215 protein-coding genes, 6 pseudogenes and 1 riboswitch (2 of these 222 cut by a window edge) are annotated in these 228,085 nt (G+C 57.5%); of the genes and pseudogenes, 99 read left to right on the forward strand and 122 right to left on the reverse strand.

Going from position 1 to position 228,085, the window contains the following annotated elements:
• The 4 genes from ubiG to ACVBEG_RS19370 form a co-directional block, all read left to right on the forward strand.
• Positions 1–387 carry the 3' portion of a bifunctional 2-polyprenyl-6-hydroxyphenol methylase/3-demethylubiquinol 3-O-methyltransferase UbiG gene (gene ubiG, locus ACVBEG_RS19355; protein WP_322181013.1) on the forward strand. Its footprint begins 312 nt before the window's first position, so only the last 387 of its 699 coding nucleotides appear in the window; the start codon falls outside the window, past its left edge; it ends in the stop codon at positions 385–387.
• 4 nt (positions 388–391) lie between these two features.
• The gene (gene mupP / locus ACVBEG_RS19360) at positions 392–1,063 is read left to right on the forward strand and encodes an N-acetylmuramic acid 6-phosphate phosphatase MupP (protein WP_322181015.1); all 672 of its coding nucleotides are present in this window, start codon (positions 392–394) and stop codon (positions 1,061–1,063) included.
• A 70-nt stretch (positions 1,064–1,133) separates the two neighbouring features.
• Complete coding sequence (locus tag ACVBEG_RS19365) at positions 1,134–1,874, forward strand: YciK family oxidoreductase (RefSeq protein ID WP_447108218.1); 741 nt, start codon at positions 1,134–1,136, stop codon at positions 1,872–1,874.
• Positions 1,875–2,133: 259 nt separating this feature from the next.
• Positions 2,134–3,060: a GGDEF domain-containing protein gene (locus ACVBEG_RS19370; RefSeq protein WP_322181019.1), complete on the forward strand. Its 927-nt coding sequence runs from the start codon at positions 2,134–2,136 to the stop codon at positions 3,058–3,060.
• A 35-nt stretch (positions 3,061–3,095) separates the two neighbouring features.
• Here the strand turns inward: ACVBEG_RS19370 and ACVBEG_RS19375 are convergent, their stop codons facing one another.
• From ACVBEG_RS19375 to ACVBEG_RS19405, 7 genes are all read right to left on the reverse strand, one after another.
• Positions 3,096–3,911: a TenA family transcriptional regulator gene (locus ACVBEG_RS19375; protein ID WP_447108219.1), complete on the reverse strand. Its 816-nt coding sequence runs from the start codon at positions 3,909–3,911 to the stop codon at positions 3,096–3,098.
• Positions 3,912–3,932: 21 nt separating this feature from the next.
• Entirely contained in the window at positions 3,933–6,398 is a 2,466-nt protein-coding gene (locus tag ACVBEG_RS19380; protein WP_447108220.1) for an EAL domain-containing protein, read from the reverse strand.
• Positions 6,399–6,631: 233 nt separating this feature from the next.
• The gene (locus ACVBEG_RS19385) at positions 6,632–8,431 is read right to left on the reverse strand and encodes an ABC transporter ATP-binding protein (protein WP_447108480.1); all 1,800 of its coding nucleotides are present in this window, start codon (positions 8,429–8,431) and stop codon (positions 6,632–6,634) included.
• Between the two features lie 10 nt (positions 8,432–8,441).
• Positions 8,442–9,044 (reverse strand): DsbA family protein, encoded by a 603-nt coding sequence (locus ACVBEG_RS19390; RefSeq protein ID WP_323569024.1) that lies wholly within the window; start codon positions 9,042–9,044, stop codon positions 8,442–8,444.
• A gap of 36 nt (positions 9,045–9,080) precedes the next feature.
• Entirely contained in the window at positions 9,081–10,019 is a 939-nt protein-coding gene (gene trhO / locus ACVBEG_RS19395) for an oxygen-dependent tRNA uridine(34) hydroxylase TrhO (protein ID WP_322181025.1), read from the reverse strand.
• Positions 10,020–10,411: 392 nt separating this feature from the next.
• A complete protein-coding gene (locus ACVBEG_RS19400) occupies positions 10,412–10,711 on the reverse strand; it encodes a BolA family protein (protein ID WP_322181027.1) in 300 nt (99 codons plus the stop codon).
• 27 nt (positions 10,712–10,738) lie between these two features.
• Positions 10,739–11,269, reverse strand: coding sequence for a DUF2059 domain-containing protein (locus ACVBEG_RS19405; protein ID WP_219063900.1), 531 nt, complete (start codon positions 11,267–11,269; stop codon positions 10,739–10,741).
• A 173-nt stretch (positions 11,270–11,442) separates the two neighbouring features.
• Here ACVBEG_RS19405 and ACVBEG_RS19410 point away from each other — a divergent pair, with 173 nt between their 5' ends.
• A complete protein-coding gene (locus ACVBEG_RS19410) occupies positions 11,443–12,837 on the forward strand; it encodes a class II fumarate hydratase (RefSeq protein ID WP_322181030.1) in 1,395 nt (464 codons plus the stop codon).
• The gene (locus ACVBEG_RS19415; RefSeq protein WP_322181032.1) at positions 12,830–13,444 is read left to right on the forward strand and encodes an NAD(P)H-dependent oxidoreductase; all 615 of its coding nucleotides are present in this window, start codon (positions 12,830–12,832) and stop codon (positions 13,442–13,444) included. The genes ACVBEG_RS19410 and ACVBEG_RS19415 overlap by 8 nt, the downstream gene beginning before the upstream one ends.
• 58 nt (positions 13,445–13,502) lie before the next feature.
• Here ACVBEG_RS19415 and ACVBEG_RS19420 read toward each other — a convergent pair whose 3' ends face one another.
• A complete protein-coding gene (locus ACVBEG_RS19420; RefSeq protein WP_322181034.1) occupies positions 13,503–14,462 on the reverse strand; it encodes a DMT family transporter in 960 nt (319 codons plus the stop codon).
• A gap of 232 nt (positions 14,463–14,694) precedes the next feature.
• Here ACVBEG_RS19420 and ACVBEG_RS19425 point away from each other — a divergent pair, with 232 nt between their 5' ends.
• A complete protein-coding gene (locus ACVBEG_RS19425; protein ID WP_322217502.1) occupies positions 14,695–14,907 on the forward strand; it encodes a DUF6316 family protein in 213 nt (70 codons plus the stop codon).
• A gap of 3 nt (positions 14,908–14,910) precedes the next feature.
• Here ACVBEG_RS19425 and ACVBEG_RS19430 read toward each other — a convergent pair whose 3' ends face one another.
• On the reverse strand, positions 14,911–15,516 hold the full coding sequence (locus ACVBEG_RS19430) for a tRNA-uridine aminocarboxypropyltransferase (RefSeq protein WP_447108221.1): 606 nt from the start codon (positions 15,514–15,516) through the stop codon (positions 14,911–14,913).
• A gap of 10 nt (positions 15,517–15,526) precedes the next feature.
• Entirely contained in the window at positions 15,527–16,420 is an 894-nt protein-coding gene (locus tag ACVBEG_RS19435; RefSeq protein WP_447108222.1) for a LysR family transcriptional regulator, read from the reverse strand.
• A 169-nt stretch (positions 16,421–16,589) separates the two neighbouring features.
• On the opposite strand from ACVBEG_RS19435, the gene speB reads away from it, so the two are divergent.
• The 5 genes and pseudogenes from speB (at position 16,590) to ACVBEG_RS19460 (ending at position 20,483) form a co-directional block, all read left to right on the forward strand.
• Positions 16,590–17,540 (forward strand): agmatinase, encoded by a 951-nt coding sequence (speB, locus tag ACVBEG_RS19440; protein WP_322181042.1) that lies wholly within the window; start codon positions 16,590–16,592, stop codon positions 17,538–17,540.
• Positions 17,541–17,549: 9 nt separating this feature from the next.
• Positions 17,550–17,894: pseudogene (locus tag ACVBEG_RS19445) on the forward strand (DUF4440 domain-containing protein).
• 25 nt (positions 17,895–17,919) lie between these two features.
• Positions 17,920–18,421 (forward strand): annotated as a pseudogene (locus ACVBEG_RS19450) (hypothetical protein); the annotation flags it as partial.
• 147 nt (positions 18,422–18,568) lie between these two features.
• A complete protein-coding gene (locus tag ACVBEG_RS19455; protein ID WP_322181045.1) occupies positions 18,569–19,963 on the forward strand; it encodes a sodium:solute symporter in 1,395 nt (464 codons plus the stop codon).
• A 259-nt stretch (positions 19,964–20,222) separates the two neighbouring features.
• The gene (locus ACVBEG_RS19460) at positions 20,223–20,483 is read left to right on the forward strand and encodes a hypothetical protein (protein WP_323565871.1); all 261 of its coding nucleotides are present in this window, start codon (positions 20,223–20,225) and stop codon (positions 20,481–20,483) included.
• 128 nt (positions 20,484–20,611) lie between these two features.
• Here ACVBEG_RS19460 and ACVBEG_RS19465 read toward each other — a convergent pair whose 3' ends face one another.
• The 3 genes from ACVBEG_RS19465 to rmuC form a co-directional block, all read right to left on the reverse strand.
• The gene (locus ACVBEG_RS19465; protein WP_306823067.1) at positions 20,612–20,734 is read right to left on the reverse strand and encodes a PA1414 family protein; all 123 of its coding nucleotides are present in this window, start codon (positions 20,732–20,734) and stop codon (positions 20,612–20,614) included.
• A 210-nt stretch (positions 20,735–20,944) separates the two neighbouring features.
• Positions 20,945–21,868 carry a DMT family transporter gene (locus ACVBEG_RS19470; RefSeq protein WP_322181051.1) on the reverse strand — a complete coding sequence of 308 codons (924 nt, stop codon included), beginning with the start codon at positions 21,866–21,868 and terminating at the stop codon, positions 20,945–20,947.
• A 171-nt stretch (positions 21,869–22,039) separates the two neighbouring features.
• Complete coding sequence (gene rmuC, locus ACVBEG_RS19475) at positions 22,040–23,404, reverse strand: DNA recombination protein RmuC (protein WP_322182805.1); 1,365 nt, start codon at positions 23,402–23,404, stop codon at positions 22,040–22,042.
• Between the two features lie 1,130 nt (positions 23,405–24,534).
• Between rmuC and ACVBEG_RS19480 the strand changes: the two genes are divergently transcribed.
• From ACVBEG_RS19480 to ACVBEG_RS19490, 3 genes are all read left to right on the forward strand, one after another.
• Positions 24,535–24,759, forward strand: a complete 225-nt coding sequence (locus ACVBEG_RS19480; RefSeq protein WP_322181053.1) for a hypothetical protein — start codon at positions 24,535–24,537, stop codon at positions 24,757–24,759.
• A 358-nt stretch (positions 24,760–25,117) separates the two neighbouring features.
• Entirely contained in the window at positions 25,118–25,597 is a 480-nt protein-coding gene (locus tag ACVBEG_RS19485) for a hypothetical protein (RefSeq protein ID WP_322181055.1), read from the forward strand.
• A gap of 148 nt (positions 25,598–25,745) precedes the next feature.
• Positions 25,746–27,026: an OmpP1/FadL family transporter gene (locus tag ACVBEG_RS19490; protein ID WP_322181057.1), complete on the forward strand. Its 1,281-nt coding sequence runs from the start codon at positions 25,746–25,748 to the stop codon at positions 27,024–27,026.
• A gap of 110 nt (positions 27,027–27,136) precedes the next feature.
• Here ACVBEG_RS19490 and ACVBEG_RS19495 read toward each other — a convergent pair.
• The 13 genes and pseudogenes from ACVBEG_RS19495 to cobO form a co-directional block, all read right to left on the reverse strand.
• Positions 27,137–27,343, reverse strand: a pseudogene (locus tag ACVBEG_RS19495) (glutathione peroxidase); the annotation flags it as partial.
• A 5-nt stretch (positions 27,344–27,348) separates the two neighbouring features.
• Complete coding sequence (locus tag ACVBEG_RS19500; protein ID WP_322183158.1) at positions 27,349–27,471, reverse strand: hypothetical protein; 123 nt, start codon at positions 27,469–27,471, stop codon at positions 27,349–27,351.
• Positions 27,468–28,676, reverse strand: a complete 1,209-nt coding sequence (locus ACVBEG_RS19505; protein WP_447108223.1) for an MFS transporter — start codon at positions 28,674–28,676, stop codon at positions 27,468–27,470. Before ACVBEG_RS19505 ends, ACVBEG_RS19500 begins: the two co-directional genes overlap by 4 nt.
• A gap of 270 nt (positions 28,677–28,946) precedes the next feature.
• Complete coding sequence (locus ACVBEG_RS19510) at positions 28,947–29,684, reverse strand: adenosylcobinamide-GDP ribazoletransferase (RefSeq protein ID WP_447108481.1); 738 nt, start codon at positions 29,682–29,684, stop codon at positions 28,947–28,949.
• A gap of 2 nt (positions 29,685–29,686) precedes the next feature.
• The gene (gene cobC / locus ACVBEG_RS19515) at positions 29,687–30,256 is read right to left on the reverse strand and encodes an alpha-ribazole phosphatase family protein (RefSeq protein WP_322181061.1); all 570 of its coding nucleotides are present in this window, start codon (positions 30,254–30,256) and stop codon (positions 29,687–29,689) included.
• Positions 30,253–31,305 carry a nicotinate-nucleotide--dimethylbenzimidazole phosphoribosyltransferase gene (gene cobT, locus ACVBEG_RS19520; protein WP_322181063.1) on the reverse strand — a complete coding sequence of 351 codons (1,053 nt, stop codon included), beginning with the start codon at positions 31,303–31,305 and terminating at the stop codon, positions 30,253–30,255. The genes cobC and cobT overlap by 4 nt, the downstream gene beginning before the upstream one ends.
• Positions 31,302–31,823, reverse strand: coding sequence for a bifunctional adenosylcobinamide kinase/adenosylcobinamide-phosphate guanylyltransferase (gene cobU / locus ACVBEG_RS19525; protein WP_447108224.1), 522 nt, complete (start codon positions 31,821–31,823; stop codon positions 31,302–31,304). Before cobU ends, cobT begins: the two co-directional genes overlap by 4 nt.
• Before the next feature lies 1 nt (position 31,824).
• Positions 31,825–33,300 carry a cobyric acid synthase gene (locus ACVBEG_RS19530; protein ID WP_447108225.1) on the reverse strand — a complete coding sequence of 492 codons (1,476 nt, stop codon included), beginning with the start codon at positions 33,298–33,300 and terminating at the stop codon, positions 31,825–31,827.
• Entirely contained in the window at positions 33,297–34,304 is a 1,008-nt protein-coding gene (cobD, locus tag ACVBEG_RS19535) for a threonine-phosphate decarboxylase CobD (protein ID WP_447108226.1), read from the reverse strand. Before cobD ends, ACVBEG_RS19530 begins: the two co-directional genes overlap by 4 nt.
• Positions 34,297–35,205, reverse strand: a complete 909-nt coding sequence (gene cbiB / locus ACVBEG_RS19540) for an adenosylcobinamide-phosphate synthase CbiB (RefSeq protein WP_322181072.1) — start codon at positions 35,203–35,205, stop codon at positions 34,297–34,299. The genes cobD and cbiB overlap by 8 nt, the downstream gene beginning before the upstream one ends.
• Positions 35,202–35,852, reverse strand: a complete 651-nt coding sequence (gene bluB, locus ACVBEG_RS19545; RefSeq protein WP_322181074.1) for a 5,6-dimethylbenzimidazole synthase — start codon at positions 35,850–35,852, stop codon at positions 35,202–35,204. Before bluB ends, cbiB begins: the two co-directional genes overlap by 4 nt.
• The gene (locus tag ACVBEG_RS19550; protein ID WP_447108227.1) at positions 35,849–37,144 is read right to left on the reverse strand and encodes a cobyrinate a,c-diamide synthase; all 1,296 of its coding nucleotides are present in this window, start codon (positions 37,142–37,144) and stop codon (positions 35,849–35,851) included. Before ACVBEG_RS19550 ends, bluB begins: the two co-directional genes overlap by 4 nt.
• 10 nt (positions 37,145–37,154) lie before the next feature.
• Positions 37,155–37,766, reverse strand: a complete 612-nt coding sequence (gene cobO, locus ACVBEG_RS19555) for a cob(I)yrinic acid a,c-diamide adenosyltransferase (protein WP_322217519.1) — start codon at positions 37,764–37,766, stop codon at positions 37,155–37,157.
• Positions 37,767–37,871: 105 nt separating this feature from the next.
• Positions 37,872–38,094, reverse strand: a riboswitch (cobalamin riboswitch).
• Positions 38,095–38,314: 220 nt separating this feature from the next.
• Between cobO and ACVBEG_RS19560 the strand changes: the two genes are divergently transcribed.
• A complete protein-coding gene (locus ACVBEG_RS19560; protein ID WP_322181080.1) occupies positions 38,315–39,640 on the forward strand; it encodes a PQQ-dependent sugar dehydrogenase in 1,326 nt (441 codons plus the stop codon).
• Between the two features lie 45 nt (positions 39,641–39,685).
• Here the strand turns inward: ACVBEG_RS19560 and ACVBEG_RS19565 are convergent, their stop codons facing one another.
• From ACVBEG_RS19565 to ACVBEG_RS19590, 6 genes are all read right to left on the reverse strand, one after another.
• The gene (locus ACVBEG_RS19565) at positions 39,686–40,231 is read right to left on the reverse strand and encodes a C40 family peptidase (RefSeq protein WP_322181082.1); all 546 of its coding nucleotides are present in this window, start codon (positions 40,229–40,231) and stop codon (positions 39,686–39,688) included.
• A gap of 84 nt (positions 40,232–40,315) precedes the next feature.
• Positions 40,316–40,969: a C40 family peptidase gene (locus ACVBEG_RS19570; protein WP_322181084.1), complete on the reverse strand. Its 654-nt coding sequence runs from the start codon at positions 40,967–40,969 to the stop codon at positions 40,316–40,318.
• Between the two features lie 76 nt (positions 40,970–41,045).
• Positions 41,046–41,810: an NAD-dependent deacylase gene (locus tag ACVBEG_RS19575; protein ID WP_323565866.1), complete on the reverse strand. Its 765-nt coding sequence runs from the start codon at positions 41,808–41,810 to the stop codon at positions 41,046–41,048.
• Positions 41,811–41,817: 7 nt separating this feature from the next.
• Positions 41,818–42,522 carry a DnaA regulatory inactivator Hda gene (hda, locus tag ACVBEG_RS19580; protein WP_322182809.1) on the reverse strand — a complete coding sequence of 235 codons (705 nt, stop codon included), beginning with the start codon at positions 42,520–42,522 and terminating at the stop codon, positions 41,818–41,820.
• Between the two features lie 195 nt (positions 42,523–42,717).
• On the reverse strand, positions 42,718–43,791 hold the full coding sequence (locus ACVBEG_RS19585) for an AI-2E family transporter (RefSeq protein ID WP_447108228.1): 1,074 nt from the start codon (positions 43,789–43,791) through the stop codon (positions 42,718–42,720).
• Positions 43,792–43,843: 52 nt separating this feature from the next.
• The gene (locus ACVBEG_RS19590) at positions 43,844–44,896 is read right to left on the reverse strand and encodes a DUF2066 domain-containing protein (protein WP_322181091.1); all 1,053 of its coding nucleotides are present in this window, start codon (positions 44,894–44,896) and stop codon (positions 43,844–43,846) included.
• A 349-nt stretch (positions 44,897–45,245) separates the two neighbouring features.
• Here ACVBEG_RS19590 and purM point away from each other — a divergent pair, with 349 nt between their 5' ends.
• From purM to ACVBEG_RS19610, 4 genes are all read left to right on the forward strand, one after another.
• A complete protein-coding gene (gene purM / locus ACVBEG_RS19595) occupies positions 45,246–46,304 on the forward strand; it encodes a phosphoribosylformylglycinamidine cyclo-ligase (RefSeq protein WP_219063933.1) in 1,059 nt (352 codons plus the stop codon).
• An 11-nt stretch (positions 46,305–46,315) separates the two neighbouring features.
• A complete protein-coding gene (gene purN / locus ACVBEG_RS19600) occupies positions 46,316–46,966 on the forward strand; it encodes a phosphoribosylglycinamide formyltransferase (RefSeq protein ID WP_447108482.1) in 651 nt (216 codons plus the stop codon).
• 8 nt (positions 46,967–46,974) lie between these two features.
• Complete coding sequence (locus ACVBEG_RS19605; RefSeq protein WP_219063934.1) at positions 46,975–47,688, forward strand: DUF3108 domain-containing protein; 714 nt, start codon at positions 46,975–46,977, stop codon at positions 47,686–47,688.
• A 288-nt stretch (positions 47,689–47,976) separates the two neighbouring features.
• The gene (locus ACVBEG_RS19610; protein WP_322217521.1) at positions 47,977–48,156 is read left to right on the forward strand and encodes a hypothetical protein; all 180 of its coding nucleotides are present in this window, start codon (positions 47,977–47,979) and stop codon (positions 48,154–48,156) included.
• A gap of 212 nt (positions 48,157–48,368) precedes the next feature.
• Here ACVBEG_RS19610 and ACVBEG_RS19615 read toward each other — a convergent pair whose 3' ends face one another.
• The 5 genes from ACVBEG_RS19615 to cysM form a co-directional block, all read right to left on the reverse strand.
• Complete coding sequence (locus ACVBEG_RS19615; protein ID WP_219063936.1) at positions 48,369–48,908, reverse strand: DUF2058 domain-containing protein; 540 nt, start codon at positions 48,906–48,908, stop codon at positions 48,369–48,371.
• Complete coding sequence (mazG, locus tag ACVBEG_RS19620; protein WP_322181096.1) at positions 48,905–49,729, reverse strand: nucleoside triphosphate pyrophosphohydrolase; 825 nt, start codon at positions 49,727–49,729, stop codon at positions 48,905–48,907. Before mazG ends, ACVBEG_RS19615 begins: the two co-directional genes overlap by 4 nt.
• A 34-nt stretch (positions 49,730–49,763) precedes the next feature.
• A complete protein-coding gene (gene relA / locus ACVBEG_RS19625) occupies positions 49,764–52,007 on the reverse strand; it encodes a GTP diphosphokinase (protein WP_322217522.1) in 2,244 nt (747 codons plus the stop codon).
• A 161-nt stretch (positions 52,008–52,168) separates the two neighbouring features.
• Positions 52,169–53,524 (reverse strand): 23S rRNA (uracil(1939)-C(5))-methyltransferase RlmD, encoded by a 1,356-nt coding sequence (gene rlmD / locus ACVBEG_RS19630; protein ID WP_323569003.1) that lies wholly within the window; start codon positions 53,522–53,524, stop codon positions 52,169–52,171.
• Positions 53,524–54,426 (reverse strand): cysteine synthase CysM, encoded by a 903-nt coding sequence (gene cysM / locus ACVBEG_RS19635; protein WP_322181102.1) that lies wholly within the window; start codon positions 54,424–54,426, stop codon positions 53,524–53,526. The genes rlmD and cysM overlap by 1 nt, the downstream gene beginning before the upstream one ends.
• 310 nt (positions 54,427–54,736) lie before the next feature.
• On the opposite strand from cysM, the gene ACVBEG_RS19640 reads away from it, so the two are divergent.
• From ACVBEG_RS19640 to ACVBEG_RS19655, 4 genes are all read left to right on the forward strand, one after another.
• Positions 54,737–57,490, forward strand: a complete 2,754-nt coding sequence (locus ACVBEG_RS19640; RefSeq protein WP_322181104.1) for a response regulator — start codon at positions 54,737–54,739, stop codon at positions 57,488–57,490.
• Between the two features lie 86 nt (positions 57,491–57,576).
• Complete coding sequence (locus tag ACVBEG_RS19645; RefSeq protein WP_322181106.1) at positions 57,577–58,566, forward strand: 2-hydroxyacid dehydrogenase; 990 nt, start codon at positions 57,577–57,579, stop codon at positions 58,564–58,566.
• Between the two features lie 42 nt (positions 58,567–58,608).
• Positions 58,609–59,046: a hypothetical protein gene (locus ACVBEG_RS19650; RefSeq protein ID WP_322181108.1), complete on the forward strand. Its 438-nt coding sequence runs from the start codon at positions 58,609–58,611 to the stop codon at positions 59,044–59,046.
• Positions 59,043–59,447, forward strand: coding sequence for an META domain-containing protein (locus tag ACVBEG_RS19655; protein WP_322181110.1), 405 nt, complete (start codon positions 59,043–59,045; stop codon positions 59,445–59,447). Before ACVBEG_RS19650 ends, ACVBEG_RS19655 begins: the two co-directional genes overlap by 4 nt.
• 106 nt (positions 59,448–59,553) lie before the next feature.
• Here the strand turns inward: ACVBEG_RS19655 and ACVBEG_RS19660 are convergent, their stop codons facing one another.
• The gene (locus ACVBEG_RS19660; protein ID WP_322217527.1) at positions 59,554–60,021 is read right to left on the reverse strand and encodes a TlpA disulfide reductase family protein; all 468 of its coding nucleotides are present in this window, start codon (positions 60,019–60,021) and stop codon (positions 59,554–59,556) included.
• Between the two features lie 115 nt (positions 60,022–60,136).
• Between ACVBEG_RS19660 and arsC the strand changes: the two genes are divergently transcribed.
• From arsC to ACVBEG_RS19675, 3 genes are read left to right on the forward strand one after another with little or no spacing between them, the layout of a single operon-like run.
• A complete protein-coding gene (gene arsC, locus ACVBEG_RS19665; protein WP_322181114.1) occupies positions 60,137–60,490 on the forward strand; it encodes an arsenate reductase (glutaredoxin) in 354 nt (117 codons plus the stop codon).
• On the forward strand, positions 60,487–61,092 hold the full coding sequence (gene wrbA / locus ACVBEG_RS19670) for an NAD(P)H:quinone oxidoreductase (RefSeq protein ID WP_322181116.1): 606 nt from the start codon (positions 60,487–60,489) through the stop codon (positions 61,090–61,092). The genes arsC and wrbA overlap by 4 nt, the downstream gene beginning before the upstream one ends.
• Entirely contained in the window at positions 61,085–61,501 is a 417-nt protein-coding gene (locus ACVBEG_RS19675; RefSeq protein WP_322181118.1) for a DUF2069 domain-containing protein, read from the forward strand. The genes wrbA and ACVBEG_RS19675 overlap by 8 nt, the downstream gene beginning before the upstream one ends.
• A 32-nt stretch (positions 61,502–61,533) precedes the next feature.
• Here the strand turns inward: ACVBEG_RS19675 and ACVBEG_RS19680 are convergent, their stop codons facing one another.
• Together ACVBEG_RS19680 and ttcA are read right to left on the reverse strand one after the other, a co-directional pair.
• Positions 61,534–62,205: a DNA-3-methyladenine glycosylase I gene (locus tag ACVBEG_RS19680; RefSeq protein ID WP_447108229.1), complete on the reverse strand. Its 672-nt coding sequence runs from the start codon at positions 62,203–62,205 to the stop codon at positions 61,534–61,536.
• A gap of 87 nt (positions 62,206–62,292) precedes the next feature.
• The gene (ttcA, locus tag ACVBEG_RS19685) at positions 62,293–63,117 is read right to left on the reverse strand and encodes a tRNA 2-thiocytidine(32) synthetase TtcA (RefSeq protein ID WP_322217530.1); all 825 of its coding nucleotides are present in this window, start codon (positions 63,115–63,117) and stop codon (positions 62,293–62,295) included.
• Positions 63,118–63,402: 285 nt separating this feature from the next.
• On the opposite strand from ttcA, the gene ACVBEG_RS19690 reads away from it, so the two are divergent.
• Together ACVBEG_RS19690 and ACVBEG_RS19695 are read left to right on the forward strand one after the other, a co-directional pair.
• Positions 63,403–64,005, forward strand: coding sequence for a Yip1 family protein (locus ACVBEG_RS19690; RefSeq protein WP_322181124.1), 603 nt, complete (start codon positions 63,403–63,405; stop codon positions 64,003–64,005).
• Positions 64,006–64,141: 136 nt separating this feature from the next.
• Positions 64,142–64,636 (forward strand): SprT family zinc-dependent metalloprotease, encoded by a 495-nt coding sequence (locus tag ACVBEG_RS19695; RefSeq protein ID WP_219063952.1) that lies wholly within the window; start codon positions 64,142–64,144, stop codon positions 64,634–64,636.
• Positions 64,637–64,806: 170 nt separating this feature from the next.
• On the opposite strand, the gene ACVBEG_RS19700 is transcribed toward ACVBEG_RS19695, so the two are convergent.
• Together ACVBEG_RS19700 and ACVBEG_RS19705 are read right to left on the reverse strand one after the other, a co-directional pair.
• Positions 64,807–65,988, reverse strand: a complete 1,182-nt coding sequence (locus ACVBEG_RS19700; RefSeq protein WP_447108230.1) for a CaiB/BaiF CoA transferase family protein — start codon at positions 65,986–65,988, stop codon at positions 64,807–64,809.
• Between the two features lie 171 nt (positions 65,989–66,159).
• Positions 66,160–67,515, reverse strand: a complete 1,356-nt coding sequence (locus tag ACVBEG_RS19705) for a dicarboxylate/amino acid:cation symporter (protein WP_322181129.1) — start codon at positions 67,513–67,515, stop codon at positions 66,160–66,162.
• 341 nt (positions 67,516–67,856) lie between these two features.
• On the opposite strand from ACVBEG_RS19705, the gene ACVBEG_RS19710 reads away from it, so the two are divergent.
• A complete protein-coding gene (locus ACVBEG_RS19710; RefSeq protein ID WP_322217531.1) occupies positions 67,857–68,855 on the forward strand; it encodes an AraC family transcriptional regulator in 999 nt (332 codons plus the stop codon).
• Positions 68,856–68,905: 50 nt separating this feature from the next.
• Here ACVBEG_RS19710 and ACVBEG_RS19715 read toward each other — a convergent pair whose 3' ends face one another.
• The 3 genes from ACVBEG_RS19715 to ACVBEG_RS19725 all read right to left on the reverse strand — a co-directional run bounded on the left by ACVBEG_RS19715 (position 68,906) and on the right by ACVBEG_RS19725 (position 71,317).
• The gene (locus ACVBEG_RS19715; RefSeq protein ID WP_443690305.1) at positions 68,906–70,252 is read right to left on the reverse strand and encodes an ATP-binding protein; all 1,347 of its coding nucleotides are present in this window, start codon (positions 70,250–70,252) and stop codon (positions 68,906–68,908) included.
• A complete protein-coding gene (locus ACVBEG_RS19720) occupies positions 70,249–70,926 on the reverse strand; it encodes a response regulator (protein WP_447108231.1) in 678 nt (225 codons plus the stop codon). The genes ACVBEG_RS19715 and ACVBEG_RS19720 overlap by 4 nt, the downstream gene beginning before the upstream one ends.
• Positions 70,927–71,053: 127 nt before the next feature.
• Positions 71,054–71,317, reverse strand: coding sequence for a hypothetical protein (locus ACVBEG_RS19725; RefSeq protein WP_322181137.1), 264 nt, complete (start codon positions 71,315–71,317; stop codon positions 71,054–71,056).
• A 183-nt stretch (positions 71,318–71,500) separates the two neighbouring features.
• Between ACVBEG_RS19725 and ACVBEG_RS19730 the strand changes: the two genes are divergently transcribed.
• Together ACVBEG_RS19730 and ACVBEG_RS19735 are read left to right on the forward strand one after the other, a co-directional pair.
• Complete coding sequence (locus tag ACVBEG_RS19730; protein WP_322181140.1) at positions 71,501–72,289, forward strand: dienelactone hydrolase family protein; 789 nt, start codon at positions 71,501–71,503, stop codon at positions 72,287–72,289.
• A 232-nt stretch (positions 72,290–72,521) separates the two neighbouring features.
• Complete coding sequence (locus tag ACVBEG_RS19735; RefSeq protein ID WP_447108232.1) at positions 72,522–73,250, forward strand: 4'-phosphopantetheinyl transferase family protein; 729 nt, start codon at positions 72,522–72,524, stop codon at positions 73,248–73,250.
• A 1-nt stretch (position 73,251) separates the two neighbouring features.
• Here ACVBEG_RS19735 and ACVBEG_RS19740 read toward each other — a convergent pair whose 3' ends face one another.
• Entirely contained in the window at positions 73,252–74,862 is a 1,611-nt protein-coding gene (locus ACVBEG_RS19740) for an ATP-binding protein (protein WP_322217532.1), read from the reverse strand.
• A 4-nt stretch (positions 74,863–74,866) separates the two neighbouring features.
• On the reverse strand, positions 74,867–75,607 hold the full coding sequence (locus ACVBEG_RS19745) for a response regulator transcription factor (RefSeq protein WP_322181146.1): 741 nt from the start codon (positions 75,605–75,607) through the stop codon (positions 74,867–74,869).
• A 723-nt stretch (positions 75,608–76,330) separates the two neighbouring features.
• Between ACVBEG_RS19745 and ACVBEG_RS19750 the strand changes: the two genes are divergently transcribed.
• Positions 76,331–79,219, forward strand: a complete 2,889-nt coding sequence (locus ACVBEG_RS19750) for a ribonucleoside-diphosphate reductase subunit alpha (protein ID WP_322181148.1) — start codon at positions 76,331–76,333, stop codon at positions 79,217–79,219.
• 191 nt (positions 79,220–79,410) lie between these two features.
• On the forward strand, positions 79,411–80,658 hold the full coding sequence (locus ACVBEG_RS19755) for a ribonucleotide-diphosphate reductase subunit beta (protein WP_322181149.1): 1,248 nt from the start codon (positions 79,411–79,413) through the stop codon (positions 80,656–80,658).
• Positions 80,659–80,947: 289 nt separating this feature from the next.
• Here the strand turns inward: ACVBEG_RS19755 and ACVBEG_RS19760 are convergent, their stop codons facing one another.
• On the reverse strand, positions 80,948–81,238 hold the full coding sequence (locus tag ACVBEG_RS19760) for a hypothetical protein (protein ID WP_443691664.1): 291 nt from the start codon (positions 81,236–81,238) through the stop codon (positions 80,948–80,950).
• Positions 81,239–81,441: 203 nt separating this feature from the next.
• On the opposite strand from ACVBEG_RS19760, the pseudogene ACVBEG_RS19765 reads away from it, so the two are divergent.
• Together ACVBEG_RS19765 and ACVBEG_RS19770 are read left to right on the forward strand one after the other, a co-directional pair.
• A pseudogene (locus tag ACVBEG_RS19765) lies at positions 81,442–81,678 on the forward strand (HNH endonuclease); the annotation flags it as partial.
• Between the two features lie 187 nt (positions 81,679–81,865).
• Entirely contained in the window at positions 81,866–83,119 is a 1,254-nt protein-coding gene (locus ACVBEG_RS19770) for a ferredoxin reductase family protein (protein ID WP_322181153.1), read from the forward strand.
• A 108-nt stretch (positions 83,120–83,227) separates the two neighbouring features.
• Here the strand turns inward: ACVBEG_RS19770 and ACVBEG_RS19775 are convergent, their stop codons facing one another.
• Together ACVBEG_RS19775 and ACVBEG_RS19780 are read right to left on the reverse strand one after the other, a co-directional pair.
• On the reverse strand, positions 83,228–83,668 hold the full coding sequence (locus ACVBEG_RS19775) for a DNA-binding protein (RefSeq protein WP_322181155.1): 441 nt from the start codon (positions 83,666–83,668) through the stop codon (positions 83,228–83,230).
• 2 nt (positions 83,669–83,670) lie between these two features.
• Entirely contained in the window at positions 83,671–84,261 is a 591-nt protein-coding gene (locus tag ACVBEG_RS19780; protein ID WP_322181158.1) for a nucleotidyltransferase domain-containing protein, read from the reverse strand.
• A 150-nt stretch (positions 84,262–84,411) separates the two neighbouring features.
• Between ACVBEG_RS19780 and ACVBEG_RS19785 the strand changes: the two genes are divergently transcribed.
• On the forward strand, positions 84,412–85,332 hold the full coding sequence (locus ACVBEG_RS19785; RefSeq protein WP_322181160.1) for a restriction endonuclease: 921 nt from the start codon (positions 84,412–84,414) through the stop codon (positions 85,330–85,332).
• A 351-nt stretch (positions 85,333–85,683) separates the two neighbouring features.
• Here the strand turns inward: ACVBEG_RS19785 and ACVBEG_RS19790 are convergent, their stop codons facing one another.
• The 6 genes and pseudogenes from ACVBEG_RS19790 to ACVBEG_RS19815 form a co-directional block, all read right to left on the reverse strand.
• Positions 85,684–86,883 (reverse strand): hypothetical protein, encoded by a 1,200-nt coding sequence (locus tag ACVBEG_RS19790; RefSeq protein ID WP_322181162.1) that lies wholly within the window; start codon positions 86,881–86,883, stop codon positions 85,684–85,686.
• A gap of 137 nt (positions 86,884–87,020) precedes the next feature.
• Entirely contained in the window at positions 87,021–87,392 is a 372-nt protein-coding gene (locus ACVBEG_RS19795) for a cupin domain-containing protein (protein ID WP_322181164.1), read from the reverse strand.
• Positions 87,393–87,599: 207 nt separating this feature from the next.
• Entirely contained in the window at positions 87,600–88,295 is a 696-nt protein-coding gene (locus ACVBEG_RS19800) for a hypothetical protein (RefSeq protein ID WP_323566145.1), read from the reverse strand.
• A 326-nt stretch (positions 88,296–88,621) separates the two neighbouring features.
• A pseudogene (locus ACVBEG_RS19805) lies at positions 88,622–88,866 on the reverse strand (LuxR C-terminal-related transcriptional regulator).
• 496 nt (positions 88,867–89,362) lie between these two features.
• A complete protein-coding gene (locus ACVBEG_RS19810; protein WP_322181168.1) occupies positions 89,363–89,833 on the reverse strand; it encodes a VOC family protein in 471 nt (156 codons plus the stop codon).
• A 209-nt stretch (positions 89,834–90,042) separates the two neighbouring features.
• The gene (locus ACVBEG_RS19815) at positions 90,043–91,362 is read right to left on the reverse strand and encodes an MFS transporter (RefSeq protein ID WP_322181170.1); all 1,320 of its coding nucleotides are present in this window, start codon (positions 91,360–91,362) and stop codon (positions 90,043–90,045) included.
• Positions 91,363–93,300: 1,938 nt separating this feature from the next.
• Between ACVBEG_RS19815 and ACVBEG_RS19820 the strand changes: the two genes are divergently transcribed.
• Positions 93,301–93,954, forward strand: a complete 654-nt coding sequence (locus ACVBEG_RS19820) for a methyl-accepting chemotaxis protein (protein ID WP_407074617.1) — start codon at positions 93,301–93,303, stop codon at positions 93,952–93,954.
• Between the two features lie 45 nt (positions 93,955–93,999).
• On the opposite strand, the gene ACVBEG_RS19825 is transcribed toward ACVBEG_RS19820, so the two are convergent.
• On the reverse strand, positions 94,000–94,494 hold the full coding sequence (locus ACVBEG_RS19825; protein ID WP_322181174.1) for a GNAT family N-acetyltransferase: 495 nt from the start codon (positions 94,492–94,494) through the stop codon (positions 94,000–94,002).
• Between the two features lie 202 nt (positions 94,495–94,696).
• On the opposite strand from ACVBEG_RS19825, the gene ACVBEG_RS19830 reads away from it, so the two are divergent.
• A complete protein-coding gene (locus ACVBEG_RS19830) occupies positions 94,697–95,002 on the forward strand; it encodes a PepSY domain-containing protein (protein WP_322181176.1) in 306 nt (101 codons plus the stop codon).
• Here ACVBEG_RS19830 and ACVBEG_RS19835 read toward each other — a convergent pair.
• Both ACVBEG_RS19835 and ACVBEG_RS19840 read right to left on the reverse strand, forming a co-directional pair.
• Positions 94,988–95,440, reverse strand: a pseudogene (locus ACVBEG_RS19835) (PQQ-dependent sugar dehydrogenase); the annotation flags it as partial. The gene ACVBEG_RS19830 and the pseudogene ACVBEG_RS19835 sit on opposite strands and share 15 nt — an antisense overlap.
• A 63-nt stretch (positions 95,441–95,503) precedes the next feature.
• Positions 95,504–95,869 (reverse strand): hypothetical protein, encoded by a 366-nt coding sequence (locus ACVBEG_RS19840; RefSeq protein ID WP_416152004.1) that lies wholly within the window; start codon positions 95,867–95,869, stop codon positions 95,504–95,506.
• A 251-nt stretch (positions 95,870–96,120) separates the two neighbouring features.
• On the opposite strand from ACVBEG_RS19840, the gene ACVBEG_RS19845 reads away from it, so the two are divergent.
• Positions 96,121–96,951, forward strand: coding sequence for an AraC family transcriptional regulator (locus ACVBEG_RS19845; protein WP_322181179.1), 831 nt, complete (start codon positions 96,121–96,123; stop codon positions 96,949–96,951).
• Between the two features lie 6 nt (positions 96,952–96,957).
• Here ACVBEG_RS19845 and ACVBEG_RS19850 read toward each other — a convergent pair whose 3' ends face one another.
• The 4 genes from ACVBEG_RS19850 to ACVBEG_RS19865 all read right to left on the reverse strand — a co-directional run bounded on the left by ACVBEG_RS19850 (position 96,958) and on the right by ACVBEG_RS19865 (position 99,325).
• The gene (locus tag ACVBEG_RS19850) at positions 96,958–97,545 is read right to left on the reverse strand and encodes a LysE family translocator (RefSeq protein ID WP_322181181.1); all 588 of its coding nucleotides are present in this window, start codon (positions 97,543–97,545) and stop codon (positions 96,958–96,960) included.
• 197 nt (positions 97,546–97,742) lie between these two features.
• Positions 97,743–98,180, reverse strand: a complete 438-nt coding sequence (locus tag ACVBEG_RS19855) for a nucleoside deaminase (protein ID WP_219064643.1) — start codon at positions 98,178–98,180, stop codon at positions 97,743–97,745.
• Positions 98,181–98,267: 87 nt separating this feature from the next.
• The gene (locus tag ACVBEG_RS19860) at positions 98,268–98,771 is read right to left on the reverse strand and encodes a hypothetical protein (RefSeq protein ID WP_322181183.1); all 504 of its coding nucleotides are present in this window, start codon (positions 98,769–98,771) and stop codon (positions 98,268–98,270) included.
• Positions 98,768–99,325 (reverse strand): GNAT family N-acetyltransferase, encoded by a 558-nt coding sequence (locus ACVBEG_RS19865; protein WP_322181185.1) that lies wholly within the window; start codon positions 99,323–99,325, stop codon positions 98,768–98,770. Before ACVBEG_RS19865 ends, ACVBEG_RS19860 begins: the two co-directional genes overlap by 4 nt.
• 463 nt (positions 99,326–99,788) lie before the next feature.
• Between ACVBEG_RS19865 and ACVBEG_RS19870 the strand changes: the two genes are divergently transcribed.
• Positions 99,789–100,208 (forward strand): GNAT family N-acetyltransferase, encoded by a 420-nt coding sequence (locus tag ACVBEG_RS19870; RefSeq protein WP_322181187.1) that lies wholly within the window; start codon positions 99,789–99,791, stop codon positions 100,206–100,208.
• Between the two features lie 111 nt (positions 100,209–100,319).
• A complete protein-coding gene (locus ACVBEG_RS19875) occupies positions 100,320–101,189 on the forward strand; it encodes a class I SAM-dependent methyltransferase (RefSeq protein WP_322181189.1) in 870 nt (289 codons plus the stop codon).
• Between the two features lie 20 nt (positions 101,190–101,209).
• Here the strand turns inward: ACVBEG_RS19875 and def are convergent, their stop codons facing one another.
• The 3 genes from def to ACVBEG_RS19890 form a co-directional block, all read right to left on the reverse strand.
• Positions 101,210–101,749: a peptide deformylase gene (gene def / locus ACVBEG_RS19880; RefSeq protein WP_219064638.1), complete on the reverse strand. Its 540-nt coding sequence runs from the start codon at positions 101,747–101,749 to the stop codon at positions 101,210–101,212.
• A 47-nt stretch (positions 101,750–101,796) separates the two neighbouring features.
• Entirely contained in the window at positions 101,797–102,756 is a 960-nt protein-coding gene (locus ACVBEG_RS19885) for a YihY/virulence factor BrkB family protein (RefSeq protein WP_322181192.1), read from the reverse strand.
• Between the two features lie 246 nt (positions 102,757–103,002).
• The gene (locus ACVBEG_RS19890; RefSeq protein ID WP_322181194.1) at positions 103,003–103,194 is read right to left on the reverse strand and encodes a CsbD family protein; all 192 of its coding nucleotides are present in this window, start codon (positions 103,192–103,194) and stop codon (positions 103,003–103,005) included.
• A gap of 257 nt (positions 103,195–103,451) precedes the next feature.
• Between ACVBEG_RS19890 and ACVBEG_RS19895 the strand changes: the two genes are divergently transcribed.
• Positions 103,452–103,832 (forward strand): hypothetical protein, encoded by a 381-nt coding sequence (locus tag ACVBEG_RS19895; protein WP_322181196.1) that lies wholly within the window; start codon positions 103,452–103,454, stop codon positions 103,830–103,832.
• Positions 103,833–103,959: 127 nt separating this feature from the next.
• Here the strand turns inward: ACVBEG_RS19895 and ACVBEG_RS19900 are convergent, their stop codons facing one another.
• Positions 103,960–104,796: a CvfB family protein gene (locus ACVBEG_RS19900; protein WP_219064633.1), complete on the reverse strand. Its 837-nt coding sequence runs from the start codon at positions 104,794–104,796 to the stop codon at positions 103,960–103,962.
• Between the two features lie 361 nt (positions 104,797–105,157).
• Between ACVBEG_RS19900 and ACVBEG_RS19905 the strand changes: the two genes are divergently transcribed.
• From ACVBEG_RS19905 to ACVBEG_RS19915, 3 genes are all read left to right on the forward strand, one after another.
• Positions 105,158–105,346, forward strand: a complete 189-nt coding sequence (locus ACVBEG_RS19905) for a hypothetical protein (protein ID WP_219064632.1) — start codon at positions 105,158–105,160, stop codon at positions 105,344–105,346.
• A gap of 183 nt (positions 105,347–105,529) precedes the next feature.
• Complete coding sequence (locus ACVBEG_RS19910) at positions 105,530–106,027, forward strand: hypothetical protein (protein WP_322181198.1); 498 nt, start codon at positions 105,530–105,532, stop codon at positions 106,025–106,027.
• 163 nt (positions 106,028–106,190) lie between these two features.
• Entirely contained in the window at positions 106,191–106,916 is a 726-nt protein-coding gene (locus ACVBEG_RS19915; protein WP_322181200.1) for a TorF family putative porin, read from the forward strand.
• A gap of 117 nt (positions 106,917–107,033) precedes the next feature.
• Here the strand turns inward: ACVBEG_RS19915 and ACVBEG_RS19920 are convergent, their stop codons facing one another.
• Positions 107,034–108,380: a DEAD/DEAH box helicase gene (locus ACVBEG_RS19920; RefSeq protein ID WP_219064628.1), complete on the reverse strand. Its 1,347-nt coding sequence runs from the start codon at positions 108,378–108,380 to the stop codon at positions 107,034–107,036.
• A 201-nt stretch (positions 108,381–108,581) separates the two neighbouring features.
• On the opposite strand from ACVBEG_RS19920, the gene ACVBEG_RS19925 reads away from it, so the two are divergent.
• On the forward strand, positions 108,582–109,850 hold the full coding sequence (locus ACVBEG_RS19925) for a mechanosensitive ion channel family protein (RefSeq protein WP_447108233.1): 1,269 nt from the start codon (positions 108,582–108,584) through the stop codon (positions 109,848–109,850).
• Here ACVBEG_RS19925 and ACVBEG_RS19930 read toward each other — a convergent pair.
• The 3 genes from ACVBEG_RS19930 to ACVBEG_RS19940 all read right to left on the reverse strand — a co-directional run bounded on the left by ACVBEG_RS19930 (position 109,834) and on the right by ACVBEG_RS19940 (position 111,942).
• Positions 109,834–110,712 carry a carboxylate/amino acid/amine transporter gene (locus ACVBEG_RS19930; protein WP_447108234.1) on the reverse strand — a complete coding sequence of 293 codons (879 nt, stop codon included), beginning with the start codon at positions 110,710–110,712 and terminating at the stop codon, positions 109,834–109,836. The genes ACVBEG_RS19925 and ACVBEG_RS19930 overlap by 17 nt on opposite strands.
• A 139-nt stretch (positions 110,713–110,851) precedes the next feature.
• Complete coding sequence (locus tag ACVBEG_RS19935; RefSeq protein WP_443690349.1) at positions 110,852–111,451, reverse strand: FMN-dependent NADH-azoreductase; 600 nt, start codon at positions 111,449–111,451, stop codon at positions 110,852–110,854.
• A gap of 176 nt (positions 111,452–111,627) precedes the next feature.
• On the reverse strand, positions 111,628–111,942 hold the full coding sequence (locus ACVBEG_RS19940; protein WP_322181299.1) for a 3-phosphoglycerate kinase: 315 nt from the start codon (positions 111,940–111,942) through the stop codon (positions 111,628–111,630).
• Positions 111,943–111,990: 48 nt separating this feature from the next.
• On the opposite strand from ACVBEG_RS19940, the gene ACVBEG_RS19945 reads away from it, so the two are divergent.
• The 4 genes from ACVBEG_RS19945 (at position 111,991) to ACVBEG_RS19960 (ending at position 116,403) form a co-directional block, all read left to right on the forward strand.
• On the forward strand, positions 111,991–112,914 hold the full coding sequence (locus ACVBEG_RS19945) for a LysR family transcriptional regulator (RefSeq protein ID WP_322181301.1): 924 nt from the start codon (positions 111,991–111,993) through the stop codon (positions 112,912–112,914).
• 14 nt (positions 112,915–112,928) lie between these two features.
• Entirely contained in the window at positions 112,929–113,729 is an 801-nt protein-coding gene (locus ACVBEG_RS19950; RefSeq protein WP_322217558.1) for an alpha/beta fold hydrolase, read from the forward strand.
• A gap of 157 nt (positions 113,730–113,886) precedes the next feature.
• Entirely contained in the window at positions 113,887–114,456 is a 570-nt protein-coding gene (locus tag ACVBEG_RS19955; RefSeq protein ID WP_322181306.1) for a peptidylprolyl isomerase, read from the forward strand.
• A gap of 114 nt (positions 114,457–114,570) precedes the next feature.
• Complete coding sequence (locus ACVBEG_RS19960; RefSeq protein ID WP_443690348.1) at positions 114,571–116,403, forward strand: ABC transporter ATP-binding protein; 1,833 nt, start codon at positions 114,571–114,573, stop codon at positions 116,401–116,403.
• A gap of 27 nt (positions 116,404–116,430) precedes the next feature.
• On the opposite strand, the gene ACVBEG_RS19965 is transcribed toward ACVBEG_RS19960, so the two are convergent.
• The 5 genes from ACVBEG_RS19965 to fadD2 all read right to left on the reverse strand — a co-directional run bounded on the left by ACVBEG_RS19965 (position 116,431) and on the right by fadD2 (position 126,997).
• Positions 116,431–117,555, reverse strand: a complete 1,125-nt coding sequence (locus tag ACVBEG_RS19965) for a GNAT family N-acetyltransferase (protein ID WP_322181310.1) — start codon at positions 117,553–117,555, stop codon at positions 116,431–116,433.
• A 194-nt stretch (positions 117,556–117,749) separates the two neighbouring features.
• The gene (locus ACVBEG_RS19970) at positions 117,750–118,871 is read right to left on the reverse strand and encodes a beta-ketoacyl-ACP synthase III (protein WP_322181312.1); all 1,122 of its coding nucleotides are present in this window, start codon (positions 118,869–118,871) and stop codon (positions 117,750–117,752) included.
• A 265-nt stretch (positions 118,872–119,136) separates the two neighbouring features.
• Complete coding sequence (gene hrpA / locus ACVBEG_RS19975; RefSeq protein WP_322217562.1) at positions 119,137–123,048, reverse strand: ATP-dependent RNA helicase HrpA; 3,912 nt, start codon at positions 123,046–123,048, stop codon at positions 119,137–119,139.
• A gap of 186 nt (positions 123,049–123,234) precedes the next feature.
• Positions 123,235–124,926 (reverse strand): long-chain-fatty-acid--CoA ligase FadD1, encoded by a 1,692-nt coding sequence (gene fadD1, locus ACVBEG_RS19980; RefSeq protein ID WP_447108235.1) that lies wholly within the window; start codon positions 124,924–124,926, stop codon positions 123,235–123,237.
• A 382-nt stretch (positions 124,927–125,308) separates the two neighbouring features.
• Positions 125,309–126,997 carry a long-chain-fatty-acid--CoA ligase FadD2 gene (gene fadD2 / locus ACVBEG_RS19985; protein WP_322181320.1) on the reverse strand — a complete coding sequence of 563 codons (1,689 nt, stop codon included), beginning with the start codon at positions 126,995–126,997 and terminating at the stop codon, positions 125,309–125,311.
• 201 nt (positions 126,998–127,198) lie between these two features.
• Between fadD2 and ACVBEG_RS19990 the strand changes: the two genes are divergently transcribed.
• Positions 127,199–128,143: an alpha/beta hydrolase gene (locus ACVBEG_RS19990; RefSeq protein WP_322181322.1), complete on the forward strand. Its 945-nt coding sequence runs from the start codon at positions 127,199–127,201 to the stop codon at positions 128,141–128,143.
• A gap of 64 nt (positions 128,144–128,207) precedes the next feature.
• Positions 128,208–128,678, forward strand: coding sequence for a MaoC family dehydratase (locus tag ACVBEG_RS19995; protein ID WP_447108236.1), 471 nt, complete (start codon positions 128,208–128,210; stop codon positions 128,676–128,678).
• 112 nt (positions 128,679–128,790) lie between these two features.
• Here the strand turns inward: ACVBEG_RS19995 and ccoM are convergent, their stop codons facing one another.
• From ccoM to ACVBEG_RS20010, 3 genes are all read right to left on the reverse strand, one after another.
• Positions 128,791–128,901: a cytochrome c oxidase subunit CcoM gene (ccoM, locus tag ACVBEG_RS20000; protein WP_322181324.1), complete on the reverse strand. Its 111-nt coding sequence runs from the start codon at positions 128,899–128,901 to the stop codon at positions 128,791–128,793.
• A 154-nt stretch (positions 128,902–129,055) separates the two neighbouring features.
• Positions 129,056–129,274 (reverse strand): hypothetical protein, encoded by a 219-nt coding sequence (locus tag ACVBEG_RS20005; protein WP_322183160.1) that lies wholly within the window; start codon positions 129,272–129,274, stop codon positions 129,056–129,058.
• Between the two features lie 86 nt (positions 129,275–129,360).
• A complete protein-coding gene (locus ACVBEG_RS20010) occupies positions 129,361–129,699 on the reverse strand; it encodes an aspartate-semialdehyde dehydrogenase (protein WP_322181326.1) in 339 nt (112 codons plus the stop codon).
• 219 nt (positions 129,700–129,918) lie between these two features.
• On the opposite strand from ACVBEG_RS20010, the gene rapA reads away from it, so the two are divergent.
• Positions 129,919–132,765, forward strand: coding sequence for an RNA polymerase-associated protein RapA (gene rapA / locus ACVBEG_RS20015; RefSeq protein WP_322181328.1), 2,847 nt, complete (start codon positions 129,919–129,921; stop codon positions 132,763–132,765).
• A gap of 108 nt (positions 132,766–132,873) precedes the next feature.
• Here rapA and ACVBEG_RS20020 read toward each other — a convergent pair whose 3' ends face one another.
• Positions 132,874–134,250, reverse strand: a complete 1,377-nt coding sequence (locus tag ACVBEG_RS20020; protein WP_322217569.1) for a spinster family MFS transporter — start codon at positions 134,248–134,250, stop codon at positions 132,874–132,876.
• Between the two features lie 540 nt (positions 134,251–134,790).
• Between ACVBEG_RS20020 and ACVBEG_RS20025 the strand changes: the two genes are divergently transcribed.
• Positions 134,791–136,872, forward strand: a complete 2,082-nt coding sequence (locus ACVBEG_RS20025; protein WP_322181332.1) for a hypothetical protein — start codon at positions 134,791–134,793, stop codon at positions 136,870–136,872.
• A 214-nt stretch (positions 136,873–137,086) separates the two neighbouring features.
• Here the strand turns inward: ACVBEG_RS20025 and ACVBEG_RS20030 are convergent, their stop codons facing one another.
• Positions 137,087–137,392: a DUF2288 domain-containing protein gene (locus tag ACVBEG_RS20030; protein ID WP_322181334.1), complete on the reverse strand. Its 306-nt coding sequence runs from the start codon at positions 137,390–137,392 to the stop codon at positions 137,087–137,089.
• Between the two features lie 339 nt (positions 137,393–137,731).
• On the opposite strand from ACVBEG_RS20030, the gene ACVBEG_RS20035 reads away from it, so the two are divergent.
• From ACVBEG_RS20035 to ACVBEG_RS20055, 5 genes are all read left to right on the forward strand, one after another.
• Positions 137,732–138,859 carry a branched-chain amino acid ABC transporter substrate-binding protein gene (locus ACVBEG_RS20035; RefSeq protein ID WP_322181336.1) on the forward strand — a complete coding sequence of 376 codons (1,128 nt, stop codon included), beginning with the start codon at positions 137,732–137,734 and terminating at the stop codon, positions 138,857–138,859.
• Positions 138,860–139,084: 225 nt separating this feature from the next.
• Positions 139,085–140,014, forward strand: a complete 930-nt coding sequence (gene livH, locus ACVBEG_RS20040) for a high-affinity branched-chain amino acid ABC transporter permease LivH (protein ID WP_322181338.1) — start codon at positions 139,085–139,087, stop codon at positions 140,012–140,014.
• On the forward strand, positions 140,011–141,267 hold the full coding sequence (locus ACVBEG_RS20045; protein WP_322181340.1) for a high-affinity branched-chain amino acid ABC transporter permease LivM: 1,257 nt from the start codon (positions 140,011–140,013) through the stop codon (positions 141,265–141,267). Before livH ends, ACVBEG_RS20045 begins: the two co-directional genes overlap by 4 nt.
• Entirely contained in the window at positions 141,264–142,031 is a 768-nt protein-coding gene (gene livG, locus ACVBEG_RS20050) for a high-affinity branched-chain amino acid ABC transporter ATP-binding protein LivG (RefSeq protein ID WP_447108237.1), read from the forward strand. The genes ACVBEG_RS20045 and livG overlap by 4 nt, the downstream gene beginning before the upstream one ends.
• Positions 142,032–142,733 carry an ABC transporter ATP-binding protein gene (locus ACVBEG_RS20055; protein WP_322181343.1) on the forward strand — a complete coding sequence of 234 codons (702 nt, stop codon included), beginning with the start codon at positions 142,032–142,034 and terminating at the stop codon, positions 142,731–142,733. It begins immediately after the preceding gene.
• A gap of 71 nt (positions 142,734–142,804) precedes the next feature.
• On the opposite strand, the gene ACVBEG_RS20060 is transcribed toward ACVBEG_RS20055, so the two are convergent.
• Positions 142,805–143,713 carry a LysR family transcriptional regulator gene (locus ACVBEG_RS20060; RefSeq protein ID WP_330200379.1) on the reverse strand — a complete coding sequence of 303 codons (909 nt, stop codon included), beginning with the start codon at positions 143,711–143,713 and terminating at the stop codon, positions 142,805–142,807.
• A 106-nt stretch (positions 143,714–143,819) separates the two neighbouring features.
• Here ACVBEG_RS20060 and ACVBEG_RS20065 point away from each other — a divergent pair, with 106 nt between their 5' ends.
• From ACVBEG_RS20065 to ACVBEG_RS20075, 3 genes are all read left to right on the forward strand, one after another.
• Positions 143,820–144,419 (forward strand): short chain dehydrogenase, encoded by a 600-nt coding sequence (locus ACVBEG_RS20065; protein WP_322181347.1) that lies wholly within the window; start codon positions 143,820–143,822, stop codon positions 144,417–144,419.
• Positions 144,420–144,478: 59 nt separating this feature from the next.
• Positions 144,479–145,150 carry a COG3650 family protein gene (locus tag ACVBEG_RS20070; protein ID WP_322181349.1) on the forward strand — a complete coding sequence of 224 codons (672 nt, stop codon included), beginning with the start codon at positions 144,479–144,481 and terminating at the stop codon, positions 145,148–145,150.
• 96 nt (positions 145,151–145,246) lie between these two features.
• Complete coding sequence (locus tag ACVBEG_RS20075; RefSeq protein ID WP_447108238.1) at positions 145,247–146,857, forward strand: NAD(P)/FAD-dependent oxidoreductase; 1,611 nt, start codon at positions 145,247–145,249, stop codon at positions 146,855–146,857.
• Between the two features lie 26 nt (positions 146,858–146,883).
• On the opposite strand, the gene ACVBEG_RS20080 is transcribed toward ACVBEG_RS20075, so the two are convergent.
• Entirely contained in the window at positions 146,884–147,978 is a 1,095-nt protein-coding gene (locus tag ACVBEG_RS20080; protein ID WP_407074616.1) for a PLP-dependent cysteine synthase family protein, read from the reverse strand.
• A gap of 301 nt (positions 147,979–148,279) precedes the next feature.
• Between ACVBEG_RS20080 and nhaA the strand changes: the two genes are divergently transcribed.
• On the forward strand, positions 148,280–149,461 hold the full coding sequence (gene nhaA / locus ACVBEG_RS20085; protein ID WP_322181353.1) for a Na+/H+ antiporter NhaA: 1,182 nt from the start codon (positions 148,280–148,282) through the stop codon (positions 149,459–149,461).
• A gap of 81 nt (positions 149,462–149,542) precedes the next feature.
• On the opposite strand, the gene ACVBEG_RS20090 is transcribed toward nhaA, so the two are convergent.
• Positions 149,543–150,007 carry an outer membrane lipoprotein gene (locus ACVBEG_RS20090; protein WP_322181355.1) on the reverse strand — a complete coding sequence of 155 codons (465 nt, stop codon included), beginning with the start codon at positions 150,005–150,007 and terminating at the stop codon, positions 149,543–149,545.
• A 173-nt stretch (positions 150,008–150,180) separates the two neighbouring features.
• Here ACVBEG_RS20090 and ACVBEG_RS20095 point away from each other — a divergent pair, with 173 nt between their 5' ends.
• Entirely contained in the window at positions 150,181–150,447 is a 267-nt protein-coding gene (locus ACVBEG_RS20095; RefSeq protein WP_322181357.1) for a hypothetical protein, read from the forward strand.
• Here the strand turns inward: ACVBEG_RS20095 and pdxH are convergent.
• The 5 genes from pdxH to dinG form a co-directional block, all read right to left on the reverse strand.
• Positions 150,444–151,091 (reverse strand): pyridoxamine 5'-phosphate oxidase, encoded by a 648-nt coding sequence (gene pdxH, locus ACVBEG_RS20100; RefSeq protein ID WP_322181359.1) that lies wholly within the window; start codon positions 151,089–151,091, stop codon positions 150,444–150,446. The genes ACVBEG_RS20095 and pdxH overlap by 4 nt on opposite strands.
• 42 nt (positions 151,092–151,133) lie before the next feature.
• Positions 151,134–152,174, reverse strand: coding sequence for an OmpA family protein (locus ACVBEG_RS20105; protein ID WP_322181361.1), 1,041 nt, complete (start codon positions 152,172–152,174; stop codon positions 151,134–151,136).
• Positions 152,175–152,296: 122 nt separating this feature from the next.
• Positions 152,297–153,442, reverse strand: coding sequence for a serine hydrolase domain-containing protein (locus ACVBEG_RS20110; RefSeq protein WP_322181363.1), 1,146 nt, complete (start codon positions 153,440–153,442; stop codon positions 152,297–152,299).
• A 128-nt stretch (positions 153,443–153,570) separates the two neighbouring features.
• Positions 153,571–155,898 carry a beta-agarase gene (locus tag ACVBEG_RS20115; RefSeq protein ID WP_322181365.1) on the reverse strand — a complete coding sequence of 776 codons (2,328 nt, stop codon included), beginning with the start codon at positions 155,896–155,898 and terminating at the stop codon, positions 153,571–153,573.
• 119 nt (positions 155,899–156,017) lie between these two features.
• Complete coding sequence (dinG, locus tag ACVBEG_RS20120; RefSeq protein WP_322217585.1) at positions 156,018–158,162, reverse strand: ATP-dependent DNA helicase DinG; 2,145 nt, start codon at positions 158,160–158,162, stop codon at positions 156,018–156,020.
• A gap of 111 nt (positions 158,163–158,273) precedes the next feature.
• On the opposite strand from dinG, the gene ACVBEG_RS20125 reads away from it, so the two are divergent.
• Positions 158,274–158,738: a CopD family protein gene (locus ACVBEG_RS20125; RefSeq protein ID WP_322181369.1), complete on the forward strand. Its 465-nt coding sequence runs from the start codon at positions 158,274–158,276 to the stop codon at positions 158,736–158,738.
• 67 nt (positions 158,739–158,805) lie between these two features.
• Here the strand turns inward: ACVBEG_RS20125 and ACVBEG_RS20130 are convergent, their stop codons facing one another.
• Together ACVBEG_RS20130 and ACVBEG_RS20135 are read right to left on the reverse strand one after the other, a co-directional pair.
• Positions 158,806–159,564 carry a collagen-like protein gene (locus ACVBEG_RS20130; RefSeq protein ID WP_330200381.1) on the reverse strand — a complete coding sequence of 253 codons (759 nt, stop codon included), beginning with the start codon at positions 159,562–159,564 and terminating at the stop codon, positions 158,806–158,808.
• Entirely contained in the window at positions 159,557–159,832 is a 276-nt protein-coding gene (locus ACVBEG_RS20135) for a DUF1145 domain-containing protein (RefSeq protein WP_322181373.1), read from the reverse strand. The genes ACVBEG_RS20130 and ACVBEG_RS20135 overlap by 8 nt, the downstream gene beginning before the upstream one ends.
• A gap of 399 nt (positions 159,833–160,231) precedes the next feature.
• Between ACVBEG_RS20135 and ACVBEG_RS20140 the strand changes: the two genes are divergently transcribed.
• Together ACVBEG_RS20140 and ACVBEG_RS20145 are read left to right on the forward strand one after the other, a co-directional pair.
• Positions 160,232–160,729 (forward strand): DUF6231 family protein, encoded by a 498-nt coding sequence (locus ACVBEG_RS20140; protein ID WP_322181376.1) that lies wholly within the window; start codon positions 160,232–160,234, stop codon positions 160,727–160,729.
• Positions 160,730–160,732: 3 nt separating this feature from the next.
• Positions 160,733–161,206 (forward strand): YchJ family protein, encoded by a 474-nt coding sequence (locus ACVBEG_RS20145; protein WP_322181378.1) that lies wholly within the window; start codon positions 160,733–160,735, stop codon positions 161,204–161,206.
• A 7-nt stretch (positions 161,207–161,213) separates the two neighbouring features.
• Here ACVBEG_RS20145 and ACVBEG_RS20150 read toward each other — a convergent pair whose 3' ends face one another.
• Together ACVBEG_RS20150 and ACVBEG_RS20155 are read right to left on the reverse strand one after the other, a co-directional pair.
• Complete coding sequence (locus ACVBEG_RS20150) at positions 161,214–161,750, reverse strand: hypothetical protein (protein ID WP_322181380.1); 537 nt, start codon at positions 161,748–161,750, stop codon at positions 161,214–161,216.
• Between the two features lie 69 nt (positions 161,751–161,819).
• A complete protein-coding gene (locus tag ACVBEG_RS20155) occupies positions 161,820–162,947 on the reverse strand; it encodes a cation diffusion facilitator family transporter (protein WP_369124883.1) in 1,128 nt (375 codons plus the stop codon).
• 319 nt (positions 162,948–163,266) lie between these two features.
• On the opposite strand from ACVBEG_RS20155, the gene ACVBEG_RS20160 reads away from it, so the two are divergent.
• The 7 genes from ACVBEG_RS20160 to ACVBEG_RS20190 all read left to right on the forward strand — a co-directional run bounded on the left by ACVBEG_RS20160 (position 163,267) and on the right by ACVBEG_RS20190 (position 170,694).
• Positions 163,267–163,482 carry an SEC-C metal-binding domain-containing protein gene (locus ACVBEG_RS20160; protein WP_447108239.1) on the forward strand — a complete coding sequence of 72 codons (216 nt, stop codon included), beginning with the start codon at positions 163,267–163,269 and terminating at the stop codon, positions 163,480–163,482.
• A gap of 229 nt (positions 163,483–163,711) precedes the next feature.
• Entirely contained in the window at positions 163,712–166,177 is a 2,466-nt protein-coding gene (locus ACVBEG_RS20165; RefSeq protein ID WP_322217590.1) for a penicillin acylase family protein, read from the forward strand.
• Positions 166,178–166,488: 311 nt separating this feature from the next.
• Positions 166,489–167,271, forward strand: a complete 783-nt coding sequence (locus ACVBEG_RS20170; RefSeq protein ID WP_322181386.1) for a transporter substrate-binding domain-containing protein — start codon at positions 166,489–166,491, stop codon at positions 167,269–167,271.
• An 81-nt stretch (positions 167,272–167,352) separates the two neighbouring features.
• Positions 167,353–168,081 carry an ABC transporter permease gene (locus ACVBEG_RS20175; RefSeq protein WP_322181388.1) on the forward strand — a complete coding sequence of 243 codons (729 nt, stop codon included), beginning with the start codon at positions 167,353–167,355 and terminating at the stop codon, positions 168,079–168,081.
• Positions 168,078–168,788: an ABC transporter permease gene (locus tag ACVBEG_RS20180; RefSeq protein ID WP_219064159.1), complete on the forward strand. Its 711-nt coding sequence runs from the start codon at positions 168,078–168,080 to the stop codon at positions 168,786–168,788. The genes ACVBEG_RS20175 and ACVBEG_RS20180 overlap by 4 nt, the downstream gene beginning before the upstream one ends.
• A 10-nt stretch (positions 168,789–168,798) precedes the next feature.
• A complete protein-coding gene (locus ACVBEG_RS20185) occupies positions 168,799–169,917 on the forward strand; it encodes a succinylglutamate desuccinylase/aspartoacylase family protein (RefSeq protein WP_322181391.1) in 1,119 nt (372 codons plus the stop codon).
• Between the two features lie 12 nt (positions 169,918–169,929).
• Positions 169,930–170,694: an ABC transporter ATP-binding protein gene (locus ACVBEG_RS20190; RefSeq protein WP_322181393.1), complete on the forward strand. Its 765-nt coding sequence runs from the start codon at positions 169,930–169,932 to the stop codon at positions 170,692–170,694.
• A gap of 72 nt (positions 170,695–170,766) precedes the next feature.
• Here the strand turns inward: ACVBEG_RS20190 and ACVBEG_RS20195 are convergent, their stop codons facing one another.
• Positions 170,767–171,000 carry a hypothetical protein gene (locus ACVBEG_RS20195; protein WP_322181395.1) on the reverse strand — a complete coding sequence of 78 codons (234 nt, stop codon included), beginning with the start codon at positions 170,998–171,000 and terminating at the stop codon, positions 170,767–170,769.
• Between the two features lie 108 nt (positions 171,001–171,108).
• Entirely contained in the window at positions 171,109–171,675 is a 567-nt protein-coding gene (dcd, locus tag ACVBEG_RS20200) for a dCTP deaminase (protein WP_219064163.1), read from the reverse strand.
• Positions 171,676–171,995: 320 nt separating this feature from the next.
• Between dcd and ACVBEG_RS20205 the strand changes: the two genes are divergently transcribed.
• Positions 171,996–172,205, forward strand: coding sequence for a cold-shock protein (locus ACVBEG_RS20205; RefSeq protein ID WP_014336857.1), 210 nt, complete (start codon positions 171,996–171,998; stop codon positions 172,203–172,205).
• Positions 172,206–172,329: 124 nt separating this feature from the next.
• On the opposite strand, the gene apbC is transcribed toward ACVBEG_RS20205, so the two are convergent.
• Positions 172,330–173,424: an iron-sulfur cluster carrier protein ApbC gene (gene apbC, locus ACVBEG_RS20210; protein ID WP_330200385.1), complete on the reverse strand. Its 1,095-nt coding sequence runs from the start codon at positions 173,422–173,424 to the stop codon at positions 172,330–172,332.
• A 187-nt stretch (positions 173,425–173,611) separates the two neighbouring features.
• Here apbC and metG point away from each other — a divergent pair, with 187 nt between their 5' ends.
• The 8 genes from metG (at position 173,612) to ACVBEG_RS20250 (ending at position 180,446) form a co-directional block, all read left to right on the forward strand.
• Positions 173,612–175,654: a methionine--tRNA ligase gene (metG, locus tag ACVBEG_RS20215; RefSeq protein WP_447108240.1), complete on the forward strand. Its 2,043-nt coding sequence runs from the start codon at positions 173,612–173,614 to the stop codon at positions 175,652–175,654.
• Between the two features lie 128 nt (positions 175,655–175,782).
• Positions 175,783–176,370, forward strand: a complete 588-nt coding sequence (locus ACVBEG_RS20220; RefSeq protein ID WP_322181400.1) for an Rnf-Nqr domain containing protein — start codon at positions 175,783–175,785, stop codon at positions 176,368–176,370.
• A complete protein-coding gene (gene rsxB / locus ACVBEG_RS20225; RefSeq protein WP_322181403.1) occupies positions 176,367–177,233 on the forward strand; it encodes an electron transport complex subunit RsxB in 867 nt (288 codons plus the stop codon). The genes ACVBEG_RS20220 and rsxB overlap by 4 nt, the downstream gene beginning before the upstream one ends.
• On the forward strand, positions 177,220–178,245 hold the full coding sequence (locus ACVBEG_RS20230) for an RnfABCDGE type electron transport complex subunit D (protein ID WP_322181405.1): 1,026 nt from the start codon (positions 177,220–177,222) through the stop codon (positions 178,243–178,245). Before rsxB ends, ACVBEG_RS20230 begins: the two co-directional genes overlap by 14 nt.
• Entirely contained in the window at positions 178,238–178,861 is a 624-nt protein-coding gene (locus tag ACVBEG_RS20235) for an RnfABCDGE type electron transport complex subunit G (protein WP_322181407.1), read from the forward strand. Before ACVBEG_RS20230 ends, ACVBEG_RS20235 begins: the two co-directional genes overlap by 8 nt.
• Positions 178,858–179,523 (forward strand): Rnf-Nqr domain containing protein, encoded by a 666-nt coding sequence (locus ACVBEG_RS20240; protein ID WP_447108241.1) that lies wholly within the window; start codon positions 178,858–178,860, stop codon positions 179,521–179,523. Before ACVBEG_RS20235 ends, ACVBEG_RS20240 begins: the two co-directional genes overlap by 4 nt.
• The gene (nth, locus tag ACVBEG_RS20245) at positions 179,520–180,158 is read left to right on the forward strand and encodes an endonuclease III (RefSeq protein WP_322181411.1); all 639 of its coding nucleotides are present in this window, start codon (positions 179,520–179,522) and stop codon (positions 180,156–180,158) included. Before ACVBEG_RS20240 ends, nth begins: the two co-directional genes overlap by 4 nt.
• A 105-nt stretch (positions 180,159–180,263) precedes the next feature.
• Positions 180,264–180,446, forward strand: coding sequence for a PA3496 family putative envelope integrity protein (locus ACVBEG_RS20250; protein ID WP_322181413.1), 183 nt, complete (start codon positions 180,264–180,266; stop codon positions 180,444–180,446).
• Between the two features lie 179 nt (positions 180,447–180,625).
• Here ACVBEG_RS20250 and ACVBEG_RS20255 read toward each other — a convergent pair whose 3' ends face one another.
• Positions 180,626–181,252, reverse strand: a complete 627-nt coding sequence (locus ACVBEG_RS20255) for a response regulator transcription factor (protein ID WP_322181415.1) — start codon at positions 181,250–181,252, stop codon at positions 180,626–180,628.
• Positions 181,253–182,557: 1,305 nt separating this feature from the next.
• On the opposite strand from ACVBEG_RS20255, the gene ACVBEG_RS20260 reads away from it, so the two are divergent.
• The 3 genes from ACVBEG_RS20260 (at position 182,558) to ACVBEG_RS20270 (ending at position 184,761) form a co-directional block, all read left to right on the forward strand.
• Complete coding sequence (locus tag ACVBEG_RS20260; protein ID WP_322181417.1) at positions 182,558–183,103, forward strand: hypothetical protein; 546 nt, start codon at positions 182,558–182,560, stop codon at positions 183,101–183,103.
• A 374-nt stretch (positions 183,104–183,477) separates the two neighbouring features.
• Entirely contained in the window at positions 183,478–184,098 is a 621-nt protein-coding gene (locus tag ACVBEG_RS20265; protein ID WP_323565662.1) for a hypothetical protein, read from the forward strand.
• Positions 184,099–184,482: 384 nt separating this feature from the next.
• Complete coding sequence (locus ACVBEG_RS20270) at positions 184,483–184,761, forward strand: hypothetical protein (RefSeq protein WP_322181421.1); 279 nt, start codon at positions 184,483–184,485, stop codon at positions 184,759–184,761.
• A gap of 221 nt (positions 184,762–184,982) precedes the next feature.
• Here the strand turns inward: ACVBEG_RS20270 and ACVBEG_RS20275 are convergent, their stop codons facing one another.
• Positions 184,983–186,200 (reverse strand): argininosuccinate synthase, encoded by a 1,218-nt coding sequence (locus ACVBEG_RS20275; RefSeq protein WP_219064177.1) that lies wholly within the window; start codon positions 186,198–186,200, stop codon positions 184,983–184,985.
• A 129-nt stretch (positions 186,201–186,329) separates the two neighbouring features.
• Positions 186,330–187,235, reverse strand: coding sequence for a flagellar protein MotY (locus ACVBEG_RS20280; RefSeq protein ID WP_322181423.1), 906 nt, complete (start codon positions 187,233–187,235; stop codon positions 186,330–186,332).
• Positions 187,236–187,362: 127 nt separating this feature from the next.
• Between ACVBEG_RS20280 and pyrC the strand changes: the two genes are divergently transcribed.
• From pyrC to bfr, 4 genes are all read left to right on the forward strand, one after another.
• Positions 187,363–188,409 (forward strand): dihydroorotase, encoded by a 1,047-nt coding sequence (pyrC, locus tag ACVBEG_RS20285; protein WP_322181425.1) that lies wholly within the window; start codon positions 187,363–187,365, stop codon positions 188,407–188,409.
• Positions 188,406–189,089: a ribonuclease T gene (gene rnt / locus ACVBEG_RS20290; RefSeq protein ID WP_322181427.1), complete on the forward strand. Its 684-nt coding sequence runs from the start codon at positions 188,406–188,408 to the stop codon at positions 189,087–189,089. Before pyrC ends, rnt begins: the two co-directional genes overlap by 4 nt.
• Positions 189,090–189,379: 290 nt before the next feature.
• A complete protein-coding gene (locus ACVBEG_RS20295; protein ID WP_322181429.1) occupies positions 189,380–189,598 on the forward strand; it encodes a bacterioferritin-associated ferredoxin in 219 nt (72 codons plus the stop codon).
• A gap of 202 nt (positions 189,599–189,800) precedes the next feature.
• The gene (bfr, locus tag ACVBEG_RS20300; protein ID WP_322181431.1) at positions 189,801–190,271 is read left to right on the forward strand and encodes a bacterioferritin; all 471 of its coding nucleotides are present in this window, start codon (positions 189,801–189,803) and stop codon (positions 190,269–190,271) included.
• A 153-nt stretch (positions 190,272–190,424) separates the two neighbouring features.
• On the opposite strand, the gene grxD is transcribed toward bfr, so the two are convergent.
• From grxD to ACVBEG_RS20320, 4 genes are all read right to left on the reverse strand, one after another.
• Positions 190,425–190,766, reverse strand: a complete 342-nt coding sequence (grxD, locus tag ACVBEG_RS20305) for a Grx4 family monothiol glutaredoxin (RefSeq protein ID WP_219064183.1) — start codon at positions 190,764–190,766, stop codon at positions 190,425–190,427.
• Between the two features lie 105 nt (positions 190,767–190,871).
• Positions 190,872–192,983 (reverse strand): molybdopterin oxidoreductase family protein, encoded by a 2,112-nt coding sequence (locus ACVBEG_RS20310; RefSeq protein ID WP_322181434.1) that lies wholly within the window; start codon positions 192,981–192,983, stop codon positions 190,872–190,874.
• Positions 192,984–193,147: 164 nt separating this feature from the next.
• Entirely contained in the window at positions 193,148–193,438 is a 291-nt protein-coding gene (locus tag ACVBEG_RS20315) for a hypothetical protein (protein WP_322181436.1), read from the reverse strand.
• 373 nt (positions 193,439–193,811) lie between these two features.
• Positions 193,812–194,111, reverse strand: coding sequence for a hypothetical protein (locus ACVBEG_RS20320; protein WP_447108242.1), 300 nt, complete (start codon positions 194,109–194,111; stop codon positions 193,812–193,814).
• Positions 194,112–194,203: 92 nt separating this feature from the next.
• Here ACVBEG_RS20320 and ACVBEG_RS20325 point away from each other — a divergent pair, with 92 nt between their 5' ends.
• The gene (locus tag ACVBEG_RS20325) at positions 194,204–194,878 is read left to right on the forward strand and encodes an SOS response-associated peptidase family protein (RefSeq protein WP_447108243.1); all 675 of its coding nucleotides are present in this window, start codon (positions 194,204–194,206) and stop codon (positions 194,876–194,878) included.
• A 507-nt stretch (positions 194,879–195,385) separates the two neighbouring features.
• On the opposite strand, the gene ACVBEG_RS20330 is transcribed toward ACVBEG_RS20325, so the two are convergent.
• The 10 genes from ACVBEG_RS20330 to ACVBEG_RS20375 all read right to left on the reverse strand — a co-directional run bounded on the left by ACVBEG_RS20330 (position 195,386) and on the right by ACVBEG_RS20375 (position 203,602).
• On the reverse strand, positions 195,386–195,775 hold the full coding sequence (locus ACVBEG_RS20330) for a DUF1353 domain-containing protein (protein WP_447108244.1): 390 nt from the start codon (positions 195,773–195,775) through the stop codon (positions 195,386–195,388).
• On the reverse strand, positions 195,772–196,155 hold the full coding sequence (locus tag ACVBEG_RS20335) for a DUF4376 domain-containing protein (protein WP_447108245.1): 384 nt from the start codon (positions 196,153–196,155) through the stop codon (positions 195,772–195,774). The genes ACVBEG_RS20330 and ACVBEG_RS20335 overlap by 4 nt, the downstream gene beginning before the upstream one ends.
• Complete coding sequence (locus ACVBEG_RS20340; protein ID WP_447108246.1) at positions 196,152–196,481, reverse strand: hypothetical protein; 330 nt, start codon at positions 196,479–196,481, stop codon at positions 196,152–196,154. Before ACVBEG_RS20340 ends, ACVBEG_RS20335 begins: the two co-directional genes overlap by 4 nt.
• Positions 196,481–197,317, reverse strand: a complete 837-nt coding sequence (locus tag ACVBEG_RS20345) for a pyocin knob domain-containing protein (RefSeq protein ID WP_447108247.1) — start codon at positions 197,315–197,317, stop codon at positions 196,481–196,483. The genes ACVBEG_RS20340 and ACVBEG_RS20345 overlap by 1 nt, the downstream gene beginning before the upstream one ends.
• Before the next feature lie 201 nt (positions 197,318–197,518).
• The gene (locus ACVBEG_RS20350) at positions 197,519–198,034 is read right to left on the reverse strand and encodes a hypothetical protein (RefSeq protein ID WP_447108248.1); all 516 of its coding nucleotides are present in this window, start codon (positions 198,032–198,034) and stop codon (positions 197,519–197,521) included.
• 6 nt (positions 198,035–198,040) lie between these two features.
• Positions 198,041–198,628, reverse strand: coding sequence for a hypothetical protein (locus ACVBEG_RS20355; RefSeq protein ID WP_447108249.1), 588 nt, complete (start codon positions 198,626–198,628; stop codon positions 198,041–198,043).
• A complete protein-coding gene (locus tag ACVBEG_RS20360) occupies positions 198,625–199,239 on the reverse strand; it encodes a hypothetical protein (RefSeq protein ID WP_447108250.1) in 615 nt (204 codons plus the stop codon). Before ACVBEG_RS20360 ends, ACVBEG_RS20355 begins: the two co-directional genes overlap by 4 nt.
• Positions 199,240–199,328: 89 nt before the next feature.
• Positions 199,329–199,826, reverse strand: coding sequence for a DUF4124 domain-containing protein (locus ACVBEG_RS20365; RefSeq protein WP_447108251.1), 498 nt, complete (start codon positions 199,824–199,826; stop codon positions 199,329–199,331).
• A 48-nt stretch (positions 199,827–199,874) separates the two neighbouring features.
• Positions 199,875–200,102, reverse strand: a complete 228-nt coding sequence (locus ACVBEG_RS20370; RefSeq protein ID WP_447108252.1) for a hypothetical protein — start codon at positions 200,100–200,102, stop codon at positions 199,875–199,877.
• Between the two features lie 32 nt (positions 200,103–200,134).
• The gene (locus ACVBEG_RS20375) at positions 200,135–203,602 is read right to left on the reverse strand and encodes a lytic transglycosylase (RefSeq protein ID WP_447108253.1); all 3,468 of its coding nucleotides are present in this window, start codon (positions 203,600–203,602) and stop codon (positions 200,135–200,137) included.
• Positions 203,603–203,868: 266 nt separating this feature from the next.
• Here ACVBEG_RS20375 and ACVBEG_RS20380 point away from each other — a divergent pair.
• Positions 203,869–205,031 (forward strand): IS3 family transposase gene (locus tag ACVBEG_RS20380; protein ID WP_447107390.1). Its coding sequence is split into 2 segments (ribosomal slippage): positions 203,869–204,124 and positions 204,124–205,031, totalling 1,164 coding nucleotides; the frame shifts between segments, so codons are not numbered across the junction.
• Positions 205,032–205,650: 619 nt separating this feature from the next.
• Here the strand turns inward: ACVBEG_RS20380 and ACVBEG_RS20385 are convergent.
• The 3 genes from ACVBEG_RS20385 to ACVBEG_RS20395 are packed head-to-tail and all read right to left on the reverse strand — an operon-like array spanning position 205,651 to position 211,998.
• Complete coding sequence (locus tag ACVBEG_RS20385; protein ID WP_447108254.1) at positions 205,651–209,337, reverse strand: hypothetical protein; 3,687 nt, start codon at positions 209,335–209,337, stop codon at positions 205,651–205,653.
• Between the two features lies 1 nt (position 209,338).
• On the reverse strand, positions 209,339–209,878 hold the full coding sequence (locus tag ACVBEG_RS20390) for a DUF4123 domain-containing protein (protein WP_447108255.1): 540 nt from the start codon (positions 209,876–209,878) through the stop codon (positions 209,339–209,341).
• Complete coding sequence (locus ACVBEG_RS20395) at positions 209,875–211,998, reverse strand: type VI secretion system Vgr family protein (protein ID WP_447108256.1); 2,124 nt, start codon at positions 211,996–211,998, stop codon at positions 209,875–209,877. Before ACVBEG_RS20395 ends, ACVBEG_RS20390 begins: the two co-directional genes overlap by 4 nt.
• Positions 211,999–212,218: 220 nt before the next feature.
• Here ACVBEG_RS20395 and acs point away from each other — a divergent pair, with 220 nt between their 5' ends.
• From acs to ACVBEG_RS20425, 6 genes are all read left to right on the forward strand, one after another.
• Positions 212,219–214,156 (forward strand): acetate--CoA ligase, encoded by a 1,938-nt coding sequence (acs, locus tag ACVBEG_RS20400; RefSeq protein WP_322177829.1) that lies wholly within the window; start codon positions 212,219–212,221, stop codon positions 214,154–214,156.
• Positions 214,157–214,205: 49 nt separating this feature from the next.
• On the forward strand, positions 214,206–215,078 hold the full coding sequence (locus tag ACVBEG_RS20405) for an oxygenase MpaB family protein (protein ID WP_322278309.1): 873 nt from the start codon (positions 214,206–214,208) through the stop codon (positions 215,076–215,078).
• A 156-nt stretch (positions 215,079–215,234) separates the two neighbouring features.
• On the forward strand, positions 215,235–216,413 hold the full coding sequence (locus tag ACVBEG_RS20410) for an acetyl-CoA C-acetyltransferase (protein WP_323566352.1): 1,179 nt from the start codon (positions 215,235–215,237) through the stop codon (positions 216,411–216,413).
• Positions 216,414–216,523: 110 nt separating this feature from the next.
• Positions 216,524–217,540, forward strand: coding sequence for a class I SAM-dependent rRNA methyltransferase (locus tag ACVBEG_RS20415; protein ID WP_322177826.1), 1,017 nt, complete (start codon positions 216,524–216,526; stop codon positions 217,538–217,540).
• 108 nt (positions 217,541–217,648) lie between these two features.
• Complete coding sequence (locus ACVBEG_RS20420; protein WP_447108257.1) at positions 217,649–220,603, forward strand: DUF748 domain-containing protein; 2,955 nt, start codon at positions 217,649–217,651, stop codon at positions 220,601–220,603.
• A 3-nt stretch (positions 220,604–220,606) separates the two neighbouring features.
• Positions 220,607–220,900, forward strand: coding sequence for a DUF2845 domain-containing protein (locus ACVBEG_RS20425; RefSeq protein WP_322177824.1), 294 nt, complete (start codon positions 220,607–220,609; stop codon positions 220,898–220,900).
• Between the two features lie 186 nt (positions 220,901–221,086).
• Here the strand turns inward: ACVBEG_RS20425 and ACVBEG_RS20430 are convergent, their stop codons facing one another.
• From ACVBEG_RS20430 to infB, 6 genes are all read right to left on the reverse strand, one after another.
• On the reverse strand, positions 221,087–221,437 hold the full coding sequence (locus ACVBEG_RS20430; RefSeq protein WP_322183022.1) for a BON domain-containing protein: 351 nt from the start codon (positions 221,435–221,437) through the stop codon (positions 221,087–221,089).
• Between the two features lie 306 nt (positions 221,438–221,743).
• Positions 221,744–223,849, reverse strand: coding sequence for a polyribonucleotide nucleotidyltransferase (pnp, locus tag ACVBEG_RS20435; RefSeq protein WP_322177823.1), 2,106 nt, complete (start codon positions 223,847–223,849; stop codon positions 221,744–221,746).
• Between the two features lie 175 nt (positions 223,850–224,024).
• A complete protein-coding gene (rpsO, locus tag ACVBEG_RS20440) occupies positions 224,025–224,294 on the reverse strand; it encodes a 30S ribosomal protein S15 (protein WP_219063825.1) in 270 nt (89 codons plus the stop codon).
• A 118-nt stretch (positions 224,295–224,412) separates the two neighbouring features.
• The gene (gene truB / locus ACVBEG_RS20445; protein ID WP_322278303.1) at positions 224,413–225,330 is read right to left on the reverse strand and encodes a tRNA pseudouridine(55) synthase TruB; all 918 of its coding nucleotides are present in this window, start codon (positions 225,328–225,330) and stop codon (positions 224,413–224,415) included.
• A gap of 5 nt (positions 225,331–225,335) precedes the next feature.
• Entirely contained in the window at positions 225,336–225,782 is a 447-nt protein-coding gene (gene rbfA / locus ACVBEG_RS20450; protein WP_322177821.1) for a 30S ribosome-binding factor RbfA, read from the reverse strand.
• Positions 225,783–225,942: 160 nt separating this feature from the next.
• A protein-coding gene (infB, locus tag ACVBEG_RS20455) for a translation initiation factor IF-2 (protein ID WP_322177820.1) crosses the window boundary here: on the reverse strand, positions 225,943–228,085 show its 3' portion. It continues 380 nt past the right edge of the window; 2,143 of the gene's 2,523 nt are visible here — the last part of the coding sequence; its start codon lies off the right edge, out of view; it ends in the stop codon at positions 225,943–225,945.

The following is a 228,085-nucleotide window of genomic DNA, read 5'->3' on the forward strand; positions in this document are numbered from 1 at the left end:
GACCTCGCGGAAGAAATGCCCGAGCAGTTCGACGTGGTGACGTGCCTGGAGATGCTGGAGCACGTCCCGGACCCGTCGTCGGTGATTCGCGCCTGCTTCCGCATGGTCAAACCGGGTGGCCAGGTGTTTTTCTCCACCATCAACCGCAACCCCAAGGCGTACCTGTTTGCCATCGTCGGCGCGGAGTACATCATGGGCCTGTTGCCACGCGGCACCCACGACTTCAAGAAATTCATCCGCCCTTCCGAGCTGGGTGCCTGGAGTCGCGAAGCCGGTTTGCAGGTCAAGGACATCATCGGCATGACCTACAACCCGCTGACCAAGCATTACAAGCTGGCGTCCGATGTCGACGTCAATTACATGATCCAGACACTTCGAGAGGCATAAGGACATGCGTTTGAGAGCGGTTTTATTCGACATGGACGGCACGTTGCTCGATACCGCGCCGGATTTCATCGCGATCTGCCAGAGCATGCTTGCCGATCGCGGCCTGGCGTCGGTGTCGGACAAACTGATTCGCGATGAAATTTCCGGCGGCGCCCGGGCGATGGTCGCGGCGACGTTCGCCCTGTCGCCGATGGAACCTGAGTTTGAAGCGCTGCGCCTGGAGTTTCTCGAGCGCTATCAGACCAACTGTGCCGTCCACAGCACGCTGTTCGATGGCATGGCCGAGTTACTGATCGACATTGAGAAAGCCAATCTGATCTGGGGTGTGGTTACCAACAAGCCCGTGCGCTTTGCCCAACCGATCATGGAGCAACTGGGTTTGGCCGAGCGCTCGGCAATCCTGATCTGTCCGGACCACGTGACCAACAGCAAGCCACACCCGGAGCCTTTGATTCTGGCGTGCAGCATGCTCAACCTGGACCCGGCCAGCGTGCTATTCGTCGGCGATGACCTACGTGACATCGAGTCCGGACGCGACGCTGGCACCAAAACCGCAGCCGTGCGTTATGGCTACATTCACCCCGACGACAACCCCGATCATTGGGGTGCCGATGTAGTGGTCGATCATCCACTGGACCTGCGCAAGGTGCTGGATAACGCATTGTGTCGCTGCTGAAGAATAGACTGATCTGCTTCCGGCCATAGGCTGCAGGAGACGGGTGCCTTTTTAATTGTTGAGGTTTTTAATGTTTTATTATTCCGCTCGTCCCGAACTGCTCAAGGATCGGGTGATTCTGGTCACCGGCGCTGGCCGTGGCATTGGTGCGGCTGCCGCCAAGGCCTTCGCTGCACATGGCGCCACGGTATTGCTGTTGGGCAAGACCGAAGCCAATCTGACTCAGGTCTATGACGAGATCGAAGCCGCGGGCCATCCTCAGCCAGCCGTGATCCCCTTCAATCTGGAAACTGCCCTGCCGCACCAGTATGACGAACTAGCCGCGATGATCGAGACTGAATTCGGCCATCTGGACGGTTTGCTGCACAACGCATCGATCATTGGCCCGCGTACGCCGACCGAACAGTTGTCCGGCGAGAACTTCATGCGCGTGATGCACGTCAACGTCAACGCGATGTTTATGCTCACCAGCACCTTGCTGCCACTGCTCAAGCTGTCCCAGGACGCCTCGGTGGTGTTCACCTCCAGCAGTGTCGGGCGCAAGGGTCGTGCTTATTGGGGCGCTTACGGGGTGTCCAAGTTCGCCACTGAAGGCTTTATGCAGAGCCTCGCCGACGAACTGGAAACGGTCTCTTCGGTGCGCGCCAACAGCATTAACCCGGGCGCCACACGCACCAGCATGCGTGCGCAGGCTTACCCAGGTGAAAACCCGCTGAACAACCCGACCCCCGAAGAAATCATGCCCCTCTACCTGTACTTGATGGGTCCTGACAGCACCGGCATCAACGGCCAGGCTTTCGACGCTCAGTGAAAGCCGTTGCGCTGTAGCAAAGCAAATCCAATCGAAGAATCGGGCTTGATATTGAGGTGACATAATTCTGTCACCTCAATCAGTTTGGTGGCCGAAGGCCACCAAACGAGTCAAGGAACCGCCTACCCTGCAACACCTCCCCGTTTTATAGTTCCCTAACTAGCTGAATATCAATGCATTTAATTAAATGAACTGTTTGGCACGACTTTCGCTCTAAAACACCAGCTAAGACTGCGTTATGTGTTTTAGGAGTAAAAACATGAATTCTTCTACCCAGACCAACGCAATCGACTTCGACAGCGCTAAATTGCAACGACTGGGATTTGGCCAACAACACAACGCCGCCCAGCGGCCTGTCGATTTGGCACAATTGCGCCATCAGCTTGGCCTGCAATTACAAACCAGCCTTGAACCGGAAAGAATCCTGACGATTTTTTTTCGCGGAATTCAGCGCATGATCCCGCTCATGGCACTGAGTTACGAACACCGCGCCAGCGACCTGCACCTTAAAGTGGGTGAGCGTGGGCACCATCGTGTCAGTTACAGTTTGAGCAATGAAGGCGAACACCTGGGCGAACTGGTCTTTCAGCGTAACCAGCGTTTTTCCGAACGCGAATTGGCCCAGTTTGAATCTTTGCTGCCTTGCCTGTTATTCCCTCTGCGAAACGCCCTGCTCTATCGCGAGGCGACACTGAGTGCCCTGCGCGATCCGTTGACCTGTACCGGCAACCGAATCGCCATGGATCAAACCCTGTCTCGGGAAATCGAAGTCGCCCACCGTCATAAACACCCGCTGTCCTTGCTGATGCTCGATATCGACCACTTCAAGCGGGTCAATGACGATTACGGCCATAGCACGGGCGATGAAGTGCTCAAAGCCGTCGCAAACTCAATCAAGGCCCAACTGCGCAATATCGATATGGTGTTTCGTTTTGGGGGTGAGGAGTTCTTGATCGTGCTCTCGAACACCGGGCGCGAAGCCGCTGCAATGGTCGGCGAGCGCCTGCGTCTGGCGGCGACCCATCTGACCTATCCAATGCTGGATCACCCGATTGAACTGAGCGTCAGCCTGGGGTGCGCCACGCTGTTGCCGGCCGAGTCGGCCGAAAGTATTCTGCGCCGCGCAGACAGCGCGCTGTACGTAGCCAAGCGTCAGGGGCGCAACCGTCTGGCGATGGCGGGCTAAGCTCGATTAACTCGTTTGCCAAGCCTGCCCGTCACTCAGTTTTCAACCAGCATCATGTGTTCACGCGACTGCGTCGCCTGCTCCAGCTGCATGCAGCGTTCCAGAAACAGGTACATGTAGTCGTAACTCTTGGTGACTGCCTGACGCAGCTCAGTCTGCAATTGGATACTGGGGTTGTTACCGGCCAGCGTGCAGATAATTTCCAATGCTTCCCAAGGATGCGAGTCGTCATATTGAGCGTGCATTTTCAGCCATTTCATGGCGCGCTTACGCTGATCTTCCGGGAAAGCGTCGGCATACACCCCGTTTGAGCAGACAAGTGCCGACCATTCACCGGTGGCGCCTTCAATGGCATAGTTAGTCGCCGCAATAGCGACGATCAGCGAGTCAGACGAACTGGAATGCCAACACCAATGGCTCAGAGCATGCAATTCAGGTAGAACTTGCTGGGCCTGCAACTCTTCAAGGCTGACCCCGTGGGCCAGGCTCCAGTTCACCCAATAATCAGCATGATTGAGTTCGACGCGAATATTGCGCATTAACCAACGACGCGCCATGTCCTCACCCGGATGACGGGCGAAGCGGGTTTTTGTCAGGTTCTGCGCCATGTACAGGGCGAACTGTTCAACCACCGGCCAGCCACCGATCAAGTACTGCCGCATGGTTTTCGAACTCAGGCGGCCATCGCGCATCCGCTGATATAACTCATGCCCTACCACTCGGCGCTTGGCTTCACTGCACTCTTGAATCAACTGCTGTGCCCACGCCGGATAACTGGTTGCTTCCATGAGCGGACCAGTTCTGCAGAAAGTATCGATCACTGTTTTGGCCTCCTTTTTTTGTGGTGTCATTGTTCGGTCGCGCACTGCGTTTTATCGGAATGTTCCTGGCACCCTGAACAACAAAGGTGCTGGGCGAACCGGCCGGGAATACAGACTTTCACACGTAAACACTTGCGGGCGCTGGATGATATAGCCCTGCGCGAAATCGACGCCGATCTCTAGCAGTGCCTGTTCAATCTGCGGGGTTTCGACAAACTCGGCAATGGTCCGTTTGCCCATCACATGCCCGATATGGTTGATCACTTCAACCATCGCGCGATTGACAGGATCATCCAGCATGTCCTTTACAAAACTGCCATCGATCTTCAAAAAGTCTACTGGCAGATGTTTGAGGTAGGCGAACGACGACATCCCCGCACAAAAGTCATCCAGCGAGAACAGACATCCCAAGCCTTTTAGCCCATTAATAAAGCGGATGGCACTGCCCAGGTTTGAAATGGCACTGGTCTCCGTGATCTCAAAACAAATCAGGTCGGGCGGTATTTGGTACGTATCGAATTGCTCTTTCAGGTACGCCAGAAAAGCATCATCGCCAATACTGGTCCCCGACAGGTTGATCGCGCATATCGCCATCGGCCCGCTGTGCTTTGCCTCGCGCAGGCATTGCGCGATGACCTTGAATACGTTCTGCACCACCCAGCGATCCAGCGTGGTCATCAGGCCATAGCGCTCGGCGGCAGGAATAAAGCTGTCCGGCAGAATCATCTGACCTGTTTCATCGCGTAGTCGCAGGAGAATTTCGATGTGCCCTCCCGCATGTTCACCGACATTCCCCAAGTCGGCGATTTCCTGGGAATACAGGCAGAAACGATTCTCTTCGAGGGCCATGTGCAGCCGCTGCACCCAGGCCATTTCGCCGAAACGCATGGACAGCTCAGAGTCGTCTGCGTGGTAGACCTGCACTCGGTTGCGGCCCTTCTCTTTGGCCATATAGCACGCTATGTCGGCCGTACGCAGTGAGGCCTCGAGGGTAGTCGCCACATGGGTAATGTGCACCAACCCAATACTGATGGTGGTGACGAAAGGCCGACCCTTCCAGACAAAATGCAGGCTTTGCACGGTTTGGCGCAAGCTTTCAGCAATGATTTCGGCTGTTTCCTGCGGGCAGTTCTCCAGAAGGATACCGAACTCATCACCGCCCAGTCGCGCCAGGGTGTCGCCTTCGCGCAAGCCCTGTTGCAGCAAGGTACAAATGTGCCGTAGCAACTCATCCCCCGCAGCGTGACCACTGGTGTCATTGACCAGCTTGAATTGGTCAAGATCGAGAAACAACAGCGAATGGCGACCGGCATGACGCGCCAGATTACTGAGCGTCTGCTCCAGTCGATATTCAAACTCGCGCCGGTTGGCCAGCCCGGTCAATGCATCGTGGGTCGCCTGCCAGGACAGATTGGCGATGTATTGCTGCTCTTGGGTCATGTCATGCAGAACCAGCACGGCACCGCTGACTTTGCCGCCGGACTGGATCGGCGACCCCACCAGCGCTACTGACACCGTGGAGCCGTCCAGACGCTGAATAGACTGCGAATGTTCGCTGGCGCTACTCAGCTTGCCGCCCAGGATGTGTTCTATCAGGGTGAAACTGTCTTTCTGGTCGTTCTCATCCAGCAGATTGAACAGCGCAGCCAGCGGCAAACCACTGGCCTGCTCGCTCTTCCAATGGGTCAGGTGCTCGGCTGCCGGGTTCATGTAAGTGATCGAGCCCTCGACATCGGTGGTGATCACCCCGTCGCCTATGGACTCCAGCGTGATTTGCGCCCGCTCTTTTTCCAATTGCAGCGCACTGGCGAAAGCGTGCCGCTGTGTCAGCAATTTATGCGTGCGCAGCAGGGCCAGAAGAATCAGCACCACCGCCGTTGCCAGGTTGGTGATCAGCAACAGGCGCAGAATGAACCGCGAACCCTCCCCCAGCGCATCGCTGAAGGCTTTAGCCGCGGGCGTCACACCCTCATTGATCGCATTGATCTGAGACTTCCAGCCACGCACATCATCGTTGGTCGCACTGCCCTGGCTGATACGGGTGTGCATCTGCCGGGCAACGGCATCGAGTTGTACCAGGTAGCCGTCACCGACTTTCCACAACTCAATGGCTTTTTCCATGTAGCTGAAATGACGAAAGTTCAAATACAGCCAGATGATACTCGGGACGTCATCCGGGTGGTTTCCACCTTGCAGGATACCGAGACGAGCTGCTCCGATCTCAGGGATCGGTCCGTCGAGCGCGATCCGTAGATCATGACTACCCTGCGGAATGGCAATGGCTTGCTGGTACTTCTGATAGTGCTGCTCATCCCGACTGTTGGCATACAGGTTGAGGTAGTAAATGGCATCCTTTTGCCCTTTGGACCACATGCTCTCGCCGGCGACATACCCGCGAACGGCAGACAGCACATACAAGCTCACGCACCCCAGAAGCGTCTGGAACAGCACGACCGCTATAAATGGCCAAACAATGCCCAGCAAACGGGGCCTCTCCAGAATCCGCTTTTTCTTCATGGTTTCCCTTACATGAGCGTTTCTGATACTCACCCTGCAGCTTGAGTGATAGTCCTGGAAAGAGCCTAGGCTAAAACCGGACAAGACGGCAGACCATTTTCTCAAGTTTGAGACGCAATACCGCCCGGTGGGGCCCTTTCGTTGGCAGTCTATATAGAAGATAGAGGATGTATAAGAAATTCGTAGCGCTACGATTTATTTATAACCGGGTCTTCAGCAAGACCGTTTGGTTATTATATTTGCTGCAGATGACCGTACAGCTTTGCGTACAGGCCGCCCTCGGCGATCAATTGGTGGTGGTCGCCCTCTTCGGCAACGCGTCCGCCATCGAACACCAGGACCCGATCTGCCTGTTTCACCGCTGACAAGCGGTGGGCAATGATCAGGGTTGTCCGGCCGCTGAGGAAGTGCGCCAAGGCTTGGTGCAGGTTGTATTCAGTCGCTGCGTCGAGTGCCGAGGTGGCTTCGTCGAGAATCACCACTTTGGGGTCGGCCAAGACCATGCGCGCAATCGCCAGCCGCTGACGCTGACCACCGGACAAGCGCACGCCAGAACGCCCGACGATGCTGTCCAGCCCCTGCGGCAGGGCGCTGATGGTGTCGTCGAGCTGGGCGATTTCCAGCGCACGCCAGCAGGCTTCATCGGTGCGCTCACGGCCCATGGTCAGGTTGGCGCGTACCGTGTCGTTGAACAACGCCGGATGCTGGAGCACCACCGCGACGTGTTCGCGCACGGTTTCCAGACCGATCTCCTGCTGGCTTGCGCCGCCAAACCGGATGCTGCCCGCTTGAGGCGTATACAGTCCCAGCAGCAATTGGACCAAAGTGCTTTTGCCACCACCACTGGCGCCTACAATCGCAACCTTCTCTCCTGGGGCAATCGACAGGTTCAATTGATCCAGCACCAGTTCTTCGCCATACCCAAAGCTCAGGCCACGCACCTCGATATCGACCGTTTCCCGCCCCGTGAACGGGTCTGTACCGCCAGGGTATTGCGGCTCATCGGCGCGCGCCAGCAACTGGTTGATGCGGGTCAGCGCTCCGCCTGCGGCGTAGTAGGCGTATTGCAGATTGAGTAGTTGTTCCACCGGGCCGATCATGAACCACAGGTAGCTGAACACCGCGAGCATCTGGCCGATGGACAGGTCGGAAAACAATACGGTGAGCATCGCTGCCGCGCGGAAGATATCAATGCCGAACTGGAACAGCAGCCCGCTGGCCCGGCTTGAAGCATCGCTTTTCCATTGGGAGGCGATGGCGTAGTTGCGAACCTCTTGCGCCCGCACCCCCAGGCGCCCCAGAAAGAAGCCCTGGCGATTGCCGGCACGCACTTCCTGAATCGCATCCAGGGTTTCGGTCAGCGCCTGGGTGAAGCGAGAGGTGCTGTCGTTCTCGAGTTTTTTCAGGTGTTTGACCCGCTTGCCCAACTGCACCGTGGCGTAAATCACCAACGGGTTGAACAGCAGGATCAGCAGCGCCAACTGCCAATGCATCCAGACCAGAATGGCGGCGGTGCCGGTCAGGGTCAGCGTGGCGACGAGGAAACGGCTCAGGGTTTCGCCAACGAATTTGTCCAGGGTGTCGAGGTCGGTCACCAAATGCGTGGTGACCGTGCCGCTGCCCAGACTTTCGTACTCGCTGAGGGAGATGCGTTTGAGGCGCTCGATCAGACGTATCCGAATGCGGTAAACGATGTCCTTGGCCAGCCGGGCAAACAGGCGCGCCTGCAGCACATTGAACACCAACGCCCCCAGGCGCAGGGCAAACGTCACCAGCAACATCAGGCTGATGTAGCCCACCGCCTTATGCAGGCTGTCGGGCAGCAGGTGGTTCATGAATTTAAGCGCTGTATCGCCATGCCCGAGCAGCACTTCATCGACCAGCAAGGGCAGGAGCAAGGGGATTGGCACACTGCACAAGGTCGCCAGCACAGCCACGCCGTTGGCGATCCACAATGCCTTTTTATGATGAAGTGCCAGACGGCGAATTTCGGCCCAGCTTAGTCGATCAATACGAGGTGCAGCTTCAGGCAGGCTCGGTTGTTCATGCACAGGCAGCGCGCTCCAGCCAACGGCCGAGCAACGGAGCTAATTGGTCAAGAGGTTGATAACCGTTGGTCAGTAACGCCAACTGACCGTTGCGCTCGGCGAGCAACGTCGGAAAACCGGCGATGCCCAGATCCTGTACCCAGGTGAAATCCGCTGCCGTGGCCGCGCGCTGTTCAATACTGTCGAACGCTTCAGCAAATTCGATTCGGGGCAAACCGGCCTGTTCCGCCAGCTCCACCAGAACCGAGGCGCGGGTCACATCGCGGCCTTCGACGTAGAACGCCTGCTGAATCAATTTGACCAGCGTCCAGGCGCTCTCCGGATCGAGGTCTCGCGCCGCGACCAGTGCGCGGCAAGCCGGCTCGGTGTCGTAGACAAAACCGTCCGGCAGCGCGCCCTCAAAACGAAATGGCTGACCGGTGGTGTTCGCCACCGCTTGCCAGTGTTCGAGGATATAACGCTTCGTGGTGGGTTCCAGCGCGGCACCGCTGCCCGTGCGCAACCCACCCGCTACCAGATGCAATGCAACGCCCGCCGCTTTCGCCTGCTGCACCAGAGCCTCGGCCACCGGAGCAAAGCCCCAGCACCATGAGCACATGGGGTCCATCACGTAGAGCAGGCGGGCTTGCATGTCTCAGGCCTCTGTTGGCAGTCGGTAGTTGCGACCAATCGGGTGCGGTTGATTGCGTGCCTTGGCCAATTCGATCTGCTTTTGCCGATCAATGGCGCTGCGGCGGGTCTTCTCGCTTAATTTATCCCAGCAGTGCGGGCAACTGATACCCGGTGCGTAGTGTTCGCTGGCACGGTCCTCAACGCTGATCGGGGTCCGACAGGCGTGGCACTGATCGTAATCGCCTTCGCTCAAGTCGTGGCGCACGGTGACGCGGTTGTCAAAAACGAAGCAGTCACCACGCCATAAGCTGTCTTGCTGCGGTACTTGCTCAAGGTATTTGAGGATGCCGCCCTTGAGATGATAGACCTCATCGAAGCCCTGACCGAGCATGTAGCTCGAGGCTTTTTCGCAGCGAATGCCACCCGTGCAAAACATGGCGACTTTCTTGTGCTTGGCTGGGTCGAAGTGGGCTTTGATGTAGTCCGGAAACTCGCGAAAACTGGTGGTTTTCGGATCGATGGCGCCTTCGAAGGTGCCAATCGAGACTTCGTAATCATTGCGGGTGTCGATCAGCAGGACTTCCGGATCGCTGATCAGCGCGTTCCAGTTTTCCGGATCGACGTAGGTGCCGACACTCTTGTTCGGGTCGACGCCTTCGACGCCCAAGGTGACGATTTCTTTCTTGAGTTTGACCTTGGTGCGATAGAACGGCTGATCATCGCAGTACGATTCTTTGTGATCGATATCGATCATGCGTGGATCGTTTTTCAACCAGGCCATCAAGCCGTCGATGCCTTCGCGGGTACCGGAAACGGTGCCGTTGATGCCTTCTTCAGCGATAAGCAGGGTGCCTTTGATGCCGTTATCGACCATCGCCTGCAACAGCGGCTCGCGCAGGGCGACGTAATCGGTGAGGGTGACGAATTTATACAAAGCCGCCACGACAATCTTTTGATTCATGCTGCGTCTCCAGGTGGGTGCTCTCGCAAAGAGCCGACCCGATGCAAAAAAAACGCGCCGGCTAATGCGGCGCGTTGTGGATTCTAACAAAACTGCAGAGGCATGGCTTGTTTCAGGTCATCGCGTGCGACCCGATTGGACCCGAGTCTGATACTGTCCGTCGGAGCCTTCTGTCAAACAACCTATAACCATCTGAAATAGAACATCATTTGTAGGAGGTGACTTGTCTGCGAACAAGCCCGGCACGGGCTTCCGGCGGGTTTGGGTTTGACCCTGCAGCCATGATCTGGATCGAGCGGCAGCAGGTAAACCGCGCCGAATGGTCTTCGCAGCGGGACGCGTAGTGACAAGTCAGCTCCCACGCCGGGCAGAAGCGCGACAGCAACGATCTGTCAGTGTTTGCTACCACCGGCGCAGGTCGGTGAATCTGGGGCCGCGCCGGTTTTCGCCCATTCTTCAGGCGTGTAGGTGTGCAGCGCCAGAGCGTGGAACTCGCTCATCAAATCACCCAGCGTGGCGTAAACCTTCTGGTGACGCTTGACTGCATTCAACCCGGCGAACTGATCACTGACCAGTACCGCCTTGAAGTGGGTCTGCAGACCACGGCTGTGCATGTGGCTTTCATCAAGCACTTGCAGATGCTGCGGCTGCAAGGCGGCCAAAGCCGCCTCGATTCGCTGTTGCATGGTCATGTCTGCCTTCATTTACGCCAACTGCGCTTATGGCTTTTTGGCCGGAGCAGCAGGAGCAACGGCTTTTGCCGGTTCCAGTTCTGCGGTCATGTCAGCCAGCAATTTGTTGACGACAGGCACTGCGCTTTCCAGTTTGCCCTGGGTCAATTGAGCCGACTGCTGAGTCAGTTCAGGCATCTTGGTCAGCACTTTCTTGCCCAATGGGGACTGATAGAACGCGACCAGATCCTTCAACTCGCTTTCGGTGAAGTTGGCGGTGTAGAGCTTGACCATGTCTGGCTTGAGCTTGTCCCAGCCGATAGCGCGGTCCAGGGCTGCGTTGGCTTTGGCCTGATAGGTCTCAAGCAGGGCTTTTTTCGACTCAGGGGCTTTGGTTTCGGCAAAGCGCTGCTGGAACATTTGCTGCACTTGCATGTAAACCGGTGTGCCCAGTTTGTCGGCATGAGCCAGCTTCAGGAATGTTTCAGCACTGGCGTTGTGGCTGGCGGTGTCGGCAAAAACCTGGCCGCTGGCGCATACCAGAGCAACCGCGGTACAGATGGCACGAAGACGGGTCATCGAGTTTCCTTATCATCTAGCAGGCGAGGCAGAACCCCAAGACCGGTCATTCTGCGCCCATGTCTGCTTACGGCTCAACCCCCGACTGGCGAGCGGTTAAAAACGGAGCTTAGGGAACCCAACCCGGTTAACTGAGCCTAAACTTCGCAATCAGACCTTAAGGAGTGAGCCCGATGAGCCGTATCGAGACCGACAGCATTGGCCAGATAGACGTACCTGACGATGCTTACTGGGGGGCACAGACTCAACGCTCACTGATCAATTTCGCGATTGGCAACGAGCGTATGCCGCTGGCCGTGTTGCACGCGCTGGCGCTGATCAAGAAAGCCGCCGCGCGGGTCAACAACCGCAACGGCGACCTGCCTGTCGACATCGCGCGCTTGATCGAACAATCGGCTGACGAGGTACTCAGCGGTCAGTTGGACGAGCAATTCCCCCTGGTGGTCTGGCAGACCGGCAGCGGCACCCAGAGCAATATGAATGTCAACGAGGTGATCGCCGGCCGCGCTAACGAGCTGGCCGGCAAAGGGCGCGGCGGCAAGGCGCCGGTGCACCCCAACGACCATGTGAACCGCTCCCAGAGCTCCAACGATTGTTTCCCGACGGCGATGCACATTGCGGCGGCGCAGGCGGTTCAAGAGCATCTGCTACCCGCGATTGCCGAGTTGTCTGGCGGGCTCGCCGAACAATCGGCGCGACACATGAAGCTGGTCAAAACCGGGCGCACCCACCTGATGGATGCCACACCGATCACCTTCGGCCAGGAGCTCTCGGCGTATGTCGCACAGCTCGATTACGCCACACGGGCAATTCGCAATGCATTGCCTGCCGTGTGTGAACTGGCTCAAGGCGGCACCGCTGTCGGTACTGGCCTGAACTCGCCACACGGGTTCGCCGAAGCGATTGCCGCCGAACTGGCTGCCCTTTCCGGTCTGCCGTTTGTTACTGCGCCGAACAAATTTGCCGCGCTGGCCGGTCATGAGCCGCTGACCACGTTATCGGGCGCTCTGAAAACCCTGGCCGTGACCCTGATGAAAATCGCCAATGACCTGCGCCTGTTAAGTTCTGGACCCCGTGCCGGGCTGGCCGAAGTGAGGCTCCCGGCCAATGAACCCGGCAGTTCGATCATGCCCGGCAAGGTCAACCCGACTCAGTGCGAGGCATTGTCGATGCTGGCCTGTCAGGTGCTGGGCAATGACGTAGCCATCGGCTTCGCGGCCAGTCAGGGCCATCTACAATTGAACGTGTTCAAGCCGGTGATCATCCACAACCTGCTGCAATCGATTCGTCTGCTGGGTGATGGTTGCAGCAATTTCCAACAGCATTGCGTTGCCGGCATGGAACCAGATGCCACGAAAATGGCGGAACACCTGGAGCGCGGTTTGATGCTGGTAACAGCACTGAACCCCCATATCGGCTACGACAAATCGGCGCAGATCGCCAAGAAAGCCTACAGCGAGGGACTGACCTTGCGCGAAGCGGCCCTGGCATTGGGTTATCTGACCGAAGAACAGTTCGACGCCTGGGTGCGTCCGGAAAACATGCTGGAGGCAGGCAGCAATGGGTGATCCGAAAAGCGGCGCCACCCCACTGGAAGGGGACGGCAAACGCATCCTGATGATTTTTGGTACGCCGAAAACCATCAGCCTCTGCCACGCATTGGGCGAAGCATATGCCCGAGGCGCACGCAGCGAGGGGCATGTGGTGCGGATGCTCAAATTGGGTGAGTTGGAGTTCGATCCGGTGCTGCGTTATGGCTATGAACAGAGCCAAACCCTGGAGCCAGATCTGCTGGAGGCTCAACGACAGATTCATTGGGCCCAACACGTGGTGTTTGTTTACCCCATCTGGTGGGGTGGCCTGCCAGCGTTGCTCAGCGGTTTTTTCGACCGGGTATTTTTACCCGGATTTGCGTTCAAGGCCCATGGTCGCAAACACCCTTCGAACGAGCTGCTCAGGGGGCGCACCTCCGAGATATTGGTGACCATGGACACCCCGCCGCGCTACTTTCGCTGGGTCTATGGCGCCCCGGCGCACCGGCAGTTGGTGCGTACGATTCTGGATTTTTGCGGGATCAAAAACCAACGCTTGAAAGAGTTCGGCCCGGTGCACAGCTCGTCTGAAGAGCAACGACAGAAGTGGTTGCGAGAAGCTGAACAGTTGGGCCGGGTTTAGGAGGCGGCTTTTTCGGGAAGCCTTCACGAAAGGACCAACACGCCCCACCTGATACCGATCAAACCCCGGCTATCCGTGCCCGCCGTGCCCGCAAGCCCGCCATCAACGACGGACCGAGGGCCGTGAGGGCTGAGCCGAGCACCACCAACACCGCACCGCTGTAGCCCAACCCATTGATGTCTTCGGCCTGGACATAATCAGGCCATAACCAGGCGGCGGTCGCCACGGAAGCAAAGGTCACCAACGGCGTAATCGCCAACGTCGCACTCACCCGAGACGCTTCCCAATGGGCCAGCGCTTCGGCGAAAGCACCGTACGCCACCAGCGTGTTCAGGCAGCAGGCCAGCAATAACCAACCTTGCAACGGACTCAGCTGTAACGCCTCCATCGGATGCGCCCACGGCGTCACCAACAGTGCGCAGAACAGGTAAATCACCATCATCACTTGCAGTGAGTTCCACACCGTCAACAATTGCTTCTGGCTCAAGCCATAAAACGCCCAGACAGCCGACGCCAGCAGCACCGTGAGAATCCCGGCCGTGTAGTCGCCCAACGAGGTCAGCAACTCGATCAGCCGCTGGTTGAAGAACAGGCCAAAGCCGATCAGCAGGACCAGTAAGCCTACCCCCTGCCCCAGACTGAAACGCTCCTTGAACAGGAAAATACTGCTGATCAGCAGCAGGACCGGCCCCATCTGGATCACCAGCTGTGTGGTGCCGGGACTGAGCATTTTAAGGCCGATCAAATACAGCACGTAGTTGCCCACCAACCCGCACACCGCAAGCGCCACGAGCCCTTTGCCCTTTCGCCCCAGCACGTTGAAACTTGGCAGGCGCCCCACCGATGCCAGCCAGATAAACAGCAGCGAGCCGGAAACCAGTAGCCGAAACCAGGTCACCGTGACCGGATCCATCACTTGCAATACTTGCTTGAGCTTGACCGGCAGGATGCCCCACAGCACCGCGGTCACCAACGCCAGTGACAGGCCGTACAACCAGCGTCCAGAAGAGACATGCATCGCAGATAATCCTATAAACGAGCCGTGAAAAGGCAGTACAGCAGAGCCGCTATTCTAGACGCGGTTTGGCCTGCGACACAGGGACAGTTGCGCGCAGAGATTTCCGGAAAGTGTGTTAATTGATGGCCGCCGGCCACTTATCCGATGTATTCCTGCCCGCTATTGGCAAGATTTAAACTAGGCTTTGTCCGCCACCACAGCTGTCCACTACGTCCAATCCCAGGAAACGACCATGTTCGGAAAGCGCGCACAAGATCCAAACCCGACCGTCCACTACCGCTGTGATCGTGTTTCTCTGGTCAATGGGCAGTACTTTTTCAGCACCCGGGAAAACACCCTGGAAGGCCCATTCCCAAGCCGCACCGATGCGGAGCGTGAAACCGATGCCTATATCCAGCGAATGCAGCGGATCAAGGCAGAGCAACAGTCCTCACTGAACGGCTGATGCTCAAAGATGGTTGCGCTGATAGGTGTCCTCGCCCATCGCTGCAATTTGCCCGTCGATCAGGGCCTCGAAAGGCCGCAATAGCGCGTCGAACGGTTTTGGCGCCTCCAACGTCTGCAATGCCTGGACAATGGCTTCTACTGTCGACAACGCACCCGGCCCCGGAGCTTTACGCAGTCGATAGCGTGAAGGCACGGTTTGCGCCAGGGTCACCCGGGGCAAGGCCGCCAGCAGTGGATTGAGGTGCAGTAACTTGCGCGCCTTGCGCCAGGTGCCGTCCGGTACGACCAACAACATCGACATACTTCCCGTCTTACCGCCTTCGCTCCGGTAAGCCTCCAACGGCTGCGCATCGTCGGCGGGGAACAGCAGCCTTGCCTGATAACCGGGCGGGTTCAGTAGTGCAGGCAAGTCATCGAATACTTCCCCCACAATCAATTCGGCATTGTTCAGCCCAAGCGCCGCCAGCCGTGCGGTGTTCAGGGCGTGATTGACTTCGCTCGGGTGCTGCAAAATCAGCACACGGGTGCGACTGTCGAGTTGCGGGATCAGCGCGCACAGGCAATGAGTTTCAGGTCGCAGGCAGCGGGCGCATTGGGCGCGGGACATGGTGTTCTCCTCAGCTCTGATTGAGCTGTGCCTTGAGCAAGTCGCGGAAAGTCTGGATCAACGGTTCGCGACCGCGCCCACGGCGCACGATCATCGAGAACGGCGCCTGGTAGCCGAACGTCGCTGGCAACAAGACCCGCAGATGACCGGAGTCTGCCCAGGCTTGCGCGTAATGCTCCGGCAGGTAGCCAATATAGGCGCCGGACAGCACCAGAATCAGCTGTGCTTCCATACTTTCCACGGTCGCGGCGCTGTGCTTGAAACCATGCCGCGCCAGCTCGGCCTGGCTCCAATAACCACGCCCGACCATGCGCTGCTGAGTGATGACTTGCTCGGGGATGCGCCGCTCGGTAAACAATGGGTGGCGATTGCTGCAATACAGCCAGTGTTGCTCGCGGTACAACGGCTGATAGACCAGCCCACTCATGCGCGTGGAGAAGGCGCCAATGGCCAGATCGAGGCGATTGTCCTGCACGCCGAGCTGCAATTCGTAGGGACTCATCACTGACAAGTGCAGATGCACCGCCGGATACTCATGACTGTAGGCGCCAATGGCTTCGGCGAACGGCAGTGCGCGATCACTGACGGTGGAGTCGATTACCCCGAGGTTGAGCGTGCCACGCAGTTCGCCTTTGAGGCCGGCGGCGTATTGCTCGAAATCCTCCAACTCGCCGAGCAGACGCAGGGTCTCCTGATGGAACAGCTCGCCCTTGCTGGTCAAGCTGAAACCGCCCCGCCCACGATGGCACAACACCAGCCCCAAGGCCGCTTCGAGCTGACTCATGTAGGTGCTGATGGCCGAGGTCGACAGGTTGAGTTCCTGCTGAGCGCTGGCAAAACCCTGATGCCGCACCACGCTGACGAAGATGCGTAACAGTTTCAGGTCGGGTAACGCGTTGGCCATGAGGGTTCCGGGTGATTAGCAGGAAGACACATATCCCCCTGTAGGAGCTATGTCACAGTTTAAGCGATAGTTTAGAAATCTCTGAACTAAGTATTTTGCCTCAGCGATTCTTTCAATCCTTTGTACTTTGCAAAATCCGCCTAAATCACAACAACGATGAGGCAATCCCGTGGAAAAGATTTTTCACCAACCACTGGGCGGCAACGAAATGCCGCGCTTCGCCGGCATCGCCACCATGATGCGTCTACCCCACCTGCAATCGGCTGCTGGCCTGGATGCGGCCTTTGTTGGCGTCCCGCTGGACATTGGCACGTCACTACGCCCTGGCACCCGTTTCGGGCCGCGTGAGATTCGCGCCGAGTCGGTCATGATTCGTCCGTACAACATGGCCACCGGCGCTGCGCCTTTTGATTCCCTGTCCGTGGCCGATATCGGCGACGTGGCGATCAACACCTTTAACCTGCTGGACGCTGTGCGCATCATCGAAGAGTCCTACGACAAGATTCTCGAACACGATGTCATCCCTCTGACACTGGGCGGTGACCACACCATCACCCTGCCAATCCTGCGCGCCATCCATAAAAAACACGGCAAGGTTGGCCTGGTGCACATCGACGCCCACGCTGACGTCAACGATCACATGTTTGGCGAGAAAATCGCCCATGGCACAACCTTCCGCCGCGCAGTAGAAGAAGGCCTGCTCGATTGTGATCGTGTGGTGCAAATTGGTCTGCGCGCTCAGGGTTATACCGCAGAAGACTTCAACTGGAGCCGCAAACAGGGCTTCCGTGTGGTTCAGGCCGAAGAATGCTGGCACAAATCCCTCGCCCAACTGATGACTGAAGTCCGTGAAAAAGTCGGCGGCGGTCCGGTGTACCTGAGCTTCGATATCGACGGTATCGATCCCGCGTGGGCACCCGGCACCGGCACCCCTGAAATCGGCGGCCTGACGACTATCCAGGCAATTGAAATCATCCGTGGCTGCCAGGGCCTCGACCTGATCGGTTGCGATCTGGTAGAAATCTCGCCACCTTACGACACCACCGGCAATACCTCGCTACTGGGCGCTAACTTGCTGTACGAAATGCTCTGCGTACTCCCCGGCGTTGTGCACCGCTGAGGGATGACCATGAGCGACCGCGATGATGTCCTGCAAGCCGCCGCCGACCTGGTGACGGCGTTTGTAAACAATGATCGCAGCCTATCAGGCGTTGTGGGACAGCTGGCGGCTGGAGGGATTTGAAGTACTCCGCTGCGTTTCCAGTAATGCTCACGTCATTCTGCAAGGCGACGTCGCGATTTTTATCCATGACGTTGCCACCGAGCTGCGCATGCAAGGGGAGCAAAGCCTTAGCCAAGAGCGCGAAACCATTGTGTTCCGCCGACAACACGCCACTTAAAAACAACAAGAAGGCCGCTGGCTGGCTTGCCACGAACATTTGTCCGCACTCCCTTAAGGCTGCCACCCCCTTAGCCCAATGAAATGATCGGAGCAGATCATGAATAACAACAAAAACGACCAAAGCATCAACAGCATCGAGACGTTCGGGGTTGAACAGATCCCCGATCACGCACGTACCACAACCCCCCGCGACCTGTTCCAGATGATTTTTGGTGGGTCCAATACCTTCTGGTTTGTTCACGATTCTAGTGCTGACCGTGTGCATCTATGGCTTCCGCTTCCTGCTGTGGGTCAACAAGATCGCCGTGTGGAGCGCCAGCCTGTTATTCCTGCTCGGCATCTTCGCCTTCGCCGGTCCGTTCGACATCAACTTTGCCGGCAGCGTCAGCCTCGGCAAAGAAGGCTTCTGGGCAGCCTTTATCGGCTCTGCATTGGTGGCCATGAGCAACCCGATTTCCTTTGGCGCGTTCCTCGGCGACTGGTCGCGTTACATACCCCGCGACACGTCGAAAACCAGAATAATGCTGGCCGTGATCATCGCTCAGGCTGCCACGCTGATTCCATTTCTGTTTGGCCTGGCATCGGCGACCCACGCCGCCAAGACAACAAAGCCGCTGATACCGCCACACTGCGACAAACCGTCTGATCCATCAACGCTCGCGGCGAGCCTGCCTGTGTGACCCTGCCCGCCGCGACGCCGCGTCAGATTTGCGCTTCAACATAAAAAAAATAATAGGAAACCCTCCATGGCTTTAGATATTTTCGTCGTCCTCATTTATGCCGCTGGCATGCTGGTGCTCGGCTGGTACGGCATGCGCAAAGCGAAAACCCACGAAGACTACCTGGTCGCCGGGCGTAATCTGGGCCCAACCTTATACATGGGCACCATGGCGGCCACCGTCCTCGGCGGCGCGTCCACCGTCGGCACTGTACGGCTGGGATATGTGCACGGGATTTCCGGTTTCTGGCTGTGCGCGGCCTTGGGCCTGGGGATCATCGCGCTGAACCTGTTCCTCGCCAAACCGCTGCTCAAACTGCGAATTTTCACTGTTACTCAAGTGCTGGAAAAGCGCTATAACCCGATGGCCCGTCAGGCCAGCGCGGTGATCATGCTGGTGTATGCACTGATGATCGGCGTGACCTCAATCCTCGCCATCGGCACCGTGATGCAAGTGCTGTTCGGTTTACCGTTCTGGGTATCGGTATTACTCGGCGGCGGTGTCGTGGTGGTGTACTCGGCGATTGGCGGCATGTGGTCGTTGACCCTGACCGACATCGTTCAGTTCGTGATCAAGACCGTTGGCCTGATGTTCATCCTGTTGCCGATCTGCCTGTACCGCGTTGGCGGCTGGGATCAACTGGTCGCCAAGCTGCCAGCATCGAGCTTCAGCTGGACCACCATCGGCTGGGACACCATCATCACGTACTTCCTGATCTACTTCTTCGGCATCCTGATCGGCCAGGACATCTGGCAGCGTGTGTTCACCGCACGCACTGACAAGATCGCCAAGTACGCGGGCTCCATCGCCGGGGTTTACTGCATTTTTTACGGTCTGGCCTGCGCCCTGATTGGCATGGCCGCTCATGTATTGCTGCCGGACCTGGACAACGTCAACAACGCCTTCGCCGCCATCGTTAAAGTCTCGTTGCCCGACGGTCTGCGTGGCCTGGTCATCGCCGCAGCCCTGGCCGCCATGATGTCCACCGCCAGCGCCGGTTTACTCGCAGCATCGACGACCCTGACCGAAGACCTGCTGCCACGCCTGCGCGGCGGCAAACAGTCGAGCCTGGGCATCAACCGCCTGTTTACCCTGCTCACCGGCCTTGTGGTACTCGCCATCGCGCTGGTCGTGAACGATGTTATCAGCGCCCTGACCCTGGCCTATAACCTGCTGGTAGGCGGCATGCTGATTCCATTGATCGGCGCAATCTACTGGAAGCGGGCAACCACCTCGGGGGCGATCACCAGCATGGCACTGGGCTTCCTGACCGCGCTGGCGCTCATGCTCAAGGACGGTTTCGACGCCAACACGCCGATCTACTACAGCCTGTCGGTCGGTTTGATCAGCTTCGTGGTGGTCAGCCTGTTGTCACCCCGGCCCGTGACAATGGCTAATACGGTCAAGCCCCGCGCGGCGTGAATCCGGATTACCTTGAGCGGGTGGACCGATCCGCGCGGTGCACGGCGGCCACTTCCCAAGCTTTTCAGGGCGCGCCTGCGGGAGTTGATCGACCTGTGGATGCACGAGCACGCGGCCCGGTAAATCCTTGCACCTGATACAACGCGGATTGAGCTAGCCTGATGGAGTAGTGGTCTACCCAAGCTATGGACCGCGCACGATCCCCTGGTTTCGGCAGTACCGGGTTAACTCTCTGGACATCGCAGAAACAGGGGCTTTCATGGAGCGGCCAGACATTCAGCAACGCGTCTACAACACCTTGGGTGTCATGCTGATCGATAAATCCGAGATACGCGAAAACGCAACGCTCAGAGACTTGGCGCTGGACGATTTCGAGGTAGAGGATTTACTCGATCAGCTGGAATTTGATTTCGACATCATCTTCCCGGCCCGCATCAAAGACCGAATCTACAAAGTACCGGAGCATCTGACCCTGCAAATCCTGGTCGACGTGATTTTGGTGCTAAGCACAAACGATTGAAATCAAAAGGATTTTTGCGAGAGGTTTTAACGTAATGGCCTGGTTCTGCGATTGATTTAATCAACAGCGAAACCGGGCCTTTTTAATGCCTGCAGATGAAGCACTGTGACAATGAAACCGTCGATCACTTACCGACGCGGGCGCCGCCGTTCATCATCAGTGCGGATAGGAATGGGCTGGAGTTTTGGCCGTTCGATCAGGCCCAGGGCAACTCCGAGGTCATGGAGCCATTCTTGCAATTTACTGTTCATCACGCCCCCCTTCAGGGAAATACTCAACGACTGACATCCGCTAGCCGCGTCTTATTCATCATAGTTCCGGGACCTACTTTACGCCTGCTACAGAGTATCGCGGAAAAGAATTTGTGACATATAACCTCATTTTACGCAGTGCTCGCCGTTTCGCAGTTCAAGGCGTCTGTCGCAGAGAGGTAAGCCCGGTCTTTCTGATCACCTGGTCAATCAGGCCCAGGGCTTAAACCGGCGGCGTATCCACTGCTCGCCGCTGACCAGCGTAATCCCCAACAGCACCAACACTGCTCCGATCACGAAGTTGAAGCTCAGCGGTTCATTAAGCAGCAGCACGCCGAAGGTCACGCCAAACAGGGGTGTCATGAATGAGAACACCGCCAGATTTGACGCCAGGTAACGGCGCAGCAGCCAGAACCAGATCAAATAGCTGAAGAAGGAAACAACCAGCGCCTGAAACAGCACGCTGGCGACTGCGACAGGCGTCAGGGTCACATGACTGACCTGCCCATTGCTGACGGCAATCAGCAGCAAGGCGACAAAGCCGACCATCAGTTGATAGAACAAGGTCAGCGTCACCGGTGCTTCAGACAGCCGCGACGCCCGCACCACCACCGTGGTTGCGCCCCACGCCATGCCCGCAAGAACACCCAGCGCGTCGCCGATCAGCATATTGCGGTCCATGCCACTCAATGACAGGCCGCCAACAAAGGCCGTGGTGATACCTGCGAACGCGAGAAAAATGCCCATCCATTGCAAGGTGCGCAAGCGTTCGCTGGGCAGCAACCAGTGCAGGCCCAACGCAGTGAATACCGGAGCGGTATAAAGAAACACCGACATGTGCGCCGCCGAGGTCAATTGCAGGCCCTCGGAGATAAACAGAAACTCCAGTGCAAACAAGGCACCGGCGAGTAGACCGCCGCGCCAGGTACTGCTCATGTGCCGCAGACCACCGCGCCAGACCATAAGAATGCCCACCAGCAGCGCGGCAATACCCGAGCGGCCAGCAGCCTGCATGATGGGCGCGATATCCGGCGCAGCCCACTTGATAATCACTTGTTGCACGCCCCAGATCAGACAGAGGCCCAGCATGACTTGCAGGGCAAAAGCATCGGCACTTTTACGCGGCACACTCATGATTGAAGGTGATACAGGCTGAACATGGCAGATCCAGATAGGCAAAATGTTATGGATTATTGATCAATCGGTCGGAAAATGTATGGGCAAAAGCGACATCAGTTTATTTAAAAGGATCGATTACGACGGAGGAGATTGTCTTCGCGCACTGGCTGTCACTCTCTCCCAGGATCATTCAGGCAACTGCACCACCCCATCATCATCGGTCATGGCCCTTTCAAGCAGGTCCGCTGGCAGGTTTTTACTGGCGCGGGCGCCCAGTAGTTTCAGTTGCTCGCTGCGGCTGACCAGATTGCCGCGCCCTTCGGTGAGTTTGTTGCGGGCAGCACCGTACGCTTTGTCCAGCTGTTGCAGGCGATTGCCAACTTCGTCCAGGTCCTGGATGAACAGCACAAACTTGTCGTACAACCAACCTGCCCGCTCAGCGATTTCCCGCGCATTCTGGCTCTGACGTTCCTGCTTCCACAGGCTATCGATCACACGCAAGGTGGCAAGTAAGGTGGTCGGGCTGACGATCACGATGTTGCGATCGAACGCCTCTTGAAACAGGTTTGGCTCCGCCTGCAACGCGGCGGAAAAAGCCGCTTCGATGGGCACGAACAGCAACACGAAGTCCAGGCTGTGCAAGCCTTCGAGTCGTTTGTAATCTTTGCCCGACAGGCCTTTGACATGGTTGCGCAAGGACAGCACATGCTGCTTCAACGCGGCTTGACCAATCACCTCGTCATCGGCGCTGACGTACTGTTGGTAAGCGGTGAGACTGACCTTGGCATCGACTACCACTTGCTTGTCGCCGGGCAACATAATCAGCACATCCGGCTGAAAGCGCTCGCCATCCGGGCCTTTGAGACTGACTTGCGTCTGGTACTCACGCCCTTTTTCCAGTCCTGCATGCTCAAGCACCCGCTCAAGAATCAATTCCCCCCAATTACCCTGGGTCTTCTGGCCCTTGAGTGCGCGCGTCAGGTTGGTGGCTTCATCGCTCAAGCGCTGATTGAGCTGCTGCAGGCGCTCCAGCTCTTTGCCCAACGAGAAACGCTCGCGAGCTTCTTGCTGATAGCTTTCTTCGACACGTTTTTCGAAGGACTGAATCCGCTCTTTCAGCGGGTTGAGCAATTGCCCCAGTTGCTGTTGGCTGGTTTCGGCGAAGCGCTGTTCGCGCTCATCGAAGATTTTCCCGGCCAGCTCGGCGAACTGCGCACGCAATTCATCACGCGACCCTTGCAGGTCGCTCAGACGCTGTTGATGGCTTTCCTGCTGCTCGCGCAATTCGGCGCCCAGCGACGCGCAGCATGCGTCAAGACGGCGCAATTCGGCTTCTTTGCCGGCACGCTCCAGGCTCCAGCCTTGAGCGGCTTCATGGGCGTTATCGCGCTCCTGACGCAGCAACTCGACTTCCCGGCGCACCGCCGCAAGGTCAGCCTGTTTGGCCGCATTGGCGTGGCTCAGGTCACTGATTTCATCACGGCTGGCGTCGAGCTGGGCGCCAAGACCATCTTGAGCCAACAGCGCAGTACTCAGACGCTCGTCGAGCAACGCCGCGTCGGCCTGCTGCCGTGCCAGCCGTCGCTGCAGCTGCCAAGCCAAGGCCAACAACGGCAATGCCGCGCCAGCAAGGCCAAGCAGGAGGCTGGTCAGGTCCAATGCCATAAAAACTCCGGGGGTTATAACGTCTATGCACTGAGGGGTATCGTGCCGGGCATTATGCTTAGAACAGACCGCCACGGCGACAGTCGGTATCCTCATCCGAACCTGTTAATTCCAAAAAGAAATAGCAAACACCGCTGATAAACGATCCTCTTCATGGAGGATTTTGTGAATTCCCCTACGCCAACCATGGCACCCGCGGACTAGAGCAAGCGCTTGGGACAATCCACAGAAGCTGTGGATAACTCAGTGGACAACCCACCGTGAACCTTCGCAAACGCCTATAGAACGTGGCCTGCGTTCAAACTGACGCTTTTTTCACCAATGAAAAAAAACGATGTTTTTCATTGACTTAATAATTCACCACAAGAAATCAAGCGCTTGGGATCGGATGTGACAGTGGCATGACAGGTTGTTGCGCCAGTGTGTACAACTCGATCACTGGCAGTTATAACGCGACCCTCGTTTTGACCCAACATCTGCATAGAACTCGGCGGACGACATTGCCCCCTATCTCAGCCTGCCCCACACACCTGCAACTAATTTTATTAGCTGGCTTCCAATCCAGGACTCGATCCGCTATCATCGCTGCAGTTAGTACCAAGCTGAAAGTCAATTCTGGTCGAAACAGTCCCCCGGCAAACGCTTTTCCAATGTGAAAGTGTTGCCGACCACACGGGATCGACCACCTAGATGGTTTCCAGGCATGAACTCGACACACGGCCTTCCTCAATGACGGGAAGGGTGTAGCGCAGCTCTCATGCTCTGACTCAACCAACCTGCAGATTGATCAGGAACTTCACCCCGGGCCTCGAACCTTTGCCCTTGTTGTGTTGCCTGCCCTCCTAAGTACCTACCAGTCAGCCCAAGCGCCATACGATAAAGCGCGCTTCAAACTGTCTGCTTTGTTCCAGTCAGGTTCTTCGCCCCGCCGTGCCTTGCACTGGCCCGCGGTTTACTGGAACGTTTTTATTTTGCACGGTCTTATACCGTGTCGCTTGTAGGAAACACCCATAACCATGACTACTCATATCCAGACTCAGGATGCCATTCGCACCCTAACCAGCGCATTTGCTCCAATGAATTGCCTGATCATGGCCGCTCGCAAAGGCTGCTTCAGCTTCACCATCGTCAACGAACACGGCATCGCTCGTCACAGCGAACGTCTGTACCCCGATCAGTATTCCAGCGCCGAGCCGCTGCAAGCCGTGATCGAGCGTACACGCCAGGCACTGGTTGCCTGACGGAATGCCAGCCGCTGGCTGAATCGCCCCATCAAAAAACCTCGCCTTTCAAGCGAGGTTTTTTATTGCCTGTGATTTACCCAGCGCCTGGACTGGCGGTTTCCAAGCCTGCTTTCCGCCTGGATTTTTGATCCTTTATCACCCGAGCAATAAGCATGAGCTAAGCACAAAGGGATATATACGCCATAAGCCGCCGGCACAAATATTTTAAAAACAGCCCTTTACGCCCGAAATATGACACTACACTTCAACTCAAGCGGCCCTGGCTGCTTCCGGCGAGCCTGATCCGATTCACCGCTGCCACGCGCCACGGCCTCGCCGGCTCTAATTGCTTTACAAGGGATGTCACGAGGGCTTTATGGGAATCGCCGCCAGTGAACTGTGTCGATATGTGATCCGCCCCACGCTGATCTATCTTGGACGTTATTGCTCTACTGCCGAATCCTTGCTGCTCGGGGTCGCCGCCAGCCAATCGGCACTCGGCGAGGCACTGGACAGCCGGCGCGCTCATGGGCTGTACCGCATCACCGAAGTTCGTCACCAACATCTCTGGGATGACTACCTGGCACTGGACCCGGAACGAGCCAGTCTCGTTCGAGGCCTTGCAAGTCAGCATGCATTTCTCAAGGGACCGCACCTGGAACTGACCGTTAATCTGCGTTATGCCACCGCCATCGCCTGGCTGTTGATCGAAGCACAAGGTAAACCCTTGCCCGCTGAAAACGACGTGCTGGCCATGGCAAGAATTTGGCGTCAAACCTTCCAGCCACAGGGTCGTTTACGCGATTTCACTGCGGCCTGGCACTCCTGCGTAGCCCCTCTTCATCACGTTGCCTGAGTTTTTTCTCCAGCTGCAAGATCGCTGCAGATCGACGCACTTGGACAAATTGTCCTACAAGAAGGCTCTATCTCGGGCCATCTAGGCTATGGCGCTTAGACGAAAATGTTGGTAATTTCCGACCCGTGATCAACACGGAGTTCTAATAATGAAAAAAGTAATGCTCAAGACCACACTTAGCCTCGCCATCGGCATGGTATCCACTCAAGTTTTTGCCTCAGGCTTCGCGGTCAACGAGCAGAGCGTCAGCGGCATGGGCACGGGTTTCGCCGGTCGCTCTTCTTCTGCCGAAGACGCCAGCACTGTGTTCGGTAACCCGGCCGGTATGTCGCGCATCAAGCGTGAACAGGTCAGCCTGGGCGCTGTAGCTCTCGACGCAAAAACCGATATCCATGACGGTGTCGGCCGTCCATTCGGCGGCAGCAATGATGGCGATATGGTTCCACTGATCGCCGTACCCATGGGTTACTACGTAAAGCCTATTGATGATCACTGGACCTTTGGTGTCGGCATTTACGCCCCCTTCGGCCTGGTCACCCAGTATGAACATGGCTTCGCCGGTCGCTACTACGGTAAGAAAAGTGACGTAAAAGTCGTTACTTTGCAGCCTACTGTCAGCTATGCGTTCAATGACAAAATCTCCATCGGTTTTGGTCCGACCATCAACCGCATCGACGGCGAATTGACCTCGGCCACCCCGACAGTCACCCGTGCAGGCGTAGGCCCTGACGGCCAAGTCAGGATCAAGGGCAACGACACCGCCCTTGGTTACAACATCGGTATCCTCGCTCAAGTCACTGACCGCACCCGTGTAGGCCTGACCTACCACTCAGTGGTCGACTTCAAACTTGAAGGCCATACCGAGATTGATGGCGCAGGCTTTGGCCCGTACAGCGGCAGCAAGTACGACGCTTCACTCAGCCTCAAGACACCTGAGTCCACGGACTTTTCGGTCACTCACGAATTGAACGACGACTGGACCCTCTACGCAGGTACCACCTACACCCGCTGGAGCCGTTTGCAAAACATCACCGTGAAGAACAGCGGAGTCGCAGCGGCATTGGGTGGCAGCGCAGGCCCGATCGGCACGATCACCGAGGAGCAGAACTGGCACGACACCTGGGCGCACGCCATCGGTGCCGCGTACAAGCTCAACAAGCAGTGGACCCTGCGCACCGGCTTCTCGGTTGACCAGTCGCCCACCAACAACACCGACCGCTCCCCGCGCATCCCGACGGGTGACCGCAGGGCCATCAGCTTCGGTGCCGGTTATAGCCCGACAGACGATTTGACCATCGACGTGGCTTACTCCTACCTCAAGGAAGAAGACACCACCGTCAATCTGTCTAGCCCGACCAAGGGTACCTATAGCTCCACCTACAACAACAGCGCCCACGGTTTCGGTACGTCTGTGACTTACCGCTTCTAATGAGCCCGTTCGCGACGAGCTGAAAGGCTCGTCAGCCGAATACGAAAAAGCCCTGCAGTTCAATAATGGATGCAGGGCTTTTTCATGGTTGCAGCTTAAGGCTCAGACCATCAGGGTTTGGACGCAATGGCTTTCTCGACAGCCGCAACGAAAGCGGCATCATCGGGTTTGGTCAGGCTGGAAAAATGGGCGATTACGTGGCCTTGACGGTCAATCACGTACTTATAGAAATTCCAGCGCGGCTCGCTGCTCTGCTCGGCCAGCACCTTGAACAGGTGGGTGGCATTCGGGCCTTCCACCTGTTGTGGCTCGATCATGATACCTAACAGGTACTCATGCCCAATTGCAGCGCACCCAGACCAACGTGCTGCCAGCCCCACCACACCAGCGCCAGCAGCAAAAATCCGAGGGTTATGCCGCCGAGCCAAGGCCAGACGCTGTTCACAGCACCACGCCCTGAACCTGCAACCGCGCCACCGGCCGCTCGCGCACCGGCCAGTTCAGGGCAGCAGCCAGCAGGCTGAGCAGGATCGACACGTGCCAGATCAAATCGTAATTCCCCGTGCGGTCATACACCACGCCACCCAACCAGCCACCGAGGAAGGCACCCAATTGGTGGAACAAGAAGACGATACCACCGAGCATCGACAGGTTGCGCACCCCGAACAGAGTGGCGACCGTACCGTTGGTTAGAGGCACGGTGGAGAGCCACAGCAGGCCCATGGCGACGCCAAACAGGTAGGCCGTGGTCTCACTCAGCGGCACCCACAGGAACAAGGCAATCACCACAGCGCGAATCAGGTACAGGCTGGTCAGCAAGCGTGGTTTGGACATACGCCCGCCCAGCCAACCGGCCGTGTAAGTACCGAAGATATTGAACAGACCAATCAGGGCCAACACCGTGGTGCCGACTTTGACGGGCAGGTGTTGATCGACCAGATACGCAGGTAAATGCACACCGATGAAAACCACCTGAAAACCACAGACGAAAAAACCCAGGGCCAAGAGCCGGAAACCCGAGTGGGTACAGGCTTCATGCAGGGCTTCACGCAGGGTTTGTTCGCCTCCAGTGAGTGGCGTCGGCACATCTTTGATCATTGCAACCAGCGGCAGAATCATCGCTACCAGCACGCTCAGCACCAGCAATGCCCCCGACCAGCCAAGCCAGCCAATCAGGCCGAGGGAGCCGGGTAACATGGCGAATTGACCGAATGAACCGGCCGCACTGGCGATGCCCATGCCCATGCTGCGTTTCTCGGGTGGCAGCGCTCGACCGACCACGCCCAGAATCACCGAAAATGAGGTGCCGGACAAACCGATACCGATCAACACACCGGCGCTCAGGGACAGGGACAACGGCGAATCGGCCATGCCCATGCATGCCAGGCCCACGGCATAAAGAATCCCGCCGACAAACACCACTTTCGCCGCACCGAAGCGATCCGCCAGTGCGCCTGCGAACGGCTGGGCCAGGCCCCAAATCAGGTTCTGGAATGCAATCGCAAAGGCAAATACCTCACGCCCCCAACCGAACTGAGCACTCATGGGCGCCAGAAACAAACCGAAGCCATGCCGCACACCCAGGGACAACGCGAGGCTCAACGCACTCCCCAGCAAAATCCAACCACTGGTACGCCAGACCGATGTCATTCTTATTCTCCGGCTCGCTCATCAAGCCCTGCAAAGTAGGCGTATTAGGCCCGTAATCCAACCGACGAAAACTACGCTTCACGCACAACGACTGTCAATGCATCAGACAGAGAGGGAGATGTGACTGGCGAGACGCCTTCGCAGCGGGACGCGTAGTTTTGCTTGCGAATAAGCCCGGCACAGGCTTCAGGCGGGGCTGGGTCTCCCACAGAGAATGCGATCAACCACACAATTTGAGCTGAGACAGGAACACTATGGAATCAGGCTTGCCTAGGCATAAACCAGCGCCAACACCACCAGCACTGCCACTTCCAGCAATTCCAGGAGCGCGCCGGCGGTGTCGCCGGTGGTGCCGCCGAGTCGGCGTAGCATCAGGTGGCGTAGCCAGAAGAAACAGACACACGCCACCAACAGGGCAATCAGACCGCTCACTCCCGCCACGAGCACGCACCCCACGGCGCTCAACAGCAAAACCTGCTGGCCCAGTGTGCGTGGCAGGTGATCGGCCAGTGCTTGTCCCAACCCACCCGCCCGTACATACGGTGTGCCCAGAAACAAGGCGAGCATGGCGCTGCGCCCGATCAATGGGGCCAGCAATAAGGCCACGCTCTGCCGGTGTTCGATCACTGCCAGCAGGGCACAGAATTTGAGCAGAAGCACCAGCACCAGGGTAACGACCGCGATCGGTCCACTGCGCGGGTCTTTCATGATGCTCAGGGTGCGTTCGCGGTCACCAAAGCCACCGAGCCACGCATCAGCGCTGTCGGCCAATCCGTCCAGGTGCAGGCCGCCGCTGAGCACTACCCAGGCGGTCAGCAGCAACGCCGCGTGCAACATCGACGGCGTACCGTTCAACAGTGCGTTGAGGCCCATCAGCAGCAGCCCGAACAGCAGCCCCACCAACGGATAAAACAACAACGACCGCCCTAACGCTTGCGGCTCCGGCATGCCCGGCAGGCGAATGGGCAGGCTGCTGAGAAACTGCAGGGCAATCCAGAAGGGCGACAGGTTCATTCGCTCAACACGCAGCCGCTGCCGACCTGAAGCGTCAGCAGTGCACCATGCCCAACTTCAACCTGAAGCAGTTGCTCACGGGGCAACCCCCGAGCCTGAGCCAGCAACAGGCGCATCACCCCGCCGTGACTGATCAGCAACACGCGCTGACCGGCATAGGCCTGATGCAAACGCTCGACCGCCGCCAATACCCGCGAGGAAAACGCCGTCAGCGGTTCAGCCTTGGGCGGGGTGAACGCATAAGGATTGGCCCAGAACAGCCCCAAACTCTCCGCGTCGGTCTCCATCAGTTGGGCAGCGCTGCGCCCTTCCCATTCACCGAAGTGCAGCTCCTGCAGATCGGCGTCCATGTGCAGTGGAAGGGCCAACTGGTCAGCCAGCTCTTGGGCAAAGCGTGCGCAGCGTTGCAGCGGCGAGCTGACGATTCGATCCCACGGTCCACCCTCAGCCACCGCCACGCGCATCTGCGCCCAGCCAGCAGCCGTCAGAGCGTCGTCCAGGCTGCCACGCAGGCCACCGCCGAGCTCGGTTTCGCCATGACGCAGCAGATCGAGGCGCAAGGTCATGCCGGGCGGTCCGCCACTGCCGCCTCGGCGAACGTCGCCATGCCGTTGTGCAGTTCACAGGCCAGACGCAGCAAAGGCACAGCCAACGCTGCACCACTGCCCTCACCCAGGCGCAAGCCCAGGTCGAGCAAAGGTTCGGCCTGCAAGACTTCCAGCACGTGCCGGTGGCCTGGCTCGGCGCCCCGATGGCCGAACAACAACCAGTCACGACACGATGGATTCAAGCGCACCGCAACCAACGCCGCAACGCTGCAAATAAAGCCGTCGACCAGCACCGCGATACCTTCCTGAGCACAGGCCAGGTAGGCACCGACCAGCGCTGCAATCTCGAAGCCGCCCAGACAGAACAAAGTGCGCAGCGGATCGCCAGCATGCCCGGCATGCAGCGCCAACGCACGCTCGATGACCAACGCTTTGTGCGTGACGCCCGCCGCATTGAGCCCAGTGCCCGGCCCAACCAGCAACTGTGCCCGGCATTCGAGCAAGGCGCATCCCAATGCGCTGGCCGCTGCGGTGTTGCCGATGCCCATCTCGCCGCCAATAAACAGCTCCGCGCCCGACGCCAGTGCACGGCGAGCACTGTCACGCCCAGCCTCCAGCGCGAGCAAACCCTGCGCCTCGGTCATCGCCGGCCCTTCGACGAAGTTCGCGGTGCCCGCACCCAACTGCAAATGCCGGACACCCGGCAGGTTCAACGGCGATACCGTGCCCAGATCAACCACTTCCAACTGCGCCGAAAGCTGACGAGCCAGCACGCTGATTGCCGCACCGCCAGTCACGAAGTTATGCAGCATTTGCCCGGTGACTTCCTGCGGAAAAGCCGAAACCCCTTCTGCAACCACGCCATGATCGCCCGCAAAAATGGCGATCCACAGGTTGTCGACACTGGGCTTGAGCCGCCCCTGCAACCCGGCGAGCTGCACCGCTACCCGCTCTAGCTGCCCGAGAGAGCCGGCCGGTTTGGTCAACTGCTGCTGACGGGCCAGAGCCTCTTCACGCACCTGACTATTGATTGCCTGCGCCGGCTTCAGCCACCAGGAATTGCTCATATTGCGGGTCCTTTCAAGGTCAAGGGCAGGCCAGCGACGGTCAACACCACGCGTTGGCAACGTTCGGCCAGGGCTTGATGCAGCCAGCCGGCCTCGTCGACGTAACGCCGGGTCAGTTCACCGAGGGGCACGACGCCCATCCCGGTTTCGTTGCTGACAAAAATGATTTCACCGGGCAACCCGGCGAGGCAGTTCAACAGCGCCTCGCGCTCAAGGACCAGGCGCTCAGGGTCTTCGAGCATCAGCAGATTGGTCAGCCATAAGGTCAGGCAATCCACTAACAGGCACCGCTGGGCACTGGCCTGCTCGACCAGGACACGGGCCAGTTCGAGTGGTTCCTCAATCAGGCCCCAGCTGTCGGGGCGGCGCTGACGATGGATCGCCACGCGCTGGCTCATTTCGCCATCCAGCGCCTGGCTGGTAGCGATATAGATGACGTCGAGGCTACTGTGGGTGGCCAACTGCTCGGCCAGTCGACTTTTGCCCGAACGAGCGCCGCCTAGAATAAGTTGCAGCATGTCAGTTGCCCTCTAAACCAGCGTTGTCCAAACCACACAGGGTTCGCAAAAGCGCGCCGTCCAAGTGGTTCTCAACCAGGTCCGCCAGTCGCTCGATGTCGCGTTCGCGCAGCGCGTGGTAGTCGACGTGCTGCACATTTTCCAAGCCAGCCCAGCGCAGTAATGCAGCACACGCTGGCGGCGACTCGAACAGGCCGTGCAGGTAGGTGCCGAGAATTTGCCCGTCGGCACTCTGTGCACCGTCATGGCGACCATCATCAAGGCGCACGGCGGCATGCTCCAGCGCCGCGCCAGTGGTCACCCCCGCGTGAATTTCGTAACCGCTCACGGGCGCGTCTTCAAGCGCGAGATGGCCACACACATTGCGCAGTTGTTTCTGTTCTTCCAGCACGGTGTTGATGTCCAGCATGCCCAAACCGGCGCTGGAACCGGGCGCGCCTTCGAGCCCCAGCGGGTCATGCAGCTGCTGACCGAGCATCTGCAAACCACCACAAATGCCCAACACCTTGCCGCCATAGCGCAGGTGCCGGGCGATGGCGATGTCCCAGCCGTGGCTGCGCAAGAACGCCAGATCGCTGCGTACGCTTTTCGAGCCAGGCAGGATAATCAAGTCCGCAGCCGGGATCGGCTGGCCAGGACCGACGAACTGTAGATTCACCTGTGGGTGCAGGCGCAACGGGTCAAAGTCCGTGTGATTGCTGATACGCGGCAATACCGGCACCACCACATTCAGCACCTGCTCGACCTTGTCGGTCTGGCGCTGATCGAGACCATCTTCGGCCTCGAGGTGCAAATCCATCACATACGGCAGCACGCCGATCACCGGTTTGCCGGTGCGTGCTTCCAGCCAGTCAAGGCCCGGTTGCAGTAAGGCGATATCGCCGCGAAAACGATTGATGATGAAACCTTTGACCCGCGCCTGCTCACTCGGGGACAGCAGTTCCAGGGTGCCCACCAGGTGGGCGAAGACCCCGCCGCGATTGATATCGGCAATCAACAGGACAGGGCAATCCACCGCTTCGGCGAAGCCCATGTTGGCGATGTCGCCAGCACGCAGGTTGATTTCGGCAGGCGATCCGGCGCCTTCGACCATGACCACCGGATAGGCCGCACTCAAGCGTTGGTGCGAGGCCAGCACCGCCTGCATCGCGATCTCTTTATAGCCGTGATACGCCACCGCGTTCATGGTGGTCACCGCCCGGCCGTGGATGATGACCTGCGCGCCCGTGTCGCTATTGGGCTTGAGCAACACCGGATTCATGTCGGTGTGTGGCTCGAGCCCAGCGGCCTGGGCCTGCACCGCTTGCGCTCGGCCGATCTCGCCACCGTCCGCCGTCACTGCGCTGTTGAGCGCCATGTTCTGCGGCTTGAAAGGCACCACGCGAACGCCCTGACGGGTCAACCAGCGACAGAGCGCGGTAACCAGCGTGCTTTTACCGGCGTCTGACGTCGTCCCCTGCACCATCAAGGTGGTCATGGTATTTCCTTGGTGTAGTCGCTAAGAGCTCGTTCGAACCGTTGCCAGTCGACTTCTTCAGCCGGCAGACCGAAACGCAAGGCGCTGTGGTGGGGACTGCCGGTGTTCAAAAACAGCCGCAGCAGAATCCCGCGCAGGGCACAGAACTCATAAACCTGAACAGCGTGCGGAGTCGTCAACCATTGAAACAGCGCGCAACCACCCTGAGGTTTCAAGCCATACTGGCTCAGCAGTTCAGCCAGGCGCTGGCTGGCGTGTTCGGTACGCAGGCGTTGCAGGCGATGACCTTCGACATCGCTCAGGCACACCTGCCCCAGCACACGCGTTGGCCCGCTGACGGCCCAAGGGCCAATCTGCCGCGCCAGCAATTTGAGCAGCTGTGGTTCGGCAATCACAAAGCCCAAACGCACGCCCGCCAGCCCGAAGAACTTGCCGAACGAACGCAACACGATCAAGCCGACGCGCCAGGCTTCGGCGGTCAGGCTCAACTGCGGCGTGTTGTCCATAAAGGCTTCATCGACCACCAACCAGCCACCGCGCTGGGCCAGGTGCGCGTGCCATTCCAGCAGGCGCTCCGGGACGATGCTCAGCCCGGTGGGGTTGTTCGGATTGACCACCACCAGCACATCAAGGCTGTCGATGAAAAAATCCACTTCGTGCTCGAACACTTCGCGCACCCGAAAGCCGTTGGCACGCCAGGCTTCGGCATGTTCGGCATAACACGGCGATAACACACCGACCTTGCCCGCACGACGCAAACGCGGCAACGCCTGAATCGCGGCTTGCGAACCGGGCACCGGTAGCACACGAGGGGCGCCATAGTAGGCGCAGGCTGCCAGTTCCAGGCCATCGTCGGTTTCCGGCAGCCGCGCCCAGGCTCGCGCCGGGATTTCCGGAATCGGCCAGGGCCAGGGCGAGATGCCACTGGACAGGTCCAGCCACTCGGCTTCAGCGATGCCGTAGTGCAATGCCGCATCTCGCAAGCGACCGCCGTGCTCAAGCATACAGTTCAGCCCCCACGCACAGGACCAGCAACCACAACCAGACACCGCGCTGGACCAGTTGCCAGCCACGATCGATCGACTGAGCATCAGCCGGCGCGCCTTCGCCCAATTGCGGACGCTGGTGCAGTTCACCGTGATAAATCGCTGCCCCACCCAACTCCACGCCTAGCGCGCCCGCACCGGCGGCCATCACCGGACCGGCATTCGGACTGTCCCAGCCAGGTGCTTGAGAACGCCAGCAGCGCAGGGCCAATCGGGTGTTGCCCAGCAGCGCGTAGGTCAACGCCACCAGGCGTGCCGGAATGTAATTCAAGACATCATCGATCTTTGCCGCCGCCCAGCCAAACCGTTCGAAACGTTCATTACGATAGCCCCACATAGCATCCAGGGTATTGCTCAAGCGATACAACACCACCCCCGGCGCACCCGCGACAACAAACCAGAACAAGGCGGCGAACACTGCATCGCTGCCGTTTTCCAAGACTGATTCGGTGGCCGCGCGGGCGACTTCAGTCGAGTCCAGCTCCGTTGTCTGCCGACTCACCAGATAGCCCACGCGACGACGGGCTTCGTCCAGGTCACCGCTGCGCAAGGCCTGCGCCACCGGCTCGACGTGCTCGCCAAGGCTGCGCAAACCCAGCGCGCAATACAGCGCCAGAACCTCCACCCACCCGCCTATATAGGGCAACCAGCTGAAAAAAGTCACCAGCAGCGTCAACGGGATCACCGCGATGAACCAGGCGGTGACACCATGACTGCGCCAACCGCGCCCAGCCGAATTGAAACGCTGTTCGATCCGGTCGGCAAAGCGCCCGAACGCCACCAGCGGGTGCGCCCGTTTCGGCTCGCCCAGCAGCGCATCCAGCGCAACCCCGGCGACGCTCAACAACGCCATGCTCATCGACTCACTCCCCACTGGTTTTCGTAGAGCAATTCGCTCAGCGGACGAGCCTGCGCCCACCCTTCCAGCACCAGCATGGGCGCCGGGTAAAACTCGGCCACCGGTCCCAGACACAGAATCGCCAAGGGTTTTGCCCCCGCCGGCATGCCCAGCAGGTCGGCCAGCGCTTGCGGTTCGAACAGTGAAACCCAGCCCATGCCCAACCCTTCGGCACGCGCTGCCAGCCACAAATTCTGAATCGCGCAGGACAAGGACGCCATGTCCATTTCCGGCAAGGTGCGGCGCCCGAAGATATGCCGCTCGCGATCATCCATCAGCGCCGCGACCAGCACTTCCGCGCAATCGTTAATGCCTTCGACTTTGAGCTTCATGAAATCGTCGGAGCGCTCACCCAAGGCTTCTGCGGTAAGAATCCGCTCTGCCTCGACCTGTGCCTTGATGCTCTCCCGCAGCGACCGGTCACTGATGCGAATAAAGCGCCACGGTTGCATCAACCCGACGCTGGGCGCCTGATGCGCCGCTTCGAGCAATCGCGCCAGCAGCTCCGGCGCCACGCTACCACCGATGAAGTGGCGCATGTCGCGACGCTCGGCAATCGCTCGATACACCGCCGCACGTTCGTCGGGGCTGAACGCCTGATCATTCATGGTTTGAAAAGCGCCGCAACCGCTTGAGGATTAGAAGGGAAATAGAAGTGTACGTAAGACGCGGTCATGCGCCCGTCACGATAGACCGCCTCGGCGCCGCGTCCACCGTTAGGGCTCAGACCTCGAGCGATGGGCTGCAACTCAGTGCTGGTCAGCGAGTGGTGATAGGTGTGCCCACGCAGCAAGCCTTCCGGCAGTTCGACCGCTTGCAAAGCCAGCGCGGCCAAACGTTTCTGCATCACGGCTTCGCCCGTCAGCAGCCCCACCAGTTGCGCACGCTGACCGTCGACATCGGTCAAGGCATCCAGCAGGTAAAGCATGCCGCCGCACTCAGCCAGCAGGGGTTTACCTGCTGCATGATGGGCGCGAACGGCGGCCAGCATCGGTAGGTTTTGACCCAGCGCGACGTGGTGCAGTTCGGGGTAACCGCCCGGCAGATAAAGGCTGTCGGCATCGGGAATGAAGGTGTCGTGGATCGGCGAGAAAAACGACAACTCGGCGCCCATGGCCCGCAGCAGGTCAAGACTGGCGCCGTAGGTAAAGGCAAACGCTTCGTCCCGAGCCACGGCAATGCGCACCCCCTCAAGCAAGGGTTCAGCCTTGACGATGTCGGGCGCGGCGAATTCGACAGCCGGCGGCAAGGACACCTCGCACGTGCTGCCTAGGGCGGTGGCGGCGGCGTCGAGGCGTGCATCCAGATCATTCAGTTCGCTGGCCTGGACCAGGCCCAAATGACGGCTCGGCAACTCGATCCCGGTTTCTCGTGACAACGCGCCGTACCAGCGTAAGCCCTCGGTCAGGCTGCCTTTGAGCAGTTGCGCGTGGCGCACGGTGCCGACGCGATTGGCCAAGACCCCGGCAAACGGCAGGTCCGGCTGATAACGCGCCAGGCCCAGGGCCAACGCGCCAAAAGTCTGGGCCATCGCAGTGCCGTCGATCACGCCCAGAACCGGTACGCCGAAATGGCGCGCCAAGTCTGCGCTGGACGGCGTACCGTCGAACAAGCCCATGACCCCTTCAATCAGAATCAAGTCGGCTTCGCCCGCCGCCTCCCACAACAGTCGGCGGCTTTCATCGGCGCCGACCATCCACAAATCCAGCTGATAGACCGGCGCGCCACTGGCGCGCTCGAGAATCATCGGGTCGAGAAAGTCAGGGCCGCATTTGAACACCCGAACCTTGCGCCCTTGATTGCGGTGCAGTCGGGCCAACGCGGCCGTCACGGTGGTCTTGCCCTGGCCGGAAGCCGGCGCAGCGATCAACACCGCCGGGCAGTGACGCGGCGCTCTCATGAAGGACTGCTCATAGCTCGATGCCTTTCTGCGCACGGATACCGGCCTGAAAGGCATGCTTGACCACGGCGATCTCGGAAACCGTATCCGCCAGATCAATCAGCTCGGGTTTCGCGCCACGACCCGTCACCAGCACATGCTGCATCGGCGGACGACTTTGCAGGTCGCTGAGGACCTGCTCCAGATCCAGATAACCGTGTTTGAGGGCGATATTCAGTTCATCGAGCACGATCAGGCCGATGCCTGGGTCGCGCAGCATTTCCCGGGACACTTCCCAGGCAGCTTCGGCGGCGGCGATATCGCGCTGGCGGTCCTGGGTTTCCCAGGTGAAGCCCTCGCCCATGACGTGATAACGCACCTGCTCGGGGAAACGACGGAAGAACAGCTCTTCACCGGTGCTGTTGCGACCCTTGATGAACTGCACGACGCCACACTGCATACCGTGGCCCATGGCGCGGGCAAGCATGCCGAACGCTGAGCTGCTTTTGCCTTTGCCGTTCCCCGTCAGGACCAGCAACAGCCCGCATTCATTCGGCGAACTGGCAATGCGCTCGTCCATGACGGCTTTTTTACGCAGCATGCGCGCCAGATGGCGTTCGTCACGTTCGGGGGATTCGTTCATCTCAGCTCTCCGTTTGAGCAGGGCACGCGAAAGCAAACGGAAGGCACAGGAATTGACTGCCAGCACGGTCAAAAAAGACCCTGCGCAGAGCATCGCCCGCCGTGATGCTGTTGGATGGTTCAGGCCGGTCTCCGGACTCATGAGCGGGCTTTTCCCCCACTGCGCGCCTTCCCACATTTTTTACGATGCAGTGACTGAATGCGCAGCTTTGACTCATTTACCGTTGCGGGGGCAGCGCCGGAATCGGTCGCTGGACGCGTCCTCACCGGCTTCCCTGTTTCACTCAGCCCATCAGCGATGGCTGAGCACCTGAAACACGTCGCGAAGGGTAGAGGGTTGGGGATAGAGCGTCAATCGAAGCGCCCTTTCCTTTCGCGTAATAAAGCTGTTTGACCCGTGCGAGTCATATCGATTGATATTAAACGACAGCCATCCCGCGCCACCTACTAAGCTTGCTGACTATCAACTCACCTGCAAAAGGTTGAACCTCAACAGCCCACCCTCCTCTACTGCTTTACGCGCACTTTTCGCTTTTCATGGAGATCGTCATGTTCACACTCAGACCTCAGTTGGCAGTACTGCTTGTACTGATGACCGGCCTTACCGCTTGCGGCGAGACTGCCAGCCTGCAAGTAGCGGAAGGCACGGGCCCGCAGCCGAAGCTGCCTGAACCGAACAAAACACTGATCCCGACCGTGAACATCGCCCCTGCCGTGGGCTGGGCAAAGGGTGCAAAACCTGTCGCTGCACCAGGCACTCAGGTGTCGGCGTTTGCCGAAGACCTGGATCACCCGCGCTGGCTGTACGTGCTGCCTAACGGCGATGTACTGGTCGCCGAAACCAACTCGCCGGCCAAGCCCGATGACAGCAAAGGCATTCGGGGCTGGATCATGAAAAAGGTCATGGGGCGTGCGGGGGCGGGCGTAGCGTCCGCCAACCGGATCACACTGCTGCGCGACAAAGACCATGACGGTGTTGCTGAAACCCGTACCGTGTTCCTGCAAAACCTTAATTCACCCTTTGGAATGGCCCTGGTCGGCAACGACTTCTATGTCGCCGACACCGATCAACTGCTGCGTTTCCATTATGAAAACGGGCAAACCTCGATTACCGGCAAGCCAAGCAAGGTGACAGACCTGCCTGCAGGGACACTCAATCACCACTGGACCAAGAACGTCATTGCCAGCAAAGACGGTAAAAAACTGTACGTGACCGTGGGTTCCAACAGCAATGTCGGTGAGAACGGCCTGGACAAGGAAGAAGGTCGAGCCGCGATCTGGGAAGTCGATGCCGCGACGGGCGCGCATCGGATCTTTGCCTCTGGCCTGCGCAACCCCAATGGCATGGACTGGGAACCGCAGACAGGCACGCTGTGGACCGCCGTCAATGAGCGCGACGAAATCGGCAGCGATCTGGTACCCGATTACATTACGTCAGTGAAGGATGGCGCATTTTATGGTTGGCCTTTCAGCTACTACGGCCAGCATGTGGATGTGCGCGTCTCACCCCAAAACCCGGCTTTGGTGGCCAAGGCCATTGCACCGGATTACGCCGTCGGACCCCACACCGCGTCGTTGGGTCTGACCTTCAGTGACGGAAAATCGCTGCCGGCACCGTTCACCCAAGGTGTATTCATCGGCCAACACGGTTCGTGGAACCGCAACCCCCACAGCGGTTACAAGGTGATATTCGTACCGTTCACCAACGGCAAACCCAGCGGCGCCCCCGTCGACCTGTTGACCGGTTTCCTCAACGCAGACGAGAAGGCCCAGGGGCGTCCGGTGGGCGTGATCAATGATCAGCATGGCGGAGTGCTGGTGGCCGATGACGTGGGGAATAAAATCTGGCGGGTGACGGCGGCAAAGGCGCAGTAAGCCCCGCTTTCGACGGGGCAGGATTTACTGCACGATCACATCAAATCAGGGGTTATTACGCGCCAGATGCTCTGGCTGAATGACGCGCTTGGCGTTGAGGTAGGTTTTTTGCCAATAGCTGTTGTCGAGGCTGTCCAGGCGCACTGTGCCGCCCGTTGCCGGCGCATGCACAAAGCGCCCTTCCCCAACGTAGATCGCGGCGTGACTGACCTGCGAGCCGCCTGACGTGGCGAAGAACAACAGATCACCAGACTGTAAAGCGTTGCGCCCGACGTCCGGCGCGCGCATCACAATCATCTCTCGGGTCGAGCGTGGTAGCGCGATACCGGCCGCGTCACGGTAGACATAACCAATCAACCCACTGCAATCGAAGCCCGAATCAGGCGTATTGCCGCCCCAGCGATAAGGCGTGCCGACCAAACCCAGCGCGCGAATTAGCACGTCTTCAGCAGCAGGCGAGGAATAATCGGAAGTCATTGGCGCAACGGGTCGAACAACCCATTGTTTTGAAGGGGGTGGAGCGTGGCTTGCGCAAGCGCCAAGAAGCGCAGCAGCCAATGTAATCAACCCTAGGCGTACCGTAATCGACATAAACACAACAACCTGATCTGGATGCGGCTTACTCTGCCGGGAGCCCGAACTGCGTGTAACTTGAGTTACACGCTCCGGTAATGACTAGCGTTGGCTTTGGATTGTAGTCGGCGCCATCGCTAACGCACGTTTAGCTTCGATGAAGGTCTTCTTCCAATAGCTGTCATCCAGGCTATCGACCCGAACACCACCGCTGCGGCTGCTGCTGGAATGGATGAATTGATCATCGCCCAGATAGATGCCGGCATGGCTCACACGACCGCGACCCTTGGTGCTGAAGAACAGCAGATCACCCGGCTTCAGGTTGTTGCGAGCAACCAGTGGAGCCTTCAAGTTGATCATGTCGCGAGTGGAGCGTGGCAACGTCATGCCCGCTTCTTCACGGAAAAGGTAGTTGATGAATCCGCTGCAATCGAAACCTGCTTCGGACGTACCGCCTACGCGATAACGGGTACCGATCAGGGACATGCCGCGTTCCAGGATGCTGTCGGCAAGAATCGGCATGCGGTACGGCTTGCTGTCAGCAAACTCGGCCAGTTCTTTTTCGGTGATCAACTCTTCGGACAACACGGAGTCAGATCCGTCGGCCATCTGGGAGGAGCGTGCAGACTGCGCAGTAATCGAGGCATGAGCCTGATTCTGGACCTGCTGCTGGTTCGAGGCAGGCATGTTAGCCGCGCAACCAAAAAGGAGTGAAACCAGTGCGAGGGGCACGAGGGGTGCGAAGCGATTTAGCATGGGCACGACCGTGGCTAGTGATGTAAAGGAGATGAGACTATGCCTTCTATCACCCTGATTTGCAAATTCAATCGATCTAAATGTGACTTACCAGTTCCTCCATAACTTCTAAGGCTCTACAGCCCAGGAAAACATCCATGGCGGCGCTGTGGTCGGTCGGCGTCGGATTTATCTCGGCGGTAAAGCCCCCCGACACCCGCGTACGCAGGACCGGCTCGTGAATATACGGGAAGCTGGCAGTGGTGCCGATGCTCAATACAGCATCGAAACCCTTGGCCATTTCTTCGTACAACGTTTCCAGCGCCCGCTCGGGCAACATTTCCTCGAACAACACCACTGGCGGGCGCAATACCCCATGGCAGTGCTTGCACAAGGGCGGCAATGGCCGTTGCAGGTGCTCGCTCAGTTCCGGGTCGATGGCGCCACAGGATTGGCAAAACAACGGCGCCAACTGCCCGTGGATTTCAATCAAGCGCTCAGGTGGGCTGCCAGCGGCACGATGATAGCCATCGACGTTCTGCGTCAGGACCCAGCATTCAGGCTTGAGTCGCTGCAACTGAGCGATGGCGTAATGGGCGGCATTCGGTTGCGCACCGAGACAAGCCTTGCCCAGTTCGGCGATATATTTCCAGCACAGCGCAGGGTCGCGGCGCAACATCGGGCCAGACAGCGCCATTTCGATGGGCAGCCCGTCCGAGGTCTTTGCGTTATACAGCCCGCCAACGCCCCGGTAGGTCGGGAGGCCCGAGTCGGCCGACAAGCCAGCGCCGGTAATAATCAGGATGCGCCGGGCATGACGCAACGCCGCTGCTGTTTGCAGCAATAGCTTGCGATCTACCACGGCCGCGCTACCAACCCAACGTTTCCTTCAGGAAAGGAATGGTCAGCTTGCGTTGCGCTTGCAGTGACGCTTGATCGAGACGTTCGAGCAAGTCGAAGAGCGCACTCATGCTGCGGGTACCGCGAGTCAGGATGAAATGACCGACCTCATCAGTCAGGTGCAGGCCACGGCGCGAAGCGCGCAACTGCAAGGCGCGCAGTTTGTCTTCATCGGACAGACCACGCATCTGGAACACCAGGGCCATGGTCAGCCGTGATTTGAGGTCGAGAAGTTTGACCGGCAGCTCCCGTGGAGACTGGGACGCGGCGATCAACAGGCGACGGCCGCTGTCGCGCAGGCGATTGAACAGGTGGAACAGCGCCTCTTCCCACTCCGGCTTGCCAACCACCGCTTGCAGGTCATCCAGGCAAACCAGCTCGTACTGCTCCAGATTATCGAGCAGCTCAACGCCTTGATCCATCACATCCGCCAAGGGCAAGTAAACCGCCAGCTCGCCCAACTGCTCGAAGCGCAGGCAAGCGGCTTGCAGCAAGTGAGTACGCCCGACGCCATCCTTGCCCCAGAGATAAATCAGGCTTTCGGTCCAGCCAGCATCGGCTTCGCACAGACGCTCAACATAGCCGAGTGCTGCGGCATTGGCGCCGGGATAGTAATTGATGAAGGTGGCGTCATCACGCAGACGCACACCCAAGGGCAGCTGAATCGGTTTCATGCTGGCTGAACGGCTCAAGCGAGCCGCTAGGGGCCTCAGTATAAAGTGGGCAAAGTTTATACCGGTGACGCTGGGTGCACAATGCGGCAGACCACAAGCAAAATCAAAGGTTTGCGTTTACTTCCGGTCATGCGCCGCATCGGTGCACCTGATCCAGTGCGAATAGACCAGGATCCGACGTAACAGGCAGATCACCTACAGATCAGGATCTACCGTGCCACCGTAAATATCCGACTCTTTATAGAGGTCATGCACATGGCGCACCAAAACCATGATGACGGCCGCCACCGGTAGCGCCAGTAACACACCCGTGAAACCGAACAGCTCACCGCCCGCTAAAATCGCGAAGATCACCGCCACCGGGTGCAGACCAATCCGGTCACCCACCAGCAATGGGGTGAGAACCATGCCTTCCAGGGCCTGACCGACCATGAACACCGCGACGATACCCATCATGGGGTACACGTCGCCGCCAAACTGGAACAGCCCAGCGATGACGGCGGCACCGATGCCGATTACAAAACCCATGTACGGCACAATCGCCGCAAGACCCGCAATCACTCCGATCAGCAGGCCCAACTCCAGGCCCACCAGCATCAAGCCGGCGGCATAGATAAAGCCCAGCGCAACCATGACCAATAGCTGACCGCGAATAAAGGCACCGAGGACTTCATGGCACTCGCTGGCCAGCTTGACGATCTGCCCTTCACGATGGCGCGGCAACAGACTGCGAATCCTGGCCATCATCAGGTCCCAGTCGCGCAGCAGGTAGAAGCACACCACCGGGATCAGCACCAGATTGGTCAACCAGCCGATCAACGCCAGACCGGATGCCGTCGCCTGAGCCAACACCACACTGACAATATCGCCCGTCTGCCCCATGTGCTCGGAAATGGCGGCCTTGACCTTGTCGAACTTCCAGAAACCATCAGCCAGGCCCAGCTTGGCCTGGGTCCATGGCAATGCCGTGTGCTGCAACCAGTCGAGTATCTGTGGCGCCAGTTCATACAGGCGGAACAACTGTTTGGCCAGCATCGGCACCAGGACCAGCAGCAGCGCCATCAGAATCATCGCGAACAAACCGAACACCGCGACCACACCCAAGGTGCGCGACAGCCCGGCAGCTTCCAGCCGATCGACCAAAGGGTCGGCCATATAGGCCAAAAGCAGCGCAATCAGAAAGGGCGTCAGAATCGGATGCAGCAAAAACACAAACACACACAGCAGGACAACCCCGCCAATCCAGAACCAACGACGTGAGTCAGCCATTACCGCCCCTCAAACCCAAGAATAAAAACCAACCCGAAGCACCGTCCCGCCGTTACCAACGAAAGTGCAACTGCGGTGCAGAAGACGGTTGAGTCACGGGGGCAACGCCATCGACCGGAGGTTGTTGTGCCGGCGTTGCAGCACTCACCTCGCCCGCTGGAACTTCCTGCAATTTGGCCAGGGACAATTGCGAACGAAGTTGATCGGCACTGCCATTGACCTCGTAGGTAATGCGATCACCGCTCACCGTTTTCAGCTTGGCGCCAAATGGATCGAGCAAGCGACTCAACTGAGCGTAACGTTCAAGGTTCATGCCCTGCACTTCCAGCACCAGCGCGGTCGACGCACCCGGCTTGACCACATAGCGCGGCGCCAGACGTTCGCTGACCGCCAGCAGGACAGCATCGGCCAAGGCTCCGCTGTCCGCGCCGGTGGCCGTGCCCTGCTCACTCTGCTGGCCCAGCCACAAACGCCATTTACCCTGCCATTGACCGTTCTCTTCACGGGCATGCACCGCCAGCAAACCATCGGCGCCATACCGCTCGGAAGCGGCCCTCAACGGCGCAGAGTCGGTGCCTTCGATGTTCTTGGCCGTTCCTACAATTTGCTCACTCAAATCCGCCAAAGGCAGACGCAGCGGCAAACCCCGGTGCTGCGCCGCGCGACGCAAGGGTTCGGCCGCGCTCTGACCATCACCCACCAGATTGGAGCCATCAGTGGCATCACTCAACCACCAACCAAGGATCGTCGGACGATTGCTGCCCCACACAGACAAGCCTGCCTGATGCAGCGAGCGCTCGGTACTGGCTGGATCGAAATCAACCAGCAAGCTCTCTGGCGGACCCGCTTCGTAGCCGTACTTGGTGATGATCTGTTGCGGGTCCTTACGCAACCCGGCCAGACCAGCGCTTTGCGGGGCCTTGGGATCACCTGTCAGCCGCAGAATCAAGGTTTCCAACGCGTGTTGCGTGGCCTGAGTGCGCTCATCAGGGGTTTGCCCACTGACTGTTTCACGCACTTGGTACAAGTTGCTCATGGTTTCAGCAACGCTGGGCAGACTGATCAATGACAGGCAGCCCACAAACAACAATTTAGAAAGACGCATGGAAGGTTCCCGACGAGCAAAAGCGGCATGAAAAAAGCCGCGTGAAAACGACTGATATGGTTGAGACCACACATCGAGCCGAATCATTCATACAGAATCATAGCGACACCTTATACAGCCGCCGACAAACGAGCCAGCTTGAGCGCATGCATCGATTATTTTGGGTTCTAATAAGCCTGCCCGTCGGCCTAAGGATGGCCGCTGCCCTGTAAGCCTGATAAAATCGCGCGCCTTCGCAGACTGGCGATGGCGGTGGCCCCTGAAAACGCAGCATTCCTTGTATGCAGCGTTTTTCGAGAGGCCCTGCCGACTTCGGTCGACCCCCCGAATCCCCTTAAAGGCCTGGATTATGAGCAAGCAACCCTCCCTGAGCTACAAAGACGCCGGTGTAGACATCGACGCCGGTGAAGCATTGGTCGAACGCATCAAGAGCGTGGCCAAGCGCACCAAGCGTCCGGAAGTCATGGGCGGCCTGGGTGGCTTCGGCGCCCTCTGCGAAATCCCGGCCGGCTACAAGCAGCCTGTACTGGTCTCCGGCACCGACGGCGTGGGCACCAAGCTGCGCCTGGCGCTGAACCTGAACAAACACGACACCATCGGCATCGATCTGGTCGCCATGTGCGTCAACGACCTGGTGGTTTGCGGCGCAGAGCCATTGTTCTTCCTCGATTACTACGCCACTGGCAAACTCAACGTCGAGACCGCGACTCAGGTCGTGACCGGCATCGGCGCTGGCTGTGAGCTGTCCGGCTGCTCGCTGGTAGGCGGCGAAACCGCAGAAATGCCCGGCATGTACGAAGGCGAAGACTATGACCTGGCCGGCTTCTGCGTCGGTGTCGTGGAAAAAGCCGACATTATCGACGGTTCGAAAGTCGCCGCCGGTGACGCCCTGCTCGCCCTGCCGTCTTCCGGCCCGCACTCCAACGGTTACTCGCTGATCCGCAAGATCATCGAAGTGGCCGGTGCCGACATCGAAAACATCCAGCTCGACGGCAAACCGCTGACCGACCTGTTGATGGCGCCGACTCGCATTTACGTGAAGCCATTGCTCAAGCTGATCAAGGACACTGGCGCAGTGAAGGCTATGGCCCACATCACTGGCGGCGGCCTGCTGGACAACATCCCGCGCGTACTGCCAGCAGGCGCTCAGGCGGTGGTCGATGTCGCCAGCTGGCAGCGTCCTGCCGTGTTCGACTGGCTGCAACAGCAAGGCAATGTCGCTGAAACGGAAATGCACCGCGTCCTGAACTGTGGCGTGGGCATGGTCATCTGCGTCGCTCAGGAACACGTCGAAGTGGCCTTGAACGTGCTGCGTGAAGCCGGCGAGCAACCTTGGGTCATCGGTCAGATCGCCACCGCTGCCGAAGGCGCTGCACAGGTCGAGCTGAAAAACCTCAAGGTACATTGATGTCAGTGCAGATACCTGCAACGTGTGACGTGGTGGTGCTGCTGTCTGGCACCGGCAGCAACCTGCAAGCCATGATCGACAGCTTCAAGGGTGTCGACAACCCTGTCCGTATCCGCGCGGTGATATCCAATCGCGCCGATGCGTTCGGCCTGCAGCGCGCCAGGGACGCAGGCATCGAAGCCCGCGTCCTCAATCACAAGGCGTTCGAAGGTCGAGAGGCCTTCGATGCTGCGCTGATCGAGCTGATCGACACCTTCCAACCCAAGCTGGTGGTGCTCGCCGGATTCATGCGCATATTGAGTGCGACATTCGTCCGTCACTACCAGGGCCGCCTGCTGAATATTCATCCTTCTCTGCTGCCGCTTTATAAGGGCTTGCATACTCACCAGCGAGTGCTTGAAGCTGGTGACAGCGAACACGGCTGCAGCGTGCATTTCGTGACAGAGGAACTCGATGGGGGTCCACTGGTCGTACAGGCAGTAATCCCGGTAGAGTTGAACGACTCGCCAGCCACCCTGGCACACCGGGTTCATGCTCAGGAACACGAGATTTATCCGCTGGCAATACGATGGTTTGCCGAAGGAAGACTAAGCCTCGGCGAACAGGGCGCATTACTGGATGGCCAGTTACTCCCGGCCAGTGGCCACTTGATTCGAATCTAGGAGATATTATGCGTCGCGCTTTGCTCTTCGCTTTCGCTCTGCTCGCACTGCCAGCTGTTCAGGCCGCAGACCTTCAGCCGTTTTCCGCCAGCTACACCGCTGACTGGAAACAGCTGCCCATGAGCGGCACCGCCGAACGCAGCCTCACGAAAAACGCGAACGACACCTGGACCCTGAGCTTCAAGGCTTCCATGATGATCGCCAGCCTGACCGAGGTCAGCACCCTGCGTGTCGACAAGGGCACCCTGCTGCCACAGTCCTATAACTTCGAACGCGGCGGTCTGGGTAAAACCAAAAAGATCGACATGGCGTTCGACTGGAGCAGCAAGGTGGTAAGCGGCACGGATCGCGGTGACGTGATCAACCTGCCCATCAACCCCGGCGTGCTCGACAAGTCGACCTACCAGCTGGCGTTGCAAAAAGACGTGGCTGCCGGCAAGAAGAGCATGAGCTACCAGGTGGTCGATGGTGACTCTGTAGACACCTACGACTTCCGCGTACTCGGCTCGGAAAAGGTCGATACCAAGGCTGGCAAGATCGACGCCATCAAGGTCGAGCGTGTACGCGACCCGACGCAAAACAAACGCATTACCGTGATGTGGTTCGCCAAGGATTGGGATTACCTGCTGGTTCGCCTGCAACAGGTCGAAACCGACGGTAAGGAATACAACATCATGCTGTTGAACGGCACCGTCAATGGCAATGCGGTCAAAGGCAGCTAACAGGCCTGAGTTCGCCAGCAAGACCCAAGCCTCCGCTTTTCAGCGGGGGCTTTTTATTGCGCGCGCTGCGCAGGACCAAGGCAAAACTGAACGTAACCTGTCCGAGACGCCGACACCCCACACCCGCGACCTCCGCGACACCCATACCGTCCGCGCCCCGGAGTTATTCCTTCACTTTATGCAAAGGTGTGTTACAGATTTCAGTCATTTACTTAGATAGCTAGCTAACGATATAACAGAGGCCTGCGACGTGTTGCCGCAGCTACCCAGAGTCAGGAGCTTACAAAGATGACCGTAAAAGTTACTGAACGCGACGCTTCCCATATCTCCCACGAAAGCAACGCCGCGGGCGTGCAGATATGGGATGTGCACCAGCAGGATTTGCTGGTCGGGATGTTCCATAACGAGACGGACGCTCATCAATACAAAGCCGAACTGGAAACACTGGAAAGCCAACGCACCCAGTAAGACGCCCTTTAGGAATCGCTGTAAAAACAAAACCGCACAGACTGTGTGAAAACGCAGCGAGCGAAGGCAAGACAAGGCAAAAACAGGCGAGGAAGCGGAGTCTACGTGTTGTAAATGAGCATTCCGAGCCTGTTTTTAACGCAGTATTGCCGAGCGCAGTAGTTTTCACACAGCCTGAGCAGAAGCGGGTTTTGTTTGTCCAGGACCTGGGCTTACCACATCAGGTCGTCAGGCACCTGATAAGCCGCGTACGGATCATCGGCATCCGGTGCTTCGGTCGGTGTATTGAGCAGCACGACCCGGCGTGGGTCGCGTTCCTGGATCTTCAGCGCGGCTTCACGCGGGATGATCTCGTAACCGCCGCCATGATGAACGATGGCCAGTGAGCCGCTGCTGAGCTTGTTACGCATCAGCGTGTTGACCGAGATGCGCTTGACCTTCTTGTCGTCGACGAAGTTGTAGTAGTCCTCGGTAGTCAGCTTCGGCAGCCGAGAGACTTCGATCAACTGTTTGACCTGAGCGGTACGGGCTTTGAGCTCGACCTTTTCCTGCTGCTGGCGATTGAGTTCCTGATCACGCTTGGCTTTTTCGGCCATGGCGTCCTGCGCCGCACGCTTTTGCGAGTCATCGGCTTCGATCTGGCCCTTATGCACCAGACGTTGTTCTTTTTGCTTGTCTTTGCTGACCTGCTTGGCCTGCTTTTGGTTGACCAGACCTGCTTTGAGCAACTGGTCGCGAAGGGAAATGCTCATGATGCGTTCTTTTCCTGACGTTTGGCTTCGCCCCAGAGAGCGTCCAGTTCTTCGAGGGTGCAATTTTCAATGGGACGATGGGTCTGGCGCAATGCCTGTTCGATAAATCGGAAGCGTCTTTCGAATTTAGTGTTCGCCGCACGCAAGGCGCTTTCAGGATCGACCTTAAGGTGCCGGGCCAGATTCACCACCGCAAACAGCAGGTCACCGACCTCATCCGCGATGGCCGGGGCGTCATTGTCCGCCATGGCTTCCAGCACTTCATCGAGCTCTTCACGCACCTTGTCGACCACCGGCAAGGCGTCTGGCCAGTCGAAACCGACCTGCGCCGCGCGCTTCTGCAACTTCGCCGAGCGGGACAAGGCTGGCAGCACGCCGGGGACATCATCGAGCAGGGACAACTGCTCAGGCACGTCAGACTTGGCCGCTCGCTCTTCGGCTTTGATTTCCTCCCAGCGCTGCTTGACCTGGGCCTCGTCCAGCTGCGGCGTTTCCAGCGGCGCATACAGATCGCCAGTAGGGAACACATGCGGGTGACGGCGAATCAATTTTCGGGTGATGCTGTCGACCACGCCATCGAACTCGAAGCGCCCTTCTTCGCGCGCCAACTGGCTGTAATAAACCACCTGGAACAACAGATCGCCCAGCTCGCCCTGCAAGTGATCGAAGTCACCGCGCTCAATCGCATCGGCGACTTCGTAGGCTTCTTCAAGCGTGTGAGGCACGATACTCGCGTAGGTTTGTTTGACATCCCACGGGCACCCGAACTGCGGGTCACGCAGTCGGGCCATCAGGTGCAGCAAGTCTTCGAGTGTGTACATCAATTGTTCTCATTCAAACCAAAGCTGCAAGTACTCAGGGTGTGCGGTTACGCCGTGTCTCGATGATGTTCGGCAACTGGGAGATCCGCCCCAGGAGTCGTCCTAGCGCATCCAGGCCCGGAATTTCGATGGTCAGAGACATCAGCGCGGTGTTGTCTTCCTTGTTCGAGCGGGTATTGACCGCCAGCACGTTGATCCGCTCGTTGAGCAGAACCTGAGAAACGTCACGCAGCAAACCGGAGCGATCATAGGCACGGATGACGATGTCCACCGGGTAGGTGAGCACCGGCACCGGGCCCCAGTTGACCTGGATGATCCGCTCCGGCTCGCGACTGCCCAGCTGCAGCACTGCCGCGCAGTCCTGGCGGTGAATGCTCACGCCACGGCCCTGCGTGATGTAGCCCACAATGGCATCGCCGGGCAGCGGTTGGCAGCAACCGGCCATTTGCGTCATCAAGTTGCCGACGCCCTGAATCTGGATATCGCCACGCTTGCCGGGCTTGTAGCCGGTGGCTTTGCGCGGGATCAGCTCCAGTTGTTCGTTGCCGCGTTCCGGCTCGACCAGTTGCTGCGCAGCATTGACCAGCTGCGTCAGACGCAGGTCGCCAGCACCCAGAGCGGCGAACATGTCTTCGGCGGTTTTCAGATTGGCTTTTTCGGCCAATTTGTCGAAATCCACCTGTGGCAATCCCACGCGCGCCAGTTCACGCTCCAGCAGGGTTTTACCCGCCGAGACGTTCTGGTCACGCGCCTGCAATTTGTACCAGTGGACGACCTTCGCCCGCGCCCGCGAGGTGGTGATATAGCCAAGGTTCGAGTTCAGCCAATCGCGACTCGGCGTACCGTGTTTACTGGTGATGATCTCAACCTGCTCACCGGTCTGCAGGCTGTAGTTGAGCGGCACGATACGCCCGTTGATCTTGGCGCCACGGCAGTTGTGACCGATTTCGGTGTGCACCCGATAAGCGAAGTCCAGCGGCGTCGAGCCTTTGGGCAGATCGATGGCATGGCCATCCGGGGTGAACACGTACACCCGGTCGGGCTCGATATCGACCCGCAGTTGATCTGCCAATCCGCCGATATCACCCAGCTCTTCATGCCACTCGAGCACCTGCCGCAGCCAGGAAATTTTCTCTTCGTATTGATTAGAGCCGGATTTGACGTCGGTGCCTTTGTAGCGCCAGTGCGCGCATACGCCCAGCTCTGCCTCTTCGTGCATGGCGTGGGTGCGGATTTGCACTTCCAGCACCTTGCCTTCGGGGCCAATGACCGCAGTGTGCAGCGAGCGATAGCCGTTTTCCTTGGGGTTGGCGATGTAGTCGTCAAACTCCTTGGGGATGTGCCGCCAAAGCGTGTGCACGATGCCCAGCGCGGTATAGCAGTCGCGGATTTCAGGCACTAACACGCGCACGGCACGCACGTCATAGATCTGGCTGAACTCCAGACCCTTGCGCTGCATTTTGCGCCAGATCGAATAGATGTGTTTGGCCCGACCGCTGATATCGGCTTTCACCCCGGTACTCAGCAGTTCGTTTTCCAGTTGGCCCATGACCTCGCTGATAAAACGCTCGCGATCAAGGCGGCGCTCATGCAGCAATTTAGCAATCTGTTTGTACTGTTCGGGTTCCAGGTAGCGGAAGGACAAATCCTCCAGCTCCCATTTGATGTGCCCGATACCCAAGCGGTGCGCCAGTGGCGCATAGATGTCGAACACTTCCCGGGCCACGCGGTTGCGCTTTTCTTCGTCGGCATTCTTGACCGCACGAATCGCGCAGGTGCGTTCGGCCAGCTTGATCAGCGGGACGCGCACGTCATCGACCATCGCCACCAGCATCTTGCGCAGGTTTTCTACCTGGGCCTGAGACCCCATCACCAACGACTCGCGAGGGCTCAGACTGGAACTGATCGCCGCCATGCGAAGCACGCCGTCGATCAGTTTAGTCACTGTCGGACCAAAACGCTGACTGACGTCCGCCAAGGGGATCTTGCCCTCGCGCACGCCACGGTAGATCACGGCAGCGACCAGTGAGTCCTGATCGAGCTTGAGATCTGCGAGGATCTCGGCGATTTCCAGGCCAGACTGGAAACTGGAGGCCCCTTCTGCCCATAAATTCTTTGAGGCGTTGTCCTGTTGCTCGGCATGGCGGGCAAACTCGCAAGCCTCTTTCAAGGCCTGTCGGTCCAATGCAAGGTCAACGCTGACTATATGATCGAGCCATGCATCAAGATTGATACTGCCATCGGTGTTGATCGGCTGGTGCGCTCTCACCTGTACCATGTTGCTTACCTTCCCTACGGCGCGATAAAAAGCGCCTTCAGTCGCTGGGCTTCTTGAGCAAACGCTCCTTGCTGGGCAGGCAAGGGCTGTGCGTCCGCGGTCCAGTCGGATTAAACGAGATTCCCTGTGAGCGGCTGACTCATTTCCTTAAGCCGTGTCGCTCACTTACTCGCTTCAAATAAAGCCATCGCCTCGACATGAGCCGTTTGCGGGAACATATCGAGAATTCCGGCGCGTTTTAATCTATAGCCCTGCTTGATCAATTCGACCGTGTCGCGCGCTAAAGTTGCAGGGTTACATGAAACATAAAGTAACCGCTTGGCACCTAATGTCGACAGCTTGCGCACCACCTCAAAAGCACCGTCACGCGGTGGGTCCAAAAGTACCGCAGAAAAGCCGTTTTCGGCCCAGCTCGCGTGTGCCAACGGCTGCATCAAATCGGCCTGAATGAACTGCACATTGTGCAGTTCATTGCTCATTGCATTACCCGTGGCACGTTCGACCATGGTCGCAACGCCTTCTACCGCCACCACTTCACGGGCCTGTCGGGCCAATGGTAAAGCGAAGTTACCCAGCCCACAGAACAGGTCCAGAACCCGCTCGTCCGCCGTGGGCGCCAGCCATTCCAATGCCTGCGCAACCATCGCGGCATTAACCGCGGCGTTGACCTGAATGAAATCCCCCGGCCGGTAGGCCAATTGCAAATTCCACGGTTCCAGTCGATAGCCCAATTGCTGACTCGGGTCGACCGGTTGCGGCTCACCCTCGCCGTGCAGCCAAAGCTGGGCATCGTGGGTCTGACAGAAAGCGATCAAGGTCGCCAGATCGGCCTCGGCCAACGGCGCGGTATGGCGCAGAAGCACCGCCGTCGACGAACCGCTGAACAACTCGACATGCCCGACGACCTGCGGCTTGCTGAAACGACGCAGCATGGCCGGCAACTCGGTCATGATAGGTTGCAAGGCCTGTACCAGAACCGGGCATTCGTCGATGGCGACGATGTCCTGACTGGCCGCGGCCCGGAATCCCACATCAAGCCGTTTGGCCTTGGCATCCCAGCGTACGGCGATGCGCGCCCGACGTCGGTAGGCGAACTCTGGACCGGTCAAGGGGGCTGCCCACTCTTCAGGCTCGACACCTGCAACCCGGGTCAACTGCTCGGCGAGCATGCGCTGTTTCAGGGCAAGCTGTTCGCTATGGGGCAAATGCTGGACGCTGCAACCGCCACACCGACCGAAATGCACGCAGGGTGCCGGCCGGCGCAGAGGACTGGGCTGGAATACACGCTCAGTGCGGGCTTCCACGACTTTGCCGTGGGCGTTGAGTACCCGCGCCTCGACCTCTTCACCGGCCAGACTGCCGGCCACAAACCAAGTGCGGCCTTCGATGAATGCGATACCGCGTCCGTCATTGGCCAGGCGCTCGATGGTCAACCGCTGCTTCTTCCCAGTCGGCACCTGGGGCACCTTTGTGCCGCCAGTGGGCTGGAAGCGCAGGCCTCTCTCTTGCTTAGCCATCAGTTAGGCACATCGTAGACGCCGGTCGACAAGTAACGGTCGCCTCGGTCACAAATGATAGCGACCATGACTGCATTCTCGACTTCGCGGGACAAGCGCAACATCCCGGCAACGGCACCACCGGACGACACACCACAGAAAATGCCTTCTTCGCGGGCCAGTCGGCGCATGACGTCTTCGGCTTCGGCCTGGGCCATATCGACGATCCGGTCGACACGGTCGGCCTGGTAGATCTTCGGCAGATATTCTGTCGGCCAACGACGGATACCGGGGATGGAGGCCCCGTCCATCGGTTGCAGACCAATGATCTGCACCTTGGGGTTTTGCTCCTTGAGGTAACGCGAAACACCCATGATGGTGCCCGTGGTGCCCATGGAACTGATGAAATGGGTGATGGTGCCGCCAGTCTGCTGCCAGATTTCCGGGCCGGTGCTGACGTAATGCGCTTCCGGGTTATCCCCGTTGGCGAATTGATCGAGCACCTTGCCACGGCCTTCGGCCTGCATGCGTTCAGCCAGGTCGCGGGCACCTTCCATGCCCTCGTCCTTGCTGACCAGAATCAGCTCGGCGCCATAAGCGGTCATCGCCGCCTTGCGTTCGGCACTGGAATTATCCGGCATGATCAGAATCATCCGGTAGCCTTTGATCGCGGCGGCCATGGCCAGCGCGATGCCGGTGTTGCCGGAAGTCGCTTCGATCAGGGTATCGCCCTGATGGATCTGCCCGCGCAATTCGGCGCGAGTGATCATCGACAGCGCCGGGCGATCCTTGACCGATCCGGCAGGGTTGTTGCCCTCAAGCTTCAACAGCAAGGTATTAGTAGTCTCACCCGGCAGGCGCTGCAAACGGACCAGCGGGGTGTTGCCGACGCAGTCGGCGATGGTTTGATACTGCAGGGTCATGACGTCTTCGCAATCCAGACTGCGGGGGCGCCTATCATAACGGCAAACGCCTAAACCCCATATCACGCAAAGTGCGCTGTATAGGGCGAAAAGATATAAGCAGTCAATACGGGCTCAGCTGCGTTATATAAATAGCCTTCGCGAATGAAACAGCCGACCGTGGTGGCTGCCTAGAGCGTGCCTTCCCATTTGGGCCGACGTAGAAGTGGGTAATTTGCCGAGATTGCCCGCGAGCAACTCGCTACACTGCCGGAATATCGATCGCTGGATGCGGTCTTGAACAAAGTGGCGTGGCTGCTGGAGAAATAGCGTGCTGAAAAAGCTGGGTATCAAAGGCCGTGTGCTGCTGTTGACCATTGTCCCCGCTCTGCTGATGGCAGTGGTGTTGGGCGGTTACTTCACCTGGATGCAACTGTCCGACCTGCAAAGCCAGCTGCTGCAACGCGGTGAAATGATCGCCGAAGAACTCGCACCGCTGGCCGCCCCGGCGCTGGGCCATAGCGACCGCGCGCTGCTCGAACGCATCGCCGGGCAGGCGCTGGAGCAAACAGACGTGCGCGCCGTGTCCTTTCTCGGCCCCGACCGCGATCTGCTGGCCCATGCCGGGCCGAGCATGATCAACCCGTCCCCCATTGGCAACAGCACTCACTTGCTGCAGCGTTCCGGGAACGACGCCACCCGCTATCTGCTGCCGGTGTTCGGTCGCCAGCGCCACCTGAGCGGTGCTCTGATCCCTGAGGAGGCCGACCGTCTGCTCGGCTGGGTCGAGCTGGAGCTGTCCCATAACGGGACCTTGTTGCGCGGCTATCGCAGCCTGTTCGCCAGTCTGCTACTGATCGTTACGGGGTTGGTGTTGACTGCGATTGTGGCGATCCGCATGAGCCGAACCATCAACGAGCCGATCAGCCGGATCAAATTGGCGGTGGCGCAACTCAAAGACGGCAATCTTGAAACACGCCTGCCGCCACTGGGCAGCCTGGAACTGGATGAGCTGGCTTCCGGTATCAACCGCATGGCCGCGACCTTGCAGAATGCCCAGGAAGAATTGCAGCACAGCATCGATCAGGCCACTGAAGACGTGCGGCAGAATCTGGAAACCATCGAAATCCAGAACATCGAGCTGGACCTGGCGCGCAAAGAAGCGCTTGAGGCCAGCCGGATCAAATCCGAATTCCTCGCCAACATGAGCCACGAGATTCGCACCCCGCTCAATGGCATTCTCGGCTTCACTCATCTGCTGCAGAAAAGCGAGCTGACCCCGCGCCAACTGGATTATCTGGACACCATCGAAAAATCTGCCGACAACCTGCTGGGCATCATCAACGAGATTCTCGATTTTTCGAAAATCGAAGCCGGCAAGCTGGTGCTCGACAGCGTTCCGTTCAACCTGCGCGACCTGCTGCAGGATGTCCTGACCATCCTTGCCCCGGCCGCCCATGCCAAACAGTTGGAACTGGTCAGCCTGGTGTACCGCGACACACCGTTGTCGCTGCTCGGAGATCCGCTGCGGCTCAGGCAGATCCTGACCAATCTGGTCAGCAATGCGATCAAGTTCACCCGCGAAGGCACCATCGTCGCCCGCGCCATGCTCGAAGATGAGCAAGAAGACAGCGTGCAACTGCGCATCAGCGTGCAGGACACCGGCATCGGTCTGTCCAGCCAAGACGTGCGGTCGCTGTTTCAGGCGTTCAGTCAGGCAGACAATTCGTTGTCGCGGCAACCGGGCGGCACCGGGTTGGGACTGGTCATTTCCAAACGACTGATCGAGCAAATGGGCGGCGAAATAGGGGTCGACAGTACGCCGGGTGAAGGTTCCGAGTTCTGGATCAGCCTGAACCTGCCCAAAGCCCGCGATGACCTGGAAGACCTGCCATCCCCGCCCCTTCTCGGGCGTCGGGTCGCGGTGCTGGAAAATCATGAACTCGCACGTCAGGCCTTGCAGCACCAGCTGGAAGATTGCGGTCTGGAAGCGGTGGTTTTCAACAACCTGGAAAGCCTGATCAACGGGGTCACTGCTGCGTATCAAACAGCACAGGCTATCGACCTGACGGTGCTGGGCATCACCGCCCACGAACTGCCGCCCGAACGGCTGCGCCAGCATATCTGGGACCTTGAAAACCTCGGCTGCAAGGTCCTGGTGCTGTGCCCGACCACCGAGCAGGCGCAATTCCAGTTGGCCGTGCCCAACGCCCACAGCCAGTTACAGGTAAAACCGGCCTGCACGCGCAAGCTGCGGCGCAGCCTGTCCGAACTGATCAGCCCCAAACAACAGCGCATCGATACCTCTACCCCCCTGTCCAGTCGGCCACCGCACTTGCTCTGCGTCGATGACAACCCGGCCAACCTGTTGCTGGTGCAAACACTGCTTGAAGACATGGGCGCCAAAGTGCTGGCCGTCGACAGTGGTTATGCCGCGGTCAAGGCGATACAGAAAGAAACCTTCGATCTGGTGCTGATGGACGTACAGATGCCCGGTATGGACGGGCGCCAAGCCACTGAAACGATCCGGGCCTGGGAGGTCGAACAGCAGAGTACTTCGCTACCGATCGTGGCCCTCACCGCCCATGCCATGGCCAACGAAAAGCGCGCCCTGCTGCAAAGCGGCATGGACGACTACCTGACCAAGCCCATCAGTGAGCGGCAATTGGCCCAAGTGGTGCTCAAATGGACCGGGCTGGCACTGCGCAATCATGTGCCGAAACGTCACAGCGAAAGCACACATCACGGCATCGACCTGCAGGTGCTCGACCCTGAAGAAGGCTTGCGCCTGGCAGCGGGCAAGCCTGACCTGGCAGCGGACATGCTAGCGATGCTTCTGGCCTCTCTGGACACCGACCGTGACGCCATCCGCGATGCCCGCGATGCCCACGACAAACTGGCACTGATCGAAAGGGTCCATCGCCTGCATGGCGCAACCCGTTATTGCGGGGTGCCGCAACTGCGCGCAGCCTGTCAACGCAGTGAAACCTTACTCAAGCAGGATGCACCCGAGGCCAACGCCGCCCTCGACGAACTGGACATGGCTATCACACGGCTGGCCGTCGAAGCACGAGTGACCGCTTGAAGGGTGATCCGTTTGCATGAACGTCCTTCTGACGTTATAGCGGGCAAGCGGGCTCCTGCAAGGGAGCATCGCCACAAGGAGATTTTATGCGCATCCTTTTATTCAGCAGTCAGAACTATGACCGCGAAAGCTTTCTCGCGGCCCGCTTACCGGCGGGTGTGGATCTGCATTTCCAACCGGCACGCCTGAATCTGGACACGGTTGCCCTGGCCAACCACTACCCAGTGGTCTGTGCCTTCATCAATGACGACCTCAGCGCGCCCGTACTCGAACAACTGGCCGCAGGCGGTACGCGCCTGATCGCCTTGCGCTCGGCGGGTTATAACCATGTAAACCTGGCAACGGCGCACGCCCTCGGGCTCAAGGTCGTGCGCGTGCCGGCCTACTCTCCGCACGCCGTGGCCGAACATGCCGTGGCCTTGATTCTGGCCCTTAACCGTCATCTGCACCGTGCGTACAACCGCACCCGCGACGGTGACTTCACCCTGCATGGGCTGACCGGCTTCGATCTGGTGGGTAAAACCGTGGGCGTCGTCGGCACCGGGCAGATCGGCGCGACCTTCGCCCGGATCATGTCCGGGTTCGGCTGCACGCTGTTGGCTCATGACCCCTACCCTAATCCGCAGGTCGAAGCCTTGGGCGCGCGCTACCTGAGTTTGCCGGACTTGCTGGCGCAGGCGCAGATCATCAGCCTGCACTGCCCGCTGACCGCGCACAGCAAACACCTGATCAACAGCACGTCCCTGGCGCAGATGCAGCCCGGTGCGATGCTGATCAACACCGGTCGCGGCGCGCTGGTCGACACACCGGCGCTGATCGAAGCGCTAAAAAGCGGGCAATTGGGTTATCTGGGGCTGGATGTGTATGAAGAAGAAGCGCAATTGTTCTTCAAAGACCGTTCCGACCTGCCACTGCAGGACGATGTGCTGGCTCGCCTGCTGACGTTTCCCAACGTGATCGTTACCGCTCATCAGGCTTTTCTGACCCGAGAAGCGCTGGGAGCCATTGCGCAGACCACTCTGGACAATATTGCCGCCTGGGCCGAGGGTTCGCCGCAGAATCTGGTCGAGGGTTAATAACAGGCTGCATGATAGGATGCGCGCAGATTTGGAGGACCCATGGTCGAACACGATTTCCGCTACACCCTGTTTAACCCACAACACACGCTGATCGAATGCCGCGCGCTGGCCCCCGGTCGTTATCAAGTCACCGGCAACGGCGGCTCGATCCACGCGGATGACGTGCTTTTGGTCACGCTCAAAGGGAGCAAGGACTTGTCCATGCGCCTGACCGTGGAAAAAGTCCGGCACCTGATCAACCCTCGCGGCCAATGGGTCGCGGTGGCGCAGGGTCCGGTCTTCGCTGAACTGGCGATTCATCAGTGGAAGGCCAGTTGCAACGGTTGCGCGACCGAGCTGAACGTCGAGTTCGCGGTCGATGCCAAGCTCGGCATCAAAGCACAAAAGCCGGCTGCCGCCGCTCGCATTGCCGAGCTGGGCTGGAAAACCGAAGGTGACAAGCACTTTTGCCCGAAATGCCAGGAGAAAGCCGCATGATTCGCGCCGTCCTGTTTGGCCTGCTCGGCAGCACCCTGATGGGCTGCGCCGCCAAGCCGGTAGAATTGACACGCGATCGGGGCTACATGCTGGAATGGATCGGTGAAAATCCGCTGATCGACCGCAGCCACCTGACCATGACCCTTGGTGAGGACGGTCGTGCCTACGGCACTGCAGGCTGCAACCATTGGTTCGCGCCGTATACGGTGGAGGACGACACGATCAGCTTCGGCATGGTCGGCAGCACCCGCAAGATGTGCGCGCCCGCCCTGATGGAGCAAGAACAACGCTTCCTCGACGCACTGACCAAAGTGCAGCGCTGGGACATCTCGCCGATCGACCAACTGCGCCTCTGGCCTGCCGAAGGAAAACCGCTACGGTTTTGGCTGGAAGACAGCTGATTTAATAGCGGCTGTACCGCCTTCTCGAATGAATTCACTCTCGCAGAGGTCTCCAGCCTTGTGGGAGTGAACTCATTCGCGAACGGCTCGCGGTGACTGACCTGCGTTACCCCTCGCCCCGCAATACCGCCAACCGCTGACTCACACCGGCTGCGGTCTGCTCACCAAGCAATTGCTCCCGCACCTTGCCCTTGTCATCAATGATATACGTCACCGGCAGCGCTTCGCTGTGGGGCAGGTCGTAACGTTCGGCCGGGTCCAGAGCCAGGACAGTGAAGGTGATACCCAGCGCGGCAGTGGCGGACTTCAGGTCTTCGCCTTGCAGGCCGTCGAAGTTGACCCCGAACACACTCACCTGCCTGTCTTTGAGCTGATCGGCCAACGCGTTGAGTTCCGGGATCTCCGTCCGGCATGGCCCACACCACTCAGCCCAGTAATTGATCACCAGCCAATGCTTGTCGACACGCTCGCTGGCAACCTTCTGCCCGTTTTGATCAGGCCCCAGGTCTGCGCCACAACCACTGAGCAGCAAACTGCCGATGAGCGCTGCTATCGCTGCCAATCGCCTTGTCATGTGCCCTTCCTTATCCAGAGATTCACTTTAACTGCGACCAATCACCGCCCAAGGTTCAGGAGCAGTCCTCACACAGGTAGAATAGCCGCCACCTTACGCAAGATGCGACCCGCAAATGACCGATCTGACGCTTTATCACAACCCGCGCTGCTCGAAATCTCGCGGCGCGCTGGAACTGCTTGAGGCCCGCGGCCTGACGCCGACCATCATCCGCTACCTGGACACCCCGCCAGACACCGCGCAATTGCGCGACCTGCTGGGAAAACTGGGCATCGGCGCCCGGGAACTGCTGCGGACCGGTGAAGATGAATACAAAGCCCTGAGCCTGGCGGACACCCACCTGAGCGACGAGCAACTGATTGCCGCCATGGCCGCCCACCCGAAATTGATCGAGCGGCCGATTCTAGTGGCTGGCGACAAAGCCGTCATTGGCCGCCCACCAGAACGCGTGCTGGAGATCCTGGCATGAGTGCCCCGTACATCCTGGTCTTGTTCTACAGCCGCAACGGCTCGACCAGCGAGATGGCTCGGCAGATTGCCCGGGGTATCGAGTTGGGTGGCATGGAAGCGCGACTGCGCACCGTGCCCGCGATCTCGTCCGAAATCGAAGCGGTCGCGCCAAGCATCCCCGAGCAAGGCTGCTTATATGCCAGCCTCGACGACCTGAAAAACTGCTCCGGCCTGGCTCTGGGCAGCCCGACGCGCTTCGGTAACATGGCCGCGCCGCTGAAATACTTCCTCGACGGCACCAGCACCCTGTGGCTGACCGGCGCCTTGGTGGGCAAGCCCGCCAGCGTGTTCACGTCCACGGCCAGCCTGCATGGCGGCCAGGAAACCACGCTGATGTCGATGCTATTGCCGTTGCTGCACCACGGCATGCTGGTCGCAGGACTGCCCTACAGTGAAGCCGCGTTGCTGGAAACCAGCGGCGGTGGCACGCCTTATGGCGCCAGCCACCATGCCGGTGCCGATGGTAAACGCGCGCTGGATCAACACGAAATCACCCTGTGTCGCGCGCTCGGTCAGCGCCTGGCTAAAACCGCTTTATTGTTGGAGACGCCTCGTGGCTAAAAAGCCTAAAGTCCTGCCCGCGCTGGAATGGCTGGAGCCGCGAGTGCGCCTGAGCCGGATCGCCAGCCTGATCTGTTTTTTCGGCCTGATCTTGCTGCTGGCTGCGTACTACCTGATCTTCGCCGACCTGCATGGCGCGCGCCCCTGGGTGATCCTGCTCATCGAACTGGTGCCATTGATCCTGCTCGCTCCTGGCATGATCAGCGGCAGCGCCCGCGGCCATTCGTGGACCTGCTTTGTGATCAACCTGTACTTCATCAAAGGCGCACTGGCCGTTTACGACCCGAACCGCAGCCTGTTCGGTGCACTGGAGATGCTTTCGAGTCTGGCAGTGTTCGTCAGCGCGTTGCTGTATGTGCGCTGGCGTTTTCAGTACAACCGCAAGCTGGCGGGGGAAGGCGCCGTCTGACAGACCGTCATCGCGAATGGCTTGATGCGATGTCAGTGGTTGACCGTATCCGCCAGCATCAACGACAGCTGACACATCGGCCGCCCACTCTCTGCGTGCCACTGGTTGAACGCACCTTGCACGGTGGCGAGGTCCTTGAGGCTGGTGGGCACTTTGTCGATGATGCCCTGTGCGTTGAGCCCGGCGACCACGTCGTAGGTCGGGATGAACGTGTCCTTGCCGACCATGCGCAGAAAACTCGGCGCTGACATCCCGCCCAATTGATGCCCGTGTTTGGCCAGGTACTTCCACAGGCCGACGATATCGGTCACTGGCCAATCGGCGATGAAATTACCAAAGCTGCCCTTCTCCTTACTGATGTCCAGAATCATCTGCGCATTGCGTGGCACACTTTTCAGTTTGCCCAAATGGCGAATGATTCGTGCGTCCTGCATCAGGCGCTCCAGGTGCTCGGCGCCCATCAGCACGACCTTCTCGGGATCGAAGCGAAAGAACACTTCTTCGAACATCGGCCATTTGGCGTCTACCAGGCTGTGCTTGAGGCCGGCGCGAAACACCCGTCGGGCGAGGGCCGACAGGTAACGGTCATTGCTGATTGCGCGAAGTTGCGCCGGGGAATTGGGCACGGGCAGATGTGCTTCAAGCGCCGAGGCCGAGCCAAAGCGGTTCAGGCAATATTCATGAAGCCATTTGTAATCGCGCATGCCCTTTCCTACTGACAATTGATAGAGGTCTGACATCTCGCCGAGGCTAGGTGTCAGGCAGCAAATAGAACAGAGTGTCGAGATCGATCAGAGGTTCACGACATTGACGAAGCGCGAGGCTGCGGTTTCATCGATCCGCAGGTTGGCGAAGTCGAACAGAGTACGGTCCGCCAGTTGCGACGGCTGCACGTTCTGCAACGCACTGAAGATGCTTTCGGTACGGCCTGGGGTCGTGCGTTCCCACTCCGACAGCATGTCCTTGACCACCTGACGCTGCAGGTTTTGCTGAGAACCGCAGAGGTTGCACGGAATGATCGGAAACGCTTTCAGATCGGAAAAAGCCTGAATATCACGCTCGTTGCAGTACGCCAGCGGACGAATCACCACATTACGACCATCGTCAGCCCGCAGTTTGGGCGGCATGGCCTTGAGCGTGCCCGTGAAGAACAGGTTGAGAAAAAAGGTCTCGATGATGTCGTTGCGGTGATGCCCCAGCGCCATCTTGGTCGCGCCGATTTCATCGGCAAAGGTGTACAGCGTGCCACGGCGCAGGCGCGAACACAGCGAGCACGTGGTCTTGCCTTCGGGGATAAGCTTTTTGACCAGCGAATAGGTGTCTTTTTCGACGATGTGGTACTCCACACCCAACGCCTCGAGGTACGCAGGCAGCACATGCTCGGGGAAGCCTGGCTGTTTCTGGTCCATGTTGACAACGACGATATCGAATTTGATCGGCGCCACTTTCTGAAAATGCAGCAGCACATCAAGCAGGGTATAGCTGTCTTTACCGCCCGACAGACACACCATGATCTTGTCGCCTTCCTCAATCATGTTGAAGTCGGCCACTGCTTCGCCCGCGAGCCGACGCAGACGTTTCTGCAGTTTGTTCTGATTGACTGAAAGGGTGCCCATGGCGCAGATATCCGCTAACGATGACTCGGTAAAAGGCCGGCATTTTACGCGACAAGGATCATAGGCGCATGCCGATTTATTGTTGGCACTCAAATAGCGCATTGCGATTAACAGCAGTCTCTCGAGCACAATTTACTCTAAAGGGCTGCGTCTTCCCTTCCTATACTGCGTCATAGGGTCGCACCCATTCCTGTATCGAGGCTGTGGCCTTACACCTGCCGTGGCACTTAGGCCCGACAGGCGCTCCGCTGGGGGGCGACGGTAAAACAAAAAGGAGTGACCGGCATGATCCATCACGTTATCGGACTGTTCACCCATCCTGATCAAGAATGGCAGCAAATACGTGGCGAAAAAGAAGAAAGCATCGGCCACATGTACCTCACGCATACCCTGATTCTTGCGGCGATTCCCGCAGTTTCGGCTTATATCGGCACCACTCAGGTGGGCTGGGTGATTGGCAGTCGAGCGGCGGTCATGCTGACCCCCGTAAGCGCGCTGTGGATGACCATCATGTCCTACATTGCCATGCTGGCTGGCGTGGCCGTCATGGGAGCATTCATCCACTGGATGGCGCGCACGTACGACGCCAGTCCGAGCCTGGCGCGCTGTGTCGCCTTCGCCACCTACACCGCAACACCGCTGTTCATTGGCGGGCTGGCGGCCCTGTATCCGCATATGTGGCTGGGAATGATCGTCGGCCTCGCGGCCGTTTGTTACACGGTTTATCTGCTATACGTCGGCTTGCCGACGTTCATGAACATCCCTTCCGATGAGGGCTTCATGTTCTCAAGCTCCGTATTGGCCGTGGGCCTGGTGGTGCTGGTCGCCATCATGGCGTTCACCGTCGTCCTGTGGGGCGTCGGTGTAGGGCCTGAATACACTAACTGACTGACTGACGGTTAACCGTTGACCATGAGCCGCCTTTGAGGCGGCTCATGCGTTTAACCATGACCATTGGGCGCCTTCAGTTTTCGGCAGGCCAGGGCTTTACGGCATACTGGCCACCTCTGGAGAGCCTTTAAGAATGCCCGAGCAGCTCAATACCCGCGTCGAAGTCTGTTATCAGCAAGCCGAAGCCTTTTTCAAACGCCCCTTCAAACGGCCGGTGGTCAGCCTCAAGCTGCGCGGTCAAAAAGCGGGTGTTGCCCATCTGCACGAGAATCTGTTGCGCTTCAACCCGCAGCTGTACCGGGAAAACAGTGAAGATTTTCTCAAGCAGACGGTCGCCCACGAAGTCGCGCACTTGATCGCCCATCAATTGTTTGGCGAGCGTATTCAGCCCCACGGCGAAGAATGGCAATTGATCATGCGCGGGGTATACGAACTCCCGCCCAATCGCTGCCACACTTACGCGATCAAACGTCGCCGCATGACCCGCTACATCTACCGCTGCCCCTGCGCAAACAGCGATTTCCCGTTCTCCGCCCAGCGCCACCTGCTGGTCGGGAAAGGCCGACGCTATTTGTGCCGTCGCTGCCGGGAGACCTTGGTGTTCAGTGGAGAAGTGCGGGTCGAGTGATGAGAGAGCCAGGTACTCCGCGCACAGCCATTCTCGCCTATCAAAAAACCCATAACCATTTGAAATAGAACATTATTTTTAGGCGCTGACTTGTCTGCGAACAAGCCCGGCACGGGCTTTGAACTGCGCCTGTGTGCAGGCGGTGTGGGTGAGTTCACTCGCGAAAGCGGTCAGGCAATAACCCCCGCCGCCCGCAATTCAGCGATCCGCTCAGCGCTGTAACCCAACCCCGCCAGCACTTCCTCACTGTGCGCACCCAACGTCGCACCGATATGCCGGGGCTCGGGCAGGCCGTCGGAGAACTTCAGCGGGCAGGCCATCTGCGCCTGCAAGCTGCCGTCTTCACGGGGCACTTGGCAGACCAGCTCACGCGCCTGTAATTGTGGATGCTCGATTGCCTCGGCAACGCTCAGCACCGGTTCGACACACGCATCCAGACCGGCAAAGCACGCGCGCAGCTCTTCAAAAGAGCGTTTCTCGAATTCAATTTTCAGCTCGTCCTTCAATGAGGCCTGCACCTCGGGGCTCGACGACAGGCCGAGCGCGGCCAACTCCGGGCGACCCAGCGCGACGCACAAGGGTTGCATGAACGCTGGTTCCAGGCTGCCCACGGAGAACCAGCGGCCATCTCGACAGCAGTAATAATCATAAAAACTGCCGCCATTGAGCATCTGGCTTTCCCGGGCCGGCTCCACACCGCACGCCAGATAACCCGCCCCGGCCATGGCATTCAGACTGAACACACAGTCAGTCATGCTGACATCCACATATTGCCCGAGCCCGGTTTGCTGGCGTGCGACCACGGCGGCCAGCAGACCCACCACTCCATGCAGCGACCCTCCCGCCACATCCGCCGCCTGAATGCCCAACGGCACCGGACCACTGTCCAGGCGCCCGGTGTAGCTGGCGATGCCCGACAGTGCAAGGTAGTTGATGTCATGCCCGGCGCGATCCCGATAAGGGCCTGTCTGGCCATAGCCGGTGATCGACACATAAATCAGTTTCGGGTTGATCGCCTTCAACGCCTCGTAGCCCAGCCCCAGGCGTGCCATGACACCCGGTCGAAACTGTTCGAGCACGATGTCGTATTCAGCCACCAACTGGCGGATCACCTCGAGCGCCTGCGGTTGCTTCAAGTCGAGGGCGAAGCTGCGCTTGTTGCGATTGAGGTAGGCGTGGCTGGCTGACGTCCCGTGATCGTGAGGCGGCAACAGTTTCAGAAGGTCCATGCGCGTCGGCGATTCGATGCGCAATACGTCAGCCCCCATGTCGGCGAGCAGCAACGAAGCGAACGGTCCCGGCAACAAGGTGGAAAAATCGAGAATCTTGAGCGATGACAATGGCCCTTGCATGCTTACTCCCTTAGCAGTTCTGTAACCAGACCTTACACCTGAGGCCTTCAGAGTAAGCAACCACGAGCCACCCTTCAATGGCCGCGCCACTCATCGTCGCTGACTGATTCGATCAATCGGCAGGTATAAAAAAACCCATCCGAAGATGGGGTTTTTTATACCTGCGCCGCGTTATGCAGTTTTAGGCGCGGTGCTGGATACCGTCGCTGGAATCGGGCCTTCATTCACGCCCAGATCATCTTCTGGGCCTGTGTTGGAGATCCCGCGACCACCGGAAGCCAGTTCGATTTGCAGCTTGTCTTCGTCCAGCTCGTTAACCCACTTGGCCACAACCAAAGTCGCAACAGCGTTACCGACCAAGTTGGTCAGTGCGCGGGCTTCGGACATGAAGCGGTCGATACCCAGGATCAGCGCCAGACCGGCAACTGGCAAGTGGCCAACGGCGGACAGGGTGGCGGCCAACACGATGAAGCCACTGCCGGTAACGCCGGCTGCGCCCTTGGAGGACAGCAACAACACCACCAACAAGGTGATCTGGTGAGTGATGTCCATGTGGGAGTCGGTCGCCTGGGCGATGAACACGGCAGCCATGGTCAGGTAGATCGCAGTACCGTCCAGGTTGAAGGAGTAACCCGTCGGAATAACCAGACCGACAACCGACTTCTGCGCGCCCAGGCGTTCCATCTTGATCAGCATGCGCGGCAGAGCGGACTCCGAAGAAGACGTGCCCAGCACGATCAGCAACTCTTCACGGATGTAGCGGATCAACTTGAGTATGCTGAAGCCGTGAGCGCGAGCGATACCACCCAGCACAATCAGTACGAAGAGTGCGCAGGTGATGTAGAAGCACAGCATCAATTGACCGAGTTGCACCAGCGAACCGACACCGTAAGCGCCGATGGTGAAAGCCATCGCGCCAAAAGCACCCAGCGGAGCCAGCTTCATGATCATATTGATGATGTTGAACATCACGTGGGCGAAACGATCGATGAAGTCGAGCAGCGGTTTGCCGTAGGCACCCAGGCGATGCAAGGCAAAACCGAAGATCACCGAGAACATCAGTACTTGCAGGATATCGCCCGTCGCAAAAGCGCCAACGATAGTGCTTGGGATAACGTTGAGCAGGAAGCCGACGATGCTCTGGTCAGCGCCTGCAGCAACGTAGGCCGCGACCTTGGAAGCATCCAGCGTCGCCACGTCGATGTGCATGCCAGCACCCGGCTGAACGAGGTTAACCACGACCAGACCGATCAGCAGCGCGATGGTAGAAACGACTTCGAAGTACAACAGCGCATAACCGCCGGTTTTACCGACTGACTTCATGCTCTGCATGCCAGCGATACCGCTGACGACCGTGCAGAAAATGATCGGAGCGATGATCATTTTGATCAGTTTGATGAACCCGTCACCCAACGGCTTGAGCGACACACCGGCTTGAGGGTAGAAGTGGCCGATCAGAATGCCAATGACAATGGCTACGATGACCTGGAGATACAGGGATTTATACAGCGGCTGACGAGTCGTCATTGCAAGTTCCTCAAGAGCATCGCCGGTCATCATCCATCTGATGCGTGCGACGCCATAAAGCGCTAACCCTCCTGCACTGGAGGGATTTGTTTTGGCGAGTTGCGCGGGCAGCCCCTTCGCAAATCTCTACCGGTATTATTGCAGGGCGCGTGCCACTTTCGACAAAACCGCTCTAGATCAACTACCCCGTAAGCTATGACGCACCTTACACATTGGTAACGGCTGAAAACATGGCGGATTTCCGCCATATACCGCAAAAATACCCCCTGCATTGGCGGGTATCCGCCTTGTCCGTTGCCCGTGCGATGACTACCATCGGCCGTTCCCAGGATGAGCACCTTATGCGCCAACGTACGATCGCCAGTCACTTCGCCCGCGCTGCTCTCGGTGGCATGCAACGACGTGGCATCGATTGTTCGAGCTTGCTGCAACAATCGGGGATCCAGTCTGAGCTGTTGAGCGAGCCTCGTGCCCGCATCGCTCCGGAACAGTTTGCTCGCCTGATTCAATTGGTCTGGCAGCAAATGGACGATGAATACATGGGCTTCGGCCATGGCCCGAGCAAGCGCGGCACATTCGCCATGATGTGCCATGCGCTGATTCACTGTCGCAGCCTGGAGAAGGCACTCGCACGCGGTCTGTTGTTTTATGGCTTGTTCCCCGACGCGCCGCGCCTGAGCTTGCGTCGAGAAGGGGATTGGGCGCGGCTGAGCCTGGACGACTCGGCACTGCGCGACCCGGACCATTTTCTCAGCGAGTGCCTGCTGGTGATCTGGCACCGGCTCGGCAGTTGGCTGATCGGCCAGCGCATCCGCCTGGAGCACGCGACATTCAGTTATGACAGGCCGGAGCACAGCGGCGAATATGACCTGCTGTTCCCGTGCCCGATCCTGTTCAACGCCGAGACCAGCAGTCTGCTGTTTCACGCACGCTACCTGAGCATGCCGCTGCTGCAGGACGAACGCACGCTCAAGCATTTTCTCGAACGCTCGCCCGCCGATCTGCTGGCCCGTCCCGACGATGGCGACAGCCTGAGCAATCAGCTGCGACGCTTGCTCAGTCGTGACTGCAACCGCTGGCCCGATCTAGACGGCGTCGCCGAGCAGATGCACATCAGCCCACAGACCCTGCGCCGGCATCTGCGTGAAGAAGGCACGAGTTTTCAGGGGTTGAAGGATCAACTGCGCCGCGACATGGCGATTTATCACTTGAGCCGCGCCGACCTGTCATTGCAGCAGATTGCCGAACAGCTCGGTTTTTCCGAGCCGTCGGCCTTTCATCGCGCGTTCAAGAAGTGGACCGGACTGACACCCGGGGCTTACCGGGCTCAGGAGGTCTGACGGTTCGCATGATGGAGGCGTGAAGCCATTCGCGAATGCGGCAGGACGCTTCATCTGGCCGGAAAATGAATCCGGAATGCGGCGCCACCCAAAGGAGAGTCCTCCAGGGTCAGGCGAGCGTTGTAGCTTTCAATGATGTCTTTGACCACAGCCAGGCCAATGCCCTGCCCCGGATTCTGCCGATCCAGCCGCTCACCACGCTCTAGAATCCGCGCCCTCTGACTCTCTGGCACGCCGGGGCCATCGTCTTCGACGCACAACTCGTCACCGGACAGCGATGCGCGCAGGCTGATGCGTATTCGGCCCAAACAGAGGCGATAGGCGTTTTCCAGCAGATTACCGAGCATTTCAAGCAAAGCGCCCTGCTCCATCGCCACTTGGCATCCGTCGGGCAGATCAAGGCAGACGTTGACCTGCTTGTCGCGATAGACCTTGTCCAGGGTATTGCACAGGCTTTCGACCACCGGCCGCAACACCACATGGTGCCGCACCAGGCCACTTTTGCGCAGGCTGGCGCGCTGCAACTGGTAACTGATCTGTTGACTCATGCGTTCGATCTGCGATTGCAGGAGGCGTGCCTGCTCCAGGTCTTGCGGACGCTTGGCCATGGTTTCGCTGACGCCTTGCAGCACCGCCAGCGGCGTTTTCAAGCTGTGGGCCAAGTCGCCCAGCGAGTCGCGGTAACGGATGCGCTGCTCGCGTTCGCTGAGTAGCAGGCGGTTCAGTGAGCCGGTCAGGCGCAATAACTCCAGGGGGTGCTCCTCACTCAGGCTTTCCCGCTCGCCGGTTTCGACCTGATCCAGCTCCTGACTCAATCCCCTCAACGCTTTAAGGCCCCAGGTCAGGCCCATCCAGAGCAATGCGAGCAAAACCACCAGGGCGGCACCGAAGCCCAGATAGAGTTTCTCGCGTAGCGCGGAGATGATCACCTGATACTCGTGCACCGGCTGCAAAGCGACGATGCTGAACGCTGCGCTTCTGCCACCGAGCAGTTTGATTTCGACGTCATAGACGAAAAACTCGTCGCCCTTGGCGTTCTTGATTTTACCGAACTGATTCCCCGTCCCGTCATAACGCGGGCGGTAATCGATACCTGCCAGTTCGGTGGCACGCGAACGCCATACCAACTCACCATTACGGTTGTAGATATAACCGAACAGGCGGCTGTCTGACAGATTGAATTGCTCGCCCGGCAACAGCAGGGGCATCAACAAACGATTGTCCTCGACCCGGGCCGCGGAAATCATCGTGGTCACGTCCGAGGCCAGGCGCTGCTCAATGGAGTCCTGCAGGGCCAGGCTGTAGGCGCCCTGTAACGCGGGCAACAGCGCCAGCATGAAGATCACCGCCAACAGCGCGGCAGCCATCATCAACCGCAGCCGCAGCGAACGGATCATCGGCAGCGCTCAGTGAACAGATACCCCAGGCCGCGCACCGTTTCGATAGGCTTGAAACCCAACGAGCCTTCCAGCTTGCGGCGCAAGCGTCCGACCAACACCTCGATCACGTTCGGATCACGCTCATCATCGTCGGGGTAGAGCTGCTCCATCAAGCGCTCCTTGGCCACCACCTGCTGATGGTGACGCATCAGGTATTCAAGAATCCGGTACTCATAGGCCGTCAACGCCAGCGGCTGTTCTTCGAGGGAGGCCTGCTTGCGGTTCAGGTCCAGCAGCAGGGGCCCGGCGGTGATGATCGACTGGATAAAACCGCTGGAACGGCGCAACAGGGCATTGAGCCGCGCCTCCAGTTCTTCGAACTGAAACGGCTTGACCAGATAGTCGTCCGCCCCGGCGGCCAGCCCTTCGACTTTGTCTTGCCAGTTGCCACGGGCCGTGAGGATCAGAATCGGAAATGCCTTGCCATGGGAGCGCAGTTGGCGAATCAAGTCCAACCCACCCATGCCCGGCAAACCCAGGTCAATCACCGCCAGGTCATGGTTGAACTGTCCCGCCTGGTACAGTGCTTCCTCGGCATTGGCCACGGCCTCGACCACATGGCCGCTCTCGGCCAATCGGGTTTGTAAGTGATGGCGCAATAATGCCTCATCTTCAACCACCAGCAGTTTCATGAGGCTCTCCCAGGCAAAATCATTCCTCTCAAGATTAAGGCAAATACAACATGACCGGTTGAACAGCGCCTCGCGCTGTTAAGTGTGCGGGCTGGGCGAAAAATGTCCAGCGCCAGTCTGTTAACGGTTAAAAGATGTAGTTGGAGGGCAGGCCAGGGTCAAAGCTGCCGAGCAAGATGGCTTGGCTCAGCTGAATACCGTTATGCGTACCGGAGACGTTGGGATAACTCGAGTAATAGTGACCCGCGACGGCTCCCAGATAGGCGCCGTATGCATCGACGCTCCCGCCGGTCTTGCCCTGGACGAGCTTGCTGGTACCGTCAGTGGTCTGTGCGGTAGCGCTGCCGCCGAGAAAAGCCAACGCAAAAAAGAGCTTATTTAAGGTGAGCATGGGAATGTCCTCTTGCGCCGGGCGCTGTTGGGGTACGCCACAAGACTAATCACCGGGCCCTGAACCCCCACTGAACGCGGCCTGAACTTAAGCTGAACGGACCCACCACCTCTAAGGCCGAACAATCGTCTAGGCTCTTTTGACGTAATCTACTTTCCCTATCGATCACAGGAGAAACCCACCATGCGTTTCTGGACTGCGTTAATCATGATGAGCCTGGCCGGGCTGGCTCAGGCCGCGATCAAGACTGAAACCATCGACTATCAAAGTGCTGACGGCACCAAACTGATCGGCTATTACGCCTACGACGACGCAATCAAGGGTCAGCGCCCCGGGGTCCTGGTGGTGCATGAGTGGTGGGGCCTGAACGAATACGCCAAACGCCGCGCCCGCGACCTTGCGGCACTGGGTTACAGCGCCATGGCCATCGACATGTACGGCGAAGGCAAGCACACCGAGCACCCAACGGACGCCATGGCGTTCATGCAGGAGGCGACCAAAGACAGCGCAGCCTCGGCCAAGCGTTTCGATGCAGGGCTTGAACAGCTGAAAAAACAAGCGCAAACCAATCCGGCCAAGATCGCCGCTATTGGTTACTGCTTCGGCGGCGCGGTGGTTCTCAATGCGGCCCGGCGTGGCGAACCGCTGGCCGGCGTGGTGTCTTTCCACGGCGCGCTGTCGACCCAATCACCGGCCACCCCCGGCAGCGTCAAGGCGCCACTCCTGATTGAGCATGGCAACAGCGATAGCATGGTCACCCCGGACAGCGTCATCGCCTTCAAAGCGGAAATGGACAAAGCCGGTGCCCACTATAAATTCGTCGGCATCGATGGCGCCAAACACGGCTTCACCAACCCCGACGCCGACCACCTGAGCCACGGCGACCATGCCCCCGACATCGGCTACAACAAAGCCGCCGACGAGAGCTCGTGGGCAGACATGAAAGCATTCTTGAAGAAAGTGTTTGGTTGAGTACTTGATCCTGTCAGCCTCAATCTAATGTGGGTGACTTGCCTGCGAATAACTTAACGCGGTGTATCTGGCACACCGCCTTCGCGGACAAGTCCGCTCCTACAATTAATCTATGCCCGACGCAGCCCCAGCGACACACACCAGAGATCGGATGGGTGTCCAACTTCTGGGGCGCAGTTCAATTAATCTGTGCCCCTACCCAGCCCGCCTCCGACACGGCAAAATGCAAGGCATGACTCAACCCCCAGTACTCCCCGCCTGCTGCCCCGTACTCGACACTCATTGGCCGCTGCCCCAAGCCCTGCCCGGCGTGATCCTGGTCACTGGCGTGTTCCATCCGCACCATCTGGCTGATGGCGATTTTCAGCGTTGCCTGATCGAGTCGCCCCACAGTATTCAGCGCTCCGTCGCCAAGCGTCAGGCCGAGTTTCTGGCGGGACGTCTTTGCGCTCGGGAAGCCTTGCAGCAGTTGGACGGCCGGCACTATGTACCCAGCATCGGCGAGGACCGCGCGCCGGTCTGGCCAGCAGATGTCCGGGGCTCGATTACCCACAGCCACGGCTGGGCGGCGGCCATTGTCGGCCACCAGCAGCAATGGCGCGGCCTGGGCCTGGACATGGAACCCCTGCTCGACCACAAGCGCGCCCAGCGCCTGGCCGGGGAGATTCTGACTGACGACGAATTGCAACGCATGGCCGCAGGCCCGGATGCGCAGATTGCACTGCTGGTTACCCTGACTTTCTCTGCGAAAGAGAGCCTGTTCAAGGCGATCTACCCCCTCGTGCAAAAGCGTTTCTACTTCAAAGACGCGCAATTGCTGGAGTGGTCAGACAGTGGCAGTGCCCGCCTGCGTTTGCAGATCGACCTGTCCAGCGAGTGGCGCAACGGCACAGAGCTGGACGCGCAATTTCGCGTGGACAATGGCAAATTGCTGAGTCTGGTCAGCGTCGCGGCCCTGTGACTCAGGGCTTTTCCTGCTGGCGCGGCCACGCCAGACTGAAGCAAGCACCGCCTAGATTTTTGCTTTTACTGATCAACGCCCTACCGTTGTGCCAGTAAATGATTCGACGAACGATCGACAAGCCCAGGCCATGCCCGCCCGACGCCCGGGTGCGACTGTCATCCAGACGCATGAAGGGCGTGAATATCCGCTCCCAAGCGCTTTCCGGGACGCCGGGGCCGTCGTCCTCGATGTCGATGCGACAGCGTAACTGACCGACCTGATAACTGACGCTGACCCTGGATTCGGCGTGACGCATGGCGTTGCTCACCAGATTCTGCAAGGCCCGATGCAAATAGCGTGGCTCAGCCTCGACCCACGCCCCGTCGTTATCAGACGCCGCCAGGCATTGCCCGCGCGTGACCGCGACATTGGCGCGCAACGGTGCCAGCTCGGCGATCACCTGATTGACCAGCGCATCCAGATCGATGCGCTGAAAGCTAAGGGTCGGCGAACCCTGCTCCAATCGCGCGTACGTCAACATCTCGTCCACCAGCTTGTCGAGGTCCTGAATATCGCTATCCATGCCGAGCCTGTATTTATCCCGAGCCTCTTGCGTGGAGGCCTGGCCGATCATTTCCAGGCCAAAGCGCAAACGCGCCACCGGCGTACGCAGTTCATGGGAGACCGCACGTACCAGCTCTCGCTGCATCGCCAGTGAACGTTGCAAATGCTCAGCCATGCCATTGAACGCTGCCGCCAGCCGCCCAACCGAGTCAGCCCCGGCCGTTGGCACGCGAGTTTCCAGGCTGCCCTTGGCGATGCGGGTGGCGGCCGATTCCAGGCCTAAAAGGCGGCGCTCAAGCCGACGCACCAACAAGTAAACCACCACCCCGATAAAACACAGGCCCAGAAACGCAATCAGCACCAGCAGCTCAGGCGGGTAAGGGTTCATTTGGTAAAGGGGACCGATCTCCAGGACCCACGGCGTGCCGACCATGCCGGCGAACACACGGATCGAGTCTCCGCCCTTGCCCAGCGCCATCACGGTATCGCCTTCATCGACCCGCCGTCGCTGGTCCTCGTCGACATCCGCCTGCTCCAGACGGATCAGACTGATGTCGAAACCAAAGCCCTTGTCCCGCTTCAGGGCGGCCAGGCGACTGGGCTGTTCATCGATGGGGAAGCGCACCAGTTCGTCGGTCAACAGATAAATCGTCGCCCGCGCCAGTTGTTCACTGATTTGCTGCACCTCCCCGGTCAACACCCACGGTTCCGCGTCGCTGACCAGTCGGTACACCTTGGCTGCATGGGGCCCAGTTTGCTCGACCACCACCTGCCCACGCAGCAGGCGACTATGGTCACCGCTGTCGAGACCGGCTTCGCTGAGTGTTTGCAGGGTCAACGGAATCCCCAGCAAACGCTCCCAGACCGCCAGCGAACGATTACGATCAATCGCGTTCATCGGTTGCAGGTTGTCGGCCATCAGGGTGAAGGTGCCGTGGGCCAGGCGCTCGCGGTACTGCTCGCCGCGCACCTGATTGACCAGGTGCAGGGCCAGCACGCCGAGCAACGCCACCAGCACCAACACACCGAGCATGCCGCCGTAGATACGCAGGAAGATGGAGTTCATGGCGTCAGGTGTTCAGCACGTAACACGTTGGGTCTTGCGCCGCTTCCGGGACGAACAGATACCCTTTGCTGCGAATGGTCTTGATCAGGCGCGGATGAATCGGATCGTCGCCGATCTTGGGTCGAATCCGTGAGATGCGTACATCAATGGAGCGGTCCTGGCCGTCATAACCAAAGCCGCGCAAGGCCGTGAAGATCTCTTCGCGGGAAAGAATCCGCCCTGCGTTGGCCACCAGCAGCCATAACAAATCAAACTCGGCACTGGTCAATTCGATGCTGTTGCCTTGCAACCAGGCTTCACGCAGGGCGTTGTCGACCACCAGAGGGCCGAACACCAGCCGCCGCGGGTTCGTTGCCGCCTCGGGTTCAGGCCCTTCGCTGCGCCGCAACAACGCATGAATGCGCGCCAACAACACACGAGGGTGCACCGGCTTGCAGACAAAATCGTCGGCGCCCATGTCCAGCCCCTGAATTTGATCGGTGTCATCGGTGCGCGCCGTGAGCATCAGAATCGGTCCGTCATAGCGGTCTCGCACCTTGCGACAAATGCTCAGGCCGTCTTCACCGGGCAGCATCAGGTCGAGAATCACCAGATCCGGCTGCTCGGCAATGATGCGTTCAGCGGCGCAAGCACCATCACCTTCAAGGGTTACCCGCAGGCCATTACTCTGAAGGTAGTCACGAGTCAGTTCAGCCAGACGCTGATCATCCTCGACAATAAGCACCTGCCAGGCTTCTTGCTCCACGGGTTACCTCTGCTGCCATTGTTCTTATTAATAGAGACATCTTTTGTCGAATCATCGCGCAAAACACCCGGTGTCAGGGCGAGATCGAAGGCGATTGTAGCAACCGCTCGCGCCAAGCACACGACATGCCAGAATACCCTTGTTATCTGTGTTTTTTGTGATAGGGTTCGCGCCCGCAAAAACCCGCGAAAACAGTAAAAAGCAGTGACAAGCGGTGCAGTCCAGCAGCGGCGCGGCCTACAGCCGACTTCCCTGTTTCATACACAATATACCCACAGCTTTATCCACAATGACCACGTTGCAATCCATCCCCAAAACGCTTTATCTTGTATCTCGCCGCAAAAAAAACCCTACATGTAGGGTTTTAGGCCAAAAAACCAAACACATTTCAACCTAGAAACTCAAGCAGTTTTCTTGTGTCGGTTTGGTTGAACTTAAGCATTTTTCAGTACACCAACCGCTGATGCGGATGGTCGCTGCTCTGCCTCAACCATCGGGGCAAAACGGCACACGTGTTGCAACAAATAGCGAGCATCCTCCAAAAGATTTCCGGTAGCGGGCATTGACCCGAAACCATCGACTTCAAAGCCAGGGAATGGCGGCAAAAGCCTTCCTTATCCGTTTTGAAGTCTTTTAGCTGACGTTTGTCGGCTGACTGCCTCAAGACGGAACGGTGGGCACGTATTCAGTGCCCAAACAAACATAGAGAACGTGGAGACACCCATGCAAACCGACACAACCCGCGAGAACCCGCAGGCCACTGCGCCGCAGGCTGGCGAATCCCATCAGGATCTGTCCGCTACGGCACCTGGTCAGCTGCGCGTGATCAAGCGCAACGGCACTGTCGTTCCTTACACCGATGACAAAATCACCGTCGCCATCACCAAAGCATTTCTCGCAGTTGAGGGCGGCACCGCTGCCGCCTCGTCGCGTATCCACGATACCGTTGCGCGCCTGACCGAACAGGTCACTGCCACGTTCAAACGTCGCATGCCTTCTGGCGGTACTATCCACATCGAAGAAATCCAGGATCAGGTCGAACTGGCCCTGATGCGTGCTGGCGAACAAAAAGTCGCCCGCGACTACGTGATCTACCGTGATTCGCGCGCCAAAGAGCGTGCTGTTCGCTCTATCGAAGACCCCGTACAAGCGCACCCGTCGATCCGCATCACCCGCGCCGACGGCAGCCTTGCGCCGCTGGACATGGGTCGCCTGAACACCATCGTCACCGAGGCCTGCGAAGGCCTGGAAGAAGTCGATGCGAACCTGATCCAGAGCGAAACCCTGAAAAACCTCTACGACGGCGTAGCGCTGAAAGACGTCAACACCGCCCTGGTGATGACCGCGCGCACCCTGGTAGAGCGCGAGCCTAACTACTCGTTCGTGACTGCTCGCCTGCTGATGGACACCTTGCGTGCCGAAGGCTTGAGCTTCCTCGAAGTGGCCGACAGCGCCACTCACCACGAAATGGTCGACCTGTACGCCAAGGCTCTGCCGTCCTACATCGCCAAAGGCATTCAGCACGAATTGCTGAACCCGATTCTGGCCACCTTCGACCTGGAAAAACTGGGCAAGGCGATCAACCACGAACGCGATCAGCAGTTCACCTACCTGGGCCTGCAAACCCTGTACGACCGTTACTTCATCCACAAGGATGGCGTGCGTTTCGAACTGCCGCAGATCTTCTTCATGCGCGTGGCCATGGGCCTGGCGATCGAAGAAAAGAACAAAGAAGATCGCGCCATCGAGTTCTACAACCTGTTGTCGTCCTTCGACTACATGTCGTCGACCCCAACCCTGTTCAACGCCGGCACCCTGCGTCCACAGCTGTCCAGTTGCTACCTGACCACCGTACCGGATGACCTGTCGGGCATTTACCACGCCATTCACGACAACGCCATGCTGTCCAAATTCGCAGGCGGTCTGGGTAACGACTGGACGCCGGTTCGCGCGCTGGGCTCTTACATCAAGGGCACCAACGGCAAATCCCAGGGCGTCGTGCCGTTCCTCAAAGTGGTCAACGACACCGCTGTAGCAGTCAACCAGGGCGGTAAGCGCAAAGGCGCGGTCTGTGCTTACCTGGAAACCTGGCACATGGACATCGAAGAGTTCATCGAACTGCGCAAGAACACCGGTGATGATCGTCGTCGTACCCACGACATGAACACCGCCAACTGGATCCCTGACCTGTTCATGAAGCGCGTCTTCGATGACGGCCAGTGGACCCTGTTCTCGCCATCGGAAGTGCCAGACCTTCACGACCTGACCGGCAAGGCCTTCGAAGAGCGTTACGAGTACTACGAAGCCCTGTCCCAGTACCCAGGCAAAATCAAACTGTTCAAGACCATCCAGGCCAAAGATCTGTGGCGCAAGATGCTCTCGATGCTGTTCGAAACCGGCCACCCATGGTTGACCTTCAAAGACCCGTGCAACCTGCGCAGCCCGCAGCAGCACGTCGGCGTGGTCCACAGCTCGAACCTGTGCACCGAAATCACCTTGAACACCAACAAGGACGAAATCGCCGTTTGCAACCTGGGCTCGATCAACCTGCCGAACCACATCGTCAACGGCAAGCTGGACACCGCCAAGCTTGAGCGCACCGTCAATACCGCCGTGCGCATGCTCGATAACGTGATCGACATCAACTACTACTCGGTGCCGCAAGCGAAGAACTCGAACTTCAAGCACCGCCCAGTCGGCTTGGGCATCATGGGCTTCCAGGACGCGCTGTACCTGCAGCACATCCCGTACGCCTCCGACGCTGCGGTCGAGTTCGCCGACCGTTCGATGGAAGCTGTCAGCTACTTCGCGATCCAGGCTTCCTGCGATCTGGCCGATGAGCGTGGCGCTTACCAGACGTTCCCGGGCTCGCTGTGGTCCAAAGGCATCCTGCCGCTGGATTCGCAACAGATCCTGATCGAACAACGTGGCCAGAAATACATCGACGTTGACCTGAACGAAACCCTGGACTGGGCGCCTGTCCGTGCCCGTGTACAGAAAGGTATTCGTAACTCCAACATCATGGCCATCGCACCGACCGCAACCATCGCCAACATCACTGGCGTGTCGCAGTCGATCGAACCGACGTATCAAAACCTGTACGTGAAATCGAACCTCTCCGGCGAGTTCACCGTGATCAACCCGTACCTGGTTCGCGACCTCAAGGCTCGCGGTCTGTGGGACTCGGTCATGATCAACGACCTGAAGTACTACGACGGTTCCGTACAGCAAATCGACCGCATCCCGCAGGAACTCAAAGACCTGTACGCCACTGCGTTCGAAGTCGACACCAAGTGGATCGTCGACGCCGCCAGCCGCCGCCAGAAATGGATCGACCAGGCGCAATCGCTGAACCTGTACATCGCCGGAGCATCGGGTAAAAAGCTCGACGTGACCTACCGCATGGCTTGGTACCGTGGCCTGAAAACCACTTACTACCTCCGTGCCCTGGCCGCGACCAGCACCGAGAAGTCGACCATCAGCACCAGCAAGCTCAACGCAGTCTCGAGCGGCAACCACGGCGACGACTCCGTACTCGCCGCCCCTGCCGGTCCAGCGCCAGTGCCTAAAGCCTGCGCTATCGATGAGCCGGATTGCGAAGCCTGCCAATAATTCATCCGGGCGTCGCACGAGTCTGAGTGGCGCCCGCGTTGTTTTGCAGTGCGGGTGTTGAAAGCAACATCAAGGGCCTCTGAGCCCTACAATTTTATGTTTTTTGCGTGCAGCAAACGTAACGCAAGCAACACACCTAAAGATCCACAGGCCAGTCCAGCAGACTGGCCCTCACGCAGGAGACGAACATCATGCTGAGCTGGGACGAATTCGATAAAGAAGACGGCGAAGTAGCCGCCAAAGCAACCAACGCCGGTCACGCCAACGAAGCCAACATGGACCGCCTCGACAGCGCTGGTGGCGCCGCCGCCCTCGCCGCCCGTGCAGTCACGAACACCGACTCGGCCGCGATCATCCGCGCCAAGGCGGCTCTGGACAGCCTCGACGTCGCCGAAGGTCTGGCTGAACTCGAAGGCGCCAGCGCCCGCGTTGCCGTTGACGAAAAGATGATGATCAACTGCCGCGCCGACCTCAACCAACTGGTCCCGTTCAAATACGACTGGGCTTGGCAGAAGTACCTCGACGGCTGCGCGAACCACTGGATGCCGCAAGAAGTCAACATGACCGCCGACATCGCTGTCTGGCGTGATCCGGAAGGCCTGACCGACGACGAACGCCGCATCGTCATGCGCAACCTTGGCTTCTTCTCCACCGCCGACTCCCTGGTTGCCAACAACCTGGTACTCGCCGTATACCGCCTGATCACCAACCCGGAGTGCCGCCAGTACATCCTGCGCCAGGCCTTCGAAGAAGCGATCCACACCCACGCCTACCAGTACTGCATCGAATCGCTGGGCATGGACGAAGGCGAGATCTTCAACATGTACCACGAGATCCCATCGGTCGCCAAAAAGGCAGCCTGGGGCCTCAAATACACCCGCTCGATCTCCGATCCGAAGTTCGAAACCGGCACCGTCGACACCGACAAAGAACTGCTGCGCAACCTGATCGCCTACTACTGCGTGCTGGAAGGCATCTTCTTCTACTGCGGCTTCACCCAAATCCTCTCCATGGGCCGTCGCAACAAAATGACCGGCGTCGCCGAGCAGTTCCAATACATCCTGCGCGACGAATCCATGCACCTGAACTTCGGCATCGACGTGATCAACCAGATCAAAATCGAAAACCCACACCTGTGGGACGCTGAAATGAAGGAAGAAGCCAGCCAAATGATCCTCCAGGGCACCCAACTGGAAATCGAATACGCCCGCGACACCATGCCTCGCGGCGTACTGGGCATGAACGCGGCAATGATGGAGGACTACCTCAAATTCATCGCCAACCGTCGTTTGAGCCAGATTGGCTTGAAGGAAGAATACCCAGGCACAACCAACCCGTTCCCATGGATGAGCGAGATCATGGACTTGAAGAAAGAGAAAAACTTCTTCGAGACTCGGGTTATTGAGTATCAGACTGGTGGGGCGTTGAGCTGGGATTGATTCTGGTTTGATTGCTTAACTGATGTTTGAAGTGGAAAAGCCAGAAGCGGTTGCTTCTGGCTTTTTTGTTTGGGTTGACCTGACAGTAATGCACCCGACGCGAATCCTCTGTAGGAGGACCGCTTCGACGTCGCGCTGTCGCGTAGCAAACTGGGTCTCGTTTCTGCCCGAAGGGCGTAGGAGCGGACTTGTCCGCGAAGACTGAATAACAAACGCCCCACAGCGCCACGGGATGCTATGCCCTGGACGGGAGGAATACTCTGAAATCAGTTTTCAGCAATGTATTCGGTCATGCCATCAGTCGCCGACGATAATCCTCAACCATCTCCTTAGAAACATCCTCTTTAAAGCAAAGCGGCGCATACCCACCAGCACGGTTATACGCGCTACGCTTGCCGCAACGGCTACCGTTTCTCGCAGAGTTATATGGGCACGGACAATTGCCTGGATATGACGATATCGAGTCGTCAATGAGGGTCTTGATGATTGCTGAATCTGAAAGCTTCACGTCCTTGCCAGACACCGAAAAAGCACAGAGCAGCGACAGCACTGCGATAAATCCTATCCCTATTTTTTTCATGGCAGTTCCTTCGCTTGCGGATGACATATCCAGCAAACTTTTTACCATGATGCCTAAAAGCCATCAAACATCACCGCTTCATCTTATGTAGGAAAGATCCCTTAATAGACACGGATTTGCCCTACACGTATCTTCGTGCCGGCATTTCAATATCGGCGCCGTTATGACGAAAAAAACATCGACTCGCTGGAACGATATAGAGCTGCGAAGGTTGCGGGCAACATGCACCGTTCTTGCTCTCCGACGGGACACCTTGTCTTGAAGTCCATCATGTTCGTCGCTTAGCTGACAATGGCAGCGACAGAACAACGAACGCCGTCGCGCTCTGCCCGAATTGCCACCGACGCTGTCATTTGTCAGCAGATGGGAAAATGTTTACAGCATCGCTCTACGAAAGACTTAATCGTTTGATTATCGAAGATCCAGATGTGAATAAATGAGCCCATAAAGCCCGGTCCAGAGCCTTGCGCCAATTAAGACACCTGACTAAAGCGATGACAGAGGTCAGGGTCACACAGCACTCAATGCCGTAACATGGCCTACTTCAATTCTGCTTTCTCCCGGTTTTTCCGGTCAGTATTTATTCAGAATTATCGTTAAAGCCGTAAATGGCTGGAGCATGCGTCCTTGAAAAGCTGGCACTGTATCGTTGGCATCCTGCTGATCACGGCAACGACCCTGCTCATCGAGATTCCTTCCGACACGTGGCTGACCTCGGCAACGCTTAGTCTGATCCTAGGCACTGCGGCGCTGGCCTATATGGCGGTTGCCGCCTTGCTGTCCAGCCGCTGGCGTGCCGTTGAGGTTTTGTTCGGGGGCCTGGATAGGGTCTATGAAACCCATAAATGGCTGGGTATTTGGGCGCTGGTATTTGCCTCTCACCATTTTGTGTTCAAGGCCTATCTGGACGTCTGGCACAGCGTGCCGATCCTTGAGATGTCTAAATACTGGACGCGTCTGGTACGCCAACTGAGTTACGTTGCACTGGGCATGATTGTGTTGCTCGCCTTGAACCGGAATATCCCCTATGGCCTGTGGCGCTGGTGGCACAAGCTGTCAGGCCCGCTGTTTGTGATCGTCATCCTGCATTGGCTGAGCTTCAAGTCGCCTATGACGTTGAGCAACCCCGCCGGCATCTGGTTAGCGCTGTTGTGTGGCACGGGTGCGCTCGCGGCGTTCTACAAACTGCTGCTTTACCCCTTCATCGCTACCGCTGGCGAATACAAGGTGTCGGCCGTTTCCCTTGGCAAGAATTCCCTGAGCCTTGAGCTTGAGCCGATCCATAGCGGCTTTACGTTCAAGGCAGGGCAGTTTGCGTTCCTGGCCATGAAGGAGAAAGGCTTGCGCGAGCCTCACCCGTTCACTATTGCTGCCGCCCATTCCGACAGTGGCCGTATCAAGTTTGTGATCCGCGCCTTGGGGGACTACACGCAGAAACTGCGCGATCAGGTCAAGGTTGGGATGCTGGCGGATATCTATGCACCGTACGGACGCTTCAAGCGTCAGCCCGGCGCGGAGCGGGAAATCTGGATCGGCGGAGGTGTGGGTATTTCGCCATTCATCTCTTGGCTGCAGGACACGTCTGCCAGCCACTTCGACAATGCCACTCTGGTCTATTGCTTTAATCCGTCGCGAGCGTTCCCGAGCGTCGAGCTTTTGCAAGGTATGGCCGAAAAGCGTGGGGTCGAGTTCGTTGGCAATGGCGGGGGTGCCGATCAGTTGGCTGAAACCGTGCGTCAGGCAGCCACCCAAACAGATCCGGCACAGATCCACGTTAGCTTCTGTGGTCCCAAGGGCTTGATGTCACGCGTCCGTGAACTGATGCGCGAAAGCGGGATTCCTGAAGGTAATCTCCACTACGAATTTTTTGAGTTCCGCTGAAGCGAAGTCATGGCTAAAAACCACCTCACTCGGCGATCTCTTCACCATCGCTGGCGAAGTCCCATGATGGGTGGACACAGTGATTGCTCAATCCATGCAACACGCCACTCACCCAACCAAATGTCGTTTGTTAGCGTTCAGCCAATGCTCAACCTGGACTAGCAAAGCCCGAGCATGAGCGATTGCTTCCAGCGCCATGCTTTCACTAACCGGATCTCCAGAGTAGTCACTGACATTGCGCTGCTTGCGAAGACCATCCAGGACGATCATGGTTTTCGCATCCAGACCAATAGTCAGAGGCAAGCTCTGGATCATCGTCTGATGATGTCCGGGCTTGCTCGTCAACGTTCGATACCCATTGGCCTGCAGAGCCGAGTTGGCAGCTTGCATGATGGCTTTGTACGCCATGTCGAAACGACCTTCGCTACTCATGTTCGTCAACTGAGCATCTGCCAGGCTGCGCCGTGCCGCATCCATCAAGCGGCTGATGCTCGCGGCATCAGGCTCGACCTTCTCCAGTGACAGTCCCAACAAATTCGCCAACGTCATCATTACGCCTCATCAACCACCAGATCTTGCTGATGCCCAATCACAAATAGCTTTGGCTTGCTCAACACGTCCCGCACAAACGCGCCCTTCTCTTCTATTAGGCGGCGCCATTCACTGATCGAGTACTGCTTGGGATTAATCTCCCTGCCGAGCGCCTCCTGAAGCGGATAGAGGTGGGTAATCAAGTCGCTAAACCTTGCGTCACCGATAACCATCAGATCGATGTCACTGCTTGAACCCGCTTTGCCGCTGGCCATGGAGCCGAATACAAAAGCCACCTTGATAGAATCTGCCAGCGGTTCCAGCGCTTCTGCCAGCGACTGAATCCAACCCTCCGTTTTGCGAAGGATACTGGCTAACTCTTCGAAAACCGGACATTCCAGATTGGCTTTGTATTGCACTTGGTTACCGACACGCATTTTTTCTAGCAAACCCGCTTCCACCATCTTGGCTAGCTCACGACTCAGGGTGCCTGAAATGGTATCGGTGAGACGGGCAATCTCACGTTGGTGATAACGTTCGTCGGGGTGGAGCAACAACAACGCCAGCACCTTTCTGCGGTAATCGGAAAATAGAAACGTACTCAGCGACATGGCAACGCCCTTATATGCTGCTTTTAAGGCAGCAATTGAAGCCTAAAAAGCAGCAATATTCAAGCATTGCAGGACGAGACAGATCGCACTCCGTAGACACCGAATCACCCTGCACGTATCTTCAGATGGCCTTTCAATATCAGCGAAGTCATGGCTAAAAAAACCTCCCCTTTCGAAGACCTCTTTTACATCGCCAGCAAACTCCCATGGTGGGTCAGTGCAATGATCGCCATCGCGTCAGGTGTGTATCTGCATTCGATCGCCATCGCCCAGACACCGATCTATTCGGGCATGCAGCACCTGGATTCAATGATCTTCAACACCGCCTTCAAAACTTTCGCCACCTTCGGCCAGTACCTGGTCCCGCTGATTTTTCTCGGCGGTGCTGCGGCGTCGGTGTTCGGTCGACGTAAACGGCGTCGGTTGCTGGCGGCGGTCGCGATGCCGGGTGGCAAGACGCTTGAAGGCATTACCTGGCAGCAGTTCGAGCTGTTGGTGGGTGAGGCGTTGCGGCATCAGGGCTTTAGCGTTCAGGAAACCGGTGGTAACGGGCCGGATGGCGGGGTCGATTTGGTTGCTCGCAAGGACGGAGAAAAGTACCTGGTGCAATGCAAGCAATGGCGCTCGCTGCAGGTTGGCGTGCCGACGGTTCGTGAGCTGTATGGGGCGATGGCGGCAGAGGGTGCGACGGGCGGATTTGTGATCACCAGCGGCCGCTTTACTGGGCCAGCGAAGCAGTTCGCTTCGGGACGGAACCTGCGGCTGGTGGATGGGGAGCTGCTGAACCAATGGATCGCAGCGACCAAGCGCCCAGGGCCGCGGCCTACTTCGGCTGTCGTAGAGGAACAGGTGGAGCCGGTCATTGTTCCTGAAGTTGCCAAAGCGCCCCCGGTTGCTGAGCCATCGGCCAAACCATCCCCAGCTAAACCGGTAGCGCCTGCTTGCCCTCATTGCAGGAAGCCGATGGTAATCAGAGTCGCCCGAAGTGGCGCTAATGCGGGGGGTGACTTCTGGGGGTGTTCTTCATATCCAGGGTGTAAGGGTATTCGTCCTATATTCCGGCCTCTGTAAGATGGCTCTTGTTAAACAACTTATAAGCAATTGAAATTATTGGATTCACCACCGCAGGAAGGTCCTTCAGCCCTTATTCGCAGACAAGTCAGCTCCTACCTGGGCCCGGCTTGCTGCGCGACAGTCCTATCAAACAATCGATAACCATCTGAAATAGCACATTATTCGTAGGAGCTGACTTGTCTGCGAATAAGCCCGGCCCGGGCTTCCGTCAGGTTTGGGTTTGACCCTGCAGCCATGATCACCTGCTGGCGGGTGTTGGATCGAGGTGCGGCAGGTGGTCCGCGCTGGATGGTCTTCGCAGACAAGTCAGCTCCCACGAGAATCGAGACCTCGTTTGCTGCGCGAGCCTTAGTCCGGTAAATCCAGCGCCATGCCACCGGGGTGTTGTTTGATTTCGCTGTAAGGCACCACCGACCACTCCGGACTTTCGCAGGCGCGCATCACGCGGGCGAAGGATGGGCCGAAATACAGGCCGCCGGGTTTGAAGTACCAGGCCGGGAAGCTCCAGATGCTCGGATCGCTATAGTTGCAGTCTTCGTCTTTTGTCGCCGGTTTTTTCATTTTTTCCGGGGCGGAGATTTTTAGCTGACTCACGATCCAGGGCGCGAACTGTTTGTTGCGGTAATTAGAGAAGGTGTCAAAACTCACGCTGGATGTGCCTTTCCCGTTAGCCTCCTCTCGATCATCGTAATGGAAGGCTTTGCCTTTACCGATCCAGAGCACGTCTTCCATCGATAGCGATTTACCCGTGTTCACATCGACACTGATTGGCGAGTCGCCGAAGTCCGGATGTGCACCGCCACAGTTATAGCGAGTGAAGATATTCACGCTGACGATGCCGGGCGACAGCAGCTCGGGAGTGACTGTTTGCTGAAAGTCCGCGCCGAAGCGGCTGCCCTGGAGCAGGCAGGCGTGGTAACTGACCACTTCATTCCACAGACGGGCGCGCAGTTGTTGATTGATGCGATCACGCTGCTCCGGTGTGTAGCCCGAGGTAATCTCGAACAATGAGAGTCTGGATTCCGGTTCCGTCCACCATTGCAGGGTGTAGCCCATGAAGGTCTGCATCCTGTCCGGCTTTAGCGGCAAGCCTTGCAGGCGCAGGTAATCATAGGGCGACTGTTGATAGATCGTCTGCCAACCCGCCTCAACACCTTTGGACGGTGGCGGTACTTGTGTTTCGGTCAGTTTAACCGTGAGGGTTTTACCCCCAGGCCCCCTCCATTCACCTTGCCAGTCTGATTGTGCCCCTTGATGCAGGAGCAGCTCGGGGAGAGCGTTACCACTGTTATCGTCCAGGCCCTCCTCGAGGGTGAGCTCCTTCCCGCTCAAGACGCCGCTGAGCGGCAAGTCGTTGTGGTGTTTCTCGTAGAAGTACCGACCGCTGACCACCATCGGATCGCTCAGATCCAGCTCCAGCACAATCGGCATATTGCCCAGTGTGCCGGTGAAGACGTGCAGGGATTCACTGGCGTGAAGGGTGAATGGCAGGAATGCACAGAGGAGAAAGGCGTACGCAGGACCGGAGCTGAACAATCCTTTGGTCATGAGGCAATCCTTTAGCAAAGGGATAGACGATCCACGAACTCTAGATACAAAGCTCATTTCGTGCCCGAACAATCGCAAAAGGGGCTGACTCATTGATCATCAATGAGCCGCCCCTTTTACCCTCGTTTCGAACAAGATCAAACCTTCCTGGCGTAGTTGGTTGCACCAAACCAGTCGACCAGCACGACCGTTTCGTTGCCAACGACCCAGGCATCATGGCCTTGGGGTAACGAGGTGATGTCTCCTGGCCCGGCGATAAACTCTGTACCGTCATCCATGCGAATGGCGATTCTGCCCGTGACGTGGTACTGGAAGTGCGGCGCCTGGCAGCTGGCTGTTTTGGCCAGAGGCTTGATGTCATTTGACCAGCGCCAACCGGGTTCGAAGGTATATCGGCCCACTTCTGCGTCACCGATTTTGAGGATTTCAGCTTTGCCGTGACCAAACTCGCGGACTTCATCGGGTTTGGAGAAGGACTTGTGTTCGGTTTTTTGCTCGTGAGTGTGCATGACAGGGTTCCTTGATCGAGTGACTGGATAACCCCAAGCCCCGGAGCCTATGTTCTGGCAGCTACAAGGCTTAGGGTTCGCCCCCAATAAAGTACCTAATCAGTTTAGTACCGAATTCTGCCCCCCCCATTGATTGATCTTCCGACCGGTGACGTTCGGTTGGCATTGGCTGACGTGCGTTTGGCGATCGGCGTCGGTTGAATGCGTTCATCCGCGTGCACCCAGGCTTACCAGCAGACTTTCGGGTGTTTGTTCAGCAAAAATCACACTCAGTGGTTTGCCCAGAGTCAACTTGCCGTAAAGCTGCTCCTCACGATCCAGATAGCGTTGCTGCACGTCTCTATAGCCTTCCGGATAAATGCTCTGCTCTACCGGCAGCAAAGCGTCGAAATGTTCAAGCAGGCCTTTAAAGACCACCCTTCGCTCAACCGTTTCATGGGTTGTCGCGATCAAGCGGGCGAAAAACTGGCCATCGAAGGTCCTGAGTTCCTCACTTGCGGCATAACGCTCAGCAAGGTTATAGGGGCCCAAATCGTCATAAACGATACAGCACAGCGGAGCCCTTGGCAGGTCGGCGAAAGGGTTCTCGCCAGACGCTCGACGCTGGTGGCAACCCAGTGCAAATTCCAGCGCTTTTTCAGCCAGCATCAGCCGCGTTGGATCAGAGCTTTCAGGCAGTATTTGAAGGTAGGGCGCCTGCCGCCCCTGCTCAGCCACCTGGATGGAAAAAGCGGCCAAAATACCTCGCGGACCCACGATTCTTCCTTGCAGGTCCTGCAGTTCAGGTTTCGACAACCTCGCCTGCCGTGCGGCCAACTGCGAACAGTCCATTGGCAAACACTCATCGATATTGCAGAAGTCGATCCATTGCGGGGTATGGACGATTGCATCAGCCGCGGTCATGGAAAAATTCACGAGTGTTACTCCACTTGTTATTAACGAAGACATCCTGCTTTTGTATTTTTTTTTTGCACTCACTCATTACCCCACTACTGCCGGCCAGCAATGAAACGCCTCAGCCCCTGCGAGTAGATGAGTCAATGCGTGTTCAATACCCGCCACTATCGTTAGCCGACAACGTGAGTATTAACGTTTATTCAAGACAGCCGAACGCCCGTCAAGACAAACGCAATCCAGACAATAAACTGACAACTAATATTGACGACCGCTAATAGCAGCGAGCAGTGCTCAGATCGGCACAACGGCCCATACGGACTCAGAGATTAGTATTATGAACACACTGACTTCACACACAATCCTACAGATGTAGGGGGTCATGTTTATTTTGAATTTTTCTGGACATATACTCCACCATCAACGCAGCGCGGGTCTTGACTCCATTTTTTTTCAGCAGAGACGAGACATGATCACGAGCGGTATAGCCACTGATACCAAGGGCCTCAGCGATTTGCTTGTTGGTTTTACCGCGCAGCAGAAGGGACAGGACATCACGTTCTCTCCGTGTTACCCGCATAGGTTTCGAGCCTTTTATTATTGAGCATCTGACACACACAGACAGAAAGCTTGTTGCTGCCTCCTTTCCTGACCTTAAACAGTAAGTCGGCACATCGACCCATTTATTTAGAATGTTTTCACGCAAATAAATATCAGGCATATTTTTATGATTGTTCGCTACAGCACTAGGCACTTAAAGAATATTCCTACAATAAAACAGGACCTAGCACGTAGGCCAGATACTAAAGCCGCACATAAAATCCGCGCAAAAAAATCCTCATCGATCATTTACCTATTCAGGCAAATGATCGATGCACGAAAGCATTTCGACATCAGTTGTATAGACAGGCAGAATAAACTTCAAGAATGATAATTACAATCATCTGTTACAAATAACGCTGTAACAAAACAGTACTTCCATTGTCGAACATAGCGGTTTGACGAGGCATGGCACAGACCAGCACGCCGAGCTGACGGGGGTCAGACTGGCGACGTGCTGATTATTGCGGAGACCGTCAGGCCTGCATTTGTTTGAAGGCCACTTCGGCACGTCTGCCGATTTGTTCGGGCGTCAGGTCTTCCTTGTGGGTAGCGATGAACCACAAGTGCCCAAAAGGATCTCTCACAGCGCCAGAACGGTCACCGTAAAACTGATCCTTGACCTCACTCACGACCGTGGCCCCGGCGTCGACGGCGCGCTTGAATTGCGTGTCGACGTCGGGCACATACAGGTACATGCCAAATGAAGTTTTACTCATCGGATCGGCGCTGTTGAACCCGCCCTGATCACATGGATCGGCGAGCATCAGCCTGGAATCGCCGATCTGAATGTCGGCGTGCCCGACTTTACCGTCCGGGTTGTTGAGGTGGAAATTCTCAGTGGCGCCAAATGCCTTTTTGTAAAACTCGATGGCCTTGGCTGCATCTTTGACGCCCATGTACACGGTCAGGCTATGGAAGCCCTCCGGGATTGCTTTGACGCTCATGTCCATTCTCCTTTTTACGAAGATAGGTACGGCTTACAAAGACAGGTACGCCGGTTGGTCAACTGAAGACCAGGTCCGTTCGTTGCGGCAGATCAAACGCAGTTGGCCGTCCTTAAGGCGGGCCTGTCGTTCGAGGCGGTTTCTGCCCCACGACGTCGCTGCTCACTGCTGCTTTATTCTATGACGCATTCGGTTGCCTCGAAAGGTCCTCAGCGTGCGGCTCTTACCGCCATGACACCATCAACCTCGACGCCGCGCTGCAGGCCGAAAAAAGTCGCCGTCAGCACACCCACGCCCCCCATGATTGCGCAATAGCCTACGCATACCCAAGGGCTCCACGGCATTAGCGCGATCAATATCAACGGCGTGGTGCTGGCCCAGAGTGCGTAGGCGATGTTGTAGGTGAACGAAATACCCGACACACGGATATGCGCCGGGAACAGCCCGACCATCACCGACGGCACCACACCGACGATGCCGCAGGACAACCCCGCGATGGCATAGGCAAGACCGGGTGAGAGCCAGCCGCCGATCAGGCTGGCATACAACAACGCGATCCCCAGCGGCAACAGCAGGCTGTACAGCACCACGCCGCGCCAGGCGCCAAAACGATCCACTACCAGACCGGCCAGGACGCAGCCAATGTTCAGAAAAACAATCCCCAGTGCGCTCAGGGCGAACGTGTGGCTGGCGGTCATGCCGAATCGTTGCTGCATCACTGTCGGGGTGATCACCACCAGCACCACGACTGCAGAGGTCAGCACGCATGTCAGCAACGCCGCTGGTAATAATGCCTGGCGATGTTCGCGCAGCACCGCTCGCAACGGAAACTCGGGCTGGGCTTCACGCTGTGCCTGCAGGGCCATGAACACCGGGGTTTCGCTCAACCAGCGCCGAAGCCAGACACCCACCACGCCAAACACACCGCCCAGCAGAAACGGAATGCGCCAGGCGTAATCGAGAATTTCCGCAGGGCTGAACACCTGCGCCAGCCAGGTCGCCGTCAGCGCGCCCAGCAAATAGCCAAACGTCAGCCCGGCTTGTAGCACGCCCAACGCATAGCCACGATGACCTCTGGGCGCATGCTCGGCGACGAACACCCAGGCGCTCGGGACCTCTCCACCCACTGCGGCGCCTTGCAGGATACGCAGGGCCAACAGAATCAGCGGCGCCCAGTAACCTATCTGGGCATAGGTCGGCATCACCCCGATCAGCAGGCACGGGAGTGCCATCAACAAAATGCTCAGGCTGAACACGCGCTTGCGGCCCAATCGGTCAGCGAAGTGCGCCATCAGGATGCCGCCCAGCGGCCGAGCCAGATAACCGGTGACGAAAATGCCGAAGCTTTGCAGCAAGCGCAGCCATTCAGGCATGTCTGGCGGAAAAAACAGCTGACTCAAGGTCAGCGCGAAGAACACAAAGATGATGAAGTCATAGATTTCCAGCGCCCCACCGAGCGCCGCAAGGCCCAAGGTTGTGTAGTCAACCCGGGACAGCGGCTGGAGGCGTGGTCGAATAATGGCTGTCATGAGCAATCCAAAACGTGAAGTGATTAAGGCTCGACCGTCACGACAGGTCGCTCCATTGAAACTGTCACGCGACGCTTTTCGCCCGGACGCTGGACGCGAAGCATAGCAAAGCGCACTTGATTGGCAGCACATACACGGCGCAAATGATGGCGCCGTCCCAGGAAGGCCCGGCGCGTCAAGCCATTCGCGGCCACCAAGATGTCCCCGACACAGGAGTCTACATGCTCGATTGCGCTCTCTGATGGGCACCCATATCAGAAAACGCACTTCTATAGAGCATAAAAACGACACTTAAATAGGGTAAACCGCCAAAAAACGACTGATATGCCTGCATTTTTTGTGAAAACCGCACTTATTACAGGGAATGGCTCGGTCCTTGCCTGTTCACCCGTATCTTTGATGCCGTTGTTTAAGGAGTCCGGCATGACCCTGCACAGTGATTCAATGCAGCTATCCACCGCTGAAAAGCATTGGCTGCCCTGGTTCGGCAAGACAGGAAAACTGGCCATGAGGCGCTCCTGTCGTATGAACAAGTCCATTTACTCTGTGATCGAAGGCACGTTCGAATCGATCGCCGAAACCCGCGTCAAATTGCTCCAGCATTGGGCTCAAGAGTATTGGGAACACTTGAGCGAACTGAGCACCAACGTCGCACGCGACCTTACCCGGATCGATGCCTCGGTACTGGTGGAGAAGCTCAGCCAGGCGTCGGACTTTTCCGAGCTCTTTGTCGTCGATATTCAGGGCGAGGTGCTTGCCTCGACATGGCCAGCGCATTGCAACGCCAAGGATCTGGACCCTCGTGCGCTGGCAGAAGGCCTGAAAAAGCCATTCTTGCACGGTCCATACAGCGATCCGCTGACCTTGAAAATTGGTCCGTCGTCCTCACGCTTCCATGACGAAGTTACCCTGATGTTCTATCAGCCGCTCTTGCTCGATGGCAAAGTGCTGGGCTGCCTGTGCGGGCGGGTACCCAACGATGTGCTTGGGGATTTGATCCAGCGCGAAGCCGGGCATATCTACCCTGAGTCTGGCGATAACTACCTGTTCATGGTCAAGGCCGGCTTCGACCGCGCCCTGCAACCCGGCATCGCACTGTCACGCTCGCGCTTCGAAGACAACGCATTTACCCACGGGGAAAACCTCAAGACCGGCGTGCACACCGCTTGGGGCTCGGTGAAGATCCAGCGTCACACCGAGCTCGAATTGCGTTTTATCGATCCTGCCACTCAACAATTGCACCCCGGCGTGCGCGAAACCATTCGCACCGGCTCCAACCTGTTCGTCACCTATCCCGGCTATTCCGACTACCGGCACATCCCGGTGATTGGCAAGGGCGTGACCTTCCAGCTGCCCGGCTCGGCGGATCACTGGGGCATGATGTGTGAGGCCGACCTGGAGGAAGTCTATCGGCGTCGTTCTCTGAGCTACGGCCTGATGAAACCCTATCTGGCAACCATGGGTGGCCTGTTCACCTGCAATTATCTGGTCCAGCATTACAGCGGCCTGGGTCAGTTGCAGATCGACGGCATCGAGATATTCAGCATGGCGATCACCGCCCTGCTGTTCTCATCATTCGGGCCTAAACGCCTGGCGGTGCGCCTGAGCGACATGACGCAAGTGATCCGCACCATCGCCGAGGGCGAAGGCAACCTGCGTCAGCGCCTTGATACCGAGAAGATGGCCAACGACGAAACCGGTGACATGGGCCGCTGGATCAACAGTTTCATCGACAATCTGGATGCGGTGGTCGGTCAGGTGATCCACGCCTCCAAAAGCATGGGCAAGACTAATGCACTGATGCTCGGCAGCAGCCAGGAAGCCGGTTTTACCTCCACCGAAGTGGCTGAAGCGGTAAACCGCATGATGCTGATCGTCGAGGGGCAACTGAGTGAAATCAACCAGGCGTCATTGACGGCCGAGCAGATGAAGCAGGCCATGGACGACGTGGTTCGACGTGCCCGCGAGCAGTTTGAGGCGGTCCGCGTGGGCACCCAGTCGATTCGCGACGTGGTCGAGCGCTCGGCTTCCAGTGTGCAGTTGCTCGACAGCCGAATGTCGCAGATCAGCCAGATCGTCGGCCTGATCACCAACATCACCAATCAGACCAACCTGCTGGCGCTCAATGCCGCCATCGAAGCCGCTCGCGCCGGTGAACACGGTCGTGGTTTTGCGGTAGTCGCCGATGAAGTACGCAGCCTGGCAATCCGTACCGCCAGTGCCGCCGATGACATTAAACACATGGTCGAGGGGCTGCAAAGCGAAACCCAACAAGCCGTGGCCTTCATGGAGAGCGGCGTGCAGGACGTCGACAACCACCTGCGAACCACCGAAGACGCTTCATCGGAAAACGCTCAGCTGCACCATGAGGTTGAAAGCATGATCAGCATCATCCAGCAGCTCAGCGACCGCAGCCTGGATTATGGCAAGACCATCAAGCGCGTGGACCTGGCCTCAGGCGAGATGCGCCAGACCGTAGTTGTGTTGCAAAGCAGCGCGGAAACCGTACGCCTGAATGCCAACAAACTGCAAAAGCTGGTGGGCCAGTTTGAAGTCAGCAGCGGGCGGGAGAGAAGCGCTTTGGCTTCGTAGATATACGGCCTCACTGATGCTTCGACAAGGACGTCGTCCCCTCAGTTACCGCCCAGGCGTAACTGCCGACTCTGGCAGCACCTTCTCCATGTACAGACTGCGCAAGATGATGCCGCTGGGATGAACGTATTCCTCGTCCCTCATCGCGATAAACCCGGCCGCCTGATAGAACGCAACAGCATTCAGCGAGGAAAACAGATATACGCGCCTGAATGCGTGTTGCAACGCCAGTGCTTCGATGCCCTGCAGCAAGTGTTTGCCGATGCCTTTTCCGCTGTGGTCCGGGTCGACGAAGATGGCATCGACTTCGCCGGTTTGCAGGTCGAGGATCGCATAGCCCCGCAGTTGGCCGTCCTCTTCGGCGATCAACGCGCCTTGGCTGGCAATCAGTCGGAGGTACGTCTCTGGCGCGGTCGTCGCACTCCAGATATCGATCTGTGCCGGCGAGTAATGGCCCGCGCAACTGACCCGCACCGCGCGGGTTCTGAGCGCCCACAGGCGCGGTATATCGTCGATGAATGCCGGTTTGAGTTCGATCATTGCCTTGTTCACACACCCTGTCGAGAAGTTGTTCAACTGCGTTTGGCTCGACGTGCGGCCGCTTGCCCTTGCACGGAAAGATCCCTGTCACCGTCGTCATGGCACAACGGTATTTCCAGCGAACCGGAGACAATTAAGCCTGAATTAAGTCTGAGTGGTTACTCTGGACTCAACCAAACAGTTGAACCCAAAGGAAAATCCAATGAAAACCTTGAATGCCATGTTCGCCATCCTCGCCCTGACGGGTGTCGCGGGCCTCGCACAGGCGGATATCGGGCCCGATGAAATCGTTCGCCTGCACAAGGCTGGCACCGTAATGGACTTCGAAGTGTTGAACAAAGCAGCGCTGGTCAAACACCCTGGCGCAACCCTGCACAGTACCGAACTGGAAAACTCCTACGGTCGCTACATCTACCAAACCGAAATGCTCGACGCTAAAGGCGTCAAATGGGATGTAGACCTGGACGCCAAGACGGGTGAAGTACTGAAAGACAAGCAAGATACCTGAGTGAGCATCATTGTTGCCCGGCCAACTTTCGAATTGCGGACGAATCAACGTCTCTGCCGCCAGCGCCCCTATAAACAGATTGTGGTTCCAAGGCTTGAAGCGATTGGAATCGTAGAACGCCATGCCGCTGATGGCTGGGGACTTTTCCCATACATGGCTGGGCGCCACGGTGCCTTCGACGGTTTTGCCCTTGGCCTCCGGCGCTCTGCCGTCAGGGAAGATATGCACGACCTTGCCTTGCAGCTTGTCCAGATCCTGAGCCGTCGGGCGGTTGTTGTTTTCGCCCAAGGTGATGAACAGATAGCCATCGCGGTCGAAGACCATGCGCGAGCCGAAGTGATTACCCGTCGACAGTTTCGGTTCCTGACGGAAAATCACGTTGAAGTTCTCCAGCCCGCTCATGTCGAGGGAGAGCCGGCCACGACCTACAGTCGTGCCGCCAGCAGGCTGAACAAGGCACTGGCACAGAGTGTCGCGATCAATGTTTCCGTCGCACGCAGTTCAATTCAGGTCCCCGCGCTGGATTTTCGTGGCGCCCCCGGACGGTTGCTGGCGGTTCGGATAGCCATTGCGGATGCCACCGTTCTCTAGAGTGGGGGGGCGCGGATTGGGGACCGTGTTTGGCCCGCGTACCGGAGGAGTACTGGATTCCGTGCCTTGCCGACTATTGGGATTGGCGCGACGGATAGGGCTGTTATAGGGGTTATTTTTGCTGTTCTCGAGCATACCCGGTGAACTGGCACCCGCGAGCATCAGGTCACGATCCATAGGGGCTGAAGCGGTTTGGGAGTGGGCCATGCTGGTCATGCCCATCCCCAGAAACCCACTCAGCGTCAGTGTTGCAATACTGCGCACTAGACTATTCATCGCTTACCTTCTGTTCGAAACGGTCACGACACAGACGTTTGATAACCGTTGCGTCTCTAGGTTCGTCCTCAAACTGCAAACAGATCAACCTATGCGGGAATCAGTGTGTAACAACAATAGTCTGCGCCACTGCACGGCTCCTATTCCAGTGGCAAAGCGTTCCTGTCATGCGCCGATTTGACTGAATGCGGTTACAGTGATCGGCACGGATTCTGATCCTGTCAGCCCGAGATGAAGGAGTGGTGGCAATCATGGAAAAAACAGCCGAACAAGAGGTCACAGGCCCACAGTTTTGGCGCGATGAATACCTGCCATTCATCGAAGCCCGGTCGATTCAGGATGGGCGGCAGATCTGCTATGACCGACACGCCCATGAAACTTTTTCCATCGGCGCGGTTACAGGCGGGCGCAGCACGTACCTGAACGGGCGCTCGCAGGAGCGCATCGGAGCCGGAGTGGTAGTGCTCATGAACCCAGACGATGTTCATGCCTGCAATCCGCTGGATGATCATCCGTGGTCTTATCGAATGATGTACGTGGATGTTGCTTGGCTGACGCGCCTTCAACATGAACTGGGCTTTAGCGAAAATCAGGACTTCAGAGCGTTTTCGGCGATCATGAGCACGGAGCCTGCGCTATATGACGGGCTCAATCGCCTGTATGCGATGCTCATCGACGCCCAAACCGATACGTTGCATAAGCACACTGCCGTTATCGAGTTTTTCACCCATGTACAGCAGACACTCAACCCTGCTCCGGCCTTGGCCAAAGATGCCAACTTCAAACTTAAACGTGCTGCGGACTTCATCAGCGAGCACTGCACGCGATCATTGAGTCTGGAAGAAATCTGCGCGTCGGCTGACTTGTCGGCCTCCTACCTGATCCGCGCGTTCAAGCAGCACTACGGCATGACGCCACATGCATACCTGATAAACCGCCGCCTGCAATTTGGCCGCGCACAGCTCAAACGGGGTCATCGGATTGCGGATGTCGCCCTTGAGGCGGGCTTTGCCGATCAGGCGCATTTTCAGCGGGCATTCAAGCGCTTCCATGCCGCCACGCCACGCCAATACCGAGGCTGACGGGGGTCAAGCGACCAGCAGGTACACGGCGCTGCCGGCCAACAACAATGCCATCGCACGATTAAACACACGAACCCGCGCCGGCACCTGTAGATAGCTGCGCAGGCAGGTGCCCGCATAAGCCCAGCAGGCAATCGAGCCGTAGCAAACCACGAAGTACACCCCCGCAAACTGCCAGATCAACAGGTCTGCGCCATTGGCCGCATACGCTCCCATGCCTGCCAGCGATGCCAGCCACGCCTTGGGATTGAGCCACTGCATCGCTGCCCCGTATAAAAATGACGGGCCCTTGACCTGCTTCCCGGCGCCCAACGTGCCGTTATCCACCGCTAGCTTGTAAGCCAGGAACAACAGAAAAGCCACGCCCGCCCACTGGATGACCTGGGTCAGGAACGGCCAATGGCTAGACAGTTCATGCAACCCCAACCCAATCATCAACAGCAACACCGTGAAGCCCACAGTCGCACCACTCACATGCGGCAGACTGGCACGAAAGCCGAACTGCGCACCGGAACTCAATGCCACTATGTTCACTGGCCCTGGCGAAATAGAAGACGCCAACGCGAACGCGGCCATGGATATAAGCATGCTCATTTAATACCTTCATTTTTTACGGCGTTTTTTGAGATAGCCGTACGAAGGTAAAGACTGAGCGCCCTCGGTTATTGAACAAAATAACCCTGTGTCGCGATCAATACGGCAGCTGAGCGCGGGCTTGCCTGCGAAAAGGCACTTTTTCAGAGAGCCATGACACTCACTTGCCTATGTTTTTTATCTAATGCATGGCGGGCTTATTCGCCGATGTCTTCGTTCCACAACTCAGGCTTGCTGGCGATAAAGCCGCGCATCAACTCGATGCAGGTGTGATCCTGGACCACATCGACCTCCACGCCTCTGGAGCGCAACAATGCTTCCTCACCCATGAACGTCTGATTTTCGCCCACCACGATTTTTTGAATGCCATACAGCAGGATCGCGCCGCTGCACATCGCACACGGCGACAACGTGGTGTAAAGCACGGACTCTTTATACGTGCGCGCCGGTAAACGACCCGCGTTTTCGAACGCGTCCATTTCCCCGTGCTTGATCGCACTGCCCTCCTGTACTCGCCGATTGTGCCCACGGCCAATGATCTGGCCCTTGTGCACAATCACCGAACCAATCGGAATCCCGCCCTCGGCCAACCCCAGTTGAGCCTCTTCAATCGCCGCTTGCATGAATGGGTCCATGATTCCCCCTGCTGTTGACCAGATAAAAAGAACAGATCCGACCACCGCGGCTCACCGACAGTTTGCCGGTGCGTGATGGTCTGAACGCTAATGACTGACGGTGTCCTGCGCATCAAGCAGTGCTTTGGAGACGAAGGTCTCAAGCAGTTCGTCAGACTTTGCTTTCATGCTCATTCCGACATCCTTCTGTCTGGCGCGGAATTTATTGGCCAGCGCAGACGAAGGGCTTCCTTCATTCAGCTCGCGCAGTTCGTCAGGAGTGAAGGACTCCGCATAAGCGGCGGCCATGTTGCTGTTCCACTGCTCCTGGTAACGCGGCTGAAGGTGCTGCAACGCATCCTGGACCGTGGTTTGCGCCTGGGTCTTGCCCACCTTCTGCACAAGGGTTGCAAAGGCCACGGTGCGCGAGGCGACCTGATAACCGAGCCAGGCAAGGCTGTCGCCCAAGTGGCGCTGCTGAACGAATGCCAGCGCGACATCATTGCCCTGTCCGGCCAGCGCACTGCGCGGGCCTGCCAGCAACACAAGGATCAGCAACCCAAGGATCACATTGCATGCCGTCTGCGAAAACGATGTGCGGTATTTCGTCATGTCGCCCTCTTGGCAACAGCACTGGGTGAGTTCCAGTCCGGCAGCGTCATCCGATAGATCTTGACCCCGCGCCGATGGTATTGGCTGTGGATGAACGTGTTGAAGCCTAGCTTCTCAATCACATTCACCGACGCGATATTTTCCGGCTCGACAATCGCGATCACCGAATCGATGCTCAGCGTTTCGAACGCGTAAGTCAGGGTGGCCATGGCCGCCTCCGTCGCCAAACCCTTGCCCCAGAAAGCACGGCCCAACCGATAGCCGATTTCCACTTCCTCGGCACCTTCCACGGGTTCGGCATTCAGACCGCAGAATCCGACAAACGCCGATGAACACTTCTCGACCACCGCCCACGGACCGAAGTCATTGGCCTGATATGAAAAAAAACACCCGGCCACGAACTCACGCGTCGCCTTCTCGGTCAACACACCCCTGACCGAATGCCGCATAACCTGTGCATCACCCAAAATCAACGCGAGGGCGGGCACATCCTCGGCCGTCAACTCGCGGATAATCAGTCTGTCGGTTTCTAAATGCAGTCCTGTCCTGCCCATTTGTGCCTCGTTGTCGCACGCATGGGGTGGATTTACGCACATCATCCAGCCCTTATGCGAGCGCTTCGCACCGAGCCGGGTGCGACGCGACCTAATGGCTGAGCGTCTGGTTGAAGGCGTCGACGGGGAAATCGACTTTAGGGAAGAGTCGCAGATAAAAACGGAGCCTGATAAGGCTCCGCAGGATTGGATCAATGACCAAAAGCACCGGCATCGGATTTTTTGGCTTTTTTATCAGCGCGTTTTTCATCGAGGGTTTTAGCCGGTTTCTTCTTCGCGGCTTTCTTTGATTCCATGCCTTTGCTCATGATGCGCTCTCCACTGTGAGTGATCTTGCCTCAGTTATACACCTAATCGGATGCCACACTGGTACCGATTGCCGCGCGCTATGATGCGCTGCCCGTAAGGCCGTCTTTATAGATTAGGCCTTCTTTGATTTGTTGCCGCCGTGCTATCGAGCCTCATGTCCGCCACTCAGTTCTACGTGTTGTCCGAGCTGTCCAGACCACTGCTGGACAAGTTCTATCGAGCACACAAGTCACCGATGCGTGCTGGCAAAGACGCGCAATTGTGGGTGGCGAAACAGACTGAAATCATCGGGGCAATGTGCCTGACGCCGGTCGCCAACGGGCATTGGCTGACCGGTTTGTTCGTCGCCCCCTTATTGCGCGGCCAAGCCATCGCCAGTCGCTTGCTCGGCGAAGCCTTGACGCACACTCGCGGACCGGTCTGGTTGTTTTGCCATCCGGAGTTGTTGGCTTTTTATCAGCGCGCAGGGTTCGAAGCGATATCTGTCTTGCCAGAACCGTTGTCAGATCGATTCGAGCGCTACACTCGCACCAAGGCCTTGATAGCGATGAGCCGATCAAACCTCCAGCCATAGAACCTTTAGTTCAGTGGCATGCGCAAAAATGTGTGATCGCAGGGGGTAAATCTGCGTGGTAGCCTCCGAGCTGGATGGGCTCGAGTCGGGCCTGGACGACAAGGACTGGTAATGAAACGTCAGCTTATCGCTTACTCCCTCACCACCCTGCTCGGGACCGCTCTGGTCCAGGCCGCCGAAAACCCTGCAACCACACACCCTGAAACACTGCCCGCGCTTGCTTTCGCCGTCACGGCAGAGCAGTTTTCCAGGGTGTTATCGGGGGCATGGAGATCACCGGAAAATCGTGCAAGGGATCAATATCGTCATCCGCAACAAACCCTGCAATTCTTCGGTGTGCGCCCCAATCAGACCCTGATTGAAATTACCCCCGGCAACGGCTGGTACAGCGAGCTGCTGGCGCCGTTGCTCAAGGACGAAGGTCATTACATTGCAGCTGTACAGACACCTGCCAGCGGCGATTATTACCGTAAGGCCGCCGACAGCCTGAAACAGAAGTTCGCCGCCGATCCAGCGCGCTATGGCAAGGCGCAGATCATTGAGTTCGACCCGCAAGCACCGGTCTTCGGCAAACCGGCGTCTGCGGATACTGTGCTGACGTTCCGTAATGTGCATAACTGGGTGATGGCTGACGACGCGCCAGCGATGTTCAAGGCGTTTTACGCGGTACTGAAACCGGGCGGTACCTTGGGTGTGGTCGATCATCGGGCCAAAGAAGGAGCCTCACTGGAGGCCATCAAACAGAGCGGCTATCTGCCCACCACGTACGTGGTCAAGCTGGCCACCGAAGCCGGGTTCACCCTAGCGGACGAAAGCGAAATCAACGCCAACCCAGCAGATACCAAGGACTACCCACAAGGGGTATGGACCCTGCCACCGTCCTTGAGATTGGGAGAACAGGACCGGGCCAGGTACCTGGAAATTGGCGAGTCGGACCGAATGACTCTGCGCTTCATCAAGCCGGTCCAGATCGCCCACTAAACATTCGCCTACCCGCAGACTCACTCGTCCGCGTCGGGGTCCATGTCCGGAAACAGCACTTCAGTGTAACCAAACTTACTGAAGTCGCTGATCCGCGAGGGGTACAACCGGCCGATCAGGTGATCACATTCATGCTGCACTACGCGGGCATGAAAGCCATGAGCAATGCGCTGAATCGGGTTGCCATCCGGATCGAAACCTTCGTAACGAATATGCTCGTAACGCTCCACAGCGCCGCGTAAACCCGGTACTGACAGACACCCTTCCCAGTCCTCTTCCAGGAATGGGCTGAGGGGTGTGATCAACGGATTGAGCAGAATGGTTTGCGGCACGGCATCCGCTTCCGGGTAACGCTCGCTGTGCTCGAAACCGAAGATCACCAATTGCAGATCGATACCAATTTGCGGTGCCGCCAGACCTACTCCGCCGACGCTGTCCATGGTCTCGAACATGTCTGCAATCAAGGCCTCAAGTTCCGGCGTACCGAACAGGGCTTCAGGTACCGGGGGCGCGATTCGCAGCAAGCGCTCGTCGCCCATTTTCAGAATTTCTCGAATCATAAAAAGCCTTATAGGTCAGCCAAGGGCACAATCGTGCCACATCATGCTCATGATTCGTCAGCCTTCACAGGCATCGGGATGGAATGATCACGCCCGAGCCCGGAGATGTGATGCTTGTCATCAGGCTGATGGCTAGCGCCGAATGCTTTGTCCCCCGGATTCTTGCCCTCGGCGGACATGTGTTCGATCACCGCATTCATTTCCGCGCCGAGCAACAGCACCGCCGCCGAAATATAGAAATACAGCAACAGCACAATGATCGCGCCGATGCTGCCGTACATGGCGTTGTAATCGGCAAACGTTTTCACGTAATAACCAAAGCCCAGAGAGGCCACAATCCAAACCACCACGGCCAGGACCGAACCGGGAGTAATGAAGCGAAACTTCTGCTCCACATCAGGCATGACGTAGTAAATCAACGCCACCGCCACCATCAACAACATGATGATCAAGGGCCAACGCAGGACGGTCCACAAGGTGACGATAAAGTCCTCCATGCCGATCTGCCCGGCCAGCCAGTTCATCACTTGCGGTCCGGTGACCATGAACGCAGCGGCGGCCAGCAACATTCCGGCAATACCCACGGTGTAGAGAATCGACAGAGGGAAACGCTTCCAGATTGGCCGCCCTTCCACCACATCGTAGGCGGCGTTCATGGCACTCATCATCAAGCGCACACCCGCCGAGGCGGTCCATAGCGCGATAACGATACCGACCGACAGCAACCCGCCCTTGGACTGCTGCAACTGATCAATCACTGGATTAACCTGCTCAAGCGCCTGTGGCGGCAACACCAGTTCCGATTGCAGGCGCAGCCAGGAGAAAAAGTCCGGCAGGTGCAGAAAGCCGATCAGGGCGATGAGAAACAACAGAAACGGAAAAAGCGAAAACAGCATTTGATACGCTAATGCCGACGCATAGGTCGACATTTCATCATTAATGAACTCGTTGACGGTATGCACCATCACCTTACCCAATGGAAGCTGGCGCAACTCCGGAAAAATCATCGTATCTCCTTACCCTACAACTCAAGCCGACTTCATTGATCGATAGGTGGGCGCTTCAACTGCTCAGCCTTTCTGTCCACAGGCAGGCGTTCTACCTTAAGGTAGCCCAATTGGCGACGCCAAAGAGGTATCAATCCTTTTCCGGTTATTCGGCCCATTACTCAAGCCCTGTAAACAGCGTGATCAGATAGAGCAACGGCCATCAAAAGATGACCGTTGCGATTCACTGCTAGCTCACTTACATACTCAGATTTTATCGACACCCTTTTTCACCGCATCCTTTGCTTTGCCTACGGCTTCCTGGGCTTTACCTTTGATTTCCTGGGCCTTGCCTTCAGTCCTGAGTTTCGGGTTGTCAGTGGCTTTGCCAATGCCTTGCTTGACGTTACCCACTGCTTCGTTGGTCATGCCTTTGATTTTATCGCCACTGCTGCTCATGGTGTTTCTCCAGGGTAGGAAAATAAGCGTCATAACCTCGACATAAGGATTGACCCACCTCCGTCGCGCAGAGTTTCAAAAAATTTCCCAGTCGGTCTTTCCGTTCGTCGCAGACTCAATGCTCTAAAACCCGGCCATTTCACCGCGTAATGCAGGTTTAACTTTAAGTTTGCGCGACAACCCCCGAGAATGCGCAACGCAGTCAGGCTGTGGTGGTCAAGGCCACCGCGCTGTACACACAGATCCACAGGAACGTTATGAAACTCGATAAAAAGCTGGCCATCGCTCGTAGGAACCAGGAACTCGGCGGTGCCGTGCTCGGTGTCAACAACACCCATTTCACGGTGCTGAACACCAACAAGAACATCTGGTGGTTTGACCTGCCCATGAGCCGCCTGAAGATCGGTCAATACGAGTGGGTGCACTTGCTACTGCACACACCGAGCACCGATGAACTGCTGCACTTGAAAGTGCCAACGGTGTATCTGCGCGATCATATGGAAGGCCTGGTGGTCCGCAACAAGGACAAACGCAACTCGAGCCTCAGCCTGGAACTGAGCGCCGACAAGGACTCGTTCCTTAAAGACGTTCGCCCTGCGGGTGCCAATGTGCCGTTCGCGTCCTTCGTGCAGAAATAGGCCCCACGAGACATCCCTGTGAGATTGAGCCGACGGCTTGGGCTTTTTCCTCGAATGGGCCGCGGACCGAACGCACTGCAGGGCCACACCGTGGCCTGTCGGCATTGCGTTCGGAAAGGCTGAGCCTTCAGACCAGCTCGATGCGATCCGCGTGAATAACGATCTGGCCCTGCTTGTACAGCGCACCAATCGCTTTCTTGAAGTTACCTTTGCTGACCCCGAACAAGCCGCTGATCACTTGCGGATCGCTCTTATCGCTGACCGGCAGCACGCCGTTGTTTTCCCGCAACTTGGTGAGGATCTTCGAGTTCAGACTGCTGGCCGCTTCCTCACCCACCGGTTGCAGGCTCAGGCTGATATTGCCGTCCGCGCGAATTTCTTTGATGAAGCCTTTCTCTTCTTTGCCCGGGCGCAAGAATTTGAACACTTCGTTCTTGTGAATCAGGCCCCAATGCTTGTTGTTGATAATGGCCTTGAAGCCCATGTCCGTCGCTTCAGCCACCAGCAAATTGACTTCTTGTCCGACCTTATAATCGGCGGGCGTCTTGTCCAGATAGCGATCCAGCCGGGCGGTAGCGGTGATCCGGCGCGTGTGCTTGTCCAGATAAACGTGGACCACGCAATAATCGCCAGCCTGCAACGAATGCTTTTCTTCGGAGTAAGGCAGCAACAGATCCTTGGACAGGCCCCAATCAAGGAAAATGCCAATGCTGTTCACTTCAAGGACTTTCAAGCTGGCGAACTCACCGACCTGGACCTTGGGTTTCTCAGTGGTGGCAATCAGCTTGTCGTCACTGTCCAGGTAAACGAAGACATTGAGCCAGTCTTCATCTTCGCTGGGAATATCTTTCGGGATATAGCGATTGGGCAGGAGGATTTCGCCGTCCTGAGCGCCGTCCAGATACAAACCAAAGTTAGTGTGTTTTACCACTTGCAAGCTGTTGTAGCGCCCGACTAAAGCCATTTCCAAATACCCTCATTACGTGGGCGGCATTCTACCCGAGTTTGCCATTGTGTTCGCGGCTCCCGCCGACGAGGCGCGAGGCCGATCAGAAAGACTATAACAATCAATGATTTGCTCATAACGCCGAGCGTCCCGCGCCTCCGCTCGTCAGATCAATAGAGGCCCTGGCCCCACCGCTCTATTCCAGGTAAATCCGCTCATGAAATAACTTCTCAGTTAAAACAGTCAGTTGCGGCCAAATACCGTGACAACCTGTCCAACAGGAGAGGCCCAAACCCATGCGTTTCAGAGCTATATTTACCAAGCAATTGTCAAGCATTTCATATACAATTGCTGGCCGTATTGAATTTTACATAGGTTAATGGAAGCCATGCGCGTAAAAGCATCCAACTCGAAACCAAAGGCAGCTCCAGCCGTTGAGACCAGCGACTCGATCAACGCACAGATTGCTACGTTCCTGAAATCTGGCGGTCAGATTCAAGAGATTGCTAAAGGCGTCAGCGGCCAGACTTTCGGCCCGTCCAAGCAAATCACCCTCGGCAAGAAGTAATACCCCCGCCCCAGTTGTCGATCTCTATGCGCTTTGTTTTTCAAGGCGCTAGGGCTATCGATCCTTCGTTGCATGATCTTTTTCTCAAGCGTTGCCTTGCCCTTTGATACAGCTACGTTGCACAGCCGTAGCGGGACAGGCAGGATGATGACCTGACGGTCAGTTCCTTCCGCGGAATCCACTATGAACAAATGGATGCTTTTCTGCGCACTGCTTTGCCTGGGTGGTTGTGCATCACATCGTTGCGACACCTCAACCCGCTTCGACGAACCGTCCAGCGACACCCCCTGTCGCTCAGCGCATCTGCTTTATCAGAACGACATGCTCCAGGCCAAGCTGATGATCAGCGCAGGCGGTAGCGACAATATCGAACTGGCCAAGGCATTGCTCGAGCGCGCGGCCAGCCAGGATAGAAGCGGTGAAGCAGAGTTTTATCAGGCCGTCCTGTTGCTGCGTGCGAACAGCGATAACGCTGAAGCCATCGACCTGCTCGAACTGGCAGCCAAGCGTAATCATCCACTGGCAATCGCCCTGCTCGCCCAGCAACTGGCCAGCAGCGACGCCAAAAAAGCCGAACAGTACCGCGCCGACTATGCCGACCTGGATGTCGCCAAGAGCGGTTACCCGTCGTTCGATCAAGCCCTCCATGTAGCCAACGGCTTGATCACTCCGGCGCTCTAATCTCACAACAATTCGCCCGGATCGACGAACGGTCCGCGTCTTCCGTATTTCGCCGGTATCCTTGCACGGCTCTATTTCGCGGGTTCCGCGTGATCCTGCGCGCAAATCCAGAGGCGCGCGAACGTCACCCCTGACACTCCTTCGCCTTTTTCAGGAGTGAAGCATGTTCACGTACACCTATCGAGCGCTGGCGCTCAGCGCCTTGCTGGTCTGCCAGTCGGCCTCCGCGCAACTGCTGGAGCGCGACCTCGGCGACTTCGACCTCAAGCTCGGTAGCACACCGGCGCGCAGCATGGCGCAAGGCCTGGTGAAGCCTACCGGTGTCGGTTCGTTCCATGGCGGGCTGGACCTGACCCACGACAGTGGCTGGTACGCGGGGCAATGGTCACCCAGCGTGGGCGCCACCTCCAGCGCTGCCCTGGAAGTGGATTCGTACCTGGGCTTCAAGAAACCCTTCGATAAAACCCTGGGCTATGAACTGGGGATGATCCGCTACACCTACCCGGACGCAAGCCAGACCGACAGCCACCAGTTCTACGCCGGACTGACCGTGCTGGGCAGCCGCTTTGGCGCTGCACTGAGCAACGACCCCGGAAACCGCAACAGCACCTTGTTCGTTGACCTGGGCACACTTCAGCCGCTGGGTCTTGGCCTCCGGGTGCAGTACGCCAATCATCAGTTCGATACACCGCAATTGATCAGCGACGGCAGCGCGGTCAGCGCCTTCAATGACTGGTCACTGAATGTCTCGCGCCCCTGGTTTGGGGTCGACCTCAATCTGACTTACAGCGACTCCAGCCTGAGCGGCAACAGCTGCAGTGCTTACACGGGGCATAATACCCAATGCGAGGGAATGTTCACGCTCAAGGCAGTGCGCTCGTTTTTCTGAGGGACTGAACGGCTGTATTCCGGTAAGTGCCATTACAAAGAGCGAGTGCATCGCCCATAAAAAAACCGGCCCCCTTCAAAACACAAAGGGCCGGTTTTTTTGTGGGTTGCTTAACGCTTACTCAGCTGCTGGCGCTTCTGGCTTGCGTTTTTTCAACGGAGCCTTGCCGTCTGCACTGACCAGCGACAACGCGTCGGTTTTTGGCCGGTTGGTTATCTTGCGTTTGGTCGGCGCCTTCGCGCTGCCTTTCTTGTCGGTTTTCTTGTCGCCGGTCTTTTTCTTCTTCACGCCGACAGCCTTGCCCGACGCCTTGACCTTTTTCGGTCCGCCGTAGGTGCCTTTGACTTCCTTGATCACACGACGCTCGAAGCTCTGCTTCAAATAGCGCTCGACGCTGGACATCAAGTTCCAGTCGCCATGGCAGATCAGCGAAATCGCCAGACCTTCGCCACCGGCACGGCCAGTACGACCAATACGGTGCACGTAGTCATCGCCGCTGCGTGGCATATCGAAGTTGATCACCATGTCCAGACCTTCAACGTCCAGACCACGGGCCGCCACATCAGTGGCTACCAGGATCTTCACGCCGCCCTGCTTCAGTCGGTCGATGGCCAGCTTGCGATCTTTCTGGTCCTTGTCGCCGTGCAGAACAAATGCCTTGTACTCCAGCGCGACCAAACGACCATAAAGGCGGTCGGCCATGGCGCGGGTGTTGGTGAAGATAATAGCTTTTTGATACGTCTCGTTGGCCAACAGCCAATGGACAATCTTCTCTTTATGGCTGTTGTGGTCGGCAGTGATGATCTGCTGACGCGTACCCGCAGCCAGCTCACTCACGCTATTGACTTGCAGGTGCTGTGGATCCGTCAGGATCTTGCTGATCATTTCGCGCAGGCCGGCACCGCCGGTGGTTGCCGAGAACAGCAGGGTTTGCTCGCGATTCTTGCACTCGCCGGCCAGACGTTCGACGTCTTCGGCAAAACCCATGTCGAGCATGCGGTCGGCTTCATCAAGCACCAGCACTTCAACCTGCGACAGGTCCAGGTTACCGGCGTTGAGTTGCTCCAGCAGGCGCCCAGGGGTGCCGATCAGGATGTCCGGAACCTTGCGCAACATGGCAGCCTGGACCTTGAAGTCCTCACCGCCAGTGATCAGGCCGGATTTAATGAACGTGAACTGGGAGAACCGCTCGACTTCCTTGAGGGTCTGCTGCGCCAGTTCGCGGGTCGGCAGCAGAATCACTGCGCGAATGTCGACGCGAACCTTGGACGGGCCCATCAGGCGATTGAGGATTGGCAGCACGAAAGCCGCAGTTTTGCCGCTGCCGGTTTGGGCAGTCACCCGCAGGTCATGCCCTTCCAGCGCCAGCGGGATGGCTGCTGCTTGCACAGGCGTAGGCTCGACAAATTTAAGCTCGGCCACGGCTTTAAGCAGGCGTTCGTGCAGGGCGAATTGGGAAAACACGGGTGCTACCTCGACGAAAAACAAAAAAACAGTCGCATAGCCTAACGGTTTCGAGCGCCGAGGCCGAGTTTCTTTACGACATAAGGGCTATTTCTTTAATAAAAGGTGAGTTTTTTGTTACTCGATTTGCACACGACGGACGATCAGGGGGCAGGAATGTTCTAATTGCTGACCCTAATGACAGGACTATCACTCGCGCCCATGGACATTCAAACGGTATGGCTACGCACCCAGGAACTCTGGGGCATGCTCGATCAACACCCTGTATTGCATGCTGGTTTGGGGTTGGTACTGCTGTTGGTTGTCGCGCTCGCGCTAGGCCGAGTGGCGCGTTTCGTTATCCTGCACATGGCCAAATTACTGGGCCGACAACCGGCTATGCACTGGATTGTCGATTTACTGCACAACAAGCTTTTTCATCGGCTGGCGCAGATGGTGCCCTCTCTGGTCATCCAGTTCGGCCTGAACCTGGTGCCGGAACTGAGCAATGCCAGCAAGCACTTCCTCGGTAATGTGGCGCTGGCGTTCACCATCCTGTTCCAGGTGCTGGCCCTGGGCGCCCTGCTCAATGCCCTGCTGGATATCTACGCCCGCACCGATCACGCCCGCACCCGCTCGATTAAAGGCTACGTGCAACTGGCGAAGATGATTCTGTACATTTTTGGCGCAATCATTATCGTCGCGACGCTGATAGACCGGTCGCCGCTGCTGCTGTTGTCGGGTCTGGGCGCAATGTCGGCAGTGATTCTGTTGGTCTACAAAGACACCCTGCTGTCATTCGTCGCCAGCGTGCAGTTGACCAGCAACGACATGCTGCGGGTCGGCGACTGGATCGAAATGCCGCAAGTCGGTGCCGACGGTGATGTGGTCGACATCACGCTGCACACGGTCAAAGTGCAGAACTTTGATAAAACCATCGTCTCGATTCCGACTTGGCGAATGATGTCCGAGTCGTTCAAAAACTGGCGCGGCATGCAGCAATCCGGCGGACGCCGGATCAAACGCAGCCTGTTCATTGATGCCAGCGGCGTGCGTTTCGTGCGCGATGACGAAGAGCTCAAACTCACCCAGATCCATCTGCTGACTGATTACATCGGCCGTAAACAGGCCGAACTGAAGAGCTGGAACGAAGCCCAAGGCAACGTCGCAGCACTGTCCGCCAACCGTCGACGCATGACCAATATCGGTACATTCCGCGCCTATGCGCTGGCTTATCTGCACAGCCACCCGGATATCCAGCCGGACATGACCTGCATGGTCCGGCAGATGCAGGCCACCGCACAGGGCATCCCCCTGGAAATCTACTGCTTCACTCTGACCACCGCCTGGGCCGACTACGAGCGAATTCAGGGCGACATCTTCGATTACCTGCTGGCGGTGATGCCAGAGTTTGGCCTGAGCCTGTATCAACAGCCCAGCGGTATGGATTTTCGGGCTGGATGGACAGGCAACGCTAAATCAGCCGATTAGCAACGGCACCCTGGCGCCTGGCGCCCCATCGACTGATCCACACCGACCCCACGATGACCATCCCGCCCACGAACAACCGGCCCAGGTTTTCGTGCTGATTCCACAGCAACAGGTTGATCAGCAACCCCACCGGCACGTGCAGGTTGTTCATGACCGCCAGGGTGCCGCCGTTGACCAGGCACGCGCCTTTGTTCCACCAGTACATGCCCAGCGCTGTAGAGCACAGCCCCAGGAATAACAACACGATCCATTGTTGGGGAGCTTCGGGCAAATGCTGCGTATTACCAAACAACAGGAACGCCGGCAAGGCGACGGCCAGTGCCCCCAGGTAGAAATAGCCGAACCTGCGGTAATGAGGCAGATCACTCGGGTAGCGTGCCACCAGATGCTTGTACAACACTTGCCCGGCGGCGTAGGTGAAGTTGGCCACCTGCAACAACAGAAAACCGCCGAAGAAGTCAGAGTCGATCCCGTCGTAGCGAATGACTCCGGCGCCCAGTACAGCGACCAACGCCACCAACAAGGCCCAAGGGTTGAAACGGCGATTCAGTGCGTCTTCGATCAGGGTTACGTGCAACGGCGTGAGAATGGTGAATAACAGCACTTCGGGCACGGTCAGCACGCGAAAGCTCAAGTACAGGCACACGTAGGTGACCCCGAACTGCAAGGCGCCAATCAGTAGCATGCCGCGCATGAAGCCGGGTTCGACCTGACGCCAGCGTGTCAGCGGAATAAACACTAACCCGGCCAAGACCACCCGAATCAGCACCGCGAAGTAGCTGTCAACGTGCCCTGCCAGGTACACGCCAATCAGGTTGAACGAAAACGCCTGAATCAGCGTCACGAATAATAGATAGCCCATGCTCGTCCCTTTTCAGTGGCGGCGACCTTAGCGTTTCGGGATCAGACAGGCAATAAAAAGCCCGATCAGCACAAAAGGATGATCGGGCAGTGCACCTAAGGAGCAACAGGTACCAAGGGAAGTCGGTGGAGCGCGGGGGTCAGGCGACCTGGGCGAGTTTTGCTTTGGCCTGATTCAGGCCTTTCTCGAGGAAGTCACCGCCCATGTTCAGGCCTTCGGCGTGGATGAAGGTGACGTCGTGGATGCCGACAAAACCGAGCACTTGACGCAGGTAGGGCTCCTGATGGTCGAGGCTGCTGCCCGCATAGATACCGCCACGAGCGGTCAACACATAGGCACGTTTGCCGATGAGCAGCCCCTGAGGACCTGTCTCGCCGTATTTAAAGGTCACGCCAGCACGCAGCACATGGTCGAACCAGGCTTTGAGGGTGCTGGGGATCGCAAAGTTGTACATGGGCGCGGCCAACACCAACACATCGGCTGCGACCAGTTCATCCGTCAGCTGAGTGGAGCGCTCAAGGGCCAGTTGCTCGGTTTCATTGCGTTGCTCGGCTGGTTTCATCCAGCCTCCGAGCAAGGTTGAATCCAGATGCGGCACAGGGTTGATCGCCAGGTCACGCACGGTTATCTGATCCGCCGGATGCGCAGCCTGCCATTGGCTGATGAATTGCTGGGTCAATTGGCGTGAGACCGAGTCTTGCTGGCGGGCGCTGCTTTCAATGATCAGTACGCGGGACATGGGATGTTGCCTCCATCGAAGAGTGTCTTGAGTCGATGGAGTGAAGGTTAAACAGGAGCGAATCGATTAAAAAGCGTAAAAACCTGCTACAAACCATCTAATAAATTGTTTTATCGAAAACGGGGCATTACTCTCGCTGAAGAGCGGAAGCAGCCCCGAGCGCCCGAGCGAGCGTTTTATTTAGGCGCGCAGGTCAGCTTGATCCGCAGTTTGATGATGCTGCGGCTGAACTTGGCTGAGACATCCACACTGCTTTTAGGAGGGATCTGCACCCGCCGAGTACGTGGTGCTTCGGGGCCATTGCTGAACACCACCGTGCACTGCGCATCAGAAGCACCATAGTTGTGCAGCGTAATAGCGCCCATGTCGTAGTCGGTATCGTGGCTTGTGTAGTCGACCTGGGCACCGTTGTATTCCTTTTCCACGTCAATCGGATACGCGAAAGCAGTGACGGGCAACAACGCCAACAACACACAACAGAATTTTTTCATTCGGCAGTCTCCAATTTGGAGTGCCAGCTTAGACAAGAGGAGCGAGTGATGAAAGCGCCCCGCGTGACCCTGGATCAATGGCGGACACTGCAAGCGGTGGTCGACCACGGTGGCTTCGCCCAAGCGGCCGAAGCCTTGCACCGCTCACAGTCTTCCGTGAGCTACACCGTGGCCCGGATGCAAGACCAGCTTGGCGTGCCGTTATTGCGTATCGACGGGCGTAAAGCGGTGTTGACCGACGCTGGCGGGGTGCTCTTGCGTCGCTCCCGGCAGTTGGTCAAGCAGGCCAGCCAACTGGAGGACCTGGCCCACCATATGGAACAAGGCTGGGAGGCAGAGGTACGGCTAGTGGTCGATGCAGCCTACCCTAACGCGCGACTGGTGCGTGCCTTGACCGCGTTCATGCCGCAAAGCCGTGGCTGCCGCGTGCGGTTACGCGAGGAAGTGTTGTCCGGGGTCGAAGAAGTGCTCCTTGAAGGCGTCGCCGATCTGGCCATTAGCGGCTTCAGTATCCCTGGGTACCTGGGGACCGAAATGAGCGCCGTCGAGTTCGTCGCCGTCGCTCACCCTGAGCACCCGCTGCATCAAATGAATCGCGAGTTGAATTTCCAGGACCTGGAAAGTCACCTGCAAGTCGTGATCCGCGACTCCGGCCGTCAACAGCCCCGCGACGTCGGCTGGCTGGGCGCTGAACAACGCTGGACGGTTGGTAGCCTAGCAACCGCCGCAACCTTCGTCAGCAGCGGTTTGGGCTTCGCCTGGCTGCCACGGCACGTGATCGAGCGTGAACTCCAGGAAGGCACACTCAAAGCCCTGCCGCTGGATCAAGGCGGCAGCCGTCATCCGGTGTTCTATCTTTACTCGAGCAAGGACAAATCGCTGGGGCCCGCGACGCAGATTCTGATCGACCTGATCCGCACCTTCGACACGGCCCCGCTGAGCGCCGCATTTGCGGCCCCACAACAAGCCTGACAGGGAAATCGACCATGGCCTTTTTTGAGCATGACGGCTGTTCATTGCACTACGAAGAATATGGTCAGGGTTCGCCGCTGCTATTGGTGCACGGCCTGGGTTCAAGCTGCCAGGACTGGGAATACCAGATCCCGACCCTGGCCGCGCGCTACCGCGTCATTGTCATGGACATGCGCGGCCACGGTCGCTCCGACAAGCCCAACGAGCGCTACAGCATTCCCGGTTTCGCCGCCGACGTCGAAGCGCTGATTGAACATTTGCAGCTGGGGCCGGTGCACCTGGTCGGATTGTCGATGGGCGGTATGATCGGCTTTCAATTGGCGGTCGATCACCCGTCCTTGCTCAAAAGCCTGTGCATCGTGAACAGCGCGCCACAAGTCAAACTCAAAACCGCCAACGACGGCTTGCAATGGGCTAAACGCTGGGGCCTGGGGCGGCTGTTCAGCATGTCCGCCATCGGCAAGGGCCTGGGCCAGACCCTGTTCCCCAAACCCGAGCAAGCCGACCTGCGCAACAAAATCGCCGAGCGCTGGGGGCAAAACGACAAACGCGCTTATCTCGCCAGTTTCGATGCCATCGTCGGTTGGGGCGTGCAGGAAAAACTGTCACGAATCAGTTGCCCGACCCTGATCGTCAGCGCTGATCACGATTACACCCCGGTGGCCTTGAAAGAAGCTTACATGGGCCTGATCCGCCAGGCTCGACTGGTGGTGATCAAGGACTCCCGGCACGCCACGCCGCTGGATCAACCTGAAGCATTCAACCGGGAACTGCTGGCATTTGTCGATGACGCTGAAGCGGCTTCAGGGCGATGAGTGAACCGTAGGGGGCACCTCCATCCGGGCGCTATCCGTTCGGACAGTGCGCCCGGCACTGTCCAAAAAAACCCAAACGTGCTTACCTTGTGCCCTTGATCGCACCCGCATGAATTGCTTTTTTGCAGTCGAAACCACTACCCAGGATCACTGACCCATGCTGAAAAAAATCGTCCTCGCCGCTTGTTCCGTGCTGTTCGCCGCCAATCTGATGGCCGCACAACCGACCGCCAAGCCGACCCACGTGCTGCTGACCACCGACATGGGCGAGATCGTCATCGAGCTTGAAGACACCAAGGCGCCGATCAGCACCCAGAACTTCCTGGGCTATGTCGACAGCGGCTTCTACGCCAACACCATCTTTCACCGGGTCATTCCGGGCTTCATGATTCAGGGCGGCGGGTTTAATCAGTACATGGTACAAAAACCGACCAAAGACCCGATCAAGAACGAAGCCAACAACGGCCTGCACAACGTGCGCGGCACGATCGCAATGGCGCGGACGTCGGACGTAAACTCGGCCACTAGCCAGTTTTTCATCAACCACAAAGACAATGACATGCTCGACAACGGCGCTCGCGACTTCGGTTATGCGGTGTTCGGTAAAGTCATCAAAGGCATGGACGTGGTCGACCAGATCGCTCAGACGCCTACCAGCACCCAAAAAGGCATGCAAAACGTACCCTCAACCCCTGTGTTGATTAAGTCAGCCAAACGTATCGACTAAGTCGATGCACATCGGGCCGCCTGAAACCGCCGTGAGCAACGTCGGAGGCAGGCGGTGTGATGAGGGAAGTTTTTCACCTGCAAGGAGAGCCCGCCGCGGCGGGCGTCAGAACCAATGTTCTATCGTCGTTTTGAACAACTGATCGATATTTTCCGCGACGCCCCCACTGCCGCCCCACCGAACCAAGTCCTGCCGTTTTACATCTATTACCTGCGTCAGGTCTGGCCGAGTTTCGCCGCGTTGTTGGTGGTCGGGCTGATTGGCGCCCTGATCGAAGTCGCGCTGTTCAGTTACCTGAGCCGGATCATCGACCTGGCCCAAGGCACCCCCAATGCCGATTTCTTCAGTGTGCACAGCACTGAGCTGATCTGGATGGCCGTGGTTGCGCTGGTGTTCCGACCGATCTTCGTCGGCCTGCACGACCTGCTGGTGCATCAGACCATCAGTCCTGGCATGACCAGCATGATTCGCTGGCAGAACCACAGCTATGTGCTCAAACAGAGCCTCAACTTTTTCCAGAACGACTTCGCCGGACGCATCGCCCAGCGGATCATGCAGACCGGTAACTCGCTACGTGATTCTGCGGTGCAAGCGGTGGACGCGTTGTGGCATGTGCTGATCTACGCCATCGGCTCGCTGGTGCTGTTCGCCGAAGCCGACTGGCGCCTGATGATCCCGCTGTTGGCCTGGATCGTCTGCTACATCCTCGCCCTGTGCTACTTCGTGCCGAGAGTCAAAGAACGCTCGGTGGTGTCGTCGGAGGCCCGCTCCAAGCTGATGGGTCGGATTGTCGACGGCTACACCAATATCACCACCCTCAAACTGTTCGCTCACACTAATTTCGAGCAGCAATACGCTCGGGAAGCGATCAGAGAACAGACCGAAAAAAGCCAACTGGCCGGTCGGGTGGTCACGTCCATGGACACGGTGATCACCACCATGAACGGGGTGTTGATCGTCAGCACCACCGGCCTGGCGCTGTGGTTGTGGACTCAATCCTCGATTTCGGTCGGCGCCATTGCCCTGGCAACCGGGCTGGCGATCCGCATCGTCAACATGTCCGGCTGGATCATGTGGGTGGTCAACGGCATTTTCGAGAACATCGGCATGGTCCAGGACGGCCTGCAAACCATTGCTCAACCGGTCAGCGTCACCGACCGCGAGTCAGCGCCTGCATTGAAGGTCGAGCGCGGCGGTGTGAAGTTCGAGCATGTCGATTTCCACTACGGCAAAAGCAGCGGCATCATCCACGGCCTGAATCTGGACATCAAACCCGGTGAAAAAATCGGCTTGATCGGGCCATCCGGCGCGGGCAAATCAACGTTGGTCAACCTGCTCCTGCGCCTGTATGACCTACAAGGCGGGCAGATTCTGGTCGATGGGCAGGACATTTCTCACGTTGCCCAGGAAAGCCTGCGCGAACGCATTGGCATGATCACCCAGGACACCTCGCTACTGCACCGTTCAATCCGTGACAACTTGCTCTATGGCAAACCCGACGCCACCGATGCAGAACTGTGGGAAGCGGTGCGCAAGGCTCGCGCCGATGAGTTTATTCCACTGCTATCCGACGCTGAAGGCCGCACAGGCTTCGACGCGCATGTCGGCGAGCGCGGGGTCAAACTGTCGGGTGGTCAACGGCAGCGGATCGCTATTGCCCGCGTACTGCTCAAGGACGCGCCCATCCTGATCATGGACGAGGCGACCTCAGCCCTGGATTCGGAGGTTGAAGCGGCGATCCAGGAAAGTCTGGAAACCCTGATGCAAGGCAAAACGGTGATCGCCATCGCCCACCGGCTCTCGACTATCGCCCGCATGGACCGCCTGGTGGTTCTGGAAAAAGGCCAGATCGCCGAGAGCGGCACCCATGCTGAATTGCTGGCCCATGGCGGCCTGTATGCGCGGCTGTGGCAGCATCAGACTGGTGGGTTTGTCGGAATTGATTGAAGGTGGCTCGATCAGCTGCCTTGAACCTCAATCCTGCCGATACGGCAACGCTGCTCGAGCCTCTTCGGCGTAGGCCAGGATGCCTTCGCTCTCCTGGTCGAGGAAGTCGCTGACCGCCGCCTTCAACCCTGGATGCGCCAGGTAATGCCAGGAGTGGGTGATGACCGGTTCAAAGCCTCGAATCAACTTGTGTTCGCCCTGAGCGCCGGCATCAAAACGCTGCACCCCATGGGCAATCGCGTAATCCATGCCTTGGTAAAAGCAGGTCTCGAAGTGCAGCCGGTCGAACTCGGCCAGACACCCCCAGTAGCGCCCATAGAAACTGTCGCCGCCAATCAGGCTGAACGCCATCGCCACCGGCCTTGAACCCTGCTTGGCCAAGACCACTCGGATCGCTTCGGGCATACGCTCTGCCAGGAGGCTGAAGAACTCGCGGGTCAGGTACGGCGTTTGTCGACGTACTGCATAGGTGTTGGCATAGCAGGCATACACGAAGTCCCATTGCGCTTCGCTCAGTTGATGGCCTTCGAGCCATTCGAACTCAATGCCCTGCCCCGCCACTTGTTCGCGTTCTTTGCGCATCTGCTTACGCTTACGGGAACTCAAGGCGTCGAGAAAGTCCTGGAAGTCGCGATAACCACGATTCTGCCAATGAAACTGGCAACCCAGCCGCTGCAACCAACCCTGCTGTTCCGCCAGCAAGGTATCGGCCACCGGATCGGTGAAGTTGATGTGCACGCTCGACAGCTTTTCGATTTCGATATAACCGGGCAGGCTCGCCAATAGCTCAATCCCGGCTTCCGGGGTCGCCGACAGCAAACGCGGCCCGCTCACCGGGCTGAACGGCACGGCGACCAACAGCTTCGGGTAATAGTCGATACCGGCGCGTTTGCAGGCATCGGCCCACGCGTGGTCAAACACGTACTCGCCATAGGAATGCCATTTACGGTAGCTGGGCAGCGCCGCAATCAGTTGGCCGTTTTCGTAGTGCAGCAAGTGTTCTGCTCGCCAACCTGAATGTGGGCCGAGGCTGCCGCTGTCTTCCAGTGAGCTGAGGAAGGCGTGGCGTAAAAAAGGCTGGGCAGTGGGCACCAAGGCATCCCACAGCTCAGGTGCCAGCGCTGAAAGGCTGTCCAAACGTTGTAGCGGCATCAGCATTCCCCACGCGTTATCGCACACAAGCCTGGCGAGTATCGCGCATCCTCTGAGTAAGCCGAAATAAAAAAAACGGACGAGACAGCGCCGTTGCCACGTCTAAATCCTTACCGAATACCTGCTGCTCATGCACCAAGTGTCGGCCGATCTAACCCGAATAGGCAACCGGCGCCTCAAAGAGACATCGTCGATCAATGCTTACGCAGAATTACGCTGCCGATTGAGTAGCCAGCACCGAACGAGCTGAGCACGCCCAGTGCGCCACTCGGCAAGTCGTCTTGGTATGTGTGCAGCGCGATCACTGAACCGGCCGAGCTGGTATTGGCGTAAGTGTCGAGAATCACTGGCGCCTCTTCCAGCGAGGCTTCGCGGCCCAGCAGTTTTTTCACAATCAAGTGGTTCATGCTGAGGTTGGCTTGATGCAACCAGAAACGTTTGATGTCCCTGACGTCCAGAGCGTTTTCCTGCAAATGGGTGCCGATCAGCTCTGCCACCATCGGGCACACGTCACGGAACACTTTGCGGCCTTCCTGAACGAACAGCTTGTCCGGGGCACCGATGCCCTCTTCTGCCGCGCGATTGAGGAAGCCGAAGTTGTTACGAATATTGTTGGAGAATTTGGTCAGCAGTTTGGTACTGACAATGTCGAACTGATGCGGTGAGGTCGCCAGGTCCGCGCGTTCAATCACCACCGCCGTAGCGGCGTCGCCGAAGATAAAGTGGCTGTCGCGGTCACGGAAATTCAGGTGGCCGGTGCAGATTTCCGGGCTTATGACCAATACCGCCCGGGCCTGGCCCAACTTAACGGTGTTGCACGCTTGCTGGATGCCGAACGTCGCGGACGAACAAGCAACATTCATGTCAAAGCCGAAACCCTGGACACCCAGCGCTTCCTGAATTTCGATAGAGATCGCCGGATAAGCACGTTGCAGGTTGGAGCAGGCGACAATCACGCCGTCGATATCGGCAGCGGTTTTGCCTGCACGTTGCAAGGCTTGTTCGGCGGCAGCGACGCCCATCTGACAGAGGATCGACCACTCGTCATTGGAGCGCTCTGGCAAACGCGGCGCCATGCGCAGCGGATCGAGAATGCCTTCCTTGTCCATGACGAAACGGCTTTTGATGCCGGATGCTCTTTCGATAAAAGCTGCGCTCGACTCTGTCAGCGCCTGAACGTCTCCACGCTCAATCGCTGACGCGTTTTCGGCATTGAACAGGGCGACATAGGCATTGAAGGACTGCACCAGCTCATCGTTGGAAATGCTGTTGGCCGGGGTATACAGGCCAGTGCCACTGATGACGACGTTATACACGGTCGTTCCTCTCTTATTGATCGTTGCAAGCAACGACTTGCTGGGCTTGAAGATTGGTACAAACGTACCAATACGTACGAAAAACTGTCCCGTTAAGGCACGGGTTTCAGGTTGGATCACTTGGCAGGCGGGCCGACCTTCGGCGACTGAGCTTCCGTTTTCGCGAATTCACTCGCGAAAACGTCGGCACGGTCAGCAACGTTCTATCAGACAGCCTGCGGACAATGGTGCGAAGTGTGCCATATCGGCCCGATTTTCGCGCTATTCAGCCATCCACCTGGCTCCATTGCTTACTCAGACGCTTGTCCGAAACCGGAATTTTTGTCCCCAACTGCTGGGCAAACAGCGACACGCGATACTCCTCCAGCCACCAGCGATACAGCACCAACTCAGCGTCGCGCTTGCCTTCCTGGGCATGCTTGCTGGCGCGGGCCTGATACTGAGCCCACAAGCCCGCCAGTTCGATGCTCCAGACCCGGTCTTTCTGCACTTGGCCAGGTAGTTTTTCCAGGCGCATTTCGATGGATTTCAAATAGCGCGGCAGCTCCTTGAGCCACTGTGCAGGCGTTTCGCGGACGAAGCCCGGATACACCAGATACTTCAACTGCGACTTGATGTCGTTGAGCGCTACCGCCTGCGCCAGATCAATCTTGCCCTTGAAGCGCTTTTGCAGGCCATGCCACAGGGTCAGGATATCCAGTGTCAGTTTCGCCAGGCGCTCAGCATGCTCGGTCCAGCCGGCACGTTTGCGTTCGGCCAGTGCTGCCAGCCCGGCACCGTCACGCGGCAGGCTGTCTTCGCCATCGAGAATGCAGCTGTCGAGGCTGGCCAACAGAATGTCTTCGATCAACCCATCGACCCGGCCCAGCTCGCGGTGGAGCAACGCCAGTTCGGTCTGCCCCGGCAATTTGCTGCGCAGGAACTTGGCGGGTTCGGCGAGTTGCTGCAACAGCAGACGCTGCAAGGCTCGGCGGTGTTGATACTCGGCCTCAGCAGGCGTCGAGAAGCGCCCTTCCTTGACCGTGCCCGACTCTTCGACCAGCGCCGGGTAAACCGTCATCGACAGGCCCGCGATGTTTTGTTGGGTTTTTTCGGCTACCGGGGCGAAGATTTTGGCCTCGACAGGCAACTGGCTTTTCGAGGTGTGCGGCGCAGCCAATGCCGCTTGGCTGGCCTCGGCGAAACGCGCGGTCAACTCGGCCAAATCACGCCCTTCGCCGAGGAATTTCCCGCTGCCGTCAAGGATTTCCAGGTTCATCTTCAGGTGATTTTCAAGCTGCTGGGTCGCTTCGACCCAGGCTTCATCCGTCACTCGCGCGCCGGTCATGCGCAGCAATTCACGACCCAGCGCATGGGGCAACGAGCCCTCGCCGAAGGTGATGCGCTGCAGGGCCGCCTTGATGAAGTCGGGCACCGGCACAAAGTTTTTGCGAACCGCCTTGGGCAGGTTGCGCACCAACGCGATGCATTTGGTTTCCAGCAACCCCGGTACCAGCCATTCCAGACGCTCGCCAGGCAATACCGGCAGCAACGGCGCGGGCACCCGCAGGGTTACCCCGTCGCGCGGATGATTGGGCTCGAAGTGATAACTCAGGGCCAGGGTCAGATCGCCCAGGCGCAGGGTGTCCGGGTAATACGCGGCCGTGATTTCGCTGGCTTCGCGGGCCAGCACGTCTTCTTCGCGCATGATCAGCAGCTGCGGATTTTTCTGGCTTTCGACCTTGTACCAACTGTCGAAGGTCGCGGTTTGATGAATCTCCGCCGGGACCCGTGCTTCGTAGAAACTGAATAGCGTGTCTTCGTCGGCCAGGATGTCACGACGGCGGGCCTTGGCCTCCAGTTCGTCGAGTTGTTCCAGCAACTGAGTGTTGGCGGTCAGGCATTTAGCCCGCGAAAGAATCTCGCCACGCACCAGCCCTTCACGGATAAACAGTTCACGGGATACCTGAGGATCGATCGGCCCGTAATGCACCGGACGCCGACCGACCACGATCAGGCCGAACAACGTGATCTGCTCGAACGCAACGACCTGGCCGCGCTTTTTCTCCCAATGCGGCTCGAAATGGTTCTTCTTGATCAGGTGCCCGGCCAACGGCTCGATCCAGTCCGCATCGATCTTGGCCACCATGCGCGCGTAGAGCTTGGTGGTCTCCACCAGCTCGGCGGCCATCAGCCATTGCGGGCGTTTCTTGCCCAGCCCGGACGACGGATGAATCCAGAACCGCCGCTGGCGCGCGCCGAGGTAATCACCGTCTTCGGTCTTCTGCCCGATTTGGCTGAGCAAGCCCGACAGCACGGCCTTGTGCAACTTGGTGTAATCGGCCGGTTCGTGGTTGACCGTTAACTGCAGGTCACGGCAGATCAGGCTCAATTGCCGATGGGAATCGCGCCACTCGCGCAGGCGCAGGTAGTTGAGGAAGTTTTTGCGGCACCAGTTGCGTAGCGGGCTGGCAGTCAGGGCCAGGCGTTGTTCTTCAAAACCGCGCCACAAATTGACCAACCCGGCAAAGTCGGAATCGATGTCCTTCCATTGCGCATGGGCCTGATCCGCCGCCTGCTGCCGCTCGGGCGGACGTTCTCGTACGTCCTGCACGGACATGGCGCTGGCAACGATCAAGACTTCCTGCAAGCTGCCTTGTTTGGCCGCCTCCAGCAACATGCGCCCCATGCGCGGGTCCACCGGCAAACGTGCCAACTGGCGACCCAGCGATGTCAGTTGGTTCTCGCGGTTGACCGCCGACAGCTCTTGCAACAGGTTGAAACCGTCGCTGATGGCCTTGCCATCGGGTGGCTCGATAAAGGGGAAGTCGGTGATCTCGCCCAGACGCAGATGGAGCATCTGCAGAATCACGGCCGCCAGGTTGGTCCGCAGGATTTCCGGATCAGTGAACTCCGGTCTGCCGTTGAAGTCCTCCTCGCTGTACAAGCGCACGCACAGCCCCGGCTCGACCCGGCCGCAACGGCCTTTGCGCTGGTTGGCGCTGGCTTGCGAAACCGCTTCGATGGGCAGACGCTGAACCTTGGCGCGATAGCTGTAACGGCTGATCCGCGCAGTACCGCTGTCAATCACGTAGCGAATGCCTGGCACCGTCAACGAGGTTTCGGCAACGTTGGTCGCCAGCACCACACGCCGTCCAGGATGGGACTGGAAAATCCGCTGCTGTTCAGCCGGAGACAGGCGTGCGTACAACGGCAGGATTTCAGTGTGTTTGAGTTGGGCCTTGCGCAGCATCTCGGCGGCATCACGGATTTCCCGTTCGCCCGGCAAAAACACCAGCACATCGCCGGGGCTCTTGCGTTCGCTACGCTCGAACGCTTCCAGTTCATCAAGGGTCGCCAGAATCGCCTGATCGACCGTCAAGTCGTCCTCGACCGCATTGCCCTCTTCGTCCTGCTGGGACGTCAGAGGGCGGTACCAGGTTTCCACCGGAAACGTGCGACCCGAGACTTCGACAATCGGCGCGTCATTGAAATGCTCGGAGAAACGCTGCAGGTCGATGGTCGCCGAGGTGATGATGAGTTTCAGGTCAGGGCGACGCGGCAGCAGGGTTTTCAAGTAGCCGAGCAGGAAGTCGATGTTCAGGCTGCGTTCGTGAGCTTCATCGACGATGATCGTGTCGTAGCGTTCCAGGTAGCGGTCGTGCTGGGTTTCAGCCAGCAGAATACCGTCGGTCATCAGCTTGATCAGGGTGTTGCTGTCACTTTGATCTTCGAAACGCACTTGATAGCCAACCAGCGCGCCCAGCGGCGTCCCCAGTTCTTCGGCGACCCGGCTTGCCACGCTGCGCGCAGCGATCCGGCGCGGCTGGGTATGACCGATCAGGCCGTGCTGCCCACGACCGATTTCCAGGCAGATCTTCGGCAACTGCGTGGTTTTGCCTGACCCGGTTTCGCCCGCAATGATCAGCACCTGATGCTTGAGCAACGCCGCTTTGATCTCGTCGCGCTTGGCGGCAATCGGCAGGCTGTCGTCGTAGCGAATCACCGGCAGGCTGTCGCGCCGGGCCGTGACCTGGGCAAAAGACGCCTGCACGCGCGCCGTCCACTGCGCCAGCTTGGCCTCGTTGGGCTTCTTTTGAAGCTCATGCAACTGACGACGAAAGCGATGACGATCAGAAATCATCGCGTGGTCGAGGTTTCTCAGCAATTGGTCGATGGAGGGCGATTCGTCAGTCATCAGGTGCGCAGAGTCTTTTGATGGGTGCAAAGGCGGGGATTGTCGCACAACACAATCCCTGTAGGCGCTGCCGGAGGCTGCGATTGGCCGCGAAGCGGTCATACGGACCTTATCGCGGGCAAGCGCGCGCCTACAAAAACAATCAAGCCCCGCATCGGCGGGGCTTGGGGTGTAGCGCTGCCTGGCTTATTTTTTCAGCCCGAGTTTTTTCAGTTCTTCATCACGCAGTTCCCGGCGCAGGATCTTGCCGACGTTGGTGGTCGGCAACGCGTTGCGAAATTCGACCGACTTCGGCACTTTATAGCCCGTGACATTGGCACGCATGTGTTCCATGACCTGGTCTTTGGTCAGGGTCACACCCGGCTTGACGACGATGAACAGCTTGATCGCCTCACCAGATTTTTCGTCAGGGATACCGATGGCGGCGCACTGCAGGACGCCGGGCAACATCACCAGCACGTCTTCCAGTTCGTTGGGGTAGACGTTGAAACCGGAGATCAGAATCATGTCTTTCTTGCGATCGACAATGCGCAAGTAACCGTCTGGCTGGATGATCGCGATGTCGCCGGTTTTCAACCAGCCCTCGGCGTCGAGCATTTCATCGGTGGCTTCCTGATTGTGCCAGTAGCCCTTCATGACTTGCGGGCCTTTGACACACAACTCACCGACCCCGCCCAACGGCAACTCATTGCCTTCGTCGTCGATCACCCGGCACAACGTGGATGGCACCGGAATACCGATGGTGCCCACCTGTATCTTCTGGATCGGATTGACCGTGGCCACCGGGCTGGTTTCGGTCATGCCGTAACCTTCGCAGATTGCGCAGCCGGTCACTGCTTCCCAGCGCTCGGCGGCGGCCAATTGCAGGGCCATGCCGCCGGACAGGGTGACTTTCAAGGCAGAGAAGTCGAGTTTGCGGAACGCTTCGTTATTGCACAGCGCCACAAACAAGGTGTTGAGGCCGACAAAACCACTGAACTTCCACTTCGACAGCTCCTTGACCATCGCCGGCAGGTCGCGCGGGTTGCTGATCAGGATGTTGTGGTTGCCGATCAGCATCATCGACATGCAGTGAAAGGTGAAGGCATAGATGTGATACAGCGGCAGCGGCGTGATCAGAATCTCGCACCCTTCATGCAGGTTGGAGCCCATCAGCGCCTTGCATTGCAGCATGTTGGCGATCAGGTTGCGGTGGGTCAGCATGGCACCCTTGGCCACACCTGTGGTGCCGCCGGTGTACTGCAACACTGCGACGTCGCTACTGACAGGCGAAGCGTCCTTCACCGGCTGACCACGGCCCTTGCTCAGCACATCGTTGAGTTTGATCGCCTTGGGCAAGTGATACGCCGGGACCATTTTCTTCACGTACTTGATCACGCTGTTGATCAGCAGACGCTTGAGCGGTGACAGCATATCCGCCACTTCGGTAACGATGACGTACTGAACCTGGGTCTTGGGCACCACTTTTTCGGCCAGGTGCGCCATGTTCGCCAGGCACACCAGCGCCTTCGCGCCAGAGTCGTTGAACTGATGTTCCATCTCCCGCGCGGTGTACAGCGGGTTGGTGTTGACCACGATCAAGCCGGCGCGGATAGCTCCAAACACAGCGATCGGGTACTGCAGCAAATTGGGCAACTGCACGGCGATACGGTCGCCCGGTTGCAGGTTGGTGTGCTGCTGCAGATAAGCAGCAAACGCACCCGATAATTCATACAGCTCACCGTAAGTGAGGGTCTTGCCCAGGTTGCTGAAAGCCGGTTTATTGGCGAAACGCTCACAAGACTGCTTCAATACCGCCTGAATATTTGGATACTCGTCAGGATTGATATCGGCAGCAATGCCAGACGGATATTTATCCTTCCAGAAATTTTCGATCATGGAAGCCGACTCCTCAGCGACAGCGAATTCTACACACCGCTTGAATGCGATTATTTTTTTGTGTTTTGTTGCGGGCTTTTTTGCTTGCCAATGGGGCAAAAAGCGGGCCGAGAGTAGCAGCTTTGCCATGGGTCGACTAGAGCCAATAGCGGCCCATATAGTCACAATTGTGACTTTTTAATATGCTCAGGTCACATTTAGAGCAAAGATACTATTCAGCGAGAACCGGAGTGTCAGGGACACCGCGATGGCGGTATTTCAGGTATTCCGCGTCAAACCGCTCGCCAATAAATTCGCGCCCACAGATTTGTGAATAACCTGTGGGCGCGAGTTTATTCGCGATGTCGATGTGTCTGGCACACCGCTTTACGGGACTAATGTCTCAGGCAATATCACGCAACTCACGGCGCAGGATTTTGCCCACAGGGGTCATCGGCAATGAGTCGCGCAGCACGATGTGTTTGGGCACTTTGTAGGCGGTGAAGTTTTCTTTGCAGTAGGCCTTGAGTTCTTCAACACTCACGCCCGACTCCCGCGCCACCACGAACAGCTTCACCGCTTCGCCCGAGCGATCGTCCGGCACGCCGATCACCGCACAACTGGCGACCTGGGGGTGTGCCATGACGACATCTTCGATTTCATTGGGGTACACGTTGAAGCCGGAGACGATGATCATGTCTTTCTTGCGGTCGACGATGCGTACAAAGCCGTCCGGATCAATGACCGCGATGTCGCCGGTCTTCAACCAGCCGTCAGCATCCAGCACCTCGTCGGTGGCCTCAGGTCGCTGCCAATACCCCTTCATCACCTGCGGGCCCTGGATGCACAGTTCGCCACGCTCTCCAATCGCCAGCTCGACCCCGTTGTCATCGATAATTTTCAACGCCGTACCGGGGACAGGAATCCCCACCGTGCCCAGCCGCGCCTGATCGCCGTATGGGTTGGTACAGGCCACCGGGGAGGTTTCGGTCAAGCCGTAACCTTCAACAATTCGGCAACCGGTAAGTTGCTGCCAGCGTTCGGCCGTGGCCTTGACCAGCGCGGTGCCTCCGGAGTTGGTGAGTTTGAGGTTAGAGAAGTCCAGGCTTTTGAAATCAGGGTGCTCCATCAAGGCCACGAACAATGTGTTCAGCCCCAACAACGCCGAGAAGCGCCATTTTTTCAGCTCCTTGATGAAGCCGCCGATGTCCCGTGGGTTGGTGATCAGTACGTTATGGTTGCCGCTGACCATCATGCACATGCAGTTCGCGGTGAAGGCATAGATGTGATAAAGCGGCAACGGCGCGATCATCACTTCGCTGCCCTGTTTGAAAAGTTGGCTGCCGTCCGGGCCATGCTGCGACATGCAGGCATAAACCTGCTGCATGTTCGCCACCAGATTGCCATGGGTGAGCATCGCGCCTTTGGGCAAACCGGTGGTGCCACCGGTGTATTGCAGCACCGCAATATCGTCACTGCTGACCTTGACCCCTTGCAAATGATGGCCGCGCCCCAGCTTCAATACGCTCTTGAACGGGACGGCCTGCGGCAGGCTGAACGCAGGGACCATCTTTTTTACTTTGTCGACCAGGGTATTGACCAACCAGCCTTTGGCCGCAGGCTGCATATCGCCCATTTTTACTTCGATCAGGTACTGGATATCGGTGTCAGGCAGAACGTCCTGCACCAGCTTGCCGAAAATATTCAGGTAGACCAGTGCACGGGCACCTGAGTCCTTGAACTGATGGCGCATTTCGCGAGCGGTGTACAGTGGGTTGGTGTTGACCACGATCAGGCCGGCACGCAACGCGCCAAACACCGCAATCGGGTATTGCAGCAGGTTGGGCATTTGCACCGCGATGCGATCACCCGGCTGCAGGTCAGTCTGTGTTTGCACGTAGGCGGTGAACGCCGCCGAGTAACGTTCCAGCTCGGCGTAAGTGAGGGTTACCCCCATATTGCTGAAAGCCGGGCGATCAGCGAACGTCTTGCAGCAGCGCTCGAACACCTCGTTCACTGACCTGTAAGCGCCGAGGTCCACCTCAGAGAGCACGCCTGCGGGCCGTTTGTCGTTCCAGAATTCAGGTTGCATTGTTTTTTTGTCCTTTTACCTGAGTGTGTCTGGCCCGCTGCATTAAAAGCGGGGCTTGCCGGACGTTAGCAGCTAACACCCACAAGGCAAATAGCGCGCAGTGCGTCATCAACAACGTGAATCTTACTGCTGGTCGGTCTGCAATTTGTCGATGCGCTATACACTGCAAACAGTCGGTCACGCAGGGCATAAGGAATCGCCATGAGTCATGATGCTTTCTGGCTTGATACCCACGATCACAGTCGCCTCTACGTCAGTCATTGGCAGCCATCTGTCACGCCCAGGGCAGTGGTGATGCTGTCGCATGGAATGGCCGAGCACAGCGCTCGCTATGAGCGGTTCGGCACAGCCTTGACTGCCGCGGGTTTCGAGCTCTACGTCCCTGATCAGCGGGGGCATGGTAAAACCGCCGCCCACGGCGTGCTTGGGCACTACGCCGATAAAAACGGCTGGAACAAAGTGGTGGGTGATCTGGCCTGTCTGAGGCAGTACATCGCCCAGACGCATCCCGACCTGCCGGTATTCCTGATGGGCCACAGCATGGGCAGCTATATTGCCCTGGCGTATCTGTTGCTACACAGCGCCGGCCTGCAAGGCGCGATTCTCAGCGGGTCGAACTTTCAGCCGGTTTCGCTTTATCGCAGCGCCCGCCTGATCGCCTGGTTGGAGTGCTGGCGCCAAGGGCCAACCGGGCGCAGTGCGTTGATCGAATGGCTATCATTCGGTTCGTTCAATAAAGCGTTCAAACCCATGCGTACGGCGTTCGACTGGCTCAGCCGCGATCCGCAAGAAGTCGACCGCTACGTCAACGATCCGTTATGCGGCTTCCGCTGTACCAACCAATTCTGGCTCGACATGCTCGCCGGGTTGCAGCACATCAGCAAACCGGCGAACCTTGAACAGATTGATCCAGGCATACCCCTGCTGGTGGTCGGCGGCGAATGTGATCCCGTCAGCAATGGCACGCGTCTCAAAGACCTTGCCGACGCCTTGATTTCGGCGGGCAATCAAGCGGTAGAGCTGAAAATTTACCCACAGGCGCGGCACGAACTGCTCAATGAAACCAACCGCGATGAAGTCACTCGTGATTTACTCACATGGCTGGAGCACGCTCTGGCCAATCCACGACCTCCGCGCACCGAATGAATGAATCGGTTTTTTCAAGACATCGATACGTAAATCGTCAACCAACACGCCACAGGATTATTCAATGACTCAAGTCACCAATACGCCTTACGAAGCTCTCGAAGTCGGCCAGACCGCGAGCTACAGAAAAACTGTCGAAGAGCGTGATATCCAGTTGTTCGCTGCGATGTCGGGCGATCACAACCCGGTGCACCTTGATCCTGAATTCGCTGCCCAAAGCATGTTCAAGGAGCGTATCGCTCACGGCATGTTCAGCGGCGCACTGATCAGCGCGGCAGTCGCATGTGAGTTGCCTGGACCGGGCACTATTTATATCGGTCAGCAAATGAGTTTTCAGAAGCCAGTGAAAATTGGCGACACCCTGACCGTGCGCCTGGAAATTCTGGAAAAGCTGCCAAAATTCCGCGTGCGCATCGCTACCCGTGTATTCAACCAGCGGGATGAACTGGTGGTTGATGGCGAAGCAGAGATCCTCGCCCCTCGCAAGCAACAGACGGTCACCCTGCCGACCTTGCCGCCTATCAGCATCGGCTGAGGTCACCGCGCCCGCACTTTGGTGCGGGCACGACTAAAGTCGAAACGAAAAAAAGGCGACCGAAGTCGCCCAAAGTGCCTTGCGTGCTCATGTACCGAAACGACTCTCAGCCTTACTTGCGCTTATGCGAGTCCTTCCAGATAAAAACTCCCAGGCCTGCGAAAAACAACACCATCAAGCCCACGGTGACAACACCGGCGACAACCACATTATCGAGAAACATAACCGCCTCCCCTGACCTGCCTTGTTCGATAGGGCTAGGTTAGCCAAGGTGACGGTGGGGGAAATTGACCCAGATCAAGCGCCACCGCGACAGCCCACGGCAGGTCGCTAATAACTGATCTGTGTCAAAAAACAGGAGGGAGGGAAGCCAGCAATCAGGGTTTTTTCGGTTTGCCCTTGGGCTTTTTCTTGCCTTTGCCCATCGGCAGCGCCTGCTCGAAAGCCTTGCGCACTTCGTTGAGGCGCTTGTCATTGAGGTCGTGCGTGCGTTTGGCGCGTTCAGCGCCCAAGTCTATCAATTTGTCGTCTTCGCTCATGGTCTGCACGTCTTGACTACGGGGATGCTGCCAATAATGCGGGGTGACGGCGGCCATGACCAGTGGTGATCTGCCTTCTTACACGACAAAACCGTTCAGCGTGACCAGGCATGCAGAGAACCTGTGAAAGACGTCCGAACAACTCAAACCTCTACATCCACCCATAAGCCCTGCCTTGGCTCATCATCCATCAACGCCACCACTGGCACAGTGTTGTCGGCGTTCAATGAATCGCCCGGAACGGCCAGCGGTTCTTCCTGTGCATCCTGATGACCTTTGCCGCGTTGCCGTTCGCGCTGACGCCGCTGCTCTTCACGCAACATGATCGCGGTCTGTTCGGGATCGCGTTTGCGCAGGTCGATAGTGCTTTCGTTAGAACTCGGCTGTACCGGCACCACAGGCGGGATTTCCGGCCTTTGCTTGACGGGGTCGAGTTGCGAGGTGACTGGCACTGCACTCAGCGGAATCATTGGTGGCAGCATGTGTGGTTGTTCTCCTTATTAGCAAGCTGTCGGCTGCCGGTTCGTCGACTTGAGCCGCTTGACGCAAGACTTTCGACTATGTTCCGGCCCACAAGTGCCTTGCACGACCCTGTGCGAGGGCCCGTATCCAATGAATACGGGCTGTTTTGACGGGGCGCTTTGGTTTGGGCGCCCTGATCCGTTAATATAGTCGGCTTTTCACGGCGGGAGTCAGGCAGCATGGCGCAGCAGTATCAACCGGGGCAACGCTGGATTAGTGACAGCGAAGCCGAGCTGGGTTTAGGCACCGTTCTGGCGCAAGACGGCCGCTTGTTGACCGTGCTCTACCCGGCCACTGGCGATACCCGCCAGTACGCACTGCGCAATGCACCGCTTACACGCGTGCGCTTTTCGCCAGGTGACGTGATCACGCACTTCGAAAGCTGGAAGATGACCGTACGCGAAGTCGACGACGTCGACGGCTTACTGGTCTACCACGGCCTCAACGCCCAGAATGAACCTGTCACCCTGCCGGAAACCCAGCTGTCGAACTTCATTCAGTTCCGCTTGGCCTCTGACCGCTTGTTCGCCGGACAGATCGATCCGCTGGCCTGGTTCTCGCTGCGTTACCACACACTCGAGCACACCAGCCGCCAGTTGCAGTCCTCACTGTGGGGCCTGGGCGGCGTTCGTGCGCAGCCCATTGCTCACCAATTGCACATCGCCCGCGAAGTCGCTGACCGTATCGCGCCACGGGTTCTGCTGGCAGACGAAGTAGGCCTGGGTAAAACCATCGAAGCCGGTCTGGTGATCCATCGCCAATTGCTGTCTGGCCGCGCCAATCGAGTGCTGATCCTGGTTCCGGAAAACCTCCAGCACCAATGGCTGGTGGAGATGCGTCGCCGTTTCAACCTGCAAGTGGCGTTGTTCGACGCCGAGCGCTTTATCGAAAGCGATGCCAGCAACCCCTTTGAAGACACGCAACTGGCGCTGGTCGCGCTGGAGTGGCTGGTCGACGACGAAAAGGCCCAAGACGCGCTGTTTGCCGCTGGCTGGGATTTACTGGTGGTCGACGAAGCTCACCACTTGGTCTGGCATGAAGAACAAGCCAGCCCTGAATACTCACTGGTCGAGCAGTTGGCGCAAGTCATACCCGGCGTTCTGTTGCTGACCGCCACCCCGGAACAACTGGGTCAAGACAGCCACTTCGCTCGTCTGCGCCTGCTCGATCCGAATCGTTTCCATGACCTGCACGCGTTTCGTGCAGAAAGCGAAAACTATCGCCCTGTGGCCGAAGCCGTGCAGGAGTTGCTCGATCAGGGCCGCCTGTCACCTAAAGCACACGAAACCATCCACGGATTTCTGGGTGTCGAAGGCGAAGCCCTGCTGGGCGCGGTGGCTGACGGCGATACCGAAGCCAGTGCACGCCTGATCCGCGAATTGCTTGACCGCCATGGCACCGGCCGCGTGCTGTTCCGCAACACCCGGGCTGCCGTGCAAGGCTTTCCGGAGCGAAAACTGCACCCGTATCCACTGCCCTGCCCTGCCGAATACCTGGAATTGCCGGTGGGCGAACATGCCGACCTGTACCCGGAAGTCAGCTTCCAGTCGCAGCCAGACGTCACTGAAGAAGAACGCTGGTGGCGCTTTGACCCGCGGGTCGACTGGTTGATCGACACCCTGAAAATGCTCAAGCGCGTCAAAGTGCTGGTGATCTGCGCTCACGCCGAAACCGCGATGGACCTCGAAGACGCGCTGCGCGTGCGTTCAGGTATCCCCGCCACCGTGTTCCACGAAGGGATGAACATCCTCGAACGTGATCGCGCCGCAGCGTATTTCGCCGATGAAGAGTTTGGCGCGCAAGTGCTGATCTGTTCGGAAATCGGTAGCGAAGGCCGCAACTTCCAGTTCGCCCACCACCTGGTACTGTTCGATCTGCCGGCGCACCCAGACTTGCTGGAACAACGGATCGGTCGTCTCGACCGGATCGGCCAGAAGCACATCATCGAGCTGCATGTACCGTATCTGGAAACCAGCCCGCAAGAGCGTCTGTTCCAGTGGTATCACGAAGCGCTGAACGCCTTCCTTAATACCTGCCCGACCGGTAACGCTCTGCAACACCAATTCGGCCCGCGCCTGCTCCCGCTTCTGGAAAGTGGCGATGACGATGAGTGGCAAGCCCTGGTCGACGCGGCACGCGAGGAACGCATCCGCCTGGAAGGTGAACTGCACAGCGGTCGCGACCGATTGCTGGAGCTCAACTCTGGCGGTGCTGGCGAAGGTCAGGCGCTGGTTGAGGCGATTCTCGAACAGGACGATCAGTTCACCCTGCCGATCTACATGGAAACCCTGTTCGACGCCTTTGGTATCGACAGTGAGGACCATTCGGAAAACGCGCTGATCCTCAAGCCAAGCGAAAAAATGCTCGACGCCAGCTTTCCGCTGGGCGATGACGAAGGCGTGACCATCACCTACGACCGCAATCAGGCGCTCGCGCGTGAAGACATGCAGTTCATCACGTGGGAACACCCGATGGTCCAGGGCGGCATGGACTTGGTATTGGCCGGTTCCATGGGCAACACCGCCGTAGCGCTGATCAAGAACAAGGCGCTGAAACCCGGCACCGTGTTGCTGGAACTGCTCTACGTCAGTGAGGTGGTTGCACCTCGCTCGTTGCAGCTGGGTCGCTACCTGCCTCCAGCGGCATTGCGCTGCTTGCTCGATACCAATGGCAACGATCTGTCGGGCCGTGTTTCGTTCGTGACCTTGAACGAGCAGCTGGAAAGCGTACCGCGTGCCAGCGCCAACAAATTCATCCAGGCGCAGCGCGATGTGCTCAACCCGCAGATCAATGCGGGCGAAGCCAAGATCGCGCCGAAACACGCCGAGCGCGTGGCTGAGGCGCAACGTCGACTGGCCGCCGAGACCGACGAAGAACTGGCACGCCTGACCGCTCTGCAAGCGGTCAATCCGACCGTGCGCGACAGCGAACTGGTCGCGCTGCGTAAACAACGCGAACAGGGCCTGGCCATGCTTGAAAAAGCAGCGCTACGTCTGGAAGCGATTCGGGTGTTGGTAGCCGGTTGATCTGCTGACTGCTTGAACGACAAAGCCCGCTGATGCGGGCTTTGTCGTTCAAGCACATGACTGGCGATTGAGCTGGCACCGCCTTCGCGAATAGACCGAAGGGGTGTTTCAGGCCGTCACCGCAGGCATATCCGGCTCATCCGCCACCATTCCCACTTTCATCCGCTCGGCATCTCGAGCGAAGCAGCGCGACGCCTGGAGTAGGAACAACAGCGTCAGGAACAGCGCCACCGGAATCAGATACATCGCGTCGTGCAAGCCATCGGCCTTGAACACTTCGCTCATCTCCCCGGCACCCGCCGACAACATCGCCGAATGGGCGAAATAGTCGGACAGCAGTCCGACTACCACCGGCCCAAGCCCTCCTCCCAACAGATACAACCCGGCGAAGAACAACGCCATGGCGGTGGCCCGCAGGCGCGGCTCGACCACATCCTGGATCGCCGTGTAGACGCATGTGTAAAAGTTGTAGGAAAACAGCCAGCCCACGCTGAACACGCCGACGAACAGGCCTATTTCAATGCGTCCAGAATGCAGCGCGTACCCCGTAGCGATGGCCGCAACCAGCATGCTGACGGCGGCAAACAGCAGGCGTCCATTGGCGACACGCTGATGGATCTTGTCGGCGACCCAGCCGCCAAGGGTCAGGCCGAACAACCCCGTCACACCCACGATCAGCCCGGTCGCCATGGCGGCATCCTGCAACGGCAACAAAAAATAGCGCTGCAGCATGGGCACCATGAACGAGTTGCAGGCGTAGGTGGCGAAGTTGAACGTCAGGCCCGCCAATACCAGCCAGCCAAAGGTAGGAATCGATAACACTCGACGAATCGGCTTGTCGATTTTCTCTTCGGAGATCCGCATGCTTTCGGCGGCACCGCGCTTGGGCTCGCGGATAAAAAACATGAAGATTGCCAGGAGCAAACCGGGTACTGCCGCAATGAAGAACGGCGCGCGCCAACTGCCGAATGCCTGGACCAACGCACCGGTAGTGAAGAACGCCAATACCAGCCCCAGCGGTAGACCAAGCATGAAAACACCCATGGCCCTCCCGCGACGGTGGGCCGGGAACAGGTCCCCGATCAGCGAGTTGGCCGCCGGTGCGTAGCTGGCTTCACCGATACCAATGCCCATGCGCACCAGCAGGAACGCCCAAAAACTCCCAACCAGGCCATTGGCCGCTGTCAGCCCGCTCCACACCGCCAGGCCCCAGCCCATTAATTTGCGCCGCGAACCGGTGTCGGCTATCCGACCTAACGGCAGCCCGGCAATGGCATAAACCACGGTGAATGCGGTACCGATGATGCCGATCTGAAAATCGCTCAGATGCCATTCCATGCGGATTGGCTCGATGATGATCGCCGGAAGGGTGCGGTCGAAGAAATTGAACAGATTTGCCAGGAACAGCAGGAACAGAATGCGCCAGGCATTCTCCGCTTGGGTCGAGTTCTGCATGTGGGGTCCGTCTCTTTTATTGTTATTCAATTGGCTTTCAACACACCCAACCGACAACGAGCTTACGAGCTTCAAGCCTGCTGCAGCCGAGCCTGGAAGTTCCAATCTAGAACCCGCAAACACAACTGTCTGTAAACATTCGTCACGCTGATAGGGGGTAATGGGCAGGGCACGCAGAACACCCCCAACCCCAACCCGACAGCCTGGTGACCGGGTGCGAATACTACCGAAAACCTGTTGACCAAGACCCTTGACGGCCTCGTCAGCGCATCGATTGCGCACTCTGCCGACTGACCGTACACCGTCACCACGAGCATTCAGCCGACTACTGGGTGCTTGAGACTACGCAATACCCTAGACCCACTAGGGGTAACCCCTATCGATCAAGCTCAAGACGCACTGTAAAGTCGTAATTTCTTTCTCTGTGATGGCCCGATAACACTAGTCGAGCAGCCATCCTTTCCAGGCATATGGCGCACGATGACAAAAAAAAACGATCCGGCCAGCGCGGCATTAGAGTTCCCGTCTATTGCTCCTCTCGCCCCGCGCGGCGTTTACAGTCCGCAGCCAATGCCAGCGCACCAGTACCTGTATTTCACCGAGACTGACACTGATCGTATCCTCGATAATCTGGACGGTCTGCGTGACATCGTGTTCCCACCTTCGATTCACATCGATGACCAAGACGAATTGCGCCGCGACCAACAGTTCCCGTCGGTGTGCCTGATCGGCCTGGGTCGTTGCGGGTCGAACATTGCGCTGGATGTCGCCGAGTTGGTGTACAACGCACGGAAGTTCTACCTTAACCAGTTCAGCAATGAAGACCGTCTGGCAGACGAGAAAGGTTACAGCCCGGCCCGCTGGATTCGTAACAACCTGCGCCTGGTACAAAACAAGTCGGCCAAACCGGTATTCCTGGTGGAGCCGCTGGTGATGCTGGGTGACCTGGACAAGGACATCGCCGGGCGCATCCGCTTCTCCCGCAAGGGCGAAAAAGGCGGCTTCATCAATGACTACAGCAAAATGAAAATAATGGACCTGTCCGAGGTCCATGCGGGCGGCGCTGGTAACGCGCCGATTCTCGGTCAGTACCTGGCCAAGATCATCCTGAACAAAGACACGCAAAACTTCTCCAGTACCGACTGGAAACTGATTCACTCGTACCTGATTGATTCCTGCGGGATCAAGGCCAACCAGTCGCGCCTGTATTTCTATATCTTCAGCGCCGGCGGTGGCACCGGTTCAGGCATGGCTTCAGAGTTCGGCCTGGCACAGCAGTACTCGTACATGAACAAGACGTTTGACACCAAACCGATGGGTGAAAACGACGGCAAGCGTGGCCGCTCCTTCGTCTTTGAACCTATTTTCACCAGCGGCATCTGCATCCTGCCGAACATTTCCGACCACCGCAGTGAAATGTCCGAAGCCCTGCACATCAACGCCGGACGACTGCTGTGCAAGTATCTCGCGGAAGAATGGGACTTCTCCTACAACTTCGAGAACGAAGACAGCAGCGAAGCCAGCGTCATGGGCCGTATTCGTCCATGGAACGCGATGATGCTGATCTCCAACGACATCATGCGTTACGCCGAAGAAAGCGATGACGGCAATATCGAGAACATCGACGTCAACGCCATGGAGCGGCACGCCAACCAATACATCTCTCAGCAGATTTTCAACATTCTGACGGCGCAGGCGGTCACCACTGACTACGACCAGAACTACTTCCGTCGGGCCGGGATCGACATCGGCGAAACCATTCGCCTGGATGCCAACGACTTGTTCATGAGTCTGGCCGGGCCCGTAGCGATTGCCTACGCAGAATCCGTCGTACCGGAAACACCGGCACCGAGTTCGGACAAGTTGAAACTGTTCGAAAAAGAACCGGCACGGCTGAACATCGACGACCTGTTCTTCCGCTCCATCGACCTGCCGCACTTCAACAAAGTAACCCAGGCCATCGAAGGCATCAGCCTGCTACCGATCGAGTCCAAGCGTTATCGCGCGGCGCTGGAGCAGTACAAGGCCTCCGGCTATGACGCGGCGGCCCTGCACGACCTGCACTTCTTCAAGAATTGCTCGTCAGTGGTCTCAATCGTTTCGTTACCCAAGGACTACAAACTGTCCTACATGGACCTGAACAGGCTCAAGACTCACCTCAACAGCCTGTTTCCCAATACCACGCTCAAGCGCTATGCGTTGGTGATCGGCGCTTCGGCCAACCTGTCGCTGACCACCCTGATCGCGAAAAGCCCCTGCCTGTCCGATGACTTCCTGACGCTGATCGTGGCGTTCATCAAGCGCTGCTTCGCCCGGACCGAATACCGTTTCGACGACACACTGGACAACGCCATTATCGAGTTCATCGTCAACGACGAGTTCAACGAAAGGAGCATCGACGCGTTACTCAACGAATACGAAAACCCGGCGAAGATCCTCGACACCAACTGGTACGCGATCAAACCGATGTACGAGAAGAAGTACCGCGAGCTGATCGACGACAAATCCAAGTTCGTCTCGATCAACGACATCCGCCTCTCCCGCGATAGCGTAAAGAAAGCAGTCAAATACCTGCGCGAAATTTACCGTCACCGCATCGGCAAAACACGGGTCATTTCGCTTAACCGTCACACGGGCAAAACCGAGCATTGAGCCTAATCCGCTGACAAGCCTGCTCTCCCAATGGAATGCACACTTCTGTGCAGGCTTTATGGGGGCAGGCTTGCCGGCAAATGGCTTGACCCGGTATGCCTGCCAAATCCTTAAATCAGATGGGATTTTTCGCTACGGCACTTCGCCATCCTTTATCGCTCGGTTACCGAGCTACCCACTCGCCAGCCATTGCGCACCAATAAAGAGCGTCAGATCAGACCTGCGCCCTGTCCTGGATCAATACCCAAGGCGCCACGACAACCGCCCAAAGAGGTGGATCGCGCTCAAGAAGATCCAGCGCCCGTGATTCAGCCACCTTGCTGACCTCCCCCGCAGCAAGCCAGGCAGCCACTTTATCGGCCTGATTTTCGGCCACTGCGTGCGCCACTTCGATCAAATCCAAGGGAGCTTCGACCCACAACAGGGCACCCCTCGCAAAGAATGGTTGCAATTCACTCCAAGTGATTGCGGCGGTTTCGCCAAGCAGTTTGGCATAGAGGGTGCTAGCTTCTTTCGTCATGGGTTTCACCAAAGAGAAAATCGGCGCAATCATAACGCCGCAATTTCGACAGACAAACCCAGATTTAAGTGGTTGATTGCACGACAGGTTCAGAAACGATCGGGGGTGCGGACGGACATGTGCAGCTCGCATGCTCAAGAAGCCGGTTAGATTCTGTATCTTTCTTTCAATTAAGCGACATCATACGGTTTTCCCCCCAGTAGCCAGCTTTTCAAGCGACAAACCGGCGCTCTACACTGTACCGGTACAGTTGCCAGGGGGATGACCGGGCGTTTCTAATCCGGTCCTGCAGCTTTGGCCGCCAGGATTATAAAAATTAAAACACAAGAGTGGAGCATCATGACTAAGGGTACTAAGCAGATTTCCAAGCTGTTTGCCGCATTGGTTCTGGCAGGGGTTGCCAGCCATTCGTTCGCTGCAGATACCATCAAGATCGGTATCGCCGGCCCTAAAACAGGTGCTGTTGCCCAATACGGCGATATGCAGTTCAGTGGCGCAAAAATGGCCATCGAGCAAATCAACGCCAAAGGCGGCGTTGACGGCAAGAAACTCGAAGCTATCGAATACGACGATGCCTGTGATCCGAAGCAAGCGGTCGCGGTCGCCAACAAAGTCGTCAACGATGGCGTGAAATTCGTTGTGGGCCACCTGTGCTCCAGCTCGACTCAACCGGCTTCGGACATCTACGAAGACGAAGGCATCATCATGGTGACCCCGGCCGCTACCAGCCCGGAAATCACCGCACGTGGCTATAAAATGGTCTTCCGCACCATTGGTCTGGACAGCGCCCAAGGCCCGGCGGCCGGTAACTACATCGCTGATGTCGTCAAACCGAAAGTCGTTGCTGTCATCCATGACAAGCAACAATACGGTGAAGGTATCGCGACCGCAGTGAAGAAAACCCTCGAAAGCAAAGGCGTGAAAGTCGCCCTGTTCGAAGGCATCAACGCTGGCGACAAAGACTTCTCGTCGATGATCGCGAAGATGAAGCAAGCCAATGTCGACTTCGTTTACTACGGCGGCTACCACCCTGAATTGGGTCTGATCCTGCGTCAGGCGAAAGAGAAAGGCCTGAAAGCCGGCTTCATGGGTCCAGAAGGCGTGGGTAACGCGTCGATCTCCCAGATCGCTCAGGATGCTTCCGAAGGCCTGCTGGTGACCCTGCCTAAATCTTTTGACCAGGACCCTTCCAACAAGGCACTGGTAGAAGCATTTGCGGCGAAGAAAGAAGACCCAAGCGGCCCGTTCGTATTCCCGGCTTACGCAGCGGTTGAAGTGATCGCAGACGGCATCAAGAACGCCAAGAGCGAAGACACCGCCAAAGTGGCTGCGGCGATCCGTGCAGGCACCTTCAAGACCCCGACTGGCGACCTGAGCTTTGATAGCAAGGGCGACCTGAAAGACTTCAAATTCGTGGTCTACACCTGGCACAAAGACGGCACAAAAACAGAAGCTCCGCTGAAATAACCGGCACGCTTGTGACTCACCCAAAGCCCACTGCATCCACAGTGGGCTTTGTTTTACAAGGTAACGGGAAGAGCGCTGCGCTATAGCACCTCTTCCTCCCTGAAAATCTTGAAACCGTCACCAGTGATTCACTGGGCTCACGTGAAACGTGGACAAATACCACGACGCGCGAGCGGGAAACGACTTCACCAGTGGAACACTCAGTAGGTTTTTAGGAGCGCTGTAATGCCTGAGATAGATATCTATCACTTTTTCCAACAGCTGATTAATGGCCTGACCATTGGCAGCACCTATGCCTTGATCGCCATCGGCTACACCATGGTTTACGGGATCATTGGCATGATCAACTTCGCCCACGGCGAGGTGTACATGATCGGTTCGTACGTGGCGTTCATCGCCATCGCCGGCCTGACCATGCTCGGTCTGGACAGCTTGCCGCTGCTGATCACCGCCGCATTCGTCGCAAGCATCGTCGTCACCAGTGCTTACGGCTACGCCATCGAGCGTGTTGCCTACCGCCCGTTGCGCGGCAGCAACCGATTGATCCCGCTGATCTCAGCCATCGGGATGTCGATCTTTCTGCAAAACACGGTTTTGCTCTCTCAAGACTCGAAAGACAAATCGATCCCCAACTTGATCCCTGGCAACTTCGTGTTCGGCACCACCAGTACCCATGAGGTGGTGATTTCGTACATGCAGATTCTGATTTTCATCGTCACCCTGGTCGCCATGCTCGCACTGACCTGGTTCATCTCACGCTCTCGTCTGGGCCGCGCCTGCCGCGCCTGCGCTGAAGACATCAAGATGGCCAACCTGCTCGGTATCAACACCAACAACATCATCGCCCTGACCTTCGTCATCGGTGCCGCGCTGGCTGCGGTCGCTGCGGTATTGCTCAGCATGCAATACGGAGTGATCAACCCCAACGCCGGTTTCCTCGTCGGGATCAAGGCATTTACCGCCGCAGTACTGGGCGGCATCGGCAGTATTCCCGGCGCGATGCTGGGTGGATTGGTATTGGGCGTAGCTGAAGCCTTTGGTGCCGATATTTTCGGCGACCAATACAAGGATGTGGTGGCCTTCGCTCTTCTCGTCTTGGTGCTGTTGGTCCGGCCGACCGGCCTGCTTGGCCGTCCGGAGGTTGAAAAAGTATGACCAGGAATCTTAAATCGGCGTTTTTCAGCGCCTTGCTGGTGCTGGCAGTCGCCTACCCGATCCTCGGCCTCAAGCTGGAAATCGTCGGCGTCAATCTGGCTGTCATTGGCACCAGCACCACAACCTTGTTCGCCATTTTCGCCTGCGCTGTTGCGATGTTCCTGCGGGTATTGTTCCACGAACCTATCGCCGCGGCCTGGCGTTCGACGCCAAGCATGCCGCTGATTCCAGCCAAGGCCAGCAACTTCCTGACCCTGCCTTCGACTCAGCGCTGGATCATCCTTGGCTTGATTCTGGTGGCGCTGGTCTGGCCGTTCTTCGGCTCGCGCGGCGCGGTGGATATCGCCACACTGATCCTGATCTACGTGATGCTCGGCCTTGGCCTGAACATCGTGGTCGGTCTGGCCGGTCTGCTCGATCTGGGTTATGTCGGCTTCTACGCCGTCGGCGCCTACACCTATGCCCTGCTCTCGCATTACTACGGACTCGGTTTCTGGATCTGCTTGCCGATTGCCGGGATGATGTCAGCGCTGTTTGGCTTTCTCCTCGGTTTCCCGGTGTTGCGTCTGCGCGGTGACTACCTGGCGATCGTGACCCTCGGTTTCGGCGAGATCATCCGTCTGTTGCTGCGTAACCTGACAGGCCTTACCGGTGGCCCGAACGGCATCAGTAACATCCCGAAACCGACCCTGTTCGGCCTGACGTTCGAGAAAACGGCGGCTGAAGGCATGCAGACCTTCCACGAGTTCTTCGGCATCGCCTACAGCTCGGTGAACAAGGTGATTTTCCTGTATCTGGTCGCGCTGTTGCTGGCCCTGCTGGCGTTGTTCGTCATCAACCGCTTGCTGCGCATGCCCATTGGTCGTGCCTGGGAAGCCTTGCGTGAAGACGAAATCGCCTGCCGCGCACTGGGTCTTAACCCGACCATCATCAAGCTTTCGGCCTTCACCCTTGGCGCCTGCTTTGCCGGTTTCGCCGGTAGCTTCTTCGCGGCTCGCCAAGGTCTGGTGACCCCGGAGTCATTCACCTTCATCGAGTCGGCGATCATCCTCGCCATCGTCGTGCTGGGAGGGATGGGCTCGCAACTGGGGGTAATCCTCGCCGCCGTGGTGCTGATCCTGATGCCTGAATTGATGCGTGATTTCAGTGAATACCGAATGTTGATGTTCGGCGCCCTGATGGTGCTGATGATGATCTGGCGTCCACAAGGTCTGCTGCCCATGCAACGTCCCCATATGGAGCTGCAGCGATGACCCGTCCGATTCTGCAAGTCAGCGGCCTGTGCATGCGCTTTGGCGGCTTGTTGGCGGTCAATGGCGTCGGCCTGACCGTTAATGAAAAACAAGTGGTGTCGATGATCGGTCCGAACGGTGCCGGCAAAACCACCGTATTCAACTGCCTGACCGGTTTCTACAAACCCACGGCGGGCAGCATCCTGCTCGACGGCGAAGCGATCGAAGGCCTTGCCGGCCATCAAATCGCCCGCAAAGGCGTGGTGCGTACCTTCCAGAACGTGCGTCTATTCAAGGAAATGACGGCAGTGGAGAACTTGCTGGTTGCCCAGCATCGTCACCTCAACACCAATTTCCTGGCAGGCCTGTTCAAAACCCCGGCGTTCCGCAAGAGCGAGCGTGAGGCGATGGAATACGCGGGGCACTGGCTGGAGCAGGTCAACCTCAAGGAGTTCGCCAACCGCCCTGCCGGCACCCTGGCCTACGGTCAGCAACGCCGTCTGGAAATCGCCCGCTGCATGATGACCCGCCCGCGCATCCTGATGCTCGACGAGCCGGCAGCCGGTCTGAACCCGCGCGAAACCGAAGACTTGAAAGGGCTGATCGGCGTGTTGCGCAATGAGCACAACGCCACGGTGTTGCTGATCGAACACGACATGAAGCTGGTCATGAGCATCTCCGACCATATTGTTGTGATCAATCAGGGCTGTCCCCTGGCAGACGGCACGCCTGCACAGATCCGTGATAATCCTGAAGTAATCAAAGCCTACCTGGGGGAAGCGTAAATGCTGCAATTCGAAAACGTTTCCACCTTCTACGGCAAGATCCAGGCCCTGCACTCGGTCAACGTCGAGATTCGTCAGGGCGAGATTGTCACCCTGATCGGTGCCAACGGTGCCGGCAAATCCACCTTGTTGATGACGTTGTGCGGTTCGCCGCGCGCTCACAGCGGCAGCATTCGCTACATGGGCGAAGAACTGGTCGGCCTGGACTCGTCGCAGATCATGCGTAAAAGCATCGCGGTGGTGCCAGAAGGCCGCCGTGTATTCGCACGGCTGACCGTGGAAGAGAACCTGGCCATGGGCGGGTTCTTCACCGCAAAAGGCGACTATCAGGAGCAGATGGATAAAGTCTTGCACCTGTTCCCGCGCCTGAAAGAACGCTTCAATCAACGCGGCGGTACCATGTCCGGCGGTGAGCAGCAGATGCTTGCCATCGGCCGTGCGCTGATGAGCAAACCCAAGCTGCTGTTGCTCGACGAACCGTCCTTGGGCTTGGCGCCGATCATCATTCAGCAGATTTTCGAGATCGTCGAACAACTGCGCCGTGATGGTGTAACGGTGTTCTTGGTGGAACAGAACGCCAACCAGGCCTTGAAGATCGCCGACCGTGCCTACGTGCTGGAGAACGGCCGTGTGGTCATGCAAGGCACCGGTGAAGAACTGCTGGTCGATCCGAAAGTGCGGGATGCCTATCTGGGCGGCTAAGCCTGCGCTTCAAAAAAAAACGGCCTGCGGGCCGTTTTTTTATGCGCAACGCGCCACTCGGGACGGCTGCTTCAGAGCCGTTCCAATGCGGTGCTGCTGCGCTCGAACCAGCCCAAGAGGTAATCCGCCAGTACTTTCGTGCGTCGGGGCAAGCCGCCTTCATAGGGATGCACCAGATACAACGGTGAACTGCGTGTCTGATAATCGCGCAGCAGCCAGCGCAGGCGACCGTCATTGATCTCGGCATGCACCATGTAGGAAGGCAGTCGCGCTATTCCTGCACCCACCAGTGCGCCCTTCTTCAACAGGCTATAGTGGTTACTGGTAAAAGGACCGGCCACGTGCACGCGCATCAATTGGTGCTCTTGATGGTAGAGCCACTCCTCGCGCCCCTTGTAGTGGCTGTTTAGCAGGCAACGGTGCTCACTCAACGCCATGGGATGAGTCGGCTCCCCGCAACGCTCAAGATAGGCCGGGCTGGCACAGGTCAATTCCTGCATGGCCAGCAGCGGTTTGGCGACCAGGCGCTCATCGCTGCCTACGCTGGAGCGAATGGCCAGGTCGAATCCATCCCGGTGCAGGTCGCGAAAACCGTTGTTCAGCTCCAGTTCGACCTGCACCAGTGGGTACTCTTGGGAAAACTCCATCAGCAAACCTTCGAAAAACGTTTCGCCCAACGACACTGGCACCGTAATCCGCACCGCACCGGACACTTCATCCTGCAATCGGGCCAGTGCTTGCCGGGCTCGCTCGACCTGTGTGATCAGCGCCCTGGCTTGGGGCAACAGGGCAGCACCCGCTGCGGTCAGGCTCAAACGACGCGTGGTGCGATGCAGCAACACCACTGAGTAACTGGTTTCCAGAAACTTGATGCGCTTGGACAACTGGCCTTTACTGCACCCAAGCCGTTGCGCGGCCAAGGTAAAACTGCCCGCTTCGATCAAGACGGCAAACGCCGCCAGATCATCCATTTCACTCATTCAATTGTTTCCTTTTGAAAACCAAAGGTTGCCCATTAGCACGCTTATCGACGGGAAAAAGCCACCTTACACTGCAGCTTCATCCACTCTCTTAAAGGACTGCACGATGAAAATTCTCTTGATTGGCGCCAACGGAACCATTGGCTCAGCGATCTACCAGGAACTGGCCTCGCGTCACGAGGTCGTAAAAATCGGCCGTACCAGCGGCGATTTCCAGGTGGATATTAGTGACAGCGCCTCAATCAGAAAACTATTCGAACGGACAGGTTCATTCGATGCACTGGTGTGCGCGGCCGGGAATGTAAACTTCGTGCCCTTGGCAAAAATGACTGAAAAAGACTTTGCATTGGGTCTTCAGGACAAATTGATGGGCCAGGTCAATCTGCTGTTAATCGGCCGCGACTTTGCCAACGACGGTGCCTCGTTCACCTTCACCACTGGCATTACCAGCCACGACCCGATCCGTACTGGCGCGTCGGCCAGCCTGGTGAATGCAGCAATCGATGGTTTTGTTTGTGCAGCGGCCATCGAACTGCCTCGCGGCTTACGGGTAAATTCAGTCAGCCCGAACGTGGTGCTGGAGTCGATGGCGGGTTATGCGCCCTACTTCCGCGGCTTCAAGCCGGTTCCGGTAGCGGATGTGGCGCTGGCTTACGCGAAAAGTGTCGAAGGATTGCAGACGGGGCAGACCTATCACGTCGGCTGAAGCCCTTGTGATCAGGCAGCAGGGTCAGTACCGTGGCGCAACTTGTTTGGAGACCGACCATGTTCGCCGCCCGTTCCGTTTTGATGTTTGCCCTGCTGCCAGTCTTTGCCGGGTGTCAGATGTTCAACGCAAAGCCCGAGACCCCCAATGCCGGCCTGCCTCGTATGCAAGGCGACCTGATCGGCGAAGGCGGTCAGTTGCTGTTCCAGCCGTGCAATGAACAGCGCCGGTTTGTGGTCAAGGACGGTGGCAATACTGGCGTTCTCCAGGAAGCCGCAGGTCTGGCGGCTCGCAAAGGCAAGCTGTTCGCTGACCTGCGCGGCAGTTTCGCTGCGGGCACAACGCCCGGCACCGATGGGCAACTTAATCTGCAACAACTCTATCGTGTCGAACGTTCGGGGGCGGCCTGTGACGACGCCAACTTCAAACGCCTGACCCTGCACGCCAATGGCAATGGCCCGGCGTGGAACATCAACGTCAGCGGCAAGGGCATGGTCCTTGAGCGCGAAGGCAAAGAGCCGTTGGCCCTGCCCTTCCTTGAAGAGCAATTGCCGGATGGCCGTTTCAACCTGAGCAGCGAAGCCAATGATCAGCACATAGAGCTGTGGGTTGCGCCCCAGCGTTGTGTCGATCCTGTCGACGGTTCTGTGCAGCATTTAACCGCCGAATTGCGCATCAATGGGCAGATCCAGCGTGGTTGCGCCTATTACGGTGGCTTACGCAACGACTGATTCCGCCGGTTGGCCGCTTTTTGCCTGACGGAAACCCCGCGAACCGGCTTATAATTGCCGGTTCGCGTAAAGCTGGCCCGGATACTGGACCCTGTCATGTTACGAATCACCGAATTCAAGCTGCCAATCGATCACCCGGAAGAAGACCTGCGACCTGCACTCTTGCAGCGCCTGGGCATCGACAGCGATGAACTGCTCGACTTCACTCTGTTCAAGCGCAGCTACGACGCGCGGAAAAAATCCTCTGAGCTGTGCTTCATCTACACCATCGATTTCACCGTGCGTGATGAAGCCGCTCTGCTGCATACGTTCGCCGATGATCGTCACATCGGTCCGGCGCCGGATGTCAGCTACAAGGTCGTAGGACACGCACCAGAAGGCTTGAGCGAACGGCCGATCGTGGTCGGCTTTGGCCCCTGCGGGATTTTCGCCGGATTGCTGCTGGCGCAGATGGGCTTCAAACCGATCATTCTGGAGCGCGGCACTGAAGTCCGCCAGCGCACCAAGGACACGTGGGGCCTGTGGCGCAAGAATGTGCTCAACCCTGAATCCAACGTGCAATTCGGTGAAGGTGGCGCCGGAACCTTCTCCGACGGCAAGCTTTACAGCCAGATCAAGGACCCGAAATTTCACGGACGCAAGGTGCTGCACGAGTTCGTCAAAGCCGGTGCCCCCGAGGAAATCCTCTACGTCAGCAAACCGCACATCGGCACCTTCCGCCTGACCGGCGTGGTCGAACACATGCGCCATCAGATTGAAGCACTCGGCGGCGAAGTGCGCTTCCAGCAGCGAGTCACAGACGTCCTGATCGATAATGGACAGTTGCAAGGCGTGGTGCTCGGCAGTGGCGAGCAAATCAACTCGAAGCATGTGATTCTGGCGCTGGGACACAGTGCGCGTGACACCTTCCGGATGCTCCACAGCCGTGGCGTGTACATGGAAGCCAAACCGTTTTCGGTCGGGTTCCGTATCGAACACCCACAATCGCTCATCGACCGCGCACGCCTGGGCAAATACGCCGGCCACCCAAAACTGGGGGCGGCCGACTACAAACTGGTGCACCACGCCAAGAACGGTCGGTCGGTGTACAGCTTTTGCATGTGCCCTGGCGGCACCGTGGTGGCCGCGACTTCCGAGCCCCACCGAGTGGTCACCAACGGCATGAGCCAATACTCACGCAACGAGCGCAACGCCAACTCCGGGATTGTGGTCGGCATCACGCCGGAAGACTATCCAGGCGGCCCGCTGGCAGGGATCGAGTTGCAGGAGCGACTGGAGTCCCACGCGTACATTCTGGGCGGCAGCACCTATGAGGCGCCCGCGCAGCTAGTGGGCGACTTCATTGCCGGCAAGGCCTCCACCGCGCTGGGCAGTATTGAACCGTCCTACAAACCCGGCGTAAAACTGGTGGACCTGGCCGACGCCCTGCCCGCTTACGCCATCGAAGCGATTCGTGAAGCGTTGCCGGCGTTCGACAAGCAGATCAAAGGTTTCTCACTGCACGATGCGGTGCTGACCGGGATCGAGACCCGCACCTCGTCGCCGCTGCGCATTACCCGTGACGCCACCCTGCAGAGTCTGAACGTCAAAGGTCTGTTCCCGGCCGGTGAAGGCGCCGGGTATGCCGGTGGCATTCTGTCTGCCGGGGTCGACGGTATTCGCGTTGCCGAAGCGCTGGCGCGGGATATGTTGGGAATCGTGGAGTAAACACCCATACGGGAGCGGGCCTGGATTCAAATCCCCGCCCGCAACACCCCTTCCGGCAAGGCCTCGCCCCGTTCGGCGCAGGCCGTCACGCTGTCGATCAATCCAGCCAAATCATAGCCTTGGGCCCGCAACCAGTCCTGATCGTAATAGGTCGTCGCGTAGCGCTCTCCTCCATCACACAAAATGGCCACGATAGACCCGGACTCTCCGGCGTTGACCATTTCCCGGGCCGCCAGCAGTGCACCGATCAGGTTGGTCCCACTCGAACCGCCTACCCGTCGGCCTAAACGCAGCGCGAGGTAGTGCATGGCCGCCAGCGACAAGGCATCAGGCACCTTGACCATCGCGTCGATCACCTTGGGCAGGAACGAGGCTTCCACCCTGGGCCGGCCAATGCCTTCGATCCGCGAGCCGCAGTCCAGGCGCAAGCTCGCGTCACCGCTCCGGTAATAGTCAAAGAACACTGACCGCTCGGCATCAGCGCACAACACCCGCGTGCAGTGCTGGCGATAGCGCACGTAGCGCCCCAGCGTCGCGGTGGTGCCCCCTGTGCCAGGACTTGATATCAACCAGCTGGGTTCGGGGTAACGCTCGAAGCGCAGCTGCTGGAAGATCGACTCGGCGATGTTGTTATTCGCCCGCCAGTCGGTGGCTCGTTCAGCATAGGTGAACTGATCCATGAAATGCCCGCCGCTTTCATGGGCCAGACGCTCGGACTCGGCATAGATCTGCGTCGGGTCCTGCACCAAGTGGCTTTTGCCCCCATAAAAGGCAATTTGCGCGATCTTTTCCTGAGACGTGCTAGCGGGCATGACCGCAATGAACGGCAAACCCAGCAAGCGCGCAAAGTAGGCCTCGGAAATCGCCGTGGAACCGCTGGACGCTTCGATCACCGGGGCCCCGGCTTTAAGCCAGCCATTGCACAACGCATACAGGAACAGCGAACGCGCCAAGCGATGCTTGAGGCTGCCGGTCGGGTGACTGGACTCGTCCTTGAAGTACAGTTCGATGCCGGGCAAGCCGGGCAATTCCACAGGGATCAAATGGGTGTCGGCGCTGCGCTGAAAATCCGCTTCGATAATGCGGATCGCTTCACGGGCCCAGTGACGGTTATCGCTCATTATCAGGTTCTCTTTGAGTCAAACATGTTCAAAGGCACAACAACACGTTACACCCTGAGCCGCAGAGTAAAAGAAGTGGCTGCAGGCTGACTCACAACCAGAATCCGGACACCAATTCTAAGAAAGTTCCCACAAGTGCAACAGGTACAGTCGCGACGCAATTAGTTACATAACTGCTAGGCTTTTTTTGACTTCTACTCGCACGCACACATATATAACAAAAAAGAATATAACTTTTGTTTTAACAACTAACGGTAAGGGTTAGGGTGTCAGTCCTTTTGAACCATCATGGAGAGTGACCTTGCCTCTGCGTAGCACATTCACGCGTTTCTTTCAGATGGAAGCGGCCAGCGGCCTGTTACTGATCGCTGCGGCAGCGCTGGCCCTGATCATCAACAATTCACCCTTGGCCTGGTTGTACAACGGCCTGCTAGACGTACCCGTGGTTGCACAGGTCGGCGCACTGAAAATCGCCAAGCCTCTGCTGCTGTGGATCAACGACGGGCTGATGGCCCTATTCTTCCTGCTGATCGGGCTTGAGGTCAAACGCGAGGTACTGGAAGGCCATCTGTCCAAAGCATCGCAAATTGTCCTGCCGGGTGCAGCAGCAATCGGCGGCATGGTGGTCCCCGCCCTGATTTTCTGGGCCCTGAACAAGGACGATCCCTCAGCGCTCAGCGGGTGGGCAATCCCGATGGCCACCGACATCGCTTTCGCCCTGGGCGTGCTGGCGTTACTCGGCAAACGGGTGCCGGTATCGCTCAAGCTGTTCCTGATGACCCTGGCGATCATCGACGACCTGGGGGCGATCATCGTGATCGCGCTGTTTTACTCCGGCGAAATGTCGAGTTTGTCGCTGATGTTGGCAGCGCTGTCCATCGTCGCCTTGATTGCGATGAACAGATTGGGGGTGATCAAGCTCGGACCGTATCTGATTATCGGATTGCTGCTCTGGGTCTGCGTACTCAAAAGCGGCGTGCACGCGACATTGGCCGGTGTGGTGCTGGCTTTCTGCATCCCGTTGCGAACCAAAAATGCAGAGTCCTCGCCGCTGCTGACCCTGGAGCATGCGCTGCACCCGTGGGTCGCCTTTGGCATCCTCCCGCTCTTCGCGTTCGCCAATGCGGGCTTACCGCTCAGCGGCGTGACACTCGAGAGTTTCACTCATCACGTGCCAATGGGCATCGCTGCGGGCCTGTTGCTGGGCAAGACGCTGGGCGTGTTCGGCCTGACCTGGCTGGCGGTGAAAACCAGCATGGCCACGCTGCCGACCGGGGCGAACTGGGGGCAAGTGTTCGGCGTGTCGATTCTGTGCGGGATAGGCTTCACCATGAGTCTGTTTGTAGGCTCCCTGGCGTTCGTACCCGGCGCCAGCGAATACGCCGGCATGGACCGCATGGGCATCCTCACCGGCTCGATTCTCGCCGCGTTGATCGGTTACGCGATAACCGCCATGGCCAGTGGTAAAAACCATAAGGCCTGATACCTGGCGTACACCCGCTCAAAAAAAGACCCCGGCCAATAGCCGGGGTCTTTTTTATGGGTAACGTAAACGCTTTAACGCTTAGTGAGAAACACGGCTCGTGCCATTCACGCTCATGATGCGTACGCGCTCGCCGACCCGGAAAATTTCGTTTTCAGCAACTGCCTGCACATAGGCGCGCATGGTGCCGTCATCTTCGCGTACGGTAATTTCCACACCTTGCGTACGAGTCAGCCCCTCTTCCGAGGCAGCACCCAACATACCACCGGCTACCGCGCCAATGACTGCCGTGATAATACTGCCGCGACCACCACCGACCGCGCTACCCGCCACACCGCCGACGACTGCGCCAGCACCTGCGCCGATTGGGGTTTTGGTGCCTTCAATTTTCACCGGACGCAACGATTCGATGGTGCCCATACGTACGGTCTGTACTGTTCGGGCCTCATCGCGAGAGTAGGAATCCCCGGTCAGACTTGAGGAACAGCCGCCCAGTGTCAATGCCAAGGCAGAGACCGAAGCAACCAGCAGAACAGACTTACGCATAAGATCATCTCCAAAAGGACAGATAGCCATTAGACTCCGCGACAAGAACGCTGTCACGACCCCGCAGAGAGAAATTTACTTTCATTCAGCGGAAATACAGTAACGCGTTGTTCCTGATTGATAGACGGCTGTGCTGACATTTAATTCAACGTACTACCGCGAGAAAGGATGTTATGGACTATTTCATCATTGCAGTCGCCACCGTGTCCGCCCTGTACTTCCATTGGTGGCTGCACAGACGGATCAAGCGCTGGATGGATCGCGACCTGGCGTTATCACTGGCGGGCAGTGATCCCGAAAAGAGGACGTTCATGCTGCAGCGCCTGGAACAGGCGCAGCAGCAGAAAATCAAACGCCGCGATTTAGCCGCTTGGCTGCAAGCGGCTGCCGGGCAGGCTCCAGAGGTCCAGGCAGCGCAGAAAACGCCGCAAGGCGATTAAGGGGCCAGCCGCTCGCGAATCCACTGCTGGTTATCCAGACGATAATTCAGGCGGTCATGCAGACGGTTTGAACGACCTTGCCAGAACTCGATTCGTTCGGGTAACAAGCGATAGCCACCCCAATGTTCGGGGCAATGCGGCTGACTGTCGCTGAAGCGTTGTTCGGTGATTTTGAGCAACGCTTCAAGCTCGGCGCGGTCAGCAATGACCCGGCTTTGCGGGGATGCCCAGGCGCCCAGACGACTGCCCAGCGGGCGGACCTGAAAGTAAGCGTCCGAGTCTTCAGGGCTGACCTTGACCACTCGTCCCTCGATCCGGACCTGTCGCTCCAGAGTCGGCCAGAAAAACGTCATCGCGCCAAAAGGACGCGCTGCCAATTGCTGGCCTTTATCACTGTCGTAATTAGTGAAGAAGGTAAAGCCCAGCTCATCCAGCCCCTTGAGCAACAGAATCCGGCAATGCGGTCGCCCGTCTTCATCGACAGTGGCCACGGTCATGGCGTTGGCTTCTACCGGCGCCTGCTCGGTTTTCACCGCCTCGTCGAACCATTGGCGGAACAAGGTAAAGGGTTCGTCCGGCGCCAGGGCCTCGGTCAAACCATCACGGACATACTCACGGCGCATATCGGCCAACGCTCGGGTCATGACGTGCATCCTCGCTGAAAACCCCGGGACTCGGGGCTTACCTTAATTGGACTTGGCTTGGTCAGGGACTGGCTCAACTTTCTTCGCCGGTGCTGCAGCCTTGGTCGGAGCGACCTTGGTCGGGGCAGCCTTTTTAGCGGGTGCGGCTTTTTTCGTGGTCGATGCTTTCTTAGTACCTTTCTTCGCCAGCACGGCCTTCTTGGCGGGCGTAGCCGCTTTGACGTCAGGTGCCACAGGCATCACAGGTTTAGCCGCGACCAGAATTGGAGCAGGCGCCGGCATATTATATTTGCTGAGCAAGGCCAGCATGGTGACCCGTGGCGTCATGACGATCTCGACCCGACGGTTCAACGAACGGCCTTCGTTACTGTCGTTAGCCGCTCGCGGCATTAACGCCCCCATACCACGCAGGTTCAAACGATCACGTTCCAGACCACTGAGACGGAAAATCGCTGCCACTGACTGGGCACGGTCCTGGGTCAACTTCTGATTATCAGGGTCGGCGCCGATGCTGTCTGAATGGCCCAGTACGAGCACCGCAGTTTTCGGGTCGCTTTCAACTATTTTGGCCAGGCGAGTAATAGGGCCCAAGCTCACCGGCAGCAACATGATCGGGCGTTTTGGGTTGAACGAACTGTCCGCCGGAGCGGTAATCACCAGCACGTTCTCATGGCGTTCAAGTTCGAAGGGGCTATCTTTGATGGCCAGACGCAAGCGCGGCTCATAATCATCAAGCCAGGCCTGGGTAATTTTCGGGTCAGGCATCGGGATTGCAGCCACGGCCGGGGAGGCCTTCACCTCGTCCTTTTTAGCCCCGAACGGCCACCACCAATGGCTATCGGAATCGGCCCTGGCGACAACCGGCGCGGGCTTGGCATCAGGTTTAACTACCGCAACTTCGGGTTTTGGCGCTATGGGTACGGCCGCTTTGGGTGCGGCAGTTTTATCAGGGCCAGACTGGGCAACCTTGTCGGCCCCAAAGGACCACCAATGGCCGCCCTCTGCGGAATCATTCTGGGGAGTTTGAGCGCAGCCGGTAATAGCCAGGCACAAAGCAAAGGCGACACTTTTGTTAGATGACATTGTTGACCCACAAAAATAATTAAGCAGTAATCGGGCTTGAAAGAAGCTCATTGAAACAATGCTCTGAAAGCAATCCGGCACTCAAGTTCCCTGAACGCGGCCTTAACAGACAGCCGGCCGGACTATACACACTCGCCCAACACGCGCGCCAGCTTCTGTGCGCGTGGGTCCATCAAGACATAAGGGCCGAGCGTATTGGTCACGAAACCGAAGGCGACCTCGCGCTCAGGGTCGGCAAAACCTACGGAACCGCCTGCGCCGGGATGGCCGAAGGCTTTAGGGCCCAGGCCAAACGTGGCATTCGGCACGTGCGGTTGATCAAGCATGCATCCCAGGCCGAAACGGGTCTGGGTCAGTAAGGTTTTGTCATGCCCGACGCTGTGTTCACGCGTCAACTCACCCAGCAGTTCGGCTTCCAGCAAACGACCATCAAGCAGGCCGCTGTAGAAACCCGCCAGACTGCGGGCATTGCCATGACCATTGGCGGCAGGTTGCTGCATGCGCCGCCATTCAGGTTTATTGGTGCTGGTCATGATCGACGGAGGATTGGTGAAGGCCCGTGCGGTCATGGACGTCGGTTCGCGCATGACTGCGTGCAGCAGGCGCTGCGCAGCTTCATCACCTACGCTGCCCTTGCCACGAGCAATATAGGCGACACGGTGAAACTCTTCATCCGCCAGCCCGACATGAAAATCCAGCCCCAGGGGACGTGCAATACGGGCCACGATGGACTCTCCCGGACCACGCCCATCCGCACGGAGCAGCAACTCACCCACCAACCAACCATAGGTGATGGCGGCATAGCCATGACCATGACCGGGTGCCCACCAGGGCTCTTCCGCCGCGAGCGCATCCGTCATGGCTTGCCAGTCGTACAGCGCTTCGGCCGGCATGATGTAGCGCAGCGCTGGCAAACCCGCCTGATGGCAGAGGAACTGGCGCAACGTGATTTTCTCTTTGCCAGCGGCAGCAAACTCGGGCCAAAGCTTGGCCACAGGTTCGTCCAGACTCAGCTTGCCTTCGCCCACCAGTTGCAAAGCGGTGACCGCAGTGAATGTCTTGGTGCACGAAAACAGATTGGCGATGGTGTCGCTGTGCCACGCCTCAGCGCCATCCCTGTCGGCCGTGCCAGTCCAGAGGTCGAGCACGGTTTCCCCGCCGATCTGGATGCACAATGCACCCCCGCGCTCCTGGGGATCATCGAAGAGCGCAGCGAAGGCTTCACGCACTGCTTCGAATTTAAGCTCGAAATGACCCTGAATCTGCACCCGCTCGCTCCCAGACAACTAATCTACAAAGTGGCGTGTATTGTTCCAGCGATTGAACGCTTTGGGAACAGACTCAGGCAAGAGGATGGCGATTAGCCGCTCGCAAGCAACGCCCTCCTCATTGATCACTATTGCTTGCCGCCATCGCCTTTATCGGACGCTGCCGGAGCCGAGTGTGTTTTGGCTTTTGCCGCAGCGCTGGCCCGAACCTCTTTCTTAAGGACGTCGGCCACCTGCCCGTTGCTTTTGCGCACGGCCTCGACAAAGCCCTGAAACGGCACATCGGTGATGCCGACCAAGCCCACATGACCATTCTCACCATCGAGCAAACGGCCCGTGACGGGCTGATCAAGGTACTGGAACCAGTGCACGCCGACGATTGAAGGCTCTGCCAACGCTTGCTTGAGGAAGTTGGCGTAAGCCGGACCGCGATCTTCTTCTTTGGCAACTTCCATCATGCCGCCCCAGAACGGACCGCGATCACGCGAGCCAAAATGGAATTCGCCAACCAGCACAGGCTTGCCCAGTTCGCGCAACTGGGCGAAGTCATAACCGTCTTGAGGTTTTGGCGTGTAGAAGTTGAAGCTCAGCACGTCGCAATACTCGGCGCAAGACGCCACAGCTTCTGGAGTGCTGACGCCAAAACGCCCGCCCAATAACAGGTGATTGGGCGCGTGCCATTTCAACGCATCGGAAATGGTCTTGAAGTACGTGTCGGCGAATACGCGCTGGAAGTATTTGAAGTCAGCTTCTATCTCGGGGTGTTCCGCGCTCGGCAGCGGTGGCTCGAACCCTGGGTCTTCCATCAGTTCCCAAGCGGGCAGTTCAACACCCCAGGCTTTGGACAGGCCCTGCTGATTGCGGTACTTGTCGCGCAACTGCTTGAGAAATGCCCGTTTGGCCGGAGCATCGGTGGTCATTTTCAAGGTGCCGTACGCTAAGGCGTAGCGCGATTTCGGGTCATCGCCGGGGCCCGCCCAGGCCAGTTCATTGTCGGCAAAATAGCCCACCAGCCACGGATCATCGCGATGATCCCGAGCGGCGATGGCCACGGCACGCTCGGTGGCCATGGCGAAACGTGGATCGAACGGATCCGGCATGCCACCCCACCAGTCCTTGCCCGTGCTGATGCTGCTGTAATCGCCGACGATGGACAGCGGCAAGGTATACGGCACGCGTTCATTCACGCCCAGTTCCGGAGCACTCCAGTTGCCAATCGTGTTAAAGCCCCAGGCTTGCAGACGATCCAGCGTGTGGTGGGTCCAGCGTTTGGCGTCGACGGCAGGCGAGGCGCAATCAGCAGGGGTCGCTGCGGCCACCGGCTGATCCGGCGCAATCGCGTCGGCCTTGACGCATTTTTCCTGGCCATACGTGCGGTGCAGGTTAGCGCCATAGAAATCGAACCAACGGCCGTGATTGAAACTGCGGTCCTTGTTCGCACCTGTGTTCTTGCGGTTGTCGGCCTTGCCATAAAACACGGCCAGGGGATCGGTATCTGCCGGCAAGCTCGAGAACATCCGCTCCCGACCTTCAACATAGGTCCGGCTGTCTTCCGCCGTCACGGCGTTCACACCCAGGGAGTAGAACGGATGACCTTCAGGGGTGACCAGGTACCAGCGCCCGTCGAGTTTCTCGGTGCGGAAGAAGCCCTTGGCCTCAAAGACCGGACCACCGAGCCAACCGCCAAACGGGTCCTGCTTGGGCCGATCGGCCAGCCAGGTCTTGAGCTGCTGCTGTTCCTTGACCGATGAGGCTTTCAGTTGCTCATCGCTGACAATTTTTTCCGGCCATTTGGCCCGGGTGAACTGACCATAGGCATCGACGATATTGTCGTAGGCCGCTTTCTGAACCGCATTACCTTCCTGCACACCGAAACGCTCGAGCAGGATGCTTTGTGCAACATTGGGCTGGCTCATTGCTACGGTGACCGAGACCACTTTGCTGCGATCCAACTCACCCGTGGCGCTGGCCAAGAGCACGCGCTGCCCTTCGTAAGTCCACGGCATCGGTGGTCCGGCACGCATGCCCTGACTCAGGGGCGAGCTGGTTTGCAGGGGGATGAACAAGGTCTGAGCAGGTCCTGCGGGCAAATCGACACGACTGGTGATCACTTTGCCATCAGCGCTTTGAATCCGCACATCAAGGGTCAGCGCCCAATCCATGGCGTTCTGGATACGCAGCGTCATGGCGCTGTCGCCGGACCAATCCCACACGCCGGTCTGTGGTGTCAGACTCAGGCTGGGACGAGCCACTGGATTGAAGGTAACCCGGCGCAATACTTCGCCTTCGGCCGTCTGCTCGGCGTTGGATTGCGGCAGGCTGGCATCCTGCGTCGCAACCTGAACCACATCGGCGGGACGAACGAAGTTGAACAACGTCTGTTGTCCATCCGTAGCCGCCAACAGCGGACCGGAACACAACAGCGCAAAAACCGTGGACAGCGAACGGCGAATCATTTGATTAAGTGCTCCTAAACGACCCGTTGATGGCCAGACTTCAGAGTGACAAACAACGTGGCAAACATGGACCGGACCGGGATAAGACCCGATCCGGTGCAAATGATGCCCAACAGCTGTCAGGAAATTTCGCGGCGGAACGGCGGCAGCGCGTTGAGGATCGCTTTGCCGTAACGCTGGGTGACGACGCGTCGATCAAGCAACGTGATGGTGCCGCGGTCTTCTTCAGTCCGCAGCAAACGTCCACAGGCCTGGACCAGACGCAACGACGCGTCAGGCACGGCGATTTCCATGAACGGATTGCCGCCACGGGCTTCGATCCACTCCGCCAACGCCGCTTCCACCGGATCATCGGGGACCGCGAACGGGATTTTGGCGATGACCACGTGTTCGCAGTAGGCACCGGGCAAATCCACCCCTTCGGCAAAACTGGCCAGGCCAAACAGCACGCTAGACTCGCCACTGTCGACCCGTGCTTTGTGCTTGTTCAGGGTTTCCTGCTTGGACAGATTGCCCTGAATGAAAACCTGCTTACGCCAGTCGCGCTCAAGGCCGTCGAAGACTTCCTGCATCTGTTTGCGCGAGGAGAACAGCACCAGCGTGCCACGGGAGCCTTCTACCAGTTTCGGCAGTTCGCGGATGATAGCAGCGGTGTGCGCCACGGCATCACGAGGGTCTGCCTTGAGGTCCGGCACGCGCAACACACCCGCATCGGCGTGATGGAACGGGCTTGGCACCACGGCGGTCACCGCGCCTTTGGGCAGACCTGCACGCATGCGAAAACGATCGAACTTACCCAGTGCGGTCAAAGTCGCCGAGGTCACCAGTGCACCATAGGCAACGTTCCACAGGTTACGCCGGAGCATTTCCGCCGCCAGAATCGGGCTGGCGTTGACTTCGATATCGAACAACGAGCCGCTGTCGGCCAGGGTCAACCAGCGCGCCATGGGCGGGCTGTCTTCTGGATCTTCAGCCGTAAAGGCCGTCCACAACTCCCAGTTGCCATGGGCGCGGGCCAGCAAGCTGCCGAACAGCGGGTACCACTCTTCAGCCTGATGGCTGGCAATGCCGATGTTGACCTCGCCATCCATACCTTCCTTGAGCAGCTCGGTCAGGCGCGTAAACAGGTCATCCAGGCGGGAAAAACCCTTCTTCAACTCGATGCCCATGTCGCGCATGTGCTCGGGCACCACGCCACCGATGAAGCGGTGACGTGGGCGCTCGCGGCCTTCCATGTCTTCACCGGCCTTGAAATCGGCTAACTGCTCACAGGCCGCGAACATGAACTGTTGCTGGGTCTTGATCTCACGGGCCAGTTCCGGCACCTGCTCGATAAACTTGCCTAGGTCGCCCGGTAAAGGGTGCTGGGCCAGCAGTTTAGCGAGGTTCTTGGCGGTCTGCTCCAGCCAGTCCGACGTCGAGCGCAGGCGCGTGTAGTGGGCAAAGTGGCCGATGGCTTTATCCGGCAGGTGATGGCCTTCGTCGAACACATACAAGGTCTCACGCGGGTCGGGCAACACCGCGCCCCCGCCCAACGCCAGGTCTGCCAGCACCATGTCGTGGTTGGTGACAATGACGTCGACTTTACTCATGCCCTCGCGCGCCTTATAAAAAGCACATTGGCCGAAGTTCGGGCAATGGCGATTGGTGCACTGGCTGTGGTCGGTGGTCAGGCGCGCCCAGTCCTGGTCTTCCAGTGCTTGCGGCCAGCTGTCACGGTCGCCGTCCCATTTATTGCCGGCGAGCTTTTCGATCATGCTGGTAAACAGCTTCTGGCTGGCCTCATCGACTTCGATCTTGAAGCCTTCTTCTTCGAAAAGCTGAGCAGTGGCGTTGGTTGCATCACCTTCCTGCAACAGCATGTCGAGCTTGGACAGACACATATAGCGGCCGCGCCCCTTGGCCAGGGCAAAGCTGAAGTTCAATCCACTGTTGCGCATCAGGTCAGGCAAGTCTTTGTAGACGATCTGTTCCTGCAAAGCGACGGTCGCCGTGGCGATCACCAGGCGCTTGCCCGCCGCCTTGGCAGTCGGAATGGCCGCAATGGCATACGCCACAGTCTTGCCGGTGCCGGTGCCCGCCTCGACGGCGACCACTGCCGGGTCGCCCGAACGCCGGCCTTCTTCGTCAGTGTCGATGTCGCCCAGCACTTTGGCGATCTCGGCGATCATCAAACGCTGGCCATAGCGCGGCTTGAGGCTCTTGGCTTCGAGGAAACGCGAATAGGCGCCCTGGATCTGGGATTTGAGTTCGTTACTGATCATTGGCTTAGGGCGCTACGAATGCTGAATGAAGGTGCTGGATAAATTTTCAGTGTTTCTGAGAGGCCGCTATCATACCGTGCTAATTCCTCTCGCGCAGAATGGAGTACCCGAATGACCGCTTTCGCCCTTGTCTACACGTTGCACGTGCTGGCCGCCCTGATCTGGGTCGGCGGCATGTTCTTCGCCTGGATGGTCTTGCGCCCGGCAGCCGGTGTCGCCCTGGAAGGTCCTGCGCGCCTGAAATTGTGGGTCCAGGTGTTTCCGCGGTTCTTTCTTTGGGTCTGGGTGGCGGTGCTGGTATTACCCATCACAGGCGTAGGCATGATCCATCTGCAGTTCGCCGGTTTTGAACTGGCGCCGCGTTACGTGCAGGTGATGATGGGCTTGTACGTGGTGATGGTAGCGCTGTTTATTCGCATCCAGGCACTGCAATTGCCTGAACTGCGCCGTGCGGTGGTTGCCGAACAATGGCCTGAGGGCGCTGCTGTATTGGCCCGTATTCGCCGCTTGGTTGGGATCAATCTGATTGTGGGGCTGGTGCTGGTGGCCGTGGCCGCGACTCGATTTGGGTTTTAATGGTTGAAGCGGTGTGTCAGGCACACCGATTCAACCCACTCGCAAGCCCATTAAGGCGTGTATTCGCTTACAACCGCTGCAAGGTCATCGCACCATTAGGGCCTGCCGCACCAGGCTGGCCCGGTTGACCTGGCTTACCGGATTTGCCGCCGTCAGCACGGTAGACCACGCAGCCCTTGGAGGCTCCGCCCTTGCCAGCACGCCCCCCCTCACCCGCCAGACCACCCGCACCGCCGTTGACCTGTACTTTCACACGCTCTGCCGGAAAGCTTTGCGGCAGCTCGACACGGACTTGCGCACCCGCAGCACCATCATGACCGTTGCCACCGTTGTCGCCATCGTACCCGCGACCCGCCTGGCCCCAGGTGCAACCCGGAGCCTGACCATTCGCGCCGTCGAGGCCGACAAAACCAGGCGCGCCCGAACCACCACGGGCATCGACCGATAACGCTTCTGCCGTCAGATTTTCCAGACGCAAGGTCAGGTTACGGCCCGGCAATGCGGGCTTGAGAAACGTGCCGGGAGCGCCACGGGCAGTGATCTCGCTACCTGACGCCAACTGACCACGGCCTACCACCAGATTGAAGCTCTGCTCGCTGGGCACAATCGCAATCCGCGCCTCGTGGCCCAGTATCAATTCACCGACCTTTACTTCAGCCAGACTGGAGGGAATCAGCAAGGTGCCGTAATCGGCGACTTCCAGACGTTCCAGTTGCAAGACACTGGTTTTACCGGGCAGACGCATCAGCGAATGCGACTCGACCGTCACCACTTGGGCGATAGCCATTGGGCTGCACAATAAGGCCAACAGGCAAAGATTACGCATGAGCAACCTCCGCCGATGGGCGGGAAATGGATTGGATGTGAAAGATACCGAACATAAGAACCAGCAGGCGATCACGCCATGGATGGACGCGCCGGCGCAGGTTGCTATTGAATAGCATCAGTTCAAGCAGGTGGGTCAACAATGCCAGGCTGCCAGCCAGACGGAGCAACACATCGAAAGGACTTGGCAGCGCAGTGGCCATATTGACCAGCACCATCAGCCAGAATCCCAGTGTCATCGCCTTCCCCAACCCCCAAAACAACTTCATACATGCCCCTGGCAGTTATTCTTTCGCGCACAGTAACGGCTTCTGCGCGAGATTTGCCAGCGTGCATTTAAAAATGTTCGAGCGCCCCGATTAGAGGTGCTGTCTGCACCGCGAAAATGCCGGGCGACACACACGCATCGACCCGCACGTCTCTTAGCCGTGCCTAGGCACTTGTCGCAACCGTCCGGGACATTATCATCGCCGCCGATCAACACACCATAGCCCGTGAAAGTGGCGTTTTGAGTCGCCCCTGATCACACACCAGTTACGCCACCAACTGCAGCAGACACAGACCAGTCGGTTTTTTTGCAAACCTGCACGTCCTGCAGACGTGCTACGCATAGGACTAGGCCATCTCGCTACAGCAGGCTAGTCTTGCAACTCAATTGAGGATTTTCGATGACTGAAGGCTTTTCTATACGCACGCCCCAACAGGCGCTGGCCGCATTACTTGATCGTTACGCCCCCAAGCGTTTGTTGTTGATCGGTGCTGGAAGTTTTCCCGCACTTGAGGCATTTCAGGCTGCTCACCCGGAAACCGAACTGGCCCATGCCGCCCCCGGCGCCTTGCCAGCCGAGCTGGCGGCGCAACGTTTCGATCTGGCACTGGTGGTCGATTGCCTGGAGCATTTGCCTAAACGCATCGGCCTGGAACTACTGGGCGGGATCCGCAACCTTAACGCCAGCCGTATTGCCGTGCTGGCAGATCTGCCCGCGTGCGGCTGGCAGGACACCGACTTTTATTCACTGGCACTGCAAGCCAGTGAACGCTTTGCCCGTGACGAGCAGATCCTGACCTTGTTCACTTACGACCTGCGTGAATACAAACAAGTCCCCGACTGGCTGAATGCTAAGTTCTGGGCCAACCCAGAGAACTTCGGCAAATACTGGTGGTAAATCATGAGTAGCTCGATCTGCCCGTGTGGCAGCGGCAATTTACTGGACGCCTGCTGCGGGCATTATCACGCGGGCCTCCCGGCCCCGAGCGCGGAAGCCCTGATGCGCTCGCGCTACAGCGCCTATGTACTGGGCTTGATCGACTATCTGCTGGACACCACATTGCCTGCGCAGAAGGCAGGTCTGGATCGTCAATCGATCAGTGACTGGAGCGCACAAAGCACCTGGCTGGGCCTGAACGTCGAGCACGTGGAAGTGTTCGGCGGTAAACCCGAGCATGCGCTTGTAACCTTTGTTGCTCGCTGGCATGACGGCAGTGGCGAACACAGCCATCGTGAGCGCTCGGCGTTCGTGCAGAATGAGGGTCGCTGGTATTTCATCGATCCCACTGTGCAGCTCAAGGCGGGACGCAACGATGCTTGCCCCTGTGGCAGCGGGCAAAAATTCAAGAAGTGTTGCGCCGGTTATCTGGGCTGAATCAGGTTCAGCTCAACTTAAGGTGCGATGTGTCTGGCGCAGGTCCTGGCTTGGGCCTCTCAAGCTGGCCCATGTCACTGCCCACCGGCGCCAGGCTGATTTGTGATAAATCCAGACGCGGCACTGGCGCCTCGGCTTTCGGGTCTTGCATATCGCTACCCACCTCGGCAATCGAGAAATCAGGGGCATCTACCGCCGAAAAAGCCGCCATGTAAGCGTCTCTTGGGGCCACTTGTGATCGGTGACTGGGTTGAGCCGGGCGGTTAAAGCCAGGCGCATCGGGCGGCGGCGCCAGCTCCACTTCCTCCATATCGACCTGCATGTCCACCTTTTCGGCCAGTGCCCCGGCGCGTTCAAGGATCGAACGATATTTCTCTGCCGCAGCCTCATCGAGATTGTTCTTGAGCACCAGACGCCGTCCGGAAAACAGCAGCTCGATGCGCTGGGCATCCGCCTGAAACAACTTCGCCAGATTCGCCTCGACCCGCTCGCGCTGGGCGCCGGGGACCAATTGGCCCGTAAAGACAATTTCGTAAAGGTTCATTGGCCATACTCCTACTGCACATGCCCCGAGTATGGCGCAAGCCCACGCTAACAGGTCAAGAGGAAGTGCTCAGAGCCCTGCTGGCTTGGGGAGATCCATATGGTCGAGGTCTGGCTTGCTCCAGGGATCGACATGCGTCATCAGGTTTAATACTCGATGACGCTGCATCACATTCTGACGCGCCTCAACTGCAATCTCATGCCCCTCTTCAACGGTAATCGAAGCGTCCACTTCTATATGCGCGTCAACAATAATCATGTCGCCCATTTTACGCGTGCGGATATCGTGAACACCCTTGATACCGGGCGTTTCAATAAGCGTATTGCGAATCATGGCGACTTCTTTCTCGTCCGCGGCACGGTCCATCAGGTCATGCAAGGCATCCCAACTAAACGACCACCCCATCTTGGAAACCATGCACCCGACAATCAGCGCAGCGATTGGATCAAGGATCGGATAACCCGCAAGGTTACCGACAATGCCGATCCCCACTACCAGCGATGAGGCGGCGTCTGAACGTGCGTGCCAGGCGTTCGCAACCAACATGCTTGACTTGACCTTCTTGGCAACAGCCAGCATGAAACGAAACAGCAACTCTTTAGCGACAAGCGCTCCGCCAGCGACCCATAAAGCAATGACATGCACGGTCTGCACGGTCTCGGGTGCTTCGAGCTTGCCGACGGCCGACCAAATCATGCCAACACCGACGGCCAGCAACAGTAAACCCAGCACCATTGATGCGGCGGTTTCAAAACGCAAATGCCCATAAGGATGGTCTTCATCCGCGTCCTTCTTACTGTTGTGGCTGGCGAACAGCACAACGAAGTCTGCCACCAGATCCGACAGTGAGTGAATACCATCGGCGACCAGGCCTTGAGACTTTGACAGTATCCCCACCGCAATCTGAGTGAACGTCAGAACGAGGTTTACGCCAACACTTACCCATGTGCAGCGAGAGGCAGCCGCTGCCCGCTCAGCAGGGCTATGAAGCTCGTCCTCTGGATCGTCAGCGAACTCTGGATGACTCATGTATAGCTTCTCCTGTGTCTGTAGAGGAAGGTGTGCTGCCCATAGTGAGTTCAGTGTGAATTCAGGAGCATCCCATGCGGATATAACACGCACTGAACGGCAACCTAAATGAACACAGCATTCAACACCCGGGCAGACCATTAAATAGGCGTTTAACAGGGCGTACATGCGAACGATTCAAAGTATGCAAACATTCTTATTTAGCAGGCCGCTATTTTAGATGACGGGCTTCTATTGAGACAAGCGCATTACTTCATATAAAGCTTAAGGTTTCCTGAACATACGTTAATTTTATACTCATAAGGGGACCTGTAATACAGGTACTGTTTATTAAGTGTCCGCTCCAGCAGGCGGCTCTTTTTACTTCAGCGGCTGAGTCTCTTTAACGACCGCCTGACCCGACAAGGATGGCCGCCCTCCGGGAAAATATGACGCTACGTGGAAATTGGGCGATAATTCCTGCCGAATTTATTCTGGAGTGACCTCGATGAACCAAGAAACCCACGTTCATGGCCCCGACTGCAACCACGACCACGACCACGACCATGATCACCACCACGACCACCAGCACGCACACGTCCATGGTCCAGACTGCGGCCACGCGCCCCAGGAACCAGTGCGCAATACCTTGAAGGATGTTGGCCGCAACGACCCATGCCCTTGCGGCAGCGAGAAAAAATTCAAGAAATGCCACGGCGCTTAATGTAACCGCCGCATCGCCAACCGCGCTGCGAGCCAACGCGTGCATGCGTTGGTCGATAAGGTCAATCCGCCGAAGCCTTGAATGCCCGGCGCCTGAAAGGGCGCCTTCGCAGGCAACGTAGTCCACATCCCTGGATAAATCCGCACATTAGCCGCGATGGCTGCTTGCGTGGCGCGTGCCGGCTCACTAACGTAGCGCCTTTCCACGCCACCCCCGCAGGAGCTTTGCCATGGCCTCGCCAGCCCTCTCATATTTTCTACCCCGGTTCGGCGTTGCCGCAGCAGTCGCTGGAGCCCTGAGCCTGGCCGGTTGTCAGCTCAACGGCGGCGGCAGCGACACGCTGCCACCGACCTCTGGGGTGTACCCGCTCAAAGGGTTGGCGCAAAATGTTTCGGTGCGCCGCAACAACCTTGGCATGCCGCTGATCGAAAGCAGCACCTTTCACGACGCGCTCTTTACCCTGGGTTATGTTCACGCCAGTGACCGCATCAGTCAGATGGTCGGCATGCGTTTGCTGGCCCAAGGTCGCCTGTCCGAAATGGACGGCCCCAGCGCACTGGAAATCGACCGCCTGATGCGCTCGATCAACCTGAAGAAAAGCGCCAGCGAGCTGTACAACGGCTCTTCGCCGCGCCTGAAACGTTTCTTTGAAGTCTATGCGCGCGGCGTTAACGCCTACCTGTTCCGCTACCGCGACAAACTGCCGGCGGATTTGGCTGCGTCTGGTTATCACCCTGAATACTGGAAGCCGGAAGACTCTGCGCTGATCTTCAGCCTGCTGAACTTCGGCGTGTCAAAAAACCTGCAGGAAGAACTGTCATCCCTGGTATTGGCGCAAAAAGTCGGCGCGGACAAACTCGCCTGGCTGATCCCGACCTACCCCGATGAAGAATTACCGTTCGCTGAAGCCGAGAAGCTCAAGGGCTTGAACCTTGGCCAGGTGTCCGGGCTTAGCGATCTGAATCGAGTCGCCAGCCAACTGTCAGACCTGAACATGCTCGGTGTGGCGGCTGCCAACAACTGGGCGATTTCGCCACGGCGCAGCAGAAGCGGCAAAAGCCTGATGGCCAACGACATACACCAGAGCGCAAAACTGCCTTCGGCATGGAACTTCGTGCAGATCCGCGCCCCGAAATATCAGGCTGCCGGCGTCTCCATTGCAGGCCTGCCCTTGGTGATGGCGGGCTTCAACGGCAAGCTGGCCTGGAGCATGACCGGGGTCATGGGTGACAATCAGGACCTGTTCCTCGAGAAGCTCAAGCGCGAAAACAACAAACTGTTCTATATGGCCGATGGCAAATGGCAGCCCGCCACTGTTCGCAATGAAACCTTCTTCGTTAAAGGTGAGCGCCCCGTTCGCGAAACCATCTACGAAACTCGCCACGGACCGCTGCTCAACAGCGCGCTGGGCGAACGAACAAGCCCACAACAACCAGTGCAACTGAACAGCGGTTTTGGTTTGGCCCTGCAAACGCCAGACTTCAAAGACGACAAAAGCATGGACGCACTCTTCAACCTGTCCCGCGCGCAGAACGTCGAAAAGGCTTCCGATGCCAGCCGCGAAATTCGCGCGATAGCCCTGAACATGGTATTTGCCGATGCACAGAATATCGGCTGGCAAGTCACCGGGCGCTTCCCGAATCGCCGTGAAGGGCTTGGCTTGCTGCCATCGCCAGGCTGGGACAGTCGTTTTGATTGGGACGGTTTCGCCGACCCGATGCTCCACCCCTACGATCAAGACCCGGTGCAGGGGTGGATAGGCACCGCCAATCAGCGCACCGTGCCTAAAGGTTATGGCATGCAACTGTCGAACTCCTGGAACTACCCGGAGCGGGCCGAACGCATCGCCGAAATGGCAGGCAGCGGTAAGCAGGACACCCGCAGCATGATCGCCATGCAATACGACCAGACCACGACCTTCGCTGCCAAACTGAAAAAAATGTTCGAAACGTCGGGCATGGCTCAATCGCTGAAACAGGCAATCGAAGCCCTCCCTGCAACTGATCGCGCCAAGGCACACGAAGCGCTCACGCGCCTGCTGGCATTCGATGGCAAGCTCTCCGCCAACTCGGCCGATGCGGCGCTGTATGAGCTGTTCCTCCAGGAAAGTGCCAAGCAGATATTCCTCGACGAGCTGGGCCCTGAAACCAGTCCGGCCTGGAAAGCCCTGGTCGAAAGCGCCAACCTCTCCTACTCCGCCCAGGCCGACCACCTGCTGGGACGTGAGGACAGCCCGTATTGGGATGACACCCGAACGCCGCAAAAAGAAGACAAACCGACCATCCTTGCCCGCAGCCTGGCAGCGGCCATCACTGCCGGCGAAAGCCAACTAGGCAATGATCACAAGGCTTGGCAATGGGGCAAATTGCACCATTACGCCTGGACCTCGGAAGGTAGCCGACGCAGCCCGATTCCCGCAGGCGGCGATCACAGCACCCTCAACGAGTCGGCCTATAACTGGGGGCAGGATTTCGACACCCGACTGATCCCGGCCATGCGATTTATCGTCGACTTTGGTCAACAGGAACCGATGATAGGACAGAGCACTGGCCAGTCCGGCAACCCGGCCAGCCCGCATTACGCCGATGGCATCGACCCTTGGCTCAAAGGCCAATACATGAGCATCCCGATGCAGCCGCAGAACTTCGACAAGACCTATGGCAAGCAGAGACTGACGCTGATACCTGGTAAATAATGGGATGCGGCGTGCCAGACACGCCGCATCGCCCCACGATGGAGCAACGTCCGTGCCTGTTCCCGGAGGACGACTCCAGCGTGCTCGTTTTAGTGGCATATTGGCCTGCGAAGAAACTCGTCTATCCTGTAGCTCGTTCTGAGCTGGCAATGAGCACTTCTCCATCAAAGTCATCATTGCGACAACTCCGTACATTTAAAACGCACGTTCGTCTCTTTGGTTCAAAAATTGCTATCTTCTTCGGGTCTGGCGCTCGCCGGTAGCAAGCCTCGCGTGTTCCCAACGCTCATTTTGGTTTTAAGGACTGATCAATGAAAAAAGCATGGCTGACCCTTTCCGCACTGGCTATTTGTCTCGCCGCTGGTAGTGCAATGGCCAAGGAATACAAGGAACTGCGTTTCGGCGTCGATCCTTCTTATGCGCCTTTCGAATCAAAAGCCGCCGATGGCAGCCTGGTAGGCTTCGATATCGATCTGGGCAATGCGATTTGCGCCGAGCTGAAAGTTAAATGCAAATGGGTCGAGAGCGATTTCGACGGTATGATTCCCGGTCTGAAAGCCAACAAATTCGACGGCGTTATCTCGTCGATGACCGTAACAGATGCGCGGATGAAGGTTATCGACTTCTCCGAGGAACTGTTCTCTGGCCCAACTGCACTGGTGTTCAAGAAAGGCGCGGGCGTAACGGCCGACCCTGCAACCCTCAAAGGCAAGAAAGTTGGCTATGAGCAAGGCACCATTCAGGAAGCCTACGCCAAGGCCGTATTGGACAAGGCGGGTGTAACAACCCAGGCCTATGCGAACCAGGACCAGGTCTATGCTGACCTGACTTCCGGCCGTCTCGATGCTTCCGTACAAGACATGCTGCAAGCCGAACTGGGCTTTTTGAAGTCACCAGCAGGTGCTGGCTTCGAAGTCAGCAAGCCAATCACAGATCCACTGCTGCCGGCTAAAACCGCAGTCGGTATCTCGAAAGGTAACAAAGAGCTCAAGGCGTTGTTGGATAAAGGTATCAAAGCGTTACACGACGATGGTAAATATGCAGAAATCCAGAAAAAACACTTTGGCGATCTGAACCTGTACAGCGGTAAATAACATCCCAACGCCCGTCGATTTCAGGTGAAAATCTACCACCCGATTCGATGGGCGTTTTTTTGACCGCAAAAGGCTTGATCCATGTTTGACGAAATGCTGCAAACCCTTGGATTGTCCGCCTTCAGCTTGAAAGGCTTCGGCCCGCTGCTGCTTCAAGGCACCTGGATGACCATCAAATTATCGTTACTGTCGCTGCTGGTGAGCATCGTGCTCGGCCTGATTGGCGCCAGCTGCAAACTTTCGAGTCTGCGCATATTGCGCATACCGGCGCAGCTCTACACCACCTTGATCCGCGGCGTGCCCGATCTGGTGTTGATGCTGCTGATTTTCTATAGCCTGCAAACCTGGCTGACCGGTCTCACAGAAGCAATGGACTGGGACTACATCGAAATCGACCCGTTCGCGGCCGGGGTCATCACCCTCGGGTTTATCTATGGCGCCTACTTCACAGAAACGTTCCGTGGCGCGATTCTCTCCGTCCCACGCGGACAGGTCGAAGCCGCCACCGCGTATGGATTGAAGCGCAGCCAACGTTTCCGTTTTGTGGTGTTCCCGCAAATGATGCGTTTCGCCCTGCCGGGCATTGGCAACAACTGGATGGTGATGCTCAAGGCCACCGCCCTGGTGTCGATCATCGGCCTCGCCGATCTGGTCAAAGCCGCTCAGGATGCAGGCAAAAGCACGTATCAACTGTTTTTCTTTCTGGTCGTGGCCGCACTGATTTACCTTCTGATCACCAGTATTTCCAACGTTGCTCTGCGCTGGGCCGAACGACGCTATGCCGCAGGTAGCCGGGAGGCACAACGATGATCGAACTTCTCCAGGATTACTGGCGGCCCTTCCTTTATAGCGACGGCTACCACATCACCGGTCTGGCCATGACCATGTGGCTGCTCAGCGCTTCGATCGCTATCGGCTTTGTGGTATCGATCCCGCTGTCTATCGCCCGAGTGTCACGCAAGTTCTGGGTGCGCTTGCCGGTACAGTTCTACACCTATCTGTTTCGTGGGACACCGCTGTATATCCAGTTGCTGATTTGCTACACCGGTATCTACAGCATCGCAGCCGTGCGTGCCCAACCATTGCTGGATGCGTTTTTTCGCGACGCGATGAACTGCACGATTCTGGCATTCGCCCTGAACACCTGCGCTTACACCACGGAGATTTTTGCCGGGGCGATTCGCAGCATGCATCATGGTGAAGTCGAAGCAGCCAAAGCCTACGGACTCAGCGGCTGGAAACTCTATGCCTACGTGATCATGCCGTCAGCGCTACGGCGTTCGCTGCCGTTCTACAGCAACGAAGTCATTCTGATGCTGCACTCGACCACCGTGGCCTTCACCGCGACCGTGCCGGACATTCTCAAAGTAGCGAGGGACGCCAACTCGGCGACGTTCATGACCTTCCAGTCCTTTGGTATCGCCGCCCTGATTTATTTGACTATCACCTTTGCCCTGGTCGGCCTGTTCCGATTGGCCGAGCGCCGTTGGCTAGCCTTTCTGGGCCCGGCTCACTAGGACTTTTTACATGCGCCATCACACGCACAATCTGCTCGCCCCGCTACCAGGGACCGCGCGGCAGATCCACAGTTTTCATTACGGCCCGGAAAACACTGGCCGCAAGGTTTATATCCAGGCGTCCCTGCATGCGGACGAATTGCCCGGCATGCTGGTGGCCTGGTACCTGAAGCAGCGCCTGGCCGAGCTGGAAAGCGCCGACCTGCTGTTGGGCGAAATTGTTGTCGTCCCGGTCGCCAACCCCATCGGCCTGGAACAAGTGCTGATGGATATCCCGCTGGGTCGCTACGAACTCGAGAGTGGGCAGAACTTCAATCGCCTGTTTGTCGATTTGAGTCTGCAGGTAGGTGACGATGTCGAAGCGCGGCTCAACGATGACCCGCAGCACAACCGTGAACTGATCCGCAGCAGCCTGCGCGCGGCGCTGTCTGCTCAGATCGTCGATACGCAGTTGCAATCGCAACGGCTGACCCTGCAACGCCTGGCTTGCGATGCCGACATGGTGCTGGACCTGCATTGTGATTTCGAAGCGGTGGAGCACCTTTACACCACTCCCGAGGCCTGGCCTCGAGTCGAGGCACTGTCACGCTACCTGGGCGCTCAGGCTAGCCTGTTGGCCACCGACTCCGGCGGGCAATCGTTCGATGAATGCTTCACCCTGCTTTGGTGGCAGTTGCAACAGCGCTTCGGCGCACGCTTTGCAGTTCCCATGGGCAGCATTTCGGTGACCCTGGAATTACGCGGCCAAGGCGACGTTAATCACGCCTTGGCCAGTCGCGACTGTCAGGCACTGATCAACTACTTGACGCTGTATGGCGTGATCGCCGGAGATCCGGCGCCCCAGCCAGAGCTGTTGTACCCGGCAACACCGCTGGCCGGTGTCGAGCCGGTCGCAACGCCGGTCGGCGGCCTACTGGTGTTCTGCGCCCAACCCGGTGAGTTTCTGGAAGCCGGGCAAAAAATCGCTGAAATCATCGATCCGATCAGTGATCGGATAACGCCAATCCACACTCTCAATTCCGGCTTGTTGTATGCCCGCTCCTTGCGGCGCATGGCGACCGCTGGCATGGTCATCGCTCACGTCGCAGGCACCGAAGCCTACCGTAGCGGTTACCTGCTTTCTCCTTAAGGACTGCACGGCATGTACAAACTGACGATCGATGGCCTGCACAAGTGCTATGGCGACAACGAAGTGCTAAAAGGCGTATCGCTCAAAGCAAGCACGGGCGACGTGATCAGCCTGATCGGTGCCAGCGGCTCGGGTAAAAGTACCTTTTTGCGCTGCATCAACTTTCTGGAAACACCCAATAGCGGCACCATGACCCTGGACGGCCAGCCCGTGCGCATGGTCAGCGACAAGCATGGTATGCACGTCGCAGACCCCGCCGAACTGCAGCGCATCCGTACTCGCCTGGCAATGGTGTTCCAGCATTTCAATCTATGGAGCCACATGACCGTGCTGGAAAACGTCAGCATGGCCCCGCGCCGTGTGCTGGGTGTTTCCAAACGCGAAGCCGAAGACCGGGCGCGCAAGTATCTGGACAAAGTCGGCCTGCCGACACGCGTTGCCGAGCAATACCCGGCGTTCCTCTCCGGCGGCCAACAACAACGCGTGGCGATTGCCCGTGCGCTGGCGATGGAGCCGGAAGTGATGCTGTTCGACGAACCCACCTCGGCACTGGACCCGGAGCTGGTCGGCGAAGTACTTAAAGTGATTCAAGGCCTGGCTGAAGAAGGCCGTACCATGATCATGGTTACCCACGAAATGAGTTTTGCCCGCAAAGTCTCGAATCAGGTGATGTTCCTGCACCAGGGCCTGGTCGAAGAGCAAGGGCATCCTGACGACGTACTGGGCAACCCGCAAAGCGATCGGCTGCGGCAGTTTTTGAGCGGGAATTTGAAATAGCGGGAAAGGCTTTTCACGCAGCAACGCGAACCGAAGACACACGCCACTCATCACGCTCCAGCCTTGGTGCATTCAAACGACGGGCTTGGGTGGCGCCTCATCAGGAAGGGTTGGCACGCCTGGCTCAGTGGGATCTGTGGGTTCGTCGGGCTGTTCGTTCGGGGAATCGGGGTCGGGCTGCCCCGGAATGCCGCCGACCCTGTTGATGTTGATCTGGGGATAAGCGAGCAACGACCACGCCAGAAGGCCCACATGATTGTGGTCGCTGACTCTTGCGGGGGCGATGCGTTTCGAACTTGACGTCATAGGGCACTCCTGAGTGTTGACTCCCCTCGCTCGGCGCGAGAGGGAACAGTCCTGACAATAGAGTGCCTGAATGGGCACTAATTCCCTGGGCGCCCGATCAACGGCAAATCAAGTGCGCGGCAATGTCACGCCGCGTTGACCCTGATACTTGCCGCCACGGTCTTTATAAGAAATTTCACACTCTTCGTCGGATTCCAGAAACAGCATCTGGGCCACGCCTTCATTAGCGTAGATTTTCGCCGGCAAGGTGGTGGTGTTGGAGAACTCCAGCGTCACATGGCCTTCCCACTCGGGCTCGAGTGGCGTCACGTTAACGATAATTCCGCAACGTGCATAAGTACTTTTGCCCAGACAGATGGTCAGCACATTACGCGGAATGCGGAAATATTCGACCGTGCGTGCCAAGGCAAACGAGTTTGGCGGAATGATGCAGACATCACTTGTCACGTCGACGAAGCTCTTTTCATCGAAATTTTTCGGGTCCACCGTCGCCGAGTTGATGTTGGTAAATACCTTGAATTCAGCGGCACACCGCACATCGTAACCGTAGCTCGACACACCGTAGGAGATCAGCCGGTTAGCGCCTTCACCGCGAACCTGGCGCTCTACAAAGGGCTCGATCATCCCGTGCTCTAGCGCCATGCGGCGAATCCACTTGTCCGATTTGATGCTCATGGCGGTGTCCTGAATAGCGAGGTGGAAAAAGATGTCTGGCATCTTACCGGGCCGGGCCTTCGGGTTCAAAGACTCTAGAGGTCACGGCCATCGATCCAAACCCGTGTTTAAGCATGAATGAAAATAATCCTGAACAAGGCATTGGCACTTCTCGAAAAACCAGTTAAGGTGACGTCACTGTGTTGCTTGTGTCACTGAGAATCTCTACACGATGTTGAATTTCGATCCAACCATCTCCAAGAATTTTTCCTGCTCTTTGCACTCAGTCTCGGCCAGGGTTCTTCCTGTGTCGCAGTTAACTTTGTCCAAGGAGATACACCATGTCTAATCGCCAAACTGGTACCGTTAAGTGGTTCAACGATGAAAAAGGCTTCGGCTTCATCACTCCACAATCCGGTGACGACTTGTTCGTTCACTTCAAAGCTATCCAATCTGACGGCTTCAAAAGCCTGAAAGAAGGCCAACAGGTTTCTTTCGTCGCTACCCGCGGCCAGAAAGGTATGCAAGCTGAAGAAGTTCAAGTTATCTAACTTGTACTGAATCGCTTAAAAAAAGCCTCGCCCTCAAAAGCGGGGCTTTTTTACGCCCGTAGAAAATGTAAATGCTTTACGGCGACAGCGTGAGCACCCAGCGGATGCCCACGGCAATACACAATCAGTCGTCGCTAATGGTGATGTTCGGCATCGCCTGCGCCTGAGCTTCCTGCAAGACGATTCTCGCGCCCACGTGACGGGCCAGTTCCTGATAGACCATGGCAATCGGGCTTTCTGGATCAGCGATTACCGTCGGTTTACCACCATCGGCCTGCTCGCGAATCACAATCGACAGCGGCAATGACGCCAGCAGCTCGACATCGTATTGCGCCGCGAGCTTCTCGCCACCACCCTCACCGAACAAATGCTCCGCGTGACCGCAATTGGAGCAGATGTGCACGGCCATGTTTTCCACAACACCCAACACCGGAATGTTGACCTTGCGGAACATTTCGACGCCTTTCTTGGCATCCAGCAATGCCAGATCCTGTGGAGTGGTGACAATCACCGCTCCGGCCACAGGGACTTTCTGCGCCAGCGTAAGCTGGATATCGCCCGTGCCGGGCGGCATATCGATGACCAGATAATCCAGATCATTCCACGCCGTTTGCGTAATCAGTTGCAGCAGCGCACCGGAAACCATCGGCCCGCGCCAGACCATCGGCGTGTTGTCATCGGTCAGGAACGCCATGGACATGACTTCAATACCGTGCGATTCGATGGGCACGAACCACTTCTGATCCTTGATCTTCGGCCGCGTGCCTTCGGGGATGCCGAACATCACACCCTGGCTCGGGCCATAGATATCCGCATCGAGAATACCGACCCGTGCACCTTCGCGAGACAACGCCAGCGCCAGGTTTGCGGCGGTAGTGGATTTGCCCACGCCGCCCTTGCCGGAAGCAACTGCGACGATGTTCTTCACATTGGCCAGGCCCGGGATTTGCCCTTGAGCCTTGTGCGCGGTGATCACACTGCGCACCTCGACCTTGGCCGAGGACACACCCTCCATCCCCTCTATAGCCATTTGCAGCATTTGCGCCCAGCCATTCTTGAACAGGGCGGCGGCATAACCCAACTCAAGTTGAACGCTGATGCGATCACCCTGAATATCAATGGTACGCACACAGCCCGCGCTGACAGGGTCCTGGTTCAAATAAGGGTCGGTATATTGGCGAAGCACGGCTTCCACCGCTGCGCGATTGACGGCGCTCATGGCTACTCCCGGTAAAAAGACTGAGTAAAACAGACGGCTATCCTACCCCTTCTGAAAGGTGCCGGCATGCTTTCACAGCATGCCGATATGTTGGCTGATCACGGGCAATGCTCGCCAACGGGGTGAAATATATCGTCCAGACCTTTATAGTGACCGACCTCCGTTTCACTTCAAATAGCCGAGCCCCATGTCCGAGCCACGCAAGATTCTCGTCACCAGCGCCCTGCCCTATGCCAATGGATCGATCCACCTTGGCCATATGCTTGAGTACATCCAGACCGATATGTGGGTGCGTTTCCAAAAGCATCGCGGCAATCAGTGCATCTATGTCTGCGCGGACGACGCTCATGGCTCGGCAATCATGCTGCGCGCTGAAAAAGAAGGGATTACCCCGGAACAGTTGATCGACAACGTCAAGGCTGAACACAGCGCCGACTTTGCCGACTTCCTGGTGGATTTCGATAATTTCCACTCGACCCACTCCGAAGAAAACCGTGAGCTGTCGAGCCTGATCTATACACGCCTGCGCGACGCCGGCCATATCGCTACCCGTTCGATTACCCAGTATTTCGACCCGGAAAAGCAGATGTTCCTGGCCGACCGGTTCATCAAGGGCACCTGCCCCAAATGCGGCACCGAAGATCAGTACGGCGATAACTGCGAAAAATGCGGCGCGACCTACGCCCCGACCGACCTGAAAGACCCTAAATCGGCGATTTCCGGGGCGACGCCAGTACTGAAAGAGTCCCAGCACTTCTTCTTCAAGCTGCCAGACTTCGATGCCATGCTCAAAAGCTGGACCCGCAGCGGCACATTGCAGGACGCCGTGGCGAACAAAATCGCCGAATGGCTGGATGCAGGCCTGCAACAGTGGGACATTTCACGCGATGCACCGTATTTCGGTTTCGAAATTCCAGGCGAGCCGGGCAAGTATTTCTACGTCTGGCTGGATGCGCCAATTGGTTATATGGCCAGTTTCAAGAACCTGTGCGCCCGTCGCCCCGATCTGGACTTCGATGCTTACTGGGCCAAAGATGCCAGCACCGAGCTGTACCACTTCATTGGCAAGGACATCATCAACTTCCACGCCTTGTTCTGGCCAGCCATGCTCGAAGGTGCAGGTTTCCGTAAGCCAAACGCAATCAACGTCCACGGTTACCTGACCGTCAACGGCCAGAAAATGTCGAAATCGCGCGGCACCTTTATAAAGGCCCGCACGTACCTGGACAATCTGTCACCGGAATACCTGCGTTATTACTATGCGGCCAAGCTCGGCCGGGGCGTCGACGACCTGGACCTGAACCTGGAAGACTTCGTGCAAAAGGTCAATTCCGACCTGATCGGCAAAGTGGTCAACATTGCCAGTCGTTGCGCCGGCTTCATCCATAAAGGCAATGCCGGCGTACTGGTCGCAGGCAATGCCGCGTCAGAATTGACCGACGCTTTCCTTGCCGCCGCACCCAGCATTGCCGACGCGTACGAAACGCGTGACTTTGCTCGCGCCATGCGCGAAATCATGGGCCTGGCCGACCGCGCCAACGCGTACATCGCAGAAAAAGCACCCTGGTCTCTGGCCAAGCAGGAAGGCAAGCAAGACGAAGTCCAGGCCGTTTGCGCGCTGGGCATCAACCTGTTCCGCCAACTAGTGATTTTCCTCAAGCCCGTCTTGCCGCTGCTGGCAGCCGACGCAGAGGCCTTCCTGAACGTCGCGCCGCTGACCTGGAACGACCACCAGACGCTCCTGAGCAATCATCAGCTCAATCCGTTCCAGGCGCTGATGACCCGAATCGACCCCGTAAAAGTGCAAGCCATGACCGACGCCTCGAAAGAAGACCTGACCGCCAGCCAAACTTCTGTTGCCCCGCAAGGTAATGGCGAACTGGTCAAAGAACCCTTGGCCGCCGAAATCGACTTCGGTGCATTCGAAGCAGTGGACCTTCGCGTGGCCCTGATCCTCAAGGCCGAACACGTTGAAGGCGCCGATAAGCTCCTGCGCCTGACCTTGAACATTGGCGACGAACAGCGTAATGTCTTTTCCGGAATCAAAAGCGCCTATCCGAATCCAGCCGAGCTGGAAGGTCGCCTGACCATGATGATTGCCAACCTCAAACCGCGCAAAATGCGCTTTGGCATCTCCGAAGGCATGGTGATGGCTGCGGGCCCTGGTGGCGAAGAAATCTACCTGCTCAGCCCCGACAGCGGCGCCAAGCCTGGTCAACGCATCAAGTAAGCCCGGCAAAAAGCCCGCGAACAGTGCTGTTCGTGGGCTTTTTTATGGAAGAAGTACGGCCTGCGTCCTTGCCGGGTACTATCTTTCTTAAAGGCTCCCTCGCCTGATCGCTCACTCCCGGCACGACCATGACCGACTTCATCCTCACCCTCATCAGCGCCGCATTGATCAACAATCTCGTATTGCAGTTGCCGCTGGGTGTCGACCCGCTACTCAAGGCCTCGCGCCCATCTGACTTCACCCGCTCGCAAGTACATGCATTGGGCATCGCAACTACGTGGATAATGTTTTCAAGCACACTCATCAGCTACCTGCTGTACCGCTATTTGCTGCTGCCGCTGGAGCTGACGTACCTGCGTTTGTTTATATTCCTGCCGGTAAGCGTACTGTTAATCACGCCCTGCATATCCATGTTGTCTCGGTTCTTGCCGCGATTGTCCTTCGACGGGCTGTGGCCACTACTGCTGGGTAACGCCGGGATTCTCGGGTTGGCGATGCTGAGCACACAGGCCGACAAGGGGATTTTCCTCACGCTGGCATTGAGCCTTGGGGCCGGACTGGGCTTCTGGTGGGTACTGAGTTTGTTTCATGATCTTCGTCAACGCATTCACATCCAGGATGTTCCACTGCCTTTTCGCGGCATGCCGATCGAACTGATCAGTGCCGGTTTGATGGGACTGGCCTTTCTCGGCTTCAGTGGGCTGGTCAAACCATGAACCTGATCCAACGTATCGATGCGCTGCTGCCGCAGACACAGTGTGGCAAATGTGGGCATCCCGGCTGCAAGCCCTACGCCGAAGGAATCGCCAGCGGCGAAGCGATCAATAAGTGCCCGCCCGGCGGCGACGAAACCATCGCAGCACTCGCCCGGCTACTGGAAGTCCCTGTCGTACAGTTGGACCTCGATCGCGGCCCCGCGCCAGCGCAGATCGCGTTCATCCGTGAAGCCGAGTGCATTGGCTGCACAAAATGCATTCAGGCCTGCCCGGTGGACGCCATCGTTGGCGCAGCAAAGCTGATGCACACCGTCATCATCGACGAGTGCACGGGTTGCGACCTGTGCGTGGCACCTTGCCCAGTGGATTGCATCGAAATGCACCCGTTGCCACTCAGCGTGATCCCGGTCGTTGGCGGTATGGCGTTTAGCAGCGAACTGCAACAAGCCCGCGCCAGCAAGCGCAACCATGCGCGCCGACGCTTCGAGCTGCGCAACGACCGGCTGCGTCGTGAAGAAGAGCATAAGCAGGCCGAACGGCTGGCCCGCTCCCAACGCCCCGTTCAAACACCCGTAACCACAGCAACGCCTGCACTCAACCCCGTACAGGCCGCCATCGAGCGCATCCGTGCGCAAAAAGCTGCGGCCGATGACCAGGCCCTGAAAAAAGCCAAAATAGCCTTGGCTATGAGCCGGGCGCAGTTGAACAAGTCGCTCAAGGCTTTTGGCCATCCGCCCACCGCCGAACAGCAAGCGCAACTGGTCGTGCTACAGCGCGAATTCGAAGCCGCCGAACACACCTTGATCACGCTCGAAGCAAACGCTCAGACGCAACCCAAGGTCGACACTCATGCCACCGCCTGAAGCAGCCGCCAGCCCGACCGAACAGGTCAGCGAGCGCCTGCAAAAGACCATGAGCCTGGTGTTACTGGCCACGGTGCCCGGCGCTCTGGTGCTTTTGTGGTTTTATGGATGGGGCGTTTTGATCAATTGGCTACTGGCGGCCAGCATGGCTCTGGCAGCCGAGGCCTTGGTGCTCACGCTGCGTCAACAGCCGCTCAGGCCCTCGCTGAGCGACGGTAGCGCACTGGTCAGTGCAACGTTGCTGGCATTCGCCTTGCCGCCGTATTCACCGTGGTGGCTGACACTGCTGGCCAGCGGCTTTGCACTGCTGTGTGGCAAGCACCTGTTCGGCGGAGTAGGAAAAAACCCGTTCAACCCGGCCATGCTTGGGTATGCCTTGGTGCTGGTGTCGTTTCCGCAACAGATGAACCACTGGCCGGCGCCTCACAGCCTGAACCTGATGGGCGGTCTGCAACAGATTTTCGGTTTCAACCTCGGCTCGACGACGCCACCCGATGCCTGGGCTCAAGCCACTGCGCTGGACGCCTTGCGGATCAATAAAAGTCTGACCGTCGACGAGCTGTTCGCAGGCAACCCGTCGTTCGGCCGGTTCGGAGGCAGAGGTGCCGAGTGGCTGAACCTGGCATTCCTGGCGGGCGGTGCATTCCTGCTCAAACAGCGGGTAATCAGCTGGCATGCGCCAGTGGGAATGCTTGGTAGCCTGTTTATCATCAGCCTGCTCTGCTGGAACGGTTCCGGGTCGGATTCCCACGGCTCGCCGCTGTTCCACTTGTTGACCGGTGCAAGCATGCTAGGCGCGTTTTTTATCGCGACAGAACCGGTGTCCGGCCCCAAAAGCCCACGCGCACGCCTATTGTTTGGGGCTGGAGTGGGCGTGATCACCTACCTTATTCGCACCTGGGGCGCCTACCCTGACGGGGTCGCTTTCGCGGTGCTGCTGATGAACCTTACCGTGCCTGCGCTGGAGCGAATGCGGCCTTCCGAAGAAAACCCGGAACCGCGTCATGAATAAACCCTCCAGAGCACTCAGCGTGCTGATCATTACCCTCATCGCCTGTGTCGGCGCGGGCCTGACGATCACTCTGCAACACGGCACAAGCGCGCGAATCATCGCTGCGCGCGAAGCGGCTCAGGCACAAGCGTTTCTATCGATTCTGCCACCAGACAGTTTCGACAATCACCCCTTGCAGCATCCTTTGACCTTGCCTGAGCAAACGCCTGCAACCCAGACAGTCATCGCCGCATATCTTGCAACGCTCGCCGATCAACCTAGCGCGATCCTTTTCCACAGCCGGACGCAGGGCTACTCCGGGACCATCGAGCTGCTGATTGGTGTTTCGACCACAGGCAAATTGATTGGGGTAAAAGCTCTCAAGCAAAACGAAACACCCGGTCTCGGTGCCCGTATCGCTACTGAACCGGGCTGGCTGGCAAGTTTTATCGGCAAATCAATGAGTGAGCCAGCAGAGTCAGGCTGGGCGCTGAAAAAAGACAACGGACAGTTTGATCAGATCGCGGGGGCGACGATTACCTCTCGAGCGACTGTCAGTGCGATCCACGAAACACTGCAATTCTTCGATGCCTATCGAGCGCAACTCCTGTCGCCATCCACAGGTAACCCGCCATGAGCGAGCGAGCGCAACATAACAATGATTTCAGCCCCCTTCTTGGCCCACTGAGCCTGACACCACTCCTGGGGATCACTGATTCACTCGTACGGGCCATGGGACTCTTGTTGGTCCTATGGATCGTCGGCGGCCTGCACAATGTGTTGGTCCGGTGGATGCGCCCGCTGTTAAACCCCGGCTCGCACCTGCTCGCCAGCACACTGGTGGCCGCCGCACTGGTCAGTTGCGCTGAACTGGTGTTGCAGGCTCAAGCGCTGGCGCTCTATCAGGGGCTGCGGATCTACCTGGCATTAATCGGCACTCATTGCGTGCTGAGCGAATACACCGGCGAAGCGACTGACGACCGGCCTCGGAATTATCCCAAGCCGATCGTTCTGTTCAGCGTATTGATGCTGAGTCTCGGGCTGCTGCGCGAGTTACTAGGCAACGGCACCCTACTCAGCCATGCCCAGTGGCTGTTCGGCGCAAGCGCGGCATACTGGGAAGTGAGTATATTTTCAGGGGGGCTGCACCTTGCCCTCCTGACGCCTGGAGGGTTTATCTTGCTAGGACTGCTCCTGGCTGCGAGAAACGTCTGGGCAAGCCGCTCAAGCCCAATTCGAACGCCTGATGCCAAGAACATCGACCGACTCTCCGCCTCCAAGGAAACGCTTCAGCCATGAATGCCGCAAAACGCCTGGAAATTTTCCGTCGCCTGCGCGAAGACAATCCGGAACCTAAAACCGAATTGGCCTACAGCTCACCGTTCGAACTGCTGATCTCGGTGATTCTTTCGGCTCAAGCGACAGACGTCGGAGTGAACAAAGCAACCGCACGCCTGTATCCGGTGGCCAATACCCCGCAAGCGATTTACGACCTGGGCGTGACAGGGTTGTCCGAGTACATAAAAACCATTGGTCTCTACAACAGCAAAGCAAAAAACGTCATCGAGACCTGCAGGATGCTGATCGAACTGCACGGTGGCCAGGTACCGCAGACCCGCGAAGCGCTAGAGGCCTTGCCGGGCGTCGGACGCAAAACCGCCAACGTTGTTCTCAACACGGCCTTTCGCCAACTGACCATGGCGGTCGACACCCATATTTTCCGCGTGAGCAATCGCACAGGCATCGCCCCCGGCAAGAATGTGGTCGAGGTGGAAAAGCAACTGATGAAGTTTATTCCGAAGGATTACCTGCTCGATGCTCATCACTGGCTCATCCTGCATGGCCGTTATGTTTGCCAGGCCCGAAAGCCCCGTTGTGGCAGCTGCAGGATCGAAGACCTCTGTGAATACAAGGACAAGACGTCTGACGATTGAGCGATAGAGGTTCCAGGGGGCAATCGATTGAAAAAATCTTTTTTACCCGGTCATGAATTGTCGCTATAAGGTGCGCCAATGACAGCCTAAGCCTGGAGTCACTTTATGAGCACTGGCAAAGAGCAATTGGACACAGAAGACGACTTCGCTACGGTCGAAGCGGATGAGGACGAGCAGGCGCCTGTGGAACAGGCAAAGACCAATTTGAGCAAACGCCGAACCATCGACAACCTTCTGGAAGAGCGGCGCTTGCAGAAGCAACTGGCTGAGTACGACTTCGACCTTTAAAGCATCGAACCTACCCGACCTCAATGCCTGGCGGTCTTTGATTGTAAAGGGTTTTCCCGTATAAAGCCTCTCACTCGCGAGAGGCTTTAGCGATGATCGGTTATCAATATACGACCACGGCAAAGCCTGCTCTCTCTTTCCCGTATTCCTGCTATCCCCGAGCACGGCGAAACGATGTCTCAGACCAGCCCATTGCGCTGAGCGAGTTCAATCAAATCAACCAAAGAACGGGCGTTAAGCTTGAGTAACAGGCGCGTCTTGTAAGTACTGACAGTTTTATTGCTCAAAAACATCCCGTCAGCAATTTCTTTGTTGGTTTTACCGCGAGCCAGCTGCTGCAACACCATCATCTCTCGGCCAGACAGCCGATCGACCATATCTGCCTCACTGGCATTACCCAGGCTTGAGCGCACGGAATGAAGTGCCTGGTTGGGGAAATAACTGTAGCCCGACAACACCGCCTTAATCGCGCTTAGCAACTCAGTGAGATCTTGTTGTTTACAGACATAGCCGGCAGCACCGGCTTGCATGCAGCGCATGGAAAAATGCCCCGGAGCTTGAGAGGTCAGAATCAGCACCTTGAAAGGCAACGTCATCGCTGTCAGACGGGCGATTACCTCCAGCCCGTCCAGCTTCGGGATACCTATGTCAAGAATAACGATGTCGGGCAAATGCTCTCGAGCCAGCTGCAAGGCGTCCACGCCATTATCCGTTTCCGCGATGACCTCATAGCCATGGCGCTCCATTAGCATGCGTACAGCAAGGCGAATGACGGGGTGATCATCCACGATCAGCACTTTATTCATGGGTAAGTCCAATTTTCGCTGTTCGATTTTTTAGAGTCAGCACAATAGCCTAGTCGTTTAGTGCTTTGCATAGCGCCCCCCCCCGAGGACCAACAGCCAGAGACCATTCCTACATATACGACAGATACGCCCTACAAAAGACGCCATGCGTGATGTACTTTTTGATCCTTTTGACAATCGGCAACCCTCGGCGGCGGATGAACTGGTTTCAGTTTTGTTTGCTGATCTCCAGCATCGTGGTTCACGTAATAGAGTTATCAACGTTTGGTCAAGCACAGATCCGACACCTCGATAACTAGTCAATCGAGATTTGGCATTTTCAGTGCTCACTCGGGATCCTGCGAAGCACAAATATAGCCATAAGCCACATTTACCAACGTTTTCAACCCTTACTCCGCGGTGCCTGAAACTGGTTTTTTACAGAGTGTCAGTGAACCATGAACGCACTGATGAACGCACGTGTCGACCCTCTGTCTATTCAGAGATGTGTCGGATTGTCAGACACAATACAGAACACCCGTCATAAATTATTACCTATTATATTGCGGATGTCTCAGCAAAATTTACAAATGTTGAATTTAAAATCCACGTATTTGCACAGCTTTTTTATTATTCTCATCCACTTTAGGAAAAAAGCTACACGACACTCAGAAAAGTCCTAAAGCTCACGCCCTCATTCAACCCGACACCAACAGAAATACTTAATCCAACCGAACTGAATAGATAGCCCGCATCACCGATGCAGGCCATTTGCGTTGCCACCTTAAAAGTTTATATAACAAACACGGCACGGTTACGGAGTGCAGACCTGAAGAAAGTCATCGACCTTACAACAAAACGCCTGCAGCCCTATACAAAGAGCTCATCCGACCTAGAGTTAATGCTATTCGTTGAACACTGGCCATACCTGGCGACACGAAGAGGAAACGTACTACATCACATTAAGAATGCCGACCCCTCCAATGTAATAACCTCGCACAACTCGCCAGGTAATTCATATAAAGCGCTTTTTTTCACTTGCAAATTCTATTACCAGTCGTTACTTTTTATTAGCAGCAACTCTATTAGAACGCTTGCCCACCCTATTTAATCGAATCACGGGATAAAGTTACTCATCGAGCCTGCTCACTGTACTGCCCGTGACTCGGTGATTTCATTGATTATTGGGCGGCGCCACTAAACTCGACAACTTAAAATCCGCCACTTTTCAAGAGCCCTTATTTTTCCCGCATAACCGGATCGAAGCGACTCACACCCAATGATGTGCTCACTTCCCCAACAGCATACAAACACAGGCCTATTACCATGAACAATAAAGCCCCCCATTCCCGCTCTAAACATGCGCCTCTGCTGGATTTGGCGACTGCCGTGGACCAGTTCATTCAGCGAGGAGGCGTTATCAATGTTATCCCGACCGGAGAGACTGCAGACACTATCCTGGCGTCAGAAATCCCCCCGCGCCTTGATATAGATCTGGAGGAAGACACCCATAAAAAACTGGAACTATTGAAAAGTTTGGTGGCCAAGGGTGCTGGCGTCAACGCTCTCCAATACTCCCTGAGGATGAACAAGAAAGATGTGAGACGGATGGCCGGGGAACACGGCCTGAAGATATCCTATAGCCGACCTATTCGCGGTATCCAGAATGAAAAAAAGGCAGAGCCTGCTACCGTTGATGACGACATTGCAGGCCACGCCATGCATTATTCCAACTTGGGGTATACGGCATGGGAGATCGCTCAGAAATTGAACTTGAGCGTGCGCCAGGTATGGAAAATCGGGCAGGACTATCGATTTGAATTCAGACAAGCCCGCGACAGAACCGACTCAAGCGACTTGCCTGAGGCGTAACACATTAAGCACCCCGACCGTCATCCGAGCCTGTGCTTGTGGGTAACGCAGCCTAACAAAACAGGTGTAAGCGTGATGACCGCATCACCGTCAGTCTTCATGCCTCGCAACGACCGGCTTTGGTCTTTTCAACCCCTGCCTGCCCGTGCCAGGCAGCCTTAAGCCAGTTGTTAGCCGACGCCATCGAAAAGCCCCACACTGTCCCTCTCTAATAACTAAAGAACTTAGTTATCTATCGCAATTAAATCCGCCCCCGCCGCCACCGTTAAACATACCCGCGTGGGTTTGCCTATTGCAAAAGATCGCACAATCCGCTTAAACAACATTACTCACTGCTCACCTCACATCCACTGACACTACCCTCAGGAACTAACATGAATAAAGACTCCATCACCGGCATGAACCCAGTGCGTATAATTGCCTTGTTCGCAGCGCTCTCCGAAGCCTCCGCCGCCACGGCGCTGCCCTTTCTACACGAGGACAACCAGACCCTTTATGTTTGGTTCCTCATTGTCTTCCCTTGCACCCTGACGCTTATGTTTTTTTTGACATTAAACTTCAACTATAAAGCCCTCTATGCGCCCTCTGACTTCTCCAATGAAAAAAACTTTCTAAAGGTCTCAAAAAAAACCGATCTTTATTCTAAAGACACGCCGCAGCAACCCCCACTCAAAGCGCCTACAAACGGGAATAAGAAGAAATCATTTTCGAAACTCTTGCTCCACCCTGCCAATAGACAGGATGCTTTTTATGGAGGGCCCATCTCCTGTCAGCGCGACTTAGAGAATACCCTATCCCTGCTCACTGTCCAGAACAGCACCTCTCACAGTAACACCCCCCCCTCTGCCCGGTGGATTTTAGTGATTAAAGACTGGGACGAACCGATGCCGCATGACGAACTCATTGAGTTAATTAACCGCTGGGCAAAAAGCACACCACACTCCGACATTTCCGCCGTATGGGTAATTGAATCAGACCGTGTTATTTATCTATGAAAACACCCGAATACACGAGAGCGCTGTTCAACTGTTCGTTGCCCGCCGTAGGAACAATACGACAGGCGCCATGGACAACTCTAGAATTAACAACACTTCATTTACTTAATTGCGTAGGCGTTTACCGTGAACACCCACCGAATTATCTTCCAACGCCGTCCGACCGACGATGAAGACCTTAAGCCTCTTAAGACGCGAGCCCTGAGAAATCAAAACCCAAACTATTCCTTTGAATGAGTGACGCGACGCCTCGTATCTAAAAAGCGACTAGTGTAATGAGAAGCCGCCTGCGAATGCCCTCAGCCTTAAAAACTGACGAGCCAACGCTAACGTAAAAACACCGCGCACCGTCAAGGTCCCTCATCCAATTGAGCAGAGCATACAATGACGCTATTAAAAGATTATCACGACACCCAAAAAGCGCTTGAGCAACAACTGTCGTTGCTGGCGTCACTCAAAAAAAATTCATCCTTAATAAAGGAGCTTGAGTTCGAGAAAAAAATCAAAGCGCTGATGACGCGCTACCGTAAAACGCCGAAAGACTTGATTACACTTTTCGACACCACAGCACCGCTCACTAACACGACTGTTCACGAACGTCCTGTCACGTACGCAACGGGGGCCAAGAGACTAAAGAAGACACCAGAATCAAAGCCTCAGTGATCCATTTCACGGGTGCACCCGAGACTGCAGAGTTGAATCACAGGACGACTTGGCAGTCCCTATGCGATGACCTGGCAGCGCTGAAAAGCGTTGCCAGACTCAAATTCAACGCTGGCCCTTGACCCGCTTCCATTGGAAAAATGGGTCAAGGGCTATATCGCTTCCGTGCACGAATACCTCAAACAAACCTTGGTTTATTCAATGGCCCCCGGCACCGGCCATCAGAACAACTTACGGCCTTTGTTTGCAGCAATGCGCATGCGCAGAGCATTCAATTTGATAAAGCCGGCTGCGTCCGCCTGATTGTAAGCGCCGCCGTCCTCTTCAAACGTCGCAATATTTGCATCGAACAACGACTCGTCGGATTTACGACCTGTCACGATGACATTGCCTTTATACAGCTTCAGACGCACAACGCCGTTCACGTGGGCCTGAGACGCGTCGATCATCTGTTGCAACATCAGACGCTCAGGGCTCCACCAGTAGCCGGTGTAAATCATGCTGGCGTACTTAGGCATCAACTCGTCTTTGAGGTGAGCGACTTCACGGTCCAGGGTGATTGACTCAATGGCGCGGTGAGCGCGCAGCATGATGGTGCCACCTGGTGTCTCATAGCAGCCACGAGACTTCATGCCCACATAACGGTTCTCGACGATATCCAGACGTCCGATACCGTTTTCGCCGCCGATGCGGTTCAGGGTGGCCAATACTGTCGCAGGCGTCATATCTACGCCGTCCAGCGCCACGATATCGCCATTGCGATAGGTCAGCTCAAGATACGTTGCAACGTTCGGCGCGTCCTCTGGGGACTTGGTCCAGCGCCACATGTCTTCTTCGTGCTCAGTCCAGGTGTCTTCCAGCACGCCGCCTTCATAGGAGATGTGCAGCAGGTTGGCATCCATGGAGTACGGCGACTTCTTCTTGCCGTGACGCTCGATCGGGATGGAGTGCTTTTCAGCGTAATCCATCAGTTTTTCGCGCGACAGCAGGTCCCATTCACGCCATGGAGCAATCACCTTGACGCCTGGCTTGAGGGCATAGGCGCCCAGCTCGAAACGAACCTGATCGTTACCTTTGCCGGTGGCGCCATGGGAAATGGCATCAGCGCCGGTTTCGTTGGCGATTTCGATCAGACGTTTGGCGATCAGCGGACGTGCGATGGAGGTACCCAGCAGGTACTCGCCCTCGTAGACGGTATTGGCGCGGAACATCGGGAATACGAAATCGCGCACGAACTCTTCGCGAAGATCGTCAATGTAGATTTCTTTCACGCCCATGGCTTTTGCCTTGGCGCGGGCGGGCTCGACTTCTTCGCCTTGGCCCAAGTCAGCAGTGAAAGTCACTACTTCGCAGTTGTACGTGTCCTGCAGCCACTTGAGGATTACCGAAGTATCCAGGCCACCGGAATACGCGAGAACCACCTTGTTTACGTCCGCCATGCCATCACTCCACCGGGTTGTACGGAAAACCGGTGATTCTACCGCTCAAACCTGTCAATTTACAGAGGCGCGACAGCTTGTGACGACGAAGCGACAGTTAGTGTCGAGAGTACGACCGATTCATGCCGCTCAGGACGTGGCAGCGGCATTGCTCGCAGCCGCAACAGGTGTGGGCTCATCAGGCGCGACACGTTCCAGCTGGATGTTGACCCGACGGTTGCGTGCACGGTTGGCGGCATTGGTGTTGGGCACCAGCGGATACCGCTCGCCATGAAAGCGCAGGGTTATCTGCTTTTCCTGCACACCTTGAGTCTTGAAGAAGTCCATCACCGCCAACGCCCTGCGCCGCGACATATCACGATTGGTCAGGCGGTTACCGCTGTTATCCGAATGGCCATCGAGTTCAATGTGGTTAACGGTGGGATCGGCTTTTAGGAACTCAGCGATGACCTGCAGCTTTGCCCGCGCTGGCGCATCAAGATCGACGCCGTTGCCTGGGAAGCCTATCTGCGCCTGCTTGACCTGTTCGAAATTCATCGGTAGCAACTTGGTGGTACAGGCTTGGTAATCGCTGAACGCCTTGTTGAACCTGACCGGTAACAGCCGCACTTCCACAGCACTATTACCCTCTTGAGAGTAATGACGAATAACCGGACTGCGACCTTCAAGCAAGCCTGCCATCAGGCGCCCGGCCTGGCCCTGGGAGCTATTGAATGGAATGCCGCCATTGCTTACTTTGACCGAGCCCAGATTGATATCACCGCGCCCCGGCTGCCAGGGCGCTGCCGCCGCCAACAGGGTCGCAGAACCCGAGCCGAGCATACTGCCAGTAGCCTTGAGACGAAACGTGGCCTGCTCACCCGCGCGGCGCACGAATTCGCCCACACCGAAATCGGTGATGGGTTGGGTCAGGCGACACTCGAATTTGTCACCTTCGACTTTCCATTCGATACTTTCCAGACGCGTCTGGAAGGTGATAGCCACTGCCGGCAGACTGGCAAACACGCTGAGCAAGGCTAGATAACGCTGGCGCACGGGAGGCTCCACTAGAAAACTGCATACGTCTGGCTATCGGTAACTTCCCGGAAAACTTGATAGCGAGTGCCTGGAAGAGTCTTTTCCGGTAGCATTCCCAGCGAGTTTGACCCGCCTGGAATCCCCAATGTCTGACCGCCTGACCCTTCTGCGTCCCGACGACTGGCACATTCACCTCCGTGATGGAGCTGTTTTGCCTCACACCGTCGCTGACGTAGCGCGTACTTTTGGACGCGCAATCATCATGCCGAACCTGGTGCCTCCCGTGCGTAATGCACAGGAAGCTGACGCCTATCGCCAGCGCATTCTTGCTGCGCGCCCGGCAGGCAGCCACTTCGAACCGCTGATGGTGCTGTACCTGACCGACCTGACCCAGCCGCAGGATATACGCGCGGCCAAGGCCAGCGGGTTTGTCCATGCCGCCAAGCTGTACCCGGCCGGGGCAACCACCAACTCCGATTCCGGCGTCACCAGCATCGACAAAATTTTCCCAGCGCTCGAAACCATGGCTGAAGTCGGCCTGCCGCTTCTGGTCCACGGGGAAGTGACCCGTAGCGAAATCGACGTTTTCGACCGTGAAAAAATCTTCATCGATGAGCATTTACGTCGAGTGGTTGAACGCTTCCCAACGCTGAAGGTGGTTTTCGAACACATCACCACCCGCGAAGCCGTGCAGTTCGTCAACGACGCTTCGGCGAACGTCGGGGCGACGATCACCGCCCATCACCTGCTTTATAACCGCAACCACATGTTGGTCGGCGGCATTCGCCCGCACTTCTATTGCCTGCCGATTCTCAAACGCAACACTCACCAGGAAGCATTGCTCGATGCCGCCACCAGTGGCAGCGCGAAATTCTTCCTCGGTACCGATTCAGCGCCTCACGCCCAGCAAGCCAAAGAAGCGGCGTGCGGCTGTGCCGGTTGCTACACCGCTTACGCTGCCATCGAGCTGTACGCCGAAGCGTTCGAACAACGCAACGCCCTGGACAAACTGGAAGGTTTTGCCAGCGTTCACGGCCCGGCGTTCTATGGCCTGGCACCCAACCGCGACACCATAACGCTGGTCCGTGATGAATGGACCGCACCTACCAGCCTGCCGTTTGGCACGCTGTCCGTAATTCCGCTGCGCGCCGGTGAAAAACTGCGCTGGCGCCTGCTAGAGGAACACGCGTGAGCGAAGATCATTTCGACGACGAACAGGACGGTCATGGCGGCGGAGGCGGAGGCGGCTCTCGGCACCCGATGGCTGCCCGTTTCCGCGGCTATCTGCCGGTCGTTATCGACGTAGAAACCGGCGGATTCAACTCGGCGACCGATGCGCTGCTGGAAATCGCCGCAGTCACGATCGGCATGGACGAAAAAGGCTTCGTGTTCCCTGAGCACACTTACTTCTACCGCGTTGAACCGTTCGAAGGCGCCAATATCGAAGCTGCCGCGCTGGAGTTCACCGGGATCAAGCTCGATCACCCGCTGCGCATGGCTGTCAGCGAAGAAACTGCGCTGACCGACATCTTCCGTGGTGTTCGCAAAGCCTTGAAAGCCAATGGCTGCAAACGTGCGATTCTGGTGGGGCATAACGCCAGCTTCGACCTCGGCTTCGTAAATGCTGCAGTCGCGCGCCTGGACATGAAGCGCAACCCTTTCCACCCGTTCTCCAGTTTCGACACCGCGACCCTAGCGGGTCTGGCTTACGGTCAAACCGTGCTCGCCAAGGCCTGTCAGACCGCGGACATCGACTTTGATGGCCGTGAAGCACACTCAGCCCGCTACGACACCGAAAAAACCGCAGAACTGTTCTGCGGCATCGTCAACCGCTGGAAACAAATGGGTGGCTGGGAAGACTTCAACGACTGAAGCCTGTCCTGCTCTCCAAAAACCGGCCCACGTGGCCGGTTTTTCATGTGCGCCATCAGGTGTTTTATAGGAGATGCCGCCCAGTATTCGACGCGGCGCTGTGTTCTGGACGCAAGGGGCGCGCTCAAACCTGTTTACAGGACAAGACTGGCTTATCCGCGACCTCCCCATCGCTCCCTGCCCGGAGTCGACAGCTCTAATCCAGGCCTCAGACAAGCTGCTTTGACAAGCATTCTCATTACGATTAGTATCCCCAGCACTGAGTCATCAACCAGCGACGGTTCTCACTTATGTATGTCTGCCTCTGCCAAGGTGTTACTGATGGGCAAATCCGGGACGCGATCCTTGAGGGTTGCTGCAGTTACCGTGATGTCCGCCAAACGTTAGGCGTCGCCAGCCAATGTGGCAAATGCGCGACCGTTGCCAAAGCCGTGGTGCGTGAAACCCTGACGGAGCTGCAAAGCAGCCAGGTAATGCTGGCCTACCCCGCAGAGTTTTCAGTTGCCTGAATGGCGCCTTTTCAAAGAACCGGACCTTGTGTCCGGTTTTTTTATGTCTTTAATTCAAACGCTTAGCCGATAAATACGGAACTCAAACACTCTTATTAGTATTTAATTCGACTTATTATTCAATACCTTAGGTTTGACAGCCCCTATTAGTGCGGCTCAGACTCCGAGCCTATCTACATAAGCCATAGAACAGGACCTCGACATGAAAGGCGACATCACCGTCATCCAGCATCTCAACAAGATCCTCGGAAACGAGCTGGTCGCAATCAATCAATACTTTCTGCATGCCCGCATGTATGAAGATTGGGGCCTGAAAAAACTCGGCGCGCACGAGTACCACGAATCCATCGACGAGATGAAACACGCTGACAAGCTGATCAAGCGCATTCTGTTCCTGGAAGGCCTGCCTAACGTACAAGATCTGGGCAAGATCCTGATCGGAGAGCACACCAAGGAAATGCTTGAGTGCGACCTCAAAATCGAAAAAATAGCGCTGACTGACCTCAAAGCGGCCATCGCGCACTTTGAAGTTGTTGGCGACTTCGGTAGCCGTGAGCTGCTCGAGGACATTCTCGAATCCGAAGAAGAGCATATCGACTGGCTTGAAACCCAGTTAGGCTTGATCGATAAAGTCGGGATCGAAAACTACTTGCAGTCGCAGATGGGCGACTGATCGCTCACTGACGAAAAAGCCCCGCACCTCAATCACGAGGGCGGGGCTTTTTAATGCCTGGTATTTGAACGCGGTGAGTCAGGCACACCGCGTCAAATCATTCGCAGGCAAGCCTGCTCCCATAGCTTCTGGGCAGACTCACATCAGCATCCATCAAGCGTCGGCTTTATCCGCTGCGGCTTTGGCGGTCGCTTCTTTGACCTGCGTTTGCAGCTCACCACTGGCAAACAGCTCGGTGATGATATCGCTGCCGCCAACCAGTTCACCACCGACCCACAGCTGTGGGAACGTCGGCCAATTGGCATATTTAGGCAGGTTGGCGCGAATTTCCGGGTTCTGCAGGATATCGACGTAAGCGAACTTCTCGCCACACGCCATCAATGCCTGGGAAGCTTTCGCCGAAAAACCGCACTGCGGAGCATTCGGAGAGCCTTTCATGTAAAGCAGAATGGTGTTGCTGGCAATCTGCTCTTTAATAGTTTCGATGATATCCATGGAGCACCTCGGCTGAACTTTCCGACTCAGATGTCGGCACGGTGGCGCATTGTAACGGAATCCCGAGCACTACGCTCGGGCTCTACTCAACCGCCGACGGGTTACTTACGCCGCCGCCACGTGCACCGGCACCCCGTTCAGTACGGCGTTACCTGACAATGCGTCCAGTTGGTGCTCATCAGTCAGGTCGTTGGCGCTGACGCCCGGCTGCTTGCTGGCGATGCTCATGTGCACCCCAGGGCGCGCATGGCCCCACCCATGAGGCAGGCTCACCACCCCCGGCATCATCTCGACGCTGCCCAGGACTTGCACCTCGACCACCCCGACCCGCGAACTGACCCGAACCCATTGCCCGTCAGTCAGCCCGCGGCTGGACAGATCATCCGGGTGCATCAGTAACTGATGACGCGGCTTGCCTTTCACCAACCGGTGATAATTATGCATCCATGAGTTATTACTGCGCACATGACGACGGCCAATCAGCAGCAGCGCTCCTGCTTGTTGAGGCGCCTGCATTGCAGAGAACCGCGCCAGATCGGCAAGGATCACGGCAGGTGCCGCCTGAATCCGCTGATTGGCCGTTTTCAGACGCGGCTGAAGGTTGGGTTTGAGTGCCCCCAGATCCAGTCCATGCGGATGATCGCGCAACGTCTCCAACGAGAGTTTGTGTTCAGTCGCATCGCCGTACAAGCCGGCGCGCAAACCCAGGTCAATCATGCGTGCTGGCGGTATTGTCGGTTTCAGCTCGCGCCCGGCCTTTGCGGAAAATGCCTGGGCCAGGCCGACGAAAATCTCCCAATCGTGCAACGCGCCTTGCGGCTTTTCGAGAATCGCACGATTGAATCGTGTGACATTGCGCACCGCAAACATATTGAACGTGGTGTCGTAATGATCGTTTTCCAGCGCAGAAGTCGACGGCAGAATCAGGTCGGCATAGCGCGTGGTTTCGTTGATGTACAGGTCAATGCTGAGCATGAACTCCAGACCATCCAGCGCCTGCTCCAGCTTGCGCCCGTTAGGGGTCGAGAGCACCGGATTGCCCGCAACCGTGATCAGCGCACGGACCTGCCCTTCCCCTTCGCTCAATATTTCTTCAGCCAAGGCAGAAACCGGTAGCTCGCCCGCGTATTCCGGCAGACCCGAAACCCGGCTCTGCCAGCGATTGAAATGCCCGCCCGAGGTCGAGCTGACCAGATCCACTGCGGGCTCCGTACACAGCGCCCCACCGACACGGTCCAGGTTGCCGGTGACCAGATTGATCAGTTGCACCAGCCAATGGCAAAGCGTGCCGAAGGACTGCGTGGAAATCCCCATCCGCCCATAGCACACCGCTTTGTCGGCACGGGAAAAGTCACGCGCCAGCTGGCGAATCTGTTCAGCAGGTATTCCACAACGCGGGCTCATGGCTTCAGCGCTCAGGTGGTCGATGGCCTGCCGCACCTCATCCAGCCCATCTACCGGCAGATGACTGTCGCGCGTCAGGCACTCGTCGAACAGGGTGTTGAGCATGCCAAACAACAGCGCGGCATCCCCACCGGGCTGCACGAATATATGTTGATCGGCAATCGCTGCCGTTTCGCTGCGACGAGGATCAACCACCACCACCTTGCCGCCTCGTGCCTGAATCGCCTTAAGGCGCTTTTCAACGTCGGGGACGGTCATGATGCTGCCATTCGACGCCAGCGGGTTGCCGCCAAGAATCAGCATGAAGTCGGTGTGATCAATGTCGGGTATGGGCAGCAACAAACCGTGTCCATACATCAAATGGCTGCTCAAATGATGAGGCAGCTGATCTACGGACGTCGCAGAAAATCGATTGCGGGTTTTCAGCAACCCCAGGAAATAGTTGCTGTGGGTCATCAGCCCGTAGTTGTGCACGCTAGGGTTGCCTTGATAGACCGCCACCGCATTTTGCCCATGACGCTGTTGCAGGGCGAACAGACGGTCTGCGACCAGGTCAAACGCCGCTTGCCATTCGATGGGCTGCCACTCGCTGCCCACTCGGAGCATCGGCTGGCGCAGACGGTCAGGATCGTTCTGGATATCTTGCAGCGCCACCGCCTTGGGGCAGATGTGCCCCCGACTGAAGCTGTCCAGAGCATCGCCCTTGATCGACGTAATCCGCACCCCGGCACCCTCTTGGGTCGTGGTCTCGATGGTCAGCCCGCAAATGGCTTCACACAGGTGGCAGGCACGGTGGTGGAGGGTCTTGGTCATTGCCAGCCTCATTTTGTTTTGGGCCACCTTACGGCAGCGGAAACAAAACTATGGCGGTTGAGGGGCGAGTACGCCAGAGGGGTTCGTCTTGTGAATCGGGGGGCATCAAGCGGGCCGATACGGCCCGTGCAGGTGTGCCGATGCGCGTCAGTTGATCAGCAGCATCAGGCTATCGGAGTGACTGACTTGTGCTGCATTTGCAACTCATCGACGGTTTCGATCTGCTCCTGAGCGACGTGAACGCCGGTCAGTTCGCCGATCAGGCGCCAATGATCATCAAGGCCGACGCTGATGGTCGCCATGCGATCAATCATGCGCCGCCCCGCCGACCGGGTAATCTCATCATTGCTGCGCAGCAACTCGAATGACATGGACGTTATCGACGCGGTGAGGTGCGTCAAAGTACGTGCCGTCAGTCCGAGTAATTCCGTAAGCTGCTGTTCTTTAGAATCCATTCCTCATAGCTCCTGTGATGAGCAATTGCCATTTATACCTCAGCCTCGACATTTATGAAATGGTCAGCCAGCCTGCTCAAGGCCGGGGCAGACAGTAATGTTATGGAACTGTTACGTGATCGACATTAATTGCCAAGGTCTTGGACCCCAGTGTACAAATGCTTCAGTCTTTCCAGAAGTCAGCGCGCTATTGGCAATACGCGACATTTGCTTATAACGGAATGTGCGGGAAATACAGGGGATTGAGCCATTTAAGCTGTTTCTCAAACCCCTGTATTTACGCTGAATTCCCTGCTCTCGCCTGAGCAATCCGCAAAGATTGGCCCAAGAATTGGCCCAACCTTCCCCGGCGTCCTGCCGACCAAACACAATCTCAATCACGCGACTTGCAATACCACGACTGCGCATAAAGGCAGCCATCTATCTCTTCCATGCCACTCAGCACAAATCCACCGGTAGCCATTCCTGAAAGCCTGGCATCGAGCAGCGGGTTAATTGGCTCAGGCCCAACTGGATTAAGCTTCCGCACCGTGGCTATCTCTGAATTCCTGTTCAGCGCTTCGCACTGAGCTGATTGAACATAGATGTCGCCCTCCAGTGGAGCGATTGCATGAATTTCAGTCCAAGGCAAAGCGGCTCCGCGCCGCCTCATCTGCCGAATCAAAAAGTACATGGCGCAACCCTATAGCTGTTTATCCATACAGTTAACTTTCATCTAGACTCAACGTCAATTGGAAGCATGGAAAACTCGACGGAGGGCTGGCCATGTGCGGAAGACTTTCCCAGTACCACGGCATTCACGACTTTGTAGAGGCGTTGAGCATGCCGAACCCCGTGGTCAATAACGTGGGTGATCAGCCTCTTGGACGCTACAACGTCGCACCCGCGACCCTGGTCGCCCTACTCCACCAGGAAGGCGAAGTGCTGCGAGCCGACCTGGTGCGATGGGGGTGGCGTCCGCACTGGGCAACGGACAAGCCTGCACCGATCAACGCCCGCGCAGAGAAAGTCGCCCACGGACCTTTCTTTCGGGCGGCCTGGCCACACCGCGCCATCACGCCGATCGACAACTGGTTCGAGTGGGTCTATGAAGGTGGACCGAAGAAACAACCCTATTTGATTCGGCGCCGAGACGGTGCTCCGATCCTGTGCGCATCCATCGGACAATTCCCCTCCGAGGAGCTGCGCGAGGATGACGGCTTTGTGATAATTACTGCAGACAGCGAAGGGGGAATGGTGGATGTGCATGACCGTAGACCGGTCGTACTGTCGCCAGAGCTGGCAAGGGAATGGCTTGACCCAGCGACACCCAGGGATCGCGCAGAGCAGATAGTGCTGCAGCAGGGAGAGCCAGCTGAAACCTTTGAGTGGTTCAAGGTGCTGACTGCCGTGGGGAATGTGCGGAATCAGGGGGTAGAGCTGATCGTGCCTGCTACATGACGGGCTATTTAAGTGAAGTCTAGTAGCAGAGGTTTTTGATTAATGGTATTTTCCGCCACCGCGAAGGTTCAGAACGGTACGAGCTATTACTCGAGCCGCTTACGATCCAGTTGGGTTGCTGTCACCGTTCCACGCTGGAAAAAACCGGGCAACCGGAAATTGGAAAATAGACAGCATTAGTCTGAATCTCCCCGCCAACTGCTACATGAGACTGGGAGAACAGCTAGGGAGGAATGCCCATGGGTATTACCAATCAGGCTGGTTCAGCAGCTTTAATCGGACGCCTAACGGCGTTCTGCGGCGTAGTCAAGGTGCTCTGCACTAGTGGACTCGACCCGGTAACCGCTGTTGTACTTGGCCTTATCGTCGCAGTCGTTTTAACGAAGATTTAAAGTTAGGCTGCCAAGTGCGTGCGCAACTTGGCGGTCGAACCTTATGCCCTCAGGCAAACATTGATCACATATTGCTGCAGCATCTTCAAGGTTGCTTAGTCGGCAATAATCCTAGCTAGCGCCCGGGCATCGCTGAGAATTTGTTATATTTCGATGCTCCGCCGATGCGGACACCAGCCCAAAACAGCCAGGCCCGCCAGGCTGCGACACCTTCCGCACGCAGCGCCCGGTAAAGCACGGCATCAGCCTGTTCCCTGGTCACTTTGCCCGTCGTGTAGAGCCAGTCATGCACCGTTGCCGCGTAGTTCCCGTAACCGGCGATGAGGGCAAACAGAGGGAACAGGAAAACATTGTGCAGTACGAGGATACTGGCGAAGTCCGTCTGAAACCCACAGGGTACGATTATGGTGCCAATCTCATCATCCGTGAGCGCAAGATAGGCCAGCAGCGTGTGATTGAACTTACCGACCTGTTTGGTTTTCAGGGTGGTGAGGAATTTGCTCACACTGGCCACCCTTCTTCCAGCATTGCATCAGTGTATGTGCCTGCAGAGACTGCTGCGGAAAGAACACCTTCTCGGTTAAAACAAGACTGGACGTGTGCTCTAACTGCCTGCCCGACGGCCTTCGTTACATCAGGCTGCAACTGTACCCAACCATCTGAGGTTTTCCAGTTACACACGTAAGTAGGGTCTAGCAAAGTTTCAACTACAGCCCCTGTGATTAACCCCTGGCTAGTGCGGTCCGTGTTAATGGACATACCGTTTAGGGTGATGCCTCGTGTTTCCGCAGTGAATCGTCGGGATGCAATATCTGCCTTGGTAGCGGCTAGCGCAGTCGCGCTCTTGTCCGACGCGGTATTGAGTTTGCTCCAGTCGATACTCATGCAGGCACCTCAGTTTGAACTTCAATGATTGGTAATGGCTGCGGGAATACGACGGGGCCGTCTGGCACATTAGTCAGATCAACAGGGAATGCCTGCTCCTGACTGAAATTAACAGGAAGCGGGAGCAGGAGCGTCAACGTTAGTTCACCGCCGGTGTTATCTACGTCTCCGACAAACCACTCTGACTGGATTGCCGAACGAGGAAGAGTGTCACCATCTTTCATTTGAGAGAAGTCGAATGTAACGTCGTTGATGGTAAGAATGTTGCCCATCTTAACCACTGAGAGAGTGTCATCGTTGCGACTAGGCGAAAGTTTAATACGCATTAGAACCATCTCCCGATAGCAGTGTATCGACCGTTTGCTATATTTTGGGCGGAAGCACCATTTCTATACATTTCTGCGTATGTGGATAGACCAATGCTGTTGGTATAGTTATACCCATAAACATCAGACGATACAGTGGGGGTGCTTCTTATGTGCACGGCATAACCCATATTGGCGAAAGTAGCTGGGAAAGTTATTGTTGGGCATTGGGTGTAGCTGTTGGCGGGAACTGAAAAATCCGCAACCGCCCCTTCACAAATTAGCAGTCCCGAAGCAAACTTAGTGTAGGTGCCATTAGAGTTGGTGCCTGTTTCAATAATAGCGCCAGTGGGCACGCCACCTGATTGCGATACAGTTCCGACTGCTGTTTTTATAGTGAAGACAATGGTCCAAGTAGACCAAGTAGTCACATCACCGTATCGTCTTCTAGTAAAGATAGTGTCAGACGAATGGTAGTAGAGAGTTTGGGTTATCTGACTAGATGCTAAACCTACCGTAAGAATGGAAAACTGGTCGGCTATAGGTATGTTAGCGGCTGTTCCGCCGCCAGAATACCATCCATTTGCAAGCGCAGAGTTAGCATCAGTAATTACTTGTGGGGCGACGTTATTACCGCCAGCTAATAGACCACCTGCCCCTACAGCTAACAAGCTACCAGCCGTTGTATCGGTCACGCTCGTCTGCTTTACCAAACCTAGCGCCAACTGGGCCGCCAATTGAGACGTCCCCCCCGTCCCTCCCTGCGAAACCGGAACTGTATCTGCAGAACTAAACTCAGCAATGGACCCAGAGCCAGAGCCATTGTCGACGAGTTTAAGGGGGATCTTGTCAGCCATTGATTGCCACCGATACTGCGAGAATTGTGCCGCTCTGCTGAGTAGCAGCGACGGTATAAGCGGTAGCGTTCACAGCGACCTTGAGCATCGCGGACGACTGCTGAATCACTGGCAGATAGCATGGAACTCCAGCGAGAGCGTCGCCCGCTGGTAGTTGGCGCGTACGGCCCCCAAACCTAACCAGAGGGCGACGGACTGCCATTACAGCGTGACCGTGTCGTACTCAACGGTGGCTAGCTCGGTAGCCGACTTCGCCAGGCCGAGGTACTGGTCCAACTTGCCAGTGTCTGCAACCGGATCAAGCGCCGCCGTGAGTACGCCGCCTGCCAACCCAAGCCAGTAGTCGCCACCAGCGACGAGCCCAGTCAGCCCAGCGTTCACAGTGTTGAGCCGGTACGCGGTACCAGTGCCCGCCGATGCGACCGCCGTGTTCACATAACCATGGGCCGGCCGGCCGTTGCTGTTGTCTGCCAGGCGCATCGACAGAACTCCAGCGTTGCTCCACAGGTTCACGAACTTGCCCGCGCCGATTGCTTCGGATGCAGGAACCGAAACCGAGTTAGCGCCGATACCAGTGGGCATCATGCTGGTGTCGATCTTACCCGTAGCGTCCAGCGCGGGGATCTTGCCTGCGTCCGCGGCTCCAACCGAGGTCTGGATACCGAAAATCTGTTTTGTGCGCCCAGCAACCCGAGCGAGGAAGCCTTGTCCAGCCATGCGTTGTTACTCCAGTTCGATTGGGTCTTGAAGGTTGATAGTGATGCGAGTTGCGGAAGTCGCCGAGCCGATCAACAGGTCGTAACCATTGGCCGGGGCAATCTGTGTAAGCGACCCATCGGCACCAAGCCAGATTCGGCCAGGCGTCCATGACCAGCCCGAGTCATCGATGATGCCGCTGCGCTGAACATTGAGTAGCTGGCCTGAGCCTCCCGCCGTGAGGGTTATTCCAAGCAGAAGGTTGATGTGTCCAGCATCTCGGTAATCCAGCATGAACACCTGGCCACCAAGTTCGTAAACAGCCAGCAATGCGCTTAGCGTTTCACCCGCTGTGCGCTGAACAGTTGAGCCGCCGGCAGGACCGGGAATACCGATACCTGGGGCGCCGCGCTGGCCGGCTAGGATTACTGCGGCGCCGTTGTCGCGCGAGACGTGCACGCAATAGCCGGGCGGCTTCGATATCGCTACCCGCAAACCTTTCGCGATAAACGCGGCCTGTTGCTGATCGCGGACGATCATGGTCACCACCACGCCCTGGTTCTTGGCGATAAACGCCTCTCCCCGTCGCGGCTGGATGACCAGGGTGCTTTTCACTGGGTGACCTCATCCGAAACCGTCACGGCGCTGATTGCCGCGATCGCGTAGACCTCGCCAGTCGGTGTGATTGCTTCGAAGTCGTAAACGCCTTTGCTCCAGGTGAGCAGCTGAGTGGCATCCGCCGACAACTTAGGAATGAAGGCGCTTAGCGCGGTATCGATCTGGATTGTGCCTGCAGGTAAGGTTGCGGGGTCTGAATCGAGCTTGAGCAGCACATCGCCGCCCACCCGGGTCTTGATCCACATCCTTGCCTTGTAACCTGTGAGGTCGACAGGCTTTCGGAACACGGCCAAGCCGCCGGACGTATAGGTCTTCCAGCAGGTCGCGTTTACCGTGTTGAGCTCAATGGTGTTGGCGTCGACAAACTTTGCGAAGTAATACGGCTCATCACCGTCCGGGTCGCTGTTGAGCTCTTCCGGGGCTTTTACGCAATCAATCCGAATCGGCCAGCCGTCAGGGATATTGTGAGCAGTGATCGTGAGCCGCACCGGCGCCAGGCTGGTCATGGCTACAATCGGCAAATAAACCAGTTCGTCTTCAGCATAGCGGTAAGCAAACTCGAAAGTCTTACCTTTGACGATGGTGATGTCGACGACGGGGGCGCCCATGGAAATCTCCTGCGATTTCCTGTGAGCGTATGTGACTGGATTTGCGGGGCAAGGGTAAAATCCCTGCAATAGCGGGATATAGATTCAGATTAGTCGCAGGAAATGTTTCTGTCTTCATAGCCCGAGGCCCGACAATCGAAGTGAGTCTTGGGTGGCGGCTGGTATTGCGGCTCTTGCTGAATGATTATGATGGGGGCAGGCTGCTCTATACCAGCGGCTATCCTTGCCTGTTTTTCTGCCTTGGCTTTAGCGATAGCTTCGCGCTTCTGCTTGGCGAGACCCATCGAACTAGTGCTATCTGGAACGATGACCAGATGACTAGACTCGTGATAAGTCATGCCAGATTTGGAGCGCATTATGTCGGCAGCTCGCAAATTTCGATCTACTGACGTGGCGCCATCATTGCCGGACGATGCGTTTCCGGCATTTGATGCAGCCTCTTGATAGGTAGAGTCTCCCTCCCATGTGGGGCATGGAATTGAGGCGAAGCTAACCTTACCGTTCTGGCCTACGCACTTATAGACAGTGCCAGCATCCGCTATGGATACGCCAGATAGGGCGAGTAGCAAAACCGCGAACCGAATCACATTAACCTCCTTGTATGCAAGCTACTACCGATCAGCCTTGGCGAAGTCTCAACGATAAGGCCTTACAGACCCTTCGATAATCCAGACGACGGCGGCGCCGAGCAGGTAGAGCACGAATGGAGGGATGAGCGAGGACATTAAAATATCACCCGTCGGAACTCTAGAGTTCTGGACGATTAGAAAGTACAGAATAAAGGCAATCCAAAGGATGGACGTAACCACCCATGCCCGGCGAAAGCCGTGACGGTAAGCGAATTTGATTTTGACGTTCTGCATGGTGCCCCCTATGCGAGGCACCATCATAATCCCTACCGCTTGACAGTGGTAGCGGGTGTTTCTGCAGATTGCGTCAGATAGGCAAGCGGCCCTACAGCGGCAACTCGGGCTGTAGTAGGCGCACTTAGATTGGAAACCCACTTCTGATACACGGTAGTGCGCATTAGCTGCTTTTCTCTGGCGACCACGTTTGCCTTGGCCTTGCCACCTGCGTTCGCTACAGCCCTGAACATGTCTTGAAATTCAGGAGACGCGAGCATCTTCGTGGCAGCCTCTTTGGCCGGTATTTTTTGCTTAGAAAGCATTGTAAACAACACCCCCGCCGTCCCCGCTCCAGGCAGCCCAAGGTGCGTTGTTATGCCCTCTGCAGCGCCCGCCTTTACTCCGAAATCAAGCAGCTTGCCGAGCATTCCCCTCTCCGGCGATGCGTCGGCCAAAACCGTTCCGACCAGACCTGTTTTGCTTTTAGCCTCCGCCGCCAGCGAAACGCCCTTCGATACAGTGGCGAGATTTTTTAGAGTCTCCCGCGCTGCCGGATCAAAGTGGCTCAGAAATCTTTTCATTGATGCATCGTTCCGAGAAAGACTTTCCCAGAAATTAGAAAACCCGGTGGCTGAAAACTTGCCAGTACTTTTGGTACCGCTGGAAAAGGCCTGGTTGAGAGCGGTAGCTGCAGCAGCTCCGCGTAAGTGCTCAGGGATTTTCTCCATAACCGAGTCGAATTTCGAAAAGTTGCCCTTCTTTAGTTGTTCCACTGAACTGCTTAAGTCATTGGAAATCGCGCCCTTAAGATCCTCTCCTAAAAGGTCTGTGAGGTTGCTGTGAGCGAGCTTTCGCTTTGCATCGAGTGCTCTCGCTTCCTGGAACGTGTCGCCTACGCCGTGAGCGTCGGCCACTTTCTGCTGATCAGACAGTAGAGCGCCGTGGAGTCTGGCAAGTTGATCGTTTTCGGGGTCGGCAAGCGGACTGGTGCGCAACTTTGACTCAATGCTGCCTCGCAACTGATCAAGCGACTTGTAGCTTGGCGTCCTCAGCGTTCCGTCCGGGGTTTTTCCGGTCACGGTATCCAGCAGGCCTTGCGATCTGGCGGCAAGGCTATCCAGTTTCTGAGCAGCGTCTGGATGCAGCAATTGGTCAAGGCGCGCTTTTGCGGCCGCATTTTTACTCAAGTTTGAGTACCAAGACGTTAGGGCAGGTATATCTAGCCCCCTCCCTTTTCCGCCGGAGAAGGTATCGCCGATGGCCGTCATTAGGGCCTGCTGCTTCATTCCGTCCGGGATGTTGCCGATTGTTTGATCGAAATCCTTGAAGTCGCCAGTGGCAAGCTTCTTCATTGCCGAACCAAGCTTGACCGCGACCGATCCACCGAGGCCTTTGCCTGTATTCTCGCTAAGGCCATCCTCAAGGTTTTTGCGCTGAACAATAAGGGCTCTGGCGTTCGTATAGTCCTCGCCCGCTCCGGCAGCGTTGACTACGCGCTGCTGGTCGTCACTAACCACGGCATATAGCTTTTTGAGCAGACCTTGGTTGGCATCTTTAAAGTCGCCTTGCTTGCTAAGTCCGCTGCCAATATCTTTGCGAAGGTCGTCAATGCGCCCATAGGTTGAGTTCTTGATACGCGTTGTAGTGTTGCTCAGTGACGACAATGCTTCGGGCGAGTTTGGGTCGATCCTGGCGGAAACCCTCCTCGGCGTTACAGCCATCAGTAGTTTTTTCTCAAGATTGGTTAGCTTGTCTGATCCGCCCAACTCCTTGATTCTGCCCTGCAAAAACCCATAGGTGGCATCGGATGGGACCTCGGTGTCTGGCGGAAGCGCCGCCCTTACTTTGCTGTAGAGTGCGGTTGATTCCGCCTCAAGCGCCTCTCCTGCCGCTTTGGTATGTTGCGTGTACTGATCAGAGAACTTTGCATTATCCAGCGAGCCGCCGAAATCGGTTACTAAGCTGTTGGCGTCGTCGGATAGAGTATTGGCCGTATCAGCGTATCTCGCGGGAACTTTAAGGCCTGCTATCGCCTGCAGAGGCTTGCCCTGGTCCGGATCCGCACTAAGTAGCTTGTAGGCTCGCTGCTCTGGCGCAGACAGCAAAGACACGTCGCCATTCAGGTTGGCTAGCTTCTCATTCAGATGAGCAAGTGCGGTATCGGCTGGCGCCGGCGTATTCTCTGGAACGGCTGCGCCAACTCTGCCGTAGAGATCATCAGAGCCCTTCTCCAGCCCCTTGATCGCAGCAAGACTCTGGTTACGGAAATCGTCAGAAAACGCGCTTTTATCAACTGACCCGCCAAAATCGCCAATCAACTTATCTGCATGGTCGGACAGGTTCTGGTAGACCAGATTCTGCTCTGTGTTAAGTACGCTTCCGGGAACCGATGCTAAGCCTTGGTTTATTTCTCGGAATGCCTGGTTGTTCGAATACTGTCCGGGAGTGAGCTGGCCTTCGATCCCGAGCTTATCCCAGGCATCAAGGACTTCCTTGTTTGGGTCTGCTTGATTAGCCAGATTAGTCAGCGCTTGATCGGTGTCGCGGGCTTTTGCGTCGGAAGCCGTGACGATAGATTGCGCGATGTTTTGCTGGTTTGCCTCTTCAGGCTGTCCGGCAAGCCTGGCGGATGCAGTTGCAGGATTTTCTCCTGACGCTACTGCCGCATCATAATCGGAACGAAGCGCGCCAGCCTGGGCCTGCTTGGCTGCCGTGGAGTTTCGAACGGCGTTACCAATGGCGCCAACTCCCCGAGCCACAAGTTCGCCACCTACTCCTCCGGCGCCAGCAAGTGCAACGTCAGCCGGATCGAATGTGCCGCCTGCCGCAGCCTGAGCTGCCTGCGACCCTGCCTCTGTCAGAGCGGTTGCTCCGCCTACTGCTGCCGCGCCTTTGAGAATCCCTCCACCCACCAGTCCAGCGGCGCCGCCAGCAGGCGCAAAAAGACCGGCCGCCGCCGCCAGCTGCATACCATCCAGACCCGACAAGCCAGGCTTGTTGATGACTGCTCGCGCGCCCGTCTTGTTGTTGGCAGCCAACCAGTTACCTTTTTCATCCTGCTGGATGCCGATATCCGGCGATGCAGCGCTTAAAATCTTGCCAGCCTCTTGAGGGTCGAGAGTTGTTAGCAGGGTGGCGCTGATCTGCGCTGCTTTGGCTGGCGTTATATTGGTGCCCTTGAAGAGTCCGGAGTTTTGTAGTTCCGGGAGTTCATTGGTCGCTCGCGTCTCCCGATCTGCGCCCGTGAAGAAATTCCCAACCTGCTTGAGCAGTCCAGGCTCGGCCGCTTGAGTCGCAGGGGCGGCGGGCGCTGAAATTGGTGCTGCGACCGGAGATTGGTATTTGCTCCACGGACCTGTAGGGGTGGCGTCTGGTGTCACCTGGGTAGGCGCAGGCGCGCTGGCGACTGCCTGAGGAGGAGTCTGTCCGACCGGTGACGCCACGATAGCGGGTGTCTGGTCGGGCGCAGGGGCTGTCGCGAGTGCGGCGCTTTGGTATTTTTCCCATGGGCCGGCCATCACTGAGTCCTCCATGATTTAGGGCTGGAAGGGTCGCCGCCAAGAAAGATATGCCCGTCTTCAACCGTTCCTATTGCAGGTCCGGCCTGAGTAACCCTGTCTCGCGCAGCTTGCAACGTCGTCCGGACTTCGTGTAATGACTTGCGAAAGGCGTCCTCGCTCATCTTGGTCGACAGTGCGCCTACGGACGCTGAGAGCTTCGTGTAGTGGTCTAATGAAACCGGACACCCATTTAGGCGAGAATGCTCGCCAGATCGAGGTGTCAAATGACCAAACAACGCCGTACCTTTTCTGCTGAATTCAAACGCGAGGCTGCCGACCTCGTGCTCAAACAAGACTACAGCTACATCGAAGCCAGCCGTTCACTCGGCGTCGGCGAGTCGGCACTACGCCGCTGGGTCACGCAGGTTCAGCAGGAGCGCCAAGGCGTTACCCCGCAGAGCAAAGCGCTGACACCGGAACAGCAAAAAATCCAGGAGCTTGAAGCCCGGATCGCCCGCCTTGAACGGGAAAAATCGATATTAAAAAAGGCTACCGCGCTCTTGATGTCGGAAGATCACGAGCGTACGCGCTGATCACTCAGCTGAGCGTCCATGAGCCGGTTGATTGGCTGTGTAAAGTGTTTGAAATCAACCGCTCAAGCTACTACGCCCACCGTCTCAAGCGCCGAACGCCTGATGTCGAACGGCTTCGATTGCGCAGCCGAGTGAGCGAGTTGTTTTCACAAAGTCGCAGTGCTGCGGGCAGCCGTAGCATCCTCACCTTGATGCGTGACGATGGTGAGCAACTCGGCCGGTTCAAAGTGCGCAGCTTGATGCGTGAGCTTGACCTCGTGAGCAAACAGCCAGGTTCACATGCCTACAAACGAGCGACGGTTGAACGGTTAGATATTCCGAACATCTTGAATCGGGAGTTCGATGTCCCGGCACCCAACCAGGTGTGGTGCGGCGACATCACCTACATTTGGGCCCAGGGGAAATGGCACTATCTGGCTGTCGTGCTGGATCTTTGCGCACGCCGAGTGGTGGGCTGGGCGTTGTCAGAAAAGCCGGACGCCGATCTGGTTATCAAGGCGCTGGATATGGCTTACGAGCAACGAGGAAGGCCTCAGGGCCTGCTGTTTCACTCGGATCAAGGGTCGCAGTATGCGAGTCGTTTATTTCGCCAGCGTCTGTGGCGTTATCGAATACGCCAGAGCATGAGTCGCCGGGGAAATTGCTGGGACAACGCGCCAATGGAGCGCGTGTTCCGCAGCTTGAAAACTGAATGGATACCGACTCTGGGTTACAGAACCGCCCAAGAAGCCCAGCGTGATATCAGCCTTTTCTTGATGCATCGGTACAACTGGATTCGACCCCATCAATTCAACGGTGGGATGGCGCCAGCTCGGGCCGAAGAAAAACTTAACGTCGTGTCCGGGATTAGTTGACCACTACAGTTGTTGTAATCGAACAGCGTGACAAGGCCCGTGCGACGGTTGATTTCCCAGATCGGGCCTCGGGAGGGTTTGACCCAGAGGTGGGGGAAGTAACGGATGACTAGAGCGCCCAAGGCCCAGCAAAATAGAGGAGCACCAATCCATATGGCGAGTATTGGAAGTAAGTCTATTGTTGTTTTTTGCCACGGCTCATCCAACGCAAAAAGCATAAGGAAGTACGTCATAGTTGACACTACAATCGCTAGGTAGAATAAAGCCTTTCCACCCCCCGTCAGATAAATCCAAAAGTGAGACCGTTTGGACCATAAGGCCAACCTGAAGTGCTCATGGTCTTCTCGGTGATGAAAGTCCACGTGCTCGTATGGGGCTGGAACGTAAGTGCCCAGTACCCGTTTCTCTTCCCTCTCATTTAATAAAAATTCTTGGCGACGGAGGGTGCCTGGTTTTCTTCCGGTCATGAGGCTGTCAGGGGCAACCTCTCGCGTCATGCCCCAAGGCAGACGCACCTTGGCAAAACGTCGAATCCACGAACGCTCTGCCGAAGGCGGTTGTGTGGGGATCTGATCAGAGCGATAGGCTGTAGGCGCGTAGTAAGACGAGTTCATGGTAGTCAGTCGTCGCTCACCGCTTGATGGGTGATTTCGTCGGCCCAGAACAGTTTTTCGCCTTTTTCAAAATTAGGTTTGACGTGGGCCGGACCGAACAGAGTCGGATCTTTCGGTGGTGGAGCGGGGAATACCCAGGTGCGGTTGCCATCGTTAAATGACAATTGAACACGGACCAGCCAGCGATATATCTCGGCGGGGCGGTTTTTTGAGGGTTCCGCGGGCTGGTTGCGTGGCAACGTGACAAATAACTCCATGCCATTGGGTATTGAACGATAGGCGACAGGCTTCTCTCGGGTGAGCGAATTGCGCTCGTGACTCCATTCATGGCGCAACGTGTAATGCGCTTCCGTCAGCTGCTGCCTGCATTCAACCAGGGTACTGAGTTCCTGACTCAGCAACCCCGGCAGATTGCTTTCGATAACGATGCAGGTGTTGGCCTCCCGCACGTCGAAGGGCACCGGACTTCCGTCATTGATTTTGGGGGCGAACTCGTGGTCCGGATTAGGGCGCGAGCTGATGCGGATATCGGCAAACAGGCTGACCAGATAATAGAAGGCCTGCTGGGGATCTTGCAGGTGTGGGATCCGCTCACTGCCGGGACCGAAGGGACCCGCATTGAGCCAGTCCTTGATGGGCGCGGAACTCAGCCAGTAAACGATGCCCGCGCCGACGCTGATCAATACCAGGCTAATCCAGCCTGCCGGGCCCAAGCCGAGGAAGGTGCTACCGCCGACCATCAGGGTGCCTGCGATGCTGGTCAGGCCGCCTGCGGCCATCAGCAGATGGCCCCACATGGCATCGTCTCCCCATTGATAGGCGTGCCAGGCGTCATAGAGGTTGAGGCCAACAAAGATTGCCCCAGCGAATGCTAGGGCGACCAAACGCCCCGTAAATTCCGTTAAGAAATGCTTACTCAACGGACCTAGAACTCGCTCCGCGTAGGCTTCAGAAATAGTGAATAGCGTTGTGCGAGATGCCGCTAGAACGGACTGGCTGCCCGCCAACTTTACAGTCAGTGCTTCCATCGCAATAAGCAGATCGACAACTGCGCCTCCGACACCGAAAACCGCCCTGATCGTACTTTTTTCCCTCTGAGTTTTCCGGACCGCCGCCAACTCACTCCTCAAATTCCACAACTCCAACATCCCCACCGCCGCCGCAAACGGCGTCGAGTTCAGCGCCCGATACATCCACTCGCTCTGCAATGCGTTCCGGCTCTTCACCGCATCCTGTATGGCCGTTCCCTTGGTGGTGACCTGCTCGGTCATATTCAGTTGCCACGCCGCATTGACCCGTTGGTTCACGCCGCTGATCAGTCGCGACATCCGATGATCGCGGGGCATGGCGATGACGACGGTATTGGCTCGTAGATCGCCTCCGGTGCGGTAATGGTCCTGGCCAACCTTCGACGACCCGGAGGGGCCTCGATAGTCGAGGTGAGGCCGTCGCAGGCGTTCTGACATCTCCGGCAAGTCGGTCAGGCCGAATACGTAGTAGTTCTTGTTTCTCGCCTCTTGGTGGCGCATGAAGTGTGCATCGCCAAAGGCCCCCGGCAGCATGCTGCGCAGTTGCGCCAAGGCCCGCTGACGTTGGCGCATGTTCAGCGCCGGGGCTGGGCGTTCGGCGCCAGGGACCGGAATGTGTTGGGTTGCGTTTAGCGCCTGTTCCGCCACATCCACCGAGCCTTGCAGGTTTTCGTGGAAGCTGATCAAGGTCGCCGCGACGACTTTCAGGGTGCCGGTCAGGGTGTTGTTGAGGCTGCCGCTGTCCAGCAAACCCGCCAGCAAATGGGCGTCGAGCGTATTGAGTTGCCTGGCATCGACGGCGTCGCTGCTGACGGCCCCAAGCAGCGCGTTCGGCCGAAACAGGCCATTGCCGTCATTGATGTCGGCGACCGCGGGCTGAACATAGGGCGCCTCCATATCTTGCTGTGCGAGGTCGGGCCACAGCATCCGATGCAACGCATGCCCTTCTTCATTGGCCATTCGGCTGATCAGTTGTTGCCCGGCACTGGCCTTAGTTTTGTAAAGGCTGATGCCGGTCACCGCGTCAGTGACATCGCCGTTGGCCGCAAAGGGGTCCATTTGCGCGGGGGTCATGGCGAGGCTAGCGAACAACCGACTAACGAAGTGCATGGCGGCGACGTAGTCGAAGCCGTCGAGGCTCAGGTGATCGGCCAGGGTTTGCTCGGTTTCCGGTTGCTGCAGGGCGTCGCTCAACAGCACCTGACTCATGTCCAGCTGGCGCCAGAGTTGCGCTCGTTCGCCTGTAGCGGTGAAGCGGTTGATGTCGATCCGGCCCTGCTCCTTGAGCTTCTCCATACTCTGGTACAACGGATTTTTCTGCCCACCCACGGTCTGCGGCACGATCAATTGTTGCACCAGCAGCGCGCTGGCGTGATGGGTGTAATGGCTGGCGCGCTGGGCGCACAGGTTCAGCAACTGTTGCTGGTCGTGAATCCGCGTCTGTACGTGACGCAGACGATAGTGCGCGTCGTGCAACAGCACGCCGTACAGCTCGCGTTTGCGCGCACGTTGCAGCACATCAGTGGTGGCCGGCTGCTCTTGCCAGAACTCATCGGCGATCTGGGTTTCGGGATCGCACACCTGTTCCAGCCAATGGGCCCAGGCGCCGGTTTCCACGGAGGTTGGCTGATAGGCCACTTCGCCCTTTTCACAGCGAACCACATGCTGGCGAGCTGCGCTCAAGGCAATGGCCGGGAACTGCCCGCTCAGGTCGCACAGGTAACGGCCCGGCTGGTCGAGCAGCCATTCGTAACCGGGTTGGCGGGCGCGTTGTGCGGCGACCAGGCTGACCGGGAAGGCGTGCTGCTTGAGGTTAAGCCAGGCAACATGCGCCGCGCCCGCCGCAGACTGGTTGGCCGCGTCATAGGCGTCGAATGCGCTGAACGCGTCGAGCATTGCCACGCCGTCCGGTTTGTCGAGGAATACGCGTTTGAACTTATCTCGCGAACTGCGCAAGTCCGGGCTCTGGCAGCGTTGTGCGCGCGCTTTCGGGTCTTGCTCAAGACGTCGCAAGCGCGGCCCGCTGAGCTGCACCTCGCTGAAACAGAGCTGCGGCGACACCTGCTGATCGTTCCAGCTGGACGGCAACCAGATGTCGTCCAGCGCCTGCCCGGTCGCCAGTCGGGGGCCCTCCTCAATCTCGTCGCCCATGCGATAACGGTTGAGGTCGATGTCGTGATACGTGGTCTGCTCGTCTGCGACCCGCACCTCCAGCTCGCGCCACAGCCGGTCGCCCAAAAAGACATAAATGAACCCTGCACGGCACAACACCGGCGTGCCGTGATCGTGGGCACTGTTGGCACCGGGCAACGCAACAAAGGGCACCACCGGCACGATCTGATTCCACTGCGCGTCGAACTGGCGCAGGGTGATCGCGACCTCGGGCAAGAGCAGGCGAATGGGACTGCCTTCGACCGAGTCGATCTCCAGCCACAGGCGGTGAGTGTAGTGATCCTTCCAGCTCCAGACGTGCAGGGCGCTGTCCACAAAGTAGGGCTTTTTCAGCGTTTCAGGCTTGTCTTCGGCAGTCAGGGTGTCCAGGCGTTTTCCGGCGTGGTCATAAAACGCCAGGCGCTGACTGGCCGGATGTTGGTTGCCGGTGACCTGTACGATCAATTTATTGATTTCGCAGCATGGGCCACGGCCGAGCTTGCTCTGGGCCATGTCAGGACTCCTGTCCGTTCGCAATGTACTGATCAAGGGCCAGGCTTTGTTCCGCGCTAAGCACCAAGAGGTGGTTGGAGGTGCTGGGAAGCCAGGTGTCGGCGTGAGGGCTGTCCAGGCTTTGCCATCCGGTTTCACGCGACGCATGCCAGTTCAAACGGCTGATCGGGCCGAGCCAGAGGTTGAGGTTTTCATCGGTGCAGGCGGGGAAAAAGCACTCGGCAACGGCCGGACTCCAATAATGCAGCATGCCTTTGCGGGTCTGTTTGAAGCGAATAATCAGCAGATGCCGCAGGTGTTCAAGTACCGCTTCGGCGCTGTGTTCACTCTCTATCACCAATCCCGGCCAGTGGGTGGGTGCTTCCTTGATCGCCTGTAGCAGTGTCCCGTCGCTGTCGTCTTTCACCAACAACGGGCTGAACTGCGAATAGATCATCAATTCAGTTGAATCAAACAGGCGTACAAAATCTGGACGACCCATCTGCCGGAAAAGAGAAGGCAGCAAATGGTCGGTGTGTTCCAAGAGCATCCAGGTTGTCATGAGCGAGCTCCCGGACTCATAGCCTCGCGGCAACCGCAGTCCTCAAGTGGGCAATCCATGGGTGTACTGCCTTCTGGCATTTGGCACATTTCGACAATGGGCTCACCGCCAAGGAACTGCTGTTGGAACGTGGGGCTGGGTGGCAACACGCCAACCTCAAGTGCTTGAGTACTCCCCGGCGCCAACGGCATCGCTGGCGTGCCCGGTAGTGGTGCGCCGCCTAACAGAATGGGTGTACTGCTGAAAATACCAGCCGGGCTAAGGACGATATGTTGGCCTCCGGCGCTCAGCGTCAGACCCAGGCCGGCGTTGATGACGATATCGTTACCGGCAATGTGCACTTCTTGCCCGGCCTCCATCACCAATACCTGACCCACACGGGTGTGGCTGCTGCCTGCCACCTGCAGGTGATCGCCCGCCAGCAACTGAACCTTGCGCTCGCCGGTGAGGGTCCGGTGTTCCTCACTTTTGAGTACCGAGGTGCTGTTGCCCTTGATGGTTTCCAGGCGCTGACCGCCAATTTCAGTCCGGCTGTCGTTCTGGATCAGCTGTTCCATGTCGCGCTGGGCGCGCAGGTAGACCCGTTCAGCCCCGCTCTTGTCGTCAAAATGAACTTCGTTGAAACCGGTACTTGCACTGGAACTCCGGCTGCGAAAGATGCTTTTGGTCTTGTTTTCAGGCAGTCCGTACGCAACGGGGTTCAGGTTATTGGGCAAACAGCCGACGATAACCGGCCTGTCGGCGTCCCCTTCCAAGTAGGAAACCAGCACCTCCATGCCCACCCGGGGAACGGTGACGGCGCCATACCCATCGCCTGCCCAACTGGACGCAACCCGCACCCAGCAACTGGTTGTTTCATCGTCCTGTTCGCTGCGGTCCCAGTGGAATTTGACTTTGACCCGACCGAATGTGTCGCAGTAGATCTCTTCATTCACAGGGCCGGTGACCCTGGCGGTCTGGGTGCTGTGGATTCGCGGTTTCGGGTGCTCCAGCGCCGGACGAAACTGGACCGCTTCCGCAATGGCGGTGAAGGTGTTGCGGTACCCCTGAACGATGCGCCCGTCTTCAACCGGGCTGCTGTCGGCCAGTTCTTCGAGGACCTGCGGCTGTCTTGCTTCATGCTGTACAAAAACCAGCACCCAGTGGGTTTTGGGGTCGTAATCCGGCACCAGGTGCACGCGCGATCCACTGCGTAAAAGCGGCGCATCACTCTCACCATCCGCCAGGCGAAACCCGGTTTGATGGCGCTCAAGCGCACGCTTGGATAAAACGTCACCGCGCCTTTTTTCTTCGAAAATCCCGGGGTAGACGTAATCCTCCAGGTAGGGACCGTATTTGGGGACCTCGCCGCTCTCCCATTGCGCCTGGGTTCGCGCAGGATTTTGCAGGCTTTGCAACGGGATATGGGTCTGTTTGAAGTCATGGTCGCGCAGGGCGACATGATTGGTTTGGGCGGTAAGACGTACGCCAAAGGCCTTGACCACCGGACCTTCTGCCACCAGGCCGCTGGCCGGTTTGAACGGCAACACCTGCGGAGATTGCTGCGGGAATCGGGTTTCATCGTCGGCAAAGATCAGGCAATGACTGTCTGGCGTGTGCTCAAACCGATAGAAAATCCCCTCTTCTTCGCATAACCGGCTGAGAAAGTGCAGGTCCGACTCGTCGTACTGCACGCAGTAGTCGCGCGGCGCCACGCTCCCCGTGATGCGGTCGAACGATGCATCGGTGCCCTTCAGCATGCGATGCCCTTTCAGCACCTCAAGAATGATCTCCGGCACGGTCATTTTCTGGAACGAACGGCGATGGCTCGAATGTTCCAGAAAAGCCAGATAAGGCGCCAGCACCAGATGGTAATGGGTGAACGCCCCGCCTGTTTTGCCTTTGCGGATCGCATAAATATGACCGTGCACCCCCTGCCCTTGCGCCCCGAATCTCAGGTAGGCCGCTTTATGCAGCAAGCCGTCCAACGCGTGGGATGAGCGCCTGCTCACCAGTTCGATGTTGATTTCATAGGGTCGGCTCAGCGCCTCGGTCCCGTGAAAACTCAACACCTGCAAGTCAGTTTGCTGCTGCCCGTTGATGTCCAGAGAGAGCTTCGGAGTAAGGCCGGGATGAGACATGCGCGCATCTTCGTGTTGGAAGGGGCACGCAGTGTCATTGACGATGTATGTCTACACAGCCAGCCAGCGCCGTTGGATCATGTAGGACTGTTCCGGTAACCGCGCAGGGTCGTACTGACGTACTCCGCCAAACATGGATGCGGGTCCCGTCCCCTTGAACCAATCCCCACCAAAGCGCACCCTGATGACTTGTTGCATCAACAAGAATAAGGATCAACCCATGTTCGATATCAGCGTTTTCCCGAAAGCCGACGCCGTGCGTAAAGCTGCGCAGCTGAGCCCCGCTGACTATCAGCGGATGTATCAACAGTCAGTGGAACACCCCGACATCTTCTGGGCCGAACAAGCCAAGACGTTTCTCGACTGGTCCAGACCTTGGCAGCAAGTGCAGCACGCGGACCTGAACACTGGCGAGGCCAGCTGGTTCAAGGGCGGCGAATTGAATGTCAGCTACAACTGCATCGATCGTCATCTGAAAGAGCGTGGCGATCAGATCGCGATCATCTGGGAAGGCGACAATCCGGGCGAGTCCGCCGAAATCACCTATAAAAAGCTGCATCACAACGTTGCCCGTCTGGCGAACGTACTCAAAAGTCGCGGAGTGAAAAAAGGTGACCGGGTCTGCATCTATATGCCGATGATCCCCGAGGCCGCCTACGCGATGCTCGCCTGCACCCGAATCGGCGCCGTGCATTCGGTGGTGTTCGGCGGGTTCTCGCCAGACGCGTTGCGTGACCGGATTCTCGATGCCGATTGCCGCACCGTGATCACTGCCGATGAAGGGGTGCGCGGGGGTAAATATGTCGCGCTCAAGAAGAATGTCGACAAAGCACTGCAAAGCTGCCCGAACGTCAGCACCGTACTGGTGGTAGAACGCTCCCAGGGCGACGTGGAATGGGTCGAAGGTCGCGACATTTGGTACCACGACGCCGTGCGTGGCATGAGCGCTGACTGCCCGCCCGAGCCAATGGATGCGGAAGACCCGCTGTTCATCCTCTATACCTCAGGCAGTACCGGCAAGCCCAAAGGCGTGCTACACACCACCGGCGGTTATTTGCTGCAAGCCGCAATGACCTTCAAGCATGTGTTCGACTACCAAGACCAAGAAATTTTCTGGTGCACCGCCGATGTCGGCTGGGTTACCGGTCACAGCTATATCGTCTATGGCCCGCTGGCCAATGGCGCCACCACGCTGATTTTTGAAGGCGTGCCGAACTACCCTGACGCTTCGCGCTTCTGGCAGGTAATCGACAAGCACCAGGTCAACATTTTCTATACCGCACCCACAGCCCTGCGCGCCTTGATGCGTGAAGGACCGGGGCCGCTGCAAAGCACCTCACGCGAGAGCCTGCGCGTGCTCGGCAGCGTCGGCGAGCCAATCAACCCTGAAGCATGGGAGTGGTATTTCCATCAGGTCGGCAAGGAGCGCTGCCCCATTGTCGATACCTGGTGGCAGACCGAAACCGGCGGCATCATGCTGACCCCGTTGATCAGTGCCAGCCACCTCAAACCGGGCTGCGCGACGCGTCCGTTGTTCGGGGTTCAGCCGGTATTGCTGGACGAGCAAGGCAAGGAAATCATCGGTGCGGGCAGCGGCGTTCTGGCGATCAAGGCCAGTTGGCCGGGACAGATTCGTAGCATATACGGCGACCAACAGCGCATGGTCGAGACCTATTTCAAACCTTATCCGGGCTACTACTTCACTGGCGACGGCGCTCGCCGCGACGAGGATGGCGACTACTGGATCACTGGCCGCGTCGACGACGTACTCAACGTGTCTGGACACCGGATCGGCACTGCAGAAGTTGAAAGCGCACTGGTGCTGCACGACAGCATCGCCGAAGCCGCAGTGGTCGGTTACCCCCATGACGTCAAAGGCATGGGGATTTACGCATTCGTCACGCCGATGAAAGGTGTCGAGACAAATGATGCGTTGAAAAAAGAACTGCTGGCCCACGTCGCCCAAGAAATTGGCAGCTTTGCCAAACCGGAATTGATTCAGTGGGCACCCGCCCTGCCGAAAACCCGCTCAGGCAAGATCATGCGCCGGATTTTGCGCAAAATTGCCTGCAATGAACTGGACAGCCTGGGTGATACGTCGACCCTGGCTGACCCGAGTGTGGTCGAAGGCCTGATCGATAAACGCCTGAACCGTTGAACGTGACGGGCGCAGCCCTCCCTGCGCCCGACTCAGATGTTGAGAGCCCATGGAATTCATTCGTAGCCGTATCGAAACCCAAGTCATGAGTCTGACGGGATTGTCTCTGGGTCAATTGGACCTGGAAAACCCTAAAGGTGATCCCGGCCTGTTCGGCCCCGAGGCCATCTGCTGGCAGGTGCATGGCGACTTCAGCAGCATGCTGATCGGCGGCATCAGCGCATTGATGCTGCAAGCCCTGCATCCATTGGCGCTGGCCGGGGTCTGGGATCACTCGACCTTTCGTCAGGACATGCTTGGCCGCCTTCGCAGGACCGGCCAGTTTATTTCAGGGACAACCTTCGGTTCGACCCGCGACGCCAACTGGCTGATAGAAAAGGTGCGCACCATCCACTTGCAAGTGACGGGTACTGCACCCGACGGACGCCCCTATGCGGCCAGTGATCCGGATCTGTTGACGTGGGTGCATGTGGCCGAAGTCAGCAGTTTTCTAGCCGCCCATTTGCGCTATCGCAACCCCGAGTTGTCAGGTGACGCACAGGATGCGTATTACGCAGAAGTTGCCGCCATCGCCGAACGACTCGGCGCGCGTGAGGTGCCACGTTCAAGGCAAGCGATTGCCGACTATCTCGAACGGATGCGCCCGCAGTTGATCTGTGATGAGCGCAGCCGCGAGGTGCTGCGATTATTGCTGAATGCGCCTGCTCCGAGCAGGCTGGCCAAGCCATTCGGTGCCTTAATGATGCAGGCGGGCATCGACCTGTTACCGGTATGGGCCAGCGATTTGTTCGCGATCCATCAGGGTCCGCTGCAACGCGCATTGATCCGCGCCAGCGTCAGACGTAGCGTGCCCCTGTTACGCTGGGCGGTGCGCAATGGCTCAGTTCAGCGCGCCCACCGACGGATGGGGCTATCCTGCTGACCGACCTGAAACACACTCTCGGCCGCCGGTTTCTCGTTGGAACCTGAGCGGCCATGTGTGACACCATGCGTACCATTGTCATAGCCACCGCCACAGCGAATAGGGCCAACTGAATCAGGCCCGACGCAAAATTCAATAATAGTGAGGACCTTTGCCATGCAAGACGTCGTTATCGTTGCCGCCACCCGTACCGCTGTCGGTGCGTTCCAGGGTGCCCTGGCGAATATTTCCGCAGTCGATCTTGGCGCTGCTGTCATTCGCCAACTGTTGTCTCAAACCGGACTGGATGTTGCTGAAGTCGATGAAGTGATCATGGGCCATGTATTGACCGCAGGCGCCGGGCAGAACCCTGCCCGTCAAGCCGCGATCAAGGCGGGGCTGCCTTTCGCGGTACCGGCAATGACCGTGAGCAAGGTCTGTGGCTCAGGCTTGAAGGCCCTGCATCTGGCGGCTCAGGCAATTCGTTGCGGCGACGCGGAAGTGGTCATCGCGGGCGGTCAGGAAAATATGAGCCTGTCCAATTACGTCATGCCCGGTGCACGTACCGGTCTGCGTATGGGCAACAGCACCCTGGTCGACACGATGATCAGCGATGGTTTGTGGGATGCATTCAACGACTATCACATGGGCATCACTGCCGAAAATCTGGTGGACAAGTACGGCATCACCCGCGAAGCACAAGATGCTTTCGCCGCCGCGTCACAACAGAAAGCTGTGGCCGCCATCGAAGCCGGGCGTTTTGTCGACGAAATCACCCCGATCCTGATCCCGCAGCGCAAAGGCGATCCGCTCTCGTTCGCCACGGACGAACAACCGCGCGCCGGGACGACCGCCGAATCGTTGGCCAAACTCAAGCCAGCGTTCAAGAAAGATGGCTCCGTCACCGCAGGCAACGCTTCGTCGCTGAATGACGGCGCCGCTGCCGTCATCCTGATGAGTGCCGCCAAAGCTGAAAAGCTCGGGCTGCCGGTTCTCGCGCGCATCGCGGCTTACGCCAACGCAGGTGTCGACCCGGCAATCATGGGCATTGGCCCGGTCAGCGCCACTCGTCGTTGCCTGGCCAAGGCGGGCTGGTCGCTGGAGCAACTTGACCTGATCGAAGCCAATGAGGCGTTTGCCGCGCAAGCTTTGTCAGTCAGCAAGGAGCTGGGCTGGGACATGAACAAGGTCAACGTCAACGGCGGCGCCATAGCCCTTGGCCACCCGATTGGTGCATCAGGCTGCCGCATTCTGGTCACGCTGCTGCACGAGATGATCAAGCGCGACGCCAAAAAAGGACTCGCAACCTTGTGCATCGGTGGTGGTCAGGGTGTGGCATTGGCGCTTTCCCGCTGAGTCTGCTGCGCCTGATCTGACGTCATCGCGGGCAAGCATGCTTGCCCGCGATCAATGCCCGCGCTTAACTGTTAAACTGCCGCGCCCATTTCCAACCCAAGGCGCTGTGCATGTCTTCCTTGAATCAGGCGCTAAGCGTCGCCCTCGATAACCGCGAACCACTGCTTGCCGAGTTGCATCAACAAGGCACGGATTGCTATCGGCTATTCCATGGCAGCCAGGAAGGTGCTAGCGGCCTGACCATCGACCGCTATGGCCCGCAATTGCTGGTGCAGAGTTTCCACCACTCGCTGGAACGCGAGGTCCTGCTGGAACTGCACGCGGCCGTCAATACACGTCTGGGGCTCGATACCCTGCTGGTCTACAACGACCGCTCCCAAGGCAACTCGCGAATAGACCGTAACGACGCCGTATACAAAGCCGAAGACGCGGCACTGGTGGATATGATCGGCCACGAGTGGGGCCTGAACTACCGCGTACGCGGGCGCCATGCCGGGCAGGACCCGCTGCTGTTTCTCGACTTGCGTAATACGCGTGGCTGGATAAAACAACACAGCGCCGGCAAGACCATGCTGAACCTGTTTGCGTATACCTGTGGCGTTGGCCTGAGCGCGGCGGCGGGCGGAGCGCGGGAAGTATGCAATCTGGACTTTGCCGAAGGTAATCTGGCGGTGGGTCGCGAAAATGGCGTCCTCAACCCTCAATTGAAAGCCATGAAGTTTGTGCAATCCGATTACTTCCCGGCGATCCGCCAACTGGCAGGCTTGCCCATAGCACCACGCCGCGGAAATAAGTTGCCCGAATATGTGCGCCTCGAGCAACGGCAATACGACCTGGTGTTCCTTGATCCGCCTGCGTGGGCAAAAAGTGCATTCGGCACCGTCGATTTATTGCGAGATTACCAGAGCCTGCTCAAACCGGCGGTATTGACCACGGCCACCGATGGCGTGTTGATCTGCTGCAATAATCTGGCGAAGGTCAGCATGGAGGACTGGCGCGAACAGGTGCTACGCTGTGCCAGCAAGGCCGGGCGCCCGGTACGCGACTGGCAGGTTCTGACGCCGGGCAGCGACTTTCCGTCTCAGGACCAGCAACCGCCGCTCAAAACGCTGATACTGCAACTCTGACGCCCGACGCAAGAAAGGAAACTTCCGACACGCACTTGAGGGTACTTCTGGGGAACCAGATTCGCGTGCCATACTCCAAGGACCTCCGACAGACAGACGACGCCTCACATGCCCAAAGGATTGAAACGCGCTATTTGCGCCTTGCTGACCGTCATCGCGCTTTATAGCTTGCTGGGGTTCTTGATTCTGCCCGGCATCGCATTGCGGATAGTCAATCAACAACTGGCCACCTATTCCACGGTACCGGCAACGCTGGGTCGTCTGGAAATCAACCCCTACACACTGGAAGTCACCCTGTGGGGCCTGAACATCGGCACGCCGGGCCAGGAGCAGGTCGGTTTCGAGCGGTTGTACACCAACCTGCAGATTGACAGCCTGTGGACCGGCGCCCTGCATCTGGCGGCTGTCGAGCTGGACAAACCCAAGTCCGAACTTCTCTTCAGCAAGGACGGCACGCTGAATCTGGCGAAGCTGTTCAAGCTACCGGCCAGCGAGCCGGCCAAGGACGCGCCACCCGGCAAGCCTTTCCCGATGCGGGTAGACCACATCAAATTGGCTGACGGTTATGTCCACTTCCAGGATCTACGCCCCAGCGAACCGATTGAATTCCTTTACGACAAGCTGAGTCTGGAGCTGAAAAATCTCAGCACCCTGCCCGAAGACAATGCCGACATGACCCTGGTTGCAGTAGGTCCTGGCGGCGGTCGAGTCGACTGGGTCGGGCGCGTCAGCCTGGTACCGATTGCCTCCGAAGGTAAGCTAAAAGTCACTGACGGCAAGATGAAAGTCTGGTGGCCCTACGTGCGCGATGCGCTGCCGTTCGTACTGCAAGACGGCATTCTGAACTTCAGCACCGACTACACACTCAGCCTGGCCAGCACAACCGAACTGCAACTGACCAATACCGCCTTGAGCGTTGCGCCCTTCGCGATCAATGCGCCGGACGGTCGGCCACTGGTGCGCCTGGAACGACTGGACGTCACAGAGACCTCTATCGACCTGGCCAAACAGCAGGTGACCGTCGGCAAGATCCGCAGTAATAAACTGGAAACCTGGGCTGCGCGTGAAGCGGATGGCGAACTCGATTGGCAGAAGCTGTTTGCCAGCCAACCGAAAAAACCGGCCTCCGCCGCAGCCATCAAGGCGCCGGCGACCTCAGCCGGTAGCGCCCCCGAAGTCGCCCAACAGCCCATTGCCCCAAGCAAACCCTGGCAGGTGCTGCTGCGTGATGTGCAACTGCGCAACTATCAGATTCACCTGGCTGATCGGGTCCCCAAGGAACCCGTTGCGCTTGAAGTAGGCCCGCTGAACCTCGACGTGCAGAATTTCGACAGCCTCAACAAATCGCCTTTCAGCCTCAAGCTTGATACCGGGCTGGGCAAACAAGGGCATATCACTGCCATGGGCGACGTCAATCTGAGCCCGGTCAGCGCCAAATTGCAGGTCACCACCAAAGACATTGACCTGCGTGTCGCGCAGTCTTATATCAGCCCGTTCATCCGCCTTGAACTGCGTAGCGGCATGCTCGGCAGCGAGCTGGCAGTCAATCTCAAGAGCACCGCGCCGCTGATCTTCAGCGTCACCGGCAAGGCCCAAATCGACCAATTGCACACCCTCGACACCCTCAAGCAGCGCGACTTTCTCAAGTGGCAGCAGGTGGTGCTTGAAGGACTGGATTATCAACACGGCGACAGCCTGACGATCGCCAAGGTCAATCTGCTACAACCGTATGCGCGTTTCATAATCAACGATGACCGCACCACCAACATTGATGATCTGTTGATCCCACAGCCAGCCGACAGCGGCAAACCCGCGACTAAACCAGCCGCAGGCAAGGTCTCTGCAAGCGGCGAAAAACCGATGGGGATTCGCATCGGGGAAGTGAATATCAACGACGGCTCCGCGAACTTCGCCGATCTCAGTCTCACACCCAACTTTGCCACCGCCATTCAGCAGCTCAACGGCAAAATCGGCACGCTGGACAACCGTCAGCCGAAGCCTGCGACGGTCAATATCAATGGCAAGGTTGATCGCTATGCGCCGGTGACCATCAAAGGCAGCCTCAACCCCTTCGACCCCTTGGCCAGTCTCGACATCGCGACCAGTTTCAAGCGCGTAGAACTGACCACACTGACGCCGTACTCAGGTAAATTCGCTGGCTACCGCATCCGCAAAGGTCGCCTGAATCTCGACCTGCATTACATGATCACCAAAGGCCAGCTCAAGGCCGAAAACAAAATGGTGGTCGAACAGCTACAGCTGGGTGAGAAGGTCGAGAGCGCCAGTGCGGTCGATTTGCCGATTCGCCTGGCCATTGCCTTGCTGAAGGACTCAGATGGCAAGATTTCCATCGAGCTGCCTATTTCCGGCGACTTGAACAATCCCCAGTTCAGCGTAATGCCAATCATTTGGCAGACGTTGCGCAATTTGGTAGTGCGCGCAGCTGAAGCACCCTTCAAGTTCATCGGGGGTTTAATCAGTGGCGGCGAGTCTCAAGACCTCGGCAGCATTGCGTTCACCCCCGGATCGAGTGACTTGACCAGCGACGCACAATCCGCCCTGAACAAGCTCTCCGCCGCACTCAAGAAGCGCCCGACGTTACATCTCGAGATCGAAGGCACCAGCTCGGTCAGCAGCGATGGCCCGCTGATCGCTGCTCAACGTCTGGAGCGCGAATACCAGAGCACGTACTACAAGATTCTTCAGCGTCGCGGTGACAAAGTTCCGGCTCAAGCCTCACTGTTGCAAGTGCCCGAAAACGAAAAACCACCCATGCTCGAAGGTATTTATCGCACCCTGCTCAAGCAACAACCGCCCGCCGAGTGGACCGGTCTGGGTAAGGAAGAGCGCGCCGCGAAAATGCGCGTGGACGTGATCAAATCCTGGAGCACCAACACTGCATTGCTCCGCCAGTTGGGCCAGGCGCGCGCCGGCAGCATCAAGGATTATCTGGTCGATAAAGGCAAACTGGCTGATGATCGGGTCTATTTCATCGACACCAGCCTCGGAGAGGCTCAACCCGATGGCCGTGTCGTTACTCAGCTGCATCTGGACAGCGAATAATCCATGCGAACAGCCGGTTTAGTGCTTTTGGTAGTCGCTTGTCTCGCAGGCCAGGCACAAGCAGATACCTTGCGTTGCGGCAGTCAGTTGATCAGCGTGGGTGATCGGGAGTTTGAGGTACTGCAGAAATGCGGTGAACCTATTGCCCGAAATATCATTGGCTATAAGCGCAGCGTGAATAGACGCGAAGAAGTCCAGATTGATGAGTGGATCTACGGGCCCAATAGCGGAATGTATCAATACTTGCGTTTCGAAGGCGGCCGGCTACTGCGCATAGACAGTAAGCGCGGTAGCTGACGGCCGCGCCGGGGCTTATCCTTCAATTCCCCCATCCCCACAATAGAACAGGCCCCGGCGCGAACGCAGGGGCCTGTAATGACCACATCCTTATGGTCTTTCGCATGAACCTTTAACGAACCAGCCGATACCGTCCAACGTTATCAGCGCGCTCCTTATCAATGATCATCGCGAGAGAGTGAAACGTTACTCGGATTTCAGGCCATCAGCCGAAACGGCTTGAACGCCTTTGATTTTTTTGGCGATGTCGACAGCCAGTTTTTTCTGAGCGGAGGTCAATGTGACGGTCGATGACAGGGAAACCACGCCTTTGTTGGTCTCTACCTTGATGTCAGTACCAGGAATGCCTTTTTCAGTGACCAGATCGGCCTTAACTTTGGTGGTGATCCAGGTATCAGAGGTTGCCTCTGTAGCTTTGGTCATTTCGCCAGCAGCAACAACCATCGGTGCTTGAGTGGTTTGTTGAGCAAATGCCGCGTTGACCATGGTAAAGGTCAGTGCAGTGGCAGCAGCAGCGGCAATAGCGAACTTATTCATATTCATACGAGTCACTCCTGTTTTTCTAAAATCTGCTCCAGCATCACTGGCGGCAGGGTTACAGGGTATATCGCAAGCGCTGTGCCAACCTCTGATTGAATATAATTACGTTATAAAACAATAGGTTATCTTATGCTCGAAAATTGGCTGTCGTGCAGATTGCACGTTCATCACCCTGCACTGCATGCAAGATGCATGTAGTGCAGGGCGAAAGGATTGGCTACCTATATAAGCTAAGCGCTTAAAAGCGCTCATAAAAAAAGGACCCCGAAGGGTCCTTTTTTCAGCGTATGGCAATCAGGCTAATTACACGCCCGATGCTTTTGCTGCTGCAACGTCTTTGATCGACAGTTTGATGCGGCCGCGGTTGTCCACGTCCAGCACCAGAACTTCAACTTCCTGACCTTCTTGCAAGATGTCAGTCACTTTCTCAACGCGAGCATCGCTCAACATGGAAATGTGAACCAGGCCGTCTTTGCCAGGCAGGATGTTAACGAATGCGCCGAAGTCGACAATACGCTCAACCTTACCGATGTAGATCTTGCCGATCTCGGCTTCAGCGGTGATGCCCAGAACGCGCTGACGTGCTGCTTCAGCCGCTTCCTTGGTTTCGCCAAAGATCTTGATGGTGCCGTCGTCTTCGATGTCGATCGAAGCCTTGGTCTCTTCACAGATCGCACGGATCGTCGCGCCGCCTTTACCGATGACATCACGGATTTTGTCGGTGTCGATTTTCATCGCGATCATGGTCGGAGCATTTTCCGACAGTTCGGTACGCGACTGACCAATGATCTTGTTCATCTGACCGAGGATGTTCAGGCGAGCTTCCAGGGCTTGGCCCAGAGCGATCTCCATGATTTCTTCGGTGATGCCTTTGATCTTGATGTCCATCTGCAGCGCGGTAACACCTTTGGCGGTACCGGCTACTTTGAAGTCCATGTCGCCCAAGTGATCTTCGTCACCCAGGATGTCGGTCAGGATGGCGAACTTCTCGCCTTCTTTAACCAGACCCATGGCAATACCGGCTACGGGTGCCTTCATCGGCACACCCGCGTCCATCAATGCCAGGGAAGCACCGCAGACCGAAGCCATGGAGCTGGAACCGTTGGACTCGGTGATTTCCGATACCACACGAATGGTGTACGGGAACACGTCAGCAGCAGGCAGCATGGCTTGTATGCTGCGACGAGCCAGACGGCCGTGACCGATTTCGCGACGACCAGCACCGCCCATACGACCACACTCGCCCACCGAGAACGGAGGGAAGTTGTAGTGCAGCATGAACGGGTCTTTGCGCTCGCCTTCGAGGGTATCGAGCAACTGTGCATCACGTGCGGTACCCAGAGTCGCTACAACCAGAGCCTGGGTTTCGCCACGGGTGAACAATGCCGAACCGTGAGTCTTCGGCAGAACGCCGACTTCGATGTTCAGCGGACGTACAGTGCGGGTATCACGACCATCGATACGCGGCTTGCCGTTAACGATGTTCTCGCGCACGGTGCGGTATTCGATTTCGCCGAAAGCAGCTTTGACTTCGCTGGAAGTCGGTTGACCTTCTTCGCCGGAAAGCTTGGCAACGATCTGGTCACGCAACTCACCCAGACGGGCATAACGCTCGTGCTTGACGGTGATGGTGTAAGCCTGGGAAATCGCATCGCCGAACTCAGCGCGAATCGCGCTCAGCAGTGCGGTGTTTTCTGGTTGTGCTTTCCAGTCCCACGTCGGCTTGGCAGCTTCGGCAGCCAGTTCTTTGATGGCCTGGATAACAACCTGGAATTCGTCATGGGCGAACAGTACAGCGCCCAGCATCTGGTCTTCGGTCAGCTCTTTAGCTTCCGATTCAACCATCAATACCGCTTCCGAGGTACCGGCTACAACCATGTCCAGGCTCGAAGCCTTGAGTTGTTCGTAGTTCGGGTTCAGCAGGTAGCCGGTGCTTTCGTGGAAAGCAACGCGCGCAGCACCGATAGGGCCGTCGAAAGGAATACCGGAGATCGCCAGTGCAGCCGAGGTGCCGATCATGGCAGCGACGTCTGGATCAGTCTTTTTGCTGGTGGACAAAACGGTGCAGACAACCTGCACTTCGTTCATGAAACCTTCTGGAAACAACGGACGGATCGGACGGTCGATCAGACGCGAAGTCAGGGTTTCTTTCTCGGAAGGACGGCCTTCACGCTTGAAGAAACCGCCGGGAATTTTGCCCGCAGCGTAGGTTTTTTCCTGGTAGTGAACGGAAAGTGGGAAGAAGCCTTTGCCTGCGTCAGCGTGCTTGGCACCGACCACAGTCACTAACACGCTGACGTCGTCGTCAACGGTGACCAATACTGCGCCGGAAGCTTGACGGGCGATACGGCCTGTCTCGAGGGTGACGGTCGATTGACCGAATTGGAATTTCTTGATGACCGGGTTCACGGTTTCCTACCTTCTTTGTGGCTCTTGGGGAACTGGTTTCTTGCGAATTCTTGGGCAGTGACAGGGATCGGACCCATCGACCGTCCAGATAAAACTTGAGGCTGGGAGCCTGCCACGACCCATCAGGTAAACCCGATGAGCCGTGACAAACAACCAACCTCTAGCAACGTCGTTATTAGCGACGCAGACCCAGACGAGCGATCAGGGCGCTGTAACGGCTAACGTCCTTACCTTTAAGGTAATCCAGCAGCTTGCGACGCTGGTTTACCATACGGATCAGACCACGACGTGAGTGGTGATCTTTACCGTTGGCCTTGAAGTGGCCTTGCAGTTTGTTGATGTTAGTGGTCAGCAGTGCAACTTGCACTTCTGGCGAACCAGTATCACCAACAGCTTGCTGGTAGTCGGCTACGATCTGAGCTTTTTCTTCTACGCTGAGTGCCATGTGGGCAATCCTTTATTCGAGAAACCGCTCCAGAGAGACAGTTTCAATGGGCCGAGGACAAATCCTCGTATTTTTAAATGAGATGTGACCGTGCCCATTGACAGCCACCCTCGTCCGGTCATTCTGACCGAATCAATCGACGCGGCGCGATCCGCCCGTCTTCACTCACTTCACCGATTCCGATGAAGCGACCTTCATGATCTTGCACGCGAACCATGCCAAATTGTGGCGCGTCCGGTGCTCTTACGGGCTGACCATGCAGCCAGTAAAACGAACTGTGTTCCGAGAACTGCAGCAGCGGCCAATCCAGCAAACCGCTGTCCGAAGGCATCAGGAAGCGATCAACCGCTTCGTTACCACCCTCGGCGTGTACCTGCTCCAACTCTTCCAGCGTAACCGTCTGAGCCAGGCTGAAAGGTCCGGCCTGCGTACGACGCAACTCTGCGACATAGGCGCCACACCCAAGCTTTTCACCGATATCTTCCACGAGGGTACGGATATAGGTGCCTTTGGTGCAGTCCACTGCAAGACGTGCAGTATCGACGTCGCATTCCAGCAATTCCAGGCGCGTGATAGTAACAGAACGCGGTTCGCGCTCCACCACTTCCCCTGCTCGGGCCAGCTTGTACAGGGGTTGACCATCGCGCTTGAGCGCTGAGTACATCGGCGGTATCTGACTGATTTCACCGCGAAAAAACGGTAAAACCGCTTCGATATCGGCACGACCAACGGTCACGGGACGAATTTGTAAAACATCACCTTCAGCGTCTGCCGTGGTGGTGGTTTTACCCAATTGCATCTTGGTTTCGTACGCTTTGTCCGAATCAAGCAAGTATTGGGAAAACTTTGTCGCTTCGCCAAAACACAACGGTAATACGCCCGTCGCGAGCGGATCGAGGCTGCCGGTATGCCCGGCCTTTTCCGCATTGAGCAACCAACGCACTTTCTGCAAGGCTGCGTTGGACGTGAAGCCCAGCGGTTTGTCGAGCAGGATGATCCCGCTGACGTTACGGCGTATACGTTTGACCTGCGCCACCCGCATTACTCCTTGTTGCTTTCTGGCTTGTCGCTTTCTGCCAGGGAGTTTTCCTGGGTAGCGTCTTCTGCCTGCACATTTTCCGGGTGATGGCCATCTTCAGCCACAGCACGTTCGATCAATGCAGAAAGATGAGCGCCACGCACGACGCTTTCGTCGTAATGGAAATGCAACTGTGGAACGCTGCGCAATTTCATCTCGCGAGCCAGTTGCATGCGCAGAAAACCTGCCGCAGCGTTGAGAACCTTGATGGTCTGGGCTATTTCTTCAGCACTGTCCTGACCCATCACGGTCATGAAAATCTTCGCATGACCAACGTCACGGCTGACATCGACAGCCGTGATGGTGACCAGGCCGACGCGCGGGTCTTTGATTTCGCGGCGGATCAGCTGTGCCAGCTCGCGCTGCATCTGATCGCCAATGCGTTGGGTACGGCTATATTCTTTTGCCATGTCTACTACCTGTCACTGACCCGGGGCGAAACCCGTACGGTCTGAAAGCGGCAAACGCCCGGCCTGACAAAATGTCGGACCGGGCGTTGCGTTTAGAGCCCATGACGGATCGCAGTGCATTTGCATGCGACGACCCGTCATGGCTCTTACAACTCGCGACTTAGAGGCTGCGAGCCACTTGGACTTTCTCGAACACTTCGATCTTGTCACCGGCTTTGACGTCGTTGTAGCTCTTGACGCCGATACCGCATTCCATGCCGGCACGCACTTCGGACATGTCGTCCTTGAAGCGGCGCAGGGACTCGAGTTCGCCTTCGAAAATAACGATGTCTTCGCGCAGTACACGGATCGGACGGTTGCGGTGAACCACACCTTCCAGAACCATACAGCCAGCAATCGCACCAAACTTCGGCGAACGGAATACGTCACGGACTTCGGCGATACCCAGGATGTTCTCCCGAACGTCGCTGCCAAGCATACCGGTAAGGGCTTTCTTGACGTCTTCGATGATGTCGTAGATCACGTTGTAGTAACGCATATCCAGACCTTCCTGCTCGACAATCCTGCGAGCGCCAGCATCGGCACGCACGTTGAAGCCGAACAGTACAGCGTTGGAAGCCAGTGCCAAGTTAGCGTCGCTTTCGGTGATACCACCGACACCGCCGCCGACTACGCGCACTTGCACTTCGTCGTTACCCAGACCGCCAAGGGCGCCCTGCAGAGCTTCCAACGAACCACGAACGTCAGATTTGAGGACGATATTAAGCGTCTTCTTCTCTTCCTGGCCCATGTTCTCGAAGATGTTTTCAAGCTTGCCGGCATGAGCGCGAGCCAGTTTGACTTCGCGGAACTTGCCTTGACGGAACAGAGCGACTTCGCGCGCTTTCTTCTCGTCAGTCAGTACGCTCAGCTCGTCGCCAGCGTCCGGTGTGCCATCAAGACCCAGGATTTCGACCGGAATCGAAGGACCTGCTTCTTTAACTGGCTTGCCGTTCTCGTCGAGCATGGCGCGGATACGGCCGAAGTTCGAGCCAACCAATACCATGTCGCCTTGACGCAGCGTACCGTCTTGAACCAGAACGGTTGCAACCGGACCACGACCTTTGTCGAGACGCGATTCAACCACGACACCACGACCAGGAGCGGACGGGGTCGCTTTCAGTTCCAGTACTTCGGCTTGCAACAGGACCGCTTCGAGCAGTTCGTCAACGCCAGTACCTACTTTCGCAGAGACGAGTACGAACGGAGTCTCGCCGCCCCACTCTTCGGAAGTAACACCTTGGACAGACAATTCGCTTCTGATGCGATCGAGATCAGCACCTGGCTTGTCGATTTTGTTCACTGCTACGACCAGCGGAACACCGGCGGCCTTGGCATGCTGAACAGCTTCAATGGTCTGCGGCATCACGCCGTCGTCCGCAGCAACAACCAGAATCACGATGTCGGTCGCCTTGGCACCACGAGCACGCATTGCGGTAAACGCAGCGTGGCCTGGGGTGTCGAGGAAGGTGACCATGCCACGATCAGTTTCAACGTGGTACGCACCGATGTGCTGGGTGATGCCGCCGGCTTCGCCAGCTGCAACCTTGGCACGACGAATATAGTCGAGCAGCGAGGTTTTACCGTGGTCAACGTGGCCCATTACGGTCACAACCGGTGCACGGGCGAACGTCTCACCTTCGAACTTCAGCGATTCGGCCAGAGAATCTTCCAGGGCGTTGTCGCTGACCAGTTTGACCTTGTGGCCCAACTCTTCGGCGATCAACTGGGCAGTTTCCTGATCCAGTACCTGATTGATGGTCACCGGGGTGCCCATCTTGAACATGAACTTGATCACTTCAGCCGCTTTGACCGACATCTGTGCGGACAACTCGCCGACAGTGATGGTCTCGCCGATGGCAACGTCGCGAATGACCGGCCCGGTAGGGCTCTGGAAACCGTGAGCGTTACGCTTTTTCAGCTTGGCCTTGCCGCGACCACCACGACGGAAGCTGTCGCTTTCTTCGTCGGTAGTACGAGGTGCAACACGTGGCGCTGGTGCTTTCTCTTTAACGGAAGCACGGTGCGGAGCGTTCTTGCGATCGCCATCACCACCACCGCCGCTACGACGATTGTTGTCATCGCTGCGCGGTTTGTCCGGGCGACGCTGTTCGTCTTTCTTGCGGGCATCGGCAGCCGGTGCAGCAGCCGAAACCGGTGCTTGACGCACAGGTTCGGCAACAGCAACAGGCGCGGCAACAGCTTCAGTACCGTTCGATTGCGCAGGAGCAGGCTGGCTACGCGCTTGTTCTTCGGCGCGACGC

This window comes from Pseudomonas sp. GG8 (genome assembly GCF_052976945.1).

Bases quoted from the DNA above. Each gene is read 5' to 3' on its own strand.
- mupP (WP_322181015.1), top strand. From the start codon at position 392: ATGCGTTTGAGAGCGGTTTTATTCGACATGGACGGCACGTTGCTCGAT.
- ACVBEG_RS19365 (WP_447108218.1), top strand. From the start codon at position 1,134: ATGTTTTATTATTCCGCTCGTCCCGAACTGCTCAAGGATCGGGTGATT.
- ACVBEG_RS19370 (WP_322181019.1), top strand. From the start codon at position 2,134: ATGAATTCTTCTACCCAGACCAACGCAATCGACTTCGACAGCGCTAAA.
- ACVBEG_RS19375 (WP_447108219.1), bottom strand. From the start codon at position 3,911: ATGACACCACAAAAAAAGGAGGCCAAAACAGTGATCGATACTTTCTGC.
- ACVBEG_RS19380 (WP_447108220.1), bottom strand. From the start codon at position 6,398: ATGAAGAAAAAGCGGATTCTGGAGAGGCCCCGTTTGCTGGGCATTGTT.
- ACVBEG_RS19390 (WP_323569024.1), bottom strand. From the start codon at position 9,044: ATGTGCTCATGGTGCTGGGGCTTTGCTCCGGTGGCCGAGGCTCTGGTG.
- trhO (WP_322181025.1), bottom strand. From the start codon at position 10,019: ATGAATCAAAAGATTGTCGTGGCGGCTTTGTATAAATTCGTCACCCTC.
- ACVBEG_RS19400 (WP_322181027.1), bottom strand. From the start codon at position 10,711: ATGACCATGCAACAGCGAATCGAGGCGGCTTTGGCCGCCTTGCAGCCG.
- ACVBEG_RS19405 (WP_219063900.1), bottom strand. From the start codon at position 11,269: ATGACCCGTCTTCGTGCCATCTGTACCGCGGTTGCTCTGGTATGCGCC.
- ACVBEG_RS19410 (WP_322181030.1), top strand. From the start codon at position 11,443: ATGAGCCGTATCGAGACCGACAGCATTGGCCAGATAGACGTACCTGAC.
- ACVBEG_RS19415 (WP_322181032.1), top strand. From the start codon at position 12,830: ATGGGTGATCCGAAAAGCGGCGCCACCCCACTGGAAGGGGACGGCAAA.
- ACVBEG_RS19420 (WP_322181034.1), bottom strand. From the start codon at position 14,462: ATGCATGTCTCTTCTGGACGCTGGTTGTACGGCCTGTCACTGGCGTTG.
- ACVBEG_RS19425 (WP_322217502.1), top strand. From the start codon at position 14,695: ATGTTCGGAAAGCGCGCACAAGATCCAAACCCGACCGTCCACTACCGC.
- ACVBEG_RS19430 (WP_447108221.1), bottom strand. From the start codon at position 15,516: ATGTCCCGCGCCCAATGCGCCCGCTGCCTGCGACCTGAAACTCATTGC.
- ACVBEG_RS19435 (WP_447108222.1), bottom strand. From the start codon at position 16,420: ATGGCCAACGCGTTACCCGACCTGAAACTGTTACGCATCTTCGTCAGC.
- ACVBEG_RS19455 (WP_322181045.1), top strand. From the start codon at position 18,569: ATGGCTTTAGATATTTTCGTCGTCCTCATTTATGCCGCTGGCATGCTG.
- ACVBEG_RS19460 (WP_323565871.1), top strand. From the start codon at position 20,223: ATGGAGCGGCCAGACATTCAGCAACGCGTCTACAACACCTTGGGTGTC.
- ACVBEG_RS19465 (WP_306823067.1), bottom strand. From the start codon at position 20,734: ATGAACAGTAAATTGCAAGAATGGCTCCATGACCTCGGAGTTGCCCTG.
- ACVBEG_RS19470 (WP_322181051.1), bottom strand. From the start codon at position 21,868: ATGAGTGTGCCGCGTAAAAGTGCCGATGCTTTTGCCCTGCAAGTCATG.
- ACVBEG_RS19480 (WP_322181053.1), top strand. From the start codon at position 24,535: ATGACTACTCATATCCAGACTCAGGATGCCATTCGCACCCTAACCAGC.
- ACVBEG_RS19485 (WP_322181055.1), top strand. From the start codon at position 25,118: ATGGGAATCGCCGCCAGTGAACTGTGTCGATATGTGATCCGCCCCACG.
- ACVBEG_RS19490 (WP_322181057.1), top strand. From the start codon at position 25,746: ATGAAAAAAGTAATGCTCAAGACCACACTTAGCCTCGCCATCGGCATG.
- ACVBEG_RS19505 (WP_447108223.1), bottom strand. From the start codon at position 28,676: ATGACATCGGTCTGGCGTACCAGTGGTTGGATTTTGCTGGGGAGTGCG.
- cobC (WP_322181061.1), bottom strand. From the start codon at position 30,256: ATGACCTTGCGCCTCGATCTGCTGCGTCATGGCGAAACCGAGCTCGGC.
- cobT (WP_322181063.1), bottom strand. From the start codon at position 31,305: ATGAGCAATTCCTGGTGGCTGAAGCCGGCGCAGGCAATCAATAGTCAG.
- cobU (WP_447108224.1), bottom strand. From the start codon at position 31,823: ATGCTGCAACTTATTCTAGGCGGCGCTCGTTCGGGCAAAAGTCGACTG.
- ACVBEG_RS19530 (WP_447108225.1), bottom strand. From the start codon at position 33,300: ATGACCACCTTGATGGTGCAGGGGACGACGTCAGACGCCGGTAAAAGC.
- cobD (WP_447108226.1), bottom strand. From the start codon at position 34,304: ATGCTTGAGCACGGCGGTCGCTTGCGAGATGCGGCATTGCACTACGGC.
- cbiB (WP_322181072.1), bottom strand. From the start codon at position 35,205: ATGAGCATGGCGTTGTTGAGCGTCGCCGGGGTTGCGCTGGATGCGCTG.
- bluB (WP_322181074.1), bottom strand. From the start codon at position 35,852: ATGAATGATCAGGCGTTCAGCCCCGACGAACGTGCGGCGGTGTATCGA.
- ACVBEG_RS19550 (WP_447108227.1), bottom strand. From the start codon at position 37,144: ATGAGAGCGCCGCGTCACTGCCCGGCGGTGTTGATCGCTGCGCCGGCT.
- cobO (WP_322217519.1), bottom strand. From the start codon at position 37,766: ATGAACGAATCCCCCGAACGTGACGAACGCCATCTGGCGCGCATGCTG.
- ACVBEG_RS19560 (WP_322181080.1), top strand. From the start codon at position 38,315: ATGTTCACACTCAGACCTCAGTTGGCAGTACTGCTTGTACTGATGACC.
- ACVBEG_RS19565 (WP_322181082.1), bottom strand. From the start codon at position 40,231: ATGTCGATTACGGTACGCCTAGGGTTGATTACATTGGCTGCTGCGCTT.
- ACVBEG_RS19570 (WP_322181084.1), bottom strand. From the start codon at position 40,969: ATGCTAAATCGCTTCGCACCCCTCGTGCCCCTCGCACTGGTTTCACTC.
- hda (WP_322182809.1), bottom strand. From the start codon at position 42,522: ATGAAACCGATTCAGCTGCCCTTGGGTGTGCGTCTGCGTGATGACGCC.
- ACVBEG_RS19585 (WP_447108228.1), bottom strand. From the start codon at position 43,791: ATGGCTGACTCACGTCGTTGGTTCTGGATTGGCGGGGTTGTCCTGCTG.
- ACVBEG_RS19590 (WP_322181091.1), bottom strand. From the start codon at position 44,896: ATGCGTCTTTCTAAATTGTTGTTTGTGGGCTGCCTGTCATTGATCAGT.
- purM (WP_219063933.1), top strand. From the start codon at position 45,246: ATGAGCAAGCAACCCTCCCTGAGCTACAAAGACGCCGGTGTAGACATC.
- ACVBEG_RS19605 (WP_219063934.1), top strand. From the start codon at position 46,975: ATGCGTCGCGCTTTGCTCTTCGCTTTCGCTCTGCTCGCACTGCCAGCT.
- ACVBEG_RS19610 (WP_322217521.1), top strand. From the start codon at position 47,977: ATGACCGTAAAAGTTACTGAACGCGACGCTTCCCATATCTCCCACGAA.
- ACVBEG_RS19615 (WP_219063936.1), bottom strand. From the start codon at position 48,908: ATGAGCATTTCCCTTCGCGACCAGTTGCTCAAAGCAGGTCTGGTCAAC.
- mazG (WP_322181096.1), bottom strand. From the start codon at position 49,729: ATGTACACACTCGAAGACTTGCTGCACCTGATGGCCCGACTGCGTGAC.
- relA (WP_322217522.1), bottom strand. From the start codon at position 52,007: ATGGTACAGGTGAGAGCGCACCAGCCGATCAACACCGATGGCAGTATC.
- rlmD (WP_323569003.1), bottom strand. From the start codon at position 53,524: ATGGCTAAGCAAGAGAGAGGCCTGCGCTTCCAGCCCACTGGCGGCACA.
- cysM (WP_322181102.1), bottom strand. From the start codon at position 54,426: ATGACCCTGCAGTATCAAACCATCGCCGACTGCGTCGGCAACACCCCG.
- ACVBEG_RS19645 (WP_322181106.1), top strand. From the start codon at position 57,577: ATGCGCATCCTTTTATTCAGCAGTCAGAACTATGACCGCGAAAGCTTT.
- ACVBEG_RS19650 (WP_322181108.1), top strand. From the start codon at position 58,609: ATGGTCGAACACGATTTCCGCTACACCCTGTTTAACCCACAACACACG.
- ACVBEG_RS19655 (WP_322181110.1), top strand. From the start codon at position 59,043: ATGATTCGCGCCGTCCTGTTTGGCCTGCTCGGCAGCACCCTGATGGGC.
- ACVBEG_RS19660 (WP_322217527.1), bottom strand. From the start codon at position 60,021: ATGACAAGGCGATTGGCAGCGATAGCAGCGCTCATCGGCAGTTTGCTG.
- arsC (WP_322181114.1), top strand. From the start codon at position 60,137: ATGACCGATCTGACGCTTTATCACAACCCGCGCTGCTCGAAATCTCGC.
- wrbA (WP_322181116.1), top strand. From the start codon at position 60,487: ATGAGTGCCCCGTACATCCTGGTCTTGTTCTACAGCCGCAACGGCTCG.
- ACVBEG_RS19680 (WP_447108229.1), bottom strand. From the start codon at position 62,205: ATGCGCGATTACAAATGGCTTCATGAATATTGCCTGAACCGCTTTGGC.
- ttcA (WP_322217530.1), bottom strand. From the start codon at position 63,117: ATGGGCACCCTTTCAGTCAATCAGAACAAACTGCAGAAACGTCTGCGT.
- ACVBEG_RS19690 (WP_322181124.1), top strand. From the start codon at position 63,403: ATGATCCATCACGTTATCGGACTGTTCACCCATCCTGATCAAGAATGG.
- ACVBEG_RS19695 (WP_219063952.1), top strand. From the start codon at position 64,142: ATGCCCGAGCAGCTCAATACCCGCGTCGAAGTCTGTTATCAGCAAGCC.
- ACVBEG_RS19700 (WP_447108230.1), bottom strand. From the start codon at position 65,988: ATGCAAGGGCCATTGTCATCGCTCAAGATTCTCGATTTTTCCACCTTG.
- ACVBEG_RS19705 (WP_322181129.1), bottom strand. From the start codon at position 67,515: ATGACGACTCGTCAGCCGCTGTATAAATCCCTGTATCTCCAGGTCATC.
- ACVBEG_RS19710 (WP_322217531.1), top strand. From the start codon at position 67,857: ATGCGCCAACGTACGATCGCCAGTCACTTCGCCCGCGCTGCTCTCGGT.
- ACVBEG_RS19715 (WP_443690305.1), bottom strand. From the start codon at position 70,252: ATGATCCGTTCGCTGCGGCTGCGGTTGATGATGGCTGCCGCGCTGTTG.
- ACVBEG_RS19720 (WP_447108231.1), bottom strand. From the start codon at position 70,926: ATGAAACTGCTGGTGGTTGAAGATGAGGCATTATTGCGCCATCACTTA.
- ACVBEG_RS19725 (WP_322181137.1), bottom strand. From the start codon at position 71,317: ATGCTCACCTTAAATAAGCTCTTTTTTGCGTTGGCTTTTCTCGGCGGC.
- ACVBEG_RS19730 (WP_322181140.1), top strand. From the start codon at position 71,501: ATGCGTTTCTGGACTGCGTTAATCATGATGAGCCTGGCCGGGCTGGCT.
- ACVBEG_RS19735 (WP_447108232.1), top strand. From the start codon at position 72,522: ATGACTCAACCCCCAGTACTCCCCGCCTGCTGCCCCGTACTCGACACT.
- ACVBEG_RS19740 (WP_322217532.1), bottom strand. From the start codon at position 74,862: ATGAACTCCATCTTCCTGCGTATCTACGGCGGCATGCTCGGTGTGTTG.
- ACVBEG_RS19750 (WP_322181148.1), top strand. From the start codon at position 76,331: ATGCAAACCGACACAACCCGCGAGAACCCGCAGGCCACTGCGCCGCAG.
- ACVBEG_RS19755 (WP_322181149.1), top strand. From the start codon at position 79,411: ATGCTGAGCTGGGACGAATTCGATAAAGAAGACGGCGAAGTAGCCGCC.
- ACVBEG_RS19760 (WP_443691664.1), bottom strand. From the start codon at position 81,238: ATGAAAAAAATAGGGATAGGATTTATCGCAGTGCTGTCGCTGCTCTGT.
- ACVBEG_RS19775 (WP_322181155.1), bottom strand. From the start codon at position 83,668: ATGACGTTGGCGAATTTGTTGGGACTGTCACTGGAGAAGGTCGAGCCT.
- ACVBEG_RS19780 (WP_322181158.1), bottom strand. From the start codon at position 84,261: ATGTCGCTGAGTACGTTTCTATTTTCCGATTACCGCAGAAAGGTGCTG.
- ACVBEG_RS19785 (WP_322181160.1), top strand. From the start codon at position 84,412: ATGGCTAAAAAAACCTCCCCTTTCGAAGACCTCTTTTACATCGCCAGC.
- ACVBEG_RS19790 (WP_322181162.1), bottom strand. From the start codon at position 86,883: ATGACCAAAGGATTGTTCAGCTCCGGTCCTGCGTACGCCTTTCTCCTC.
- ACVBEG_RS19795 (WP_322181164.1), bottom strand. From the start codon at position 87,392: ATGCACACTCACGAGCAAAAAACCGAACACAAGTCCTTCTCCAAACCC.
- ACVBEG_RS19800 (WP_323566145.1), bottom strand. From the start codon at position 88,295: ATGACCGCGGCTGATGCAATCGTCCATACCCCGCAATGGATCGACTTC.
- ACVBEG_RS19810 (WP_322181168.1), bottom strand. From the start codon at position 89,833: ATGAGCGTCAAAGCAATCCCGGAGGGCTTCCATAGCCTGACCGTGTAC.
- ACVBEG_RS19815 (WP_322181170.1), bottom strand. From the start codon at position 91,362: ATGACAGCCATTATTCGACCACGCCTCCAGCCGCTGTCCCGGGTTGAC.
- ACVBEG_RS19820 (WP_407074617.1), top strand. From the start codon at position 93,301: ATGGACGACGTGGTTCGACGTGCCCGCGAGCAGTTTGAGGCGGTCCGC.
- ACVBEG_RS19825 (WP_322181174.1), bottom strand. From the start codon at position 94,494: ATGATCGAACTCAAACCGGCATTCATCGACGATATACCGCGCCTGTGG.
- ACVBEG_RS19830 (WP_322181176.1), top strand. From the start codon at position 94,697: ATGAAAACCTTGAATGCCATGTTCGCCATCCTCGCCCTGACGGGTGTC.
- ACVBEG_RS19840 (WP_416152004.1), bottom strand. From the start codon at position 95,869: ATGAATAGTCTAGTGCGCAGTATTGCAACACTGACGCTGAGTGGGTTT.
- ACVBEG_RS19845 (WP_322181179.1), top strand. From the start codon at position 96,121: ATGGAAAAAACAGCCGAACAAGAGGTCACAGGCCCACAGTTTTGGCGC.
- ACVBEG_RS19850 (WP_322181181.1), bottom strand. From the start codon at position 97,545: ATGAGCATGCTTATATCCATGGCCGCGTTCGCGTTGGCGTCTTCTATT.
- ACVBEG_RS19855 (WP_219064643.1), bottom strand. From the start codon at position 98,180: ATGGACCCATTCATGCAAGCGGCGATTGAAGAGGCTCAACTGGGGTTG.
- ACVBEG_RS19860 (WP_322181183.1), bottom strand. From the start codon at position 98,771: ATGACGAAATACCGCACATCGTTTTCGCAGACGGCATGCAATGTGATC.
- ACVBEG_RS19865 (WP_322181185.1), bottom strand. From the start codon at position 99,325: ATGGGCAGGACAGGACTGCATTTAGAAACCGACAGACTGATTATCCGC.
- ACVBEG_RS19870 (WP_322181187.1), top strand. From the start codon at position 99,789: ATGTCCGCCACTCAGTTCTACGTGTTGTCCGAGCTGTCCAGACCACTG.
- ACVBEG_RS19875 (WP_322181189.1), top strand. From the start codon at position 100,320: ATGAAACGTCAGCTTATCGCTTACTCCCTCACCACCCTGCTCGGGACC.
- def (WP_219064638.1), bottom strand. From the start codon at position 101,749: ATGATTCGAGAAATTCTGAAAATGGGCGACGAGCGCTTGCTGCGAATC.
- ACVBEG_RS19885 (WP_322181192.1), bottom strand. From the start codon at position 102,756: ATGATTTTTCCGGAGTTGCGCCAGCTTCCATTGGGTAAGGTGATGGTG.
- ACVBEG_RS19890 (WP_322181194.1), bottom strand. From the start codon at position 103,194: ATGAGCAGCAGTGGCGATAAAATCAAAGGCATGACCAACGAAGCAGTG.
- ACVBEG_RS19895 (WP_322181196.1), top strand. From the start codon at position 103,452: ATGAAACTCGATAAAAAGCTGGCCATCGCTCGTAGGAACCAGGAACTC.
- ACVBEG_RS19900 (WP_219064633.1), bottom strand. From the start codon at position 104,796: ATGGCTTTAGTCGGGCGCTACAACAGCTTGCAAGTGGTAAAACACACT.
- ACVBEG_RS19905 (WP_219064632.1), top strand. From the start codon at position 105,158: ATGGAAGCCATGCGCGTAAAAGCATCCAACTCGAAACCAAAGGCAGCT.
- ACVBEG_RS19910 (WP_322181198.1), top strand. From the start codon at position 105,530: ATGAACAAATGGATGCTTTTCTGCGCACTGCTTTGCCTGGGTGGTTGT.
- ACVBEG_RS19915 (WP_322181200.1), top strand. From the start codon at position 106,191: ATGTTCACGTACACCTATCGAGCGCTGGCGCTCAGCGCCTTGCTGGTC.
- ACVBEG_RS19925 (WP_447108233.1), top strand. From the start codon at position 108,582: ATGGACATTCAAACGGTATGGCTACGCACCCAGGAACTCTGGGGCATG.
- ACVBEG_RS19930 (WP_447108234.1), bottom strand. From the start codon at position 110,712: ATGGGCTATCTATTATTCGTGACGCTGATTCAGGCGTTTTCGTTCAAC.
- ACVBEG_RS19935 (WP_443690349.1), bottom strand. From the start codon at position 111,451: ATGTCCCGCGTACTGATCATTGAAAGCAGCGCCCGCCAGCAAGACTCG.
- ACVBEG_RS19940 (WP_322181299.1), bottom strand. From the start codon at position 111,942: ATGAAAAAATTCTGTTGTGTGTTGTTGGCGTTGTTGCCCGTCACTGCT.
- ACVBEG_RS19945 (WP_322181301.1), top strand. From the start codon at position 111,991: ATGAAAGCGCCCCGCGTGACCCTGGATCAATGGCGGACACTGCAAGCG.
- ACVBEG_RS19950 (WP_322217558.1), top strand. From the start codon at position 112,929: ATGGCCTTTTTTGAGCATGACGGCTGTTCATTGCACTACGAAGAATAT.
- ACVBEG_RS19955 (WP_322181306.1), top strand. From the start codon at position 113,887: ATGCTGAAAAAAATCGTCCTCGCCGCTTGTTCCGTGCTGTTCGCCGCC.
- ACVBEG_RS19960 (WP_443690348.1), top strand. From the start codon at position 114,571: ATGTTCTATCGTCGTTTTGAACAACTGATCGATATTTTCCGCGACGCC.
- ACVBEG_RS19965 (WP_322181310.1), bottom strand. From the start codon at position 117,555: ATGCCGCTACAACGTTTGGACAGCCTTTCAGCGCTGGCACCTGAGCTG.
- hrpA (WP_322217562.1), bottom strand. From the start codon at position 123,048: ATGACTGACGAATCGCCCTCCATCGACCAATTGCTGAGAAACCTCGAC.
- fadD1 (WP_447108235.1), bottom strand. From the start codon at position 124,926: ATGATCGAAAATTTCTGGAAGGATAAATATCCGTCTGGCATTGCTGCC.
- fadD2 (WP_322181320.1), bottom strand. From the start codon at position 126,997: ATGCAACCTGAATTCTGGAACGACAAACGGCCCGCAGGCGTGCTCTCT.
- ACVBEG_RS19990 (WP_322181322.1), top strand. From the start codon at position 127,199: ATGAGTCATGATGCTTTCTGGCTTGATACCCACGATCACAGTCGCCTC.
- ACVBEG_RS19995 (WP_447108236.1), top strand. From the start codon at position 128,208: ATGACTCAAGTCACCAATACGCCTTACGAAGCTCTCGAAGTCGGCCAG.
- ccoM (WP_322181324.1), bottom strand. From the start codon at position 128,901: ATGTTTCTCGATAATGTGGTTGTCGCCGGTGTTGTCACCGTGGGCTTG.
- ACVBEG_RS20005 (WP_322183160.1), bottom strand. From the start codon at position 129,274: ATGGCCGCCGTCACCCCGCATTATTGGCAGCATCCCCGTAGTCAAGAC.
- ACVBEG_RS20010 (WP_322181326.1), bottom strand. From the start codon at position 129,699: ATGCTGCCACCAATGATTCCGCTGAGTGCAGTGCCAGTCACCTCGCAA.
- rapA (WP_322181328.1), top strand. From the start codon at position 129,919: ATGGCGCAGCAGTATCAACCGGGGCAACGCTGGATTAGTGACAGCGAA.
- ACVBEG_RS20025 (WP_322181332.1), top strand. From the start codon at position 134,791: ATGCCAGCGCACCAGTACCTGTATTTCACCGAGACTGACACTGATCGT.
- ACVBEG_RS20030 (WP_322181334.1), bottom strand. From the start codon at position 137,392: ATGACGAAAGAAGCTAGCACCCTCTATGCCAAACTGCTTGGCGAAACC.
- ACVBEG_RS20035 (WP_322181336.1), top strand. From the start codon at position 137,732: ATGACTAAGGGTACTAAGCAGATTTCCAAGCTGTTTGCCGCATTGGTT.
- livH (WP_322181338.1), top strand. From the start codon at position 139,085: ATGCCTGAGATAGATATCTATCACTTTTTCCAACAGCTGATTAATGGC.
- ACVBEG_RS20045 (WP_322181340.1), top strand. From the start codon at position 140,011: ATGACCAGGAATCTTAAATCGGCGTTTTTCAGCGCCTTGCTGGTGCTG.
- livG (WP_447108237.1), top strand. From the start codon at position 141,264: ATGACCCGTCCGATTCTGCAAGTCAGCGGCCTGTGCATGCGCTTTGGC.
- ACVBEG_RS20055 (WP_322181343.1), top strand. From the start codon at position 142,032: ATGCTGCAATTCGAAAACGTTTCCACCTTCTACGGCAAGATCCAGGCC.
- ACVBEG_RS20060 (WP_330200379.1), bottom strand. From the start codon at position 143,713: ATGAGTGAAATGGATGATCTGGCGGCGTTTGCCGTCTTGATCGAAGCG.
- ACVBEG_RS20065 (WP_322181347.1), top strand. From the start codon at position 143,820: ATGAAAATTCTCTTGATTGGCGCCAACGGAACCATTGGCTCAGCGATC.
- ACVBEG_RS20070 (WP_322181349.1), top strand. From the start codon at position 144,479: ATGTTCGCCGCCCGTTCCGTTTTGATGTTTGCCCTGCTGCCAGTCTTT.
- ACVBEG_RS20075 (WP_447108238.1), top strand. From the start codon at position 145,247: ATGTTACGAATCACCGAATTCAAGCTGCCAATCGATCACCCGGAAGAA.
- ACVBEG_RS20080 (WP_407074616.1), bottom strand. From the start codon at position 147,978: ATGAGCGATAACCGTCACTGGGCCCGTGAAGCGATCCGCATTATCGAA.
- ACVBEG_RS20090 (WP_322181355.1), bottom strand. From the start codon at position 150,007: ATGCGTAAGTCTGTTCTGCTGGTTGCTTCGGTCTCTGCCTTGGCATTG.
- ACVBEG_RS20095 (WP_322181357.1), top strand. From the start codon at position 150,181: ATGGACTATTTCATCATTGCAGTCGCCACCGTGTCCGCCCTGTACTTC.
- pdxH (WP_322181359.1), bottom strand. From the start codon at position 151,091: ATGACCCGAGCGTTGGCCGATATGCGCCGTGAGTATGTCCGTGATGGT.
- ACVBEG_RS20105 (WP_322181361.1), bottom strand. From the start codon at position 152,174: ATGTCATCTAACAAAAGTGTCGCCTTTGCTTTGTGCCTGGCTATTACC.
- ACVBEG_RS20115 (WP_322181365.1), bottom strand. From the start codon at position 155,898: ATGATTCGCCGTTCGCTGTCCACGGTTTTTGCGCTGTTGTGTTCCGGT.
- dinG (WP_322217585.1), bottom strand. From the start codon at position 158,162: ATGATCAGTAACGAACTCAAATCCCAGATCCAGGGCGCCTATTCGCGT.
- ACVBEG_RS20125 (WP_322181369.1), top strand. From the start codon at position 158,274: ATGACCGCTTTCGCCCTTGTCTACACGTTGCACGTGCTGGCCGCCCTG.
- ACVBEG_RS20130 (WP_330200381.1), bottom strand. From the start codon at position 159,564: ATGCGTAATCTTTGCCTGTTGGCCTTATTGTGCAGCCCAATGGCTATC.
- ACVBEG_RS20135 (WP_322181373.1), bottom strand. From the start codon at position 159,832: ATGAAGTTGTTTTGGGGGTTGGGGAAGGCGATGACACTGGGATTCTGG.
- ACVBEG_RS20140 (WP_322181376.1), top strand. From the start codon at position 160,232: ATGACTGAAGGCTTTTCTATACGCACGCCCCAACAGGCGCTGGCCGCA.
- ACVBEG_RS20145 (WP_322181378.1), top strand. From the start codon at position 160,733: ATGAGTAGCTCGATCTGCCCGTGTGGCAGCGGCAATTTACTGGACGCC.
- ACVBEG_RS20150 (WP_322181380.1), bottom strand. From the start codon at position 161,750: ATGAACCTTTACGAAATTGTCTTTACGGGCCAATTGGTCCCCGGCGCC.
- ACVBEG_RS20155 (WP_369124883.1), bottom strand. From the start codon at position 162,947: ATGTACGCCCTGTTAAACGCCTATTTAATGGTCTGCCCGGGTGTTGAA.
- ACVBEG_RS20160 (WP_447108239.1), top strand. From the start codon at position 163,267: ATGAACCAAGAAACCCACGTTCATGGCCCCGACTGCAACCACGACCAC.
- ACVBEG_RS20165 (WP_322217590.1), top strand. From the start codon at position 163,712: ATGGCCTCGCCAGCCCTCTCATATTTTCTACCCCGGTTCGGCGTTGCC.
- ACVBEG_RS20170 (WP_322181386.1), top strand. From the start codon at position 166,489: ATGAAAAAAGCATGGCTGACCCTTTCCGCACTGGCTATTTGTCTCGCC.
- ACVBEG_RS20175 (WP_322181388.1), top strand. From the start codon at position 167,353: ATGTTTGACGAAATGCTGCAAACCCTTGGATTGTCCGCCTTCAGCTTG.
- ACVBEG_RS20180 (WP_219064159.1), top strand. From the start codon at position 168,078: ATGATCGAACTTCTCCAGGATTACTGGCGGCCCTTCCTTTATAGCGAC.
- ACVBEG_RS20185 (WP_322181391.1), top strand. From the start codon at position 168,799: ATGCGCCATCACACGCACAATCTGCTCGCCCCGCTACCAGGGACCGCG.
- ACVBEG_RS20190 (WP_322181393.1), top strand. From the start codon at position 169,930: ATGTACAAACTGACGATCGATGGCCTGCACAAGTGCTATGGCGACAAC.
- ACVBEG_RS20195 (WP_322181395.1), bottom strand. From the start codon at position 171,000: ATGACGTCAAGTTCGAAACGCATCGCCCCCGCAAGAGTCAGCGACCAC.
- dcd (WP_219064163.1), bottom strand. From the start codon at position 171,675: ATGAGCATCAAATCGGACAAGTGGATTCGCCGCATGGCGCTAGAGCAC.
- ACVBEG_RS20205 (WP_014336857.1), top strand. From the start codon at position 171,996: ATGTCTAATCGCCAAACTGGTACCGTTAAGTGGTTCAACGATGAAAAA.
- apbC (WP_330200385.1), bottom strand. From the start codon at position 173,424: ATGAGCGCCGTCAATCGCGCAGCGGTGGAAGCCGTGCTTCGCCAATAT.
- metG (WP_447108240.1), top strand. From the start codon at position 173,612: ATGTCCGAGCCACGCAAGATTCTCGTCACCAGCGCCCTGCCCTATGCC.
- ACVBEG_RS20220 (WP_322181400.1), top strand. From the start codon at position 175,783: ATGACCGACTTCATCCTCACCCTCATCAGCGCCGCATTGATCAACAAT.
- rsxB (WP_322181403.1), top strand. From the start codon at position 176,367: ATGAACCTGATCCAACGTATCGATGCGCTGCTGCCGCAGACACAGTGT.
- ACVBEG_RS20230 (WP_322181405.1), top strand. From the start codon at position 177,220: ATGCCACCGCCTGAAGCAGCCGCCAGCCCGACCGAACAGGTCAGCGAG.
- ACVBEG_RS20235 (WP_322181407.1), top strand. From the start codon at position 178,238: ATGAATAAACCCTCCAGAGCACTCAGCGTGCTGATCATTACCCTCATC.
- ACVBEG_RS20240 (WP_447108241.1), top strand. From the start codon at position 178,858: ATGAGCGAGCGAGCGCAACATAACAATGATTTCAGCCCCCTTCTTGGC.
- nth (WP_322181411.1), top strand. From the start codon at position 179,520: ATGAATGCCGCAAAACGCCTGGAAATTTTCCGTCGCCTGCGCGAAGAC.
- ACVBEG_RS20250 (WP_322181413.1), top strand. From the start codon at position 180,264: ATGAGCACTGGCAAAGAGCAATTGGACACAGAAGACGACTTCGCTACG.
- ACVBEG_RS20255 (WP_322181415.1), bottom strand. From the start codon at position 181,252: ATGAATAAAGTGCTGATCGTGGATGATCACCCCGTCATTCGCCTTGCT.
- ACVBEG_RS20260 (WP_322181417.1), top strand. From the start codon at position 182,558: ATGAACAATAAAGCCCCCCATTCCCGCTCTAAACATGCGCCTCTGCTG.
- ACVBEG_RS20265 (WP_323565662.1), top strand. From the start codon at position 183,478: ATGAATAAAGACTCCATCACCGGCATGAACCCAGTGCGTATAATTGCC.
- ACVBEG_RS20270 (WP_322181421.1), top strand. From the start codon at position 184,483: ATGACGCTATTAAAAGATTATCACGACACCCAAAAAGCGCTTGAGCAA.
- ACVBEG_RS20275 (WP_219064177.1), bottom strand. From the start codon at position 186,200: ATGGCGGACGTAAACAAGGTGGTTCTCGCGTATTCCGGTGGCCTGGAT.
- pyrC (WP_322181425.1), top strand. From the start codon at position 187,363: ATGTCTGACCGCCTGACCCTTCTGCGTCCCGACGACTGGCACATTCAC.
- ACVBEG_RS20295 (WP_322181429.1), top strand. From the start codon at position 189,380: ATGTATGTCTGCCTCTGCCAAGGTGTTACTGATGGGCAAATCCGGGAC.
- bfr (WP_322181431.1), top strand. From the start codon at position 189,801: ATGAAAGGCGACATCACCGTCATCCAGCATCTCAACAAGATCCTCGGA.
- grxD (WP_219064183.1), bottom strand. From the start codon at position 190,766: ATGGATATCATCGAAACTATTAAAGAGCAGATTGCCAGCAACACCATT.
- ACVBEG_RS20310 (WP_322181434.1), bottom strand. From the start codon at position 192,983: ATGACCAAGACCCTCCACCACCGTGCCTGCCACCTGTGTGAAGCCATT.
- ACVBEG_RS20315 (WP_322181436.1), bottom strand. From the start codon at position 193,438: ATGGATTCTAAAGAACAGCAGCTTACGGAATTACTCGGACTGACGGCA.
- ACVBEG_RS20320 (WP_447108242.1), bottom strand. From the start codon at position 194,111: ATGTACTTTTTGATTCGGCAGATGAGGCGGCGCGGAGCCGCTTTGCCT.
- ACVBEG_RS20325 (WP_447108243.1), top strand. From the start codon at position 194,204: ATGTGCGGAAGACTTTCCCAGTACCACGGCATTCACGACTTTGTAGAG.
- ACVBEG_RS20335 (WP_447108245.1), bottom strand. From the start codon at position 196,155: ATGAGTATCGACTGGAGCAAACTCAATACCGCGTCGGACAAGAGCGCG.
- ACVBEG_RS20340 (WP_447108246.1), bottom strand. From the start codon at position 196,481: ATGCGTATTAAACTTTCGCCTAGTCGCAACGATGACACTCTCTCAGTG.
- ACVBEG_RS20345 (WP_447108247.1), bottom strand. From the start codon at position 197,317: ATGGCTGACAAGATCCCCCTTAAACTCGTCGACAATGGCTCTGGCTCT.
- ACVBEG_RS20350 (WP_447108248.1), bottom strand. From the start codon at position 198,034: ATGGCTGGACAAGGCTTCCTCGCTCGGGTTGCTGGGCGCACAAAACAG.
- ACVBEG_RS20360 (WP_447108250.1), bottom strand. From the start codon at position 199,239: ATGGGCGCCCCCGTCGTCGACATCACCATCGTCAAAGGTAAGACTTTC.
- ACVBEG_RS20370 (WP_447108252.1), bottom strand. From the start codon at position 200,102: ATGCAGAACGTCAAAATCAAATTCGCTTACCGTCACGGCTTTCGCCGG.
- ACVBEG_RS20375 (WP_447108253.1), bottom strand. From the start codon at position 203,602: ATGGCCGGCCCATGGGAAAAATACCAAAGCGCCGCACTCGCGACAGCC.
- ACVBEG_RS20385 (WP_447108254.1), bottom strand. From the start codon at position 209,337: ATGGCCCAGAGCAAGCTCGGCCGTGGCCCATGCTGCGAAATCAATAAA.
- ACVBEG_RS20390 (WP_447108255.1), bottom strand. From the start codon at position 209,878: ATGACAACCTGGATGCTCTTGGAACACACCGACCATTTGCTGCCTTCT.
- ACVBEG_RS20395 (WP_447108256.1), bottom strand. From the start codon at position 211,998: ATGTCTCATCCCGGCCTTACTCCGAAGCTCTCTCTGGACATCAACGGG.
- acs (WP_322177829.1), top strand. From the start codon at position 212,219: ATGTTCGATATCAGCGTTTTCCCGAAAGCCGACGCCGTGCGTAAAGCT.
- ACVBEG_RS20405 (WP_322278309.1), top strand. From the start codon at position 214,206: ATGGAATTCATTCGTAGCCGTATCGAAACCCAAGTCATGAGTCTGACG.
- ACVBEG_RS20410 (WP_323566352.1), top strand. From the start codon at position 215,235: ATGCAAGACGTCGTTATCGTTGCCGCCACCCGTACCGCTGTCGGTGCG.
- ACVBEG_RS20415 (WP_322177826.1), top strand. From the start codon at position 216,524: ATGTCTTCCTTGAATCAGGCGCTAAGCGTCGCCCTCGATAACCGCGAA.
- ACVBEG_RS20420 (WP_447108257.1), top strand. From the start codon at position 217,649: ATGCCCAAAGGATTGAAACGCGCTATTTGCGCCTTGCTGACCGTCATC.
- ACVBEG_RS20425 (WP_322177824.1), top strand. From the start codon at position 220,607: ATGCGAACAGCCGGTTTAGTGCTTTTGGTAGTCGCTTGTCTCGCAGGC.
- ACVBEG_RS20430 (WP_322183022.1), bottom strand. From the start codon at position 221,437: ATGAATAAGTTCGCTATTGCCGCTGCTGCTGCCACTGCACTGACCTTT.
- rpsO (WP_219063825.1), bottom strand. From the start codon at position 224,294: ATGGCACTCAGCGTAGAAGAAAAAGCTCAGATCGTAGCCGACTACCAG.
- rbfA (WP_322177821.1), bottom strand. From the start codon at position 225,782: ATGGCAAAAGAATATAGCCGTACCCAACGCATTGGCGATCAGATGCAG.